Source organism: Bacillus sp. LH1 (assembly GCF_057924895.1).
Map to the genome: position 1 here is coordinate 860290 of NZ_CM175007.1, position 230686 is coordinate 1090975.

Consider the following 230686-nt stretch of genomic DNA (forward strand, 5'->3'; position numbering starts at 1 on the left):
ATAGTCCATAATTTTCATATATACACTTCCTTCTATCTATAAAAGGGGAAACTCTTTAGAATATTCTAACCTTTTTCTTCCTTTTTTTCAAAGTAAAATAAGTAAGCATAAGGAGGAGGAAACAATGGGATTTTGGAGTATGCATCGAAATATAAAAATTAGAATTATAACTTCGTTTTTAACACGTACTGTGTCCACGATGATTTTTCCATTTATGGCGATTTATTTTTCAATAAAGTTAGGTAGTGCGATTGCTGGTGCTTTACTACTCATTAATGTCATAGCTTCATTAGTAATTGGTTTATACGGTGGATATGTTGGGGATCGGCTTGGGCGTAAAAAGGTTATGATTATCGGTCAAAGTATACAAGTCATTTCTATTGCTTGTATGGGAGTTGCGAATTCGGATTATGTAGATTCACCGTGGTTAACATTTATCTTTATGCTAGTGAATAGTTTAGGATCTGGACTTATGAATCCTGCGACAGAGGCGATGTTAATTGATGTGAGTACACCTGAAAATCGAAAAGTAATGTATAGCATTAATTATTGGGCTATTAATTTATCCATTGCGATTGGAGCAATATTTGGTGGGTTACTATTTGAAAACTATAGATTGCAATTGTTTATCGTATTAACGCTTGTTGCAATTATTACTTTATATGTGATGACTGTATATATGGAAGAAGTGTATGTAGTGAGAAAAACAGTAGAGAAGAAAAATGTATTAAAAGGTATGGCAGATAGTTATAAAGTCGTGATGAAAGATAAAGCATTTTTAATTTTTTGTGCAGCGAGTATATGTACATTGTCTTTAGAGTTTCAAATTAATAATTATTTAGGTGTGCGCTTGCAGAAGGAATTTGAAACGGTGCACTTTTTATTCGGGAATGGTATTACGTTTGATTTAACAGGGATTCGCATGCTGAGCTGGATTTCTGCAGAGAATACAATTTTAGTTGTGTTATGTTCAGCACTTCTTATTAAAATGCTGAAAAGCTTCAACGATTTGAAAATCTTATATGTAGGTTTATTCATTTATACAATTGGATTTACAATACTCGGAACGAGCAATAGCTTATGGATTTTATTAATTGCAGGGCTTTTCCAAACGGTAGGTGAGATGATGTATGTGCCAGTGCGTCAATCTATTATGGCAGATATGGTGCCAAATGAGGCAAGAGGTTCTTATATGGCGATTAACGGAATGGTCTTTCAAGTGGCAAAAATGAACGGGGCATTAGGTGTTATGCTAGGTTCATTTATTGCCTCTTGGGGCATGAGTGCTCTGTACTTTATCGTTGGTATGAGCAGTATTTTACTATTTATGAAAGCGATAGGGAAAGAGAAGTATGAGGATGAGAGAAATGTTTCTCAAATTGGATGAAACTATATAAAAAGCGAACCAGTTATACTGGGATTCGCTTTTTATATAATTTTTAGAACGGATCAACTTCAGCTAAATTTGGAGTAGTACTAGGCTGTAGCAAAAGATTTTTTAATGTGCCTACTTCAGAAAGCGTTACTAATATGTAGCCACTAATCAGTACAATTAGCCCAATAACGCGTAACGTTTGTAAGCTCACTTCATTATTATTCGTTTCCGTTGGATTTGGGGGCGTTGAAGGTGGATTGTTATTCATAAATAAGGCTCCCATCTTTTGTATTTATATATGTGCGAAATCATTATTTAACTTATGGATAGGAATTATATAGTCATTTTCACTATATGAGAACTGCCTATGAAAAGTGATAAGGAATTTTTGGGCGAGAAAAAGGGGGAATCCAAAAGATTATTAAAACTGAACTTTTGGATTCCCCTCTTTTTATTTATCTTGCTATTTGTGGTGGTCGGATTGCCTGTAAACGACCAGTTGGTGGGGGCTAATTAATCAGTGGGGGATGAATAAAACCTCACTGATTAACTATTTTCATGTAAATAAAAGGAGGTTAGTTATCCTAATATACGCAACGATTCTTCAATAAACGCTGGGATGTCCTCTGGCTGTCTACTTGTTACTAGCTGATTTTGACATACGACAACCTCTTTGTCATGAAAGTTCCCGCCGGCATTTTTTAAATCGACTTCAATAGATTTATATCCAGTTACATCACGTCCTTCAAGTGTTTGTGCAGTGATGAGTAGCTGAGGTCCGTGACAAATAGCGAAAACGGGTTTGTCCGCATCCATAAATGCTTTACTAAAGCGAACAAAACGTTCATCTGCACGAAGTATATCTGGGGAGAACCCGCCTGGTATGAAGAGGGCATCAAAGTTTTCTGGAGAAACATCGTCAATACTTTTATCAATTACGACTTCACTTTTTCCTTGTTTACCGTGTACCGTTTTCCCTTTTTCCATTTCAATAGTTGTTAATTCATATCCCTTTTGTTTAAAAGCTCCTACTGGCTCTGTGTATTCTGTGTCCTCGAAATAATCCGTTATTAAAATAGCAATTTTTTTACTCATTCTAATCCGCTCCTTATATTATATTATATTATCGGTTCCAGAATCTTCCTTGGGCAATACCTTCTATAAATGATTCAATTGAAGTGTTTGTTAAGTTATAAACTCCTGCTCCATCTAATTTAATTTTACTATTGTCCAAAGCATGAGGATTACTAAGGACATGAGCTATCGGTTTAAAATGTTTAAAAGTAGTTTCTGTAAATTCTAAAACAGGGGGGTGAATGACAGACTCACTACTAAACACTAATACTGCATCAAAAAGCGAAGAGTCTGTTGTTGTATAAGTATCAGTTACTTTAATGGAATCATTGAAATGATAAATTTTATTATCTATGATGCTATAGTTCATTCGGTGCTGTGCAAAAGCTTGAATCCATTCGGACAGAAGGGAGACGCTTGGGTCACCATTTAATAGAATTGCGACATTTTTAGAATCAGATTTAAAAATAGTATTGGACATACTTAGTGCAGGTGATTTTGCATCTGAATTTACTTCGTGATTTTCTTTAGGTAAAGGAGCTCCAACAATGTTAGCGACTTCTTGTGCTAATTGACGATCGACGTGGTTTAGGAGAGCAATTACATTTGCCTTCACCATGTCTGATTTACACTTCCCAACTTCAAAGCAAAAAGCTTCTTTTAGGTGCTGCTTTTCAATAGGGCTCATACTATTGTAGAAAAGTTTAGCCTGAGAATAAAAGTTAAGAAAGCTTTTACTACGACCTCTAATTTTATGCCCATCAATCTTTTCTTGATAATGTTCATATCCTCCTTGTTCGGCTTGGACGGTTGCAGGTTGATTGTTATTTAATCCGTTAGGATGATAGCTTGTTTGACCGCGATGAATCTGCATTTGATGCATACCATCACGTTGATTATTATGAAAAGGACATACGGGTTGATTGATAGGGATTTGATGGAAATTAGGGCCCCCTAAACGAGATAATTGTGTATCTGTATAGGAGAATAATCTTCCTTGCAGAAGAGGGTCATTTGAAAAATCAATACCTGGTACGACATGACCAGGGTGAAAAGCTACCTGCTCTGTTTCAGCAAAGAAGTTATCAACATTTTTGTTCAATGTCATTTTACCAACTAATTTTACGGGAACTTCTTCTTCTGGCCATAATTTCGTTGGATCTAAAATATCAAAATCAAATTTATGTTCATCTTCTTCTGGAATTAACTGTAATCCAAGCTCCCATTCAGGATAATCCCCTTTTTCAATTGCTTCGTATAAATCTTGACGATGAAAATCAGGATTTTTCCCAGCAATCCTTTGAGCTTCATCCCATACTAATGAATGAACCCCAAGGGTAGGTTTCCAGTGAAACTTTACGAAATGGGCTTTTCCTGCTGTGTTAATGAGTCGAAATGTGTGAACTCCAAAACCTTCCATCATTCGTAAACTACGCGGAATAGCTCGGTCGCTCATTTGCCACATGACCATATGAGTGGACTCAGGATTATGCGCAACAAAGTCCCAAAAGGTATCATGAGCGCTAGCTCCTTGAGGAATATCATTATGTGGTTCTGGTTTAACTGCATGGACAAAATCAGGAAATTTAATAGCATCTTGGATAAAGAATACGGGCATATTATTACCCACTAAATCATAGTTTCCTTCATCTGTATAAAATTTTGTGGCGAATCCGCGTACATCTCTTACTGTGTCGTTGGATCCTTTAGAACCTTGAACGGTTGAGAACCGTACAAATACAGGTGTTTTCTTTGAAGGATTAGTAAGAAAATCTGCTTTCGTATATGCTTCTAACGATTCATAAAGCTGAAAATAACCATGAGCGCCAACTCCGCGTGCATGAACAATCCTTTCAGGAATTCGTTCATGATCAAAGTGGGTCATTTTCTCGCGAAAGTGGAAATCCTCCATTAAGGTTGGGCCTCTTAAGCCCATCTTTAAAGAAAATTCATCCTCGGCTATTTTTACTCCTTGGTTTGTTGTTAAAGCATGTTTGCGTTGATTATCCGTAACATGGTGCTTCAATTGCTCCATTTTTTTATTCACAATATAGGCCCCTCCTTTACTTTGTTAATTTAATAGATACCCTTTTTATTAGGACGTAAACATGTATTATGATTTTTGTATGTAAAAATCATAATACATTGGTTGTGCTGGTGATTCTTGTTTGAGGAAGAAAAATAAAAAGGCCAAGGAGAAAGTTTATTTTCTCCTTGGCTTTTAAGATAATTCTTTTCGTTAAAATGCGGAAATTCTTTGCTTCGTTTTTGGTACAATAATAAATTTGATCCCGAGTAACCCGACAATCATAATGATAAGGATATGTAAAAATTGACCTGTAGCAATGAGTATAACACTCGAAAATACAATGAGTTGAATACTTAGCAATATAAAGATTAAGTGAAGAAATTGCTTCATCCTTTCTTCAGTATGGATTGGATATAATGCCACAATAATATTTCCCGAAAAATATTTCCATAGTGAACGGAGCTGCATAGAGATCATATATAGAACGATGTAAGTGATAGAGCCTTTTACGTATATATTTGGTATGAAATATAAGGCGAAAGCACCGATCAATCCTAAGCGAATATATATACCGAAATAATCATTTCCACGTAAAAATGCTAATGTATGTAAATAGAAGAAAGTTGCTCGTTTTTTATGTAATAAAGGTTCAATCCAATTTGTAAGCCATTTTCTTTTATTTACTTGTTTATTCAGTTGCGGAACATCTGTGAAAATGCTAGCAAATTGATAAAAACGAACGTTCATTTTTTCTTCTTGCTCGATTATGTAATCCCACGGTATTCGTTTTGTAGGCTGTTTTTTCGTATATAGAAGTAGGAAAGCAAGTAGTAAGAGTAGTCCGCCCAATATGAGAACATTTGCGGAATAAAACAGCATGTAAATGATTAGGGCGTTACAAGTAATACGAATGATTAGCCATATATTTTTTTCGTGACTATCACGCCACATCCAATGTATGTACATGTTCCAGGCTTTCGTAATCATTAACACGATAAAGATTGTACATAAAAAAGGTACAGTTAATTGCAATGATTGCATAGCAAGTGGAACGAGAATAAGGAACGTAAATAATAATGGGAAAAGCTGCATGATGTAATTGTATAGAAGAGATTTTTTAAAATAAGATGTTAATTTCTCTTCTAGTGCTAGTAAATAGACAGCATCAGGTTTTTGAATAAATGTACGGATAGGGCATCTCGTTATAATGAATGTAAGTACAATCGTTATAATTATTAAAGATATTCCTTTAGAAGGAGATGCTTTTAGAAACTGAGCATAATAATATGCACCAACGCATGAAATAAAGATAAAGCTATATAGTAAACCGTTAATCATACGTGCAAAGTATGTAATGATATTTTGAATATGTTGTTGGAAGCGACTGCTCCATAGCGATTCGATTGACATGTTTTTCACCTCTTTGTTCTATTATATATGTTTTACAAAAGAAAAAACGAGCAAATTGCGTTATGCAACTTGCCCGTTTTTCTTTTCGTTATTTTTTTTCTGATCACGATTCATTAATGGATAGAAAGCAAATCCGATTACGAATAAACCAATTCCGAGAAGGAACGTTTTTATATCGGATGCGCCCGTTTTAATAACCCATAGTGCGTAGCAAAGTGCGATAACTGCGACTATGCCATCTGTAATTCTTGCCCGCATTTCATTTTTATATGTTTCACCAGTTGCGACTAGTTTTAACTGGAAGATTGGTGAAACGAGATATGGAATGAGGTAGGCCAGTGTCGATACGGTAATAACGAATGTATAAGCTTCCGCAATGGTTCCTGATAATGTTGAGAATAGGAATACTTGCGACATAATGTTTGTTAATCGTAATGAGTAAATTGGACTTCCTTTTTTATTTGTTTTTGTGAAGAAGGAAGGGAAGAAACCTTCTTTTGCTGCTTGATAAGGTACTTCTGAGCTTAATAAAATCCAGCCTAAGATAGAACCGAACAGGGAAGTAAGAGCAAGTAATGCCATCAGTTTCCCGCCGCCGTGACCCATTGCAGCGTTTAGTGCATCTGCTAATGGACGTTCAGAAGCTTGTAATTTATCAACGTGAAGTACACCCATTGTTAAAATTGTGATTCCTAAGTAGATGGCAACTGTAATAAGTAATCCCGCAACTGTTGCGCGTTTTACCGTTTTTGGAGAAACAGCACGGTTTGATAAAAGAACAGCTGATTCAATTCCGATAAACGCCCAAAGTGTTGTAAGAGCAGCTAAATTCACTTGTGAAAGAAGACCGTGTGATGCCCCTGATTTATCAATCATCGGTGTATACCATTGTCCAAATTTAGAAGCTTCGAATGCAAATAACGTAACGACGATGAATAAAAGGAATCCAGTTACTTTCGTTGTTGTTGCTAAGAAGTTTAGTTTTCCAGCTCCGCTTACACCGTTTGTTAATATAATATGAGTTCCCCAAAGTAAGATGGAACAAATCGTAAATGTAATTAGTTTTCCGACTTCTACGTTAAACGAGCCGATTGAAAATAGTAGTCGCGTATCTTTCATAATTGGGAAGAAGAGTGATAAATATCCCGCAAATGATGTAATGATGGCAACGTTACTTGCCCAGTTTGCAACCCAATATCCCCATACCATACTGAAGCCAGCCATTTTTTTCTTTTTTGGTGTTGAGAATAAAGCATATGCATGACTTTGTGGCCCTGTCGTTAAATCAGGACGACGAATTGCTAAATTACCGAAAACAAGAGCTAGCATTAAAACACCGAACCCTGTAGTTAACCAAGCTAAAGTGACACCGAGTGGGCTTGCTGTTTGTGCCAACGTACTTGGCACCATGAAAATACCAGCGCCAACCATGTTACCGACAACGAAAGCTGTTAGTACCCAAAAGCCCCATTTTTTTTGTTGCATAGAAAATACCTCCAAAGTTAGTATAACCAAGTCAAGCGAGGAGATATGTATGTCTTCCTGAGTCAGGAAGAGAAGTCCCAAACAAAACAAAAAAAGCACGTAATTTGCCGCTACATGCTTTCTATCTTATAAGAAACCCACGACATACCTCTCGATAGCTCTCCACAAACGAAACGTTTGTGACAGTTCTGCACTTATTAAATGCAGACCCAGCAAGCGTGCATGGTGGACACGACTTACTTCGGCAACCATTCCTTTCTCATTCCTTCATCAATGCCACTACATCTCCTGAAATGATACTCTTAATGATTGCAACCTCTACCTCACCGAGATACGAATGAGGATTTAAATATTAAATTAACGTCTTTAAGAGTAACAAATGTATTTTTATACGTCAATGGATATAGTAATAATCAGATTATAGAGAAGAGTTTGTGATTAAAAGTAAGAGGGATTGTTATGTGATATTTGAATTTTCGTAATATAATACATGTTATTAGCGCTAGATGATTGAAAAGGGGATGAAGTAAATGTCTGTATGTCATAAACATTCAGTAATAGGTGTGCTAGATTCGGGAGTTGGGGGATTAACAGTTGCGAGCGAAATTATAAGACAATTGCCTAAAGAAAGCATTTATTATATTGGTGATAATAAGCGTTGCCCGTATGGGCCAAGAAGTGTAGAGGAGGTGCAATCTTTCGTATTTGAAATGGTTGAGTTCCTCAAACAGTTTCCATTAAAAGCGCTAGTCGTAGCATGTAATACTGCTGCAGCTGCTGCATTGACTGAGCTGCAAGAAGCACTTTCCATTCCAGTTATTGGCGTTATACATCCAGGAGCAAGAGCGGCAATTAAAGTAACAAAGAAAGGGGAAATCGGGGTAATTGGAACTGTAGGTACGATAAAATCTAATATGTATGAAAAAGCATTACACGAGCTGGATACATATTTGGAAGTGCATAGCTATGCTTGCCCGACTTTAGCCACAGTTGTAGAAAATCAATTAGAAGATACAGCATATGTCACGCAGCAAGTGAAACAAGCTTTACTTCCATTAACGAAAGAAGATATAGATACGTTAATTCTTGGATGTACGCATTATCCACTTTTAGAGTCCTATATAAAAAAGGAACTAGGAGAAGATGTAACGATTATTAGTTCTGCAGAAGAAACGGCGATAGAGTTAAGTACCATTTTACAGCACAAAGGAATTTTGTCTGACAATCTGAATCCGAAGCATCGTTTTTTTACAACGGGATCTGTTTTATCATTTGAACATATTGCTGAGCGATGGCTAGGGTATCAAATTTCTGTAGAATGTGTACATTTGCCTATGAAAAATGCGTGTATGCATAATTAAGATTTAGTAAATTACGTTTTTAAATAAATTAGGTTCGTTTCATAAGAAGGAAAGAATAAGCTTTTAATTGAAATCATTAAGGTCATTTTAATTAAAGGAGAGGTTTGATTATGGAATTATCAAGATCTCAATTATTTGCTTTGGAGTATATTTCAAAATATGCAGAGAACGAAAAACGTGAGGCTAAAGCAACGATTAATCATATACTTAAAATGTCTAATATTACAGATGAAATATTTGAAGAGGCTGTCGCTAATTTAAAATCTCACGCAAGGATTGCTTTACACTTTCATCCAGACAGACTAGATTCGAGTAAGAAAAGTGTTGCTGAAGCACTATTTGAGCAAGGAGTATATAAAAGTCAGTTTGAAACATTGCTATCTAATGGAAGCGTATCTGCTTATCCTGGTGGTGAACGTGACCTTTGGGAAAAGAGAATATTTGGAGGGGCATATCAATTAGAAGGCGTAACGAATGATCAACGTCCAAAATACGGAGCGCTAAATTTAATGTTACATCCAGATGGGCCGGCTCCGCGTTTTGGTTCCTGTTATTTTCTCTTATCTCCAAAAGTTTCTTCGCGTTCTACATATACATATTTAGATTCACATCAAGATCCGAAAGAAAAGGGGACTTATGAGGAGTTTGATATGATTGTAGCTGCTCTTTTGGAAGAGACATTCGTAAGAGATTTTGCAATTGGTGAAGGAAATTTGACTCCAACAATATTAATTAATCATTTACTGGCTAACCTGAAAAGGCCGTTTATAGATGTAGTAAGCAAAGAGCCAGCCCGTAACCTTAATCATTATATTGAAGCGCAGATTCATGGAGAGATTTCTCTAAAAGAAGACGTGGAAGCGCTTGTCGCAGATCCTTCATTTAAGGGTACGGATGTAGGAAAAGTTTTAGAAGAAATTTGCCTGAAGTATGCTATTGATTTGTATTGGCACATCGGTTTTGTACTTGCGGTAGACGAAGTTCCGATGGATTTTAGAGGTTCAAAAATGCCATCTTTAGCAAGACGCATTGCACGGAATCATTGTATCGATGCAAATATAATTGGCTCTGCTGTAGTGGATTTGAAACGCAATCCATTATCTTGGAGTGATCGTGGAACTTATGAAGAAGTGCTTCAGGAATTAAAATTATTATGGCATGTTTTAGTTCGATTTGGAAAACCAAATCGGAAGTAGAATGAAATACTTCGTTTTTGGAAGTATTTATATAGAAAAGAAGCTGATCTATTTATAGATCAGCTTCTTTTTATAAGATTAAACTAAGTTTAATACAGTTACTTTTTCACGTGTCATAGACTCAAGGCTCTTACGAATACCTTGTGCGCCCATACCTGAACCTTTTACACCGATGAATGGGAAGTGGTCAGGGCCGCGCTCTGTGCGTCCGTTAATTTGAACAGAACCAGTTTCGATTTTGTTAGCAATTGCAAATGCTTTGTTAATGTCTTTAGTGAAGACACTTGCTTGCAGACCGAACTCTGATTTGTTAGCAATTTCAATTGCTTGTTCATCTGAAGAAACACGGATGATTGGAAGGATTGGGCCGAATGGCTCTTCCCAAGCAACTTTCATCTCTTCTGTTACGTGATCGATTAATGTTGGGTAAATTAAGTTACGCTCACGTTTGTTACCGATAACGATTGTAGCACCTTTTTCTACAGCGTCGTCAACTAAACCTTGAACGAAGTCAGCAGACTTGTCGTCGATTAATGGAACGATTGTGCTATCTTGTTCTGGAGATCCAACTGATAGTTCAGCTACTTGCGCTTTTAATAAGCTAACAAGCTCGTCCGCTACGTTTTCGTGTACAAGTACACGTTTAATAGCTGTACAACGTTGACCAGAGTAAGAGAATGCACCGCTTACGATATGGTTTGCAGCATCTTGTAAGTCAGCATCTTCACGAACGATACCAGGATCTTTACCACCAAGTTCTAATACAAGTGGAATCATTGAAGCTTTTTTCGCTAAATGTTTACCTGTGTTTGTACCACCTGTGAACGATACCATATTGATGCCTTCGTGTTCTACTAAGTAGTCACCAATTACAGAACCGCGTCCTGTAGCTACGTTTACAAGACCTTTTGGAAGGCCAGCTTTATGAAGTGCTTCAACCATTTTAATACCACTAATTGCACCTTGAGTTGCTGGTTTGAAAATAACAGCGTTACCCATAATTAATGCTGGTGCAAGTTTTGCAGCAGATAAGTTTACTGGGTAGTTAAATGGTGCGATTGCTAATACAACACCAAGTGGTGCGCGTTGGATAATCGCAAGCTTAGATTTTGTACCGCCCGGGAAGCTATCGCCCATCATGCTTTCTCCGTGCATATGTAAAGCTTCTTCGATCGTGTAACGAATGAAGTCAGCTGTACGAACAACTTCTTTCTTCGCATCTTTATATCCTTTACCGACTTCTTTCATAATGATATCGGCAATTTCATCCTGCATATTTACGAGCTCATCAGCCCATTTATATAAGTATTTTGCGCGATCTTGTAGGGAAGCTTCAGCCCATGATTTTTGAGCTTCTTTTGCAGATGCAATTGCTTCATCTACTTCTCCGCGAGTAATTGCTTGTACTTGTCCAATTACTTCGTGTAAGTATGGAGATGGAATTTCGATTGTTTCTCCTGAAGAGCTTTCTCTCCATTCTCCGTTTAAATAAAATTTGTACGTATTGCTAGTTGTCATGATTAGTCCTCCTAAAATAGCAACTTGTAAGAGTGAGTATAAGGTGATTGTAGGGGGTTTGATAACATTTTTCAAATGAAATGTTTGTGAAAACGATTTCTTATTCTTTTTTTATTTTGTATGCCCTTTCTTACAGAACATTCCCTTATTTCAAAATGGTGTATCATATATTTTTATTTAAAGTGTGAAAAAATAATTGACAGAATACTCAATAAAGTTGTAAGATTATAAATGGAAAATAAATGAAAGGGGTGTGCGTAATGATTGTAATCGTAAATGTAATGGGCTTAGCTCTGTTAAATGGCAGAAAACATTCATATCATTACGCAACCCGTACGGATATATAGGGCATCTTTGTCTTATAAGAAGCGTACGTTGCGTATATCGTAACGTACGCTTTTTATGCATTCCTGTGCATATCGTCAAGCGGCGGTATGCTTTTTTTTGTTTATTTTCCCTTGTTTAGTTCCGATAAAAAACTTTGGAAGGTGGAAAAATGTGATGAGATTGTATGGGTTACGAAATGTAAATGTGATAGGTCTGGATAGTGGATAAAGAAATGAGAGGTAAACGAGAAAGAGAAGGGAGAGGTTACATTGTTATCAGTATTACTAAAGCTAAAATGGTTTTTTAGGGAGCACTGGAAGAGATATAGTATTGCCATTGGAGCTCTTTTAATTGTGAATATAGTTGAAGTGATTCCCCCGAAAGTGTTAGGGGTTACGATAGATAACATAAAAACAGGAACGTTATCGAACGAAGCTATTATACAGTCTATTCTTATTTTAATAGGGGTTACGATCGTTGGATATGGCCTTACTTTCGTATGGCAACATCAATTGTTTGGCGGTGCATTCGTACTTGAGAAAACGATGCGCTCTAAATTTATGGGGCATTTACTTAAGATGACGCCGACTTTTTATCAAAAAAATCGTACTGGTGATTTAATGGCGAGAGCGACAAATGATTTGAAAGCAATCGCTATGACAGCTGGTTTTGGTATATTAACGCTTGTGGATTCTAGTTTATATATGCTTACGATTGTCTTTATGATGGGGTTTACAATTAGTTGGGAGCTTACATTTGCAGCGCTTATTCCGCTTCCAATTATGGCGTATGCGATGAATATATATGGAAAGAAATTGCATGAAAGATTTACAGTTGCACAAGATGCGTTTGGTGATATGAACGATAAAGTGCTTGAATCAATCGCTGGTGTGCGCGTTATTCGTGCATACGTACAAGAGAATGCAGACGAGGAAAGATTTCATCATTTAGGAGATGACGTCTACGAAAAAAATATGAAGGTAGCAAAGATTGATGCATTATTCCAACCAACTGTGAAAATGCTTGTCGGTCTTAGTTATTTAATCGGCTTAGTGTACGGTGCATACCTTGTGTTCCAGTCAAAGGTGACGCTTGGTGAACTTGTTTCTTTTAACGTGTATTTAGGGATGATGATTTGGCCGATGTTTGCAATTGGGGAATTAATTAATGTTATGCAAAGAGGAAATGCTTCGCTTGACCGTGTGAATGAAACGTTAGCGTATGAGCCAGATGTAAAGAATCCGAAACATCCAAAGCTTGTGCAAGAGCCGGATTATATTCAGTTTGATGATGTGTCTTTCTCATATCCTTCATCAACTGAAGAAAATTTAAAAAAGGTTTCTTTCACATTAAAGCAAGGAGAAACGCTAGGGGTTGTCGGAAAAACAGGAAGCGGGAAAACGACGCTTGTACGTCAGCTTCTTCGCCAATATCCGCTTGGAGATGGAGATATTGCAGTTTCTGATGTGACTTTAGATAAAATGACGAATGAAAATGTACTCGGCTGGATTGGTTATGTACCGCAGGAGCATATTTTGTTCTCAAAAACAGCGCGAGAAAATATTTTATTCGGAAATAGGGAAGCGACTGAAGAAGAACTAGAGAAAGCAATTGAAATTGCTGCGTTTAAAAAGGATTTAGAGTTTTTACCAGAAGGGTTAGAAACGCTCGTTGGAGAGAAAGGTGTTTCTTTATCAGGAGGGCAAAAACAAAGGATCTCGATTGCACGAGCTGTTATTCAAAATCCAGAAATTTTAATTTTGGATGATTCTTTATCAGCTGTAGATGCTCGTACGGAAGCAGCGATCATTGAAAATATAAGAACGGAAAGAAGCGGAAAGACGACGATTATTACGACGCATCGTTTATCTGCAGTGCAACATGCGGATTGGATTCTCGTTATGGATGAAGGCGCAGTTATAGAAGAAGGTACGCATGATCAGCTTATCCAAAAGGGAGGCTGGTATGCTGAGCAGTTTGAAAGACAACAAGGTGAAAGTGAAAGTGCGGATAGTGGGGTGAAAATATGAGCGTTTCAAAACGGTTGTTTCAATACGCGATGAAAGTGAAGGGGACGATTTTTGCTGCGATGTTAATGTTATTTATTTTCGTCATCGCAGAGCTTGCTGGTCCTTTCGTCGCTAAAACGATGATTGACGATCATATCGTCGGGATAGAGAAACCTTGGTATGAAACAGAACAGAGTGAAGATGCTGTTTCGTATAATGGGGCTTTTTATAAGCGAAGTGATCGCTTTGAACAAGGCGAGAAAAAAGGAAAAGAAGTACGCGTAATGCAAGTCGGTTTTCAATATTATTTTGTACCGAATAAAGTAAATGCGGAAGGGTCACGGACTGTAAAAGGGGATATGATTACCGTTCAAAATGGTAAGGCGGTGCAAGTGTATAAAGCGAAAGCATTAACGAAAGAAGAAGTGTTTGCATTTTATAAACCAGAAATAAACCGTCTATTATTACTTGGTGGTGGCTATTTCGCTTTATTAGTAGTCGTGTCATTATTTGCATACGGAAAGCAGTTCTTCTTGCAGAAGGCAGCGAACAAAATTATTCAAATTATGAGGGAAGATGTTTTTTCTCATATTCAAACGTTGCCAATTCGGTACTTTGATCATTTACCGGCGGGGAAAATTGTTTCGCGTGTGACGAATGATACAGAGGCCATTCGTGATTTATATGTAACGGTGCTGGCAACATTCGTTTCTAGTATCATCTATATTATTGGGATATTCGCTGCGTTATTTTTATTAGATGTGAAGCTCGCTTCATTATGTTTATTAATTATCCCAATTTTAATTGTTTGGGCGATTCTTTATAGAAAATATGCGTCTGTATACAATCATAAAATGCGCTCTCGCTTATCTGATATTAACGGAACAGTGAATGAATCCATTCAAGGGATGCCAATTATTCAAGCGTTTCGTCAAGAGCGTGAAACGAAAAAAGAATTTGAAGAATTAAATGGCGATTATTTTAAGTATCAAAATAAAATTTTAAATTTAAATGCAGCAACTTCGCATAACTTAGTAGCCGTATTAAGAAATATCGCTTTCACAGGAGTAATTTGGTATTTCGGCGGTGCGTCATTAAGTGCTACAGGTATTATTTCACTTGGGGTACTGTATGCGTTCGTCGATTATTTAACACGATTATTCTCGCCAATTACGAATATGGTGAACCAGCTTGCAAACTTAGAGCAAGCGCGCGTTGCATCAGAACGTGTCTTTGAATTGTTAGAGGAAAAAGGGGAACCGGTAGAAGAAGAACGTATGCCTCGTTTAAAAGGAAATGTAAAATTTGATAATGTATCATTTTCTTATAATGGAAAAGATGAAGTGTTAAAAAATATTTCTTTTGAAGCGAAACAAGGCGAGACAGTGGCACTTGTCGGTCATACTGGATCAGGAAAAAGTTCTATCATGAATGTACTCTTTCAATTTTATGAGTTTGAAAAAGGAAAGCTTACGATTGATGGTCACGATGTAAAAGAGATGCCGAAACAAGCAACCCGTGAACATATGGGAATCGTACTGCAAGACCCGTTTCTTTTTAGCGGGACGGTCGCTTCCAATGTAAGCTTAGAAAATGAAAAAATTTCAAAAGAGCGTATCATAAAAGCATTGCATGATGTTGGTGCTGAAAGATTTGCGAATAATATAAATGAAGAAATTACAGAAAAGGGAAGTACGCTTTCCACTGGAGAACGTCAGCTTATTTCATTTGCTAGGGCACTTGCTTTTGATCCAGCTATCTTAATTTTAGATGAAGCAACGTCTAGTATTGATACAGAAACAGAGGCGATGATTCAACAAGCACTAGAAGTTGTAAAAAAAGGAAGAACGACATTTATTATCGCTCACCGCCTTTCAACGATTAAAAGCGCAGATCAAATTATTGTGCTCGATAGAGGAACCATTTTAGAAAAAGGCTCTCATGATGAACTCATGAAAAAGCGGGGGCGTTATTACGATATGTATAAAACGCAAATGGAAGGCAATCAGAGTGCTTAATATGCATGGAGGAGAACTTGTGATTTTCACAAGTTCTTTTTTATTGATGAACATGTCGACTCTTTAGCGAATTACGACAGTTAAATAAGAAGTATTGTTTTACCTTTTTCTCCATAAATGCTATATTAAAAAATGTTACTTATTTTTTGTATGTAGCGTTATTTTTCCCTTTTGTTTGATTATGAAGAAAAAGGATAAACTAAATAAGAACATTTTCATTGAAAAATTGTTCAAGATTGCATACAATCAATATAGTTTTTAAATTCCTATCAGAATACTTGGAGGATTACTATCATGAAGAAATTATTTTCAGTGCTTGCAGTAACTACATTAGCGATCGGGATTGTAGCCGGCTGCGGTAAAGAAGAGAAAAAAGATACAGCTAGTCAAGACGCGTTACAAAAGATTAAACAAAGCGGTGAACTTGTAATTGGTACAGAAGGTACATATCCACCATTTACGTTCCACGATTCAAGCAATAAATTAACTGGATTCGATGTTGAATTAGCAGAAGAAGTTGCAAAACGTTTAGGTGTAAAACCTGTATTTAAAGAAACACAATGGGATAGCTTACTTGCTGGCCTAGATGCAAAACGTTTCGATATGGTTGCAAACGAAGTTGGTATTCGTGAAGATCGTCAAAAGAAATACGATTTCTCTAAACCATACATTTCATCTTCAGCGGCATTAGTTATCGCAAAAGATAAAGATAAGCCTGCTACATTTGCTGATGTAAAAGGGTTAAAAGGAGCACAATCTTTAACGAGTAACTATGCAGATATTGCTAAGAAAAACGGTGCAGAAATCGAAGGTGTAGAAGGATTTAGCCAAGCGGCAGAATTATTAGCTTCAGGACGCGTTGATTTTACAATTAATGATAAGTTATCAGTATTAAATTATTTAGAAACGAAAAAAGATGCAAAAATTAAAATTGTAGATACAGAAAAAGAAGCTTCACAAAGTGGATTCTTATTCCGTAAAGGTAGCGATAAGCTTGTACAAGAAGTAGATAAAGCGTTAGAAGATATGAAAAAAGACGGTACGTATGACAAAATAACGAAAAAATGGTTCGGTGAAAATGTATCTAAGTAGTGCATTAGTTTCAGATCGATTGTCTACTTGGATAGATATTATGCAGACTTCCTTCATGCCTATGCTGAAGGAAGCTGTTTTTACAACAATTCCATTAACGCTTATTACATTTATTATCGGTCTTATACTTGCGACGTTAACAGCGCTCGCACGTATTTCAGGTAGTCGTATTTTACAATGGATTGCTCGTATCTATGTATCTATCATTCGCGGAACACCACTTCTTGTACAGTTATTTATTATTTTCTATGGTCTTCCAACTCTTAATATTGAAGTTGAGCCATATACAGCAGCAGTTGTTGGATTTTCATTAAATGTCGGTGCATATGCATCTGAAATTATTCGTGCTTCTATCCTTTCCATTCCGAAAGGGCAGTGGGAAGCAGCTTATACAATTGGGATGACATATCCACAAGCATTAAAACGTGTTATTTTACCACAAGCAACGCGCGTATCAATCCCGCCGCTTTCAAATACATTTATTAGCTTAGTGAAGGATACTTCATTAGCATCGTTAATTTTAGTAACAGAAATGTTCCGAAAAGCGCAGGAAATTGCGGCGATGAACTACGAGTTTTTAATTGTTTATTTTGAAGCAGGTCTTATTTACTGGGTTATTTGTTTCTTATTATCAATCGTACAACAGATGTTAGAAAAGCGTTCAGAACGCTATACATTAAAATAATCCTTTTACAAAAGGAGTTTTTGTTTTTATGATTTCAATTCAGCACTTACAAAAAAGTTTCGGAGATAATACCGTACTAAAGCATATAGATTTAACAGTTGAGAAGGGCGAGGTTGTTGTTATTATTGGGCCGTCTGGATCTGGTAAAACGACATTCTTACGTTGTCTCAATGTATTAGAAACGCCAAACGCTGGTAATATTCGTATCGGTAATAAAGAGCTTAACTTCTCTCAAAAAGTAACGAAGAAAGATATTGTTAATCTTCGTACGCAAACAGGTATGGTATTCCAGCACCATAATTTATTCCCGCATTTAACAGCACTTCAAAATGTAATGGAAGGGCTCGTTACAGTGAAAAAGATGGGGAAAGAAGAAGCGAAGAAAAAAGCAAACTATTTCCTTGAAAAAGTTGGTTTAGCAGATAAAGTGGATTTATATCCGTTCCAATTATCAGGCGGACAACAACAGCGCGTTGGAATTGCGCGCGCACTTGCGATGGAGCCGGAAGTGTTACTATTTGATGAGCCGACGTCAGCGCTTGATCCTGAACTCGTTCAAGAAGTTCTGAAAGTAATGAAAGAACTTGCTAAAGAGGGCATGACGATGGTTATTGTAACGCACGAAATGCGTTTTGCACATCAAATTGCGAACCGTGTTATTTTCATGGATGGTGGTGTCGTTGTCGAACAAGGTACACCAGAAGAAGTATTTACAAATCCAAAAGAAGAACGCACGAAGAAGTTTTTACAAATGTTGCAATAAATTAAGGAAGGTCTCAAGGCATATGCCTTGAGACCTTTTTGCCATATATATTTATTTGTGGAATCCGCCAAGGCTTTGCTCAGCCATTGCAACTAGACGTTTTGTGATTTCTCCACCAACTGAACCGTTAGCGCGAGCCGTAGAATCTGCTCCTAATTGTACACCAAATTCTTGAGCGATTTCGTACTTCATTTGATCGATTGCAGCTGTTGCACCTGGTACTACTAATTGATTTGAAGAATTTTGGTTTGCCATAGGAATATATCCTCCTTAGAGTTATAAAAGTTTTTTTGGTTGGACTAGCTGGAGTTGAACCAGATTATCGCCCCGGTTGGCGCTAATCCATCGGTAATTAAGTTTGTACTCATAGTATGGATGTTACCTAGAAAGATATACAAAATAATAATTTGTAAATTTTGTCAAAAAAACGTATTGATTTCGTAAATTATGAAATAAGAGTAATCGTTGTATTTTTAAGAAAACAGGCCAAACTAAGGGTGATATTAAATATAATTTTTTCATTGTAGCCTGCTACTTGTAGGCTAATTATTAGCTTCTTATTTATGATTTATTGAAATAAAAATGAAATCGGTAGCAACTTCATAGTTCTATTTTTAAGTAGGGATGGAGTGGGCGCTCCTATGTCTGGATAGGTTGCTCTCTTCACTCTAAAAAAGAGGGGCTTATAAACGATAACGTATGGAGGAATCATGATGGGGATTTGCCCGCTTTGTAACGCATTAGAATCACAAACATATTCTTGTCAAAATTGCCAAAGTATACTCCAAGATTATGGGAAGTCTGTAGATTACATAGACGATTATAGTGCCTATATGGATCAAGAATTATTAAGTGCAGTAGATGGTTTAACGCATAATAATTCAAATGAATATTGCAATCATATTTTTTATTGCAGAGTATGTAACGTGGAAACTGAGGTTGTAGTAAAACTTGTGTAAATAGAAAACTTCCACCTTATTATCTAGGTGGAAGTTTTTGTTTTTGTATTTGTGAGTGAATCATAGGAGAAGGGATATGTTCAGTGTTTGATGAAGCCCCTGATTTTATTTGAGACATTTTTTCTTTTGTATCACGTAAAGAATGTTCAGTTAAGTAGACGGCATATTCGTAAAATAACTGGCGCGTCAGTTCACTTTGCTCTTTTAATTTTTTATCTTGGAATACAGTTCGCCCAGGTTTAGAGTTGGCTTCAAAGAGCCACGGATTTTCCTTTGTGTCTAAACCGATATCAAAACCGATTTCTCCAATATTTCCAGTTACTTGTTCATCGAGCGCGTAACTTATTTGTAAGGCAGTATGTTTTAATTTATTTTCAATTTGAACTTGTTTCGTTGAATCTGGAAAAAGCTCTTGTAATAATTTTGTATCACCGCCACTATTTACGTGCGTTGTTAAACTGCCTTTGCCGGCGATTTTGGCGACGATTGCACTAACTATCCAATTACCGAAATGGTTTTTATTTGTATGAATGCGGAAATCAACAGGTTGCCCATCGAAGCGAAGTAACGAAATACCTTGCTGTACGATAAACTTTTTTAAATCATGTCCTTTTAATACGTGGTTTAGAAGCGTTTCTAATGATTGATACTTTCTCAGTTTATTTTCTTCATTTTCGCGATAACGACAGTAGTAGCAATTCTCTGTTTGAGAATAAAATATTTGATGAATATTTCTACCAAAGCTCCCGTGTATTGGTTTCATGTACACTGATTTATACGTGCCAAGAAACCGTTCTACTTGTTCAAAATGCTGAAATGCTTCTGTATTTGGTAATAAGGGTTTAATTGATTCGTCTTTCGTAAGAAGTTGATGAACTTCCCATTTATTGAAAAAACCTGGGTTAAACCATGGAATGCAGTAGTCTTGTTCTAATTTTCTTTTTGCCCTGACGATTGGTTTATAATTTTCCGCTTGCCGATTCGGTAAGCGATCGTAAATGACATTTGGTAAAGGGACTTTTTTCTTTATCCATTGTTTCTCTTGAAAGAAATATCCTTCAATCGTTTCTTCTTCCCAGTGTATATGTTGAACCCCAAAGACGAATACGAACGGTCGTAATGAGAATGGTGGTGTTAACAACTCACTCAGAACAATTGAACGATTTCCTAAAGGGTTAGAAGAATCATCATTAAAGCCAGTTGTAAAAATGCCGATTAATGGTCCGAAAATAATTGTTTGGTTTTGTGTAAATGCATGAATAGTAGTTGATTGAGGCAGTAAAAGTTTTTCGGCAATATGCTTTCCGATAATAATTTCGCGAGTAAAGGAATAATGAATTTTCACCTCTTCACTTGCAATATGACGTATGCCGAAGGAGAGAGATGTAATAGGCGGTGTAATAGAAAAAACGTAAGGTAAAGTAATGCTATTTGGATGGTCATCTGAAATATTTAATGTATATATATGCTCTTTCAAAATAGGTTTACCTCCTTTCATTATGGTGTAAAGCGACTGAATTTAAGTGGTCCGTGAAATATCTTTTCAGCTAATGAATCACTATGACGAATGTATTGTTCGTAAGGAGGAATCGTGTTGACATACATAAGCCAAATTGCGCCTTTTTGATCCATAATTGTGGAAAGTTCTAGTTCGAATAATGAAGAATAAGACTGATCTAGTGTTTGGAATACTTCATTTATAATGTCGTGTAAAGCGTCTTGCAATAGTTGCACACCTGTACTAGATAGTACGTATTTAATTTTTGAAAATGAATGCAATGAATCATCGTCTGTTGCTGAGGGTAAAAGTTGATTAGGAAATGAACTTTTTTGTATAAATTGACCTATAACATTCCAAGTTTGTTCTTTGTTTTTTTGCAAAATAGTTCGAATGTGGAGTGGGTATGTTAATTGATTTGGTGGTTGTAGCATGGTATGCACTATGTAGCGTGATGAACGTATGTTAGATTTACACCAAGATATAAATTCATCTGTCCGCTTGATTGAAAGAGAAGTATGGTATTTTTCATTTACTGTATCGATATGAAACGTTTTATTTTTGTAAGCGACTCGATATAAGTTGTCTTTAGAATGTATATTAGTGGGGCGTATAATAATATCTTTAGATTTTAACAAAAGTTTGAAAATGTTTTGTATCGTTGCCACTTCAAATTTGGGTATATAAGGAGACAGTTTTTTATTAGTAAGAAATAAATCATGTAGTTCACTTAAGTTAATAAGTGTGTTATTTAAAAAGGTAGTGGAAGGACGGTTGTGCAAAGAGTGAATAATTGATTTTGCTTTTTCAAAGTCTGTTTCCTCGTGAAAAGAATAACGATCATATATATAAGAAGGAATAGGGAATGTTTGCTCTTTCCATTTTCCTGTATCTGTATCGTAAATAAGACCAGAAACAAGGTCTGTTTTAGAATCAATACAAAATGGCGTAAACTGGGCAACGACATTATGATAAAGCCGAGCGCGTTTAGCGATTTCGGTGTAATACGTTTGCTCATAATGAAGTTTAGAAGTTAAAAGGCCGAGAACCAACGAAATCACTCCTTTACTACTATTTGCATAATAGGCGAAGCTATATATTGCAAATACGTTTTTATACCATTATACTTTTGTCCGTATGATGATATGCTATAGTTTTGGAGAAGTGAAAGGTTGATTGTAATGAATATATGGTTAAATATGTTAACGACGACAGGACTCGGAGCAATTATTGGGGGATACACGAATCATTTAGCGATAAAAATGTTATTTCGTCCTCATCGTCCTATTTATATCGGAAAGTTTCAAGTTCCATTTACACCAGGGTTAATTCCGAAGCGTCGTGATGAACTTGCTGTTCAATTAGGAAAAATGGTTGTAGAACATTTGTTAACACCAGAAGGAATTGGAAAAAAGCTAACAAATGAAGAGTTTCAAAAAGGTTTAATTCACTGGGCGCAAGTGGAAGTGGATAAAGTAATTACGAATGAACAATCACTGCGACATATGTTAGAAAAATGGAATGTAGCGTATGTAGAAGAAGAAGCGACTCGAAAAATCGAACATGTTATTACAGAAAAAATTCATGCATTTTTAGCAGAGTATTATACATATACATGGGAACAGGCTTTACCTCATTCTGTAAATGAAAAAGTAGAGAATGCGATTCCGAATGTCTCGGCGTTTATTTTAGAGCGAGGAATTAGCTTTTTTGAAAGTGAAGAAGGGAAAGCACGTCTTTCAAAAATGATTGATGATTTCTTTGCTTCTCGCGGAACGCTACTTAACTTAGTCGGAATGTTTTTAGGAAATGTAAGTGTTGTGGATCGTGTGCAGCCAGAAGTTATTAAGTTTTTAGGGCAAGATGCTACAAAGCAGCTTTTAACTGACGTACTACAAAAAGAGTGGGAAAAGTTAAAAGGAAGAGATGTAAAAGAATTAGAAGCATTTGTAGAGAAAGAAATGATTGTAAGCTCCGTGCTGTCAGCAGTTAAAGTAGAGGAAACAGTGAGTAAGTTTTTAAATCAATCTGTTCAGCAAGTATGTGAACCAGTTCGAGAAACAATTATTGAAAAAGTGGTTCCAAGTGCAGTAACGAAAGGCTTAAAGTGGGGAACAGAAAATGTAGAGAGTATACTAAATAATCTACACCTTGCGGAAATTGTCCAGCAAGAAGTGTCTACATTCTCAACAGAAAGATTAGAAGACTTAGTTCTGTCTATTACGAAAAATGAATTGAAAATGATTACGTATTTAGGAGCGTTATTAGGCGGAATGATCGGGCTCGTACAAGGATTGTTACTATTGTTTCTTAGATAATAAGGTGAGTACATAGAAATAAAAGTGAAATTTCTTCACATCTCTTGCATAGTTTGATATGGTAAGAAGAGGTGCGTATGTAAATGCACGTAAAAGGCAGTGCGAGTGAAAAGCGCTAGCCTTCTAAAGGAGGAAAAATAAAATGACAAAGAACATTCATGATGTTGCATATGAATTACAAAAAGCAATCGCTGAAAACGAAGACTTCAAAACTTTAAAAGAGAGCTACGCAGCAGTTCAAGCTGACACAGCTTCAAAGAACTTATTCGATGAGTTCCGTACAATGCAACTTAGCCTACAACAGAAAATGATGCAAGGCCAAGAAATCACTGAAGAAGACAACCAACAAGCACAAGAAGTTGTAGCTCGCATTCAACAAGATGCTAAAATTACAAAATTAATGGAAACTGAGCAACGCCTAAACGTTGTAATCGGTGACGTTAACAAAATTATCATGAAGCCACTTGAAGAATTATATAGCGCGCAACAACAAGCGTAATAGTGGAAGACGCTCCTATGGGGGCGTCTTTTTTGTTGTAGAAAAAGGCTTATATTTGGAATAAGGGGAACTGTACGTTTTATATTATATATCCGAATAATTCATGTTCGGTAAAGCGTAATCAATTTTTGATGAAATATGAATAAACTTTCATTAGTATTAACTAAGGTTTTTCTTTAAAATTACATATTAGGACAAGGAGGAAGGTGAACTGTGAGGCGTTGTATCGAGTTATATCACTTTAAATATGAAATATCATTAAAAAAGTTGGTACATGTGATAATGGAAAGTGATTTTTTATCAAAATTCTCAGCTAGTAGGAATTTTACTTATAAATGAATCTGAAATTAGGATAAATAATATTAGTATTACAACTAACAAAGTAGAGATTTATTGAATGAATGATAATGTGAAAGTTATTCTATATCAGAGGATAACTATATTTTTTGTGCTTATAACCGTTAAATGAAATGTGTATGCTTTAATTTATGATGACAAAATGTAGAAAATGGAGTTATTGCTGTAGTTAAAAAGGAGTTTTGTACAAAAGTGATTCGAGTATTTAAGTATGAATATCAATTGATTGTAACGTTACTATCGCTTAGTTTATTTAGTTATTTTGCAATCGAAATTATGTTATATCCTAGGGTAGGGATTGAGATAGAGCATCAAGAAAATCATTTGGTGATTAATAATATTGTGAAAAATAGCTGGGCAGCAGAACAAGATCTAGCAGTCGAGGATATTATTGAAAAAATAGATGGGATTCTCCCTGATGATAACTCTAATATTTCATTATATGGTGCTACTGAAAGGGTAAAGAAAATTACAATCAAGAAAGGGGGAACAATAGAAGAATATAAAGTAGAGTATAATCCGTACGATAAGCAATTGGTTTATCATCTTTTTTTACCAAGTGTGTTTTATCTAACGTGTTTTTTTGTGGCTACATATATTTTAATACGTGCTCCATACTTGAATGCAGGAACGAAAGATTTAATCTATTTTCTGCATTGTTTAGGAATGAGTTACATTAGTATTATGGCGGGGTTACGAAAAGATTCAATAGCGTATATTGTAGTTGCTATTTCTTTAACGTACTCAGTTGTCTTTTTTATAAAATTTATGGACATGTTTACGAAAAACTTGAAGATAAGGTTTATAACAAAAACAAAATTAATCTACATAAATATAATAGCGTTTATTTTAGTTTGTTTAACCATTTTTATTTATTTAAAATATAATGATTTATCGACGAGTTATATTATATTGTTAAGTTCTGTTTTGTTTTTATTAACAGTATATGTATTGTTTAGATTTTATTTTAAAAGTAGAAAAAGTTATTATTTTAAGTTTATAAGAGTTATTATTATGAGCACAATCATATCAGCCATGCCATTTATATTCTTATTTTTAATTCCTAATTTGATAAATTACAAAGAAATAATAAGTGTCGAGACGACAGCGATCTTTTTTTTATTGGTTCCAATTTGCATTTTTTATATGATTATTGAAGGGAAAATATTTGATTATAATTTTGTTATTCATAGAGTTCAATATTATGCTTTACTGTCGATATGTCTAACGGGTTTCATCGTTATACTAGGGATTTTAATTTTCCACAATACTAGCGATAACATATTAGATGTTATTCGATTTGCTGGTATCTTGTTTGTTTCGTTAATGCTTTCTTGCTTTATAAAGGATTATTTGGATTTTAAATTAAGGAAAAAATTATATCATTCTCAGAAAAATTATCAGTTTAGTTTACATAGATTTTTACATCAGGCAAAAAATGAATATAAGTTTTCAAACTTAATTGTTAGCATAAAGAGAGAAATCAATGATGTATTAAGAAGAGAAGAAATATGCTGTATTGAAGTGAGTAAAGGGGATAATTCGCTCCAAATTATTGGGGATGGATATGTTTCTGAAGATGTGCTAAAGCAATTGAATGGATATCAGTTAGAGACATATACTGTTGGTTCCATTATACAATTAGAAGATCATTTTGTGTTTGTTTTGTCCATTTCAGCAAAAACAATGATTATATTGTTATGTAAGTCTAATAATAGGAGAGGTTTGAACATTCAAGAAATTGGATGGTTAGAGACATTGTGTAGTTATGCTGATTTATTATTAGAATGCTCATATCAAGTGGAAGAATTAGTGAATCAGTTGCAAACGATAAATGAACCGAAACAGCCTCCAATTTGGCTTTCAAAGTTACTATTTAATTTGTCTGAAAAAGAGCGGACAAATTTGGCGAGTGATATTCATGATGGTGTATTACAAGACCAAATACGCTTGTCTAGGAAATTAGAGGAATATCATAAAGATATTCCAGATGTCGATATGAAAAAAATAATTAACGAAGTATATGAAGATGTCTTAGATCATATTTATGTCATTCGTGAAACATGTAATAACTTACGTCCTCCATTTCTATATGAATTAGGTTTGAAAAAAGCATTATTAGATTTATTTAAACAAGTAAATCTTAAAGCTACATTTTTCTTCTATTATGAAATTCAAGATAATATTATTCTACCTAATGTAGAATATGAACAAGCAATTTATAGAATTATTCAGGAGTTATTAAATAATGCACTAAAGCATTCAAAAGCTTCTAAAGTTACAATTCGATTATATGAGCAAAATGGATATTTGAATTTAACTTATGATGATGATGGGATAGGAATGGGGATAGATTTAGACGAGTTAAATCATTCTTATAGTAGTTTAGGTTTATCCGGGATTGTAGCTAGAATTCATAGTTTAGGTGGAGAAATGTCAATAGATTCAAAGGTGAATAATGGATTAAAGATTAAAGTTAGTATGAAAATTGATTAATTGATTCAATCTTTAGATGTGGAAGGGATGAAAAAATGATTTCTGTTCTTGTTGTAGATGATCACGTTGCAGTTGGCCTAGGGACTAAAGCATTAATTGAAAGATATGATGATATAGAGGCTGATGTTTTCCATGATAGTGAAGAAATAAGAGAAGTTATGCATAATAAACAGTATGATGTATATTTAATAGATTTACAAATGCCAAAAATAAATGGTTTAGAGCTTTCTAAATATATACTTAGTGTGCAACCAGAAGCAGCTATTCTTATTTTTACAGGATTTGATGTGCTTGCACATTATAATTTATTAATAGATAACGGAGTACTTGGTGTATTAAGTAAAACTTCTTCTGAGAAAGAAGTGGTAAACGCAATCCGCCATGCAGTGAAAAAAGAAGTAGTTCTTTCTCATCAACTTGTAAGACAGTTAAGGATAGTAGAAAATGCATCTAATATAAATGTAGAAGGCGAAATGAAAAATATAATTTCTTTAAATGATGAAGAGAAGATGATTCTAGTTGAAGTTGGTAAAGGAAAAACAAATAGAGAGCTTGCCGAAATATTAAACTTAAGTCAAAGATCGGTAGAATATAAATTGACCGACATATTTCATAAGTTACAAGTTTCATCAAGAATGGAAGCAGTACAAAAGGCGAAAGAACTATGGTTTATTCCAACTATAAATTTTTAATGTAGCTCTTTATTAAATTGCGGTATTCACGCAAGAAAAATGCGTGAATACGAGAGGAATGTTCGGTGATATAAATGGAAGAATATAGTATAGTTACATTAAAGGCAAAATAAACTCGCGAGGACTAACAGCTTAATATATTGCCTTTTATTAGGATGTATAGTCGTATTCAAGTATATACTAATTAATAACAATCAATATAAATATAATTATTTGAAAGACAGTCAATTATTTTAAGACACGGTAAAAAATTGCTGTAATCAGTTATTAGTATTGCATTGTTAAAAGAGTAATTTAGGGTTGAGTTACTCCAATTGATAAAAATCCTATACTTTGTCAATATAGTGATTTTATCGTCCATTATTTGTTGTTATTTTGCGTTTGTTGTTTTTGCTTGGGCCTCCTTTAAGGAGGCCTTTTTTTATAGGAAACGGATGAAGTGCATCCTCAAACATTAAAAACCCCTTTCAAAATAGCCATTTTTTATTGGTTATTTTGAAAGGGGTATACTAATAGCAAGGTACTATAAAATTATTAATAATGTGAATAGGTGGAAGTATTTTTGTACATTTTTAGAAGAGATATAAAAATGTTATTTTAAGATAAACAAAAGGTTGTAAGCGCATTCTTTAAAATTTGTCAAAATAATGTCGAATTCATATTGTTGGAAAAATAATGCATTTGTAATATAATGATAAATGATACTTCACCAGCTTAATTAACTAGGTGAAATTAAAATCTTTATTACACACATTATGAAATAAAGGGTGATTAGTTTTGAGTACAGGTGTAAAAGCAAACGACGTGAAGACAAAAACAAAGGGAGCAGATCTTGTTGTTGATTGTTTAATTAAACAAGGTGTTACACATGTTTTCGGTATTCCAGGAGCAAAGATTGACTCTGTATTTGATGTATTGCAAGAAAGAGGACCAGAGTTAATCGTTTGTCGTCATGAACAAAATGCAGCATTTATGGCAGCTGCTATTGGTAGATTAACAGGGAAACCGGGCGTATGTCTTGTAACTTCAGGACCAGGGACATCAAATTTAGCGACAGGTCTTGTTACTGCGAATGCGGAGAGTGATCCCGTTGTTGCTTTAGCTGGTGCAGTACCGCGTACGGATCGATTAAAACGTACGCATCAATCTATGGATAATGCTGCACTATTCGAACCAATCACAAAATATAGCGTAGAAGTAGAGCATCCTGATAATGTGCCAGAAGCATTATCAAATGCATTCCGAAGTGCGACTTCTACAAATCCAGGAGCAACTTTAGTAAGTTTGCCGCAAGACGTTATGACTGCGGAAACGACTGTAGAGTCTATCGGTGCGCTTTCTAAGCCACAGCTTGGAATCGCTCCCACACATGATATTACATACGTAGTAGAAAAAATAAAAGCAGCGAAATTACCAGTTATTTTACTCGGTATGAGAGCAAGTACAAATGAAGTGACGAAAGCTGTTCGTAAATTAATTGCGGATACAGAGCTTCCTGTCGTTGAAACATATCAAGCAGCTGGTGCGATTTCACGTGAGTTAGAAGATCATTTCTTCGGCCGCGTTGGATTATTCCGTAACCAACCAGGTGATATTTTACTAGAAGAAGCAGACCTTGTTATTTCTATCGGTTATGATCCAATCGAGTATGATCCAAAGTTCTGGAATAAACTTGGCGACAGAACGATTATTCATCTTGACGACCATCAAGCAGATATCGACCATGATTACCAGCCAGAGCGTGAATTAATTGGTGATATTGCTTTAACGGTAAATAGCATCGCGGAGAAATTACCGAAACTTGTATTAAGTACGAAATCAGAAGCGGTATTAGAACGATTACGCGCAAAATTATCAGAACAAGCAGAAGTTCCAAATCGTCCTTCAGAAGGTGTTACGCATCCACTTCAAGTGATTCGTACACTTCGTTCTTTAATTAGTGACGATACAACCGTTACATGTGACATCGGTTCCCATTCTATTTGGATGGCGAGATGTTTCCGTTCTTATGAACCACGTAGATTATTATTTAGTAACGGTATGCAAACGCTAGGTGTTGCACTTCCTTGGGCAATCGCAGCTACTTTAGTAGAACCAGGTAAAAAAGTAGTTTCCGTATCAGGTGACGGTGGTTTCTTATTTTCTGCGATGGAGTTAGAAACGGCGGTACGTTTAAATTCTCCAATCGTCCATCTTGTTTGGAGAGACGGCACATATGATATGGTTGCATTCCAACAAATGATGAAATACGGCAGAACATCAGCTACAGAGTTTGGCGATGTTGATCTTGTGAAATATGCGGAAAGTTTCGGGGCGTTAGGTCTTCGTGTTAACACGCCTGATGAATTAGAAGGTGTGTTAAAATCCGCGCTAGCAGCAGATGGTCCTGTCATTATTGATATTCCAATTGACTATCGTGACAACATTAAATTAAGCGAAAAATTATTACCAAACCAATTAAACTAATGGAGGCAGATTTGAGATGACTGTTGCGCAATTAATTGATATTGATGCGAAAAAAACGAAAACGAGTAATGAAGTATATCAAACATCTACAATGCTTGCGCTATTAGATGGTATATATGATGGTGTAATTAGCTTTGAAGATTTGAAAAAACATGGTGATTTCGGCATCGGCACATTTGATCAATTAGATGGTGAAATGATTGCATTTGATAATGAATTTTATCATTTACGTTCAGACGGTTCAGCGGAAAAAGTAGAGCCAGAAGAAACAACGCCATTTGCGACTGTAACGTTTTTTGAAAAAGAAATGAGTTATACGGTAGAGCGTCCGATGAATCGTGAAGAAGTTGAAGCGTTATTACATGAATTAATGCCAAGTAAAAACTTGTTTTACGGTATTCGAATGGACGGTACGTTTCGTGAAGTAAGGACGAGAACTGTTCCAAGACAAGAAAAACCGTATACACCGCTCGTTGAAGTGACGAAATCACAACCAATCTTTTCATTTGAAAATACAGAAGGTACGCTTGCTGGATTTTGGACACCAGATTATGCGCAAGGTATTGGGGTAGCTGGATTCCACTTACATTACATTGATGATGAAAGAAGCGGGGGCGGACATGTTTTCGACTATGTTATAGAAAACTGTACCATCCAAATTTGTCAAAAAGCTCATATGCATTTAGCACTTCCAGAAACAGCTGATTTTATGGCGGCTGCATTATCAAGAGAAAATTTAGAGGATAATATTGCAACTGCGGAAGGTGCAGAGTAAGAGGGAAAGACTGTTCCATTTTGGAACAGTCTTCTTTTATTCGTAATGTTATTATTTGTCGATAAATCTATATTTCTTGTCGAACCGTTGATATATTGTAAGTTACGATAGATATATTTGAAAAATCGTTGATATATTGTAAGTTACGATAGATATATTCGAAAAATCGTTGATATATTGTAAGTTACGATAGATATATTTGAAAAATTGTTGATATCGCTTATTTTTTTGAAACAAACGGATGTCCCTCATAATAAAAACGCCACGGATAGTGTACAGCTTCTTCTGCATAGTCGATATTAATACGAGGTCCTGCTGTTATTTTATATTGTGATGATATGTGTTCTTCTTTTGGAACTAATTCAATATGTAACGTATCACTTTGTAACGATACACCGCGTTCTTTTAAAGTGATGCCAAGTGCACGGCATAGTTTGCCAGGACCGTTCGTTAAATTTTTGTACTGCGCTTTTGTAATTTCGGTCTTATTGTAGCGCGCTAGTTTTATTTCTTCTATTCCATCTACCGGTTCAAGAGCTCGAATGAGAACACCTTGTGGGGTGCCCACTGGCGCTGTAATAACGTTAAAGCAATGATACATACCGTAAATTAAATATACGTAAGCATGCCCTGGTGCACCAAACATAACTTCTGTGCGATCTGTCCGTCTGCCTCCATAACTATGTGCGGCCTTATCATCTGGGCCTTTATATGCTTCTACTTCTACAATGATTCCGCTTCGCTTTATTCCGTCTACAATATGAACAAGTTTTTGCCCGAGTAATTTTTTTGCGACTTCTAACGTATCGCCTTCATAAAAAGAAGGAGGTGCCTGCATTGTACTATCTCCTTTGCTAAGTGTATATGTATATAGTAAACCAAATTTTCAGTAGTAATTCTAACTCGTTCTATTTGCTACATTTATTTCATAAATTATGGATAGAGTACAACAGCGAAGAGGGGGAGTGCGACATGATTTATCGCTTACTAGCTCTTAATATAGATGGGACACTACTATACAACAATGGAAAAATTGCAAAAGGATTAAGAGAAACAATTGAATTTGTGAAAAGAAAAGATGTATACGTTACGTTATTTACGAGTCGTAATTTTCAATCCGCTCATAAAGTAGCAAAGGCGTTAAAATTAGATTCTATATTAGTGACACATGGTGGTGCTTTCGTTTCAGCAACGTTAGATAAGCCGTACGTTCAAAGAAGATTGTCTGAAGAGAAGACTTTTAACATTGTGCAAGTGTTAGAGCACTTTGATTGTAACGTACGCATTTCTCATGAACGGTTTTCGATAGGAAATCGTGAGAGAAATACACCAAACTTAATTGCGCGCACTGTATTATCAAGCGCAGATCCCTTATTTTATCCAGTTCAATTTGTAGATTCGTTAGGTGACGCGCTTCGTGACCATCCGGTAGCGGCGCCAAAAATTGATGTTCTTTTCCAAACTAAAGGTGAAAAAGAACGCGGGCTAAATACATTAAGAAAAGCGTTCCAAGATGTAGAGTATGTTGAATGTGATTCAAAACGAATAGAAATTTTACCGCAAAATGTATCAAAGTTACGCGGGTTACAATTGCTTGGAGAGCATTTAAATATTTCGCTAAATGAAATGGTTGCGATTGGAGATAGTATGGAAGATTTAGAGGTTATTGAAAACGTGGGACTTGGGGTAGCGATGGGGAACTCGCCTGTAGAATTAAAGCAAGCAGCCGATTGGATTACACGTTCAAATAGTGAAAACGGTGTAGAGTACATGATTAAAGAGCATTTCCGTAAGCAGTTCCCGCTTCCGTTTTTGAAGAATCATAAAAATACACCGAAACGATAAAAGAAAAACGTAGCTTTTTGGCTACGTTTTTTGTTGAGCTTATTAAAATGAATGAAAACGTTTTAAAATGTGAATTGTGTATGAAATCTATACAATTCACTTGAATCCTTTAGAAAACTAATGTAAAGTGAAGGATGTTGTCAAAATAGTTACACCACATGAAATATTCTTCAGATTAATTTTATTGGGCTCCCATACGTAAAAGTATTTCCGCATGACAGTTTAGTTCACGTATTATTTCAAAAATGAATTGTAGTAATTTTATTAAGTAGTTGTAGCGTTCCTTTGTTGTATTTAAATGGATTATTTTAAGTTAATGTGAGTAAGACCTGGTACATATGAAATGTACTTCTTTTTGTGATTTTAGGAAGTTTAAAAGGGGGAATGAATTTCTTGAGGAAATCATTTAATCAAAAAATTAAAAAGTTAAGTAGTAGTTTAATAGTTGTATTACTAATATGTATGAATTTTTTAATCCATTTACCATTTAAAGCAGAGGCAGCTACAACAGAGTTAAAAGGTTTAGGTGATGTATCTTATTACAACGCCATCATTTTTGGGGATCATAGTGCAACGAGTGCTGATATTGAAGGTGCGATGGCTGTTCAGAAAAATATGAACGCATCAAGTTATACAGTCGTAGCGGCTGCAACTGGAGCAAATAACTTAGCTGGAGCAACTTGGATAGATGAAGGATATCCATCATTATTACTAGGCGGTCAATTTACGAAAGCGGGAGCAGGGCAGGTAATTATTCAAGATGGAACAGTGGCGATGACAAAAGACGGTGACCCAGATGGCGCGATGAAAACATCATATGACCGTATCTCTTATAAAGAGCAAGCGGAGATTGATGCTAAGTTTAAAGAATTTAGAAAAGACGTTGATGGTGTAATTGGGGATGCAAGTAAACTACACACTGATAAGCCAAAACCTAATATGAGCTTTGGAATCGGTGAAGATGTAAACAACCCTAATATTTATGTCTCTTCAGGCCAGACGGGAAAGAAAGCATTCGATGTAAAAGACGTTTTTCTTCCGAATGTAGAGAATAAAGACTTTATTGTTATTTATTCAGATGCAGAAGAAGTGAGTTTTGGTGGCGGTGCAATTTTGTATGATACAAGAAATACTGGGATGGCGACGGATTTAATTAATACATCTCAAGCATACGACCCTAATTCATCTTTTACTGAGTTAGCTAGTAAGGTAATTTGGGTATTTCCTAATGCTACAAAGATAACAACTAAAGGTTATGGTGTAGTAGGTAGTGTGTTTGCACCTAATGCAGTTGTAGAAACAAAAGGTGGTTCTATTAATGGACAAGCCTATGTTGGAGGATTACACCAAAGAGATGGTTTTGAGGTTCATAACTTTAAATTTAACTGGCCAAAATGGAATAAACCAGCAGCTGAAAAAGGACATTTACAAATTAAAAAAGTTGATGAAAACGATGGAAATATTGTTTTAAAAGACGCAAAATTTGATGTTATAGACAAAGATAATAACGTTGTGGCTACTGTTACAACAAACGAAAAGGGTATTGCGGAAGTTAAAGATTTACCACTTGGTGACTATTTTGTAAAAGAAATAAATGCACCAGAAGGATATATAAAAGTTGATACACCAGTCAAAGTAACAATTGATAATACAAACGTAATTGAACTTGTTATGAAGAATACGAAAAAAGTAGAGAATGGCCAATTTAAATTATTGAAAAAAGATAGTGAATCCGGTCAACTTCTGCCAGGTGCAAAATTTGATGTTATCGATAAAGATGGGAAAGTTGTGGAAACAATTGTTACAGATGATAAAGGTGAAGCCTTATCGAAACGACTTCCAGTTGGAAGCTATACATTAAAAGAAGTAGAAGCACCGAAAGGGTATGAATTATCATCTAGTTCAGTTTCTGTTGATGTAGAGGCTAATAAAGTATTGACTGTAGATGTGGTGAATAAAAAGATTCCCGAAAAAGTAACAGGTCAATTTGAAATTGTGAAAGTAGATGCGGAAGATAAAACGAAGGTATTATCAGATGCAGAATTCGAAGTGTATAAAGAGGGTAAAAAAGTAGATACGTTACGAACAGATAAAACTGGTAAAGTAGTTTCTCAGAAATTAGAACCAGGAAAGTACACATTAAAAGAAACGAAAGCACCACAAGGATATAAATTGCTAAAAGAAGAAATTGAAGTCGTTGTGGAAGCGGACAAAGTAGTAGAAGTACAAATAGAAAACGCAAAAGAACTAGGAAGCTTACAAGTAATCAAAAAGGATGCAGAGAGTGGAAAAGTTCTAGCAGGTGCGGAATTTAAATTAAAGAACGAAGCTGGTCAAGTAGTTGGAGAAGCGAAAACAACGAATAAAGACGGCGTTGTGAAATTCGAAAGCTTAGTGCCAGGAAGGTATACGTTAGAAGAAACGAAAGCGCCGAAAGGTTATAAGGCGTTAGAAGTAACAGTAGAAGTAAATGTTGTAGCGAACGAAGTAGTAAAACAAGAAGTTATGAATGAAAAAGTAACAGGTCAATTCGAAATCGTGAAAGTAGATGCGGAAGATAAAACGAGATTGTTATCAGGTGCAGAATTCGAAGTGTATAAAGATGGTAAAAAGGTAGCGGAACTGAAAACAGATGAGAGTGGAAAAGTGATGTCACCAAAATTACCGCTAGGTGAATACACAGTGAAAGAAACGAAAGCACCAGCGGGCTACAAGCTTTCAAATAAAGAATGGAAAGTAACAATTCAAAACGAGAAAGAAGTAGTAAAAGTAGAGGCAGAAAACGAAAAAATCTTAGGTTCTCTACAAATTATTAAAATGGATGATAAAGATCAAACGAAACGCTTAGCAGGCGCAGAATTTACATTGAAAGATGCGAAAGGAAATGTTATAAAAGAAGGAATTACAACAGATAAGTCTGGAACGGTTAAGGTAGACGGACTTGTGCCAGGTGAATATACGTTAGAAGAAACAAAAGCACCAGAAGGTTATGAGTTAACAAAACAAATAATTCATGTAACAGTTGACGGTGAAAAAGTTATTGATGTAAAAGTAACGAACGGTAAGAGCCTTGGGCAATTCGAAATCGTAAAAGTAGATGCTCAAGATAAAACGAAAGTATTATCAGATGCAGAATTCGAAGTGTATAAGGATGGTAAAAAAGTAGATACGTTACGAACAGATAAAACTGGTAAAGTAGTTTCTCAGAAATTAGAACCAGGAAAGTACACATTAAAAGAAACGAAAGCACCACAAGGATATAAATTGCTAAAAGAAGAAATTGAAGTCGTTGTGGAAGCGGACAAAGTAGTAGAAGTACAAGTAGAAAATGCAAAAGAACTAGGAAGCTTACAAGTAACCAAAAAGGATGCAGAGAGTGGAAAAGTTCTAGCAGGTGCAGAATTTAAATTGAAAAATGAAGCTGGTCAAGTAGTTGGCGAAGCGAAAACAACGAATAAAGACGGTGTTGTGAAATTCGAAAACTTAGTGCCAGGAAAGTACACGTTAGAGGAAACGAAAGCGCCGGAAGGTTATAAGGCGTTAGAAGTAACAGTAGAAGTAAATGTTGTAGCGAACGAAGTAGTAAAACAAGAAGTTATGAATGAAAAAGTAAAAGAAGAAATTACAGGTCAATTAGAAATTACAAAGGTAGATGCTAATAATACAAATAAAACATTAGCAGGCGCAGTGTTTGAAATTTGGAAAGACGGAATAAAAATCGACACATTAACAACAAATAAGAGCGGTAAAGCGACTTCTAAGAAGTTAGAACCAGGAGATTACACTTTAAAAGAAATCCAAGCGCCAGAAGGATATACTTTATCCAATAAGGAAATGAAATTTACGATTTCTAATGAAAAAATTGAAGTTGTAAAGCTTCAAATTACAAATAAAAAAGATACAGATAAAGATCCGGAAAAACCAGGTGAAGGAACAGGAAAACCAGGTGAAGGAACAGGAAAACCAGGTGAAGGAACAGGAAAACCAGGTGAAGGAACAGGAAAACCAGGTGAAGGAACAGGAAAACCAGGTGAAGGAACAGGAAAACCAGGTGAAGGAACAGGAAAACCAGGTGAAGGAACAGGAAAACCAGGTGAAGGAACAGGAAAACCAGGTGAAGGAACAGGAAAACCAGGTGAAGGAACAGAGAAGCCTGATGAAGGAACAGGAAAACCAGGTGAAGGAACAGGAAAGCCGGGTGAAGGAACAGAAAAGCCAGGTGAGGGAGTAGAAAAACCTAATTTACCAGAAAAAGGACAAGGTTCTTCTAATAATCAACAACTCCCAGCTACAGGACACAATACGAATTACGTTCCATTCATCGGTTTTATGCTCCTCTTACTAGGAATACGTTTAAGATTCATGGCTAAAAATAGTTAACAGATGTATAAAAGGCATCAGAGATATACAATCTCTGATGCCTTTTAAATTAATACAGATAAATATGTTAAGCTTCAATTACGCTAAGCATTCTGTTTATAAATGCAGCTGCGTGAGCACGTTGTGATGGTCCTTTTGGTACGAATTGATTCAATTCATTACCTTTTACAATTCCATATCCATACACTCTTTGTACTTCTTCTTTAGCGTAAATTAAGTTTTGGTCTACGAATGGTAGTTCAACTTGTTTTGCAAAAATACCAGCGTGTTTTAGAGAACGATCGATCATAATAACAGCTTCTTCGCGTGTAATTGTAGTATTTGGGTCAAATGTATTATCACCACGTCCGCGGATTATGCCTGCGCTTGCTGCACGATTAATACCGTCTCGTAACGATGGGTGTACTTGTTCTAAGTCTGTGAAATTAGCATTTCCACTTGGTAATTGTAAAGCACGAGTAATTAATGTAGCAAATTCAGCACGCGTTACAAGACGTTCTGGGAAGTACTTGCCGTTTCCTTCTCCTTGCATAATGCCTCTAGCTGCTAATTGACGAATGTCTTGTTCATACCAGCCACCTGTAATGTCATCAGTTACTGGATTTTTTTGATTTTCTTTATAGTATGTTTCAGTTCCTTTTAAGAAAGCATCCCATTGTCCGCGTTGAATCATAAACGCAGGGCAGTTTTTTCCTGACCAAAATTGGTGTTTTTGGACCTTATCTAGAGAAATATTTAAGTCGTTCATTAAATAAGCTGCCAATTTACGGGCATTTTCTACCGCTTTTTCATAGTTTCCATCTTGATTAACGGCAATTTCAATTCCGATAGATTCATAGTTACCAGTTTTATTTCCAGCATGCCATCCAACTTCATTTACCGGAAGATGTTGATAAATTTCTTTATCATCTACTGTGAAATGCCAAGATGCGGCGCGATCAGCTGTTCCGCGTGCTTGATTATCTAAGAATTTTGCATGATTTAGAGCATTAGCACCTTTCGCTGTATTAGCCGTTTCGTGAATCGTAATATATTTAGGCACCATCGGGTAGCCAGGGCGAATATCGTCATTTCCTTTTGGGACAATCATTTCTTTAAATGTAACGCCATAAATATTGTTTGTTTGTAGAGCTTCTGGCGATCTCAATAAACTATTTTTAGCAGTACGACTGTTTTTTAATAATGAAGCTTTTGTACCTTCAAATGTAGCAGAAGGTGCATAAATCCATTTTGCTGTTTCATTTATTTGGACTTTAAACCAATTTCCAGCTTGTTCAGTAGGAGTTATGACTTGTGGCTCTAGTTTTCCTTCTTCTTTAAACGATTGGAACGGAAGTGCATGTATGGAAGCTTCTTCTTTTACGATTAATTTTTGGTTAGATAGTTTATGAATCTCTTGAACTTCTAAGCTATTATCATTGTTATCTATCCATCCAGCGCCAGTTGACGTCGTTATGTAATAAGCATTTCCTTTTTTCTTTGTCGCCGTTACGACTTGTTCTGTAATCTCGATATTCGATTTGTTTTTTAAATCATTCGCGGTATATAATGAATGTTTTTTTGAAGTGTATAGTAGGAATTGGCCAGTAACCTCGATATCTTCTTCATGAGTACTATGCTCATTAACATGTTCTTTAATACTTTTAAAAACTTGATCCTCCGTATATACTTCGGCAGATTTTTCAGCACTCTCTGCAAATGAATAAGTAGGTGCAAGAACAGTTTGTAATGCAAGAGAGAGAGTTAAAACACTATAAAATTTCTTTTTCATATTTGTTTTTAACACATTAGATTGTGGAATCTAGTGTTAACAGTCCTCCTTTTTATATTGTATTTTCACTATGTATCGATTTTAACACTAATAAATTTTAACAAGAGAAAATCATGATGTCTATATACATGAGCAATATTCATAAAAAGAATTATTTGAAAAAATGTAAGAGAAACAGGTAAAACCTTCTGTATTGACCTGTAAACGCCCTTCAAGTAAACTAAAGAGAGTTTGCAAATGAAAAGGTGATAATGTTGTTAATTTCAATTAAAACGTTACAAGATGATCGTTTTTTACGTCCGCTACAAAATATTGGCGGCTTATTTTTTGAAGATAGTACGATTGGATTTGAACAAGAGGAAGCAAATCTGATCGTTGATATACACATTGAGGATAATGTGAAAGCATCTGCTCAATTGACGGATGTTAGCACAGGAAATGTGTATGAAGAAACATTCTCGAAAGATTTATCTGCTTTCACAGATGAAAAAGAGCGTATGAAGCAAGTGAAGCACGTTGTTTCTTATGTATATCTTTCTGTTCTTCAGCAGTTAACTGGTATTGAACAAAGCTGGGGTATTTTAACGGGAGTACGTCCGACGAAACTTCTTCACAAAATGCTTCAAAATGGTATGTCAAAAGAAGAAGCGCATCAAGAACTTCGTGAAAGTTATTTAATTCATGAAGAGAAAATTGAACTTCTTCAGCGCATTGTTGATTGCCAATTAGCAGTTGTTCCGGATTTATACCGTTTGAAAGAAGAAGTAAGTATTTATATCGGTATTCCGTTCTGCCCAACGAAATGTGCATACTGTACATTCCCGGCTTATGCAATTAATGGACGCCAAGGATCTGTTGATTCGTTCTTAGGTGGTTTACATTATGAAGTTCGTGAAATTGGTAAGTTTTTAAAAGAAAAAGGTGTAAAAGTTACGACGATTTATTACGGCGGCGGTACACCTACAAGTATTACAGCAGAAGAGATGGATATGCTGTATGAAGAAATGTATGAAGCGTTCCCAGATGTGAAAAATGTGCGTGAAGTAACAGTTGAGGCAGGTCGCCCAGATACGATTACTCCAGCAAAGCTAGAAGTGTTAAATAAATGGAACATTGACCGTATTAGTATTAATCCACAGTCATACCATCAAGAGACACTAAAAGCAATTGGACGTCATCATACTGTAGAAGAAACAATTGAGAAATACCATTTAGCTCGTGAAATGGGAATGAACAATATTAATATGGACTTAATTATTGGTCTTCCTGGTGAAGGGTTAGATATCTTCAAGCATACGTTAGATGAAACAGAAAAGTTAATGCCAGAATCATTAACAGTTCATACGTTATCATTTAAACGTGCTTCTGAAATGACGCAAAACAAACGTAAATATAAAGTAGCAGGTCGCGAAGAAATTACAGCGATGATGCACGAAGCAGAAGAGTGGACGCAAAAGCATAATTACGTACCATATTACCTATATCGTCAAAAGAATATTTTAGGTAACTTAGAGAATGTTGGTTATGCAATGCCGACGCAAGAAAGTATTTACAACATTGTCATTATGGAAGAAGTACAATCAATTATCGGACTTGGTTGTGGTGCATCAAGTAAATTTGTTCATCCGAAGACGGGAGCAATTACGCACTTTGCGAATCCGAAAGATCCAAAATCATATAATGATGGCTTTGTGAAATATACAGAAGATAAACTGAAAATTTTAGAAGAGCTATTTGCATAAGAAGAAAGAGGTTGTTCCGAGTCGGAACAACCTCTTTTTTATCCTGCAGTAACGGGCGGTCCGATTATATCTTATCAGTTTTTGTCGGTAAGTCGATATATTTGAAAAATCGCTGATATAAATTGAGTTGTGGTTGATATATTTCAAGTTACGGTCGATATATCTGGAAAATCGCCGATATAATTTCATTTACCGCCTAGCGGTACCGTATGTAAAACTATGTCGATAATAATCAGAAAAATTAGTCAAATCATTAGAGGACAATGTCTACTTATGGACGAAATGATAGATTTATGAAAGAGAAAAGGGGGAAATTGTTGGCATGTATATGACGATAGGGAGAATTTTTGATTTATCAGTTGGTAAGTATCCAAATAAAGAGGCGTTAGTGGAACCTGAAAAAAATATTCGCTGGACGTATAAACAGTGGGATGAACAAATAAATAAAACAGCGCACGCTCTATTAGAAGAAGGGGTAAGAAAGGGAGATACGGTATCTGTTTACTTATATAATTGCCATGAATTTGTAAACGTTTACTTAGCCTGTGCGAAAATTGGAGCGATCTTTAACCCGATTAATTTCCGCTTAAAAGCAAAAGAAGTATCTTATATTCTTCAGGACGCATCCTCGAAAGTCGTTGTCTTTGAAAAAGCAGTTGAGTCAACTGTTGCTATAATTGAAAGAGATTTTCCAAATACATCTTTTTGGTCTATAGAAAATGATAAACCTTCCTATGCAAGTTCCTACCATGAAAAAGTGAATGAAGCATCTTCTGAGAAAGTAAATATCGAAATTGATGAAATGGATTATTGTTCTATGCTGTATACGAGCGGTACGACAGGTCATCCGAAAGGCGTGTTACATTGCCATCGTGAAATGGCTGAGCATAGTATGATTTGTACGTATTTCCTAAAATATAATAGAGATAGCGTTGGGCTTGTTGTTGCACCTTTATATCACTGTGGTGAATTAAATGCCGGAATCATACCACGCATTCAAGTTGGCGGAAAGAATGTTATTTTGCATCATTTTGATACAGAAACAGTATTACATACGATTCAAGAAGAAAAGATTACGACGTTCTTTGCAGCGCCGACGATGTGGAATATGTTGTTGCAAAAAGATTTAGCTCAGTATGATTTAACGTCAATGAAAATCGGTATATATGGCGGAGCAGCAATGGCACCGGCGTTAGTGAAGGAATGTAAAGAACGTCTTTATATTGATCTTGTTCAAATATACGGAATGACAGAAATGGGGCCAGTTGTTGCATTTCTCGTAGAGGAGGATCAAATTACGAAAGCTGGTTCAGCAGGCACGCCATGTTTTAGCCATGAAGTTCGTATTGTGAAACCGAACGAGGATGCACCGGCAGAACCAGATGATGTATTACCTCCTTATGAAGTGGGAGAAATTATTTTACGCGGCCCAACTATGATGGCTGGCTATCATAATCGTGAAGAAGCGAATAAAAAATCGATGTATAAAGGATGGTATCATTCTGGTGATCTAGGCTATTTTGATAAAGACGGTTATTTATTCGTTGCTGATCGCGTTGATGATATGGTAATTAGCGGTGGCGTAAATATTTATCCTCGTGAAATTGAAGATTTCCTTCATAGTCATCCAGGTATATTAGATGTGGCGGTACTTGGTGAGCCAGATGAATTATGGGGAGAGCGTGTTGTGGCAGTTATTGTGAAGAAAGATGAAACAATAACAGAAGCTGATTTAGAAACGTATTGCAAAGAAAGTGATGAACTAGCAGATTATAAACGTCCGCGTCATTATTTATTTGTAGATGAACTCCCTCGTAATGCGAGCGGGAAGTTGCAGAAGTTTGTACTGAGGGAGTCGTTGAAAGGTGCGAAAAAATAGAAAATGCAGGATGCCCCATATCTATGGGGTATCCTGCATTTTTCTGTATTAAACAGCAGAAACAATATCTTTGTTAATTCTCATTTTTTCTTGGTGAAGGTTAATTAGCGCATTTGAAATAAGGTGGAAACACAAAGTGGATGTAATACAAAAAGAAAAGACACCCTAAGGTGCCTTTCTCCGACTTGAACCATTTCATTTCATACGAATCGGAATCTATCCGTATTACCATTACCCCTTTGTTATGAGTGTAAACACACACTATAAAGCAGAATCGTCTATATACACTAGATTGTTAGTTCACAAAAGACAAGAGATTTGAGATCAATATCGAAGTGACGCCACATCCCCTATAATAATTGATATGTTACGCCTTTTAAAAGAATCTGCTTTATAGAACGTGCCCACAAGTTATATTTTACTACATGTAATATTCATTCAGTGTATTTTTTGATGAATATGTATAATTACATAAACTGTATCAAAAAAAGAGAGTATACTCTGATGTTGTGTAATAAAGATAAAGCCCGCCTATGGAATAGGGGGCTTTTCTTACTTTTTATAAATATTTATTCCAATTATATTATCAGATGAGTCTAAACGAATATAAACGTCAGCTGATAAAAGGTGTGCATTATATATTCGTTGTTTATATGTTGATATCTCGAAGCGTTTTCCATTTAATTCACATTCTAGAATAATCATATCGCCATGTTCTTTCCAATTTATTAATTTAGCAGTTGTATTCATATAAACCTCCTCTGAATCATTTTATGAAAATTAATAGAGATAGTGTGAGAAAGGAGTTTATATAACAAAAAAAGACACCTTAAGTGTCTTCTTTGATTACTATAAAAGTCGTTGAATGAAATAGGTTTCTATTTTTATTTGCGTGAAAAGCCTTCTTCATCAAGGTATTCCGCAGCTTCTGGATAAGAGTTGAATGTACCGTCTAAGTTTACACCAGCGTACACGTTCCACATGTCATCCTCTGAAATAAGAGTAAGAATATGACCATCTTCGTTCTGCCATTCTTCTTCTTTCGCAGGTTCTACAGGTGCTACTACTTCTTCTTGTGATAGAAGGTCAATTGATTTCTCAATTACTGAACGTAACTCCTCTGCTGAAAACTCACGGATGTTAACCATGCCTTTATCATCTGTTTTATAACCTTTAATACCGCTTGCATATACAAATCCATTTCCATTTGGGTGTAAATGAAATACAACGTTCTTTTTATCTAAACGACTTTCTTCAAAGTGGAAGTTTACACGTTTTAATGATACGTTCTTTCTTTCTAGTTCTGGGAAAGATTCAATAATCGATAATTTTTCTTCAAAAGTTAGCATAGTGCCTCCAAGTATATAGTAAAAGATTTAATTTGTTCATTATAGCATAGTTGCAATTGTTTCCAAAGATAAGGGGGAAACTTTTCATTGAATACGTTTACGTCACGAGAATGTAAAAAGTGAGCTAACGAATGTATCTTTTTAGGTGTACAATGGAACATGGACTTTATACAAAGGTGGTTTTTTTTATGTTTCAAAAAATAGCAAAGGAATGTTTAGCAGGATTTACTGTTGCGATTGTTGCGTTACCACTTGCGATTGCATTTGGTATTGCCGCGACAGGAACGTCTGAGGGAGCGCTTGTTGGATTGTATGGTGCGATTTTTGCAGGTTTATTCGCAGCGTTATTTGGCGGGACACCTGGGCAAGTAACAGGACCAACAGGACCAATTACCGTTATTGCAACAGGAGTTATTGCGACGCACGGGTTAGAGGCAAGTTTTATTGCCTTTATGATGGCAGGGTTATTTCAAATTTTATTCGGTGTATGTAAGCTCGGTTCTTACGTTCGATATATTCCGTATCCTGTCGTTTCGGGATTTATGAATGGTATTGCATTAATCATTATTTTAGGCGAAATAAAGCACGTACAAAATAGTTTTTTACTTGTTGTGTTAACGATTATTGTAATGATTGTTTCTGGTAAATGGATTAAGGCGATTCCGTCTAGTTTAGTAGCACTAGTCGGTGTGACAGCTTTGCTTCCTTTATTTTCTTCCTTACTCGAAGGACTTACAGTAAAGTTACCGATTATCGGAAATCTTTCACTAAATAAAGTAATTGAAAAGATTGGAACCATTCCAGAAGCGATGCCTACGCTTCATATTCCATCTTTAAGTGGAACAGGAATAGCAGCACTTATTTTGCCAGCGCTTAGTATTGCTTTATTAGGATCGATTGACTCGTTGTTAACATCGGTCGTAATGGATAATGTGACAGGTACACGTCATAAAAGTAATAAAGAACTGGTCGGACAAGGGATCGGTAATATGATGAGCGGATTGTTTGGCGGATTAGCAGGTGCAGGTGCGACTGTAAGGTCTATCGTGAATATAAGAAGTGGCGGTAAAACGGCACTTTCGGCATGTATGCATAGTGTTATCTTATTTATTTTTATTATGGGTCTTGGTTCGGTCGTACAATATATTCCACTTGCTGTATTATCAGGTATTTTAATTTTAACTGGTATTGGAATGTTCGATTGGGGAAGCATGAAAAAGATGCATGTCGCTCCTAAAGGTGATGTCGTTGTTATGCTCGTAACGATGATTGTAACGGTGAAGTTCGATTTAATGATTGCTGTTGCATTCGGTATTATTCTTTCGTTCATCATATATATGGTGAAATGTAAAGAACGTAAAACTTCTATCGTAAAGGAAAAAGAAGAAACGTACACAATTCAAGGACCGCTCTCTTTCCTATCAGTAGATCGTATTTTCTCTACTTTACAAGATGTGAAGTCACCGGTTATTTTACGTATGAAAGATGTGCGTTATATGGATGTATCAGGAGCTATGGCCTTATTAAATTTTGTTGAGCAATCAAATAAAGTAGGAGCAAGTGTAAAGCTTGAGCAAGTACATCCGAGTATTGAAAAAACAATCGCAGTAATGGCAAGCGATGAACAGAAAGAGCAATTGAAAATCTTAAGTGTTTAGATGGTAATTAGAATATCTCACAATCTTACATAAATTATAATGTAGAGTTGTGGGATATTTTTATAATGTTTTTAGTAATATGTATCGCAGTGATAGGGAGGAAGGGCTCTTTTTGCGTAACAGAAACGGTTATAGTGTGTACATACATAATGGAAGGAATTAGAAAAAATATTGTGAAGAGACAGGCTTAAATGGGTTCTCTTTTCTATTTTGAAAAAAAAACCAAGTATTCAACCTATAATAAATTTGTTATGATAACCAATGGGATAAAGTGAATTCCTATCGTTTAAAACAATATGTTTGAGAGTATATGTATAAAAGAAAAGAGAAAAAATATGAATAAAACATTTGTAAAAGGAGCAGCAATTTTAACCATTACAACTTTTTTGTCGAAATTGCTGGGTAGTTTTTTTCAAATTCCATTACAAAATATTGCAGGAGATGAAGTGCTCGGTATTTTCCGCCTTGTTTTTCCTGTATATATGATTGCTCTTACATTATCGGTAGCCGGAGTTCCACTTGCAATTTCGAAACTAATTGCAGAGTTGAACGAAAAAAATAAGCAAAAGGAAATTGCGAAATTATTTAAATCAGCGTCAATTATTGGGATAGCATTTGGCGTTTTCGGCTGTTTAGTCATTGTATTATTTTCTATTGAAATTGCAAATATGCTTGGTGGACAAGAAACTAGAATGCCGTTGCTTATTACTTCATTAGCATTACTCATTGCGCCATACATGGCGGTGTATAGAGGGTATTTTCAAGGTTTCGGTGATATGAAACCAACAGGGGTATCACAGGTCATTGAGCAATTTGTACGTGTGTTTTTTATGTTAATAATTGCTTACATACTAGTATCATGGGATAAGAGTAATACTGTTATTACTAGTGGTGCGATGGTTGGCTCTTTTCTTGGAGTCATTAGTTCGCTTATATATTTGCGTATAAAATATAATAGAAGTCCATACTACAATAAAAGCAATTCCTATTCGCTCCGAGATTTAAGAGAAAACGGCAAAAAGATATTGCGGGTATCGATCCCAATCGCTATTGGAGCTTTATCAATGCCACTTTTAAATTTAGTAGACTCGCTTACAATACCGCATGTATTACAAGGATCATCAACAGAAATTCAAGAACAATTTGGAATATACAGTCGCGGTTTTGCATTCACGCAAATAATTGTTATTTTTGCAAGCGCAATTGTATTTCCGTTAATACCACTCTTAACTTCCGCATTGGCCAAAAGAGATATAAATTTGGCGAAAATAACAATTCAAAATACAAATCGACTAGCGCATGTTTTGACAGCACCGTTAACAATATGGTTGATGGCATTAACAGTACCGTTAAATGTCGGATTGTTCACAGATGTAAAAGGCAGTAGTATGTTAACAGTTATGATTGGCAGTTCGTATTTTACTGCGGTTATGGTATTATCAATAGGTGTTTTACAGGGCATTAACCGTTCTGCACAAGCTGCATGGATTGTTATTGCTGCGAGTTGTGTGAAAGTCGTGTTAAACATAATGTTCGTGCAGAAGTTTGGCATAGATGGAGCGGCGTATAGTACATTCATTACTTACGTATTGGTTTGTATTGTAAATCATTTGTATATTCGAAGCTATATTGCCTATTCTATTCATTTAAAAAGCTTTTTTGGTGTGCTAGCAATAGCATGTATTTTGGGACTAGGATTGTATGAACTATGTAATGTGATAAATATTACATCTTCAAGAATTATGACGTTATTATTCAGTGGTATAGCATTAAGTATTACAACCATTTTGTATGGTGTATGTGCTTTGAAATTAAAATGGATATCAATAAACAAAATACCATTTTTGAAAAGATAAATATAGAAATTTAATTTTTTATTATAATTCATATGAACTGATAAAGAGGAAACTATGTAGGGTATCAAGTGTTTAGGTAAGGAATGGGTACTAGTTTATGTTAGATGAAATAAACGGTTACCTAGTTTTGGAGGAGATTTAGGGTGCGTTTAGTCTTATCAGGATATTATGGTTTTTATAATGTTGGAGACGAGGCGATTCTACAATCAATTATTGAATCGTTAAGTAAAGAGAACCCGGATATAGAACTAGTAGTACTATCAAATGATTCTAAATATACAAAGGAAATGTATGGTGTAGAATCGGTAGATCGCTGGGATATAAAAGCTGTTTATCATGCAATCAAAAACAGTGATGGAGTTATTAGCGGTGGCGGGAGCCTTCTTCAAGATCAGACAAGTACGAAGAGTATTCTATATTATACGGGTATTATGGGACTCGCTCGATTATTAAAAAAGCCGTATTATATTTATTCACAAGGAATAGGTCCAATTACAAAAGGATATAATCGTCTATTAGTAAAATGGAACTTGTCAAAAGCTTCCTATGTATCAGTTCGAGATGAGGATTCGTTTTTATATTTAAAAGAACTTGGCATAAAAAACGATATTGAAATTGTTCCAGACCCTGTTTTAACATGGAAACGGACAAAACAATCGGATTGGTTGCAAAAGCATTCGATACATGGAAAAGTAATCGCGGTTAGTGTGCGTTATTGGAATGCAAAAGAAGATTATATAAAAAAATTAGCTGCGGCATTAAAAAAATTAAAGCAAGAAGGATACCAAATTCTATTTGTTCCAATGCATGAGCCATTTGATCAAAAAGCTTCGCGTGAAGTAGTAGACTTAATGGGAGAAGAGACGTATATGCTTCCATATAAAATGGATATCGATGAGAAAATATTCATTTTATCACAATGTTCATTACTAATTGGTATGCGTCTTCATGCACTAGTTTTTTCTGCTGTAGCCAAAACTCCAATGGTCGGGATTTCATATGATCCGAAAATTGATTCGTTTTTAAGTCAAGTGAATCAGCCAGTTATAGGAAGTGTGGATGGCGAATGGAGTGCTGAATATTTATATGAAATTGCGAAAAAGCAATTAATGCAACAAGGAACTGTGCAGCAAGAGTTACAATTGACAATAGATGAGCTTCGGTTGCAAGGCAAACAGGCAACAAAGAAACTCATTGATCATATGGAAAAAGGCACTTTATTAAAAAAGTAAAGTGTCTTTTATTTTGTTTTGAATGTAATGAAAATTCAAATTAAAAAACGTTTTATTTTAATTCCTATTTATTATGCTAAAATGATTGTGATTATTATATAATCAAATTTGTGATAATAAATTCGTAGATTACGAGGAGGATAACCTTGAAGACTTTTTCAAAAGGTATAACAGCAGTGGCATTAACGGGATCATTACTTTTAACTCCTATTTCAAGTTATGCGGCAAATGATGATATTACAGGACATATGTTTGAGACGAATATGCGCTCACTTATTACTAAAGGAGTTTTAATGGGGTATGGGGACAATGTATATGCGCCTGATAAATTAGTAACAAGAGCAGAGTTTGCTACATTCATAGCAAGGGCTTTAAATTTACCGAAAGCTGATTCGAATTTCGAGGATGTGCCGAAGACTTACGGTTTATATGATGGTGTAAGTAGAGCATATGGAGCGAAAATTATTAATGGTCGTACGAACGAGACATTCTCACCAAATGATGTGATTACACGTGAAGAAATGTCGATCATGGTAAAGCGAGCGTTAGACTATAAAAATATTAAAGTAGCTGTAAGTCCGCTTACCTTTACTGACAAAGATAGTATTAACTATAAAGAGCATGTGCAAGTTATGGTGGCTACTCAAATTATTAAAGGGTATCCAGAAGATAATACATTTAGACCACATTTATCAGCTACAAGAGGGATGGCTTCAGCTATGTTGGATCGCATGCTTCAGACGATTGAAAAAAACGGAAATAGCAATCCTGTAGAAACTAAGAAATATGTTGTGACAAATGTAAGAGAAAACGGAACAGAGCAAGAAGTAGAGCGCTATAATACGTATAAAGAAGCGGTTACGGCTGCTCAAAATAAAGGTATGAATGCGGTAAAATACGAGAACGAATTTTTATGGATTAAAGATGGTTTTGCAAGTGCGAAAAGAATAACTGGGCAAAACATCATTAATATTTATGATGAGAATTTAGCAACAGTATATACGTATATTCAGTATGGAACAGAATTGAAAGTGTTAGAAGTTGGCGAAGATCGTGTGAAAGTTCAACTTTCTGGTTTGACAGGTTATGTGAAGAAGAATGAAATCACTTTAATTCCTACCAATGAAATGAAACAGTCGTCTTATTATGTGAAATCAGATGGATATTTATACCATAAATATTATACATATAATACAAGTTCACCTGGATATACAGAATTTAGATATGGTGTGGCACCTTCTTTCATGAAGCAAGGACAGCAAATGTATAGTGTAGATGGAAAGACATTCGGAGACGAAACTTTCTATCAATATTTCAATTATTTATCATTACGTTCGAAAACAGATTATACAGCTGAACAACTAGATAGTTATGTGAAATCGATTAAGCCAGACTCTCCATTAATTGGTTTAGGAAAGAAATTTAAAGAAGTAGAAAGCAAGTATAATGTAAATGCATTATTCTTATATTCATTAGCAATTCATGAAAGTTATTATGGAACAAGCGCTCTTGCAAAAGACAAAAATAATTTATTTGGTTTAAAAGCAACAGACGATAGCCCATATGGTAACGGGGAAGCATTTAATTCAAAAGAAGATTGTATTGAACATGCAGCAAAATTATACATGAATGAAGGATATTTAAATCCAGGACATTGGCGTTATACAGCAACATATACAGGTGATAAAGCTGCTGGTTTAAATGCGAAATATGCATCTGATGCGAACTGGGGTAAAAAAGTAGCGGGGCATATGAACCGTTTTGATTCTTATTTAGGTAAAAAAGAATACAACAAGTACAAACTTGCACGTGTGATGAATAACGTGGAAGTGAAAAAGAATCCTAGTATATCAAATGAGCGACTGTATCGTTTAAATACAAATGTAGTTGTCACAGTTACTGGTGAAGAAATAATAAATGGAAAAGCGTGGGTTAAAGTTATTTCAGATAATCCTACTGTAACAGAAGCGTATATTGCAAAAGAAAGCTTAGAATACGTAAAACATTAATTAAATAAAAAAGAAGGTGCTACTAATATTTCGTAGCACCTTCTTTCTATTCAATTTCAAAATCAACAATGATATAAGCGAGAATAACAACGAAGAAAATACTAACGGCTGGCGCTGTTAATACGTGGCCAGACATAAAGCCAATGCCAAGTGACAGAATGAGTGTGCTCGCTAATAGCATATACTTTACGGTCATGATTTTCTTAAAGTTTGTGATCATGCGGATGAATAATGTAATACCAAAGTATAGAAGTGGTATTAAGTAAATAAGGAAACCGACAATTCCAAATGCGAAAAATAGGTCATGGAAGTCCATTTCAATTAATTTAATTTTATCTGTGTAGTTACCAGCGTAACCCATTCCGAATAGTTTTTGTGAAAGCGGTGCGTCTTTATAGTACTGTTTGTATGTTTTTAAGAATTTGTCGCGATCGCTGTAAATTAAACTTTTTACTTCAGAATCTGTAAGTTCACCTTTTGCATGTTTTTTTGCATCTTCTGGATCTTCTTTAATTACTTTTCCTTCTTTTCGATCTTTCTCTTCTTGTACTGATTTTTTGTATTCGTATATTTGCATGTGAATGCCCATATTTTTTGCGATAGGAGTATGCGGTGTAAGAACAATTAAACCTCCTAGTATAACAGCGGCAACAACGGTATTTACAATATGTGTGAATCCTTTTCCTTCTTTTTTACGATTTATCATGTACTCAATGAATGAGAAGAAAAGTGCTACGCCTAATGTAATAACAATTGCGCCATATCCGACTTTCGTTCCGACCATAATACTTGCATACATCGCAAGTATTGTTGGAATCCAGTAATATATTTTCGAGAAAGAAGTTGTTTTATGAATCGAATATAAGACAATGATTGGGAACATAATGGCGAAAAGAGAACTTAAATCATTTCCAGCGAAGAACCAACCTCTTGAACCGACTTTTGAGTGAGGATAGCTTGGGAAATCCGTTCCAGTTTGCATTGCGACAATCATTGTGATGCTTAAAATTAAAGTTGCATATAAGAAATATGTAATGATTTTATGAAATACATACTCTTTATTTTTTAGCTCTTTAAAGGCGATAATATATCCAAACAGTAGCACAATTGGATATACGCTCTTTAAAATAAATTTAACTTCTTCTCCAAATGAAACTGGAGATTTAACCATCATATTATTTACAAGACCGATTGCGAGTGCGATTCCGAGTAAACATAAATAGAGGATGTACTTTTTCGCATCTTGTTGTTTGTGATGAAGAAGTAGGTATCCTAATGCAAGAAGCATAAAGGCGAAACGGACTACAACTCCAACTGTTGCGCTCATGTGTAGTATATAGATTGAAAAAGATGTTAATAAATCTAAAATTGGTTGAAACACAATGAATAGCAATAGGAAATGTGGGAAGTAGTTATCCGTTTGTTTCAACTTATTAACCATATGTTCCTCCAGTTCTTCATTCCTTTATTACAACACCCAAAAGATGGGTATAAAGCCTTTTTTATATAGTAAGGCGAATGAATTTCAATATTTGTTTTTTTATCAAACTTAAGAATACACCATTTCATTGTAATGGTAAATAGATGAAAAGCATGGATAAACCGACTTTAATTTCTATATTTTTCAACGGAATTGTATGTTTTATACGGTATATGTACAAATTGTGAGATTATTAGACAGAAAATTGAGAAAAAAAGAAGGATTTTTCAATGGTTCTCTATAATTATATAAGTATAATCTTTATGGAGAAAAGAGGGGTATATATAATGGAAATAACAAGTAAAACAGAATCTGTCGTTGTGAAATATGAAGGCCACGTTGCAACGGTTATGGTCAATCGCCCAGAGGTGTTAAATGCGTTAGATGAGCCGACCTTAAAAGAGTTATTACAAAAGTTGAAAGAAGTAGCGGAAAGTTCTGCGCATATCGTTGTGTTATGCGGGAACGGCCGTGGTTTTTCTGCGGGTGGGGATATTAAATCGATGCTTTCAAGTAATGATGAAAGTAAGTTTGATGGTATTATGAATACCATTTCTGAAGTTGTCGTGACGTTATATACGATGCCAAAGCTTGTTATTAGTGCAATTCATGGACCAACTGCAGGTCTTGGGTTAAGTATTGCGTTAACAGCTGATTATGTAATGGCGGATATATCATCTGTTATTGCGATGAACTTTATTGGAATCGCTTTAATTCCAGATGGAGGCGGTCATTTCTTCCTTCAAAAGCGCGTTGGTGAAAATATGACGAAGCAAATTATTTGGGAAGGTAAGAAATTATCAGCGACAGAAGCGCTTGATATCGGCTTAATTGATGAAGTAATCGGCGAAGATTTCCAAACGGCTGTGAAGCAAAAAATTAATGAATGGTCACAAAAACCGATTAAAGCAATGATTCAAACGAAGCAAATTTTATGTGAAGTAAATCGCTCTAATTTAGAGCAAACATTGCAATTAGAAAAGCGTGGTCAATATGCAATGAGACAAACAGCGGATCATAAAGAAGGTATTGCTGCGTTTTTAGAGAAACGTTTACCAGCATTTAAAGGGGAATAAAGTGAAGTGAGGATTTTGTCCATTCCTCACTGATTATTAGCTCGTTAATTCGGGATAAAGGGGAGAAAGTGCTAACACATTTTAGTATAATTGTGTTAGCACTTTTTTTAAGGAGTAATACATGAAGAAAATGATCGGTGTTATCACTATTATTTTGCTTACATATTCTGCTTTGCATAGTACACCATCTTTGGCAGTTCGGACTGCGTTGTTTTTTGAGGGACATCCAAGTGTTGCATTTTCTGACGGGGTGACGAAAGAAAAAGATGTGAAAAAAGAAGCGATTCCAGATGAGTATCAAACTCTATATGGTAAGGACGAAGACTTAGAGCACTATTTCTTTCCACATGTAAGAGCACATGGATCAGGAATTGATATGTTAAGTGCGTGCGTGAAGAAAAAATGGTTTTTCTATAAAGCAGAGCTCGGATGTTATTAAATATAGGAGGATGAATGATGTCAGCATATAACAAGTTAGTAAGAGATCGTGTTCCAGAGAAGATTTTAATGTCTGGAAAAACGTATACAGCACAAAAATTAACAGGTCAAGCATACATACAAGCTTTAGCGAAAATTGGAACGGAAGAAATTCGTGAATTTGCTTCTATGAAAGAACGCGAACATGCACTAGATTCTCTTGCAGATGCGCTAGAGGTTATCATTTCATTAGCGCGTGCAGAAGGTGCATCGATTGAAGATGTGGAACGCCTTCGTAAGCAAAAAGAGATAGAACGCGGTGGATTTGAAAGAGGGATTTATTTATTAGATGTTTCAGAAGAATAGTTTTATAGGAAAAGCATAGCGTTACTGAGTAACGCTATGCTTTCTTGTTGCAATGAAGCTAATAATGAAGAAGATAGCTGTTAATATCCAGCCGATTGTAATAGAAGTAGTAGTATGAATGGCATAAGAGATTTGTAAACAAAATAATGATGCTAAAAACCAAATGAGTGCAATGTGTATATATTTTTTTGATATATTCATATTTTATAACTCCTTTTATATACTAAAAAGAATTTTACTACAATTTAGAAAATTAAGCTATATAAGTAGAGGTTTTCTGGTGAATTTTGTATACTGAATAGTAGAGAAAAAGAGGAGGAAACGACAATGGCACATCATGCGAAAGAAACGATGGAACTGATTAAGGAGCTTGTCTCTATTCCAAGTCCATCTGGAAATACAGCAAAAATTATTAATTTCATTGAAAACTATGTCAGTGAGTGGAACGTAGAAACGAAACGTAATAATAAGGGAGCTCTTATTTTAACGGTAAAAGGGAAGAATGATGCGCAGCACCGCTTATTAACGGCACACGTTGATACGTTAGGTGCGATGGTGAAAGAAATTAAGCCTGATGGTCGCCTGAGTCTTTCTATGATTGGTGGATTTCGCTGGAACTCTGTAGAAGGGGAATATTGCGAAATTGAAACATCAAGTGGCAAGACGTATACAGGAACGATTTTAATGCATCAAACATCTGTACATGTATATAAAGATGCAGGTGAAGCAAAACGCGATGAGAAAAATATTGAAGTTCGTATTGATGAGCGCGTATTTTCAGCTGATGAAGTACGCGAATTAGGAATTGAAGTAGGAGACTTCGTTTCATTTGATCCGCGCGTTCAAATTACAGAGAGTGGATACATAAAATCACGTCATTTAGATGACAAAGTAAGTGTTGCGATTTTATTAAAATTAATTAAAAGATTACAAGATGAAAACGTAACATTACCATATACGACGCATTTCTTAATTTCTAATAATGAAGAGATTGGATACGGTGGTAACTCTAACATTCCAGAAGAAACTGTTGAATACTTAGCAGTTGATATGGGAGCGTTAGGTGATGGACAAACATCTGATGAATATACAGTATCTATTTGTGCAAAAGACTCTAGCGGCCCGTATCATTACGCACTGCGTAAACATTTAGTAGAGCTTGCGAAAACGAATCATATTGAATATAAAGTAGATATTTATCCATACTACGGATCTGATGCATCAGCTGCGATTCGCGCGGGATTTGATGTGAAACACGCTTTAATTGGAGCGGGTATTGATTCTTCTCACGCATTTGAACGTACACATGAAAGTTCTATTGCGCATACAGAAGCATTAGTGTATGCATATGTAATGTCTAATTTAATTGAAGAATAATTTCATAGATAATAGAGAGCTGATTAAAGATATTATTTTTAATCAGCTTTTTATTTGGCAAAGCGATTAGGAGACATGTTCTAATCGCTTTTTTATCCCGCTATTTGCCGAGTAGTAAGACCCCTACCTCAAAATTCAGCGAAAGCAAAAAAGTTAGATGGGGACCGGGCTGCCTGTAAAAGCCCGATTGGTGAGGGCTGATTAAAGTTTTTTTATATACATTCATTATAAGTTATATATATGCGATTTTTGTTATACGGCCGGAAACGTATTTACTATAGATATATAATGTTATACACTATGAAAGGAATTAATTAATAGTTAATATTTTTTAGTTAGCTTGATTAAAAATTGTATGAATATGAAGTTTTGAGAGGAGATTTATTTTTCATGAAGTACAAAGCAATAGCCGCAGGTTTATTAGCAGCAAATTTACTAGCACATCCAATTAGTAGTTTAGCAGAAACGAAGAAATTTCCTGATGTTTCAGATAGTGCGTGGTCGAAAGACGCAATTTATTATTTAGTAGAGAGAAATGTAATTAACGGTATGCCAGATGGTAACTTTATGCCATACGGAAATTTAACACGTGCCCAGGCAGCAAAGATTATCGCAACAGCAATTGGTGCTAAAGTAGATCCAATTGCAAAGCCGTCTTATAATGATGCAAAAAATAGTTGGGCAGCTTCATTTATTGCAGCCATGGAAAAAGAGAATATTATTAAAGGGCGAGAACCAGGAGTATTTGATCCTGAAGGAAAAGTAACTCGTGCTGAAATGGCAGCTATGCTTGTAAGAGCATATAATCTGAAAAGCAAAGTAACAGGACCAGTTCCTACAAAATTCGCTGATTTAGAGAATCATTGGGGTAAAGAAGAAGTTAATATTTTAGTAGAATTAAAACTTTCTTTAGGTACAGAGAATGGCTGGAAACCGAATGATTCTATTACGCGTGAACAAGCAGCTCAGCTTACTGCGCAAACAGATAAATTTAGCAAGAATAGTGATCGTCCAGTAGAAACAAAGAAAATGTACATAGATAGAAAATTCATTACATATCACGCACCATCATTAAGTTCTGGGATTAGTGCGAATCAGCATAATCCACAAACGGTAGAAATTAAAGAAGAACGAGATGGATGGATCAAAATTGCAACAAGTAACGGTGATAAATGGACACCTTTAGTAGAGAAAACAGAAGTTATTAATGAAGGATTCACTACTTATGCAGAAGCTTCTTCTTCGTCAAAAGTAATGGGAACACATAACGCACAGCAAGTAACTGTTATTGAAGAGAACGGCAGCTGGATTCGTATCCGCATGGGCGCTGGTTTCCAATGGGTTAATAAAAATCAATTAAATCCAGTGAAGCAAGGGAATTTCTTAGAAGGAAAAGCGATTATCATTGATCCAGGTCATGGTGGAGTTGATCCAGGGCATTCTGGTGTGAAAATGGATGAAAGTGCTATTGTATTAGATACATCTTTACGTGTACAAAAACTATTTGAACAAAAGACACCATTTACTGTTTTATTAACACGTAATGATGATACGCGTCCGGGAAATACTCCTGGTGAATCTTTGAAAAAACGTGTAGAATTTGCACAAGAAAATAAAGGTGATATTTTCGTAAGTATTCATGCAAACGGGTTTAATGAACAAGTAGAAGGAACAGAAACGTTCTACTACAGATCGGCAACAAATCCAAACTCAGAAGAAAGCCGTGTACTAGCAGAAAAAGTACAAAAACGTTTAGTACAAGCACTTCAATCAAATGATAGAGGTGTAAAGACAGAAAACTTCTATGTAGTGAAATACAATACAATGCCTGCTATTTTAGCTGAACTAGGTTTCATCGATGCTAAAGGTGAAGGTGAAAAACTAGCTACTGAAGAATGGAGACAACGTGCAGCGGAAGCGATTTATCAAGGCATTTTAGATTACTATGAAGAAATGGGTAACAACGTGTCTTCTTTCCGTTAATAAATAATAAGAGATTGCCATTGGCAGTCTCTTTTATTTATTAACGTTTCTCTTTATTTCCGGCATATGATATCATTTAATTTTATATACAAAAGAAAAGTATTTGAGTAATTGTAATCATAACAATTTTAAACGATAGAGGATGATAATAGATTGAATAATCATAGTAAAACACCTGCCTGTATATATACGTATGCATTTCGTGAGGAGGAGCGTGCTTTATGTTACTTGGAAATGCGCTCGTTCTTTGGAATGGAGTCCCACGTTAATATTTTAAAAAGTGATGTCAAGATTGACCCGAGTAGAAGTGCGTTTATGAAAGAGCGCGTTGAGGTTATGTATGAAGGGGACGACTTAGAAAGCATTTTAAAACAAGTGGAACAAATTGATTTGGCGGGAGCGACATTTAAAGTTATCTTCGTTAAAATCAATGACCTCGTTGGGGAGAATAAAATTGAATATGGAGAAAGACGTCTTATTGAACGAGACCTTGGCATGCATATTGAAGGAGAAGCGGATGTTCGTAATCCAGAGCGTGTATTCGGGATTGTTCCTCTTGGAGGACGCTGGTACTTCGGGCACTATGTAGAAAGCGAACCAGTTTGGTATCATCACATAAAAAAACCGCATAGTTATTCGACATCTCTTAGCACACGTGTTGCGAGATCAGTTGCAAATATCGCTGTACCAAATCCAGAGGGAGTACGAGCAATTGACCCGTGCTGCGGTATTGGAACAGTAGTAGTAGAAGCACTTTCTATGGGGATTAACATCGTTGGTAGAGATATAAATCCACTTGTAGTTCTTGGAACAAGAAAAAACATCGCACATTTCGGATTTGAAGGAACAGTAACAAAAGGTCCAATCGAGGAAATTACTGAGAACTACGACGTTGCCATTATCGATATGCCGTATGACTTATTTACGCATGCCACACCAGAAGACCAGCTCTCCATTCTTTCAAGTGCACGCCGCATCGCGAAAAAAGTAGTCGTTGTCACGATGGAAACAATGGATGACATGATCCATGAAGCAGGATTTGAAATTACAGATCGCTGTATTACAAGAAAAGGATCATTTACTAGACAAATTCTTGTTTGTGAATAGAAAGAGAAAGGTCACCCGTTTGGGTGACCTTTTTCTATTGTAGTTTGATGTGTGATTGGTTGGTGGTGTAGATAGATGAATTAGCGGAATTTGTCGGTAAGTCGATATTCCATGGCAAATCGCCGATATATTCCGAGAATCGTCGATAGCGTTACATTAGAATGTTACTGTTCTTTTAATTTTTCTTGTTGTGCGATTAATAAATTGCGTAATATGTGTCCGCGGTAACTTTCTAGTTTTCTTCCTTCATGATAGCGCACACCTAATTTTTTTAGTTCAGCTACGTACCAGCCCTTTGTTCCGTAATACATGGGATCACTTCCTTTTTGCTTTTGAACAGTATATGTTGGGGAGCGAAGTAACTTTACATTGAAAATAATAATGATAAAAGGAATTTTGCATGTGTGTACCAGTGAAATTGCAAAGTTATCGAGGTGTTTTATAACGTAACGTCCAAGCCGTGTATAAAAAAGTAGACAGTTGTATATGAATTTGTTGAAAAAAGAATACACATTACTGAGGGGATTTGAAAAAAGTAATGCTATACGATTTGGCATGATACTTGCGTTGGAAATAGTATCAACGTATAGGGGAGAGATAGAAATGAAGGTTAGTAAAATATATACAACGATTGATGCACACGTAGCTGGGGAACCACTTCGAATTATTACGGGCGGAGTGCCAGAAATAAAAGGAGAAACGCAGCTGGAAAGACGCGCCTACTGCATGGAACATTTGGATTACCTTCGTGAAATTCTGATGTATGAACCGAGAGGGCATCACGGAATGTACGGTTGTATCATTACACCGCCAGCAAGTGCCCACGCTGATTTTGGTGTGTTATTTATGCACAATGAAGGATGGAGTACGATGTGTGGTCATGGCATTATCGCTGTTATTACAGTTGGAATTGAAACAGGCATGTTGGAAGTAAAGGGTGAAAAACAAAAGTTCATTATTGATAGCCCAGCCGGAGAAGTTATTGCGTATGCAAAATATAACGGGAGTGAAGTAGAATCTGTATCATTTGAAAATGTTCCTTCATTTGTATACAAAAAAGACGTTCCTATTAAAATAGATAACTATGAATTTCAAGTAGATATCGCGTTTGGAGGAGCATTTTACGCTGTTGTAGACTGTAAAGAATTTGGTTTGAAAGTTGATTTCAAAGATTTATCTGCTATTCAAATGTGGGGCGGTAAAATTAAACATTATATAGAGAGCAAAATGGAAGTGAAACATCCACTTGAAGAAGGATTGAAAGGAATATACGGTGTTATTTTCTCAGATGATCCGAAAGAGAAAGATGCAACTTTACGAAATGTAACAATCTTTGCTGATGGGCAAGTAGATCGTTCTCCTTGCGGTACAGGAACTTCCGCAAGAATCGCAACTCTTTTTGGAAAAGATGCTTTACAAAAGGGAGAAATTTTCGTCCATGAATGCATTACTGACGGGAAATTCGAGGGGGAAGTATTGTCGGTAACCGCAGTAGATACATATGAAGCTGTCGTTCCAAAAGTAACGGGGAATGCCTTTATTACAGGATTTCATCAGTTCGTTGTAGATCCGAGAGATGATTTGAATCGAGGATTTTTGTTAGGATAAGAGGAGGGGGTGGAAAGATATGCTTGTCATAAGCGCGAACGAACAAAGAAACTTAGTAAATATGAATGAAGTTATTGAATACGCGGCGCTTGCTTTAAAAGAATTTTCCGCAGAAAGAACGATTACACCAATAAGAGGCTCATTACCATTTGCGAACGAGCAAAATACGGCATTAATTATGCCTTCAGTAGCGGAAGGACTTGAGGCATTTGGAGTAAAAATAGTAACGGTAGTCCCGCAAAATAAACAGATAGGAAAGAAAACGATCAATGGGATTGTGATGCTATCAGACTTTCAAACGGGAGAACCGCTCGCACTTCTAGAAGGATCGTACTTAACGATGATCCGAACGGGCGCCTTATCAGGAGTAGCGACAAAATATTTAGCTCGTCATAACGCAAAAACTTTATGCATTATCGGCACGGGTGAACAAGCGAAAGGAATTGCCGAAGCAATATTTGCGGTTAGAGATATCGAAAAAGTCATCTTATACAATCGCACAGAAGAAAAAGCGTATGCATTTGCGCAATATATACAAGAGAAATTTGGTAAACCTGCTTACGTTTACAAGGATCCAAATGAAGCAGTACGTGAAGCAGACATCATCGTGACAACTACGAACGCAACCACACCAGTCTTCTCAGAAATCTTGCAAAAAGGCGTCCACGTAAACGCCGTCGGCTCATTCAGACCGAGCATGCAAGAACTACCCTCACATGCCATAGCTAAAGCAAACAAAGTAGTAGTCGAATCAAAAGAAGCAGCACTAGACGAAACAGGAGACCTTCAAGTTCCGATAAAAGAAGGTCTATTCAAAGCAAACGCCATTCACGCTGAACTTGGTCAAATTATAAGCGGAGAAAAAGCTGGGCGCGAAAATGATGAAGAGATTACTATTTTCAAATCAGTTGGTTTGGCGGTAGTAGATATTATCGTTGCGAAGTATTTGTATGAGAGAGCGTTGGAGCAAGGGGTAGGGAATAAGATTGAGTTTTGAGACTGCCTTTTGGTGGTCTTTTTTTCAATTCATCAAATGTCATGATAACCTCCTAAATGTGTTTTTTGTCTTTAATCCCATTCTACATTTTCGATCATATAAAATAATCATTTTAGAGGGATTTTCTGTAAGTTGATAGTTTTTTAACTCATTTTATGAGGCTACTTATTCGTGGTCTTTTTATTTTCTCCTCCGCATAAATATGGTTTATCGCAAGAATGCATTAATAGATTACAAACTTTCTACCTTTGCGAAAAAGTTTGACTTTATATAAGGGTAGTGGTAATTTAAAACCTATAAGAAAACTCGGTATTAATTCCGAGTTTTCTTATAGGTGTAAATAGTCGAGAGGGGTCGAAATATGAAGAAGAAGTTGTTTGTATTACCATTTGTCCTACTATTATTTATTGCATTAGCTGCTTGTTCAGGGGAAAAAGATTCGAAGCAAGCGGGCACTAGTAAATCAGGGACTCCGAAAGATGGAGGAACGTTAACGATTGGTGTTAGCGATAATCCAGATACGATGAATCCGCTTTATGCGAATGATCGTGTGTCATTAACTGTGCAGCAGGCTTTATATGCGCCGCTATATCATATGGAAAACGGTAAGAAAAAGTTTGTTCTTGCTGAGAGCTTTACGCCTTCAGAAGATCAATTAACTTGGACACTGAAGTTAAAAGATAATTTGAAATGGCATGATGGTAAGAAAATTACATCAGACGATATAGCATTTACATTCCAATCTATTTTGGATGAGAAGCAAAATAGCTCAAGTCGTGAAAACTTTATTTTTAAAGGAAAGCCGCTTGAGGTGAAAAAGGTAGATGAGTTAACAACTCAATTCGTTTTACCACAAGTAAGCGCATCTTTTGAAGGTGTGATGAATGATTTCTTCCCAATTCCGAAACATGTATTTGAAGGGGAAGCAGATTTAGCGAAGAGTAAGAAAAACTTACAGCCTGTAGGTTCAGGACCGTTTAAGTTTAAAGAGTATAAATCAGATGAGTACGTTGCATTAGATCGATTTGATGATTATGTAGGTGGGAAAGCTAAATTAGACTCTATCGTATACCGTGTTGTAAAAGACCGTAATACAGCAAATGTTTCACTGCAAAATGGTCAAATCAACATGAAGATGATTGAGCCGCAAGACTTTAAGAAACTAGATAGCACTGGGAACTTCTCAATGGTGACATTCCCTGAAGGTAGATTATTCTACTTATCTTATAACATGAATACGGAGCTTATGAAGAAAAAAGAAGTGCGCCAAGCAATTGCGCATGCGTTAGATAAGAAAGAAATGATTAACTCAGCATTCGTTTCAGGTGAATTTGCAGAACCAGCAAATTCAATCTTAACGCCAGACGCTATGTATTATGCGAAAGATATTAAAGAGTATAAGTATGATAAAAAAGAAGCGAAAGATTTATTAGCAAAAGCTGGCGTGAAAGATAAAGAAAAAGTACGCGTGATGTATGTAACGAATAATAAAATTATGGAAAGCTTAGCGTTATATACACAACAAAAATTAAAAGAAGTTGGCTTAGAAGTTGAACTAAATGCATTAGATGCTAGTGCGGCAAGTGAAAAAGGCTTAGATAAAGAGAATAAAGAATATGATATTACATTTGGTGGTTACATAATGGGACCTGAGCCAGATTCATATAAGAGCTTATTCTTAAGTAATGCTGAATACAATTATGCACGATATAAAAACGCTGATTTCGATAAGTTATGGGAAGAAGCTGCAGTTGAAACAGATAAAACAAAACGCGCAGAGCTATACCATAAAATTCAAGAGACAGCGAGAGAAGACGTACCTTATCTACCAATCGCGTATCCGAAAGCAGTTATTGCAGTAGATAAAAAGTTTGATGGATTAAAAGAAGCGAAAGCAATTCCTGTCACAATGTTTGAAGATCTATCTAAGATTTATGAAGTGAAATAAGAAACAATAAAGAAGCTGGTGGAAATCAGCTTCTTTAGCTTGAGGGGGGAAGTTTGTGTATAAAGTAATTGCGAAGAGGCTTTTAAATGCAATTCCGCTTTTATTTGTTATTTCTATTATTTCTTTTCTATTAATAAAACTAGCACCGGGGGATCCGGTTCGAAACTTTGTAACGCCAAATATGAGTCCAATTGATGTGGAGCGTATTCGCAAAAGTTTAGGACTAGATCAACCAATTTACGTGCAGTATTTTTTATGGTTAAAAAACATTTTAACAGGAAACTTTGGTTACTCACTTCAAAATCATCGTCCTGTTTTGGAACTTATCACAGAAAGATTACCTGCAACAATTGGGTTAATGGGATCATCTTTACTCGTCTCATTCGTAATCGCAATACCGCTTGGACTATTTACAGGTGTGAAAAAGAATTCATTCTTTGACCGCATTGTAAACTTTATTTCATACGTTGGTATTTCTATGCCGGTTTTCTGGTTTGCACTACTATTAGTCTACTTATTCTCTTTAAAATTGAACCTACTTCCGAGTATGGGTATGCGCACCGTTGGTAAAGACTCTGTCTGGGATATTGTGCAACACGGCATTTTACCTTGCATGGTGTTAGCGTTCCAAAACGTATCTGTTTATATGAGATATATTCGTTCAAGTACGATTCAGCAATTAGAAGAAGAATATGTACAAATTCAATATGCGTACGGCGCTTCAAAGAAAACGGTTTTATTTAATCACGTACTTCGAAATGTATTAATACCGATCATTACAATTTTCGGATTATCGATTCCAAGTTTAGTAGGCGGAGCGTTTATTACGGAAACAGTATTTTCATGGCCGGGTCTTGGTTCACTTGGGGTAAATGCTATTTTTAGATTTGATTATCCGATTATCATGGCAATTACATTACTATCATCATTCATGTTAATTCTCGGTAACTTAATTGCTGATATTTTATATGGCGTAGTAGATCCGCGCATTCGAATGAGGGGGTGATTTGGAATGAATAATAGGAGATTTCAAACGATAAAACATAGCTTTACGAAAAATAAGTTTGTTGCAATGGGAGTTATTATACTTGCGATTTTAACGGTCGCATCAATTTTCGCATTCGTGTCGCCGTACGATCCTAGCAAAATGTCGATTCCAGATCGCTTACAAGAACCGAGTATGAGTCATCCTTTCGGAACGGATGATTACGGAAGGGATTACTTAACGAGAGCGTTATATGGCGGACGAGTTTCACTTGCGGTCGGTTTCCTTGCGATGGTTGTTTCTATTACAATCGGGACCGCAGTCGGAACAATTAGCGGATATTTTGGAGGAAAGTTAGACAACTTTTTAATGCGAGTTGTTGAAGTGCTTATGTCAATTCCATCATTCTTTTTAATGCTACTATTAAATGCGTATTTAAAACCAGGAATTACGACGTTAGTTCTTATTATCGGATTACTAACATGGATGGACACCGCCCGTATTGTAAGGGCAGAAACGTTATCTGTAAAAGAGCGTGAGTACGTTTTATACGCAAAAGTATCAGGACAAAAATCATTTATGATTATTGTAAGACATATTATTCCTAACATTTTATCAACCATTATTATCGCCGCGACATTAACGATTGCGACATCGATTTTAATGGAATCATCACTTAGTTTCTTAGGTTTAGGTATTAGAGAACCAGATTCTTCTTGGGGCAGCATGCTAAACAATGCGCAAGGATATATTGGTGAAGCTTGGTATTTAACGCTCTTCCCAGGATTCCTTATCCTTTTAACGGTACTTAGTTTTAACGTAATTGGTGAAGCGTTGAAGAAAGCTTTCGCACCAAAAGGAGCCGGACATGAAAACTAAAGTGTTAAGTGAAAGGAGTGAGAAGCGTGTCTGAAAAACTACTAGAAGTGAAAAATTTAAAGACTTCTTTTTTCATAGAAAGTGGCGAAGTTGAAGCGGTTCGCGGCGTTACATTTCGCTTAAATAAAGGAGAAGTAGTCGGTATCGTTGGGGAATCTGGAAGCGGAAAGAGTGTAATGGCGAAGTCTGTTATGTCTCTCGTTACGTCACCAGGAAAAGTGAAAGAAGGGGAAATCCTTTTTCATAATGAAAACATACTTTCTAAATCTGAAAAAGAATTACGTTCTATTAGAGGAAATCAAATTTCACTTATCTCTCAAGACCCAATGTCAGCGCTAAATCCGGTCGTGAAAATTGGGAAACAAATGATGGAAGTAATTATACGTCATCAAAAAGTGAAAAAGAAAGAAGCAGAGCAGATCGCGATTAACTTGTTAAGACAAGTCGGCCTTTCGTCGCCAGAAGAAAGGGTAAAACAATATCCGCATGAACTAAGCGGCGGTATGAAGCAGCGAGTTATGATCGCAATGGCGATGTCTTGCAACCCTGACCTTCTTATTGCGGACGAGCCGACGACTGCACTTGATGTAACGATACAAGCACAAATACTAGATTTAATGAAAAACTTAAAGAACGAAACGAATATGGCGTTACTTCTTATTACGCATGACTTAGGAATCGTCGCGCAAAACTGTACGCGCGTTATCGTTATGTACGGCGGGCTTATTATGGAAGAAGGACCTGTACTTGATATTTTCCAATCGCCGAATCATCCATATACGAAAGGGCTATTAAACTCTTTGCCAAAAATAGCGAACGGCGTAAAAGAAAGACTCGCTCCTATTCAAGGTGTAACGCCAAACTTATTAAACCCGCCACAAGGTTGCCCATTCGCAGAGCGTTGCCCGCATGCGATGGACATTTGTGAAAAAGAACGTCCGCCATATTTTGAAATTGGAGACGGAAGGCGTTCCATGTGCTGGTTAAATGATAGGGCGGTAGGTGATTCCCATGCATGAAGAAAACTTAATTGAAGTTCGGAACTTAAAAAAGTATTTTCCTATTAAAAAAGGACTATTCGGTAGAAAAACAGAGCAATTAAAAGCAGTCGATGACTTAAGCTTCACTATTAAAAAGGGTGAAACATTCGGGTTAGTAGGAGAATCTGGCTGCGGAAAATCAACGACAGGAAGAAGTATCATTCGCTTACACGATGTCACTTCAGGTAACGTTTTATTTGACGGAAAAGATATCGCAAGTTTAAAGGAAAGTGAACTAAAAGAATATCGAAAAAGAATGCAAATCATTTTCCAAGATCCATACGCATCATTAAACCCGGCAATGAACGTATTCCAAATTATTAGTGAGCCAATGAACATTCATGGATCTTATGAAAAAGAAGAACAAAAAGAAATCATATTAGACCTGCTTAAAAAGGTAGGCTTAAAAGAAGAACATTTATATCGCTACCCGCACGAATTTAGCGGGGGCCAGCGCCAGCGCATTAGCATCGCGCGCGCACTATCTGTAAAACCAGACTTTATCCTATGTGACGAACCAATCTCAGCACTCGATGTCTCAGTCCAAGCACAAGTCGTAAACATGCTGCAAGACATCCAAGAAGAAACAGGCGTCACATACTTATTCATCGCACATGACCTATCGATGGTAAGGCACATATCAGACCGCATCGGAGTCATGTACTTAGGAAACATAGTAGAAATTGCCGACAGCGAAGACCTATACACAAAACCGGCACATCCATACACACAAGCACTACTCTCATCCATGCCAGAACCAGATCCAACAAACATAGGAAAAGAACGGATCATCCTAGAGGGAGAAGTACCAAGCCCACTAAACTCACCATCCGGCTGCAAATTTAGAACGCGATGCAAATTCGCCACTGAAAAATGCGCGCAGGAAGTACCGAAGATGGTTGAGATTGCGAAGGGGCATCAGGTGGCTTGTCATTTGTTTTAGAGGGAGAGCACTAGGGGGACCTGGTGCTTTTTTTTTGCGTTGGGGTGTGGGATTGGTTGTTAGTTTAGGAGATAACGCGCTCGAAATTTGTCGGTAAATCGATATGTTGTGTCGAAACGTTGATATATTCGGAGTTACGATCGATATAATTGAATAATCGTTGATATATTTTTGTAAAGAGTGGGATTAGTTGTAGATTAATGTAGAAATTTAATGTTTTCGAAAAAAAGAATTGACTTCTATATTAGTTGTAACTAAAATAGTTACATAAAGATGTAATCAATTTAGTTACAACTAATATCTGCTAAAAATATGATTTATATATTTAATTAAGGATGGTGGTCCATACGTTGCCACCCGGTGTAGAAAGTTACTAACACATTCAAATCGATGCATATTCTAAGCTTTAGTATTTTCTGTTACGGGGCAATAAGGTGAAACGTTATCTTTTGTTAAAAACCTTGGTGGATCTTTCTTTGGAAATATTAGTTTTGGGGAAATATAGTAAGGTATCTAAAAAAGAATAAGGTATAAAAAGATGTACTTATATAAACCAAAAATTTAGTTGAGCTGGATAATAAAAAAAAGGTAGGAGATTTAAATGGAGACGAAACAAGATAATCTTATTTACGTATGGGATGCATATTGTGGATGGTGCTATGGTTTTTCAGAAAGTATTAAAGGATTTTACAAAAACCACACTGAAGTACCATTAACGGTTTTATGTGGAGGGTTATTTTTAGATAATTTACCAATGAAAAACTTTTCATATATAGAAGAAGGAAATAAAAGAATTAATCAACTTACAGGTGCTGAATTTGGTCCTTCCTATCAAAAATTGGTGGAGGAAGGGACTTTTAAAATGAATTCGAAAGATGCTGCAATTGGTTTTTCAGCTTTACGCTCATTAGCGCCAGACCGTTTATTAGAATTCACTTCGGCTATGCAAAAAGCGTTTTATTATGAGGGCCAAAGTCTGAGTGATCCAGAAACATATCGCAAAATTGCAATCGAGCATGGTTTGGACCCTGAACAAGTATTAGAACGTTTAAACGCTCAAGAAACAATAATAGATGTCCAAAATGATTTCAATAAAGTTCGACAGCTTGGTGTTAATAGCTATCCTTCATTACTTTTACAAAAGGATAATCAAATTATTCCTATTGGTGGTGGCGTAATGACGCCGGATAAAATTGAAGCGCGTTTTAAAAATTTATATTAAGAAAATTTAGGATATAGTAGCAAACATGTTATCTTAAGCTACCTGACATTTATCTCCGGAATATTCGCCAGTACTATTACACTTTCAGATAAATGGGAGTGGGAGATTTTATCCCGCTTTAACGGGCAGTAAGACCCCCACCTCAAAATTCAGTGGAAGCAAAGAAGTTAGGTGGGGGATCAACTGTCCGTAAAAGTCCGATTGGTGTGGGCTAATAATCAGTGGGGGATGAACAAAACCCCCACTGATTAAAGTTTCACTTTATCGGAACAAGATAAAAATATGATAATTAGTTCATAACTTTAACAAAAGGAGAATAACATACTATGTTTACAACAATCGATACAAATCAAAAAGATGTGAAATTAACGGTGTTTAGTTCGGACGAAAAAAGCTTTATGGTCACAGCAACATTAGTTGAGAAAGCAGGACATGCATTTTTAATAAACTCAAAATTTACTCAGTCTGATTCGAAAGAAATTGTTGAGTATCTGAAAAAAAATAACTTATCTTTAGATAAAATCTTTATTATTCATGGGGATCCAGACTACTACTTTGGATTAGAGAGCATTAAAGCCGTTTACCCAGAAGCTATAGCGTATGCAACAGAGTCTACTGTTGAACATATCGTTCATTCTGTCTTAGGGAAATTAAAAGTTTGGAAAGACGCCCTTGGAGAAAATGCACCAAGTAACGTGGTATTACCTCAAGTATTTAAAGAAAAAGTGATTGATTTTCAGGGGTTAACATTTGAACTAGTAGGCTTAGATCATTACAGAACTAGCCTATTTAATAAAGAACTAAAAGTATTAATTGGTGGTATCGATGTATTTAACGAAATACATGTATTCTTAGCGGATACTAGCTCAAAAGCGGCGATGGAGGCATGGATTGAGAACTTGAAAGTATTACAAGCATTACATGCTGACATAATTGTACCTAGCCATGGATCAATCGAAAAATCCCTAAATAATCAAGCACTTACTGCGACAATGGATTATCTAAGAACTGCGGTTCAAGCTTCTGAGGAAAGTGGAACTTCAAAAGATTTTGTGGCAAAACTTGAAGCAGCATATCCAGACTATGCAAATAAAGGTGTATTAGAATTAAGTGCAAAAGTTGTAACAAAAGAAATGCCTTGGGGTTAATGATATGAATAAATATCAAAAACTATTACATGAAACGTATGTGTTAACTGGCGAAGGGAAATTGGATGCGTTCAAAACGTATTTAAGTGAAAATGTATCTTGGACAGAAGCTGCTGGGTTTCCATATGCAGGTACTTATATAGGTCCAGATGAAGTAGTGAAAAACGTACATGAACGTCTTGGCACAGAATGGGATGACTATAGCGCTAAAGATGAAATTTATGCTTTTAATAACAATACTGTTATCGTGTATGGAAAATATAGTGGGACATATAAAGCTACAGGGAAATCGTTCATAGCAGATTTTTGTCACCTTTATAAGTTTGATGAGAACGATAAGGTTAAGAAGTTTATTCAAATTGTGGACAGTGCAACTGTTAATGAGGTATTAAGTTAGAATGAATCGTTTCTAATATGCCTTGTATAGGGGGAGGTTAGGATAAATGAAATTTCTAACATTACCCCTGACATTACATTTTGGGGAAGGTTTCTCCTTCTTTAAGCTTTTTATAGAAGAAAACTTATTTAAGTAGAAGAGGTAGGTATATATGAAATTAGAGAAAAGTTTAATCATAACAATTATTTCTGTATTTATTTTAGGAGTAGTTTCGACTTTGGTATATCAAGCTTCCGCTGGTAATAACAAAGGGAACTCAATTAAGAGCGAAAATGTCGCTTCTGCATCAAAAGAAGTAAAAGAAAATGAAAAGAATAAAAAGATGGTAGTTGATTTCTATAATGAAGTTTTTAACAAACATAATATCGATATTATCCCTAAATATGTTAGCGAAGATTATAAGCAACATAATCCTTTTGTTGCTGATGGACGAAAAGCCTTCATGGATTTCTTTAAGGAGGATTTTGTTAAAAATCCTAATTCCTCTGCAGAGATTAAACGTGTAGTAGCTGAAGGGGATACAGTTGCTCTTCATGTACATTCTCGTACTAATTCTCAAGATAAGGGAGTTGCTATAGTGGATATATTTCGTATCAAGGATGGAAAGATTGTCGAACACTGGGATGTAATTCAAGAGATTCCAAGTGAAGCAGCTAATGATAATACGATGTTTTAGATAGAAGATATATTTAATAGTTGTTTAATTGATAGTGCTTTGTAGAATTTAGATAAGTAAAGGAGATGTCCTAGTACCATGCCTGGGACATCTCCTTTTTGTTTTAACGATATTTAATTTATTGTTATTTGTATTTTTTATGTACTACTATTCAAGTACATATCATTTCAGGCGGTTTTCTTTTATCCCGCATTAACGGGCAGTAAGATCCCCACCTCAAAATTCAGCGAAAGCAAAGAAATTAGGTGGGGGCGGGCTGCCCGTAAAAGCCCAATTGGTGAGGGCAAAGTTTCACTTTATGCTTCTATACCTTTTCCCTCTTCTACACTAGCAAAAGCAAATCAGATAAAAATGTAGAGCTTAAGTAACTAAAATAAAGAAAAAGCCATACAAGTAGTATGACTTTCTTTGCGGAACAATTAAGCTTGTGGTGTAGGCGGTCTTCCATGATCGTAAGTAGGTGCACCAGTATCACCATCAGCTATACCCAAAGGCTCCCCGTGTGTGTAAGATGAAGACCACCCTTCTCCATGTGTATATTCTGGAGAAGTACCGATATGCCCATCACTAAATGCTAAATCAGGTCTTTGTGGTGCAGGTGTGTCACCTTTGTTTAATGCCGAAAATTCTAAGTTGTTACTTATACCAAAAGTCATAATTCCAGCTAACGTTAAACCTGCTATTGTTAATCCAAACTTTTTCATTACTTTAACGCCCCTTTAGCTAATAGTTTTTTCTTTGCTTCATTACTCATATAAAAATATTTACTAGCCTTCACATGATGTTCCTCTGCATAAAATTTATTCGCTAATCGTTCTGCATATTCTTCAATGCAATCCCATAACTCTTCTTTTTTAAAGTATGAAACTCCTGCTAATACAACAGCTTCTAATTCTGTAGTGTTAGACGTGTTGTTCAATTTTTCTAAGATTTTAAAGCGATATTGATATTCTTTATTTGCTAATTCATTGCAAATGTTTAAGCCCTTTTCGATGAGTTGAGATGCTACTGCCGTTTCGCCTAATTTTAAATTTTCATCTGCTTGTAAATATAGGGCTTTAAAGTGATTTGGTATATTTTCTGTAACCTCTGATAAGTGACGAATTGCTAAAGAGGATAGATTTTGATTTGCATATAATAGTCCGATGTTATTTCTAACACGTAGTAACAATGTTCTTTCATTTTTACTTTTTAGAATATCTATGGCAGTGTTAAAACTTTCTTCGGCTTGTTCAAATTGCCTTAAATCTATACAAGCTAATCCAAAAACATTGTCACATAATGCTACATTAATTTTATAGCCTGTGTGTTTAGAGAAAATATCTTTAGCTATTCGTATGTAATCAATAGCTAAAAGCGGTTTATAGATTTGATAATAAAATGAAGCTAAACGGTAATTAAATTCAGCTTCTTCTACTTCATTCATTGCGTACATTAAAAGTTTTTTCGCCTTCTCAAAATATTCTTTTGCTTCATTATAGTCTGCAAGAATTGTGCTGTGAATAGCTTTGAAGAAGTGATAATAATAGGATAAAAAACTACTATCAGGTATATCAAAGGAGTTAATTTCATTAAAGCTATCTTTTGTAATGTTAAGTCCATCGGTTAGTACTTTATATCTAAAGTCTAATAATGAATAGTATAATAATAAATTTTTATCTTCTTTTATACTGGAAAGCTTATCTTCAACTTCTTGTTTTAAGTTTGTTGCTTGTACATTTTGATGTTGTAGTATAGCTTGATACCAGTCATTAAATAATTTTGAAATCTGTTCATTCCCCTTCACTGGAACACGCATATAATCCCTTCCTTTTCTGAATAGTCTTACATTAAATAATAGCAAGTATAGAATATAATGGAAATTGAAATTTGTTATTTCTCAACATTTGTTTAACAATTTTATTTTCAATTATATAAATAATCGTATTCATTCTAACTGTTTAGTAAATTCAAATATTTGGTACAGTGAAATAATTCTACACGGTACAATTTTTTTATAAATGCTATGAATGCCGTTAAAGAAAAAGCAAAGAAAGACTTCCAAGATGATTACATGACACAGAATTACGTAGCAGATGAACCATCTAAGGTATTTGATTATATAAATGGTATTGAACTCAAATCTCAGGAAGAACTAAACGTTATGAAGAAAGTGATCAACGACTTCCCTAATGACTTCATGACTACTGAATATGTTTATAACAGATAAAAGCTATGAACAAGCAGTAATAAGATATTATGCTTTTCATTTTTTCGCAAACAAAATATGGATAAATACGTTAAAACAATATTCGGATGGGAGTCCAATACATATTATTAAAATTAAAGTGGTTCAAGTCGGAGAAAGGCCCCTTTTGGTGTCTTTCTTTTGTATTTATAACTTTTTTTAGAAAATATTTGAAATATTATACAGTGAATTATATTATTATGTATGTATGATTTCTGGTTTTAAAAATTACAAAAATTAATAGGGGGGAAACAATAATGAAGTTAGGAAAATTAGCATTAATTGGGGTGTTAACTTTTAGCGGTTTTACTGCAATAGAAATGAGTAAGCCTACCTCACAAGCAGCTGCAGCTTACTCAGATCCACTTAATGATGATTGGGGATTTAAAACCATTGTGGATTTACAAAATTCAGAGGAAAGTACATATCAACCAGATTGGAAGATTGGGAATTTAATAACTGGTGATACATTTTACTTAGCACAGCACTTTGGTAGAGAACATTTTGGTGCGCAAATGAAAATTTTTAAAATCCACACAAATGGTACCCTAGAACGATTCCAAACAATAGAACCAGAATTTATTCCTGGAACAGAAATTTGGCAAACCCCTATCACAGATAGCTATACAAGTGGTACTTATGTAGCTGTAATTAAATATCGTGGTGAATTCACGTATTCAAATCAATTTACAATCAATTAGGGATGTAATAAATTGAAAAAAGACTCACTTGGGTTTCTTTTCTTCTGTACATTATATCTATTACGTGCTCATTGATTTTTTATGTACGTTTGATATAATTACTGTAGTAGTATTACAGTAATAGCTTGTGTATATAATAAAAGAAGAGATGCGCTAACATCTCTTCTAATAACTGCTACCGTCAGGGTGGTGGTTATATCATTTATTTTTTACGAAACCCACCCTTTTGCTTTGGACGGCGACGAGGAGTGGGTTTTTTGTTATCTTTTTCTAAAATTTGTTTCCTAAAAACATACGCAGAAACTTCACGTACAATGGCTTTCACAAATTCTTTTAAAAGCTCAAACAAAAACTCCATAGGTATATCACCCCCTTTCCTTCCAAATGGAAAGAAGGGATAACCAATCACCCTCACAATATACAGTTAATCCTATTCTATCATACTAGTACAATCTCACCGATATAAAAAAGGACCACCATTACTGGCAGTCCTTTTTTGGTAGTTTTAGAAATTAAATTATAACATATTAATATACAAATTAAAAATATACCTTTACAAAAGATACTATAAGTTTTTTATAATTCTTGATTTCTCAATTTTCATTGCATAATGAATTTTTCTATGGGGTATTAACAACTAACATTAAAATTATCAATTCACTAGATTATTAGAAAAAACTGGTTATCTATATAATTATTTGGTAAAATATAGATATAATTTAAGAGGGTAAAGTTAATATAGATCAACTAAGTAATGCTAAGAAAATGTTTTATTGCATAAAAAAAGGCTCCATTGCTGGAGCACTCAAAATAAACAAACGAATTAAAACAAGAAACAGACAATTTAACTATATAGATAAAACATAAATAAATCTATATATATGTAAATATGCATATAAAAACTCTATTTATTGATGCTATAATAGGTTTACTCGATGATTGTTATATTTTTTTTATGGTTTTTAAGCAATAAATACCTTCTTAACACCAAGTGTACAAGTAAAAGAAGACATCTTAAGCGATGTCTTCTTTTCTTATATAATAACAACACAATAAAATTAAGGTGGTTCAAGTCGGAGGAAGGCGCCTTTGGGTGTCTTTTCTTTGTCGAATTTGCCTAATAGGGGCAGCACCACATTGCCATCAAGTTAAAAATTTTTTTCACCCAAAACAAAAAAACGAGCTGAATTCACATAAATAACTATGGAAGAAAACAAAAACTTGGGATTAAAGAACTTGTGATGTATGACTATATTGGCTGTTTTTATTCAGAAGGATATATTAATCCTGAGTATACATTTGTATTTAATCATGAGGATATCGAAGAAATTATATTTGTAGGTTTTATAGATGAGGAAGAAGAGGCATTTGTAGGATTGCTTAATTGAATAGAATCTAGAAACAGGTGATCTTCAAATTCCGATAAAACTAGCAATCTCCACGCCGAACTTGGACAAATCCTAAGCGGGGGAAAAACGGACGCGAAAATGATGAAGAGATTACTATTTTTAAATCAGTTGGTTTGGCTGTAGTAGATATTATCGTTGCGAATTATTTGTATGAGAAAGTAGTGGAGTGCGGGATAGAATTGAGTTTTGAGGGACTGCCTTTTGGTGGTCTTTTTCGCATGAAATCTTGTAAAGCAAGAAAAATTAGGATATTTAATGATTAGAATTGAATATTCATATTCTAATATTCAATAGAAAGATAAAATGTTTTAAAGTTCAGAATAATAGATTATAATATGTTTAGTAAAATTAACCAATATATATTTTGCTCATTATGTATTAAAGGGGAAATGAAAATGGCTGGACAAATTCGTATGTCACCAGAGGAGCTTAAATCGAAAGCGGCTCGATATGGACAAGGTGCAAATCAAATTGAGGACATTTTAAGTCAACTACAAAACTTGCAAAATGAATTAAGAGGAGAATGGGAAGGACGTGCTTTTGAAGGTTTTGACCAACAGTTCAATCAATTAAAGCCAAAGGTACAAAACTTTGCACAGCTATTACAAGAAATTAATATGCAGCTTAATAAAACTGCAGAGGCTGTTGCTTCTCATGATGAAGAATTATCACGTAATTTCGGTTTGAAATAAAAATTGTCATACTCTATATAACAAGCATTTCAAATGAGCCATACAGCTTATATTGTATGGCTCATTTGATTGCATGCCTAGCGAGCGATTGATAGGGATATATATTTAATGAGATTTCTTTGATGCGTTTGGAAAACTTATAGAAAGGGTTTGAAAGAATGGGACAATTTCAAAGTAATTTACAAACAGCAACGCAAATTGCTACGAAAATGGGATCAGCCTCTGATAGGATTCAAAGTGCAACCAGTCGTTCTATAACAAAGGCGGCGCGTACAACGTTGTCTGTTAATTTCAAATCACAAGAAGCGAATCAGCAAGTTTTAGACTTGACGAAACAATTTTCCGCTGCCTTCCAGCAAGCGGTTGATAATATACATTCGGTAGCTAAAGAATTTGAGAGAATGGATAACGAACTTCACAATACTTTTCGCTGATGTGACAACCTACGTAAAGTAAAATAGTAGGAGGAAAAAGATGGGTCGAGATATTGAAAATAAAATTAAAGAGTTAAATCTAAAGTTACGAAATGTATTTGAAGAACAGGACCGAAATCAATCTGCGATTCAAGCTCAAGAACAAGCGGAAGCAGATTTTTATGAATGTAGAAGTCGAAATCGTCGTTTGTTTGATCGAATTTTAGGAACTTGGCATGGTGATAGAGAAATGTCCCAATTTTTTATGAATACGTATCAAGATGCACAACATATTGAACGAAAAGTCACATTTGAATTGGAAAACAAAAAAGAAACGTTGCTTAAAGAAAGACGAGACCTTAATGATTTAGAAAACGCCCTTTCCTATCAACAACAACAATTAGCAAGGGAGGTCAATGCATGAGTTTAAATATGTATTTGGGAGAGGTACGAAGTCAAACTCAAAGTATGAATGCTGTATGTACGGCCACCATTCAAGGTATGGAACAAGCAATTCAGTCGATTGATGCTTTTGCAACTGATACTGTGTTACAGGGGCAAACATATAGCAGTGCAAAAGCATTTTTTGTACAAACCTTTCGACCTTTGGCACAAGGAATCATTTATTTGTGTGAAGAATTAATCCGTCAGAATGATGCTTTTCCAAGTCAATTTCAATCACAAGTCGCTTCCACAGATGTAATTGAACAAGAGATATTAGAACAAATTCGGGAAATTGACCGAATGAAAACAAGTATGGAAGCTGTCAATCAGGCTATGCCAATGCCGGGTATGGATGCCATGGTAAATCTTTTTATTGTTATGAGGCAAAAACTGCAAGAAAAGCTGGATCATTTGTATCAATTCAATCAGAACTCTAGTAATAATTATAGTACAGCACTTCAATTAGCAACTAGTATTGCTGCAGGTCTTGCGGAAGTTCAAAGTGGGAAGGGATTTAGTGTTGTCAGCGGTACATTTAGTACGCAAGTATTGAACATGGGATGGACAACATCTATTCAAAAAATTACAGAAAAGAGAACTCATGAAGCTGATAAAATAGCACAGGCAGGAACTAAAAAAGATGATAAGGATAACATTAAATATTTTACAGGTAAAGCAGAATGGAAAGATGGAGATCGTGTTGGAGGAGTTTTAGAAGGTTCTGTGATTGATGGTAAGGAGCCTCTTGGTAATAACAGCGAGTGGAACATGAAAGCTTTATCTGGAAAAATAGATGTAAATGTGCCTTTTTCTTTTGATGCTGCTAAAGATGATTTAATGGCTGGAAATATTATTGGAGCAAAAATAGAGGGATCTGCTTTAGAAAACTCCTTTAAAATAAAAAAAATAAAGGTTCCAATTACTACTTTTATTGGGCCCATTGGACCTATTAGGTTTACTCCGCAAGAGTTAACCATTACTCAAAAGTTTGGCGAAGCAAACTTTACAACAGGTGTGGATCAATATACATTAAAAATTGCATCGGAACTTACTGCTAACAAATATGAAGCAGAGTTAAATCTTTTTCATATCCCAGATTTCGTTCCATTTATAGGAGACCATGATGTAATAGCAAAAGGGGAATTAGGATTAGGTACATTCGGTTATAAAGTAAAGCTTGGAGCTGAAACCGGGGGATACTTCGGGGAAGAGTTTGGCCTTGGAGGATTTATCAAATTTGAAAAACCAAAGAAAGAGGAAAGCTGATATGCAAGCATTTAAAGTTGGAAAATTAGTCACATTCGTTGCAATTATAATACTTCTTGTAGTTGCTATTTTATCTCCTTACAGTTTATTTAAAAAGATTTATTTTATTATTGGGGTTCTTATTATTGGTGCAATTTCACTTGGTGCAAATAAATTTTTTGAACTGGTACACAGTAAATTTAACAAGAAATGATATTACCTATGTGATAGGGGAATTCAAAATATGAATAAATTGTTAAGGATTCTTACCATTGTTGGGGTACTTATTCCCCTTGTAGTAATATGGAATTTACCTGAAGCTTCTTCAAAAGAAAAAATCCTTTTTACAGTCATTCAATTATCTATTGGATTTGCTTTTATAATTATTTTAGAATTTATATTCAGATATAAAAAGAAAAAGGAGAGCAAATAAATGAAACTATTACCTATTGGCTCAGTTGTTAAACTAGAAGGTGTAGAACCAATCATTATGATTATCGGAAGAATGGTTATTTCAGCAGATAAACGTGATTTTGACTATGTAGGTGTTCCTTATCCAGTTGGTTATTTAGGTGATGAAAAAGTATTATGCTTTAATTGCGATAAGATTGTAGAAGAATTACACAGAGGTTACATGACTGAAAATGAATTGATATTACGTGAGAAATTGTTGGAAATATAGTTTTTTATTACAATTGAATTAAATACAAAATGTATTTAGTACATTATCTTTCTCTTCTTTATTGATTCCGATATAAGTCAATGTGATTTGCGGTGTACTGTGATTAAGTATTTCTTGCAACATAGCAACATCTTTTGTTTGTTTATAGAACCAATAGCCGAAGGTTTTGCGCATGGTGTGGGTCCCAATAGATTCTACACTGGCAAAATCTCCGGCTTTTTGCAATTTTCGATAAGCCTAGATCTTATTAATGGATTGATCTTCTTTTCGAGAAGGGAATAATATTTCAAAGAAGGTGTAAAATGGGATGCTGATTTAGATGGTGATGGTGAAGATGATAGTATTAAGGATATGGTGAAAACGAGCGCGAAAAAAACTTGGTCAACAGTAGCAGGGTGGTTTAATTAACATGAAAAAAAATACAGATTTTAATAAAAAAGTTTTTGAATATTATATGGCTCTTTATGCTGTAAATGATATAAGATCGACTATAATTACTCTTGTGATTGGGATAGCAGATATATTTGTGCTTTTACCTGCTTTTGCGAATCCTGTTCAACCGATATATATGTACATAATAGTTCCACCAGTTGCTTTTTTAAATGTATGGGCAATATGGATTGTTATAAATCCTAGGAAGCGGCAATTACAATACACTCTATTTCGTGGGGTATTTGGCATCGTATGTTCAGTAGGATTATTAGTTATAACCCAAAAGTTTGCATATGGAATGTTAGGATTACAAACTCCCATCTATTTTATTTTTTCGGTTGGTTTGTATATTTTTGCTTTGAATTATTATTATAAAAATCATATTAAAAAACTTCAGGAACCAATCAAAAAATCAAAATCATCGAAAAAAAACTCTGGTTTCGGAGTAGTGGCGTTTATAGGATTGGGTCAACTCGTTGCTAATATCAGTCTTGGTTTTGCAACACAAAAGATGGTAGCAATTGTATTAATGTGTGTATACTCCATGCTTTCGTTTATTTTGTTTCATTTCATTATGGAACTCCATAGGTACTATTATTTAAGGAAGCATATAGAAGATGGGGGTAGAACACATGAAACCTTTTAAAGAGTCTGTATTGAATATTAAGTATATAATCGCAGTTCTCTTATAGTCAGTAAAGACTACGGAAAAGAAAAGGGAGAAGCAACATCATGAATATAGAATTACATTTAGATAAAGGAAGGATGGAGAGTTATGCCATTTTCTAAAGAAAAGTTTTTACCAAATGGTTCTATTGTTCTATTAAAAGGTGGGACGAAGAAAATTGTGATTTATGGAAGAAAACAAAAACTTATGGTTAAAGAACCTGTGATGTATGGTTATATTGGCTGTTTTTATCCAGAAGGATACATTAATCCTGAGTATACATTTGTATTTAATCATGAGGATATCGAAGAAATTATATTTGTAGGTTTTATAGATGAGGAAGAAGAGACATTTGTAGGATTGCTTAATTGAATATGATCTAGAAACAGATGATCTTCAAATTCCGATAAAACTAGTAATCTCCACGCCGAACTTGAACAAATCTTAAGCGGTGGAAAAACTGACGCGAAAATGATGAAGAGATTACTATTTTCAAATCAGTTGGTTTGGCAGTAGTAGATATTATCGCTGCGAAGTATTTGTATGAGAAAGCGGTGGAGTGAGGGATGGTGAATAGGATTGAGTTTTGAGACTGCCTTTTGGTGGTCTTTTTTGCATAAAATCTTGTAAAGCAAGTAAAAGTAGAATATTCAATAGAAAGATAAAGTGTTTAAAAGTTCGGAATAATATATTACAATGTGTTTGGTGAAATTAACCAATATATATTTTGCTCATTAGAAGTTATAGCAGGTATTGACGATTACTCCTTAAAAGCAGCATCGGAAGCTTCTACACTTAAGTATGAAGTAGAAGTAAGTATGCTACATTTTCCAGATTTGTTGCCAATTATTGGAGATACAGACCTGAAAATTAAAGGTGATTTGGGATTGGGCGCAATAGGTTTGAAAGGTAGCGTTGGAAAAGAAACTGGTATAACAGTTCCTGTTTTAGAGGGGGTTACTGTGGGAAGTAGTTTTAAATTTGAAAAACATGAGGAGAAAAAATGATATGAAAACACCATCGTATAAACCATTATATATTTTAGTTTATGTCGTAATATCCGTATCTATTATAGGGTTAATGATTACTCCATTCAACAATTGGTGGGAAAAATTATTAGGAACTATCGTTCTCATCATTTTGGGAGCAGGTTTAATATGTTTTTTAAAATTCGGACGGTGGGCGCAAGAGAAATTTTATGATAAATTTACAAAAAAACGGGATTAATATAAGACTGGAGTAATTAAGGTATGCGTACAATAAATAGAATTCTGAATTTTACTGTATGTATTATGTTTATGTTGTTAATTGGGCTTCTTCTACTATACGGTTAGAAGATAAACTTTTACTTATAGGTTTGCTGCTAATTTGCAATGTTATTGCATACTTTACAGTAGAGTATATCTATAAACGTATAGACAATAAGAAAAAACAGTAGATTTATAATTCGAAAAATTCATTTAATATTTAGGGGGTAAAAGTATCAATGAAACTATTACCAAATGGTTAGTTTTACAGTAGCTCAAGCTGGAATAGAACAAGAGGATATTGTTTTTGGAGCTGAAGCTACTCTGGTAAAATATGAGAGTGCTATAAAAATTCCTATTCCATTTATGGATAAAAAGTTACAAACTGGGGGATCAGCATCGCTTGGAATACTCGGGGGATCTTTTGAAGCTGGAAAAAATGGATTCAAATTCCATGCACCATTTGGTCCTGATGGAGGTTTATGGGGATTTGGTTTAGAAGTTAATGTTAAGGAATAAAGGAGATAAGTAGTATGAATAAAAAAGTGAAACAATTTAAATATTTTATGATTATATTAGCTTGTATTGCAATTTTTGGTACAATTTTACCTAATGCATTGGATCCAAATGAAACATTAGCAGGTAACATTTCGGTTGCAGTTTTTGGTACAATTGGTACTTGTTTGTTGTTTTCTATCACTTATTTCCTTATAAAAAAGGCTATTTTAAGAAGGGGAAACTAAGATGGTACAAAATTTAGAATTAGAACTACTTCCAATAGGTTCGGTTGTGAAATTTAAAACATGGGAGCAACCTTTGATGATATATGGTAGAAAACAGGAAGATTCAAAAACTAAGGAAACTTGGGATTATGTGGCTTGTTATTATCCTATTGGAAATGTTTCAACTGAATATAATATGTTTTTTAACCATGAATACATATCAGAAGTTATTTTTACTGGTTACATAAATGAGGATGAAATTAAGTTGCGTGAAGATTCGAAATAATAATTCGGAATTTATAACTATAATAAAAATATATATCTTAATGGATATAATTTTTTATTATAGTTATTTTTATAAGTTTAATGGTGAAAATTTTATTGGGAGTAGAAGGGGTAATGATAGTGAAAATTTTTGAAAATACAATTTTATTTGTTTTGTGTTTAGTAATTCTTAGTGGTTGTTTTACAAGAGAGGGAACTATTGTGGGTGGTAAAGTTCATGGTTCTTCAGATAGTGTATCAGGTAGTATATCTGGAGATTATAGAAAATTTACTGGATCTGCAACTCAAGATAGGAAAGTTAAAAAAGGTGAGAATTGGATTTTTTCTTTTGATGATAAAACTAAACAAGGAACTATAATTGCTTATGTTGTGGATTCAAATGATAATACAATACTAGAGTTTAATAGTGGCGAAGGCGAAAAAAATATTAAAGTGCCTAAGGATGATACATATAAGGTTAAAATTAAAACGGAAGAACATGGTGGGGAATTTCGAATATCATGGAAAAAAGAAAAATAGTTTTTGGATTGAAAAAGGCATCTAAAGAATACAATGTATTTTTTAATCATAATTAAATCGATAGTTTATTTTTTAAAGGTTTTGAAACAGTTGAAGAGCTAGAGTTAAGAAATAAACTCGCGAAATTTTAATGAAAAGGTAGATTAATTATATGTTTTCAGGATTTCAATGGTTTCCTAAAAAATGGGGAAAAAGAAAAGTTTCAGAAAAGTTTCATCAATCAAAGTTTGCTGATGAAGGTAAAGGTATTTTGATTACTATTTATGCTATAGATTTGTATTTTATATCTATTCCTTTAAAGGTAAAAAAATATAATTAGTTTTAATCATACATATATTCTTTATTTGAAGGTTGAGGTAGAACACAGGAAACCTTTTAAAGAGTCTGTATTGAATATTAAGTATATAATCGCGGTTCTCCTATAGTCAGTAAAGACTATGGAAAAGAGAGAAGCAACATCATGAATATAGAATTACATTTAGATAAAGGAAGGATAGAAAAATAACAAAGGAGAGTAAAAATGAAGATTTGGGAATTAAAGAGTTCATTTGATGACTATGAATCCTTTCAACTATTGAACTTAGAAGAAGATTCTAAAAAGTATTTTGAAGGGAAAATTGACTCGGCAGTAAAAGCATCTGATTCATGGGGAGAAATACGTATTAAATGTGTAGAAGAAGGAAATCAAAGTGATTTGCCTCATTTTTGGGGAGAAGTTGGTACGCCAATGGTTAGTGGGAAAGCTAAAAAATTTTTAGAGTCTATACTTGGTGATAATGTAGAATTTCTTCCCCTAATTCATGATGTGACGGGAGAAGTGTATTATATAATTAACGTTTTAAATGCACTAGATGCTATTAACTATGAGAAAGCTATACTAAAGAAACTACGTTCTGGCTTAGTAATAGATTTCAAAAAATACGCATTCTTACCTAATATGGTTAAGAACCAAACAATATTTAAAGTTTACTTAAATGAAATATTACATATTCCTTCCGTTTTTGTATCAGATGAATTTAGAAATACAGTGTTAGAAAGTGATTTAAAAGGTTTTGAATTTATCGAGGTATGGGATTCAGAAGCAAACATGTAAAAGAAAGTCCTAAAATAATTGATAGGAGTTAGTGACATGGATGTAAAGGATTTAAAAATTCTAAGAATGTTAAACAATTATGAGGGAAATGAAAAAGAAATTTTTGAACTGATTCAAGCTGAAGCAATGGTGAAATTTATATGTGGAAAAATATGATTTTGGAAATTGGAGATATATTGAAAAGTGTTAATTATAAGCTGAATACACCCGCAACGGATACTGAAGTTCAAAGATTAAGAGAACATGTAAAAGAGAAATTTAATGTTGATTTACCGAGGGAATACGAAGAGTTTCTTAAAAATGTAAATGGTTTAGACTTTGATGGACTGGTACTTTACGGAGTTGATTCTTCTTTACTAGAAACAAAAAAAGATGAACATATTTGCGGCCTTATAGACACGAATAAGATTTGGTATGAAAATGAATTTCAAAAAGAGTATCTTTTCTTTGGCGATTCAAATATTGCGTGGTTTTGTAAGAGCTTATCAGACGGTACTTATTTAGAACTTGATAAACCATCAGGTACGGTAATGAACACATATAATGATTTTAATACAATGCTTGAGGAAGCGTTAAAAATAACCCTTCTTTAATAGGGGGGGTATTAAAAATTATGTTTAATTTTTTAAAAGAATATGTTGTAGCAGACAGAAGTGTCCGTTCTAAACAAAAACCTATTTTCTATCCTATATATCAAGATGAGATAGATGAGGCAGAAAGCTTATTACAAATGGAACTTCCAAAAGAACTGAAACGCTTTTATCAAGAAATAGGTTGTGGTTTTTTAAGTCTGATACAAGAACGTTTTTCAACAGATTTATGGACCCGATTTCAGTTGCAGATTTCCGTTTAAGGCAAGATATTTATGAATATAATCCAAACCTAGATGATGATTCATTAGTGTTTTTTGAAGTAACAGAACTTAACTTTTTAACAATTAAATTTAAAGAGGAAAATGAATTAGGTCAATGTCCTACTTACTCTGAAGATGAGAAAATAGCGGATTCTTTAGAAGAATTTTTAATTAAAATGGATGAAAATCCTGACTATTATATTTAATAGATATCAATTCTCTTTTTTAGAGTGGTGCATTATTGGTTCATTATTTTAAGAAATGTTTTCTAGCTTATGTGATTGCGAAGACAAATAATAATTAATTATGAGTAACAAAAGTAAGACTTATGTGAATTACGCATAAGTCTTTTTAATATTATCTCAAAGTTAAGAAGATTGAGGGGGGAAATTCTCATGAATCTAGGGGAGCTAGTTTAAAAGAAATTAAAAGACAATTAAATATATCTAGATTTCAACACCCGATTAGTCAAAAGATGGTACCATTAACAGATAGTAATGGTAAAAGGATATTAAATGATAATAAACAGCCTATTATGACTCGAGAATTTACATATGAAGTAAAAGGTCAATCAAGATCATTCAGAGGGTCATAAGTTTGGAGAAGGTGGAGTTGGAGATCATCCACCGCATCATAATGTAAGACCTGAATACAATACAAGAACAGGACAGGTAGATGGTATGGAGGATCATTATTATTTTGAGAAGAGAAATAATAAATAGGGAGTATAAAAATGATTGATCAATTTAAATTTTTAAATCCACAAGCGTTAATTAGTATTTTTGGGAAAATACCAAAGTTGAAAGAATCAGAGTTATTAGAGGTGCGTCTTAAAAGAGATGGTCCGACTTTAGTTATTCAATTGATGACAAAGGAAAATGTTGAAAACAAGCCAAAGCGATGGAATAAGTGGGATGTAATTTATGTAGAGATATCTTTCTTTACTATTCATAATTTAACAATAAAAGGTTTAGGGACAGAAAATATAATTGATTATTTTGAAATAAATACGATAGAAGAAGAGGGTTTATTAAAAATTAAGTGTAAGAATCAAATGTTAGTTGAGTGCTCGTTTGAATGGGCAAAGGTAGAAGGGGTAACCCCAGGTTTAATAGGATTACCATAATTTTGATGGGAAGTAGATAGTTAATTTTTATAATATTCATATTTTAATATTTTTGGGTTAAATAAGGAATGTATAAAGGACGTTTGAAACGTTGATAGTATTGCAAACATATGAAGCGGAAATTACTAAAATTAAGATACGTGATTATATACCTGTATTAGATGATTATGATAGAAGTGTCAAAGGTGAGATTATAATAGGTGGGTATGGTTATAGATTCCGCAGGAGTTTCATTTAAGTTTGAGAAGGAAGCGAGATAATAGAATGCAAAAATTTTCAAAAATAGTTATATGTGTTGGTGCGTTAATAATGATTATACTGGGCATGATTGTACATGATACATGGAAGGATAGGATTTATTTTTCTTTAGCTGTACTTTTTGTTACCGTACTTTCTTTACTATGGAATATAGTTGCTCATAATATTATGGATAAATTTAGAAAAAAGGAGAATAAATAGCTATGAAACTTTTAATGATCGGAACAATAGCAGGGTGGTTTAATTAACATGAAAAAAAGTATAGATTTTAATAAGAAAGCTTTTGCACATTATATGGCTCTTTATCCTGTAAATGAAATAAGAGTCCAAGTAATTGTCCTTGTCCTTTTGGGGGCAGATGTGTTTGTTCTCTTGCCTGCTTTTGCGAATCCTTTTCAATTACTCTATGTATATATAGTAACTCCTCCAGTTATTTTTTTAAATTTGTGGGCGATATGGATTGCTATCAATCCTCGGAAACGACAATTACAATACACTCTATTTCGGGGAGTATATGGCACCATATGTTCAGTCGGATTATTGGTTATAACGCAAAAGTATGCCTATGAAGTGTTACAATTACAAACTCCTATCTATTTTATTTTTTCAGTTGGTTTGTATGGTGTTGCTTTGTATTATTTTTATAAAAATCATATTGAAAAACTTCAGGAACCAAGAAAAAAATCAAAATCATCGAAAGGAACTGGTGGTGTAAAAGTAGCAGCTATTGCAGCGGGATCGGGGCAGTTAATTGCTAATATAATTCTTAGCATTGCAACACAACAGATGGGGGCAATTGTATTTATGTGTGCATGCACAGTGTTTTCGTTTGTTTTGTTTTATATGATTATAGAACTCCATAAGTATTATTATTTACGGAAGCATATAGAAGATGGAGGGAAAATACGTATAGGCTTTTAAAGAGGATTTGTTGCATTTCAAGTATATAATCGCATTCTTCTTATGGAAGCCATTTACGAGACTTATAGCAATAAAAGATGTATAAAATGATAAAATTATAACTGTTTATACAATGTATTAAAGAATGCGAGGTACTCAAAAATGAAAGTAACTACTCAGCCCATAGTTAAAAATGCAAGGCAATATGGAGGGAATTGTTAAGGAGCACTCCCCCTAAGTTTCAGATGAAATTAAATGATTGAATATTTACATTTAAATAATCGACTATTTATGCTTTAATATTTCTATATAGATAACTGGGATAATTAGGGATTTATATTTAATATGTTTTAAGAAAGGGGAATGTTTTTTATATGGAAACTCCAGAAAATCAATTTAAACGTGCACTTAATCCTTGGTTCTCCATTTGGACAAAACCACGTGATACAATGAAAGAAATTTTTATATCCAAACCTAAGAATGTGTTTTTACTCATTTTATTAGGCTCATTCGTACAGACTTTAGATCGAGCATCTTCTAAAAATGTGGGGGATTCAATAAGTAGTCCAGTTTCAATAATCTCAATGGTTATATTCGGTACCTTCGTTGCTTTCTTAATTTATTATTTTTTGCTACCAGCGTTATTTAATTGGGTAGCAAAAAAACTTGGTGGACAAGGTACCTTTGAAAAAACACGTTACGCAGTTGCCTATTCTTATATCCCTTACGTTTATTCTCTTATATTAGTTTGGTTGCCTTCATTTTTCTTGTTTGGGATAGAAAACTTTACGAGTGAGACACCGAAAATGGATAGTAGCATAACTTTAACGATTTTGTTTATTATTTTTGCCATAATTGATATAGTTATTGCAATTTGGACAATCATTATTTCCTTAAAATGTTTAGGAGAAGCACACCAATTTTCAGCATGGAAAGCATTATTAACAATAATAATATCCTTTATGATTATCATTCTTCCTTTAGTAATAATAGTATTTCTTATAGTAGGGGTTACAATCTTTTAATCATTTATTTGCTTCTTATGAACTTAGAGATTTAATAGAACGTATGAATTTGGTAACACATATTCTGGAATAGGTTCAGAGGGGATAAGGATTAGCATGTATATAGATGGGAATGGGAAAATTATCTCTGCTTTCCCATCCGAATAAATTTTATCTTTAGTATAAAGGAGTACAATAGTAATGAAATACCCATATAGATTTGAAGTACTTACCAATGGAAAACTAGTTATGAGGCTTTCTCAAGAAATTAAACTTATTGAGACTTTTTTAGGCGTTGAAGTTTCTACGTTTGGAGATTGGATTTTAGAAGAAATACATAGTGTTTTAAATGGGAAAGAAAATTACGTAGTAGTAAATGGAAACATTTGCGGTTTAGAAATTCGGAAAGATACAACTACTGTCCTAGACAATTTGGCTGAAGATGGTAAGGGAGATTTTTGTGAGATAGAAACGATTGAATTAGTAGATTTAATTCATATTTGGCTAGATAAACAAAAAGAATTTAAAAAAGGAAAAAATAAAGAATTGAAATAATAGATAGAGCTGACTTCTTGTAGAAGTCAGCTCTATCTATTATTTCATATTTCTCTCATTATCTCAGGTTTTAAAGACTTTTTTCCTAGATAATTATCAGCAATAGTCATTGCAAAAGAATCTAAAGGTATTTAGATATGATGATGGGTGGAGAGATAGTTCACATGAATTTTGGTGTGCTCCATTTAGTGGATTAAGAATTCGTCTACAGGGAGAGATTGCTATTGTATCTGATTTCATAGAAAATTTATATGAAGTGGATGAATATATATAGATTTTAGACGATGCTGTAGAGGGAAAATATCTCAATTTTGAATTAGAATATAAGGCTGCAGTAGTAAATTCTAATAGTCCGTGGCAATGGAGAAAAATTAACAGCTCCCCAAAAAGCTATTATTAAGCAGGTTGCTATTGAGAAAGGTTTAATACCTGATGTTCCTATGAAATTAGGTACACAATATCCTGATTTTAAGAAAGCTGGTTTAATTATTAAATCGGATGAGTTACCAGAGGAAATGTGGTTGGCAAGTGACGAACAACAATTTAAATGGTTAGATGATAGAATACCAGGTGGACGGAGTGAAGGGCATTGGTCTTATAGATCTAAAGGTAGGTAAAGAAATGGAGGAATTAAAATGAAGATTAAAAATGGTAGTGAACTTCAATCACCAAATGATGAATTAATTGAATCATTTGAGGAATATTGTGAGATAAAATTACCAACTGATTTTATAGATTTTTTGAAAAAATATAATGGCTCTATTCCAATTACTAATGTTTTTTCACATGGAAAAAACGAACTTTTAATTGAACGTTTCTTATGTTTGTTGGAGGACTCAGAAGATGATGATGAAAATGGTTGGTATGATATAGAGGTTGTATTATCTGATATTGACACTCGTCTAACGGATGATGAAGATTTAACAGGGATAAATGTTATTCCGTTTGCTGTTTTATTCGCAGGTGATTTTCTTTGTTTAGATTTTAGAGAAAAAGAAATACCATCTGTTGTGGTATGGTATCATGAAGAGTCAGAAGAGTTGAATCCGGTAACTAGTGAAGTTGCAGATAATTTTAGTGAGTTTTTAAGTATGTTAAAAGAATAATGTAAGAAAAGTAATTAAATTTTATTTATGGGTTTGAATTTGTATTAAAGTTTTTTGTTTTAATATTTTAATTAAAAAAGAAGACTAATATTTGCTTTTTAGTCTTCTTTTATTTGTTTTTTAATAGGTTGATATATATTTTAAAAGAAATTAAAGGAGAAATGTATTAAGGATATTATCCTTTTCTTCTTTATTAATACCAATGTATTTAAGTGTAATTTGCGGGCGATATAGATTGTTATAAATCCTAGGAAACAGCAATTACAATACACTCTATTTCGCGGGGTATTTGGCATCGTATGTTCAGCAGGATTGTTAGTTATAACCCAAAAGTTTGCATATGGAATGGTAGGATTACAAACTCCTATCTATTTTATTTTTTCGGTTGGTTTGTATATTTTTGCTTTGAATTATTATTATAAAAATCATATTAAAAAACTTCAGGAACCAATCAAAAAATCAAAATCATCGAAAAAAAACTCTGGTTTTGGAGTAGTGGCTTTTGTAGGATTGGGCCAACTCATTGCTAATATCAGTCTTGGTTTTGCAACACAAAAGATGGTAGCAATTGTATTAATGTGTGTATATTCCATGCTTTCGTTTATGTTGTTTCATTTCATTATAGAACTCCATAGGTATTATTATTTAAGGAAGCATATAGAAGATGGGGGTAGAACACATGAAACCATTTAAAGAGTCTGTATTGAATTTTAAGTATATAATCGTGGTTCTCCTATAGTCAGTAAAGAATGCGGAAAAGAAAAGGGAGAAGCAACATCATGAATATAGAATTACATTTAGATAAAGCAAGGATGGGGAATTATGCAATTTTCTAAAGAAAAGTTTTTACCAAATGGTTCTATTGTTCTCTTAAAAGGAGGGACAAAAAAGGTTGTAATTTAGGGAAGAAAACAACTACTTATGGTTGAAGAACCTGTATAACTACATAGGCTGTTTTTATTCAGAAGGATTATAAAACTAATCCACTTAACGAAGGTAGAACAGCTCCTAAGATTGTTGACAAGGGTACTTTTGATAAATATGGATTTGAAGGTATTGCATACGAATTACCTGACCCCACTAGTTGGTGGTTGGTAGAATATGGATGAAACACTAAACTTATTAAGTAAGAGAGGAGAACGAGTTAAATGATTAAGCCTTTATACGCCGAAAATATTATAGTGGGTGTAAAATATAAAAATAAGCTCAATTGGTATATAACTGAATCGGATTTATGGTATTTAGATTATAATCAAGCTGGATATTCTCCTAGTGAATATCCAGAGGAAAGAAAAGGCATTAGTATTTTAAATGAGACTACAATAGCTAACTTTTTAGAAAGAATAGAAAAATATAAAAGATTTACAGAAGATATTAGGTTAGAATTTTTAAGGGAACTAAGAACTAATAGAGAAGAAGCCTATTATGATTATAATCCATGTTTCCTAATAGACTTTGAGCGTTTAATTTTTTATTCTAATTATCCGGAATCAATATCTTTTGAAGAATATATTCCGAATAACTGGAGAGGTTATTTACAGCGATTTGATGAACAAGTACCCTATGAATATAGATACTGGGAAGATAAGAATAAAAGCTATTTAGTTAGAGAGAATTAGGTCATGGAAGAAAATAAATTAATTATGATAAAAGAAACATTTGAGAATGAAGAAACTGGTGAACTAACGCCAGGAGTTACTATAATACTTGATGGGAATGTAAGGGATTATTGGAAATAATTTCAGAGAAACAAGGTTATTCGGATTATGCAGAAGCTCTAAAAGAAGTAATCTTTGAAGGGATTCATCATTTTGTGAAAAGAAATAAATAATAAGCTGACATATACTCTTAAGGTAAAGGGCAATTCTGAAAGGGATATGCCCTTTTTATTTTTTAAATTTGAAATGTAGCTCAGATATTATCTTTTTCTTCCTTATTGATACCAATATATTTTAAGTGTAATTTATGAGGTGCTATGATTGAGTATTTCTTACAACATAGCGAAATCTTTTGTTTGTTTATAGAACCAATAGCCGAAGGTTTTGCACATGGTGTGAGTCCCAATAGATTCGATCCCAGCAAAATCTTTGGCTTTTTGAAATTTTTGATAAGCCTAGATCTTATTAATGGGTTGATCTTCTTTTCGAGAAGGGAATAATATTTCACAGAAGGTGTGAAATGGGATGTTGATTTAGATGATGATGGTGAAGATGAAAGTATTAAGGATATGGTGAAAACAGGTTCGAAAAAAGCTTGGTCAACAATAGCAGGGTGGTTTAATTAACATGAAAAAAAGTCTAGATTTTAATAAGAAAGCTTTTGCACATTATATGGCTCTTTATCCTGTAAATGAAATAAGAGTCCACGTAATTGGTCTTGTCCTTTTGGGGGCGGATGTGTTTGTTCTTTTGCCTGCTTTTGCGAATCCTTTTCGATTACTCTATGTATATATAGTAACTCCTCCAGTTATTTTTTTAAATTTGTGGGCGATATTGATTGCTATCAATCCTCGGAAACGACAGTTACAATACACTCTATTTCGAGGAGTATATGGCGCCATATGTTCAGTCGGATTATTGGTTATAACTCAAAAGTTTGCATATGGAATGTTAGGATTACAAACTCCTATCTATTTTATTTTTTCGGTTGGTTTGTATATTTTTGCTTTGTATTATTATTATAAAAATCATATTAAAAAACTTCAGGAATCAATCAAAAAATCAAAATAATCGAAAAAAACTCTAGTTTCGGAGTAGTGGCTTTTGTAGGATTGGGTCAACTCATTGCTAATATCAGTCTTGGTTTTGCAACACAAAAGATGGTAGCAATTGTATTAATGTGTGTATACTCCATGCTTTCGTTTATTTTGTTTCATTTCATTATGGAATTCCATAGGTACTATTATTTAAGGAAGCATATAGAAGATGGGGGTAGAACACATGAAACCTTTTAAAGAGGTTTATTGAATTTAAGTATTGTGATTTATGGAAGGAAACAAAAACCTATGGTTAAAGAACCTGTGATGTATGAATATATTGGCTGTTTTTATCCAGAAGGAGGAATGCTGATATGCAAGCATTTAAAGTTGGAAAATTAGTCACATTCGTTGCAATTATAATACTTCTTGTAGTTGCTATTTTATCTCCTTACAACTTATTTAAAAAGATTTATTTTATTATTGGTGTTCTTATTATTGGCGCAATTTCACTTGGTGCAAATAAACTCTTTGAACTGATACACAGTAAATTTAATAAGAAATGATATTACTTATGTGATAGGGAAATTCCCATCTAAATCCTTAATGATTTAGATGGGAATTTCTACAATATGATTTTACTGGATTACGTGGAACTAAATTAGTCCATCACCATATTGGTGGTGGTCAAGCTGTTGGTGTTCCGCTGCCACTACATCCTGGTTTTGGAGGGATTCATAACGCAGAAAAAGCGATTGAAGCATGGGGGAAAAGATGCAGGGGTTGAACCACCCCCATATTCTAATGCAGCACATCACCTAACACCTTGGAATGATAAAAGAGCTATTGAAGCACAAGAATTATTAAAAGAATTTGGAATACACCATGATTCTGCTGCTAATGGAGTATTTTTACCGTATAAAGTAAATGAATATGTGACTACTGAAGTGTTACATATAGGTAACCATTGTACGGATTATATGAAAGAGGTAACTAAGGTACTAAAAGAAGTTAAAGAATATGGTGGTACTCAAGCAGACGCTGTTGCAGCTTTACATGACATAAGAATACGTTTATTAGATGGCAGCTTAAAATTAAATAGCCCGAAATAATTTATGAATAGATTAAATATAAGGGAGAAGGAAAATGAAAATTTGGGAATTGAAGAGCTCATCTAATAACTATGAGTCTTTCCAACTATTAAATTATAAAAAGGATAAGAAATATTTTGAAGGAAAATTCAACTCCACTACAATTTTACTAGATTCATGGGGAGAAATATTTATAAAATGTATAGTTAGTTAAAAGTCTTTGACCAAGAGAAATAGTATGTTTTATTTTTATGATTTTCTCCCAAAAATATATGTTCATAAAACAAGTATAAGAGTATTTTAAAAAGTGTATATCATATAGATGTAAAGTGCAAAATAGTAACTTAAATTAAATACGGCAAGCATAACGCGTTGGTAAGTTTTACTGGCTCCAGCTGAAAATAAAACGCCTATAAGTGGTGCAAATAAACCAATTTTCCAAAAGATATTCGCTGATCCACCTATTTCTAATGTATGTTCATTTACTATAGTTAAAAGAGCATAAGGTACACATATTAAAGATAATATAGCCCATTTGTTCAAAGTGCCACCTCTTTTCGATGTTTTAATAGAAATAATATGAAAAGATTTTTATGATTTTGGAGGTGTATCCTACATATTTGGAATTAGGCTATAGTAAGTTATTATTTGTACTATTAATATATCCACCTATTGTTCCAGTTTCGAAATCATATTCCAATGTTTTCGTTTCATATTCAAATTTCATTACTATTACAACTTTAGTATTATCTTTCCATGAAATTTCATAGAGGTCTGAACTATTAATTATATTAAAATTAGCTACCCTTACTTTTGTTTTCTCTACAAGTTTGTTTTTTTCTTTAAAGTACATTTTTATGTATTTATCATCGGAGAGATGTCCATAAGAAATTCCCGTAATTTCTATTTGATTTGCTTGGTTGGATGACGTATTTTTTACAAGAGGTTTTTCGTTTTCTTGAAAAAACAGCCAATAAATAGGGTATAGAATAAGTATAAAAATGATACTCATACCTAGTAAAAATTTTAATATGCAACCACCAAAATCATGGTCTGCTATTTTATCATTACTTAGCCATTGGCTCATATTAGTTTCACCACTCAACTTTAGTATAATTAGATAGAAAACTTCTAAATGATTTAAATTATCACCTTGTTTAACTTTTTACTAAGAATAGAACGTTAACTACATTTATAAATTATTATCTTCATTTTGGAAATGATTTTTATGTTTCAATTGGTTTAATTTACCACGAAGTGAAACGAACCGCTAGTGTTTTCGAATGATAGCTTTACTTACTATATGTAGAAATATGTGTAAATGGTAGACAGGCTTCAAGTTTTAGTGTAAAAAAATGGCTCAAGTATTATACCGCATTTCAAGGCTTGAAATGAGAGAATACTTGAACTTGGTGTATCTTATAAAGTAGGTATATATTTTTCTTAAGTTGATAGACATGAGATGTTACCCCTATAATCTTCTTTTTTCGTTTCATAATGATTTATTACAAATAATACATGTCATAATCAAAAAAGAAGAGAAGTAGATTTGGATATCTTTTTTGTTATAAAGTTTAAAAACCTCTACATATAAGTAGAGGTTTTTAAATTGCATATTAGTGAATTATGCTTTTTCAAATAAACGAAGATACTAGAATACATAATTTTAACTAGACTTATTATTAACTAATTTATCCCCACCACCAAGCTCCGCCTCAATCTGCGAAGTTTTCGATGACTCATCCATACGCCAATACGTAATAAAGCTGATCGCGATACATCCAGCTACGTAGAAGTAGAAGAGTGATTCCATTCCGATACTTTTTAGCCATAATGCGATGAACTCAGCTGTTCCGCCGAATATCGCGACTGTTAGTGCATATGGTAAACCTACGCCGAGTGCGCGAATTTCAGTTGGGAAGAGTTCTGCTTTTACAATTGCATTAATTGATGTGTAACCAGTAACGATAATGAGACCGACCATCATGAGTAAAAATGCTACGATTGGTTCTGTCGTTTTTTCCATGAAGAAGAAGATCGGTGCTGTTAGTAATGTTCCGAGAATACCGAATGCCATTAATAGTGGGCGGCGTCCAATTTTATCGGATAATAGCCCTGCAATTGGCTGAAGTACGACGAATATAAGTAGTGCGACAAAGTTAATCCAGCTTACAACTTCTTTCGGAAGGCCGACTGTGTTTACCATGAACTTTTGTAAATATGTTGTGTACGTATAAAATGCAACAGTGCCTCCTAATGTTAGGCCGACTACTGTTAATACTGCTTTCGGATGTTTCATAAGCGCGCGAACGGTTCCTGCGCTTTCACGTTTTTGTGATTTTATGTTTGAGAACTGCTCCGACTCATCCATCGTGCGGCGAAGCCATAATACAGCTACTGCGCCCATCGCTCCAATAATGAATGGAATACGCCATCCCCAAGCTTTCATATCTGGTTCGCTTAGTAATTGCTGAAGAACAATTTGAACGCCTAACGCAACCATCTGTCCAGCAACGAGCGTTACATATTGGAAACTTGAATAAAAACCACGGCGTCCACTACTAGCCATTTCAGATAAATACGTTGCGGAAGTTCCGTACTCTCCACCAAGTGATAATCCTTGTAGTAAACGGGCAAGAACTAAAATAATTGGCGCCATAATACCGATACTTTCGTAACTCGGTGTACAGGCAATAATTAAAGAACCACCGGCCATAACCGTAATGGAGAGGGTTAATGCCGCCCGGCGTCCGTGCCGATCTGCATAGCGTCCCATTAATAAACTTCCGATAGGGCGCATTAAAAATCCAACTGCGAAAATAGCCGCTGTGTTTAGTAACTGACTCGTTGGATCGCCTTTAGGAAAGAACTCTGCTGAAAAATAAACAGCAAAAGCAGAGTAAACGTACCAGTCGTACCATTCAATTAAATTGCCGACAGAACCTTTGAAAATATTGCCGGCGACTCGATTAGATTTTGCTTGAGCCATAATAATTCCTCCTCTTGCTTATAAATAAAATGATAATTATGAAAGCGTGTTCATTATAGTTGAATTGTACTGTCTGTAGAATAAAATCTCAATATTGTGACAATTTTATTCTTTTTGTACTTTATGTACATGGAGAGTTTTAATAGTTGCTTCCTTATTCGTTTTGTCATAATAATAGAAAAAGGAGATTGATAGTTTAGAATATTTTATCAAATGATATGAAGTATGAAGAAATCACGCAAAGTGTCATTGCAAACGAAAATAGTAAGCTTAATTATTACGTTAATTTTATTTGTCGTTCTCCTGTTAGCGGGAATATTTGTTTACATTCAGTCCGTTGATACGAAGCACCAAGTGGAACAGTTAGCACTGCAAACAGCTAAATCTCTTTCTTTTATGCCAGCTATAAAAGAGGCTTTTCAAAATAACGAACATAAAAGTACTATCCAATCCATTGCGGAACAAGTTCGTGAGCAAGCTGGTGCGGATTATGTAATTGTGGAAGATCGCTATGGGGTTATGTATTCACATTCTAATTCGGAGTTGATTGGTACAAAGAGTAACAACCCGTATAACTATGAGGCACTTACTTTTGGTGGTTATTATACACTCGAAGGAAATGGTACAAGTGGTCCAGCCTTAATGGCAAAGGCACCTATTATTGTTCATAACGGAGACTACGATCAAGTCGTAGGCGTTGTGACAGTAGAGTTTTTAATAAAAGGTATTGAATCTAACATATTGAGTAGAACGAAAGAAATTATCCTCTTTTCATTAGGTGTATTACTAGCTGGAATTGTTGGCGGCATTCTTTTAGCACGTAGTATTCGTAAAGATACACTCGGTTTAGAGCCGAATGAAATCGCAGCGCTATACCGGGAACGAAGCGCGATACTACTATCTATAAAAGAAGGGATTATCGCCATTGATCAAAACGGTTTTATTACGATGATGAACACCTCAGCAGAAGAAATGCTTCATGTAAATGATGATTATATGCAGCAGCACATTTCAAAAGTTTTACCGAATTTTAATATGGAAAGAGTGCTAGAAACCGATCAAGAAATCGCGTTTCAAGATAAAGTGTTTATTTTAAACATGACACCGATACTCGAAAATAATAGTACGGTAGGCGTTGTATGTAGTTTTAGAGATAAAACAGAACTGCAAAACTTAGTGAATACGATATCTGAGGTAAGAAAGTATTCAGAGGACTTACGTGCTCAAACGCATGAATTTACAAATAAACTTTTCGTCTTATCAGGATTACTTCAGTTAGGACAATACAAGGAAGCGATTGAATTTATCCAACAAGAATCTAACATTCATCAAAGCCAAAACCATATTTTATTCCATCAAATTCATGATGCAAAAGTACAAGCAATTTTATTAGGAAAAATCGGAACAGCATCTGAGAAGAAAATCGATTTTCATATTGAAGGAGATAGTGCGCTTCATCCGTTACCAGACCATATAAAAGTTTCACACCTTATTACGATCCTTGGAAACATAATCGATAATGCATTTGATGCGGTGAGTGGGCAAGAGGAGAAGAGAGTTTCCTTCTTCGTTACGGATATAGGACACGATATTGTATTTGAAGTGATAGATAGTGGGATAGGAATACCGGTAGAAAAAATTACGACCATTTTTCAAAAAGGATTTTCAACGAAAGGAACTGATCGTGGTTACGGACTAGCAAACGTAAAAGAAATGGTAGATCTACTAGAGGGAACAATTGAAATTCAAAACGAGAAAAATGGGGGAGCGATTTTTACAATTTACCTTCCAAAAAACATTGAGAGAAAGTACATGACAAACAGGGGGATGGACATATGTTGAAGGTTGCAATTGCAGAAGATGATTTCCGCGTCGCGCAAATTCAAGAAGAGTTTTTATCGAAAATAAAGAACGTAAAAGTGATTGGAAAAGCATTGAATGCGAAAGAAACGATGGAATTACTACAAAGAGAAGAAATCGATTTGCTTCTATTAGATAATTACTTACCAGATGGGATCGGAACCGACTTATTACCAAAAATCCATGCTGACTTTCCAAGCGTTGACGTCATTATGGTAACAGCGGCGAATGAAAACTATATGCTAGAAAAAGCAATTCGAAACGGAGTAAGCAATTACCTTATAAAACCAGTCACGTTAGAAAAATTTGTTCGCACAATTGAAGACTATAAAAGAAAGAAGCAACTATTACATAGTAACAATGAAGTAAATCAAGCACTCATCGATAATTTCTTCGGGACTTCGCAAACACAAGACATAAAAAACTTACCGACAGGTGTTGATCCGTTAACACTGCAAAAAGTGAAAGACATTATAAAAGGATTCGAAGAGGGCATTACAATAGAAGAAATGGGAGAACAAATGGGGGCCTCCAGAACAACCGCAAGAAGATACTTAGAATATTTAGTAGCGACAAACGAATGTACAGTAGAGTACAAATACGGCATTATCGGACGACCAGAACGAAAATACCGAATAGGACGAGGACTATGAAAAAACGATTATTACTATGTATATGGATCATGACAGGAGTAATAGCGGGTTGTTCCTCGGAAAAATCCCATACGAATAAAGTGAACATCGACAAATTAGAAATCGTTGCGCCAAACGTTCAAGGCGCTGGATGGGACTTAACAGCACGGGCAATGCAAAAAACACTAACAGAAGAAAAAATCTTCACAAAACCAATCACAGTCACAAACAAAGTAGGTGGCAGCGGTGATGTCGGATGGAAATATACGAAACAAAAAGGCGGTCATATACTGGCGATTAACTCAAGCTTACTCATAACGAACAACCTACTAGGCCACAGTAAACTAACATATAAAGACTTCACGCCGCTCGCGACACTCGCATCGGACTGGGAAGTCGTGGTCGTATCAAAAGACAGCACCATAGATAACGCAAACGAACTAATGAAACAACTAAAACAAGACAAGCAAAACTTCAAAATCGGCGTTGCCCCCGGCCTAGGAAACGACGATCACCTATCCTTCGTACAAGTAAGCAAAGCCTTCGGCATAAACCCTGCCGAACTACAATTCTTCGTCTACGAAAACAAAGAAAAAATCATAAACGCCCTAACGAACAAACAAATAGGCGCCGCAACTATGACCCTATCCGAAGCCGAAAAACAATACAAAGCCGGCAAAATAAAAATACTAGCCGTATCCGCACCAAAACGACTAGACCGCCTACTAGAAATCCCAACATGGAAAGAACAAGGAATCAACGTCATCTTCCAGCACTGGAAAGGAATTATGGGCCCAAAAGATATGACGGAGGAAGAGGTTGCTTATTGGGATGGTGTGATTAAGAGGATGGTGGAGAGTGATAGTTGGAAGGGGATTTTGAGGGAGCGGGGTTGGGAGAGTTTTTATAAGGATAGTGGGGAGACGAGGGGGTTTTTGGAGGAGAGTAATTTTAGGTATAAAGAGATGGTGAAAAAAGAGGCTTAAGAGGGAAGTATTCAATCATGCTTTATTTTTGTAGTTACTTCTATATAATATAAAAGAGATGAGAGTGTTAGGCTAATTACATTTAAGGTACTAGATAGGAATAGACAAAATCTGTCTTACTGATTAAAAATTTATTAGTCGTTAAAAGATATAAAAGGCATTTTTCAGTCTATAAGATGTGGAAACGTAAATTATAGAGTTTCTGTGAGATTTAAGGAGGACATAATGAAGAAAAATATTTATGTTGTTGGAGCGGTAATTGTTCAAGAAGAGAAAATTTTATGTGCACAAAGAGGACCATCTAAATCGCTACCTCTTATGTGGGAATTTCCAGGTGGAAAAATAGAAGAGGGAGAAACACCTCAAGAGGCGTTAAAGCGTGAAATTGATGAAGAAATGCATTGTAGCGTGCAGATTGGTGAGCAAATTGATTATACAGCCTATGAGTATGATTTTGGTATTGTCCATTTGAAAACTTTCTATTGTAAACTTGTTGAGGGAAGTCCGGTTTTAACTGAGCACGTAGCAATTAAATGGTTATACCCAAATGAACTAGCAGCTTTAGAGTGGGCACCTGCGGATATCCCAACTATTGAGAAGTTATCAAAAGAATCGATTGTAAAGTAATTTGACAAGAAACTATTCGTTTTATGTGGATAGTTTTTTGTAATAAATTTGTGTAGATTTAAAAGAAAGATGTATCGTTTTAAAGAAAGTTATACCGTTTTACCCCTTTGGATATTTTTGTCTAAAGGGGTGTTTTTATGCCAAAAAGAAAAAGAACATCTAAAATTTAGAAATGGACAAAAGAAGGCCGTGGTTCGGAATATAAACCATGGTTAAAAATTCAAGATGTATCTTCGTTAGATAGATCTATGCGCTTGAAATGAATAAAGACAAATAGGCAGCATGAATTTTTATCACGTTTAGGACGAAAATATTTTTTGACTGAATTTTACGACTTTATTATTGATATCCAGGAGCAATATCCTTTACTGTCATTGGAAGAAACAATTGTCATTGCAACTGAGTTAGGTATTAAATATCCCACTGACCCTAAAAAGTGGAAGGAATTATTCTATATTGCATGAGAAAGAAATTAACGATGGAATCGTGTGATAGAATCTGAAATTAAAGTGGACACATTTTCAAGTTCTTCGACGCGGAAAATGCGACGAGTGACATCTTGGTCATATTCCGGAAAAAATAGCCCAAGCGAAAGGCTTTTCCAAAACGATACGCGTATCATGAAGGTCTATAGAAAACCATTCTAAAACATTGAAGGAGCTGTGTATGCAACTCCTTTTTCAAATGCATAGCCCTTCTCCAACAATTGATGTTAAAGACATCGCATTGTGTCAATAGCTTTTTACCGAAAAACGCTATAGCATATGATATAATATATTGTGGTTGGTTGTACAATTGCGAGGTGATTCTAAATGGAGTTAAGCGAAGTGATTAAAAAAGTACGTTTGGGGCTGTATTTGTCTCAAGGGGGACTTGCTCGTGAGCTACACGTTGGTTTTACATCTATGAATCGGTGGGAGAATAATCATACAAAGCCGAATAAAATTGCTCGACATGCCCTAATCAAGCTTTGTAAAAATAAATATGTAAACAATGAATTGATTGAGTTGCTCTTGAAGGCAAAATAGATATTGTGTAATTATAGAAAGGGCTTAGGGAATTTCTATTCTATAATATGAGGAGATTAGATATGAAAGCTGAAAGGGAAATAGAAGCCGGCTTTATAGAAAAGCTTAGGAACTTAAAATATATATATCGTGAGGATATTAGAGATAAAGCTTCGCTTGAAGCTAATTTCAAAGAACATTTTGAAAGACTGAATCGTGTAAAGTTAAGCAATTCTGAATTTGAGCGCCTCAGAGATAGTATTATCACTGCAGATGTATTCACTGCTGCAAGGACTTTACGAGAAATTAACACTTTTAAGCGTGATGATGACACGCCGCTGCAATACACCCTTGTTAATATAAAAGACTGGTGTAAAAATGAATTTGAAGTGATAAACCAACTACGCATAAACACAGATAACAGCAATCATCGTTATGATGTTATTATCCTCATCAATGGGGTTCCTGTTGTTCAGGTTGAACTGAAGTCACTGCAAATCACACCTAAAAAAGCTATGGAGCAAATTGTAGAATATAAAAACGACCACGGCAATGGTTATACAAACTCGCTGCTTTGCTTTATGCAGCTTTTTATTGTGAGTAATGAGAGTAACACATATTATTTTGCCAACAATCACAAGGAGCACTTTGGTTTTAATGCAGACGAGCGCTTTTTGCCAATTTATCAGATGGCAGATGAGGACAATAACAAAATTACCCATCTTCATGATTTTTCTGACAACTTTTTGCCAAAATGCACTCTCGGGCAATTAATTAGCCGTTACATGGTACTTGTTGTAAGTGAGCAGAAATTGATGATTATGCGTCCTTATCAGATTTACGCTGTTAAGGCAATAATGGACTGTATCGATCAGAATCGTGGCAACGGATATATATGGCATACTACCGGAAGTGGAAAAACACTTACATCGTTTAAAACATCAACACTATTGAAGGACAATCCTGAAATTGAGAAGTGTTTATTCGTCGTTGATAGAAAAGACCTAGATAGACAAACTCGATTGGAGTTTAATAAATTTCAAGAAGGCTGCGTTGAAGAGAATACCAACACAGAAAGTTTAGTTAAACGGCTTACTTCGGATGATTACCGTGACAAAGTTATTGTTACCACAATTCAGAAGCTTGGGCTCGCTCTTAATGAAGATAGCAAGCGTAACCAAGAGAAAAAGAAAAGGGGCGAACCGACCTACAAAGACCGCTTGGCACAGCTCACCGATAAACGTATTGCCATTATTTTTGACGAATGCCATCGCTCACAGTTTGGCGATAATCATGAAGCAATTAAAAACTTTTTCCCGAAAGCACAGCTTTTCGGCTTTACCGGAACACCAATATTTGAAGAAAATGCAACATATAAACAAATTGATGGAACGGTTGGTTCTTATATCACAACAAAAGATGTTTTCGAAAAAGAACTACATGCCTATACCATAACTAATGCCATTGATGACCGCAATGTGCTTCGCTTTCACATCGATTATTTTAAGCCGGAAGATGTCAAAAAAGCAGCAAAAGCCTCTGACACTGTAAGCAAAAAAGCGATTGTCGAAGCAATATTAACAAAACACGATGCCGCTACTAATGGTAGACGATACAATGCGATTTTTGCCACAGCTTCTATCAACGATGCAATAGAATACTTTGAGATCTTCAAGTCGTTACAAGAGGAACGCAAAAAGAATGAGGGTGCAAGCTTTAAGTCGTTAAATATTGCCTGTGTTTTCTCTCCACCGGCTGAAGGAAACAAAGATGTTAAGCAGTTACAAGAAGACCTACAGCAAGAAAAAGCCGATAACGAACAAGAGCCCGATAAGAAAAAGGCAGCACTTAAAAGCATCATTGATGACTACAACTTGCAGTACGGCACAAATCACAGCATAAACGAATTCGATTTATACTATCAAGATGTGCAAAAACGTATCAAAGACCAAAAGTACCCAAATTCCGACTATCCGCAGGTAAACAAAATTGATATAACTATTGTGGTGGATATGCTTTTAACAGGATTCGATTCAAAGTATCTAAACACCTTGTACGTTGATAAAAACTTAAAGCAACATGGCTTAATTCAAGCATTTTCAAGAACAAACCGTGTTTTGAACGACACAAAGCCTTACGGAAATATTCTTGACTTTAGAGGGCAAGAAAAAGATGTAGATGAAGCAATTGCACTGTTTTCTGGAAAAGAAAACAGTAGTAGGGCAAAAGAAATTTGGCTTGTTGACCCCGCTCCTGTTGTGGTTGAAAAGCTGGATAAAGCAGTTGCCGATCTTGAGGAATTTATGGAATCACAAGGGTTAGAATGTAAGCCAGAGCAAGTAAGCAACCTTAAGGGCGACGCCGCACGAGGTGAATTTATCAATAAATTTAAGGAAGTGCAGCGCCTTAAAACACAGCTTGACCAATATACAGATATCAAAGAAGAACAAGAGGCAAAAATTGAAGAACTGTTGCCGGAAGACACTTTGCGTGCGTTCCGTGGTGTCTATATTGAAACTGCCCAAATGTTAAAAGCACAGCAGGGCAAAGATATTAGGGATAAAGATCCGGTGATTGAACAGATTGATTTTGAGTTCGTTCTATTTTCCTCTGCAATTATTGATTATGACTACATTATGTCTCTAATTTCGAGATATACACAACCCGATGTGCCTAAAAAAGAAAAAATGAGCCGTGAGCAGCTTATTAGTTTACTTTGTTCCAATTCAAATATGATGGAAGAACGTGAAGATATTATTGCTTATATCAGCACATTGGAATCTGGAAAAGGGTTGGATGAAAAGGAAATAAAAGCTGGATACCAAAAATTCAAGGAAGAAAAAGCAGTAAAAGAAATGGAATCAATTGCAAACAAACACGGTATTGAACCTGCATCGTTGAAAGCCTTTATAGATGAAATTATAGGGCGCATGATTTTTGACGGTGAAAAACTAAGTGATCTGTTAGAGCCGCTAGAGCTTGGCTGGAGAGACAGGACAAAAAAAGAACTAGAATTGATGGACGAATTAATCCCGCTGCTTAAAAAGCATGCAAGCGGACGTGTGATTGTGGGGCTGAATGCGTATGAGTAAAAAAGATAAAGTGGCTTTGGTGCCAAAGCTTAGGTTTCCGGAGTTTAATAATGAAGCTGATTGGAAAAAAAAGTATATAGGTGAGTATTTGAAAGAAAGTAGAATAAAAGGAAATAAAGGCGATACTGCAAAGAAACTTACTGTGAAATTATGGGGACAAGGTGTTTTTGAAAAAAAAGAAACACTAAAAGGTAGCCAAAACACGCAATATTTTCGACGAAAATCAGGGCAATTTATCTACAGTAAACTTGACTTCCTAAATCAAGCTTTTGGAATAGTCCCCAATTATCTGGATGGCTATGAATCTACAGTTGATTTACCTTGTTTTGATGTAAGTGAAAATATTAATGTAAGATTTTTGCTTGAGTATGTACAACGTACTAACTTTTATAAAAAGTATGGTGAAATGGCGGACGGTGGAAGAAGAGCTAAACGTATTCAAGTTGATACTTTCTTAGGGTTTCCAATATATACGCCCAATCTTAAGGAACAACAAAAAATCGCCAGTTGCCTTTCTTCTCTTGATGGTCTGATCAACGCTGAAGATAAAAAGCTTAAGGCTCTTAAAGCGCACAAAAAAGGCTTAATGCAGAAGATGTTCCCTGCTGATGGTAAGACTGTGCCAGAATGGCGATTTCCGGAGTTTAGGGATAGCGGGGAGTGGGAAGAATGCACATTCGGTGATATGGCAACATTTTTTAATGGTCGTGCGTTTAAACAAGATGAACTCCTACAATCTGGTAAATATAGAGTGCTTCGTGTAGGTAACGTTTTTTCTAATAATTCATGGTATTATTCTAATTTAGAGCTTGACGAGAATAAGTATTGCGAAAATGGCGACCTTTTATATGCTTGGTCTGCTACTTTCGGACCCAAAATTTGGCATGGAGAAAAAGTTATTTACCATTATCACATTTGGAAAGTTAGCAGAAATAAGGATGTTGCTCAAAAATTCCTATTCGTGTTGCTTGATAGAGAGACAGAGAAAATGAAATCTCAGTCTGCAAATGGACTGGGATTGCTGCATATTACAAAAGGAACAATAGAGAATTGGAAATGTTATAAGCCTAAATTTGAAGAACAAGAAAAAATCGCCGATTGTTTTTCAAGCATAGACACTCTTATAACCTCACAAGCAGAAAAAATTGAATCATTAAAGAAACACAAAAAAGGCTTAATACAAGGATTGTTCCCTTCTATTGAGGAGGTGAGTGAATGAGTCCTCAACCTATAATGTCTTCTTTTTCAGATTTAAATTCGTTGTCGGCCCATTTTAGAACTGTTCTCGAAAGCAAGAAGTATGTTCTTCTTTTTGCATACAATGGAACAGGCAAAACAAGACTTTCAGGAACGTTTAAAGATTTAGGGAAACATCCTATTCCTGAAAGTGAAGAAAAAACGCGAGATACATTATATTACAATGCTTTCACAGAAGATTTATTCACTTGGGAAAACGACTTTGAGGGAGACACCAATAGACTGTTGTATATTAATAAAAATTCTCGTTTTTTTGATGGCTTAAGAGAACTTGAAATGGAAAGTCGCATTCGGCCATTTTTAAGAAGGTATACTGATTTTGATTTTTCGATTGACTATGAAGACTGGGTGATTAGTTTTTCACGGGAAGTAAGAATAGGTGAGGGGACTGAAAAAATAGATAACATAAAAGTTTCTCGCGGTGAAGAAAATATCTTTGTTTGGTGTTTCTTCCTTGCTATTGTTCAATTAGTAGTGGATCAAGAGCCGGCTTACAGTTGGGTGAAGTATATCTATATTGATGACCCTATTTCATCGCTAGATGATAATAATGCCATTGCAGTTGCGAGTCATCTTGCTTATTTGTTAAAAAGCCATGATGATATTAAAGTGGTTATATCCTCTCATCATTCGTTGTTTTTCAATGTAATGTATAATGAGTTTAAAAGGACAAAAGGAAAGGATTATTTATTATCAAAGAATAAGGAAACGGGTGAATATCTCATTCGAGATACTACAGATACTCCATTTCTTTACCATGTTGCATTGATAAAAGAGCTAAAAAAAGCAGCGGACACAGGTCAACTCTACACTTATCACTTCAATATTTTGCGGAACGTTCTTGAAAAGGCAGCATCTTTTCATGGATTTAAAGACTTTATCGAATGTATTAAGCGTGATGAAGACGATGAAGACTATTATGCATTTGCAAGATACTTGAACATATTAAGCCATGGAAACATCACGATGTTTGAGCCAATCGAAATGGTTGAAGATAACAAAGAGGTTTTTAGAAAAATTTTAAGTGGTTTCATGGAATCATATCGATTTAATCCTGAACTATTTATCGAAGAATAAAGGAGAAAATAATGAATGAAACACATCAAAAACAATTAGGCGTCACACTTTGGGGAATTGCTGACAAATTGCGCGGGGCCATGAATGCTGATGACTTTCGTGATTATATGCTGTCTTTCCTCTTCCTGCGCTACCTTTCGGATAATTATGAAGCAGCGGCAAAGAAAGAACTTGGCAGCGATTATTTACAATGTGAAGAAGAAATAAAAAAAATCACCATTGCTGCCAATCAGGATGATGTTATTAACGCATTAAAAGAACAGATAAAAAACTATTTTAATAAACAGCAATTGGATAGCAAGGAAAAAAACTCAGTAATCGAGGAACATGAGGTGTTGTTGGAAAGCAAAAAGATGACCCCTCTTGTTGTTTGGTATATCAACAATTTAGATCAAGTGGCTACGTTTGAAAAGCAAATGCGACGTAAGGTTCATTTTGTAATTAAGCCACAGTATCTCTGGAGTAATATATATGAATTGGCTCGCACACAAAATAAGTATCTTTTGAAAAACTTGCAAGCAGGCTTCAAATTTATAGAAAACGAATCCTTTGATAGCACGTTTCGCGGATTATTCTCTGAGGTTAACCTCGACTCTGATAAACTTGGAAAGAATTATGAATTACGCAACACAACGCTGTGCTCAATAATAACTGCTATTGCAGAAGGATTATCGGAGTTCCCCAATGAAAGTGACCTTTTAGGTGATGCATATGAATACTTAATAGGGCAATTTGCGGCGGGCTCAGGTAAAAAAGCAGGAGAGTTTTATACGCCCCAGCAAATTTCAACCATCCTTTCTCGAATAGTTACACTTGATAGCCAAGACCCGAGCACAGGCAAAAAGGAGCAACTCAAAAACATACTTGACTTTGCGTGCGGATCCGGTTCGCTTCTAATTAATGTTAGAAAGCAGCTTGGTGCTAATAGTATTGGTCAGATATACGGACAGGAAAAGAATATCACAACTTACAACCTTGCTCGTATGAATATGCTTCTACATGGGCTTAAAGATTCTGAGTTTAAAATATTTCACGGAGATTCACTGCTAAATGATTGGGACATGCTCACTGAAATGAACCCAGCAAAAAAGTTGGAATGTGATGCAGTAGTAGCCAATCCACCTTTCAGCTACCGCTGGGAGCCTAACGATACTCTGGCAGAGGATTTCCGCTTTAAAAGCTACGGCCTTGCACCAAAATCAGCAGCGGACTTTGCATTTTTACTTCATGGGTTTCACTTTTTAAGTGATGAGGGAACAATGGCAATCATCTTGCCTCATGGTGTTCTGTTCCGTGGTGGAGCAGAGGAGAAAATCAGAACAAAGCTACTCAAGGATGGGAATATTGACACGATTATTGGTTTGCCAGCTAACCTGTTTTTTTCAACAGGTATTCCGGTTTGTATTCTTGTGCTTAAAAAGTGCAAAAAATTTGATGACGTGCTGTTTATCAACGCAAGTGAGTACTACGACAGAGGTAAAAGGCAAAATGTCCTATTGCCAGATCATATCGACAAAATAGTTGAAACATATAAATATCGAAAAGAAGATGACAAAAAATACTCTCGCCGTGTATCTATGGACGAAATAGAAAAGAATGATTTCAACTTAAACATTTCAAGATATGTTAGTACGGTTGCGGAAGAAGAAATTATTGACCTTGCAGATGTGAAAAAAAATCTAGATGAAATCGAAGTTGCTATTAGCAAGGCGAAGGATAAGCATAATCAGTTCTTAAAAGAGCTTGGATTGCCTGAGTTATCTTAAAACGAGATGATTACGCAATATAAGTTCTTTACAATCTAATAGTTATATATAAATGAATACGTCTGTTAATACAAAATTAAAGGTTTTAAATCTTCTTGTTCAAATAAAGTTTCTTTATGTTGAATAGGGATTAAGTAATGATCTTCCACAATTGAGCGTGATTGTTGAGTAACACCATTAGTAAATAATCAAACTTTATTATAAAATCAAAGCAAAAATCTACTGATAAAGAATCCATTTTGATCAATTTTTTTTTCAAAATGGATTCTTTTCATTACCGGAAAATGCCGTTTTGTGAGGTGTTTTTGATTAAATTTTATTTCAAACCAACAATTTGCGCTTTAAATCAGTGAGTAATACAATTAATATAAAAAATTGTCATAAATGGTGATCATATGGAGAATTTTATTCAAAAATTAGAGGGATCTTTATATAAAGGATTTATTGATCAAAAACATAATCATCCCGGAATATATAAGCCTCAATTATTAGTAAATAACACGAAGAAAAATGAAAATGTTTTAAGCTCATTGGTGGAGGAGCTTGAAAATTGTACATCCTTTATTTTCTCAGTGGCTTTTATTACAGAAAGTGGGCTGGCGACTTTAAAATCACATTTCCTTGATCTTAAACAAAAAGGGGTTAAAGGGCGTATATTAACATCTACATTCTTAAATTTTAATACACCAAAAGTGTTTAGAGAATTAATGAAACTTGAAAATGTAGAAGTAAGATTAACAAACTTATCTGGTTTTCATTCAAAGGGATACATATTTGATAACAAAACACATTGTGCATTAATTGTTGGTAGTTCAAATCTGACTGCACATGCTTTAAAGGTAAACTATGAATGGAATGTTAAGTTAACATCGCATGAAGATGGAGAGATTGTTCAGCATTTCAAAAATCAATTTGAAGAAGTTTGGGAGCATTCTCAAGTATTAACTGAAGAGTTAATTGGAAATTACGAAACAATATATGAACAAGTTGCAGAAAATAAGTTACTAGATCGAGTTATAGAATTGCCTGGTCAATATCATAATTCAATTGAAGAAGCATTGAAAATTAATCCAAATAAAATGCAACAAGCTGCGTTAAAAGAAATACAAGCTATTCGAGATGCTGGAAAAGAAAAAGGCCTAGTTATTTCCGCAACAGGAACAGGTAAGACATATCTTTCAGCATTTGATGTTAGAAATTTTGCACCTAAGCGTATGCTATTTATTGTTCATCGAGAGCAAATATTAAATAAAGCGAAATTAGATTTTCAAAAAATTCTTGGTGGAATAGATGAGAACTTTGGAATTTTATCAGGATCAAATAAACAAATAAATGCTAAATATTTGTTTGCGACGATCCAAACCATTTCAAAAGAAGAAAATTTAAAACAATTTGATCCTGAGCTATTCGATTATATTTTAATAGATGAAGTCCATAAAGCGGGTGCTAGTTCTTATCATAGGGTTATTGATTATTTTAAACCAAAATTTTTAATGGGAATGACTGCTACACCTGAACGTACAGACAACTTTAATATTTATGAGCTATTTGATTACAATATTGCTTATGAAATTCGTTTGCAAGAAGCACTTGAAGAAGATATGCTTTGTCCTTTCCATTATTTTGGAGTAACTGATTTTGAATATAATGGTGAAAAGATAGATGACACTACTGTTTTATCTAAACTTGTTACGGAAGAACGAGTAGATCATATAGTTGAAAAAGTAAAATATTATGGTTTTTCTGGTGAGAAAGTAACAGGACTAATGTTTTGCAGCCGAAAAGATGAAGCAGAACAATTATCACACGCCTTAAATAATAGAGGTTTTCGCACATTTGTATTAACAGGAGATCATTCCCAAGAGGAAAGAGAATTGCGCGTGAATCAATTAGAAAATGGCATACTTGATTATATTTTAACGGTAGATATATTTAATGAAGGAATTGATATTCCGAGTGTGAATCAAGTTGTTATGTTAAGACAAACTCAATCAAGTATTATCTTTATACAGCAACTGGGGCGTGGACTTCGAAAACACGATTCGAAAGATTTTGTTACGATCATTGATTTTATTGGAAACTATAAAAATAACTATTTAATTCCGATTGCCCTTTCTGGAGATAAATCACAAAATAAAGATAATATACGTAGGTATACAAATGACACGAGTTATATTAAAGGTATTTCAACAGTTAACTTTGAAGAGATAGCGAAAAAGCAGATCTTTAAAGCAATTAACGAAAGCAATTTAACAGCTATGAAAGTATTAAAGGAAGCTTTTGCTGAGTTGAAAAATAGAATAGGCAGAATTCCATATCTATATGACTTTATCGTAAACCATTCTATTGATCCAGTTGTACTTGTAGAAGGATATTCGAACTATTATCAGTTCCTATTGAAAATGAAAGAAGATGTTCCTACATTAACAGAGTACGAAAATAAAGTTTTAACGATGTTTTCATTGGAAGTATTGAACGGAAAACGTAAAAACGAAATTGTTTTATTAGAATTGTTACTAAAGCAAGAAAAAGTTGATAAAGATGAGTATATAAAACAACTTGAAAAATTTAATTGTTTAACAGATGATGACACGATTACTTCTGTGCAACGGATTTTTGAGTTAGAGTTTTTCTCACAAAACAACCAAAAAAAATATGGAGAAAAACCAATTCTCACGCTGCAGGATGAGAAGACATTTATATTTAATGATTCTATTCGAAAAAGTTTAGAACAAAATGAATACTTTAAGTATATGGTTATGGACATCATTAAAAGTGCGAAAGAAAAGAGCAAAAACTATGAGTGTGATAGTAACCTGACTATATATAAAAAATACTCAAGAAAAGATGTGTGTAAACTTTTAAATTGGCACAATGATGAGAGTTCAACTATGTATGGTTATAAGACAAAATACTATACTTGTCCAATATTTATCACATACCATAAAAATGATGAGGTAGAATCCAGTGTGAACTATGGTGATGAATTCCTTAATCAAGATGTTCTGAAATGGTACACAAGAAGTAATAGAACATTAAATTCAAAGGAAGTACAGACGATTATTGATGCTAAAGAAAATAATATTGACGTCCATATTTTTGTGAAAAAAGATGATGACGAGGGAAGCGACTTTTACTATTTAGGAAAAGCGAGACCTGATAAAACAAGTGTAGAACAAACTGAAATGCAAGATAAAAATGGAAAAGAACTGCCGGTTGTTACGATGAATATGATTATGGAGAAATCGGTGGATAATAAGCTCTATGATTATTTAAAGGATAGTAATGTTTTGTAGGTAGATTAAAAGTTCAATAATATTATTACTTTGAAATAATAAAAAGAAGTTTGAGTTTTTAAAGTAATATCTATATGCAAGATAAGGCTGTATCAAACTAACATCAGAGTATGTTTTTGATATGGCCTTATTTATTGAATTATAATATATTGTTTAAGTAGTTGTTGTATGCAAATAGAAAGAAAAGTACTAAATCTTGTATAATATAATCAAAAAGTTACAATATTAGCCATGGAGGAATTCAAATGCCAACCTACAACAAATTAGTAAGAGATCGCATACCAGAAATTATCGAGAATAATGGAAAAACATTCACAACTAGAATACTAGATGAAAAAGAATATATAGAAGAAGTGAGTAAGAAAACACAAGAGGAGTTAGCTGAGTATTTAGAGGCTGAAAGTAAAGAACATAAAGTAGAAGAATTAGCTGATTTATTAGAGCTAGTGAATGCGTTAGCCAAACACGAAGGCACAACACTAGAAGAAATCAACAACATCCGTAAAAAGAAAGCAGAAGAACGAGGTGGCTTTTCAGATCGAGTCTTTCTAATCGAAGTAACCGATAACTAGCCCCTCCTAAGCCCCTTACAAGCCCCTACCAAGTAATAAATCACTAAGAAAAAACACAACAAAACAAAAACACCAACAAACACCGTAGTAGGAGTCGAAAAAATTTTTGAAATAACACGCCAAAAACCCAGCCCTCCTTCCTATATATAGTACAAAGAGGAAAATTTCATTTTTGAATGGAGACGGGAGGAATTAGGATGGCGGTGTATCGTACTGTGCAGGTGAATTTTTGGCAGGATGATTTTGTTTTGGATTTGACGCCGGAGGAGCGGTATTTTTATGTATATTTGTTAACTTGTTCGAAGACGACGCAGTGCGGGATTTTTCCTTTTCCGAAGCGATTAGCTGAGATGGAGACGGGTTATAATCGGGAGACTGTTGATAAGCTTGTGCAACGCTTTGTTGATTATGGAAAGATTCTTTATGATGCGGATACGCGGGAGCTATTCGTTTTGAATTGGCTTCGTTATAATCCTGTGACGAATACGAATGTGGAGAAGTGTGTGCTTCGTGAGCTTAAGGGTGTGAAGAATAAGGAGTTTGTACATATGTTTCTTCAGAAGTGCGTAGAGGAGGAGCTGAATGTTCCGATGCTTTTAGCACATTTCGGTATGCCTGATGATTTGACTGTGGATGATGTTGAGCCGATTTGTGAGGAGACAGAGGAAGAAGAGGTTGTAGAGGAAGAAACGGGAAGTCGTGTGTTTTCTTTTTATGAGCAACATTTCGGTAGTTTGTCTCCTTTTGCGGTGGAGGAACTGAGTGCGTGGATGGAAGATTTGTCAGAGGAGCTTGTGTTGAAGGCGCTTCAAATTGCGTTTGAGAATAATAAGCGGACGGTTGCTTATGTGAAGGGCATTTTGAGAGGCTGGCACGGGAAAGGGTTTACGAAAGTGTGTGAGGTTGAGGCAGATACGGCTAAGTTTCGGAAGAAGGGGTCGTCTGTTAGTACGGGGGAGACGGAGGAGTTTTTGGCGAGGTGTGAGGAGTGGGAGAAGAATACGCCGTCTGAGGAAGAGTTGCAGCGCTTTTTAGCGGAGCGCGGGTGGCGTCCATGAGTATTCAAAATGTGGAGGCGGAAAAGACGGTGTTAGGTTCTCTACTACTTGATGGAGAGCTTATTAAGGAGTGCCGTTTGACGGAGCAGTATTTTTCGATGCCGGTGCATAAGTCTATATTTCAGTTAATGAGAAAGATGGAAGGAGAGGGGCAACCGATTGACCTTGTGACGTTCACTTCTAGAGTGGATCCGAATTTTTTGAAGGGGATCGGGGGAATGGAGTATTTTATAGGGTTAATGGATGGTGTGCCTACTACTAGCAACTTCTCATATTATGAGGGGCTTGTTCGAGGTGCCTGGAAAATGTATCAGGCTGGTGTTCTCGGGCACAAGATGGGAGAGCGTCTTATTGCGGAGAAGAGTGAGAAAATTATTGGTGAGACGATTACGGCACTTTGCGAGTTAGAGGAGAAAGACTCTGTATGTGAGTTTGATTTGAAGGATGCGTTAGTTAATTTATATGAAGAGCTTCATCAAGATGCGAAAGAGATTACTGGTATTGAGACTGGTTATACATCGCTAAATAAAATGACGTGCGGATTGCAGGAAGGTGATTTTGTCGTTCTTGGTGCGCGTCCTTCTATGGGGAAGACTGCGTTTGCGCTAAATGTTGGATTGCATGCGGCGAAGTCTGGAGCGGCGATTGGATTGTTTTCGTTAGAGATGAGTAGTAAGCAATTGTTAAAAAGGATGGCTTCTTGCATAGGTGAAGTGTCAGGAGGTAGGCTGAAAAATCCGAAGCATCGTTTTGCGATGGAAGATTGGGAGAAGGTAAGTAAGGCGTTTGCGGAGATTGGTGAGTTGCCATTTGAGATTTACGATAATGCAGGCGTTACGGTACAAGATATTTGGATGCAAACTCGTAAGTTAAAGAGGAAGCACGGTGATAAAAAGATTTTAATTATTGTAGATTACTTGCAGCTTATTACGGGTGATCCGAAGCATAAGGGCAATCGATTTCAAGAGATTAGTGAGATTTCTCGTAAGCTTAAGTTATTAGCACGTGAGTTAAATGTTTGTGTAGTAGCGTTATCACAGTTATCTCGTTCTGTAGAGTCGCGGCAAGATAAGCGTCCGCTTTTATCAGATTTAAGAGAGACGGGGCAAATTGAGCAAGATGCGGATGTGATTATGCTTATGTATCGCGAAGATTATTATGATAAAGAAACGAAGCAGAAAGAGATGACGGAGATTCATGTGGCGAAGCATCGGAATGGACCTGTGGGGAGTTTTAAGTTGAGGTTTTTGAAGGAGTTTGGACGGTTTGTGGAGGGAAAATAGTGAAAAGACTGGAGTATCACTTTGCAAATAAAATAAAGCATAAGTGTTCTATTTCATTCACTTATGCTTTATTTTTTGATTCTTTCAATATACTCCTTATTTCCCCATAAAGAAAGACTTTCTCTCTGCAGTAATCCATTGCTGCAAGTCATCTTGGCTACGTCGGACAAGTCGATTTACTAAAACATCATGCCATACGTAATCCTCTAATAAGTATATATGAACGGGGTCATCTGTATAAAAAGCAATATTACGCTCTTCAAGTGATGGTCCATAAATCATCTCTTTAGAATCTATCGATACAATAAACCAATGTTCTGTAGACAAGGTCTCTGTATAAGGTGTTATGCGGTGGGCTTCTAGATTTTTAATGGGATTTTCAACATGCAGGGTAATACCTTGTATTGTAACTTTATCAACTACTTCAGATAGATCTTCTTTTAACGCTTCATACATCTCATTCCACATTGAAATGACAATACGCCGTTCTGCTTTTTTTATTAATGCCTGACAATAGCTAATGATTGTTTTATTGTCTTTTAAAGTAATTACTCGATTATCCGTTTTTTCCTCAGAAGTTTCTAGTTTCTTTAATGAATCACTAATTCCTTCATAAGTAGACTGCCATTCTGATTGCGCCTTCTGTAAAAAGATTTCAACAGGTAGAGGTGAATAGCGGGTGGTGTCATTTATTTCTTCTTTCATGACAATTCCTTTTTCTACAAGGTTACCTAAAATCTCATAAATTCGCGCTCTTGGGACACCCGAATCTTTACTCACTTGATAGGCTGTGACAGGCCCCTGTTTCACAAGAGATACATAAGATTTAGCTTCATATTCATTAAAACCAATTTTTTTAAGCTGTTGTACTATGTAGTCCACTTTTTCGTCCTCCGATGCTTGCTGTTATATTTCAACGTTACAATAACTCTTTACATTTAGCAAATTGGTAGTTACTATTACAATAGTGACTAAAGGGGAGGCTACTAGTATGGATTTGTATTTAGACCCATCTATATTAATTATTTTGATTGTTTTTGGATTTTTAGCTGCATTTATTGATTCAGTTGTAGGTGGTGGTGGACTCATTGCTTTACCAGCTTTATTATTTACAGGACTGAATCCAGCAAGTGCAGTAGCTACGAATAAACTAGCGTCGACAATGGGAAGTGCAACTAGTAATATTGTGTTTTATCGTTCTGGTAATCTTGATTTGAAATCGGCGTTTAAATTAGTTCCGCTCACTTTCATAGGTTCCATAATAGGGGCATGGACCGTTCATTTAATGAATCCAGAAGTACTGAAGCCATTGATGCTGATTATGCTTGGTGCGGTCACTATTTATACGATATTCAAAAAGGATTGGGGTAGTATTTCCACTCATAAGAAATTGTCTGGTCGACACGTCATTATTTTTACCTTTTTTATTTTTGCTATTGGTTTTTATGATGGATTTCTAGGTCCTGGAACAGGTTCGTTTTTAATGTTTTCTCTTTTATTTATTGGGTATGATTTTTTAAAAGCAGCAGGTAATGCGAAGCTTCTTAATTTAGGAAGTAATGTTGGTGCATTGTTGATGTTTATGTATGTAGGGCAAGTAAACTATGCATATGGTTTTATAATGGGGATTGCTCAAATTGCTGGAGGGATTGTTGGCTCCAAATTCGCTATAAAAAAAGGCAGTGGGTATGTTCGTGCTCTTTTCATTACAGTAACTTGTTTATTGTTAGCGAAAAATCTGTATGACTATATTCAGTAAGTAATTAAAGAACGTAGAAAAGGTCAAAGATGCCTACATAGAATATAAGAAGATACCAGGAAAAAATTCCTTTTAACATTTTTTAGATGCTACCTTATTTGAAGATAGCATCTAAAAAGAAAATCTAAGTGAAGAGAATGAAAAAAATATAAACTCATATTTTTCTATGTGAAATTTCATTTGTTTTGTTTACATAATATCTTTACAATCATTTGATAAAATAAAGTCAACTGCATATTGTGAGGGTGGGTGGTTATCCCTTCTTTCCATTTGGAAGGAAAGGGGGTGATAATATGGAGTTTTTGTTCGACCTTGTAAAAGAATTTGTAAAAGCGACTGTACGTGAAGTTTCAGCGTATTTTTTGCGGAAGCAACTTCTGGGTAAGGACAACAAAAAACCCACTCCGCGCCGTAGGAAGCAAAAGGGTGGGTTTCGTAAAAAATAATAACGTATAATAACCACCACCCTATACGGTAGCAGTTAAGGAAGAGATGTTAGCGCATCTCTTCTTTTTATTATATGCCATTTTATTTGATGTCATACTTATATAGTATTCTACGGAAAATATATCATATTCCTATTTTGTGGTCAATTTGATTGCATGATTGAAAAGATGTAGTCTTATTCCTTTTCAAACTGAAAAATATCCCGATTAATAAGTTGGTGGAGGTACCTATCCATTTCAGCAGCAGAAACGCTTTTTTTATTTTTAAACCACCATGTGCTTAATGAGGTGATTGCCCCTGAATAAAATTCAATGATTAAATCATTTGGTATCGTATGGTTTTTGCAAAGTTGATTTAATGCTTCTATTTCTTGTTTTCTCGTTTCGTGACTTAAATAATGTGTACGGGTAATAAATTGTTCATCAGACATTTGCGTTTCTAATATTTTACCGAGTTCTTCATGATGTAGGAATTGTTCCATTACTTGAAATGGTTTACTTAATCGATCTGAAACCGGTATTTCAGCAATCATCTTGCCGTATCGTTTAAATCCAAATGTTAATAAAGCATCTTTATCTTCAAAGTGTTTATAAAAGGTTGTTCGGTGTACCATTGCACGGTCACATATTTGGTTAATCGTGATCGTACTATATTTCTGTTTTGATTGCGTCATTAATTCAAATAAGGAATCCCACAGTAATTTATGTGTACGTCTAATACGTAAATCAAGTTGTTTTTCGTTATCATTCATCTACAATTCTCCTTTTTTGTAGATTAAATATACAGTGGTTGAAAATTGATTCTCCCTTTTTAATCTACATATGTATATTATATTACATATGTTCTGGTGTATTTAAAGTTTTTTAAGTAAGAAACAGGAGGAGAATCTGTAAATGAATATGACAACTAAGAGCCCCGCAAGTGGCAAAGTTGATACTTCTAATTTGAAACATACCCCCATTTTAATTGCATTACTTTTAGGAGCAATGGTTGCATTATTAAATGAAACATTACTTGGTAATGCGTTAACGGTATTAATGAAAGAATTTGACGTAACCGCTTCAACGATTCAATGGCTTTCTACAGCTTACATGTTAGTAGTTGGGGTTTTAGTTCCAATTACAGCGTTACTTCAGCAATGGCTCACAACGAGACAAATGTTTTTGATCGCTATGGTAACGTTTTTAGTCGGTACATTAATTGCGGGATTCGCACCGACATTTTCCGTTTTATTAATTGGCCGTATCGTCCAAGCTGTAGCGACGGGGTTAATTACACCGTTATTAATGAATACGATTTTAATCATTTGTCCACCTGAAAAACGTGGTGCGACAATGGGATTAATCGCACTCGTGATGATGGCAGCTCCGGCAATTGGCCCTACATTATCTGGAGTAATTGTGGATTCATTAAATTGGCGCTGGTTATTCTATATTGTTATTCCTATCGTGATCATTTCCATTATGATTGGGATGAAGTACATTCAAAATGTTTCAGAGTTAACAAGGCCAAAAGTAGATTACCCATCAATCCTTTTATCGACATTAGGATTTGGCGGGCTTGTGTATAGCTTTAGTGCATCGGGTGATTTAGGATGGTCCGATGCAAAAGTATATGGCACTTTAATTGTTGGGCTTATCTCATTATGTATTTTTGCCGTTCGACAATTGAAAATTGAGAATCCAATTTTAGAATTACGAGCATTTAAAGTTCCGATGTTTACATTATCAGTTGGATTAATTGTCATTGTGATGATGTCGTTATTTTCAACAATGACTTTATTACCGATGTTCCTGCAAACCGTTTTACTCGTTACAGCTTTTAAATCAGGAATTATCATGCTTCCGGGAAGTGTTATTAGCGCCATAATGGGACCAATCGCAGGTAAACTATTTGATAAATTTAGTCCGAAAGTTATTATCGTTCCCGGCATTGTGTTAGTAGGGATTGCAATGTTCTTATTTAAAGGCATTACTCCTGATACATCAATGGTACAAATTATTATTATGCATAGCGTATTAATGGTTGGACTCATGTTTGTCATGACAGCACAAACATACGGTTTAAATCAATTAACACCAGATTTATATCCGCACGGAACAGCACTATTTAGTACGTTGCAACAAGTAGCTGGTGCAATTGGTACAGCTATCTTTATTTCGAAAATGTCTTCAGGAACAACTAAGTATATGGAAAGCTCCGCAAATCCACTGGATCCAGTAGAGAAGTTAAACGGTTTAACGTCAGGGTTCCAAGGTGCATTTGCACTTGGGTTAATCTTTATTATTGTTGCATTTATCGTATCGTTATTCTTAAAAGAAGAGAAAGAAGGAGTAAAGGCAGCGAGGGTTTTACAGAACGAACATTAAGGTTTATATAAAAAAGACATCTTTCCCTAGAAAAGATGTCTTTTTTATATTTTTTTCGTAACATTTGTTTTGGGTGTCTTCATACATAAGAATTGGTATGTACAATAATTATCCTTTTTGAGAATAAGGATGCAAAGCCGTACTAATAACTAATAGTTCACCAGATGATTTAGTGACATCGTATATAGATCCTGTTATGAGAATAGGCATAGTCATGATTGTGAAGTTGTTATATTGGTATTAAATGATTTATACGTTTTTTATAGTAAAAATTAGAGACACTTCAATAAAAAGGAATTAAATATGGTACTCTTTAGTTAAGATATTTAAACGAAGACAGGGGAAATGAAGATGGACAAAAAGCTAACGTATTGGCTAGCATCTATTATAGGGGGAGTAGTACTTGCAACTGGTATGACTTATGGAATGTTACAGTTTGCTGAAGTCCCGCTTGAGAGTGAGGACCATGTTTTTGCAGAGGTTAATAAAGAAGACACACTATCGAATGAAGCAGAAGTGAAAGGCTCAAATGCACAACTTCACATTACAGTAACTTCTACTGAAGAAGAAGTTATTTCAGCTATGCATAGCATGACTCATCAAAAAGTAAAAGCGTGTGAAGGAAAGGGAGCAACCCCTATGTCCAAAAAGAATGCAGAGAAAGTAAGAAACATTCTAAACGGAAACAATTTCAAGAATAAAGAAGAGCTATTAGCAATTACTGAAAGATGGGCAAACAGAGATTTTAGTAAAATTTTAGAAGAACATAACTATTTTATTAAACTTCAAGGTGGCAAGATAGGTGAAGCTACAGTAATGGATAAGGTAGACGAGCAAGTATTCTGTTTCAATACTTTCGGTGATGATGTAACGGCCGCATTAGTTAAATCAGGAGATCTTCAGCCACGTTAAAGTGTCTTTCTCAATTATAAGAAAAGCCTCAAGTATTCATATACTTGAGGCTTTTCCAATGGAAAGATAGGAATGATCCGAATTCCTTACATTAAGAACAAAGTGGAATTACTCCTAAACCAATTAATAAAGCTGCAGCAACTGCTGGAATTGGTACAGGAATTTGAATACCTTCTACAAACAAGAAATACTGACCACTCACTATTTTAAAACAAACTACTTGCATGGATATTCCTCCCTTCTTTTAGAATTAATACATTATATTAATTAATCTATTTATTGATATAGTTAAATTATTCATTTTTAAAAATATAGTTAATATGTGAATAGTTTTCGAAAGGACCTGCTCAATCAATGCGGAAAAACATAAGATGAAACGAATCCATTAAAATACATGAGTGAACCTTAGTTTTCCCCTCTTATCTAAAGGAGGAACTATTATGGGTTATGGTGGTAGTTGTGGCGGTTGTGGCTTCTCGGGAGGCTTTGCTTTATTAGTTGTGTTATTCATTTTATTAATCATCGTTGGAGCTTCTTGCTTCTGCTAAAAACTATTGGAAAAGACACTCATATAGAGTGTCTTTTCTTTCGTGCAAAATGCTTCCTGATATTATCCAACTGTATATAGTATACGGTATACTTTTTCCTCATTAGACATATAAAAAGGTTGGAGGGATGTTATGAAACTAGTAGGGAAGCACATTTATATTCGGCTTTATAAAACTGATGATGCTAACGAGTTAGCTAACTTACATATTAGAAATCGCGAATTTTTTCAGCGAGTTTGTCCATTGCTCCCAGAAGTTTTTTATACAGAAGAACATCAAAAAATACGTCTTGAACAAGCGTTAAAAAAGAAAGCTGAAGGGCAAGTATACCCTTTCGGAATCTTTTTAAGAGAAAATGATAAACTGATTGGAGACATTTCATTAACTCAAATTGTTAGGGGAGACCTCCAAAGTTGTTATACGGGTTTTACTTTGGATAAGGAGCATAATACAAAGGGCTATACAACAGAGGCTCTTCAACTTGTTGTAGATTTTGCTTTTAGGGAATTAAAGCTACATAGAATTGAAGCAGGAGCGATGCTTGATAATATAGCATCTATTCGTGTATTAGAAAAAGTGGGATTTAAAAAAGAAGGTATAGCGAAAGAAAATATAAGGATTAATGGCAAATGGACAGATCATCAAATAGTAGCTATCATCAACAGCTTGGATGTGTAAGCTTATTTTGATTCCAATAACGATAATTATGGTGCGACAAGAAGTCGCATTCCCACAGGGTAGCTTCTGCTACTAGATTAGATGCAAAGTCTATCTCCATCCGAAACTGCGGACTTGGTAACGGGCTCGTGGGTTGCATGAGGAAATGTGGAAACAGAGAGTCTGTACATGACTCGGAATACCGCTAGGAGAAGACAGGTACGGTGAACGAGAGTGAAGGCTCGTAAGCTTCGTAATCGTTAGCTTGGGATAATGTACAGCTCTACCCAGGTCTTGATAAGAGGAAAGGCATTCTCATAATACTGCCGCGTTGCATCCCGCAACTTATCCGGAGTAAAGAGTCCACCTAACCCTGTCGTATCTGTGGAATGTGAAACTTGGTAAGCCCTATGTCATCTGCGCAAGCAGTAGGATGACTGTAAAGTCAAACGATGTGGCAGAGGGTAAAGGATATAAGAGAAAGCAAAAGCCGCTAGCCGAAAGGAAACAGGAAAGCATAGAAATATGTATAACTGAGCGGATATTGTCGTCCTTACGGACAAACCCATGACAAGCCTGAAAGGGAGCCCACTTCTTATAGGTCTTCAACATGGAAATACATTTGTAAGTTATCTTCTGACGAATAGGAGCGTGCAGTTATGAACACCTCAGAACGAGCGTCGGCGCACGTCTCGTATACAAACTGGAAAGCAGTTCAGATGTATGTGACGAAGTTACGACAAAGAATTTACCGTGCCGAACAGTTACAGCAACAAAGAAAGGTAAGAAAACTTCAACGCTTACTCATGAGAAGCGAAGCAAACTTACTGTTATCAATTAGACGAGTAACACAGCAGAATAAAGGAAAGCGAACAGCAGGTGTTGATGAACATACAGCCTTGAGTCGCAGAGAAAGAAATCTTCTCTATGAGCAACTCAAAAAGTTAAATACGCTACAACACCGACCAAAACCAGCAAAACGTATATACATTGTGAAGAAAAACGGAAAATTGCGACCGTTGGGCATCCCAACTATAAAGGATAGGGTATATCAAAATATAGTGCGAAATGCCCTTGAACCACAGTGGGAAGCCAGATTTGAAGCTATTTCTTACGGGTTTCGTCCTAAGCGAAGTACCCATGATGCCATACGAAGCATTTTCAATAGAATCAACGGGGGCACAAAGAAGAAATGGATATTTGAAGGAGATTTTCAGGGCTGTTTTGATCATCTCAACCATGAGTGGATACTCAAACAAACTTCTTACTTCCCAGGAAGAAAACTATTGAAGCGATGGCTCAAGATGGGATACATGGAGCAAAGCTTTTTCGCGGAAACGCAAGAAGGTACTCCGCAAGGAGGAATTATCTCGCCACTTCTCGCTAACATTGCCCTTCATGGAATGGAAGAAACCTTGGGAATTACTTACAAGAAAAACTATAAAGCTAATGATAGTTATATTATGAATCCTGCTTGCAAATTTACCCTTATCCGTTACGCAGATGATTTTGTGGTCTTAACGGAGACAAAAGAACAAGCACTCTCTGTATATATGAGACTTCGTCCCTACTTAAAGGACAGGGGATTGGAATTAAGCCCTGAAAAGACGAAGGTTACACATATTGAGGAAGGATTTGAGTTCCTAGGATTCTTGATTCGGCAGTACCAAACTGAACAGGGGAATAAACTGTTCATCAAACCAAGTAAGGGCAGTAGACAGAAAGCGAAGAAGAAAATTGGAGATACTTTACGTGTCATGAGGGGTCAACCCATCGGAGAAATCATCCGAGTGCTTAATCCTATTATCAGAGGATACGGGCAATACTGGAAACATGTCGTTTCTAAGAAAATCTTTGGTACAATGGATAGCTATATCTATTGGAGAATCGGCAAACATCTTCGACAGCTCCATCCAAAGAAGTCGTGGAAATGGATATATGCAAGATATTACAGGCATCCACATCATGGTGGAAATGCTTGGACACCAACCTGCCCGAAAACAAATATCCAACTCTTACATATGTCATGGATTAAGATTGAGAGACACAACATGGTGAAATTCAAAAATAGTCCTGATGACCCAACATTGAAAGAATACTGGGAAAAAAGAGACCGTAAGGTATTTGATACGGAAAACACGATGGATAGAATGAAGCTGGCTAGAAAACAAGGTTACCGCTGCGCTATCTGCAAAACTCCACTACAAAACGGGGAAAAGGTAGTCGTAAAAGACATGCCTGTTCCGCAACACCTCATATTGTCTAATTTAAACTTAAAATTAGTTCACTTACCTTGCCTATACTAAAGGGACTGAAATCGGATAAAAAGAAGGCTTGAGCCGTATGATGGGAAACTGTCACGTACGGTTCTGAGGGGAGTTGGGGGCAGCGATGCCCCCCGCTTACCCGACTAAAGGGCTGTCTATATCGACAGCTTATTATATTTTTTGCTTAGCGTGATTTTTTCGGAATGCTGGCGGCGTCATTGATGGACGTAAGTATACTGAACATGCGCTTGAAAGAATGGCGCCTGATACAATTCAGGTTCGAGCAGAACTTACAAAGCGTGCACGTGAAAGAGCTGAAAGGAATGGTTACACATTCGGATCAAAAGAATACATGGAGGAATTAAAAAAAGTTGATCCACGTGGTGTAACACCAAGTGTAGTAGAAGAAACAATTAAGCATGCTACTAAAAAACCCGGAAATAAACCTGGTCTATGGCAATACGATGGGAAAGATGTTAGAGTCGTATTGAATGATAATGGCGATGTTGTATCCGTTGTACCTAATAAATCGTGAATATTATAAATAAAGTGGATTGAGCCCATTCACGTAAGGAGTTGTTAAATTGAATATACAATATGATGAATATGAATTATTAGAAATATTCGAGAGTGAACCAGAAGATTATTTTATTCCAGGTGCAGGTGCATATAGATATAATAAAATAGATAAATTAGGTTTTGAATTAGTAATGATTATGTGTTATTACGAGGAAACTGTTGAATTAAATTTGTATTATAAAAATACATGCATCTTTGAAACCGAGATGCATTCGGCGAAACGAATCTATACCCGTAATGACTCATTATATGTCCAAGGTGGCGTAGAAAACAAAACAATCGAAGTAAAATTCAAACCACATTTTACAGTTACAATAAATGAGTTTTAAAAACTTGAAATCAATGTTCGTAAATATTCTGAACATGCTTTAGAAAAAATGGATCCGGATACAATACAAGTTCGCGCTGAATTAGAGGCACATTCCAAAAGTAGAGGGATATACAGAAATTTAAAGAATTTGTTAATCCTAGAGGTATCACACCTTCTGTAGTAGATTTTCTGTGCCTTTCCATCGGAAAATCAAGACTGATATAAAAAATGAGTAGAAAAAACAAGGCTTTTACTTCGTGGATACCACTACAAAGTAAGAGCCTTGTTTCATTATATTTGTTCATACAGTTTTCCTTGTAGTCTTCTGTTTTCATCCTTCAATCGCTTATTCTTTATCAATTTTTCGAACAGGTTGCTCCCAAAAGTTTTTTATACAACATAACATCAAAAAATACGTCTTGAACAAGCGTTAAAAAAGACAACTGAAGGGCAAGTATATCCTTTTGGAGTCTTTTTAAGAGAAAATGATACAATGAAGATAATATTAGGGAATTATGGGGATGATTACGTTGCTTACTTTGATAAAATTTGTAGTTAGTTATGCTGCAAGTCTGTTTGCTTTTATTTTTGGATGGTTCTTAATTTCATATATTTTTAATCCTAGCTTTATTCACCCGGACGTTTTACATGGATTCATAAAAACTATCGTCACTTATGGTAGTATACCAGCTCTCATAGCTTGTTTACTTGGGGAAGTTTTATATAGGGAAATTAAACGATGTCGAGAGTTTCAATTTGGAATTCCTTTATTTATAGGACTAGCAGTTATCTATACACTTATACCATTTCTTTTTCTTTTTACTTTTTCTTTTTCATATTTCTTTGACTTCGTTGCACCTGTTATGATGGGGTCCTTAGCTTTTTATTTAGTGCGTAGAAAAATATAATTATAATAGATATGTCTAAATCACTAGTTTCAAAAAGCCTTCACGCAATGATGATTGTATGAAGGCTTTTGATGTTTTCTTATTTTTTTGTCTCGTTAACCCATGTAATAATGTCCTGGATGACGTATTCGGGAACGTTAGCAGGGATTTCGTATTCACTAGGAAGACTTAATTCCCCGTCACCCTCCGTGAAGAAATGATTCAATTCCGGGTATTTTTTGAACTGAACATTCCTGCGGTTTGCAAGCCCTTCTTGCCATTTTGTATATTCATTTTTTACTGTTACTTGATAATCACGTGCTCCTTGCAGAATGAGTAAAGGCTCTTTTCGTGATTTTGCCTCTTCAACTGGACGCCACCTAGAAACATCATACATAAAATGAGGTGACCCAAAATTGTAGCCAGCTGGAGGATGGTCAGGATTGAAAGTAGGGTCCTGAATAAAAGCAGCCTGTCTTTTTAGTTCATCGATTTCTTCCTGTGGTTTCCCAAGGTATTGATACTGATCAATGGCAATGTCAGTCAAAGGGCGTGCAGGTGGTGCGAGTAAGATACTTCCTCGAACAAGTGAGGAAGGCGCTTTGCTCAGTATACGCGGCATTGTGCCAGCTCCTTGGCTATGTCCGAGAATGAAAATATTATTTGGATCAATGCCTTCCTGCTGCGCTGCTGACTTTGCTGCATATATGGCATCATCTGTAGTATCACGGTCTAATGTAACAGGTTCTGCACTCATCTTTAATGCATGTTCTAAGGTGCGTTTTTCATAGCGCAACACTGCAATTCCGTTGGATGAAAGGCCCACCGCAAGGTCTCGTAAGATTTTTGTTCCCAAATAGGTAGCATCGCGATCATGGATGCCAGCACCATGCACAAGAACAACGACGGGTACCTTTTCACCACGCTGATGCTTCGGAACTGTTAATGTCGCTGGTAACGGATAGGTAGAATTTCCAATGACGATTTCACGTTCTTGATAGGAGTCAGGTTGATCATAGCTAGGATGTGGGATGGTATAAGATTCTTCGGGTGGCCTTTCTCCAATTTCATCTACTTTCCCGCCAGGTGTGAATTTAAGGAGTAGCGGTATGGTAGTTCCTTCGGTAGCTGCTGGAATTTCTACCGTCTGATGGACCAAGTTTCGTTCTTTTATCACGGGGGTTCCCATGCTTTTTATCCCGCTCCAGCCACTTTGTGTCCACCAGTTTTGTAATGTGGTTGCTGTAAACTTGGATTGAAAAGCAGTAGACGTCAACTGTAGTGCCTCTGCATACTTACCTTGCTGGAGATATTCAAAAAATAATGATGTACGCTCCGTTAAAGAGACTAGTTTCTTTTCAGCAGATTGTTCTTCGCGTGTATCTGCGTGAATAGTTGTTGTAAGCGGGAAAGATGAAACGCCTAAAGAAAAGAGTAGGGGAAAGGTAAGTACTGATCTTTGTATTTTCTTTTTTTTATTCATGTTTTAACCTCCAATACGTGATGGTACAAAACAGGTATGGTAATTAGAATTCTGGTGCGAAAACTTCAAAATATTTGCAAGCAATCTCCAAAACTTGGACATACTCATATTATTATTCTAAAAAAACGTAGCTTTCTTCTCTTGTCACATGCATATTAATCCCAGAAATAATCTTTCTTCCTTCACTTTATATTTTGATTATACGAAACAAAGCTCTCGTTTTTCTTACTTGATACTTACAAATTCCTTAAGTAAAGGATATTTTAAAATCTTAGCTTGAGGAATATGTAGCGGTACTCCTATGTTAAGAGATAGCTTAAGGACCGAGGATTATATTGTTTTTATAAAGGGTTGATGTTATGTTTGTTTTGTAACATATGGTGTTTTATGCATGTAGGAGGATTTATTGAAGAAATTATTAATATTGTTTTTATTAGCTACATTTTGTCTACAGATTACAGGATGTTCTAATAATATGGGTACACTAAGGGAGAAGTCTAAAACTTCAACAACTGTGAAGTCTAAACGCATCAATAAAGGGTGGTACAAACATATGTAATAGTTTGTATCACCCTTTGTTGATGATAGAAGTCATAAAGAAAAGACACCCTAAGGTGCCTTCCTTCGACTTGAACCATCTTAATTTTAATAATATATTGGACTCCCATCCAACTATTATTTTACCATGTTAAATTGTTTTATTCATTGAGAAATATGCTTTAAATCTATATTTTTAAAAAATATATAGATTTGAACAATATGTATACGAGCCACATATCAAAAAAAGACACTCTCAAGAGTGCCTCTCCTTAGCAGCCGAATCCGCCGCCCCAACAGCTAGCGCCAACAATGATTAATAAGATGAAGAGCACAACAAGTAAGGCAAATCCGCCGCCGAAACCACAGCCTCCACCACAACTACCTCCATAGCCCATATTAACTCCTCCTTCCATAAAGACCATTTATTAATGGATTTAATTTAATTTATGTTTTTAAGGGTGAATGGAGCAGGTCCTTAAAAAAATAAAAGGATTTTGGAAGTTAAAAAGAGTTGACGATCTTATTTTTGTCACCGGAATTTTGTCTTCTACATATTGTATTTTATTCTGTGTATTGGGGGAAGGAGGATCTTATGGCTAATTCTGAGATGATTTTACGTTTACTTACGGATTTAAAGATTGAACAACAATTGTTGAAAGAACAGTTAGAGAAAATGCAAACAGCTGTGACTATTCTTGAAGAAAAGTCAGTGACGCTTAAAGAAAAACCAGCGACTCTTAAAGAAAAAACAATGACTCCTGAAGAAAAACCATCTGTTACAAAGCAAAGAGCTGTTTCTGGACGCCCAACATCTTTTCGTGATTGGAGAGCAGCTGCTCAAAAAAATTCATAAAACTATAAAAAAAGAAGACATCAATTAAGATGTCTTCTTTTGCTTGTACAATCCAAATGAAGTTAAGAAGATATATCCATATTGCTTTAGAAATAAGAAGAAAATAACGATTGTCGACTCCTATTTTAATTATCTATTATTTGTTTTAATTCATTTATTCGTATTATTTTTTGAGAGCCCCAGTAATGAGGCCTTTTTTATAATTGTGTTAAAGTAGAAACCCCTCAAGCGTAGTGAGGGGTTACATGACTAGGGAAATGAATGATTATTAGTGTTTCATGAGCTGAAGTTCAGGATATTGCTTCTGAATTTCTTCTAAATGATTTTCGTTTATCCCTTTTAAATTTTGATCAAAGAAGCTAGTTACTAGTTTATTAATGAGTGTATAATTTGCGGCTACATCTTCGTCTGGTTCATTAATAATAGGTGAAAATGCTGCTAAATCTGTAAAACTGGTATGGTTTGTTTTTGGAATTACCACTGTGTACACGCCCGGTTTTTCAATCGTTTTATTTCTTAAATAGGATATTTCCAATAATTCATTTTGGATTCCGGTTGTCTTTTGATTCTCCGCTTCTTTCATATAATGAATCGTCGCCTCAGCATTCATCAACATGAATGGTTTCTGAGGACCGTCTTTAGGCATTGGGTCGCCAAACAATCCGCCATCCATATCAATTGCAGCTTTAATACGCGTATCCTTTACTAGCATCTGTGCGGCAGTTGCTCCGCCAAAAGAGTGACCGAACATTCCAATTTTGTCATAGTTAATTAAGTCTGCGATCGTTTTAAAACTTTTATCGAAATTACCTTTTATTACTTCGTTTAAAACAAAAGTAGTATCCTGTTCCCATTTTTGAACTATGGTATTTAAGGCCGTAGGTGTATTTTCAATTGGTATAGAGTCTACACGGTTTCCGTTAGGGAAAATCGTTGTTGCTGCATATCCCGTGAAATTAAGAGCGATTACTACATAGCCTTGACTAGCTAATTCCTCTAACTGGAATGTATTTTGTTGACCATATAATCCCATCCCATGGCCGAATAAAAGGAGGGGGAATTTTTCTTTAGCTTGAAGTGGCTTAGCATTTTGATAAGAATGTGTTTTTGTCAGCCCTAAATGTGTCGTTACGATATACGGAGCACCGTTTGTTACTGCCAATTGTTCACCCAGTTCGTTTATGTTCTCAAAATAGGCAGAAGGATTCCCTAATCCTTTTGCGGCAGGATAGTATACTTGTATCATTAACTCACGATTTCCATGATTATTTGGTACAGTTGTTTCTTTTCGATTTGTATCAATTAAATGAAAAGCTTTCGTGCCTACTGTATATTTTCCAGTAGGCTCTGGGAGTGTTATGATCGGAAAAAGTAAAGGTAATGTAAACATTACGATAGCAGTTACGATAATTCCTAAACCTTTTAAAACTTTCATCACTAACTTTTTAGAAACGGCTGTAGTTTTTGGTTTCAAAAAAACTTGTAATGTTAAAACGAACAATAAGAAATAGGCGGGAATCATGCGCCAGTTTGCACCAATTACAATGATAGTGGCAAGTAATAATGTATAATTTATTAGTAAAATGACTCCATTTTTTTTCGTCAAACCCCGTTTGATAAAGATGGGAATGATACTAGATAAAAGTAATGCAGCAACAAAAATGATTTCTAACATTTTTAGCTCCTTTCCTAATCAACATAAATATAGATTGATAATTTAAAACCTTCTCAATTATATAACTATCTTTGATAATTGTATGCATGTAAGTAAGTTTAGAATGTTTTTATATGACATTAAAAAAAGTACTCATACGAGTACTTTTTCTTAAATGAATTATTATTTATTTTTAAACCGTTCCCCATAAATGATAAACCATACCGATAACAAAAAATGCTAGTCCTACAAATAAAACAATTAAAGCAAGCACTCCATTTTTATTATGTTCCATAAAATTAGCTCCTTTTTCATTTACTTACATACCAAAAGCCTTTAGTCGTAATTATGGCTAAAGGCCTTAATCTTCATACTTTGTAGTTTATAAAAAAGTTGTACTTCTGTATTAATTTGGAATATGATTATTTAAAGAGAAGGTGATAAGTACATGCAGGAAACAAAACAATTCCCGCTTATATCGGGAAATCTCTCATTAGATTTAGTAAATACAGAGCTAGTTAGGCGTGGACAACGTTATGATTTATTAATAACAAATGAAGATGTATTAGAATGGCTACATGTAATAAAGGTTAATCTTCCTTTTTGGAATGAAAAAACACTTATAGGAATTCAGAAGCGAATGGATCAAGTTACATCTAGCATATTAGAGGTAAGGGAAGTATTGAGAAAACAGTTTGAGGCAATTGCTGATCAGCAAGAAATTTCTAATGATTTTATTACGTATTTAGAAAAACAAATTGAGAAGGCACCATTTACATATAAAATCATTGAACAGCAGCTAGTATCTATCCCAGTTGGAGAAATCGAGGATGTACTCGCATCGTTAATTGCATTTGACGCTTTAACGTTAATAGCAGAAAATAAGCTTATTTCTCTTAAAAGGTGTTCAAATCCTGACTGTGTTTTATTATTTATAGATAAGAGTGGAAAACGAAAATGGTGTTCTATGAAAATATGTGGGAACCGGAAAAAGGTAGCAAAATTTCAGGATCGAAAATTTGAAGAAGTTTAGAGAATCAACTTATAACAGTTGATTCTTTTTTTGCACTTTAGAACTAACCCCTTAAATTGATATTTACAGGTTAGTTATGCCGGGTTATAATTGTTGGTAAATAAAGGAGGAGAACGATGGATAATATAACAGCAACTAAGCAGAAAGATCCTCAACCAATAAGTGTACGATATTTTACAAAAATGAAAGGGAAAGGAAGAAGCCCATTACAAGTAAATGTAAAGGACTCTTTAACGGGACTACTAGGGGGATTTTTAACAATTCTTACCTTAACATATTTAACGAGCATAACCTCTACAGAATTATTAATGGCTCCATTTGGTGCGAGTTGTGTATTAGCGTTTGGAGTTTGGAATGCGCCATTATCTCAGCCGCGTAATATTATTGGAGGACATTTGATTTCAACTTTCATTGGTCTATCAATATATCATTTGTTTGGGAATGAATATTGGACAATTGCTTTAGCGGTGGGGATGGCAATAGCCGTTATGATGTTAACGAGAACGACGCACCCTCCGGCAGGCGCCGATCCGATTATCGTAATTTTAGGGGCAAATAGTTGGAGTTATTTAGTAACACCAGTTTTAATTGGCTCCGTTGTTATTGTAGTTATTGCTTTATTCATTAATAATATGAGTAGTAAAAGAAGTTATCCAACTTTTTGGATGTAGTTTGTGAAGGGAAAAATAATTTAATTGAGTATTCTATTCTTACTATGTTTTATTTTTTATATAGTAAAAGCCTTAGTCGTAATTGTAGCTAATGGCTTGGGTCCTCATACTTTGTAGTTCATAAAGAAAAGACACTTTAAAGTGTCTTCTACAGATTTGAATTATTTAATTCATGTAATTAATATTCGTTAGCATAAAACTCTTTTATTAATTTTATTTCATTTGTATCTGGATTAAACTTAAATATTTTAATTTGATTCGATTCGTCTTTGTATGCAAATGTATTCTCACCAACTTGGGTCATATTGCTGGTGTTTAAGATAGGGTCGCTACCGTGATCAGTAATTTCCACAGTTTTCTCACGATCCCAGAATGCAATGACAATAATCAAAATGATAAGACATACCCGTATAAAACGTAATTCTCTTGCAACAGGATGTTCCATCTGTTTGTCTCCTTTACTGTTTGATAGAGTCTGTTTATAAAAGAGATGATTCCTAGGAATATAAATAAAAAAGACACCGTAAAGTGTCTTTTTTATTTTAGTTATGCGCATTACTTAATAAGACGCTAGTTCCTCAGTCTGGCTATGAGTAACTATGTAGGGTAATTCCATTATAACATTTTAACCAGTAATGGGTCTATATGGAATTTAATTGATTTTCTTTTTGATTATTCAGAACGATTAATCGGGTATTTGGATGAAGGAAGCGGTGAGGAAGAAGGGACTTAACTTGTTTTAGAAGAGTGTCTTCTTTTTTGTATCATTGTGAGTAAAGTGTAGCGTTATATTTCCCTTTACACGAACATAACGGTATACTATAGTTAAGTTAAGTAAACTTAACTATTAAACGAAACGAAATAAAAGCATGGAGGAATAACGCTATGACTAGAACGTATAAAGAAGTAATTAATGAAATGAACCGAGCTTATAATGAATTCTACATTTTACTATTTCAGGAGTTAAAAGATGAGTTCGGTCTTACAGGACAGCAAGAGAGCATGCTATTTCATATTAATTTAAATGAAAACACGACAGCAAATCACATTGCGACTACTTTTAATATATCAAAAAGTGCCGTTAGTCAAGTTTTATCTAAATTGGAGAAACAGAAGATGATTTCAAAACAAGTAAACCCTAATAATAAACGGGAGTATTTTCTTACACTTGGTCCAAACGGTAGTAAGTATATAGAGCGGTTGTCGGAGTTAGATGATGTATTAATTGAGAAATATTTTTCTAAAATCGATATAAACGCCCTAGAGCAAATGACAGATACGTTAACGAAAATAAATAAAGTCATATTGGAAGAAAAACAGAAAGATCTTGATTGTAATGAGTAAGAACGTAGATGAAGCAATTAGTAGAAAGGAGGAGAAGTGTATTATGAGTTTCATACCAAATATGATTACGATAGCAAATTTTGTATGTGGGCTTTTAGCTATTTACGCTGTTTTCGTTCACGATATTTATTTGGGAGCAGTTTTTATTATTACAGGTATGTTGTTTGACTTTTTAGATGGTATGGTCGCTCGGAAACTTGATTCTGTTTCGGAAATTGGTGGAGAGTTGGACTCATTTGCGGATTTAGTTACTTTTGGTGTGGCACCGTCTATTCTGGCATATAGTGCCTCGTTAAAAGATTTGCAGTCTATCGGGATGATATGCGCGCTTGCTTACAGTATTTGCGGCATGCTTCGGCTTGCAAGATTTAACACAAAGCAAAGCAAACTCCCAACCTTTATTGGCATGCCGATTCCATTTGCGGCAATGTGTCTCCTCATTTTATGTTTTTTAAAGAATCCAGTTTCCGTGGCGTTTGGTACATGCGTACTCGCTTATTTAATGGTAAGCAAAATCAAATTCCCTCATTTTAAAAAAGATATAGCTGAAAGCTTGAAGCCTGGAAGATTGGATTGATGATACGGGATTACAATGAGAAAGATAAAGGAGAATAACATGATTCGTATGGCATTAAGATCATTCAACATACAAATGTATTGTTTGCTAGGCATAATGTTATTGGGATGGCTTGTGACACCTTTTTCAGCACAGTTCGTAGGGATAAGCATTGGCCTTTTGGTGAGTATGTACTGCGCCTGGATTTTAGGAAGGCGTATTGAAAAGTTCGGAGATAGCATTGTAAAAAAAGCAAAAGCACCGATGCTTGGAATGATAAATCGGTTCGCAGCCGCAATACTCGGCGCGATTATTATGTATGAAATTGAACACCATGAATTCATGTGGACATTCGCTGCTGGAATTATGGGTGGGTATTTCTTGGTTATTATTAATTTAGGGTATTACAGTATGAGGGATGAGAAGGGATAAAGTGAAACCTAAGTTTAAGCATACTGTTGCCTAACAACGAATAGCGGATTAGTAATTAGAGTAATAATAAAATCTAACATAAAATTTAAGAAAAATTTTATATTTCCCCCACTTTTTATTTTAAAAGTTTTTCCTATCCTATAAACAAGTTACATCAAGGAGGAGACTGAAAATGAAGAAGTGGGGATTTTATATTTTTAATATATTCCCTATATTCGAAGACAAAGTAAAAGATTAAACATATGAACAAAGTACTGGTTCTTAAACTATATTCTAAAATAATAGATGAAAATGTAAAGTTAGGGGATTCCACATGCATACAGAAGTTTTAATGAGTTATTTGTATACTTATTTTTTTACAATTATGTTTTGTATTTTATTTCAAATTGGATTTTATTTTAAAGCGAAAAGAAACATATCTATTCGGCATTTTCTATGGGTATATGTTTTTCTGTTCTACCTTTCGTTAGTGTATAAGGTGACGCAGATTGCAACTGTATGGGATATAAGTAGATATGAAACGTGGATTCGTGTAAGTCAAATCAACTTGACTCTATTTGATACGGCAGGTAGTACTACGTATCTTTTGAACATCGTACTGTTTATGCCGTTCGGTTTTTTATTACCGATGATTTGGCCGTATTTTAGAAAAATAAAAAACACGGTATGTGCAGGATTCTTTTTTTCATTGGCAATTGAGTTAAATCAATTGTTAAATAATAGAATTACAGATATTGATGATTTATTTACGAACACCCTCGGGGCGATTATTGGGTATTTATTATATAGAGCTTTAAAAATGATATTTAAAAGAGAGGGGGAAAAGCTTGATACCAGCTCTTCTCTAGTTATAAAATACGAGGCTATTTTTTGTTTAGTATGTTCATTTGTAGGAGCGATGTTAATTTATCATCCAGCTTTATTTGGAAGACCTGTCATCATTCAGTGAGGCAATTACGAATTTCTTGTTAATGCCCGTACGATATTTCAATTTGCAAAAAGCCTTTAACTTGTTATAGTTAAAGGCTTTTATCATCATAATTTTTACTTACCAATTACCCACTCTAACATCAGCCTTCAACCACTTCACCCAATCAAAATCCTCTACCTTAAGCAAACTAAGCGAAACACCCTTCATATCTAAAGAAGTTAACAGTGTACCAACCTTTACGAATGTCACTTGCAATCCTTCAAGTTCACACAAACGGCGAATGTCGTTTGCGAAAATGTATTGTTCCATTAATGGAGTTGCGCCGAGTCCATTAATGAGGATAGCGAAGTTGTCTCCTTTTCTCCAGCGATAAATGCTTTTTAGTTTGTTCATTAGTTCGATCGCTAATATTTCAGAAGAGGATAGTGCTTCTTTACGGTAACCTTTTTCTCCGTGAATGCCGACGCCATAAAACACTTCATCGTCATTTAATGTGAATGAAGCTTTTCCTTTTACTGGATCGTTGACAGGGGAAAGAGCAACTCCTAATGTGTGTAAGTTTTTAGTGATAGAGCGGCCAAGTGTTGTTAGTTCTTCTAGAGAATGGCCTTCAAGAGCGGCCGCACCAAGTATTTTTTGAACGAAAACAGTACCAGCGACGCCGCGTCTTCTTTTATTAAAAGAAGCATCATCTTCAATTGAAACGTCGTCATTTACGATGATGTGGTCAATTTCTCTTCCTTCTTCTTTAGCGATCTGCTTTGCCGCAAGAAAGTTCTCAACGTCATCTTTAAAGTTTTTAATAATGAATAGTATACTTTTATCTTTTGGCATAAGGCGAGTTGCCGCCGCAATTTGTTCCACTGTAGGCGGAGTGAAGATGCTTCCGTTTACTGCCGCTGTAAGCATACCTTTTCCTACATAGCCAATATCAGCAGGTTCATGTCCGCTACCACCGCCACTTATAATAGCGACGTCTTGCTTCATTTTTTCGATATCTTTTACATAAATGATGTTATTCGTTTCATCGTAATTTACTTTGTCGTTATGTTCAAAATAAAAGCCGTGCAGCATATCTTGAACGATATTTTGTACATCATTCATAATCTTTTTCATTGCTTTTGCCACCCTTTAATTACTTTGCTGATTGCTCCAGTAATAGTAGTAATTGATTGTTTATCATATTTTTCATAAGAGAAGACATAATGGAAGGATCTACTTCGCACTTACTTTCAATCCAATCTTTTATTGTTCCAACGAAGCCGTGACTATAAAAGGAGGCAATCGTATTTTTTGTCTCATCAGAAAGGCTGAATCCGCAGCTCACAGATAGTTCATCGATAATCTTCATATATAAGTTTTTCGTATGCTCAAATAAATAGTGATTAAACGAGTTTTGCTCAATGACTTTAAAAGCATTTCGGTAAAATTTTTGATTTTCATAAAAGTAATCAAATAATAAATCGAAAATGTTTTCCCACGTTTCATAATCGAGAAAGTCGATAATGTTTTCCTTCGTTTCTTCTCTATAAATCCAGCTTAATAGTTCAAATTTATCTTTAAAATGATAATAAAAAGTTTGCCTACGCATTTGACAGTGTAACATAATATCGCTCACTGATATTTTATGAAACGACTCTGTTTCCATTAAATACTTCAATGAGTTCGCGATTATCTTTTTAGAAATTATAGAAGAGGTCATCTGAATCATCCCTAGAATGTTATTAATATGAAAATCCTATCTATAAATGAGAGCGGTGTCTTTAGACAGATTGTCCATTTTGTCCGTTTACTATAAAACGCTTTCATTTTAACATGGTTAGTAAGAAGAAGATTTCAAATATATCACAATATATTAAAGGAATTGAGGGAGAACTACAATGAAAAAGATTATAAACAAACCAGAAACATTAGTAATGGAAATGTGCAACGGAATGGTTATGGCTCATCCAGAGCTTGAGCTTTTGAAAAAATATAAAGTGATTAAGAAGAAAGAAATGAACGAAAATAAAGTAACGTTAATTAGTGGAGGCGGTAGTGGTCACGAGCCGGCACATGCAGGATTAGTCGGAAAAGGAATGTTAGATGCGGCAGTGTGCGGAGATGTGTTTGCGTCACCTTCACAAATTCAGGTATACCAAGCGATTAAAGAGACAGCTAGTAAAAAAGGTACGTTATTAATTATTAAAAATTATAGCGGCGATATTATGAATTTCAAAAACGGTGCGCATTTAGCGACGGAAGATGGAATTGAAGTCGACTATGTAAAGGTGGACGATGATATTGCGGTAGAAGATAGCCTGTACACAGTAGGACGCCGCGGCGTTGCGGGCGTTATTTTAGTTCATAAAATTGCCGGCGCAGCAGCGGAAGCAGGTATGGATTTAGGAGCGGTGAAAGCTGTAGCAGAAAAAGCAGCGGCTAACGTGCGCACAATCGGTTTAGCATTAACGTCTTGTACAGTTCCAGCGAGTGGATCACCTACTTTCACACTTGCGGAAGATGAAATGGAATACGGTGTAGGTATTCACGGCGAACCAGGAATTAAGCGTGAAAAAATGATGTCAGCAGATGAACTAGCGAACCGTATGACAAATGACCTTGTAAAAGATTTAGGAGTAAAAGATGGCGAGGAAATCGCAATTCTAGTTAACGGTTTTGGCGGAACACCACTGCAAGAACTTTACTTATTTAACAACGCAGTTACGAGAGAACTAGCTGCAAGAAACATTAAAATTAATAGAGTATTCGTCGGTAACTATATGACAAGTATTGATATGGCTGGTATGTCTTTAACGGTAATGAAGTTAGATAAAGAGCTAAAAACATTACTATCAAAAGAATGTAATACACCAGCGTTTAAAGTAGATGGACCAGTTGAAAGTGTAGAGTACGTGAATGTACTTGAAGAGGCAGAAGAGAAGGAAGTTTCTTTTGAACTAGAAACTGCGGAAGAGCACGCTGTTATTAAAGATAATGTTATTACATTAAACAACATGATTTATCTCGTTGATAAAATGAGCGATATTATTATTAAAAATGAAGTACCGTTCTGTGAGCTGGATACGCATGCTGGTGATGGCGACTTCGGAATGAGTGTGGCAAAAGGATTTAAGCAATTAAAACGTGAGTGGCACTCTATTGTAGAACAAGAAAACGTAACGATCGGATCATTCCTTGACGGCTGTTCGATGATTATTATGGAACATTGCGGCGGCGCATCTGGTCCAATTTGGGGCGGTGCATTCCGCGCAGCTAGTAAAGCAGCAGCCGAGAAGCGTGAGTTAACAGTGAAAGAATTCGCTGAAATGCTGCAAGCAGCATTGCAAGGCATACAATCGATCGGTGAAAGATCATTCGGCAGAGGAGCAGTAGTTGGTGACAAAACACTTGTTGACGCACTTGCTCCATGTGTAGACTCTTGGCTAGATAGCGCCTCAAACGAAGTAGACGTAAAAACTGCCTTTGAAAAAGGAGCAGAAGCAGCGGTCAAAGGAGCAGAGTACACGAAAGAAATCGTAGCTCGCATGGGCCGCGCTGGTACAGTTGGCGAAAGAAGCTTAGGATATCCAGATGCAGGTGCACATGCACTTGGGGTTATCTTTACGGAGATTGCAGGTAGTTTGAAATAGGAATTGGAAAGTCCCTCTGCCTTAAGGTGGAGGGATTTTTATATAGTTGATATGTAGAAGACTTCTTTCGGTTCTTTCTCAGTAAAATATGAGTTTGTTACTATTTTTGATAAAATCTTATTTCAAAAATACAACTAATATTTCTCAACATTAATATATTGAAAATAGTTAGAATATTTAAGATAATCATTTGTGAAGAAGAAAATTATAAAAAAAGGGGGAATTTATTTTGTTACGTCGTTTATCTATTTGTACAGTACTAACAGCTTTTATATTTACTTTATTTACATTTAACGGCTCTGCTTTCGCGGCTACGAATGCTACTGAAAATCAAAATGTAGTAGCAGCTTGTGCAAAGGGAGGTACGGTAGGTGTATATGGTGCAAAGATGCGCAGTGGTTATACTGTCGATTCACCTGTCTTACATACATTTAATGATGGTACGAAAATTACTGGAACATGGGTAACTGGTGAATATGTTCAAGGTCATTACAGTAATTCTAAACAGTGGTTAAAAGTTACATATAAAGGGATGACAGGTTATGTATCCCATACAACATTATATAACGTTTGCTCATAAAACTATGTACCATAATAGCTTTGGATATATTGAGCTAATCTCTTCTCGAGATTAGTTCTTTTTTATCTCTTAGTTTTTAATGGGGCATTTTTTGAAAAAGACCAACGATTCATTAAATCGATGGTCTTACGTTTATATAGTATTCATTTGTATCTATATTAAATTTTTCATTGTTTTTTGCTTATTTTAGACTTAGTTTGTTTGTGATTGCAGCTTATCAATTTTCCAGTATGTTTGTAGAGGGTCTAAAGAGCTTTCAATATAAAACATATATTCATCTGCGGTACGTGGTACTTCAAAAGCTATTTTCAATTCTACCGTTTCATTTGGTTTAACTTGTATATCAGAAGGGTTTTGATCAAGCACCTTTCCTTTATAGATCTTTCCGTCTTTTTCATCTTTTAAGTTATATTTTAATTCTGATAGTCCAATCGTTTGACCTCGTACATTTTTTACAGAGACATTAACAACTACGGAATCGTTGCTAGCATTTAAATAGGCACTTTGAACAGCGGTCAAGTAATAGCCTCCCTTAACACTCTCACCAACTAATAAAATACCTTGTTCCAAGCGGCTCATATCTTCTTTTTCTTCAAAATTTATTAATTCTTCATTTTCATTTTTTGCGGTTGGTTCTTCTATTGGACCATTTTCAACGGCACTATCTGTTTTATCTTGTGTGCAAGCAGCCGTAACACTGACTAATACTAGAATGAAAGTAAGTAATATAGATAATTTTCTCATAAAATTTATCTGTCTCCTTAAGTTTCTCAATTTTGTGCAACTATACATATAAGATTAACATAATGTCTCATTATTGGCTCAAAATAGGGGGTCTTTTAGACAACTTATTCTTTTTACTTTTAATATACATTCGATTGGTTCTCGCGATATTTGTTAATCTTTTAAAACATTGGCTTAGTAATACCGAGGGTTATTATAGATATATTAATCATGTAATTTGTCCATATCAAAATGAACGTTTTTTGCATTTAATATATTGTAAATATATTTTATTTTGGAAGGATGTGATTATATGGCTCATAAATCTACTGGAGTGTTTCGAGTTCCAGTTTCTGAAAATGGGATTATTCCAACTGCTCTCAACATTATGTTAAACAATGATTCACGCTGTCATACTAGTAATGTAACGGTAACTGTTAAGAGAAGTCGAAACACCTTTTTCCCAACTCAAAATGAATTAGTTGAAATCTCTCGTACTTTTGTTTCTTTAGAACCAAATAGAACAACTAAGATTGTGTTGTTTACTCCAGAATTCCAAGTAGAAGATTTCCTTGATGTCATCATTAGTGGAAATAGAGAGGATGTTAAGGATGTTCTTGTATATTCTTTCTTAGCAGATTCAGTAGGTCATAATCTGCCATCTACTGTTTTCAGAAATGCAGAATACACTTTTGCTTGCTGACACTGTGATAATGTATTCTTTACTGTCGTATATCTGAATTGAAATGTTGCAAACAGCACTTCAAGGCATATAATCTATCGTTGAAAGATCATTCGGCAGAGGAGCGGTAGTTGGTGAAAGAAGTTTAGGATATCCAGATGCAGGTGCACATATGCTTGGGGTTATCTTTACAGAAATTTTAGGTAGTTTGAAATAGAAATTAAAAGATCCCTTCTACCTTAAGGTGAAGGGTTTTTTTAATATGTTTTTTGATATATATTGCTAAATATGTTCCCATAATTCATTCTATTGTATTGAGAATAATGTCATCTACATCAAAAAACGGTTTATAAAAGGAACTAGTATTTGAAGAAGTTTCACCTCAAACATACTCCTATGCATATAAGTATGTTTGAGGTGGATTTATTAAAGAATTTTATATATAGTATGAATGAAAATGGGATAAATAAAACAATGCTTCTCAGTATGTTTTTAAGAATTAATTGAGCAGGTCCTTGTAAAAATAAAGAAAAGACATCTAAAGGTGCCTTTCGCCGACTTAAATTAATTTTAATATTATCGATCTAAGTTTAAAAGCTGTAGGGATTTTTTCTGTGGGTTTTGTAAGTAGTTTTTACGAAATTATGAGTGTTTTTTATTTTGTATTTCAATAAGTTCATCTGGTAGCATTCTTGTATAATATTCTTTTTCTGTTAGTTCAAATATAAATAATGCTTTTTTCCAGTTATAAATAACATCTTCTACATTATGTTGTTTCATTTTTAATAAACACTGACCTTTTAAATAGAATAGTTCACCTAGTAAGTATAAAGTATTTAGATTAATTGCTAATTTGATACCCTTATCAATATACTTTATTGCCTCTTCATGTTGATATGTGAAGTCGAAACATTTTGCTAAATTTAACATGAGTTTTAATTTAATTTCTTTATCTCTAGGAAAATCTAATTTATTAAAATTAGTTAAACATCTTTTGAATATATTAATACTTTTTTCATATTCTTTATTTTCTGCATAAAATATAGCCATTGTTTGCATAATATCTATTTCTCTTTCTGATAAAAAATCAGAATTAGTTAAAGTCAGTTTTAATGCATTATTTAAAAAATCTAAAGCAGTTTTTATTGATTTATCCACCATAAATATAGCAATTGCTTCATGCCACATTAGAAATTGTTTCTCATCTTTTGTTTGAAAATTATTTAAGTTTTTCTCTTTTTTTACTATTTCATAAAGTTCTTTATATTGTTTTTGCTTTAAGCAATCTTTTATTACGTATTTTACGTTTTCTACATATTTTAATCTTTTGTTTTGAGTTAGTGCAAATATGTTATTCGGATCAATGCCAAGTCTTTCTGATAATTGATATAACAATATACTAGATGGATAAATCATACCTTTTTCAATCTTGCTAATTTGACTTTGTGAACATATTCCATGACATAATTCGGATTGTGATATATTTTTTTTAATTCTAAGTTCTTTAATGGTAATACCCAAATCGTTAAATTCCATTTTTCCACCTACTATTTAGCACTTTATTAATATAAGAACATTCTCTAACCTTAATGTAATGTAAAATTAATATAGTTGCAATTATTGTTTTAAAGGGCTTATCGTTTCTATAAGATGGTGAGATTTTTTTATGTACAAAAAAGACACCTTAAGGTGCCTTCCGCCGACTTGAACCACTTTCATTTAATATAAACCTAGCTGTATTTTCACATGCCTTTCCAATTCCTCTATTTTCCATTTGATAAAATGAAATTCCAATATTACCAATAATTAAATAAATATTTCTGCATATTCAAGATATTTACATAAATTACAAAAATGATACATTTAAGTTGTAAGCTATAAAAACTATTAAAGGGGGATTTATTATGTTCAAGAAATTAGTAGTAGGAGCGTTAGCAACAGGTATTGCATTAACAGGAGGAATGGGTGCAGCTTCAGCTGATACACAAAAAGCTGTGAGCTCTCCGAAGCAAGCAGCCTGCTCCATTCCTTATGAGTATTCTAATGGTAAATTCAAAAGAACTCTTTATTACTCAAATGGAGTATATGCTAATAGTTTTAATGAAAATGTTTGTGGCGGGACGATTACGTGGTATTTAAAACATGTTCAACATGGAGTTGCTTTTTACGAAGGTAATTTAAAATAGTAGATTTTTTGAACCTCATTTATTGAGGTTCTTTTATTTTTAGTTTTTAAACTGATTCTCTATAAAAAAGACACCCTAAGGTGCCTTTTTGCGATTTGATCCATTGTAATATGGTATTGAATGCCAGTCCGATTATTATTTTACTATGTTAAGTAGTTTCGATTATTGAGAAAAAATACAACTCATTGTTTGAATGCAAAAAAGCCCTAGGGGGACTAGGACTTTTTGCTAGAATGAATAAGATTTAAAAAAGGACTTATATAACGTAACATATGAATGTTTCGTAAATGTATCAAAAAAATGAACAAAATAGTTATTTTAAATAAAAAAAGCTCCGCGATAAAAGCTGCGGAGCTTCATAAGGTCGAGTTATGTCGTACTCACAAGGGATTTTAACATGAATGTTGTGGTAAAAATACCGGTAAATTTATCCTATAAACCCCCCCGCTGATTAGAGTTTCACTTCATTCGAAGGAATTTATGTTTTATAAATTAGATTATGATAGTTGATATTCTCCATATTGACCAGAAAAGAACTAAAAATTCTAGTGAAATTCCAAGTGTTCGTTTCCTAGTTTTTTGAAATTCTTTTATTAAATAGCCAACAGCACTAATTGCTATAAGAATGAAAAGAATAAGTTCGAGTGTAACTGGCATTTTATCTACTCCTAATACATTAATTTATTATATAAAGATTATAAGATATTTTTGTGGCTAGTAGTGAAAAATTTAATAAAACTATCTCTAAATGGAGGTTTGTTTGAACTTCTAAAAGAATTTGTGAAAACCATTGTACGTAAAGTTTTTGCGTATGTTTTTAGGAAACAAATTTTAGAAAAAGATAACAAAAAAACCACTCCTCGTCGCCGTCGGAAGCAAAAGGGTGGGCTTTGTAAAAAAAAATGAGCCCTAATGGATATAATGTACAAAAGAAAAGACACCCAAAGGTGTTTTACTCCGACTTGATAACAACATTTTATGTATTAAAGGTCATCAAAAAATGTTGTATTTGAAACACGTGACGTTCCATTAATATAGTATAAACTAGATGTAATTATATATTGAATATAAAATTTAGGAAGTTGGTGGGAATAATAAAATGCATAAAATCCTTATTAAAAAAGAAGCCCTAGGATTAGGGGGCTAGGGCTTCCTGTGTTAGTATATCTCGCACGACATTATAAAAAGAAAAGAACTTAATGAAGATAACAGAGAAATGTTTTGTAAATGTATCAAAAAAGTGAACAAAATAGTTATTTTAAAAAGAAGAGAAACTAGCAAAAATTAGATACTTTTGTATAAGAAAGGAATAGATTAATAATTTAATATAAAAAATACAGGATATGCAATATTGCATATCTTGTATTTTTTATTACATTGAACCCAATTATGCCTTGAATAGAGAGGGTTTAAAAGAAATATAATAATCTAAATTGTTTACCAATTAATATGGTAAATTATAGATAAATAAAGAAATTTATGTTAATGTACTTATGGTAATATACTGTTAAAAAAAGGAAGAGGTGAAAAGTTTATATGTTTAAAAAAGGCGTATCATTGCTATTAATTTTCATTTTATCTATTTCTACATTTAGTATAGTAACTCACGCTGCTAGTAGTTCAGAATATGTGAATCAATCATTCTATGGGTATAAGGAGCCATCTTTTAATTCAGCTAAAACAAATGGCGGATCAGAGTATGGTGCTCAAAATGTAGGAGTCGTGGAAAAAAGAGATAATGGTTGGTGGAAGATTGAAACATGGGAAGGTCCAGTTTGGATTAACTTAAATGGGGAAGAACGTGTCATGGGAGATTTCTATGCATATGATGAACCTTCTTTTTCATCAAAGGTTGCGAATGCTGGAGCGAAGTACGGGCGACAAACATTTAGAATAGTAGATGGAACAACAGATGGTTGGCTAAAATTTAAGACGTGGGAAGGCGACAAGTGGATGAATCCTACGGCTGAACAAATTACTGTCAACAAAACAATCTATGCGTATAATGAACCTTCATTTAATGCAAAGAAAGCAAATTATGAAGCACCATTTAACCCGCAAAATTGGGGAGTAGTAGAAAAAAAAGAAAATGGCTGGATGAAGGTAAGTACTTATGAAGGTTATAAGTGGATCAATCCAGATGGAGAAGAAAGGTTCATAAACAAATCATTCTATGCGTATAATGAGGCTTCATTTAATGCAGCTAAAGCAAACGCTGGAGCATTATATAGTCCACAAAATTTTAGAGTTGTGGATGGAACACCTAGTGGATGGTTGAAGGTTAAAACATGGGAAGGCGAGAAATGGCTGAATCTAGATGGAGAAGAAAGATTCATAAACAAATCATTCTATGCGTATAACGAGCCTTCATTTAGCTCAGGCAAAGCAAACGCTGGAGCATTATATAGTCCGCAGAATTTTAGAGTTGTAGATGGGACAACTAGTGGGTGGTTGAAGATTAAAACATGGGAAGGCGACAAGTGGATGAATTTAAATGCGGAAGATACAGGCGTAGAATTCTACGTGGAAGCTACTGCATATAGTGTAGAAGGTAGTCCACCAAATGAAAGGATTACGGCGTCTGGAATAGACATAGGAAAAAATCCTAACATCAAGTTAATTGCAGTTGATCCTAAAGTTATTAAACTAGGAACGAAAGTTTGGGTTGAAGGATACGGTGATGCAATTGCTGGAGATACAGGTGGGGCTATTAAAGGCAATAAAATTGATGTTCTGTTTCCTACAGAAAAGCAAGCACGTGAATGGGGACGTAAAAAAGTGAGAATTAAAATAATGAAATAGGATATATCTATTCTTTGCTTCGAAAATTATATATTAGACAAAATAAAAGGGAGGATATTTTTATGTTTAAGAAAAGTATAGGAATCTTATTGTTTTTTATTCTATCTATCTCGACATTCAGTATGGTAACTCACGCTGCTAATAGTTCAGAATACGTGAATCAATCATTCTATGGGTATAAAGAACCATCTTTTAATTCAGCTAAAACAAATGGCGGATCAGAGTATGGTGCTCAAAATGTAGGAGTCATGGAAAAAAGAGATAATGGCTGGTGGAAGATTGAAACATGGGAAGGTCCAGTTTGGATTAACTTAAATGGGGAAGAACGTGTCATGGGAGATTTCTATGCATATGATGAACCTTCTCTCTCATCAAAGGTTGCGAATGCTGGAGCGAAGTACGGGCGACAAACATTTAGAATAGTAGATGGAACAACAGATGGTTGGCTTAAACTTAAGACGTGGGAAGGCGAAAAATGGATGAATCCTGCGGCTGAACAAATTACCGTCAACAAAACGATTTATGCATATAATGAGCCTTCATTTAATGCAAAGAAAGCAAATTATGGAGCACCATTTAACCCACAAAATTGGGGAGTAGTAGAAAAAAAAGAAAATGGCTGGATGAAGGTAAGTACTTATGAAGGTTATAAGTGGATCAATCCAGATGGAGAAGAAAGATTCATAAACAAAGCATTCTATGCGTATAACGAAGCTTCATTTAATGCAGGCAAAGCAAACGCTGGAGCATTATATAATCCGCAGAATTTTAGAGTTGTGGATGGGACACCTAATGGATGGTTAAAGGTTAAAACATGGGAAGGCGAGAAATGGCTGAATCTAGATGGAGAAGAAAGGTTCATAGAAAAATCATTCTATGCGTATAACGAGCCTTCATTTAGTTCAGGCAAAGCAAACGCTGGAGCATTATATAGTCCGCAGAATTTTAGAGTAATAGATGGGACAACTAGTGGATGGTTGAAGATTAAAACATGGGAAGGCGACAAGTGGATGAACCTAAACCAAACAGATTCTGGTTCTTCTGGAGTAATTGATTTAGCTTTAAAACAACTTGGAAAGCCGTATGTTGAAGCTGGGACAGGACCAAATGGATTTGATTGTAGTGGCTTTATTTATTACGTATTTAAAAATAATGGATATAACATTGTGAGAACAAGTGTTGCAGGATACTGGGGAATGGTTACAAAAATAAGTGATCCTCAACCAGGGGATTTAGTATTCTTACAGAATACATATAAGCAAGGTCCTTCTCATTTAGGAATATATTTAGGAAATGGCGAATATATCCATGCAGCGGATACGACAACAGGTGTAATTAAAAGTAAGATAAACAGTCCATACACTCAGAAGCATTTCTTGGGGTATGCTAGATTTTCAAAATAATTAAATTGGATTCAATAAAAAGACAGTTATCTATGTGAACTACACCCCAATTGTTAGACACAGTCTAACAATTGGAGGTGTAGTTTTTTTATGACTAAATTTACTTCAGAAGACAAAATAAATGCAGTAATACATTATCAAGATGGAAGTGAGAGTATAAAAGATATTGCGAAATCATTGGGAGCGAATCACGAAGTGGTTCGCATGTGGATAAAACAATTTGAATATCATGGAATCCAGGCCTTTGAAAAAGGCTATACAACGTATTCTGCACAGTATAAACTAGACGTACTAAATTATATATTCGAAAATGGGACGTCTCCAAACGAAACGGCAGTTATTTTTAATATTTCTTCACCTGGACTTATTAGAAAATGGCGTATTCAGCTACATCAAAAAGGAGTAGACGCCCTTAAATCGAAGAAAAAGGGGCGTCAATCTATGACTAAGGACAATCAAAAATCAATTAAGAAACAAACACAAACAGAAGAGTCAGTAGAAGCATTACAAGCTGAATTGGAGCGTTTGCGTATGGAGAATGCTTATTTAAAAAAGTTGAATGCCTTAGTTCAAAACAAGGAAAAATCACCAAACAAGATAAGGCGCAAGTAATCTATGAACTAAGGAAAGCATTTCCGGTGCAGGCACTTTTAAAATTAGCAGAACTCCCACGAAGTACATATTATTACTGGATACAGAATTCTAATCGGCCAGATAAAGATAAAGAGCTAAAGATCTTAATTCAAAACATTTACGATGAACACCAAGGTCGTTATGGATATCGCCGTATTCGCGATGAGTTAATGAACCAAGGACATAAAATCAACCATAAAAAAGTTCAACGAATTATGAAAGAGTTAGGTTTAAAGAGTCTAGTTCGTATGAAAAAATATCGCTCGTATAAAGGACAAGTAGGTAAGATTGCGCCAAATATTTTAGAACGTAATTTTAAAGCTGAAAAGCCGAACGAAAAATGGGTTACAGACATAACAGAATTTAAATTATGCGGCGAGAAGCTCTACTTATCACCGATGTTAGATCTATTTAATGGAGAGATAATCGCTTATACAATTGATTCAAGACCAACCTATTCACTTGTATCGAAGATGTTGGAGAAGTCTTTTCAACAATTGACAGAAGAAGACGAACTCCTTATTCACTCTGATCAAGGCTGGCATTATCAAATGAAGAAGTATCGGCACGCCCTAAAGGAACGCAAGATTACGCAAAGTATGTCTCGTAAAGGGAACTGTTACGATAATGCGGTTATTGAAAGTTTCTTTGGTATTATGAAATCTGAATTTCTTTATCTAAAAGATTTTGAAAGCATAGAACACTTTAAACAAGAATTTGAAAAATATATCGATTATTATAATCACAAAAGAATTAAGGCAAAACTAAAAGGCATGAGTCCGGTACAATATCGAACTCATGCCCTAAAGGCTGCCTAATGAAACGACCTGTCTAACTTTATGGGGTCAGTTCAATGGATAGCTGTCTTTTTATTATTTGTGTTGACTTGACTACTTATATATATTCACAAGCAAAACAACATAATATTAATACGGAAAAATATATTAATATGAATTTTTGCATATTTTAAAATTCAATATATCCCTTGAAAACTTTTAATTGTATAATATATTTTGTCATATTTTTAGATTTTTCGACATAAACCAACAAAAATAGAGAACGTATTGGGAGAAGACATTATGTATACAAAACTATTAAAATCAATTACATCATTATCACTGATTGGTGGTGCGTTGTTATATACAAATGGCAGTGGTGTGAAAGCTGCTGAAGTGGGTGTTTTTTCTGATGTGCCGACATCACATTGGTCATATCCTGCGATTAAAGATTTAGCGAGTAAAAATATTATTTCCGGTTATGGGAATGGGATATTTGGTTTTGGAGATGTTGCGACAAGGGAGCAAGTTGCGGCTTTAATTTATCGAGTGTTAGTACCAAATAAACAAGGCGGTTCGTTTAGTAATGATGGAACTCGTTACGTATTAAAGGATGGATCTACGTTTAAAAATCCTTACGGTGATATTAATCAAAGTTCTACAATGTTCCCAGAAGAGGTATTAACTTTAACGAATTTAGGAGTTTTTAAAGGGGATGAAAATGGCCAATTTAGACCGAAAGCTTCTGTGAGTCGTGCGGAAATGGCACAAATTCTTACAAATGCTTTCCATCTTGCGGCAAAACAAAAACATACCTTTAAGGATGTTCCAAATCCATTTTGGGCAGAAAACGCAATTAGTGCAGTGCAGTCAAATGGAATCGCAGATGGCACAGGGAACGGGAATTTTGAACCGTATGGCACAGTAACACGTGAACAGTATGCACAGTTTTTATATAAAACTTTGAAATATAAAAATGCCGATGTGAAAGACACAGGAGATGCGGCATTATTAACAGCTTTTAAAGAGGAAGTACAAAAGCGTATTAATACATACGAGACAAATATTACACTTCCATATAAAACGAAAAACAATAATACAAACGAAGTGATGAATACACTTTTTAACGCATATAAAGAAGTTGCAAGTAAAAATGAGTATACAAATAATAATAGATCAAATGTTTCATATGGACTTTCTGGGTCACCTGGAAATTATACATTTACGCTTAAGATTACATATCGTGAAACGAAAGAACAGACGGAATATGTCATGAAACAAGCGAAAGCAATCGTTTCTTCTATTACTCAAGTTGGAATGGATGATCACGAAAAAGTGAAGGCGATTCATGATTACGTAGTAAAACATGTTTCTTATGATACGTCTTATAAAGCTTACACAGCATATGAAGCACTTGTAAATCGTTCTGCGGTTTGCCAAGGTTACGCACTATTAACGTATCAATTATTAAAAGAAGCAGGAATTGAAAATCATTTCGTGACAGGAACTGGGGACGGACAACCTCATGCTTGGAATTTAGTGAAAATCGAAAACAAATGGTATCATCTTGATACAACATTTGATGATCCGGTTCCAGATGAGCAGGGCCGCGTAACGTATTCGTATTTCAATTTATCAGATGAACAAATCGCAAGAAATCATGAGTGGAACCGCGGAGACTACCCGCAAGCTACAACGAATTATTATAGTACACTGACAAACAAAATTGCGGCAGGTAGTACGAAAACGCCTGCATATCAACAAATATTAAAAGATACAAAGTTAAACTATTTAGGAAATGAATATATCGCAAATAACTATACCGAATTAAAAAATAAAATGCAGCAACGCTATAGTGCAAAACCAGAGAAAATTGAAGTGCTATACAAGCAATCAATGAATGGTGCACTGCAAGATGTGAAAAAGGCAATTGGTGAAATCGATTATCCGCAAGGGGCAAATCGAGTTTCTTATAAAGCGGAGCCTTACAATGCGAAAGAAGGGTATTCTTTAGTGACGATTACGTTTACGTATTAAAAGCAACCTAGATCCTATGGGATCTAGGTTGCTTTTTTATTATTCTTCGACAAAACATGACAATATATAGATACATTCTTTGCTACTATGAGATGAGAAATCTTACATTAAAAAACTGTTTAAAATAACTAATGCAGATAGGCGGAAAAAAATGAACCGAAAGTTACTAATGGCTTTAACATGCGGTACATTGCTTATGGGAATGGCTGCTTGTAGCTCAAATGAGAAGACTACAACTGAATCAAAACCTAAACAAGAAGAAAAGGTTCAGGAAAAACCGAAAGTTCAAACCATTCAAAAGCAGCAAAAAGATAGTTATGTAGTAAGTGAAGATGAGCTCTCTAAAGCGGCACAGTCGATTGGTGAAATCCAAAACGAGCAAACTATAAATGATATGATGATACATATGTCTTTACAAAAACTCACATTCAATGGGAATAATCTTCATGTTTCCGGTACCCGTGATGTAGGGCGATGGCAAATGACGAAAGAAAACATTCAATACTTAAAAAACAACTTAAATGTTATTAATAATGATGAAAGACCAAAATATGAATCTATTCTGAACAAATGGTATGATGGAGAGTTCGAATCTGTAGTTAAAGACTTTGAAGAAATTCATTATTTACGTTCAGGAAAAAAGAAAAGTATGGAGGGATCTAAACTAGCTAAAAAAACTGATAGTGATGAAAAAGAATTTATTCTCCATTTCTTTGGCCAAGAAGGATTAGATATCCATAATAAAGAGTGGAAACAGGGCGAGTTATAGAAATAAAACTGAATTTCTCTTCACTAGGAAGTACAATGTTTTACGGAACAAAAAAATGATGAAATGCCCTTAAATATAGTCCCATTGGGAGATTGTCTATACTGAGATTCAATAGATACACAGTAATGCTTATCTTTCTAGCCATTGACACAAATGCTGCATTATCTATGTGGATCAAGTAGTGTTTTTTTTAGGTGTCTTCACTGCTATTATCTTCTTGTTAACCGTTGCATGGACTACAAAAGGATTTCATACAGACGGCCAGCATAAATAAATTATTGTATTTCTCAATAAACAAAACAACTTAACGTGGTAAAATAATAGTTGGACGGGAGTCCAATACATATTATTAAAATTAAGATGGTTCAAGTCGGAGGAAGGCACCTTAGGGTGTCTATTCTTTTTTATAAAAAGAAATTTGTACGTTTAGACGCATTTTAAATACAAAATAACCGATTCCTTATACGTTAAGAAACCGGTTATTTATTTTCCTACTTTTTTAGAGGGCTTTTTCTTATAATGGTCTTAAATCATAAATAAAAGATAGAGTAAAAACTATATACGAAATAAATGTAACGAAAACAAGAAAACATATAAACTGAGAATTAGATACATATTGTTCTATTCTTTTTTTCATGTTAATTCGTATTATTTTTCAAATGTGAAGTATCAATTGGAATTTGAGCTTTCCAAGATCCATTTACTTTTCCAATTCTAGTTATATTTACGTCTAAAGTAAGAGGCTGTTTAAAAACGTCTTTTTCTTCATTAGTTATAACAAATGTAGCAACACCTTCGGGTCTATCATTATCACGGATGCCTATTTTATCTTCCTTTTGACCTGCTGCCACAAGTTCAAAAGGAAGACGATCATCTGCATCATGGATAAATGATAGTCTCCCATCATGTTTAATCTCAGGGTTTTCCTCTTGTTGTCCATTAATTATACCATCACTTTGGAGATCTAATCCTGATGTATCAAATTCAAATGGTACTAAACTTCCGTCAGCTTTTTCCATTCTATAATGAACTGATATACGTGAATCTGCGATAAATAATTCTTTGAGATGTACAGTAATACCTTGATCTGTAATTTTTTCATCAATAGGAATATATTTACCATTCTTCATCATATCTTGTGTGATACCATTTTCATCTTTTATTCCTTCATTTACAACTTTATCATTTGTAATTGCATCAGAAAAATATGAAGCGACATTTGTAGCCGCCACTTGTACTTGTGGAATCATTGCTGTTGTGAAAAGTGCAGCTGCAGCTACTGCTGTATAAATGAAACATTTTGATTTTTTACTCATGTTTGTAAAGATGCCTTTCTTTTGTTGTTTTTTGTAATTTATATTAGAAACGTTGTCTAACTTGGAACGACTTTCAAATGTTTTCCATGCTTGTTCTATATCAATTTTGATTTCTTGTGGTGAATTTGCAGATTCTTCATCTAGCATTACGTTTTCCCATTGATTTAATTTACTAATTTCTACTAATAAATCTTGGCATGCTTCACATGTATCTAGGTGCTTTGTAAATTCCTTTCTTATATCATGAGAAAGTTCTCCATCAATATATGTTTGAATAAACCCGATATCATAACATTTCATTTGTTATGCCTCCTCTATTTGTTTATAAATCTTGCGGAATTTCATTTTGGCTCGGACTAATAATGTTCCTATAGAAGATATTTCAATTTGAAGTACTTCTGCAATTTCTTTATATTGAAAACCAGAGAATTTCATTAGTAAAAGGGTTCGTTCTCGATCATTCATTTTATTTAGTGTCGTTTGGACCTTTGTAATTTCTTCTTTTCTTATCCAATCATCGTCTAATGATGATACATTTTGTACTTCATGGTATTGTATTTCCTTATCAATCTTCGCTTGCTGCCTTTTTTCAAATCGAAAATGGTTATAAGCTACATAAGTAGAAGATTTAATCAACCATCCAGGTATATTTTTAATTCCTTTCCAATCGCTACGATATAATTGTAAAAATACTTCTTGTGCTAACTCTTCAGCGATAGATTGATCTTTAACAATCCATATAATCTGTTTCACAGCATAAGCATAGTACTGCTTAAATAAATCTTCAAAGGTCATATTAGAAGCATGACTTTCTTCATTTTCTATGGTTAACATGTTCGTTTAAACCTCACTTTCAATTTGATACCTGTATTATAGAGAAACCAGAAAAACGGATTTTGTGACAGTTTTTCTGGATATTTTTTTATATTTTTTATCTCGCATTAACGGGTAGTAAGACCCCCACCTCAAAATTCAGCGGAAGCAAAGAAGTTAGGTGGGGGGCGGGCTGACCGTAAAAGCCCGATTGGTGTGAGCTAATAATCAGTGGTCGATGAACCCCCCACTGATTAAAGTTTCACTTTATTATGTACTAAAAAAGCATTCATCTGATTAAAAAGATAAATGAAAACATAAAAACTATAATTCTTGCAGTAGTTGTCTATTAATGTATAAAAAACAGTTAGTTTGTTGCCAAATTGTATCTAAACGTACGATTTTCTTTTTTCTAAATGAGAGTCTTGCCTTAAAGAAGATAAAAATTCAATGGATAATTACCATGAATATATAGATAAAGTTCATCCATATATTTGTAGAAAGGAGGCATTCAAATGAAGAGACATGATAATAAGGTTGGTCACTTTACATCTGAAAAAGGAAAGGAAGACTTTCAAATTGCCTACGATGAATCAATGGCACTCCTTCCAAAACCTAACGATACGAAAAATATAAAAACGAAATATGGCACAATTCGTGCTTATTATTTTACTAAAGAGGAAAACAAACATAAGGAACCAATACTCTTACTCCCTGGACGTGGTGCATCTACTCCAATGTGGGTACCTAATTTAGAAGGTCTAAGAGAAAAAAGGCCTGTTTATACGATAGATTTACTAGGTGAACCTGGGATGAGTGTGCAAACGAAGGTGATTGAAAATCAAAAACAACAAGCAGAATGGTTAAATGAAGTAATTGAAGGATTAGGTTTAGAAAGAGTGCATATCGTAGGTGTCTCCATTGGAGGGTGGACAACAATGAACTTGGCCAGATATAATCCTGAGCATATTGCTACGGCTAGTTTATTAGATCCAGTCTTTGTATTTGCGCAAATATCCATAAAAATGATTCTGGCATCTATTCCAGCTTCTGTTCCTATTGTCCCTAAGTTTTTAAGAGAAAAGATGTTAAGCTATGTTTCTGGAGGAGCAGAAGCAAGTGACGATGAGCCTATCGCTAAGTTAATCGAGTCGGGTATGCGTAACTATAAACTGAAAACGCCAGCGCCTGATTTATTTAGTAAAGAAGACTTAAAAAATATTGATATTCCAGTGCTTGCACTTATAGCTGAAAAAAGTACAATGCACAATTCGGTAAAAGCAGTTGAAACTGGAAAAAAATACGTTAAAGATATTGATATAGTTAATTGGAAAAATGCATCTCACGCAATCAATGGTGAGTTCTCTAACGAAGTTAATGCTAGGATCCTTGATTTTTTAGAAAAACATTCTAATGATAACTAAGTTGAAAGTGGAAAATATGTTGTCATAACAACTTCATCTCTATATAGCTATTTAGGGGGTTTAGCTCATTTTTTATTTTGGCATATTTTAATTCTGCTATTTTCATGAATATGTATAATTACATAAAATTTCAGTGAAAAAGAGAGTATACTTTCATATTGTGTAATAAAGGTAAAGCCCGCCTACGGAAATAGGCGGGCTTTTTTTACTTATAAAGAAAAGACAACCTTTAAGGTGTCTTCCTTCGATTTGAAACATTTTACTAGGTTAAGTTTTTGTGATAATAAACTCTTTTAATTGGAATGAACCTACGCAGTACATCACTTTATTCTTAAGCATCATTCTCAACAAAAGTGAAGATTTTCATTATCTTTTTAACTACAAAGGGTAATAATTTAGAAGCTAAAAATGCAAGTATGAAAGCAATTCCCCATGTTTTTATCCATGATTTGAGAAATAAAGCTGTATATCCAACATTCATTGAAACCATGACGAAAGAGATAATGCTAGATATGCCTAAAATCATAAAGATATTAAAAATTAATGGTTCAAATTTTTTATTGATTTTCAACATTAACACCTATTTTCTATATATGCTTTGCTGCCCGATTTCACTAACATCTAATCTTACAGTTTGAAATCTAGGTTGTCCAGTTTGTTTTACTTTGCTGCAATAGCAATTATTGAGATGTTTATTAGTTTGTCTGGAATAGGATCTCCTGTTATTGCTATCCAGCTAAGATTTTAAGTCCGTACCTAAATGAACACTTTATATTTTTTATAGTATCGAAGTTCATTTTGGGGGCGAATGTAATACTACATCATTAAAGTATTAGTTACAATTGAATCTCTGCGCACATAACCATCAAATTAAGCTTAAAAATAAAATAAACTTGCATTTACATAAACGAAGAAATTCTTAAAATATGTGTTTTCATTAAAAATAAGCATACGAAATAGACCCTAGCGGGTTTCATTTTTTTACTTATGCAGCTTTCTTTTGCTTTCTCAATCCACTATTTTCATAGATAACACCCATGATATCTAAGACAGTCTTCTTCTCATATCGATGAGATTTCCGCCCGTTGTTCTGTAGAAGGTATAACAAGCGAATCAGCAGATTTGTAATCTCTAGGAGTCCTTTTTGTATGACTTGATATAAGAGAAATGGATGATCTTGTATCATACCTATCGCTTTATATTCAATTAGTTTTTTTTAGAATTTGGCGCATTTTAAACATTGTAGAGGAACATAGGTAAATAGTGATTATATTTCTATATAGTTGGCACTCTAATCGCTCCTGTTTTACATTACGATAATGGTCTGTTTCGAATTTGTAGTTTTCTGTTATTTTTTGGGAGACTGTATTGGATATATATGCTAATATAAGTTGGTGATTATACAGAAAACTGAAAAAATGGAGGTAATTATGAAAACTTTCATATATATGGTGAGACACGGGGATTCACCAAAGTTTGGAAAAGAAAAAACAAGAGGATTAACTGAAAAAGGAAAATTAGATGTTCAACGAATAACGGATGCATTACAAGGTGAGGGAATCGACGTTGTTATCTCAAGTCCATACAATCGTTCAATTCTAACTGTTCAGCAGTTAGCAAAGCAAATAGGACAAGAAGTTTTAGTATTTGAGGACTTAAAAGAGAGGATTTTTATTGCTGAAGAGGAACGAATTTCGGATAAAGAATTATTCCCTTTGATAAAAAAGTCATTCTTAGCCCCCGACTTTGCTTTAATGGGGGGAGAGTCTAATGTCGACTGTCAGAAACGTGCTATAAAAGTCTTAAAAGAATTATTAAACACCTATCGAGGACAGAAAGTAGTCTTAGGCACTCATGGAGCTATAATGACTTTGATGATGGGGTATTATGACAGTAAGTATGACTTGAATTTTTTACTACAGACATCAAAACCAGATATATATAGGATGGAATTCAATGGACAGGAATTGGTGGAGGTTAAAAGATTGTGGGAAATTTCATAGATTGAATTTATTCATCTATTGCTTCTCCCAATGACGTGTATTATAAAAAATAGGGTTACTGCGGTAACTCTTTTTCTTATGGAACTAATGGGGGATTGAGTTCAACAATCTAAAAATTTCGGTTCCTTAGCGCACAAAATTCACGTTTTGTTCTTGCTATCCCGAGATGAAATGGGAGGGAATGTTTTTTGGGCAAGATACTTTTAAAGTTATTTTTTAAATCAATCTTATTTTTTTTCTTATGCAGTATTGTTGTTTATTCTATATTTCAGATTATTTTTGTCTTGAGTGTTTCGACAGGATTAGGGAGGGATGATATAGTCGGATTTTCTGATAATAAGTATGTAATTGGCCGTCCACCTGTTAGCTATAATTTATATAAAAAAGATAGTGGAAAAACTATATTAGATAATGTTATTGGTTATAAAAAGGGGAAAACCAAAAGCTATGTTCGGAATGAAGTTGAATTTGTAGTGATAGATGAGATAAAGGGTAGCTATGAACTGTATAAAATACAAAATGCTTCAGAAAAGGATATAGAACGGCTGAAGGAAATGAAGAAATTAGAATAATAGAGACTATCTGAAAGGTAAAGAAGCACACTTGCTATTGTTAGATCTAAAAAATGGTTTAGACTGATAACTGAGTTTTGTTTCATGAAAAGAGTCATTATTAAAATAAAGTATTAGGGGTTCAGTCCCATTGTCATCAAGCTAAAATTTTATCGTACCTCCAGAACGAAATTTTGTGCTAACTTATAATAAAAAAGCTCATTTTCTCGTTTTGGGGTAATTCTGAATTCTTAAGTTGATAAGCATGGCCTCTGCACATTGCATGGGGCTTTTTCATGAAGAAAGGACACTCACGTGAGTGTCCTTTCGATAGTTTTTAGCAGAAGCAAGCAGCTCCAACGATGATTAATAAAATGAACAATACAACTAATAAAGCAAATCCTCCAGCGAAGCCACAGCCACCACAACTACCACCAAAGCCCATAACAGTTCCTCCTTTTAATAGGAAGGGAAAACCAAGGGGTCACTCATGTGTTTTAACGGATTCCATTTACTTTATGCTTTTACGAATGAATGGAGCGGGTCCTTTTCAAAATAGATTTATCCCGCTATTTGTCGGGGAGTAAGACCTCGATTGATGAGGGCAGAATAAAGTTGCACTTTATTCTTAGAAGGAATTCAAAGGCAAAATAGGAGAGTCTATATCATTCTTTAAAAGCGAATAAATGAAAAATAAAATATCTAATAATATAGATAGAAATCCGCTTTTATACCTTTCAATAAAAGAATAATAGCATTATATATTATAAGGAATACTTGTCCTTAATTGTAAATGAAAGGGGGGAATTGGTATGAGTTATGGATATGGTCACCCTCCAAAAAAATGCTTTGAACATCATAATGAAACTTTATCAACGGGTGTATTACGTAGACATTCCGCTACGTTATTTCTTACTGTTGAAGCTATGAATGTTGATCCAGATGATACTCGTAGAGTAACAGTTGAAATGTTTGATTGGTCATCGGGTTCTCCGGTATTGTTACCATTAATAGACCCTTCAACACAAACATTGCCACCTAATCGATATGTTACTTTTCGTTCAGCAGCTCTTCCTCCAGCACTCTTTGCTTATGAAGTAAGAATCATTCGTCCGAAAGATAGAGATGTTGTTACAAATGTTTTTGGTCTTAGTGCAATCGTATTTAACCCACAAGAAGGAAATAATGTTTTACAACATGATTTAGCAAAAATAGACCTTAAATAGATTTTATAAAGGTCTATTTATTGAGCATGATTAAACAAAAGAGTAGGGTGTAATCCTACTCTTTTTTTAACGTTAACTAGAATTTTAAAAGAAATCCTTCATCATTTTAGCATCTTTAATATTTACTATCACACCTTCTACCTTATCTTTCTTCTCATCTTTAGCAATTGTAATTTGTTCCTTATTATCAACCCAAACAAGAAACTCTTCTTTGGAGTCATCTTTATATGTAACGGTAATAGTAGAATGTGCAGATTCTCTCTTTTTTTGATCTAAAGTAATTGTTGTAGGTGTTCCATTTTGAACTGCTGAAACGATAGATTGTATCATTTCTTCGTTATCTGTTTGAGATTTGGAAGTAGTATGATTTGTTGTTTTCAGTATTTCAATGTCTGAAATATTTGCGGAGTTTAATTGAAAGGTATATTGTGCATGTTCTTGCTTAACTTGTGAAGCTTTATCTGTAGCCGAGGTGCTTGTACAACCTATTAAAGTGAAAGATAGAGCGGTTAGTGCGCATATAGATATGATTTTTTTCATAGTATCCCTCCTTAAGATTAATTATAACGATTTTCTGTCAATTTAGGTAGTTATTGTAAGGGGAAGATGTTTTAAAGTGGTAAATGATGTTGTTCATTTTCTATTAAAATTAAAATTCACATAATTTTTTTCATATTTTATGTTTAACATTTCGAAAATAGGTGTACTACATATAATATAACAAATAATTCATTTTAAAGGAGGAAGTTAAAGATGGAAACGAAGTATAGTAAACCTTTTGTATATGAATTTATTACGGAGAAAGAGGTCATGAATGCGGCGAATGATCTAGTGAAGAAAGGAATAGAACAAAAAGATATTTACGTGTTAACACATGAGAAAGAGAGGACAGATAGAATCGCAGATAATGCAGACGTGAACACGATTGGAATAAAAGAGGAAGGACTTGGGACAAGCATTATTAATGTCTTTCAAAAAACGGGAGATCAGTTAAGAAATAAGATGCAGGAGTTAGGGCTTAATGAGGAAGAAGCAAACTTCTACGAAGAAAAGCTAGATGAAGGGAAGATCTTGTTATTCGTTAAAGATTTAGAAAGAGTCGGTGAATGGTTACACGAAAGAAGATGCATGTATTCTATTTAAATTTGTATCCTGTAAATCTATAAATCTATTACGAAAAGGAGATGGGAAATATGAGTGAGAGCGGACTAAAAGAACAAATTACTGGTAAAGTGGAAAAGGCAAAGGGACAAGTAAAAGAAGGAATTGGTGAAGTTACAGAAGATAGAAAGTTGAAAAATGAAGGGAAGTGGGACAAGACGAAGGGAACGATAAAAGAAAAAGTCGGAAAAGTGAAACAAAAGATAAGTGATGGGTTGGATAATAAAGAATAATACATGTTTATCAAGCTTTGGTTACATACCAAAGCTTGATAAATACAATATAAAACGAATATAGGAGGGTTAATTGTGGGACTTATTATTACGTGTATTGTAGGTGGACTTATTGGTGCGTTAGCTGGAATGATTACGGGAAAAGACTTTCCTTTAGGTATAGTTGGTAATGTAATTGCCGGATTAATCGGATCTTGGGTAGGTAGTGCATTATTTGGTCATTGGGGTCCTGAATGGGGAGGCATCTTTGTTCTTCCAGCGTTATTAGGTGCAATCGTCTTTATTTTAATCGTAACATTTTTCTCTAGAATGCTGCGGAAAGCGTAAGTATGATCATGAATAGTAATCTTAAGTTTTTTATATATAGCTATAAGGTTAATAGAGTGATAAATATACATAAAAAAGCATCCAATTAAACTAATTTGGATGCTTTTTTTAATGTAATCTACATAGGAATAAGCGGGGGATGAAGGCCCCCACTCATTGAAATTACACTTTTTATTATGTATTAAACCGTCGTTACTTTTTCACAATTATTTATTCTTACGACCTGCCTTGGTTCTATATGAGATAAGTCCTCGTTATTACCTATATCCACTACAATTGTATTCGTTAGTATATTAATAATGGAACCAACTAATTTTGTAGCATGATCGTGTCGATAAGAAAATTGAACAAAATCTCCCTTTTTAAAGCTGTGCTCTTCCATAGATAGATCCCCCTAAAAATAATGTTTATAGATTATATATACACAAATTTATAAGGTTTAAACATTTGGTAGTATTTTTTACGTGTTAAGCTGAGAAAGGTGTAGAAAATTTATCCCGCTTTAACGGGCAGTAAGACCCCCACCTCAAAATTTAGCAGAGCAAAGAAATTAGGTGGGGGATCAACTGCCCATAAAAGTCCGATTGGTTCAACTAATAATCAGTGGGGGATGAAGAAAACCCCCACTGATTAAAGTTTCACTTTATTTATAATAAAAATAAAAAAATATGTTTAAAACTAATTTTTATGGGTAATTAACATAGTAGTAGTTCGAGATAAGGGGGCGGAAATGATGAATTTGGCAATAAATATTTTGCAAAATGATGTAGGTTATACGGTACAACTTAATGGTGAAATTGATGCATATACGGCATCAGATTTAAAAAATAAGATTATGCCTATTACAAGCGAAAAAGAGGTTCATATTATAGTAGATTTTCATAACGTAGATTATATGGATAGCACCGGTTTAGGTGTTTTTATAGCGCTATTAAAAGCGGTTAAGAAAAATGATGGGAAACTAGAGTTTATCGGTGTATCTAAAAGATTAAAAAGATTATTCGATATTACAGGATTAACGGAAATATTAAATTTGAATTCTGATTTTGAAAAAGTAGAAAGAAGGTGACTAGGGATGATGGAGAGATTTGAAAAGATAGAAATGAAAATTCCTGCAAAGGCAGAATATGTGGCTATTATTCGTTTAACAATGGCTGGTGTTGCGAATCGAATGGGCTTTGCTTATGACGATATAGAAGATATGAAAATTGCTATTAGTGAAGCATGTACAAATATTGTACAACATGCATATAAAGAAGACGTTGGAGAAATTGCAATTGTCTTTGGACTATATGAAAACCGATTAGAAATTATGGTTGCGGATAATGGGGTTAGCTTTGATTTTAATAACTTAAAAAGGAAAGTTGGTCCGTATGATATTAGTAAACCAGTAGAACATTTGCCGGAAAATGGTTTAGGTTTATATTTAATTAATACGTTAATGGATGATATACAAATCATGCATGATGAGGGCATGACAGTTTTAATGACAAAATATATACAAAGAGAGCAGGTGGAGAATGATGGAAATCCAATCTCAACCTACGAATCTTACTAAAGAAGACGTTATTAAACTAATTGCAGACTTCCAACAAAACCAATGTGATGAAGCGCAGGAAAGGTTAGTTGAGCATTATAAAAATCTTGTCTATTCCATTGCATATCGCTATTCAAAAGGCGGACCGATGCATGAGGATATTATACAAGTAGGCATGTTAGGGCTCTTAGGCGCAATAAGAAGGTATGATTATTCGATAGGGAATGCCTTTGAGCCTTTTGCAATACCTACAATAGTAGGCGAAATAAAGAAGTATTTACGTGATAAAACTTGGGGCATTCACGTTCCAAGGCGAATTAAAGATTTAGGCGGAAAAATTAAACTTGCGATAGAGGAGTTAACAGATCATCTGCAACGTTCACCGAAGATAATAGAAATTGCAAATCATTTAGGACTATCGGAAGAGGAAGTTCTAGAGATTATGGATGCGAAAAATAATTATCGAGTATCTTCCTTAGATGATGTAGTTGAAAATTCATCTGATGGAAGTTCGGTAGCGAGAATTGAATCTGTAGGTGAAGTAGAGCAAGGATATGAAGAAACAGAAAGGCGTCTCGTTTTAAAGGATATTTTTAACGTATTAAATGATACGGAAAAGAGTGTTATTCATTATATATTTAGAGAAAATTTAAATCAAAAAGATACAGGGGAACGGTTAGGTATTTCACAAATGCACGTTTCTCGTATTAAAAGACAAGCGATAAGTAAATTGAAGCAAGCCGCATTTTTAGATACATAAAAAATTTAAAATAATGATGTTTAAAACATGAGAAAAGGGGTACTTATTAAGTATAGGAGGAGATATGAAAATGTCACACGATGTGAAAGAACTAATCGAAGGATTGAATGAAGATTTAGCAGGAGAATACGCAGCAATTATTATGTATAACCATAATGCAGCTACAGTTTCTGGTATATATAGACAAGTGTTAAAACCTTTCTTTGAATCTGAAATTAGTGATGAACAAGGACATGCCCTATATTTAGCGGAGAAAATTAAGACGCTAGGTGGTACCCCCACTACGATCCCTTTACGAGTGAAACAAGTAGAAGACGTTAGAGAAATGTTAGAATCCGCTAGACAATCAGAATATGAAACAATTAAGCGTTATGAAACGAGAAAAGAACAGGCAGCGAAATTAAATATGACAGAGTTAGTTGTAAAACTAGAAGATATGATTGCCGATGAAACAAATCATATGGAAGAATTAGATCGTCTTTTAAATGATAAAGCAATGGTGTTAAATTAAAAGTAGAAATTTATAGAGTGAAAGAACAAATTCCTATTTCTAGGGGTTTGTTCTTTTGTTGTATAAATATGTTTGAGTAAGAAATTTTCATTTTGTAACTGAGTATGTAATACTAGAAAAATAGAAAATGATAATAGATTTACATTTTAAATAAGAAAAGGGGAAATAACTTGTGTCCATTTTAATTGTTGATGATAATCCGGTTAACATATTTGTAATTGAGAAGATTTTAAAACAAGCCGGATATCATGATCTTGTATCACTCAATTCTGCACAAGAGCTCTTCGAATACATACATTTTGGAAAAGATTCTTCCAGGCATAATGAAATTGATTTAATATTATTAGATATTATGATGCCTGAAATTGATGGACTTGAAGTTTGTAGACGATTACAAAAAGAGGAGAAGTTTAAAGATATCCCTATTATTTTTGTTACAGCTTTAGAGGATGCAAATAAATTGGCCGAAGCTCTTGATATGGGGGCAATGGATTATATTACGAAACCTATAAATAAAGTTGAACTATTAGCACGTATGCGTGTAGCGTTACGCTTGAAATCAGAATTAAATTGGCATAAAGAACAAGAAGAAAATCTTCGGAATGAACTAGATTTAGCTACGCAAGTACAAAGAAACTTATTAAGTAGCCCATTAAGAGAAGATCATATAAAAATTGAAGCAAGTTACTTACCTTCATTTAAACTAGCTGGAGATATGTATTATTGGTATAAAATCGATGAAAATCGCTACGGTATTATATTATTAGATGTGATGGGACATGGTGTATCTGCTTCATTAGTTTGTATGTTTATTTCGTCTGTATTACGTGAAACAATTAAATGTTTAATTGATCCAGAACTCGTTATTAAAGAATTAAATAAATATATGACCCTTTTACATAATGAAAATGACAATATTCCTTATTATTTTACGGCGATATACTTAGTTGTTAATACAGAAGATAGAACAGTTGAATATGTAAATGCAGGGCATCCTTCTGGATATGTTTTAGTTGATGAAACAAATGTAGTTGAACTAGATCGCGGGAGTTGTGCCGTAGGATTTTTTGATGAAATAAAAGTTAAAAAGACAGTTATACCTTTTGAGAAGAACGCTCAAATATTATTGTTTACAGATGGTGTTCTTGAAGCAATTGCAAATGATGAATTTGAGGCTGAAGAGAAATTACGTACTTTTACAGAAAGAAAATGGGGAGATTTAGAAGGCGAGATAGAAGGGTTTTACAAGGAAGAACAAAAGAAAGCGCAATCAGATGATATGTGTCTCATTATGATACAAACGAATGCGAAATAAAAAGCGTATGAAATCCAAACAGAGGATTTCATACGCTTTTTATTGTATTTTTTGATAAATTTGTTCGCTAGGATTAAATTGGGTATAATGCGGCATTATATTTGAAAAACGAAGAGTTTCTTTATTTCCTAAACATAGAAATCCATTGTGACTTAAACTTTCATAAAATAGTTGCTGCACTTGATTTTGAAGTTTACTTGTAAAGTAAATTAAGACGTTACGACAAAGTATAATATGAAACTCGTTAAAAGATTGATCGGTTACTAAATTATGCTGTGCAAAAATAATGTTTTGTAAAAGTGATGGATTAAAATAAGCAAAACGATTATCTGTTGAATAATAGTTAGAAAATGCTTGTGTACCGCCAGCTTGTAAATAGTTTTTCGTATAAGTTTGCATTTTATTTAACGGGAGGATAGCTTGTTTTGCTTTTTCTAACACATTTGTATTCATATCTGTTGCGTAAATAATCGACTTTTCACTTAATCCTTCTTCGTGAAGTAATATGGACATTGATAATACTTCTTCACCAGTTGCGCATCCAGCATGCCAAATTCTAATTTCAGGATGCTTTTTTAATTCAGGAATAACATGCTCTCTAAGCGCTTTAAAAAAGGCAGGATTACGGAACATCTCAGTTACATTAATTGAGAAATCATTTAATAACTGTTCTAAAACCCCTTCCTCGTGAATTACTTTTTCAATTAATTTTGAAATGGTTGGGATATTAGAGAGCTGCATTCGATTACAAATCCTTCTATAAATAGATGTGCGAGCATATTGGCGAAAATCAAATCCTGATAGTTTAAATACCGCTTCCAATAGTAATTCAATTTCTAAGTTTGTGCGCTCATCCGTATCTACTGATGGATCAAAATTATAATACTTATTTTCCACTCCAACTAAACCTCACTTATTTTATTAACCATACACTCATTACCGAATAGAGTTGATGTAGATTTAATGGTTTACTTATATAATCTGAAGCGCCAGCAGATAAACATTTTTCCTTATCATTTGGCATTGCTTTAGCAGTTAATGCGATAATAGGTATTTCATGTAACCCTAAGTTCATTCGGATATTTTCCATCGTTTCATAACCGTCCATATTCGGCATCATAATATCCATTAAAATAAGGTCAATATTTGTATTGCTTTTTAGTATTTCTAAACACTCTATGCCGTTTTGGGCAGTAATAATGTTGGCATTTTGTTTTTTTAATGCATTTTGTAACGCAAATATATTTCGATGATCATCATCGACAATTAAAATGTTTTTCTCTTGGAAGACGTTATTTGTTTCTGGAGTAACGATAGTTTCTTCAACAACTTCAGCAGGAATAACATCTTCTATCGTTGCTGCGACTTCTAAATTGGATAACTGTATATCATGTAATCCATTTGGAAGGTTAGGAATATATACCGTGAAAGTACTACCTTCTCCTACATTACTCTCTAACGTAATCCAACCACCTAATAATCTCGCAAACTCTTTACAAATAGATAAACCTAATCCTGTACCACCATACTTTCGAATCGTTGCTCCATCTGCCTGTTGAAAGGCTTCGAAAATAAGTTGATGCTGTTCTTTAGCGATACCAATACCAGTATCTTTTACTGAAATTGTAATCCAATCTTTACTGATAGACTGCATATCATGACTTAAATTGGTTGTTTCTATCGAATCAAAATGTAAAGAAACGGATCCTTTTTCTGTGAATTTAAATGCATTGGATAATAAGTTTTTAATAATTTGCTCAATCCGTTTTGCATCTGTATAAAACAGATCAGGAATCGTATCACTGTCCTCAATAGTAAATTCGACATTTTTTTGTGCAGCTATATGTAAAAAGTTTTGATGCATATTGGCTGCCATGTCACTTATGTTCGTTGCCTCAAAAATGATGTCTAGTTTGCCTGCTTCTACTTTAGATAAATCTAGTATGTCATTAATTAAAGTAAGTAAGTCTTTCCCTGATGAATGAATGACAGTTGCTAATTCAATCTCATCGTCGGATAAATTGTTATCATGATTTTCTCTTAACATTTCAGATAATAGTAAAATACTATTTAATGGTGTGCGTAATTCATGTGACATATTTGCTAGGAATTCTGATTTGTATTTTGAGCTACGTAACAACTCGCTTGCTTTTTCTTCTAATTCTAACTTAGTAATTTGTAAGTCAGCTGTCTTCTGCTCAGCCTCTTCAGTTCTAGACTCTAATTGTTCATTCGTTGTTCGTAATTCTTCGGCTTGCATTTGTAGTTCTTCCGCTTGTGTTTGCAATTCTTCTGATTGAACTTGCAACTCTTCTGTCATTGCTTGTGATTCATGTAAAAGAGTTTGAATTCGCATACGTCCCATAATACTATGGATTGTTAAACCTAAATTATCAACAGTTTGGTGAATTAAATCTTGATGTAAATCTGAAATCTCAGTTACACTTACTAACTCCATTACTGCAATCACTTCATCTTCAAATAAGACAGGGATGACTAGTATATTTTTAGGACGTATTTCTAATAATCCAGTAGTAACGTAACGAAACTCTTCAGGTATGTCCCTCAGAATAAAACTTTTCTTTTCTAAAGCAGACTGTCCAATGAAACCTTCACCCATTTTAATGGATTGTTTTCCAATATCAGCACCTTGATCGGCGAAAGAAGCTTTTTTCACATAGTAGACAGTTTCTTCATATTCTTCACGTACATAAAATGCACCGCAAGAAGTTTGCGTTTTTTGTATAATGCCACTAAGAATTTTTTTACCTAACATCTCAATAGAAGATACACCTTGATACATTAAAATTAATTCTGCAAGCTCCGTTTGTAACCACTCTCTTTTTGATATTTCGTCTAGTAGGTGATTTGTTGTATGAGCAAGATCTTTTATTTCATCATGTGTATTTACATGAATTCTTTCCGTAATTTTTTCTTTAGAAGAAATGGATTTAATAGCTTGAATTACATTTTTAATCGTTTTTGTAATGGCATTCGAAATATAGAGTGAAACGATAATAGAAATACAAGAAAGTAAGAACAATAAACTGTATAACCAAATCTCTAATTTATTATTTTCAGTATCTAATTGTGCAGCTCTTTTTTTCGTTAGTTGCTCCTCAGTGTTACGGAAGTTAGTTAGCTGTGATTGTAATGACTGAATTTGAGTCGTGTCGATTGTTTGTACATTATTACTATTATTATTTGCAATGAGTGGGTGAATCTCTTTATTAATCCAACTAGTAATGTTTTCGTTAATCTGTTTTAATTTTTCTTGCTGAGAGGGATTATCCTCTAATAAAGCAAAAAGATCTTGATAATGTTTTTCGTAATCCTTTTCCGCAGAGTTAAGGGATTGCACGTAAGTAGGGTTATTAGAAATGATAAACCCTTTCGCTTTATTTTCAATTGTTAGTAACTCTTTCTCCACTTGATTCGTTAAATTGAGAACTTTAAAATCGTGATCAATAATAAAATTACGAGATTTTTGTAAGCTGGAAATCTCATTGTTTAACATAATGAAAGAAACAAGTAAGAACAAAATGATAACTAAATAACCAGCCATAATTTTGTAGCGAATACTAAATTTTGCTTTCGAGTTCATTAAAAATTCCTACCTTCAAGGTTATTAAAACTTTTCTATTTTAAAGAATGAAAAACGTAATATATATTATATCAGTTTTCATAAGGTCAAACTAGAAATCCCCCTATTGTATTAGGGGGTTCTTTTTTAATAGAGGAAATCATTTTGAAATATAAAAACATATATGAAAGGTAGTAAACGAGGGAATAGAGGATAACAAACATTCTAAGAAGGGAAGAGTGTTCTTAAAGCTCTTTTTGCATCTATTCCTTCAAAAATAAATAATACAAGATCTCTCTTTTTTACAGTAAGGAAAAAGGATACTAGAGTGCTTAAGTTTTTAATAGAAGTAAGTGTTCCGTGTTTACTTATAAATACATTCGTTTGAAATGTTGTCATTAAAGCATAAAAATGATGAATCTGCGTTATTGTAGGTGTTTCATTATAAGAAATAGTAGTAGAGTGAATGGCGTTCATCGTAATATTCCTTTCCATATAGTAAGCATAACAATATAAACATACCCGTTTAAAAAAATGTTAAACATATAAATAAGAAAAAATATAATTATAGTTTTTTACGTTTAGAAAAGGTTAGGAAGGGTATACATATACTACAAAGAGATTAACTGAAGATGAATTGTAAGATGTCTATGTTTAGTAGAGTAGTCTATCAAAATATACTTTTACTTTAAATAAAAAGGAGCCTGGTATACATGAATGAAATGATGATTAATATAACATTTGATTTAATTTACTTGTTAAGTAGTTCACTTGTAGTGCTTTTACTATTCGCTTTTTTCGTAAATGGTTATGTTAATAAGAAGATTAGTGTATACAGAAATGAAGAAAAATAAAGATACATTATATAAAGCTTTAGGAGGTTAATAGTTATGAATGTAGATAGAAAAATAGTAGGTGTTTTTAGAACAATTGATGATGCGGCACTCGTTATTAATGAATTAAATGAAAAAGGATACTCAGCAGATAACATTTCAGCTATTGCGAAAGATCAAAAGGAAATTGAACACCTTGAAGAAAAATCGGGTGAAAAAGTAAATCATGAAACTGCACATAAAGCAGATATCTTTTCAGCAACAGGGCTTGTGGCAGGAGGAGTAGCAGGCGGACTCGGTGGTTTATTAACAGGTCTTGGTATACTTGCCGTTTCTGGAATGGGTCCAATCGTAGCAGCAGGACCGATCGCAGCAGCTATTGGAGGAGCTGGTATTGGCGGAGGAGCTGGAAGTTTAATAGGAGCATTTATAGGATTAGGAATTCCAGAAGAACATGCTAAAAAGTATGAAGAATATATTTACGATGGAAATATATTAATTTTAGTAGATGCAAAATTAGATAATAAGTTAGAAATCTATAAAATCTTTGATAAGCATCATGCTTATAACTCTGATTTCTTTAAATAAAATGTAAACAAAGTAAATATCGTTTTTTGATCTTACAAATTTGGCGCGGCCGAGGAGTCGTATGACTATAAGAGAGGAAGGGCTTATAGTAAAAGATCAAGTTCTATCATGCTATTTAAAAGGGAAGAGGTGTCTTTTCGTGATTGTAAAAATATTAAAGGATAGCAGTAATAGTTTCCTTTGTACAGTTCAAAATAAAAATGGAGACCAGTATGTGAAGAAGTGGTTTCGTAAACATGAAAATAACAAAGAATTAGGACGACCAACTTTTAAAGAAGTAGAAAAGGACTGGAAAGAAAATAAAGAGTCGTTTATGTATCCTAATTTTAAAGCGCTTTATTAAAATGAAACATAATGCGCGTTTCATTCTTACAAAACTGTCACATTCCTGTAAGGTAATTCAATAGATTAGTTGTTTGTTCCATGTCATAATAAAGACATAAGAAAGCTAATTAAAACTACAACTTATTAGGAGAGTGTCAGTCATGATTGTAACAACAACGTCTGGAATTCAAGGTAAAGAAATTATTGAGTATATCGATATTGTAAATGGTGAAGCTATTATGGGTGCAAATATTGTCCGCGATTTATTCGCTTCTGTTCGTGATGTTGTCGGTGGTCGTGCTGGTTCTTATGAAAGTAAGCTAAAAGAAGCTCGTGATATCGCAATGGACGAAATGAAAGAACTTGCAAAACAAAAAGGTGCGAACGCTATCGTTGGTGTTGACGTAGATTACGAAGTAGTTCGTGATGGAATGTTAATGGTTGCTGTAAGTGGTACAGCTGTACGTATATAAGTAAATAAAAAACAGGCTCACCCCTTGAAGTTTATGCTTTGAGGGGGTTTTTTATTTTTCTTTTGTTTATGACTAAAGTTAAAATAGAGAAGGGCCGATGTACTAGCTCGCTTATTTCAAATGTAGTATATTATTTCTTAAGAAAAAGCAAGTAAATGGAAGTTTTTGTATTTAAAGAAGGTGTTAATTTTATGACAAATAATAAAATTGCTATTTGAGGTACGAAGAGAATGAGTGGTATGAATAATTTTAGAAAGTGTATAGTTAATAGAAATAAACGATGGAGTATGTAAAGAGTTATATTACATAAAATTTATTATGAATGGAGGCGGTTACACTATGTTTTGGTTAGGATGTTTTTTAGGATACATTGTAGGTTCTATTATTACATGTGCGCTACTTTACTTTGGATATAGATCCAATGAAAATAAAAAAGCGAATATGCAAAAGGTGGAGGAGAGGAAAATCAATAAAAAAGGTGTATAGTAGGCGAAAGGTAAGGTGATAATGTTGATGCAACAATAAAGGACAGTACATATTGTATATGACTACTATGTACTGTTCCGCTTATTCTTTTTGGATTATGAGAGGTTGTTTCCTGTCTTGCTATAAATTTCATAGGCGAAAAACCCCAATAAATAGCCGATTCCAGATCCTAAACTCACTGCAAGAAGTGAATAATCTGGGAAAAACATGCCGAAAATTAAACCGATTATACAGCCAACAAGCATTCCCATAGGTATTAAACTGTCTAATAAAATTTGAGCGTTTTTTGATTTTTTCTTACCTAAGTTACCGTTGTTATATTTATGTTTAAGGCTACCAATCACATATACTACAATTCCCCTGACTATTAAAACAGGCGCAATTGCCGTGAGTAACCACATGTTAGAGTCTCCTTTCGCTTTTTTAATTAAATTACATAAGCTACTTAAAATTCTATGCTACTAAATGGATTGATAGTTGAATGTACTCAATTTAATAATTCGTTAAAAAAACTTTCCCTTTCGTTTTCTCCGCAGATTGCACAACATCAACCGCCGTTTTCACATCCGCTAAGTCATATGTAGAATGTACTTTCATAAAACGTAATTGCTTATTTTCTACTAAGTGAATTAAATGACGAAACGTCTCTTGCCATTTATATGGTGACACTTCTTTATTCCAATGTCGTAAATGAAATATGTTCGCGTGCACTTTTGCTTTCGTGACAATCTCTGCCCAGTTAACTTGTACACCTGATAGAAGCCCGATCGTTAAAAAGTGCCCGTTTGGATGTACTGAGAAAGCTAATTCATTTCCATCCGGTCCCCCGATAGAATCAATTGCAGCATCCGCGCCGAGCCCGTTCGTTAATTCCATAACGGTTTCATAAAGCGGGGTAGTGGAAGTATCGATTACATATGCAGCACCTAGGCGCAGTAACTCCTCTGTATGCTTATTATTTCTTGTCACGGCAATGAGTCGGAAGTTTAAAATTTGTGATAACTGCGCAAAAAGATGACCAATTGCGGATCCACAAGCATTCACTAATAAAACATCATTACGTTGTAAGTTTAGCGTTTCTGTACATGTAACCCACGCCGTAAGAGGATTAATATACATTTGTGCCGCTGTGAAATCATCGATGGAATCAGGAATAGGAACTACAAAGTCAGCTGATGTTTTCACATATTCTTGCCAAGTACCTTCCCCGCGTAACGGTAACACACGTTTACCGATAAGCTCTCTAGAAACAAAAGCTCCTACATCTTCTACAATACCAACACCTTCATAACCAGGTATGTTAGGTAACGGAATTCTATGAGCGTACGCTCCGGTTATTGGAATTAAGTCAGATGGATTAATCGGTCTAACTAGCATACGGACGAAAACTTCATTATCTTTCAGTGGTTCTATATTTTTATATTCAACTTGTAATACGTCTTTTGGATTGCCAAACTTATGAAATTGAATGTGTTTTCCACGCAAGATAGATGTTCCCCCTTAGTTTGATTGAGTTTATTATAGCATTTTTGGTTTGGTTGGTTATTTTGTTAATGATAAATAGGGTTTGTACAATGGTAAGTAAAATAGATTTTAATTTACGTATTTATCAGAATTTTATAAAATGTGTATATAACTATGAAATGGGGGAGATTTCTTCATGTGTACTAGTTTGACGTTACAAACTAAAAATTTCCAACATCTTTTTGCGAGAACAATGGATTTCACATTAGATATGAATCAGGAAGTAATAATCATTCCTCGGCGTTATCAGTGGAACAATATAACTGGTGAAACAATCCGAACGAAAAAGGCTGTTGTCGGAATGGGAATTAATTTTGGAGGAAGGGTCATGATGGCAGATGGAGTAAATGAAGCTGGTATGACATGTGCAACTCTCTATTTCCCAGGATTCGCTACTTATAGTAGTCATGTAGATAGCAATAAAACGAATGTAGCACCATTTGATTTTGTGACTTGGAGCCTCACGCAGTTCAATTCTGTTGAAGAATTAAGAAAATCTATTGATAGCATTGCCTTTATAGATGTGCCATTACCAATTTTAGGGGTTACTCCACCGCTACATTGGATTTTAGCAGATAAATCGGGAGAATGTATTGTACTTGAGCCGACAGCTGATGGAATAAAAGTGTATGACAATCCAATAGGAGTGATGACTAATAGTCCGGAGTTTAGTTGGCATTTACAAAATTTAAGACAATATATTGGTCTTAAATCGCAGCCATTTGCGCCAACGGAGTGGGGCGATGTACCATTAAGTGCTTTTGGCCAAGGTTCAGGATCGATGGGACTTCCTGGAGATTTCACACCGCCATCAAGATTTGTACGGGCAGCATATGGCAAACAAAACATTCAAAGTATAGAGAACGAAGAAGAGGGGATATCGGCTATTTTTCATATTTTATCGAATTGTGAGGTTCCTAAGGGGGCAGTAATAACAGAAGACGGTATATTAGATAATACGATCTATACAAGTGCAATGTGTATGGAGTCTGGAACATATTATTACCATACTTACGATTGTAGACAAATTATAGCCATTCATTTATTCAATGAAGATTTAGATACAGCTGAGATTAAAACGTATCCGTTTCAGCGGAAACAAAAAATATTTTATGAAAACTGAAGCGCCCCTGAAAAAGTGAGACTAATCAAAACACCTCCATTTAATTTGCATACTTAGTATGCGAATTTAGGAGGTGTTTTTTATCATTTACCAATATTCAGGTTTACTTCTTGCTATTCTATTAAGCCGAAGCTCTCTTCATTCTCTCAAGTAAACTAGACAACACATGCGTACGATAAGATTCTAGTTTTTTACCTTCATAAGTACGGATACCTAATTTTTTAAGTTCTTTTACATACCAACCTTTGCTTCCGAAATACATGTGATCGCTCCCCTTCAACTTTGTTTTTATTTATCCTGATTGCATATGGAGGTACAGGAATTATAATGAAGGAAATGAATTTCGCGCGAAAATGGTTAACTTTGTTGCAAAAGACATATATACTAAAGATAGTATACAACGAGGTGGACAAGACGTGATTATAGAGAAGCACGAAATTCAAATTGACCAAATTACTAGCGGTAAAGTGAATATCTTTACTTTCTATAGAAATAGAAAGCAAATTGATGATCATTTTTTACGATTGCAAGAACCATCGCTTACAGCAAACTACTTCTTCCATTTTCATTTTGATGCAGAGAGCTTGCATCTACTGCAGAAAGAGTTTCCGAGCGTATATCCGTACGACGGTAGTGAAACGATTCACGACTGGACGGAAAAGATGAAAGCTGAATTGCAACATCAGATCCAAACAGGAAAATGGAATAAACGCGTACGTATCGGTAATCGCATTCTAGATGTGGTGTTTACGTGGTGTGACGAAGATATAGTAGAGTGAAAAAGAAGCGGATGACGCTTCTTTTTTTTAGCGCTGGAATAAAACGAGCTTACCTGCAGTAGATGTACAGCGATGTGTTTTTTCATACAATCCTTTTTCTTGTAAGATAGATTCACCTTTTGCTTTTGCTTCTTTTTCAGTTGCCGCCTCGAATGATTCGTCTAATGCTTTTGAACCATCTTTTTCAAAGACTGTTAGAACGTATACTCCCATGAAAATTCCCTCCAATAATTAAAATCAGAATCTTATAATTATTTTGACATAAAACGCTACAATATGCAAAGAAATATATGACATTGCGTGGTAAAATAGAATGAAACTTTACTCATCGAGAATATTTTTATTCTCGATGAGTATTAGTTTTCAGCGATTTTAATTTTAATAAAATGAAACTTTTGAAAGATAGAAAGGATCGTTATTTGTGAAACAAGTAAAGTTTATACATGCGGCTGATTTACATTTGGATAGTCCGTTTAAAGGGATGGAGATGAATGTTGGGCAGTCTGTTTGGGAGAGAATGAAGCAAAGTACGTTTGAATCATTTGAGCGTATTGTTGATAAAGCGATTCAAGAGCGCGTTGATTTCGTATTACTAGCTGGGGATTTGTATGATGCGGAGACGAGAAGTTTGAGGGCGCAAGTGTTTGTGCGTGAGCAAATGAAGAGACTTTCGCAGTACGATATCCCTGTTTTTATTATTCACGGTAACCATGATCATTTAGGGGGAAGCTGGGCAGCAATTAAGTTTCCGGAAAATGTTCATGTATTTACTGAGCCTTATGTAGAAGAGAAATCATTTTATAAAAATGGTGAGCTATTAGCTTCTATTTATGGTTTTAGTTATTTGCAGCAAGCGGTAACGGATAATATGACAGCGCAGTATACGAAAATGAGTGATGCGCCTTTTCATATTGGCATGCTTCACGGAAGTGTGGAAGGAGATGCAGAGCATAATCGCTATGCACCGTTTCAAATTCGTGAGTTGAAAGAAAAACAGTTTGATTATTGGGCTCTTGGCCATATACATAAACGTGAAATTTTATCAGAAGAACCATGCATTATTTATCCAGGGAACATACAAGGTCGTCATCGTAAGGAAACAGGCGAGAAGGGTGCGTACCTTATTGAACTTACGAAACAAGGAACGCAATGTTCATTTTTCCATACGGCAGATGTTGTATGGGATGAAATCGAAGTTTGTATTGATAGACTTGAAACTGTTGATGAACTTATGACGAGCCTATCTACTGCGATGAATGAATGCCGAAGAGAAGAGGAAGGTACGCTATTAACTGTCGTATTCACAGGACAAGGTCCACTTTCACCTTATTTGCGTGACGAAAAGCGCGTGGAAGAGATTTTTCACATTTTAGCATCTGGCGAAGAGCGAAAAGATTTTGTATATGCGATGAAGTGGAAAAATGAGACGGTTTCTTTTGCGGAAATCGAACGTTTGAAAGCGGAAAATCATTTCGTCGGTAGTGTGCTAAAGGAGTTAGAAGCTTTTAGCAATATGGACGGCGTATTGCGCACCATTTGGACATCTCCTGTAGCGCGTAATAGTATTGAATCTTTTACAGAAGAAGAGAAGAAAGAGATTCAAAAGGAAGCAGAAAATATTATTTTAGAGCAATTATTCCAGCAAGAGAGGGATAAAAAATGAGAATTGAAAAACTCCATATTTATGGGTACGGAAAATTAGAAAATGTGGAAATGGATCTTTCATTGCTGACGGTGTTATACGGTGAAAATGAAGCGGGGAAATCGACAATTCGCTCATTTATGAAAAGTATTTTATTCGGTTTTCCGACGAGAGGACAGCGCCGTTATGAGCCGAAAGAAGGTGGTAAGTATGGCGGTGCGATGACTGTGCAAACAGAGCAGTACAGTCGTTTGAAAATTGAGCGATTGCCAAAGACGGCAGCTGGCGAGGTGACCATTTATTTTGAAGACGGGAAAACGGGCGGAGAAGAAATTTTAAACGATATATTAAGCGGGATGAATGAAAGTTTATTTGAATCTGTCTTTTCATTTGATATGCATGGCCTTCAAAATATTCATCAGCTTGGCGAAGCGGATATTGGCAATTATTTATTTTCGGCAAGTGCAGTCGGAAGTGATGCGCTATTGCAGTTAGATAAAAAGCTAGAAAAAGAAATGGACCAGCGCTTCAAGCCGAGTGGTCGTAAACCAGAAATTAACGTGTCATTGCAAGAGATGAAGAAACTTGAAGAGAAGATGAAAGAGTGGCAAGGAAAAATTGGCACGTATGAAAAACAAGTAGAGCAGTTAAAAGAAAGTGAAGAGAAGCTTGCTTCTGTTCGCGTGGAGAAAGAGAGTGCAGAAAAGCGAAAGCAAGATTATGAAATATTAGCAGCGCTTGAGCCACTCGTTATTGAAAAACGTGCGCATGAGAAAGTGTTAGAGAACGAGAGCGGACAGTTTCCTGTAAACGGAATAGCGCGTTATGAAGCAATGAAGGCGAAGATGGAGCCGCTTCAATTACAAGTTGATTCGCTCCACAAGAAAATTGAGACAGTGCAATCGGAAATTGCCTCGATTCAAATAGATGAAGAGTTTTTACAAAAAGAAAGTTATGTAGAAGAACTTCGTATGCAGCATATGTCTTACGAAAATGCACGCCAAGAAATGCGTGATATGAGCGGGAATATTACGAATATAAAAGAAGAAATCGCAGAACTAGAACAGCAAATTGGTACTACTTTTGAAAAGGAAACAGTTCTTTCATTTGATATGAGTTTGGCAACGAAAGAGTTAATTACGCAAACAGTGCAAAAGGCGCGCGAATTAGAAACGCAAAAAGCACAGCTCGATGATCGTTTTAAAGTAGCGCAAGAGCAATTAGAAGAACAAGAAGAAAATATAAGACAGATTAAGAAACAAATGTTAGTGGATGAAGAGAGAAATGTGTTAGTTGAGAAAGAGAAATCGTTCCAAGATGCGGCGTTTATCGGTATGGGCGCAGAGAGAATGAAGCGCAAGTATGAGGAAAAAGCAGGAGCAGCTAAGCAAAAGAAAAAGCAGTGGCAAAGAGTTTGTCTTCTGTTACTTCTTATTAACACAGGCGTTTTATTCACAAGCTTATTTATAGATAACCGAGCGCTCTTATTTATTAGTGTCATTGTTTTTGTAGGGATTGTTCTCGCCCTTGTTTTATATAAAGATCCATCAAATGGATTACAAGAAGAGCTCCTTACACTTCAGCAAAGTGCCGGCGGGAGACAAAGTGAAGAAGCGATGTCTGTTCGCTATCAGTTAGAAAAAGATGAAGAGATACGTAAATTATTTGAGCGCGAGTCTTATAAGTTACAGCAGTTGGAACGAGCGTATGATAAAGTCGTTTCATCGTATGAGGAATGGGAGAGAGAAACGTTCCAGGCGGGAGAACAAGTCGATGCATATAAAACGCGCTATATGTTTCCTGAATTTTATACGTATGCACACATATTGCCGGCGTTTGAGCGTATGGAAAAAATGCAGCAATTATATCGTGAATTAGAGAAACAAGGCACGCGAAAATCTTCATTATATGAAATGATTTCGCAATTTGAACATAAACTAGAAACTGTTATCGGTAGTGCGGAGTATAGTAAGCTACACGAGGCACAAAGCCGTATGCAAAATGAGAAAGAGAAGCGCCAAACTTGTAAGCAGTTAAAAGAAAAACTGGCGGAATGGCAAGAAGAATATGAGTTTATGCAAGAACAATTAAAGCAATTACTAGTAGAAAGAGACAGTTTATGGCATATTGCAGCGTCTACAGATGAAGAGATGTTTTTAGAAGCAGGTAAACTAGCGGAAAAACGTGAAGATGCAGAGAAACAAGTGGGGCGTTTATTACCGCAAATTGATCTGTTAGAACAGCGTTTAACGGGTTTATCATTAGCTGAACATTACGAAGCTGACGGTTATGACGGAAAATTAAAGCAAGAACTGACAGTCGTGCAAAACTGTCTGGCGCAAGAGAAAGAACTGACAGAGCGTATTGCGAAACATCGTATGGAAATTGCGAATTTAGAAGAAGGTAGTACGTACGGCGATTTAATGCATGAATGGGAAATGAAAAAAGCGCAAGTGCGTGAACAAGTGAAGAAGTGGGCTGCTTATGCGGCCGCAAAAACGGTGTTAACGAAAACGAAGCAATATTATCATGAAGTACATCTTCCTCGTATTTTACAAAAGTCAGAAGAGTATTTCGTCTATTTAACAGGCGGACGATATAGTAAAATCTTTTCACCGTCAGAGTCAGAGCCGTTTATTGTAGAGCGTAACGATGGTATGCGTTTTTACAGTCATGAACTAAGCCAAGCGACAGCGGAGCAGTTATATTTATCGCTGAGATTTGCACTAGCAAAAACATTTGAGCATGATTACCCATTTATTATTGATGATAGTTTCGTGCACTTTGACGCGGTAAGGACGAATCGAACGATTGAACTTATAAAGGAAATTGCAAAGGATAGACAAGTCATATTCTTTACATGTCATGCGCATTTACTCGCCTATTTTACAGAAAAACAGATTATAAAATTAACACATATGCGTAAAGAAAATGAGTTGTAGTGTGCTATACTAAAAGTAACTGATTTGGTGGAGGAATTCGAATGAAAAAGAAAATTGCAGAGTATGAAGTTGGTGAACAAGTCGATATTTTCTTGTTAATTAAAACAGCGACAAAAGGTATCGCAAGCAATGGAAAGCCGTTTTTAACAGTAATCTTACAAGATCCAAGTGGAGATATTGAAGCAAAATTGTGGGACGTATCACCAGAAGTTGAGAAACAATATGTAGCGGAAACAATCGTGAAAGTAGCTGGAGATATTTTAAACTACAAAGGACGTATTCAATTACGTGTGAAACAAATCCGTGTTGCGAATGAAAATGAAGTAACAGACATCTCAGACTTCGTAGAAAAAGCACCAGTGAAAAAAGAAGATATGGTTGAGAAAATTACGCAATACATATTTGAAATGAGAAACCCGAACATTCAACGTCTAACAAGACATTTATTAAATAAGCATCAAAACGAATTTTTAGACTATCCAGCAGCGACAAAGAACCATCACGAGTTCGTATCTGGACTAGCTTATCACGTCGTATCGATGCTTGATTTAGCGAAAGCTATCTCAAATCTATACCCATCGTTAGATAAAGACTTACTATATGCAGGCGTTATTTTACATGACCTTGGTAAAGTAATCGAATTATCTGGCCCAATTTCTACAACGTATACGTTAGAAGGAAATTTACTAGGCCACATTTCGATTATGGTGAACGAAATTGGTAAAGCGGCAGACGAATTGCAAATCGATGCAGAAGAAGTATTAATTCTTCAACACATCGTCCTTTCTCACCACGGAAAAGCAGAATGGGGTAGTCCAAAACCACCATTAGTAAAAGAAGCAGAAATTCTGCATTACATCGATAACTTAGATGCAAAAATGAACATGATGGACCGCGCATTAGGACGCACAAAACCAGGCGAATATACAGAGCGTGTCTTTGCGCTTGATAATCGTTCGTTTTATAAACCGTCGTTCCATAATTAATAGTGTGAATAAAGTGGCCTCATTAAGTTTTAAAAGCTTAGTGAGGCTATTTTTATAGGAAGTAAATAGTATGATACAAAAAATATCTCGAATTTGAGATAAATCTCTTGCTTTTTAATCACTTGAGGTGTAAAGTGATAGTAACGAAAGCGATTGAGTCATATGAAAAACATACACTCAGTTGTTTTCGATTAAAAACAAAGTAACTTATACAGTAAAAACTAAGATGAATTTACAAAAACATAATTAAGAATAAATTGAAAAGCTAAAAACCATATTAGTTGTGGGAAATGTTATTTTTTTAGTTATCACTTGACTAGTAAAACGAAACGGAGGAATAACCAATGTATGAAATTAAAGGGCATCATCACATTTCAATGGTTACGAAAAATGCAAATGAAAATAATCACTTTTATAAAAACGTGCTTGGCTTACGTCGTGTGAAAATGACAGTAAACCAAGATGATCCGTCAATGTACCACTTATTTTATGGAGATAAAACAGGAAGTCCAGGCACGGAATTATCATTTTTTGAAATTCCATTAGTAGGAAGAACATATCGCGGCACGAATGCCATTACTCGAATTGGATTACTCGTTCCTTCACAGGAAAGCTTACATTACTGGAAAGAACGATTTGAGAAATTTGATGTGAAACATAGTGAAATAACAACATATGCAAATCGTCCTGCTTTGCAATTTGAGGATGCTGAAGGTCTTCGCTTAGTACTACTCGTTTCAAACGGAGAAAAAGTAGAGCACTGGGAAACTTGGGAGAAATCAGAAGTTCCTGCAAAGCATCAAATTCAAGGAATGGGTTCTGTGGAAATGACAGTTCGTAGACTTGATAAAATGGCGAGTACACTTACAGACATGTTTGGTTATACAGAGGTTAGCCGAAATGATCAAGAAGCAATTTTCCAGTCCATTAAAGGAGAGGTTTTTGGAGAAATCGTTGTGAAATATTTAGATGGTCCTACTGAAAAGCCGGGCCGAGGGAGCATTCACCATTTAGCAATTCGCGTGAAAAACGATGCAGAGCTTGCTTATTGGGAAGAACAGGTGAAACAAAGAGGCTTCCATTCTTCAGGAATCATCGACCGTTTCTATTTTAAAAGCTTATATTTCCGCGAATCAAACGGAATCCTATTTGAAATTGCGACAGATGGACCAGGATTTACAGTTGATGGAGATGTGGAACATTTAGGAGAAAAACTTGATTTACCACCATTCTTAGAAGGTCAGCGTGCAGAAATTGAAGCGAATTTAGCACCGATTGAAGAGAAGTAATAGAAGAAAATATATAACTTTAACATATAAATGAAACCCATTGGAGGAATATAAAATGAACCAATTAAAAGGAATTCACCACGTTACAGCGATTACAAGTAGTGCAGAAAAAAACTATGAGTTTTTCACTCACGTTTTAGGAATGCGTTTAGTTAAAAAAACAGTAAACCAAGATGACATTCAAACGTATCATTTATTCTTTGCAGATGATAAAGGTAGTGCAGGAACAGATATGACATTCTTTGACTTCCCAGGTATTCCAAAAGGAGTACACGGTACGAATGAAATTTCAAAAACTTCATTTCGCGTTCCGACCGATGCAGCATTAGAGTATTGGGTGAAACGTTTTGACCGTCTTGAAGTAGAACATACAGGAATTAAAGAGCAATTTGGTAAGAAAACTCTTTCTTTCGTTGACTTTGATGATCAACACTATCAATTAATCTCAGATGAACTTGATAAAGGAATCGAATCAGGTACACCATGGCAAAACGGACCAGTTCCATTAGAATATGCAATTACTGGTTTAGGGCCTGTATTCATCCGGATTGCAAACTTTAGTTTCTTCAAAGAAGTGTTAGAAAAAGTTTTATTATTTAAAGAGGTTGCGCAAGAAGGAGAATTCTATTTATTTGAAGTGAATAAAGGTGGAAATGGTGCATCTGTCATCGTAGAACATAATACGGTTCTTCCAGAAGCACGACAAGGTTTTGGTACGGTTCACCATGCTGCATTCCGCGTAGAAGATCGCGCTGTATTAGAAGAATGGATTGAGAGAATCAGTAGCGTTGGACTTCCTTCATCTGGTTATGTAGACCGTCATTTCTTTGAATCATTATATGCAAGAGTTGCACCACAAATTTTATTTGAATTTGCAACAGATGGCCCAGGATTTATGGGAGATGAGCCATACGAAACACTTGGCGAAAAATTATCTTTACCTCCATTCCTAGAGCCAAAACGTGAAGAAATTGAAAAATTAGTTCGTCCAATTGATACAGTGAGAAGTACGAAGGAATTTATTAAAGAGTAAAAATAGAGATAGTAAGTAGGAGAGCAAGTAGTTTTAGCGGAGTGCTGGAACTGCTTGCTTTTTTATTTATCTTAGTAAGTTTTCTGACAATTATTTCTCAAGTTATCAAAAAGGAAAACTTTGGTATAATTAATTAAAATATTAAATTTTCTGACAATTATTTTTCAATGCATAGAAAAGGAGTGGTAATATACAATTTTGATAATTGTATAAAAATACTAATTTTGGAGAAAAGGGGATGCGGAGTGTATGGGAGCAGATGTAGTAACGCGGGAGCAAATGAAACATTCTTTAGATGATTGGTATCGTGTAATGTTGCAGCAGAATATAGAGAAAGCTACGGAAATGAAAGAGGGGATTGGAAGTAAGATTAGTGGGTTGGACGTGGATCAGGATGTATTGCTTTATCATGCGTTGTTGAATTTTAGATATGATGCATTGGTTGATTGGATTTCAGTTAGAGAAGATAGTTTTGATAAAGTGGAATCTTTCGAAATTCCAATAGAGGGCTTTTTAGCTTATTATTATCACTTCTTTAAAGGGTTTCATTGCACATTAATTTCAAATTATAACGAAGCGAAAGAACAGTATGAGCAAGCTGAGAAGTTATTGAAATATGTTGCCAATCCGATAGAACATGCGGAGTTTAATTATCGGATGGGGAATTTCTATTATCAAAAATATGACCAAGTTCATGCAATAGATTACTTGAATAGGGCAAAAACAGCATTTTTACAATATCCAGGCTATGAAATAAAAGTAGGATTATGTGAAAATGCTTTTGGACTATGTTGTGTAGACATAGATCACTATGAATTAGCGGAAGAGAACTTTAATTCTGCTATGGAAGTATTGCAAAAAGCAGATCAAAAAAAATATATGCTAATGGTTCGGCATAATTTAGCTTGGCTTTATGCTAGTCAAAATCTTTCAGAATTAGCGATTCGTCATATATCTGAGGTGACCAAAAATTACCCAGAACACTTTAAAGCCTTGTTTGTAGAAGCACGTGAACATTACAAATTAGGACAATATAACTTAGCGAATCCAATTGTTGAAAAAGGTTTAAATATTTGTGTTGATTTAGGAGAAAAAGAATTTCAACATAGGTTTAAAATTTTGAAAGAACTCAATGGAAAATCTTCAGTATCAATTATTGAAGATGTAATTTTAGAAGGAATTTCTTATTTTGAGAGAGAAAGATTATGGGATTGTATTCAAGAATACACTGAAATTTTAGCACTGAAATTTTATGAATTTGATGATCATGTTAAGGCAAGTAAATATTTTTATATGAATAATAAGGCTCAAAAAAATATATTGGAAAAGGGAGCGTTAAAATAATGAAGAAATTTCGTTTGGCTATTGTTGGGACTGCATTAGTAGGGGTATTATCAATTGGATTCAATAGTTCTTTTACAAATCAAGCTGTAAATATTGGTGACACAGGAGGGGCACCAGCAAGACCAGACTACGTTAATATTGGTGACACAGGAGGAGCACCAGCAAGACCAGACTACATTAACATTGGCGACACAGGAGGAGCACCAGCAGATAATAAAGGCGACGGCGGAGTAAGCCAACTATAATAACAAAGAAAGGGACTTCAACATGAAGTCCCTTTTTCTATTTTCAGGCCATGTAGAGAAAAGAATTGACTTACTTTAAATATGTAACTATAATAGTTACAAAATAACCATTAGTGACAGAAATGAGTTATATTTTTTTAGTTTAATTGTAACTGTATTGGTTACAATTAAAAAGAGAACATAAAATAACCAAAAAATGTAAAAACTTTTAAATAGCAACAAGAGAAAGGAGACGGGAACTTTGAAACGGTTTAAGTTTTATATGATTAGCGGTATTGTGCTCGTTTTGTTAATTGTTTGTAATTTCGTCGATAAGCCGATTGCGAAGGTTGGAGAAGTGAAAGATACTGTTATGATGAAGCTGAATACGAAAGAGAGTATGGCGCAAATTGATGGGCAGACGATTTATTTTAAACAAATTGGTGAGGGAAAACCTCCTTTACTTATGCTGCACGGGTTTGGTGGTTCTTCTGATGGGTTTAGTGATATTTATCCGGAACTAGCGCGAGACCATACGATTATTGCGGTTGATATTTTAGGGTTTGGGCGTTCTTCTAAGCCAGTTGATTTTCAGTATTCGTTTCCTGCGCAAGTGAATTTATATTATAAGTTAATGAAGAAGCTCGGATACGATCAGTTTGCGGTGCTCGGCCATTCAATGGGCGGAGAGATGTCCCTTAATTTAGCGTATTTATATCCGGATGCAGTGACGCATCTCATCTTGGCGGATTCTACAGGGATAGAGTCTTTCCAGCAAAAAGAAAGTTATGAAGTACCACCGCTATCGACGGACTTACAAACTGTAACTGAGATTGCGAAGTATAATAAAAATGAAGTGAAAAATAGTCGTGAGGATAAAGAGCATTATGATCAGCTTACGAAAATGAGAGAGCGCCGCATTGCGATGGAAGCTGATAAAATTAAGGTGCCGACTTTAATTATATGGGGACGACATGATAAAAGTGTTTCTTGGAAAAATGGTGAACTGTATCATGGGCTATTTGCGAATAGTACGTTTCATATTATTGAAAAAGGATACCACGCACCGTTTCGTCAGGAACCAACTGAGTTTATGGAATATGTACAAGCATTTTTCGCGAAGCATCCACAATAAAAATTTTAAGCATAAATCCACTTCTTTCCTCATAAAGTGAAACTAATAAGGCTTGTCTAAGGAAAGGAATGAAGTGATTTGGAAACTTTACCATGGTGGGTTTATCTTGTAATTGTTGGGATTGTACTAAGTGGCTACATGGTTTTATATACTTCGAAAAAAGAGCAAGATATGGATAATGAGTTTATTGAAAAAGAAGGCGAAGTATATATGAAGCGTTTAGAAGAAGAACGTGAGAAACGTAATCAGGATAGTGATAAGGATTCTGTATTGCTTTAATAGAAATTTTGAAAGGTTACCACTTAGTAGAGATTTTTGGCTAGGTGGTAGCTTTTTTTCTTCTGGGGGAGCAGTATATGTTCATCAAGCTAAGGTTATATTAGTTTAATTTTACATGTATAAGAGAGTCATCATAAACTTTTATTGATGGCATTTATATATATTTTTCTTCATAAGAATGGAACTAGCGGGGATTTTACTGGGGGGATTAACAATGCATAGGGATGAAACTTCATTACATCCTGATACAGGTGTTACGTCTGTAATGTTTGTTGAACGTTCATTAAATGAAATTCGTTTTTGGTCTAGAATCATGAAGGAGCATTCTTTTTTTCTTCGATTGGGATTTAGATGTGAGGATACTCAATTAATTGAAGAGGCGAATCAATTTTATCGGTTGTTTGAACATATTGAACAAATAGCGCATTCTTATACAAATGAAACAGATCCTGAGCAAATAAAAAGATTTAATGCAGAAGTACAACAAGCCGCAACTAATATTTGGGGATTTAAACGAAAAATTTTAGGATTAATTCTCACATGTAAATTGCCAGGACAAAATAACTTTCCACTTTTAGTTGACCATACAAGTAGGGAAGCTGATTATTTTAGAAAACGTTTAATACAATTAAATGAAGGTAAATTAGATGCTCTTCCTGATGCTATTATTAAAGAAAATGTTTTCTTTTTAAGGATTATGGCAGACCATGCTAAATTTATTGGCCATCTTCTTGATCCATCAGAAAGAAAGCTTGTAGATACAGCACGGAATTTTAGCAATGATTTTGATGAATTGATGTATCAAGCAATTGACTTAGAATCTATGAAACCACAATCCCAAACAGCTCCTCTTTTAGATCAATTTTTAGATCAAAATCGCGTGTCAGTTGCATCTCTTCGGGATTTTAAGAAAACAGCACGTGATTTAATTGAGCAATGTAAAATAAAGAGTATCATTCATCCATTATTAGCAGACCATGTTTTCCGTGAAGCTGATAGATTTCTTGAAATCATTGATATGTATGATGTTCATCTTACAAATATTCAATCACAACCTAGATATTAGAAGATAAGGAAAGATACTATTTTTCCTTAAGCTGAGAAGTTACCAATTTATTGTTAGCTTCTTTTCTTTGTGATTAAAATTTTCTTTTAAGGACTACATAAATCCTTTTGACCAAATATGTAATTCTTTGTAAAATGTTATATATGGAAAGATTATGAATATACAGGAAATCTATGGGTAGTAGATTCTAATAAATTACTCGGGGGAAATTTATTAATTAAGTATATTAACTTTTTCACATTAAATTTTACAACTAAAGGGGTAGTAGTAATCATGAAGGCAAAGAAATTAGTAAGTTTAGCATTACCAGTTATGTTATTGAGTGGTTGTATTACAATTGAAACTGATGGTAAGAAAGCTGAACCAAAGAAAGAAGAAACGCAAAAGGTAGAGAAAGAGAGTAAGGCTACTGAAAAAGAGAGTAAGTCAACTGATAGCAAGAAAGAAGATAGCTTATCTGTAGCGAAAGGTGAAGGTACAAACAGTAGTTCATCAAGTAGTCAACAAAGTTCCTCTTCTAATTCTTCAACTGGTAAGGTAACTGGTTCTGATGTTGAAAGGTATAAGGCAGATATCATAAACAGTGCTACTCAAATTGAAGATACAATGAAATTAATTGAAGGAATAGCAGATTCAGACGTAAAATCATACAAACAAAAGAAAAGTGAAATACAACTAAGTTTAGGTGGAGCAAAGGCAACAACGAAGAAACTGAAGAATTTACAAGCGCCCCCTGAGTTACAGGGAGAACAGGCGAAGATAAAGCAATCGATGGAACTGTATGCGGATTGTTTTCAACTTCTCTTTGATGCATTGGACCAAGAAGACGAGAGTAAAATGCATCAATCATTAAGTAAAGCACAAGAAGGTTCAAAACTGTTTGAAGAAGCAGCGAAGAGTATTGGTAGTAAAACCAACTAAAAATAAAGTATTTAAAGGGGTATTTGTAAGTGCAGTTGGTGCAAGTGAAGAGTTAGGAATTAGTTATGGAAACACATTACAAATTTATCAAATGGACGATAATGTTCGTATTCGATATGTAAAACAATAAATAATTGGTGAAAAACTCTGTAATAAATTTTACAGGGTTTTTTGTTAGTTCTAGTTTATTTTTTGTCTTCCTAAGCGCTAAGCATACTAGTATAAGTTGAGAAATGAACAAAACGATAATGATAGGCAGATGATGTAACTCCATAGTAACTGTAACCATCTAAAGCCCAATTCATACACTATGATGGAGGATTTTTACTTCATAACCGGATGAAAAAGGAGTGTAATCATGAAGAAACGTACTGTTAATGAAGCAGGAAGGAATGTGCCACAACCAATCCGCAGCGACGGAGCAGGTGCGATTGATTCTGGACCTCGTAATGTTATGCGGGATATTCAAAATCCGAATATGTTTGTTCCGCCTATAACGGATGCAGGGTTAGTTCCTAACTTGAAGTTTTCATTCTCGGACACTTCTATGATTTTGAAACAAGGCGGGTGGTCTCGGGAGATTACTGCTCGGGAACTACCGGTTTCGACGACGATTGCCGGAGTAAATATGAGTTTAACGGCCGGTGGAGTACGAGAACTACATTGGCATAAAGAAGCAGAATGGGCGTATATGCTTTTAGGACGGGCACGCATAACGGCTGTTGATCAAAATGGACGGAATTTTATTGCTGATGTTGGACCAGGTGATCTTTGGTATTTTCCGCCTGGTATTCCGCATTCCATTCAAGGATTGGAACATTGTGAATTTCTACTCGTTTTCGATGATGGGCATTTTTCAGATTTATCTACTTTAGCTATTTCAGATTGGTTTGCACATACGCCGAAAGAAGTGCTATCGGCTAACTTCGGAGTGCCGGAAAGTGCTTTTCATTCCATTCCTTCAGAGCAAGTGTATATTTATCAGGGAGAGGTACCAGGTTCGCTTGAGAGTCAGGAAGTTCAGTCGCCGAAAGGAGAAGTTCCTTTAACGTTCAAGTACGAGCTTTTAAAACAAAAACCGATTAAGACTCCTGGTGGGAGCGTTCGAATTGTTGACTCTACGAATTTTCCTATTTCAAAAACAATCGCAGCAGCGCTCGTTGAGGTTGAGCCTGGTGGAATGAGAGAACTTCATTGGCACCCGAATAATGATGAATGGCAATATTATTTGACAGGGGAAGCGAGAATGACTGTGTTTCTTGGAAATGGTACAGCTCGAACATTTGATTATAGAGCTGGTGATGTCGGATATGTACCATTTGCGACGGGGCATTATATCCAAAATACAGGTGACGAAACATTATGGTTTTTAGAGATGTTCAGAAGCAATCGTTTTGAAGATGTATCGTTAAATCAATGGATGGCACTGACTCCTAAAGAAATAGTGGAGAGTAATATACATGTTGGGCCGCAAGTAATGGATTCTCTGCGTAAGGAGAAGTGGCCTGTTGTGAAATATCCGGGGTTTTCATATAGTCCGAAAAATGATGAGTAAAAATGAAAATTTGCGTTATTCTTTCTGGAGAATGATAAGAAAGGATGGCGTATTTTTTTATGCTTAATCTAGTCTTAACTAGTATCTGTTCGTTGTATTATTGTTCGGGAAATTATTATAGAAGAAAAATATATGAAATCGACATACTACATAGCTTTATTTTTAGGTGTAACGCACAAGTTGCACAGCTAACGCAACGACAACTCGCTTTACTCTTCATTATGTATTTGTCCATACTAGACGTAGAGAGGTGATAAACACAGTATGATTTTTAGTGAGCGTTTAAAAGAAGAAAGGGAAAAAAGAAATTGGTCGCAAAATGATTTGGCTGAAAAACTTCATGTGAGCAGGCAATCTGTTTCGAAATGGGAGACGGGAAAGAACTATCCGAGCATTGAAATTATTATTCATTTAAGTGATCTGTTCGGTATTACAATTGATGAACTGCTAAGGAGTGATGAAGAATTGACGCAGAAAATAATTGAAGATAGTAAGCAATTGGCGTATCCAAAATGGAAGGTGTTTTTGGATAGTCTATTTATGATAGGAGTATTTTTGTTTATTGCAAAAATCGTTGTATGGATGCTAAATAAGTTTGCTGGAGCAAGTATTACAATTGTAGCAGATGGGCCATATGTAATGAATCTTTTGCCCCTTGTATTCATGATTATAGGTGGTATAGGTTCCGATAAGTTGAAGAAAATATATAAATAGAGGAAAGATTTGAAAGAAATCCCCAACACTGGCTGTTCTTTTCACTTAAATTGTGTACTATAAAGGATAGGATGACATAAAGAAGGGGACATTTAGAATGGAATTTCATGAACAGAAGATTTTGCCGGCAGTGAGGCAAATTAAAGATTTGGAAAAGCTATTACATAGTTCGTATGAATATATCGTTATTTTAGATATTCATGTCGGTCAATTGAAGAGTGTTATATCACTTGCGAAGCAATATTGTAAAAAGGTGTTTTTACATGTGGATTTAATTCATGGTTTGCAGAGTGATGGGCATGCGACGGAATATTTATGTCAGGAGTTTAGACCGTACGGGTTACTTTCAACAAAGGCGAGCGTTATTATGAAGGCGAAGCAAAAAGGTGTTGTGGCAATACAACGCATCTTTTTAATCGATTCGAGTGCGATGGAGAAGAGCTGCAATCTTTTAGATAAGACGAAACCGGATTATATTGAGGTACTTCCTGGAGCATTAACGGATGTTATCGCTGAAGTGAAAGAGCGTACTGGTGTACCGATTTTAGCAGGTGGTTTTATTCGCACTGTAGAAGATGTGGAAAGAGCATTAAATGCTGGTGCGACAGCAATTACGACATCAAAACGTGAACTATGGAAACATTACCAAAAAAAGTGACGAAAATGTGAATTTTTTCGTTGACACCGCTTTCATTTACGGTTAACATTATAGACAAGTTAATAAACGTGACGGAGAAAAGTAGAGATCCACATTTCATTGTTTCTATATAAATTTATATAGAAGCGTGCAAGCTGTGGGTCTTTTTCTTTTGACAAAAACGAATGGCCATTCATTTTACCTCTATCACATTTGAAAGCGTTTAAATTGATTGTGGAGGGATACTATGTCAGCATTTTTAGGAGAGTTAATAGGGACTGCGTTGTTAATCGTACTTGGTGGCGGCGTTTGTGCTGGTGTAAGTTTAAAGAAATCGTTTGCGAAAGATTCAGGTTGGATTGTTATTACAATGGGCTGGGGCTTAGCAGTAGCGGTTGCAGCGTATGCGGTTGGATCAATTAGTGGGGCACATTTGAATCCAGCTTTAACGATAGGATTAGCATTTAAGGGAGCGTTCCCATGGAGCGACGTACCAGGTTATATCGTAGCACAAATGATTGGGGCAATTATCGGGGCAGTTATCGTATATTTACATTACTTACCACACTGGAAAGAAACAGAAGATCCAGGAACAAAGTTAGGTGTATTTGCAACAGGTCCAGCAATTCCGAACACATTTGCAAACCTTTTAAGTGAAATGATTGGAACATTCGTTTTAGTATTTGGTATATTAGCAATTGGTGCAAATAAATTTGCAGATGGATTAAATCCATTTATCGTAGGTTTCTTAATTGTAAGTATTGGTTTATCATTAGGTGGGACAACAGGATACGCAATTAACCCAGCGCGTGATTTAGGTCCGCGTATCGCACACTTCTTCCTTCCGATTGCAGGAAAAGGCGGTTCAAACTGGAAGTATGCATGGATTCCAGTAGTTGGTCCAATTTTAGGTGGATCACTTGCAGGTTTATTCCATCAAGTTGTATTTGAAGGAAAACAAAATTCAGCACTTATTTATGTGATTATCGCAACTGTGATTGTACTAGCAATCTCTTATATGACAAGTAAAAAAAGCGGAAGCAATACAAATAGTAGAAAAGTAGCATAAGGGGGAAACCGATATGAAAAAATATATTCTTTCATTAGACCAAGGAACAACAAGCTCACGCGCAATTCTTTTCAATAAAAAAGGTGAAATTGTTCATTCAGCTCAAAAAGAGTTTACACAACATTTTCCAAAGCCGGGCTGGGTAGAGCATAATGCACAAGAAATTTGGGGATCTATTTTAGCAGTTATCGCAACTTGCTTAAGCGAAGCAGATGTAAAACCAGAACAAATCGCAGGTATCGGTATTACGAACCAACGTGAAACAACGGTTGTATGGGATAAAACAACTAGTAAACCAATTTACAACGCAATCGTATGGCAATCTCGCCAAACAGCTGAAATTTGTGATGAGTTAAAAGAAAAAGGTTATAGCGAAATGGTTCGCGAAAAAACAGGTCTTTTAATTGATGCATACTTCTCTGGTACGAAAGTAAAATGGATTTTAGATAACGTTGAAGGTGCAAGAGAAAAAGCAGAAAACGGCGATCTATTATTCGGAACAATTGATTCGTGGCTTGTATGGAAACTATCTGGTGGTAAAGCACACGTAACAGATTACTCAAACGCATCACGTACGTTAATGTTTAACATTCACGACTTACAGTGGGATGATGAGCTTCTAGAAATGTTAACAGTACCAAAGAGCATGCTTCCAGAAGTGCGTCCATCATCTGAAATTTACGGAGAAACAATTGATTACCACTTCTTCGGCCAAAATGTACCGATTGCAGGTGTAGCTGGTGACCAACAAGCAGCATTATTTGGACAAGCTTGTTTCGGTGAAGGTATGGCGAAAAATACTTACGGAACTGGTTGCTTCATGTTAATGAACACAGGTGAAAAAGCAGTAGCTTCTGAGCACGGTCTATTAACAACAATTGCATGGGGAATAGATGGTAAAGTAAACTACGCATTAGAAGGAAGTATTTTCGTAGCGGGTTCTGCAATTCAATGGTTACGTGACGGAATGCGCATGTTTAAAGATGCAAGTGAGAGTGAAGTGTATGCGAGTCGCGTTGAATCAACTGACGGTGTATACGTTGTACCAGCATTCGTTGGACTAGGAACACCTTATTGGGATAGTGAAGTACGCGGCGCTATGTTTGGTGTAACGCGCGGTACGACGAAAGAGCATTTCATTCGTGCAACGCTAGAATCTTTAGCTTACCAAACGAAAGATGTATTATGCGCAATGGAAGCAGATTCAGGTATTGAGCTGAAAACATTACGCGTTGATGGCGGAGCAGTTAAAAATAACTTCTTAATGAAGTTCCAAAGTGATATTTTAGATGTTCCTGTAGAGCGTCCAGTAATCAACGAAACAACGGCTCTAGGTGCAGCATACTTAGCTGGTCTTGCGGTTGGATATTGGAAAAACCAAGATGAAATTAAAGAACAGTGGCATATGGACAAACGCTTTGAACCAACGATGGAAGCGAAAACAAGCGAAGAGCTATATGCTGGATGGAAAAAAGCAATTGAAGCAACAAAAGCTTTCAAATAATCATAAACAGTGTTATAATGGTGACAAGTTAATAATTCGGTAGGAGATTTGGAGAGACCACAACGCGCTATAGAGGCGAAATCTATAGCGGAGTTTGTGGTCTCTTTTTTCGTTATCAAAGGGAGGAATTACCATGAAATTTTCAAGTAAACAACGTAAAGACGTATTAAACGGAGTAAATAAACAAGAGTTAGATGTGATCGTAATTGGTGGAGGTATTACTGGTTCTGGTATTGCATTAGATGGAGCAACACGCGGGTTATCAACAATTGTGTTTGAAATGCAGGACTTTGCAGCAGGTACATCAAGTCGTTCAACGAAGCTTGTACACGGTGGTCTACGTTATTTAAAACAACTTGAAGTGAAAATGGTAGCAGAGGTGGGGAAAGAGCGTGCGATCGTATATGAGAACGGTCCCCATGTAACAACACCAGAGTGGATGTTACTTCCGTTCCATACAGGCGGTACGTTCGGATCATTTAGTACATCAATTGGTCTTCGTGTATACGACTTCTTAGCAGGTGTAAAACGAAGCGAGCGCAGAAAGATGTTTAACCGTGAAGAAACGCTAAACAAAGAGCCTCTTGTAAAAAAAGAAGGATTAAAAGGCGGCGGTTACTACGTAGAATATCGTACAGATGATGCGCGTCTTACAATTGAAGTAATGAAAGAAGCAATTGAGCATGGTGCGAAAGCTGTTAACTACGCAAAAGTAGACAGTTTCTTATATAAAGATGGAAAAGTATGCGGTGTACGTGTAATCGATTTACTAGACGGTGAAGTGTACGAAGTTTACGGTAAGAAAATTGTAAACGCAGCTGGCCCTTGGGTAGATACACTTCGTGAAAAAGATAACTCGAAAAAAGGGAAAGTACTTCAGTTATCAAAAGGTGTTCACTTAGTAATTGATCAAAAACGTTTCCCATTAGGTCAAGCGATTTACTTCGATACACCAGATAAACGTATGGTGTTCGCGATTCCACGCGGCGGAAAAACATATGTAGGTACAACAGATACGTTCTATGATAAAGACGCAGCTGTACCACAAATGACAACAGAAGATCGCACGTATATTATTAATGCGATTAACTACATGTTCCCAAGCGTGAAAATTACAGAGAAAGACATCGAATCAAGCTGGGCTGGTGTACGCCCGTTAATTTACGAAGAAGGTAAGAGTGCATCTGAAATTTCTCGTAAAGACGAAATTTGGACTTCTGAATCTGGTTTAATTACAATCGCAGGTGGTAAATTAACTGGATACCGCAAAATGGCTGAAATGGTAGTAGACTATGTAACGAACTTACTACAAAAAGAAGGTCATAGCGCATATCCGAAGAGCGACACGAAACATATGCCAATCTCTGGTGGACATGTAGATGGTTCACACGGATTCCCAGCATTCGTTGCGAAAAAAGCTGGCGAAGGTACGAAATATGGTTTAACAACAGCACAAGCAGAAGAATTCGCGAAATTCTACGGCTCTAACGTTGACGTACTATTTGATTTAGCGAAAAAACATAAAGACGAAGCGAAAGAATACAACATGCCACTAGACGTTCTAATCCCGCTTGTATACGCAATGGATTACGAAATGACAGCAAAACCAGTTGACTTCTTCGTACGCCGCAGAGGCGCTGTGTTCTTCAACATCCACTGGGTATACGAGTGGAAAGAAGCAGTAATCAACTACATGGCTGCGAAACTAGGCTGGAGCAAAGAAGAACAAATGAAATATACAGCTGAACTAGAAAAAGCATTAACAGATGCTGTAATTCCTGTAGATCAACAAGAACAGGCAGCTGCGTTAGCATAAAATAGAGAACCACCTGAAGGGGAGCCTTTAGGTGGTTTTTTTTGGGGTTATTTTTCTAACTATGTTGTATAACGACATATGTTGTTATACTATGTATATAAGGTGGTGGTATTGTTGGACAAAGAAATCTTGAAGGGAAGTATAGATATTTTATTACTTTCTATCATTGCAAAACGTGATACATACGGATACGAAATAGCTCAAAGTTTAAAGGATGCAAGTGAAGATTTGTATAGTATGGGACAGGGAACTTTGTATCCTGCTTTAAAGAGATTAGAGAAAAAGGAGTTTCTTGAATCTTATTGGAATGAATCTGAGAATGGGATGAAAAGGAAATTCTATACTATTACAGATAAAGGGAAAAAAGAATTGCAGAAGAAAGTGAACTCTTGGGAGAGTGTAACAGCATTAATTCAAGCTTGTCAGAAAGGAGTTATTTATGAGTGAATTTGACGAGTATATTAAGTCTATTTTAGCCTATTCAGAACTTAGTGATATTGAACAGGATGAGTTATTTCTAGAAATGTATGATCACTTGAACAGCTTGAAAGAAGAATATATGGAACAAGGTATGAATGAAAAAGAAGCGATTTATAAAGCGATTCAAAGTTTTGGAGAATCAAAAGTTATTGGCGTAGAGATTAATAAATCGGTATACGAAGTTCCTAGGCCATTAAAGGTATTATCAAAAATTTTATGTATTCCTTATATAATCATTTGTTTTATTGTCTTTTTAGGAACGTTTATTTCAACTTCTACATTTGACTCTGTTCGCAGTTTGACAGGTGGTGGGACTGTCTATCATCCCATTGAATTTTGGCAGCAATTTTTACATATATCTGATTTAGAAACGTTATTACAACTTTTTGGAATAACACTTTGGCAAGTTAAAGATTTTATTGCACATCCAGGTCCTTGGGGAAACTCAACTTATTGGTTAAGTGTTTTACAACATATAATATTAGTAGTTCCATTCGGATTTTTCGTTCCAGTGCTCATTAATAAAGTGACTAACTATAAGAAAGCTCGTAAGTGGTATGTTATGACCTTTCTTGTTTGGGAGATATTACATTTACTAACTTTGTCTGATGTTTTTGATGTGTGGCGGATTGCTATAAATATGCTCGGTGCGTCGGTAGGATATCTTTTATTTATAAGCATAATGCAACTGGATAATAAATTTAGGGTTATGCGAAAGAAGATATTTGAAAATTAGCTCGCTATTCTGTAGTTTAAATTATACAAATTTAATTTGATGGTAATAGAGTATCACTGAAAACATAGGTACTATGTAGTGAGAGGATTTTTTATATTCGTAATAGGTGTTGTTCCTTGTTTAATCCTACTGTTATGAAGCGGGTCCATAATCCGTCTTTATTGGTGCTATAAATGATGAGAGCGGCACAGCTGAACTAGAAAAAGTCTAGAACAACAAGAATAGGCGGCTGCTTTAGTGTAAAATAGAAAACCAACTGAAGGGGAGCCTTTAGGTGGTTTTTTCTCTTGACTAAAAATAAATAAAATGTGTTACAATGATGATAGAGTATTTAGTATGAATTTTGCATAAAATAAAGAAGACAGAAGCCTGAGAAACTTCTGCCTTTGTAACCTAACTTGCTATTGTGGTGGTAGTAGGTGCGGTTATAAGACAATTACATTAACGTTTTAGCCGAGAACCGCCCTTACCTTTTCCACGAAGCAGGGTGGTTCTCGCTTTTTTGTATACAGAAATTAGCCACGGACCGACGTATCTTCTACCGATGACAACGCCAGCTCCGGTTAGGATACCATACACTAATTTAATTACAAACATCGCGATCATATTATCACCTCCCCCCTTTTTTCAAAATGGAAGAGATGATTGCCACACCTACTAGTTATAGCTTATTAAGTTACATTTTAATTGTATTATGTTTTAAAATAGGGAACAAGATATATGGATGAAAATTCCTGTTTTTAAGCAGAGCATTAGTGTCAGGGGACAAGAAGTAAATAAATATACATAAAAAAACGGTATGGACATTACCATCCGTATTTTTTTATGTATTTATAAAACTTTTCCATACAGTGCGTCGTCTAATATATGGGAAGGAGGAAATGATGTGGATGAATTAACGATAGAAGCGTTTGAAATAGAAGATAAGGAGGACCTTATCGACGAAATAATGAACAAGTATGGACAAGAAGTCCTACAGCTTGTGTATTCATATGTGAATAATAAAGAGGTTGCGGAGGATGTAACGCAAGATATATTTGTGAAATGTTATAAATCTCTTCATACATACAAAGGGAAATCGAATGTGAAAACGTGGTTATGGAGAATTGCGATCAATCAATGTAAGGACTATATAAAAAGTTGGTATAACAAAAAGGTAATCGTTACAGAGGATGAATTTGCGTATATTGGGATTCAAAATGATAGTGTCGAACAAACTGTCATTCAAAATGCTGAGGATAGTAGGTTAGCTTCTGCAGTAATGAATTTACCGATAAAATATCGAGAAGTCATTTATCTATTTTATTATGAAGAATTATCAATTAAAGAGATTGCTATGGTAATAGACGTAAAGGAAAACACGATAAAAACGAGACTGAAAAAAGCGAAGGAACTTTTGAAGGAAGGATTGGAGGAATAATCAAATGGAAGATCGATTAAAAGGCTTGCGAAAATCAATGGAGAACACAACGTTTAAACATTTGAGTTTTTCTGATCAACACCAGAAGCAAGTGCGCGAAAAAATTAAGCAATCGTCCGAAAAGGAAGGAGATATCCTTTTAGCAGTGTTACAACTTCTTATGAATGAAAAAACAGGTTATGAATTGATGCAGTTACTAAGAGGAAGAGGGATTCAAAAATTCGAAGGTGATGAAGGGTCTCTATACACTTTATTACATCGTCTAGAACAGAATCGCTTTATCCAATCTAGCTGGGATCACGCAGGAGCTAAATATTATCAATTAAATGATAAAGGAAACAAGATGCTGCGAAAGGCAGAGAAAAATGCTACGAAGGCACGATTTATATTAAAAGGCTTAGTACAGGGGTGAGAAAAAATGAACAAAAAAGGAGAGCGTTTTTTAAAAGAAGTTACGAACCATATTAAATCAAAAGAAGCGAAGGACTTAGTAGCAACGGAACTAGATTTTCACTTGAAACAGACGAAGAATATGTGGATGGATAAAGGATTAAGTGAGGAAGTTGCTGAAGATAAGGCTGTTGAACAAATGGGGAGTCCGATTAAACTTGGCCGGGAACTTAACAAACTTCATAAGCCAAAGGTGGATTGGTTCTTAGTTATTTTATTAGTGGCTGCTATGGGGTTAGGGTTTTTACCAATAATCGCTCTTGGGCATACGAACGATTTACTAATGAACAAAGTAATTTTTGTAATTCTCGGCATTGCAACAGCTGTTGGGATGATGCTGCTTGATTACCGGAAGCTAGAAAGACTCGGGTGGCTGTTTTATACAATTGGAATACTTATCTTGTTAGCTATAAAATGTTTTCCGACTGGTTACGTGATTGGGGAAGCGATAATAAAAATTGGCCCCATCAAAATTGACTGTTTAATGACGATACCATTCTTCTTTCTAGCTTGGGCTTCTTTTTTCAATAATAGTAGGTTAAAGTTTATACAACTTCTCATGTTGTACGTATTTTCTTTATATTTATTTTCAACTATATCAATTCTTTTACCCGTTTTCATCTACATTACGATGGTATTTGTTATGCTTTGGTGGAGTAAGTTAGGAAAGAAAACGGCATGGCTCATTACGATTTTACCTATTGTACCATTGATTATTAGGGATCTACTTTCCTGGTCTGCTGTAAAAGAATACCGTATGGCCAGAGTTTTAGGAATGTTAAACCCAGAGCATGATCTATGGTATTTACGTTTGAAAGAGGCGATGTCTTCAGCAGGTTGGTTCGGTACATATGAAAATATAAAGTCTATCCGTGCTGCCCATACTGATTTTGTATTTGCAAGTTTGACTTACTATTATGGATATGTACTTGCGCTAGTTCTTGTCGTGATTCTTTCTCTTTTTGCAGTAAGAATAATGAACATAGCTTATAAAATAAATGATGGTTATGGTAAATTGCTTCTCGTTGGCGGAGTGACTCTTTTTGTAATCCATTTTATTTGTAACGTTGGCATGACCCTCGGGATATTACCACGTGTTTCTATATCATTACCATTTATTAGCTACGGATTGATACCAACTCTGTTTCATGCATTTATAATGGGAATTGTGTTAAGTGTATATCGACGTAAAGATATTCCTTTTAGAATGAGAAAAACACCTTGATGATTATCAAGGTGTTTTCGTTATAAGCTCAAAACTATCCGAATCAGCCCCAAGCACAAAAGGACTAACCTCACCAACGCTATAAAGGTGCAATTCATGCATTGCACGCGTACAAGCAGTGTAGAACAATCTACGAACGCTCTCATCGCTGTACACATCTTTAGAAGCATCGTAAATAATAACAGCATCAAATTCGATACCCTTCGCTAAATAAGCAGGGATCACGACGACGCCTTGCTCATACTCGGCTGAGTTACTCTTCACGAGTTTAATATTCTCGATATGATTAAGTGCTTCGTAAGCAGCGGCGCTTTCAGCCGCAGATTTACATATAATTGCGATCGTATTGTGCTGCTCTTTTTGTAGTTCAGCAACTTTAGCAGTAATATGTTCGTGTAGTTCGTTGTGATTAGCTACTTTCGTCACTGTAGGTTTCGCGCCGTCACGTTCAAAGGCGTGAATGTTCTTCCCTTCCGGTACGAGAGCACGTGTAAATTCAATAATCGGTTTTGTTGAGCGATAGCTACGAGTTAAGTTAATGCCGTTTGTTTCGTCTGGCCCGTATAAATTCGTAAGTGTATCGAAATTCACCGTTTCACTCGCATGGGCAAATATCGCTTGGTTAAAGTCTCCGAGTACCGTCATTTTTGCGGCAGGGAAGAGACGTTTTAAAAACTCGAACTGGAACGGAGAGTAATCTTGTGCTTCATCTACGAGTACGTGTTTAATCGATCTGTTCGTTTGGAAGCCTTCAATTAATTCTTTTAAAAGTAAAAATGGAGTCGCATCCTCGTAATATAGCTTTCCTTCATCAAGCATGTTTACTGTTAATGAGCAAATGTCATCCCATTCTTTCGGTTTTTCCCCAGTAACCCATGATGCATCTGTGAAAAGTTGTTTATATATGCCTGTAAAATTGATGAAACGCAATGTTTGAACGCCTTTACGAAGCGGCTTCATTTTTTTACGGACAATCATACGTCCGAGTACTTTCGTTTCTTTCTCAAAATCATTAAAGGAGTTGTCGTCAAACTCGCCTTTTTTCTGCAAGTATTTATAAGCCTTTTGATATTCGTCTTTACTAAGTAGTTCAATTTCTTCTTCTACCCAAGGCTTTTTCAGTTCTGCTTTTTCAAGTGCATCTATTTGCTTATTTAGCCAATCCGTTAACTTTTCAATTCTATTATTGAAACGGAGGGAGGAGTCTGTATTGTAAAATTGCTCTGTAATTTCTTTAGCTGAGGCGATTAGTTTCCCTCTAAATTTCATTCCTCTAAATAGCATACCTGAAGATTCAAGAGATTGTCTGTACGCTCTAATCATCTCGAAAAATTGAGTGGATGCTTTAAATCGGATGCTCGCATTTCTCGTTTTATAGGTAGGGCTATTTGTTTCAGTTAGCATATATTCTAATTGCTCATAAGGGTCTTCAACGTCAAATGACTTACTCAGTCTATGATTTAAATATTCTTGGAATGTCACTTGCTGCATATTTTCTTCGCCGAGTTCAGGTAGTACGTTAGAAACGTAGCTATTGAACATAGAGTTAGGGGAGAAGAGAATAATTTGATCCGCTTTTAGCCATTCGCGATATTTATATAGTAAGTAGGCGATTCGCTGCAGGGCAGCTGACGTTTTACCACTACCAGCAGCTCCTTGCACGATAAGGAGTCGGCCTTCATCGTGACGAATAATTTCATTTTGTTCACGCTGAATTGTAGCGACGATACTTTGCATATGTTTGTTCGTACCTTTTCCGAGCGCTTGTTGCAAGATTTCATCGCCAATTGTAAGGCTCGTATCGAACATAGAATCAATCTCGCCATTTTGAATAATGTATTGTAATTTTTTCTCCACATTACCGTGGATTACGCCTCCTGGTGTACTGTACTCAGCTGGTCCTGGTGGATAATCGTAGTATACACTCGAAATAGGTGCGCGCCAGTCATATATAAGAAAGTTTTCTCCGCTAGCATCCGTAAGTGTAGCAACACCGATATAAATTTGATCCGCAGCAGATTCTCCTTCTTCTTTGAAATCAATTCGTCCGAAATAAGGTGCTTTATGCATGCGTTTTAGTGCGGCAAGTCGATTAAAGGTGTGCTTATGGGTAATTTGTGTGACAGCTAGTGACTGAGCTTGTTGTCTTAAGTTGATAACTGTTTCAAGATAATCATCAAAAGTATCCGTGTTCACTTTCACATCATCCCAAAAGTGTTTACGAATATTGATTACTTCTGCCCGGCGTCTGCCAGTTTCGTTCTCCAGTTTATCAATTTGCTCCGTAATTGTCTCGATTACGGTATCCAATCTTTTTTGCTCTAAATCAAGTTTTTTGTTCATACGGTAAGCACTCCTTTAAAAGTGAAAAATAGAGGTTGACTGAAGATGTGTTTTGGTGTACAATTAATATACGGATAAATACGTTCCTTTCGTTTTAGAAAACGTGTTTCTGTACTAATTTAACATAGTTTTTGAATTTAATCAATGATAATAAGATAAACCTTGGTTCTGCGTGGCGTGGATCAAGGTTTTTTTGTGTTTTTCTTTAAGGAAGAATTGCAATTTTATTGAGGAGAATGTAAGTAAAGCAAAGAAGAAAATCAGGAATAGGGGGATACTGATGCAAAAATATTTTGAGGAAGCGCATCGTTTTTGTTCTCGTAATAGAAAGCACTTAGAAAAGGATGTTATATGTGGTTGTTTCTATTGTTTAGAAATTTTTCATCCAGAAAAAATTACAGAGTGGTGGGATGATGATAACACAGCAGTTTGTCCGCATTGCGGGATTGACTCTATTATAGGAGAAAATTCTGGATTTAAAATTACAGAAATGTTTTTAAGTGAAATGCATAAAAGATGGTTTTAGTTAAACGAATGAAAAAATAAACTTTCATTAACGAAGAGGATACATAAAAAAGCTCGGGCCGAAGCCCAAGCTTTTTTTTACTTCATTATTTCTTTTCTTCTTTTTTATCGTCAGCTTTTTTCTCTTCGAAAAGATCTTTTAAATCTTTATCGTCAACTTTTACGTCAGCTTTTTTGATTTCTTTCATCATAAGATCGTTCATGAATGCGCCATCTTGCACTTTCTTCGCAACAAGTTCTTTTTTGATGTCAGCTTTAGATTGTTCGAATGATTTTTCTGGCTCTTTAATGTCTGTAACTTTAATGATGTGGTAACCGAATTGTGATTTTACAGGCTCACTTACTTCATCTTTTTTCAGTTTATAAGCAGCATCTTCGAATTCTTTAACCATTTTACCAGGTCCGAAGAATCCTAAGTCTCCACCTTTTTCTTTTGAGCCAGTATCTTCAGAGTATTGTTTCGCTAACTCTTCGAAAGATTTACCTTGTCCAAGTTCTTCTTTTACCTTTTTCGCAGTAGCTTCATCTTTTACAAGAATGTGGCTTGCTTTAATTTCAGGCTTGTAGTTGTCTTTTAATTCTTTATCAGTGATTGTTTTTTCAATTGCTTTTTCTTGAGCTAATTGAGCACGTAACATATTTTTAAATGTTTCTTCTTTCAGACCTTGTTGTTTTAACAGTGTATCGAATTGATCACCAACTTGTTTTTTCGTTTCATCGAACTTTTTATCTACTTCTTTGTCGTCTACTTTGTAGTTTTTAATAAGTACTTTTTCCATAACCATGTTGTTTAGTACTTGTTTACCAGCTTGTGTCTTCATTTGATTGTAAAATTCTTCTTTTGTAATGTCACCAGCTTTAGATGTAACAATTTTGTCTGATGATGATGTTCCACATGCTGATAATGCGATTACACTTGTTGCGGCTAAGGCAAGCATAGCTTTCTTCATTCGATAAACACTCCTACTATTATGTATTTTTAATTTATCCTACACCAATGAATTTTGATTCATAAGAGCCCGATTAAGTCTCACTGATACTTTTGCTTTTTTATATTGGTAAAGCGCGCTTAACAGGGCTTACCGAGGCTGAGGATAAAGTTTTGATGAATGTTTTGTTCTATAGTATAAGCAATATGTACAAAATTTAATATATCATATTTCGAACCGTTTTCATATTGATAAAGAAAAATTAACCAGCACGTGTCAGATTTTGAAAGTGTGCCATATTGGGCGTATGCCGCATATACAGAATAGAGGAGGGGATGGGGATGAATTCTCAACTTATTTTATTACTTGTACTGTTTATTTTATTGGTTATTGTAGGTATAATTTGCTTATAGAGGAAAAAAGTGAGGAAGGGGCTTTCCTTCCTCACTTTCCATGAAATATAATTTCTATATAACTAGAAATTAATAAAATTGTTATACATACATTAATAACCCGAAAGACACCGGGCTGGCGGCTCGCAGCTATTTGTTTTCGTTCACACAGTGTATGTGTCATGAAATTCGTGTAAAATATAACAAGAAGTGCAAATGCGACAAAAACAACTGTTATAAGTGTCATGAGGCGAGACCTCCTTTTGGCTAAAATACATATACATATATTGTATCACACGATATTTTGTTCGTGTTACAAAATTCAGAAATAGAAGACTTTGTGTTAGAAAGTGAGGGAGAAAATGGACGTTGTTAGAAGATTAGAACAAGCTGAATACTATGTAGACCTACTATTTAAAATGATTGATGAAGAGAAGTGTCCATTTTATTCTTTGATCATAAAGAAAAAAGCTCGTAAAAAAGATATTGAACGTATACTAAATCTTTGTGAAAAACTGAACGAGCAATATGTAGTGGAGAAAGCAGAAGGGCTTCTTTTGTTCGATGCGCTGTTAGATCAATTTGAAAAAGCGCTTCCACATCAGCTCGAAGTACACGAAACTGCGGAAGCGCTAGCAAAACAAGGTTTATTTAAGCCGCTTATGAATGAATTCTTAAGCATGATTGCGAAAAAATAAATAGATTATTTCTTAACTAACTTTTGATCGGATTCTGTAAAGTTCTCTTCAATATCTTCTAATGATTTCTCAAAAATATCGATAAAGTCTTGTCCGTAAATATTACGCAGGATTGCAATCAGTTCGATATTTTCTGGGAACTTCCCATAAAAATTACGAAGTGCAAGAGCCCCATTAAACACTGAATTATTTTCAGGATCATACTCCTCCATTAAGCGAAGTAGTAATTCTTCCCCTTTGTCTGTAATTTCAATGTACGTATTTCGTTTATCATCTTCCTTTTTTGAGAATACAAGATAGCCGCGTTCTTCTAGCTTTTTAGAGAAGTTAAATGCCGTTGATACGTGCATAACTCCAAACTTAGCAATCTCAGAAATAGAAGCCCCTTTTAAATGATAAGCGATTGTTAAAATATGATGTTCATTAATATTTAAATCGTAAGGTTTAATCCACTGCTGCCAATCTTTCTCTACACATTTCCATAACGCTTTCGATAATTGAGCAATGCGTTGGCTGAAAATCATCGCTTCTTTTACCGAGTAATCTTTTTCTCCACTTTTCATTTACTCACCCACTTTAACATTCTTTTTCATTACTATCTATTATGCCAGTAAAATAAAAATTAATAAAGTCTTTTTGTAAGAATTGTGAAAATTTTTTAACAAAATGACATTCTATACAAATCATGCATAACTATGGAAGCGTTTTATGAGTCGTGAATACATGCGTTGTCCTTACATGTTAATTGATAACATATATTGTAAATGCATAAAAACACGGCATATCTATACGATATGCCGTGTCAAGGTCAATTTATATAAAAAATATTTGTTATATGCAAAAAACTAAGCAGGAATTTGTTTACGCTTTTTCTGGAACAGCTTCTTGCAGTTTCTCAATTGACTTTTGGATGTCCAAAATTTCTTTCTCAATATGGCGCTTGTTTTGAGAAATATCTTGCTTCCAGTTAGAAAGTGTATCGTGCATATCGTCTTTTAATTCTTGGAACACTTCTTTACCTTCTGAAGCAGTTTCAACGATTTGACGTTTTAATAATTTCGTATCAGCTGTAATATCAGCTAAAGTCTTTTTAATATCATTTCCTTTTTCTTTTAACTTGCCGCGCATGTCTTTACCAGAAGAAGGAGTTGAGAAAAGAACGGCTAGTCCAGCAACTGCTCCGCCGCAAATAACACCTGTAATAAAGGATTTAGCTTTTGACATAAAAGGAGACCTCCTTATTTTTTGTTCGTATTCATGATGTGAAAAAATATGCATATCTTTCTTATATGTGCTATGCACAAACAATCATCCCTGAGCATTTTAGGTGAAGAAACAAGCCATGCGGAATTTGATGACTTCAGGGAAGTGGCTTGTTATGTATTACGCCTTCTTATAGTGTCATTATTTCACACTATTTGCAATTGTACTTGCGATGTTTTGTAAATTTTCCATAGTGTATTCATTTTGGTGTGATTTCCAAACAGCACCGAAACCATCTTTTTCACCGTAGCGTGGAATTAAATGAAGGTGGAAGTGGAACACAGTTTGTCCAGCTTTTTCACCGTTATTGTTAAGTAGGTTAAAGCCAACTGGATTAAACTCTGTTTTAATCGCATTTGCGATTTTTGGAACGACAGAAAAAATATGTGATGCGATTTCTGGCGTTAACGCAAAAATGTCTTGTTTGTGAACTTTCGGAATAACAAGAGTATGTCCTTTTGTTACTTGACTAATATCTAAAAATGCAAGCACATGTTCATCTTCGTATACTTTTGAGCAAGGGATTTGCCCGTCAATGATTTTACAAAAAATACAATTGTCTGCTGTATGATTCATTGATCTCATCCTTTCAAATATCCTTAGCCGTATTTTACCATAATTACATAAGAGAACAAACACGAAAAACAGGAAGCTGACTCAGCTTCCTGTTTTCTGAAGAGGGATTGAAAAAGCATTATCGTAATTTACGTTTCGCAGACACCTCATTTATTTAAGAAATGCACGGTAAATCGGCTAAAGTTTCTGCCGTAGACACCCCATTTTCAAGTGAAATGAATTGCAATCTTTTTTAAAATGAAATTGTTTATTTTTTAAAACAGTATATGCTCTTTCAGAGACACCCCGTTTCGAAAATGAAACAAATGATCTGGTTATGTGTAAATTTCATTGTCCAACTTGGACACCCCATTTCATGATGACTTCACTATGTTGTTGTACTCATCAATTGGTGGTTGCTTTTTCAATGTGTTCCTTCTTCAATAATTATGATGTCCGCTTTCGGGAAATTATATGCTAATAAATTTAAAAATTTTTTTTGAGTACATGGATACTATGTAGTACAGCATAATTTTTGGTAAGATGAATATAGAATGAATACTAATGAAGAAAGTGGTGTCGTATGAGCGAGTTATTGCGTGTAGAAAATGTTACAGGAGGATATACGAAACGACCTGTATTAAAAGACGTTTCGTTCTCTGTTAATAAAGGCGAACTTGTCGGCTTAATCGGTTTAAATGGAGCTGGTAAAAGTACGACGATTAAACATATTATCGGTTTAATGGAACCGAAAAAAGGAACTGTCACAATTAATGGGAAAACAATTCGTGATGATATGACAGCGTACCGTTCTAGCTTTTCATTTATTCCGGAAACGCCGGTATTATATGATGAATTAACGTTAGAAGAGCATTTGAAATTAACAGCTATGGCGTATGGCGTGGATGAAAAACAATATGAAGAACGTGTAGGACAACTACTACAAGAGTTTCGTATGAAAAATCGTTTAAAATGGTTTCCATCTCATTTCTCAAAAGGGATGAAACAAAAAGTAATGATTATGAGCGCATTTTTAGTGGAGCCATCTCTTTACATAGTAGATGAACCTTTCGTTGGATTAGATCCGTTAGCGATTCAATCCCTTCTTCAAATGATGGACCAAATGAAAAAGAGTGGTGCCGGTATTTTAATGAGCACACATATTTTAGCGACGGCAGAGCGTTATTGTGATTCGTTCATTATTTTGCATCAAGGTGAAGTAAGAGCGAAGGGAACGCTATCTGAACTGCAATCACAGTTTAATATGCCAGGTGCAACGTTAGATGATATTTACATCGCGCTAACAAAGGAAGAAGATTATGAATAGCACAGCGTTATGGAAAGAACGATTTCGTCACTTTCTAAAAGAAGTTCGTACATATAGTAAATACGTATTTAATGATCATTTGAAATTTATTTTCGTGTTCATCATCGGTGCGGGAGCGTATTATTACCAGCAATGGTTACAAACGTTAACAACTTCGTTTCCAACTGCGCTCGTAATGGCAGTATTAATTGGACTCGTGTTAACGGCTGGATCCATTCAAACATTATTAAAAGAAGCGGATCTCGTTTACTTACTGCCAGTTGAAGAAAAGTTAAAACCTTACTTCACAAAGGCATTTCTTTTTACATTTATGATTCAGTTATACATAATCGCAATCGTAGCAGCCGCGCTTGCTCCGTTATACTTCCAACAAATGAAGCAAACAGGAGCTGGCTACATATGGATCGTACTCGCATTTGTCATTGTAAAAGCGTGGAATTTATTTGTAGCGTGGGAAAAGTCATTTTTAACAGATCAAAATATACAAAGGGCTGATTGGTTTATTCGTTTTATCCTAAACGGTTTATTTGTATATTTCCTTGTAGAACGTACTTCAGTTCTTTTCATTGGTGGAATCGTCCTTCTCATGGTGTTATACCTTGCTATCATGCATCAAATGGTCAAAGGAAAGCCACTAAACTGGGAGTATTTAATTTCCGAAGAAGGTAAGAAGATGATGCTGCTGTACCGCATCGCGAATATGTTCGTTGATGTACCAGCATTAAAAGAAAGAGTATCTCGCCGAAAATGGCTGGATTTCATTCTTTCGATAATCGGCGAAAAGCGTACATATTTATACTTATATACGAGAACATTTTTAAGATCAGGTAACTATTTTGGATTATATGTGCGCCTGCTCGCTCTAGGCGGAGTTATTCTTTACTTCATTCCATTTTTATATGGACGATTTATCGTAAGCCTTATCTTCCTATACTTAATCGGTTATCAGCTATTAACTTTATGGAAACATCACCGCATGAAAATTTGGCTTGATTTGTACCCAGTAGGCGGAGAAGAGAAGAAGAAAGATTTTCTTACTTTATTAAATGCAATTCTTATTACAGGTAGCGTTATATTTACAATTATATTTGCACTAGCAACGAAAGATTTCATGATGACAGGAATTTTACTTATCGTAAGCATATTATTTAGTATCGGTTTCGTTTACCAATACGGGGCGAAGCGCATTGAGCGTTTAAATTGAAAGGAATGAACCTATGATTACATACGAAGAGAAGGTTATAAAAGAATTGGAGCAGTGGAAAGCTACATTCATGAAAGATTCTTCTATGATGACACGGTTCTCCAAAAAAGTGCAGACGAAGGTGCAACAGCTCATTCCGGCGAAAGTACAAAAGGTACTAACAGAGACGATTCGTATGATGGTGCAAACGATTAGCGCCGGGTCAAACTTTATAAAGCCGAAGCTAAAAGAGACGACATGGTCACTGCAAAGACGTGACGATGAAGTTCGTAAAAAAATGGATGAGTACAAAAAAATAGCAGCGGCAGAAGGAGCAGGGACTGGAGCTGGTGGTATTCTCCTCGGTCTTGCTGACTTTCCGCTTTTACTTACAATTAAAATTAAATTTTTATTCGATGCAGCGACATTGTACGGATTTGATACGAGTAAACAAGAAGAGCGTCTTTTTATCCTTCACGTTTTCCAACTTGCCTTTTCAAGTGATGATCACAGAAAAGAAATATGGAAAGCAATCGAAACGTGGGATACAGAAAAAGAAAATCATATGGACTGGGAAAAGTTCCAAACAGAGTACCGAGACTATATTGATTTAGCGAAAATGCTTCAGCTCGTACCAGTAATCGGTGCCCCAGTCGGCGCATATGCGAACTATCAATTACTGCAAAGGCTTGGAGAAGTGACGATGAATTGCTATCGTATGCGATTGCTGAATAGGGATTAAAAACAAGGCGTCCTACATATGTAATGTAGGACGCCTTTTCTTAGAAGCTAAGTCCGATATAGCTAATTCCAACTATAATCAATACGATAAAAAGTACAATGATTAATGAAAATCCGCTCTTACCAGCTTGTCCCGCTTCACCGCCGCCATTACCACCACTACCGCCATTACCACCAAGTCTCATATGATATCCTCCTTATTGTTATATGTTGCTTTTACTTTATAACTTTCTGTATTTTCCAATAAATACCTTCTGTAGTGCTAACTAAATTGAAAATCATTTCGTTTTGTTTTATAATTTACTTACCGAACGGTAAGTAAAAATAAGTGAGGTACAGTATGACGAAGAATTTACAAACATCGCAGAACATTGTAGAGGCATCATTTAAACTTATGGCAGAACACGGCATTGAGAAGATGAGTCTTTCCATGATTGCGAAAGAGGTAGGTATTTCAAAACCGGCTATTTACTATCATTTTTCTTCTAAAGAAGCGTTAGTTGATTTTTTATTTGAAGAGATTTTTTCTGATTATCATTTTACAAAGTACTTTAATGAAGAGCGGTATACGAAAGAAAACTTTGCAGAAAAGCTAATCGCAGATGGTTTACATATGCTCTCTGAGTATGAAGGGCAAGAAGGAATACTACGCGTTATCAATGAATTTATCGTAACTGCATCACGAAATGAAAAGTATCAGAAACGTTTATTTGAAATACAAGAGGATTTTTTGCATGGTTTCCACGATTTATTGAAGAAAGGCGCGAGACTGGGCGTTGTGTCACAACATGAAACGGAAGAAAATGCTCATACGCTAGCGCTTGTGATCGATAATATGAGCAACTATATGCTCATGGGATTCCAGTTAAAGTATAAAGAAATTTGGATTCGAAATGTGAAAAACGTAATGAAGGAGGAGTAAAAATGAAAATGCAAAAAAACTGGTGGCTCGGTTTTCTTGGATTTATTGGGGTTTATAAAATACCAGGTATGATTGAAGCTTTTCAAGCGGATGGAAATTGGATGAAGTTAATCGGTTTCATTTGGCTACTTTGGTTCGGATATTTTATTCCTGAGAAGAAAGAAGATTAAATTTCAATTTTCTGTAAAGTTATGTAAAATGTAGATTAAGAGTATTCATATATTAGATTACTAGATTTGGAGTGGTTACATGGATTCATTGAAAAATGAAATTCACCCTGACATGGTCAAGGTGTGGAAAGCGCGTTCTTTAATTGAGCTAGGAATCAGTATTATAGTCATTTTTGCATATCTTTTCTTTATGATTAAGTTTAATTGGTGGGCTTGGATTTTCTATGTGCTCATCGGATTAACAATCGTATATACACCGTTTGATTACTTTACGTTTCCGAAACTACGTCAACGTTATTACAGCTACCAACTAAATGAAGAAGAACTTGAAATTCAGCATGGCCTTTTCGTTGTTAAGCGCGTATTAGTGCCGATGATTCGTGTACAGCACGTAACGATTGAACAAGGGCCAATTATGAGAAAATACGGATTAGCAGAATTACACATTTCAACAGCAGCAACTTCTCATAGCATCCCAGGTTTAACGATGTATGAAGCTGAAATGTTGAAAACGAAAATCGCAGAATTAGCGAAAGTGAGTGATGAGGATGTATAAAAGGCAGCATCCAATCACGATGTTATTAGAGTTAAAAATAACAGACTTTATACCACTCATTATTTTCATGTTTAGCTTAAACGGAAAGTTCCCGTTTTGGTATTTAATTCCCGCTGCATTCGGTTTACTCACCGTCTTTTCAGCGTTTGAAAAATGGTATTACACAACATACTGGGTTGAAAATAACGTATTACATGTGAAACAAGGTCTCTTTGTGAAAAAGGAGAGCTACTTAAATAAAGAACGTGTTCAAACGATTAATACAAGTTCTAACGTACTATATCAAATGCTCGGTTTGAAAAAAATTCAGATTGAAACAGCTGGCGGAGGCGATGAAGCAGAAGTTAGCTTAGCTGGAATTACGGTAGAAGAAGCGACAGAGCTTATCGCAATGTTAAATGAGTCGGCTTCAGAATTGAAAGTAGAAAAAACATTAGAAGAAGTAGAAGTAAAAGAAATTATTACAGAGGAAAAACAAGCGAGAGAATACAAATTAACGTGGAAAGAGATTTTAATAGCCTCTGTTACATCTGGTCAATTTGGATTGTTATTCTCATTAATCTTTTTTGTGTATCACCAAGTAGATGAGTACATTCCGAAATGGATAGAGAATAGCGTAAAGTCGTATGTAATGGAACATGATATATATGGCTGGATTTTGATGATAGCTATTTTGCTCGTCCTTTCGTGGATTATATCGACAATTGGTTATGCGCTAAAACATGGAGATTTTACAGTGAATCGAAGAAATGACGAAGTCCGTATTTCGCAAGGATTACTGGAGAAAAAAGAACTCGTACTAAAATTGCACCGTATTCAAGGGATTACGATAAAAGAAGGTATTTTACGCCAACCGTTCGGTTATTGTGCTGTGCAAGTAGAAGTCATTCAAAGTAAGGGAACGGATGACGAAAAAGAAAAAGTTACACTGCATCCTATCATTCGAAAAGATCGAGTGCAACAGTTACTCACGCATTTACAATTACCATACGAACTGAATGCAAATATTACTTCGTTACCAAAAGCAGCATTGCGCCGTTATCTCATTGATAGTTTCATCTTTTTCGCTATGCTCGCAATCCCGCTTACTGGAATAAGCATATACTTTGAAAAGTATTACATCATGTGGGCATTATTACCGCTCGCAATCCTTATCTTTACACTTGGATACGCAACATTTAAAACAAATGGTTACAGTGTTAACGGAGAACAAATTACACTTGTCTATCGTAGCGTCGGAAAATATACAGGACTTATTAGAAGAAGACACGTCCAATCAATGGAGAAGACACAATCATATTTCCAGCGCCGTGCGGATTTATGTACGTATAAGTTTTCGAGTGCATCATCTAGTTACAAAATAGAGCATACGAGAGTAGAAGATGCGGAGAGAATGCAGGATTGGTATAAGAAGAAGTTAAGTGAGAATTAAGTGGAACGGCTCGTCTTTCGCGGAAGACGGGCTATTTTTTTATGCGAAAATAATGAATAATATATGTAAAGAAAAAAGCGAGGTGAATGAGAGTGAGCAAATTTTTAATACCGTATTCATTTTCTATATTAAGTTTCTTTATTTCAGCAACAGCACTTGATTTATATGATAGGATGGGAAACAATAGTGAGCTGGTTTCGCCGAACATAATTGGAAAGATAATTCAATCTACTGCGCAAATGGGAGTCCTTACATTGTATTTCGGAGTACCTATTATTTTAGGTGGCTGTCTACTTGGTGAGCTATTGTTTAGAGGTATCATTTTACGATTTAAACTCAGCTATATTATATCTTTATTATTATATCTACTTTTAGCTTTTAGTATTGTTTTCGTAACGGTAGGCATTCCAACTACATATGAAGATTCTAATACATTTTTCATGGGGATAACTATGATTTGTGCTGTGACATTCTTTATGGGCCGGAATATATGGGAGAAAAAAGAAATGAATAATGGAGTAACAGAATGAAATATACATGTCCGTGCTGCGGGTATAGAACAATAGAAGAAGAACCACCAGGTACATATGAAATTTGTAATATATGTTACTGGGAAGATGATGAGGTACAGTTTAACAATCCTGACTTTGAAGGCGGTGCAAATGAAGTCTCGTTAAGACAAGCACAGAAAAATTTTATTGTATTTGGTGCTTGCGAGGAATGTTTTATTGGATTAGTTAGAAAACCGACTAGTGAAGATGTGAAGGATGCTAGTTGGCAGCGAATTTGTTAAGTGAAATGTTATTACTCAATTCAATGGGAGTAATAACATTTTTTATTTAGTGCTGAAAGAATTACTGCCGTCTTATAAGGTAATAAGAAGGACTAAATTGGTAAATTTTATCAATGGATATATTTTCAATAAATACAAAAGTATAGATGTATAGTCAGCTTTGTGTGTTTAATGTTATCATATTGAATGATATGGAAATTTTTAATAGAATAAGTAACTAAAAATTCAAAGGTAATGAAGCTTTTGTTGTATAAAGAAAATACTTAGTAGTAATCAACAATATTAAAAATAAGATTCGTATTTATATAAATTTAGTAGAAATGGGGTTTTAAAAAGGAATGAGTATAAGCATAACGCGGCAAAAGATTTTGGCGGCCGCTTCTCAAATTGTGCAATGTAAAGGGGTTGCTAAATTAACCTTAGAAGCAGTGGCAAAAGAGGCGGGTGTAAGTAAAGGTGGATTATTGTATCACTTTTCAAATAAAGAAGCTTTAATAGAAGGTATGATAGTCAGAGGGGTAGAGGATTATGAAGGGGCCATTTACAATAAAGTTGCGGAAGACGCAGAGAAGAAAGGGAGATGGGTTCGCTCTTTTGTAGAGGAAAGATTAAATAATGAGAGAAGAACAGAAGAGTTATCTAGTAGTATGATGGCAGCATTCATGTTAAAACCTGAATTACTTGAGCCATTACAACAATCATTTCAGCAACTGCAAAAGAATATAGAAAACGATGAGATAGATGCAGTTTGTGCAACAATTATTAGATTAGCAGCAGATGGATTATGGTATTCGGAATATTTAGGGGTTGGAAGACTAAGCCCCGAGTTAAGAGAAAAAGTGATTCAAGCTCTTATTAGAAATTCATATAAATAGAATATACGAACTATATAATGTGAAAATAATTCACCGTTGCTTCTTTAATGTAGTGGTGAATTATTTTTTTTATTAGAAAAATAGAACAATTTTATAGAGTATTGAATTATAACCGTCCAGACGGTATAGTAATATTTGGTTTAAGAGGAAAATGAAACAAAAAAAGAATAAAAGATATTTTTAGCACACTATTCGAAAGGATAGGCCGCAAAGCTTAGAGTCTACGGTAATACATATTGGTTACTAAGATCGTCTGGTTGCACATTTTTGATGCAACCGGACGGTCTTTTTTTGTTATATAAATATAAAAAATAGGAGGGAACTATGCAAATGAAAAGTACTAAAAGACATATTTCAATGGTTTCATTAGTTTTTCTAGTATTATTTTCAGTGCTGAATGTGTGGGCTCCAGTTATTCAAGCTGCTGTGATGAAAAGTCCAGTGGACGAAATTAATATTTCCCGTACTGATGGCACGACATCTGAACCGTATCAAGCCTCAGATGGTATGAAAGTAGAAGTGAAGTGGTCAGCTAAAGAAAAAATAAAAAGTGGAGATCAATTCACAATTGATATGCCAAAAGAGTTTCGAAAAGACCTTATGAATATGAGTTTTCCTTTAAAAGATGCTGAAGGAAAAACAGTTGGTACATGTGAGATGAAAAAGGGTCTATTAACGTGTACTATGGGGGATTACGTAGAAGGAAAGAATAACATTAAAGGTTCTTTATTCGTAGAATTCTACTTTGGTCTAGAAGCATATGATGGTGTTAAAGAAATTCCATTAGAATTTAACGTTGATGGTCAAATCGTCAATAAAGAAGTAAATGTAAGTAATACGACAGAGAGACCGAAGCCACAGCCCAATACAGATAATCTATTGAAATGGGGTTCTTATAATCAAGAAGATCCTTCGATTGCTGATTGGCTTGTATATGTAAATGCAACTGGAACAGAAATGCAAGATCTTAAATTAACAGATACATTAGGACCTGGGCATGAGTTAATTACAGACAGCGTAGTATTAGAAGAGGCTGTATTTGAAGATGGTTATGCACCAACAAATATTAAGCCAGCAGATTTATCTAACATTAAAATTAATGCAACAAAGGCTGGATTTACAATTGAGTTTCCAGACAGTTCAAAAGGTTATATTTTAAGATATAAAACAAAGATTACTAATCCTTCTGCAAAGCCTCATAAAAATACTGTGAAATTAGAAGGTAAAAATATTAAAACTGAAGAAAAAGTAGGACAAGTATTCGTAAGTGGTGGGGGAGGAACCGGTTCAGGTGACGATAATCCACCTAGTATTGAAAAAAATATAGTTGATGAGAATGGCAAGCTTGTAGAGAATGAGCAGCTAACACAAATGGATCAAGTGATTCAATACCAAGTTGGTACACATATACCAAACGATCCTCCTAAATACACATCAATGGTAATTCGTGATGATTTAGAAGATGTTTTAGAAGTATTAGAGGCAAAAGTGTATGATCAAAATGGCCAAGATATTACTTCTAAAGGGACGTTAAAGATAGATAAGCAAAGAAGTGAAGTAACATTTACGTTTGGTGAGAATTTTGACTATAAGTCATATGAAGACCAGAGAATCAATCTTAGTATCAAGGCGAAAATTAAAAATAATGCAGACTTATCTTCTTACGTAGATAAGAAGATTCCTAATAAAGCGGAATTACATTTTGATGATAAAACATTAACATCAAAAGAAGTAACTATTACGCCGCCTGAAGCTCCAAAAGACGGTACAGTATCGATTCATAAAATAGATTCTGAGGATCTGAACAAAGGGTTAAAAGGTGCCGAATTTGAAGTTCGAAATAGTGCAAATGAAGTTGTTGCAAAACTAAAAACGGACGAAAAAGGTTTTTCAGTACCTCAAACTTTAGCTCCTGGAACGTATAAAGTTTATGAAACAGTAGCACCAGAAGGATATCAAAAATTAAAAGAACCAGTAGAGGTTACACTTCAAGCTGGAGAAACAAAAACAATTGAAATTAAAAATACTATGCAAAAGGGTCAAATTGAAGTAAAGAAAATTGATTCGGAAAATGGTGAAAAACCATTAGCAAATGCAGAGTTTGATATAGTAAAAGACGGTATAGTAGTCGAACATATTGTTACAGATAAAGATGGTAAGGCAATCTCTAAACCGTTAGCACCAGGGAAATATATTTTAAAAGAAACGAAAGCGCCTGAAGGCTACCAATTAAAAGAAGCAGAGTTCGAAGTAAATGTAACAGGGGACGGCATATTCCCAATACAAGTGGAAAATGCAATGGTAGACAAAGGTAATATAGAAATTACAAAAGTGGACAAAGAAAACGGAGCAGTATTAGCGGGTGTCGAATTTGAAGTCCAAGATGAGAAAGATGAAGTAGTAAGAAAAGTAGTAACAGATAAAGATGGAAAAGCAAACGTTTCAGATCTATCAGTAGGAAAGTACAAATTAGTAGAGACAAAAAGCTTACCAGGTTATAAAAAGCTAACAGAACCAGTACCATTTGAAATAAAAAAAGGTATGACAAAAGCTTTAGCAATAAAAGTAGAAAATGAGCAGTTAGACAAAGGCTCAGTAGAAATTACAAAAATAGATAAAGATAGCCAAAAAGTACTAGAAGGCGTAGTCTTCGAAGTGCAAGATGAGCAAGGCAAAGTAGTAACAGAAGTAAAAACAGATAAAGATGGTAAAGCAAAAATCTCTGATTTATCAGTAGGGAAGTACAAATTAGTAGAGACGAAAAGTTTACCAGGCTACAAAAAGCTAACAGATTCAGTATCATTCGAAATTACAAAAGGTATGACAACAGTCCTATCGTTGAAAGTAGAAAATGAACAGTTAGATAAAGGTTCAGTAGAAATTACAAAAATAGATAAAGACAGCAAAAAAGCATTAAAAGGCGTAGTCTTTGAAGTGCAAGATGAAGCTGGAACAGTAGTAAAGGAAGTAAAAACAGATAAAGATGGTAAAGCAAAAATCTCAGATCTATCAGTAGGAAAGTACAAATTAGTAGAGAAAGAAAGTTTACCAGGCTATAAGAAATTAACAGAGCCAGTATCGTTTGAAATTACAAAAGGTATGACCGAGATCTTATCATTAAAAATAGAAAATGAAATGGTAGATACGGGAAATATAGAGATAACAAAGATAGATAAAGATAATAAAGCACCGTTAGCGGGAGTAACATTCATCGTACAAGATGAAAAGGGTAAGGAAGTTACGAAAGTAACGACAGATAAAGAAGGAAAAGCAAATGTTTCAGATTTACCTGTAGGAAAGTATGAATTAGTAGAGGTAGAAAGTTTACCTGGTTATAAAAAGTTAGAAAAACCAGTATCATTTGAAATTAAAAAAGGCATGACTGAGGTTCTATCATTAAAAGTAGAAAATGAAATGGTGGATACAGGGAATGTAGAGATAACAAAAATAGATAAAGATAGTAAAGCTCCATTAGAAAATGTTGTATTTGAAGTACGTGATTCAAAAGGAAAAGTAGTTGCGAAAGTAAAAACGGATAAAGAAGGAAAAGCAAACGTTTCAGATTTATCTATTGGAAAGTATGAGTTGGTAGAAGTAGAAACACCGGCAGGATACAAACCACTAGAAAAGCCAATTTCATTCGAAATTGAAAAGGGTAGAGTAACAGCATTACAATTGACTGTAGAAAATGAATTAGTGGATACAGGAAATGTAGAAATTACAAAAGTAGATAAAGAAAATAAAGATGCTTTAGCTGATGCAGTATTTGAGATTCAAGATGAAGCAGGACAAGTAGTCGCTAAAATAACGACAGATAAAAAAGGACAAGCACAAGTTACTAATTTATCAGTCGGCACATACAAGTTAGTAGAAGTAAAGGCACCAAAAGGATATAAACAATTAGTAGATCCGATTACTTTCCAAATTGAAAAAGGTATGACAAAATCTCTTGCTTTAACAGTAGAAAACGAAATGTTAGACAAGGGAAATGTGGAAGTAACAAAAGTAGATAAAGATAGTCAAAAAGTATTAGAAGGCGTAGTCTTCGAAGTACAAGATGAGCAAGGCAAAGTAGTAACAGAAGTACAAACAGATAAAAATGGTAAAGCAAAAATCTCAGACTTATCTGTAGGAAAGTACAAATTAGTAGAGAAAGAAAGCTTACCAGGCTACAAACAATTAACAGAACCAGTATCATTCGAGATCAAAAAAGGTATGACGAAAGTTTTATCATTGAAAGTAGAGAACGAACAGTTAGATAAAGGTTCAGTAGAGATTACAAAAGTGGACAAAGAAAGTGGCGCAGTATTAGCGGGCGTAACATTCGAAGTGCAAGATGAAAAAGGCAAAATAGTAACAAAAGTAACGACAGATAAAGAAGGACAAGCAACAATTTCAGATTTACCAGTAGGAAAATATAAGCTAGTAGAGGTAGAAAGCTTACCAGGATATAAAAAACTAGCGAAACCAGTATCATTCGAAATCAAAAAAGGTATGACAGAAGTCTTATCACTAAAAGTAGAGAATGAACTAGTAGATAAAGGCTCAGTAGAAATTACAAAAGTAGATAAAGATAGTCAAAAAGTATTAGAAGGCGTAGTCTTCGAAGTACAAGACGACAAAGGCAAAGTAGTAACAGAAGTAAAAACAGATAAAAATGGTAAAGCAAAAATCTCAGACTTATCTGTAGGAAAGTACAAATTAGTAGAGAAAGAAAGCTTACCAGGCTACAAAAAGCTAACAGAGCCAGTATCATTCGAAATTAAAAAGGGTATGACAGAAGTCTTATCATTAAAAGTAGAGAATGAACAGTTAGACAAAGGTTCAGTAGAAATCACAAAAGTAGATAAAGATAGCCAAAAAGTATTAGAAGGCGTAGTCTTCGAAGTACAAGATGAGCAAGGCAAAGTAGTAACAGAAGTAACGACAGATAAAGATGGAAAAGTAAACATTTCAGACTTATCTGTAGGAAAGTACAAATTAGTAGAGAAAGAAAGCTTACCAGGTTACAAACAATTAACAAAACCAGTATCGTTTGAAATTAAAAAAGGTATGACGAAAGTTTTATCATTGAAAGTAGAGAACGAACTGTTAGATAAAGGTTCAGTAGAAATTACAAAAGTAGACAAAGAAAGTGGCGCAGTATTAGCGGGCGTAACATTCGAAGTGCAAGATGAAAAAGGCAAAGTAGTAACAAAAGTAACAACAGATAAAGAAGGACAAGCAACAATTTCAGATTTACCAGTAGGAAAATATAAGCTAGTAGAGGTAGAAAGCTTACCAGGATATAAAAAACTAGCGAAACCAGTATCATTCGAAATCAAAAAAGGTATGACAGAAGTTTTATCACTAAAAGTAGAGAATGAATTAGTAGATAAAGGCTCAGTAGAAATTACAAAAGTAGATAAAGATAGTCAAAAAGTATTAGAAGGCGTAGTCTTCGAAGTACAAGACGACAAAGGCAAAGTAGTAACGAAAGTAAAAACAGATAAAGAAGGAAAAGCGAAAATTTCAGATCTATCTGTAGGGAATTACAAACTAGTAGAAGTAGAAAGCTTACCAGGCTACAAAAAGCTAACAGAGCCAGTATCATTCGAAATTAAAAAGGGTATGACAGAAGTCTTATTATTAAAAGTAGAGAATGAACAGTTAGAAAAAGGTTCAGTAGAAATTACAAAAATAGATAAAGATAATAAGGCACCGTTAGCAGGTGTAGTCTTTGAAGTACAAGACGACAAAGGCAAGGTAGTAACGAAAGTAACGACAGATAAAGCTGGAAAAGCAACAGTTTCAGATTTATCAGTAGGAAAGTACAAGCTAGTAGAAGTAGAGAGTTTACCAGGCTACAAAAAATTAGAAAAGCCTGTACCATTTGAAATTACAAAAGGTATGTCAAAATCTTTAGCGTTCACTGTAGAAAATGAAATGGTAGATACGGGGAATGTAGAAATCACAAAAATAGATAAAGACAGTAAAGCACCATTAGAAAATGTTGTATTTGAAGTACGTGACTCAAAAGGAAAAGTAGTTGCGAAAGTAACGACGGATAAAGAAGGAAAAGCAAACGTTTCAGATCTATCAGTAGGAAAATACAAATTAGTAGAGACGAAGAGCTTACCAGGTTACAAAAAGTTAACGGAACCAGTATCATTCGAAATTACAAAAGGTATGACAAAAGTCTTATCATTGAAAGTAGAGAACGAACAGTTAGACAAAGGTGCAGTGGAGATTACAAAAATGGCCGCTGAAAGCAAGGAAGTCTTATCAGGAGCTGTGTTTGAAGTTCATGATGAAAAGGGAAAAGTAGTAGTGAAAGTAACAACAGATAAAGATGGAAAGGCAAAAATCACAGATCTATCTGTAGGTAACTACACACTAGTAGAAGTAGAAGCACCAAAGGGATATGAAAAATTAACTAATCCAATTCCATTTGAAATTACAAATGGAATGATAAATGCAGTTCAATTAGAAGTATTAAACAAATTGAATCATTTAGCACCACCAGGTCCAGAAACACCAGATCCAGAAAAGCCTGGAACACCAGATCCGGAGAAACCTGGAACACCGAATCCAGAAAAGCCTGGAACACCGAATCCAGAAAAGCCTGGAACACCGAATCCAGAAAAGCCTGGAACACCAAATCCAGAAAAGCCAGGGACACCGAATCCAGAAAAGCCTGGAACACCAGATCCAGAGAAACCTGGAACACCAAATCCGGAAAAGCCTGAAAAAGAATTACCGAAGACAGGGCAGAAAATGCCTGTGGAACCATATATGGGAGCACTTCTTGTAATGATGAGTTTTGGGTTACTCGTATTAGGTAGAAAACAGCAGAGATAATAAAGGTGAAAAGGTATCCTCAAAGTATTTGAGGATACCTTTTTTAGCATAAAAAAAAGCATCTAGCAAAAGTACTAGATGCAAATAAAAACACAAGGGAAGACAAAATTCTTCCCTTTTCCCGTATGTAATTATATCAAAAAATTTATAAAAAACTAGCTATATTTAAAATATAATTTTTAAAAAAGTTATATACATAAATAATTGCAATACGCGCAGTTTTATCTTTCTGAAAAATCCATTTCTTTAATTTCGAATATTAAGACTAATGTTGATAAATCTTCAGATAATTAAAAAAATAACCAAAAGGATATATAATATTGCTTAATAAATAATTTTAATGAATTACATATATTTCATTTGGTGTATTAATTGAATATCATAATTTTAAATTTTATTAAGCAAGAATCTCGGTTACTTATTGCATTTCTAACATAGGGTGAGATAGAAAAATACAATAGTGTGGAGGTTTTTATAATGACGTTTGTTCTTAGTAAAATGAATGGGTTTAGCATAGAAGAAAAGGTACATGAATTTGAATCTAAAGGATTCCTTGAAATCTCAAATGAAATCTTTTTACAAGAGGAAGAGAATCATCGTTTATTAACACAAGCACAGTTAGATTATTATAATTTGGAAGATGATGCGTACAGTGAATGCCGTGCTAGATCTTATTCAAGGTATATAAAGTATGTTGATTCACCAGATTATATTTTAGATAATAGTAATGATTACAATTGAGTGTTTTTGAGGAAAAGCACCTGTCCTTTTTTAGGCTGGTGTTTTTCTCACTATAAACCGAGTTTTTATTGGAGGGGGATTAATTTGCTTCAAAAGAGTTTTAAGCAAGAGAAAACGGTACCGGCCTTAAAGATGATAGCATCAATGGTTATCTTTGGATCAGTTGGATTTTTTTCTGTTCAAACAAACTTACCTTCGTTTGAATTAGTGTTTGTAAGGTGTATTTTTGCGACAATATTTTTAAGTGTATGCTGGTTGCTTACAGGGCAATATAAACAAGATAAATGGGAACGAAAAGAAGTTATTCAAGTTTTAATATGTGGTTTTTTCTTAGTATTTAATTGGGTTTTCTTATTTAAAGCCTTTGAAAATATGTCAGTTACCATTGCTATCTCAGTTTATCATCTTGCACCAGTAATTGTACTGTTAATTGGAAGTATCGTCTTTAAAGAAAAATTAACATTCATATCTATCATTTCAATAATTGTGTGTTTTGCAGGAGCTTTATTAATTGCTGGTATTGATGGAAGCTTCTCTGTCGGCTCATTAATGTCTTCAGGTATGATATGGGGATTTCTTGCGGCTCTCTTTTATGCATTTACAACTTTATTTGGTAAAGGGATTAACAAAATGAGTGCGTATGCAATGACATTTTTACAAACATTCTTGGGGATATTTCTTTTAATACCATTTATAGATTTAGATGCTTTTAGTGGCCTCACTCAAAGTAATTGGACATATATTATAGCTACTGGTTTTATTCACACAGGGATAGTATATTATCTGTTTTTTGATAGTTTACGCTATTTATCTACAAAAACCATCTCAATATTAGTTTTTTTAGATCCGGCAGTGGCAATATTATTAGATACTGTACTTACTGGATTCCGTCCAACTTTAATGCAAATAACAGGAATTCTTTTTATTTTTATTGGCATGACTTTAACATTAAAAAAATCTAAAGATAAAAAACTAAGCCAAAAAGAAAAGCAAATTGAAAGCGATGCTAGTATATCTCAACAATAATGAAATATATTGTGTATAAAACGATAAACCTTGCATGAATCATGTAAGGTTTATTTTAGTTCAATATAATTCAAATTTATAATACATAATTTTCAAAACTGAGGTATGTGTTTCTTTAATATGCTTTTGATTCAACTATTTTTATTTGACTATAAATTTACAAAAATGTATATAAAACCTTATTTTTTGATAATATATAAGTAATAAATTCATAGAATTGGAGTGATGAGATGCAGCCGTTAGAAAGGGAGATTCATTCTAATATGCTGAAAGTGTGGAGGATGCACGCTTTAATTGGGGCGGTAGTTATACTAACAGTCGTAATTGCGTATTTCTTTTTTATGATTAACTTTAACTGGTGGGGCTGGTTGTTCGGACTATTAGTAACAGGAGCTATTACATTTATTCCCCTTGATTATTTTGTGTTTCCAAATTTACGTCAACGCTATTATAGTTACAGATTAAATGAAGAAGAGATTGAGATTCAAAAGGGAATGTTTGTTGTAAAACGCGTACTTATTCCGATGATCCGTGTGCAGCACGTAACGATTGAGCAAGGGCCGATCATGAGAAAGTATAATTTAGCAGAATTACATATTTCAACAGCCGCAACTTCTCATAGTATTCCAGGTTTAACGAAAGAAGAAGCAGAACAGCTGAAAAGACAAATTGGAGAACTTGCGAAAGTGAGTGATAAGGATGTATAAGAGGCAACATCCGATTACGATATTGTTAGGTATTAGGATTGCGAGTTTGTTGCCACTTATTATTCTTGTTTTATTTAAACCTGATGAACAAGTGGAACCTTGGTATTTATTTTATCTTTTTCTTCTGGTTGTTTTATTCATCATGGCTATTTTTTCAGCAATTAAATGGTATTTTAAAGTGTACTGGATTGAGAATAATATTTTACATATAAAGCACGGTGTTTTTGTAAAGAAGGAAAGCTATTTAAATAAAGAGCGTGTACAAAATATTAGTACGTCTTCTAACATCATTTATCAAATGCTCGGACTTATGAAGTTAAATATAGAAGTAGCCGGTGGTGGTAATGAACCAGAAGTGATGTTGGCTGGTATTAAAGAAGACGAGGCAAAACATTTAATTTCTTTATTACATAAGAAAGAAACTACTGTAAAAGAAGAAATAGAAGAGGAAGAAAGCAAGACGGTTTATCAGTTAACAGCGAAAGAGGTTTTAGCCGCAGCGATTACATCTGGTCGGTTCGGACTAGTGTTCTCTGGACTGGTACTTCTTTACACAAAGTTTGATTTTGTTCTTCCTGAAGGATTCACAAGTAAAGTAGAAGCGTATGTGATGGGAAACGGTGTTTATAAACTAATTGTAATTGCATTAATTTTAATGGCAATTTCGTGGATTATTTCCACGGCTGGATATGTGTTGAAATATGCAAACTTTAAAATTGAGCGAAAAGGGGAAGAGATTCGTATCGTTCAAGGATTATTTGAAAAGAAAGAGTTTGTCTTAAAATTGCACCGCATTCAAGCGATTACTGTAAAAGAAGGTATGCTTCGCCAGCCGTTTGGCTATTGTGCTGTTGAAGTGGAAGCAATTCAAAGTATTGGAGCAGCAAGTAACGAAGTAATGTTGCATCCATTTATGAAGAAAAAAGATGTACAGCACCTGATCACATATTTAGAGTTACCATATGAAATCGAAGCGGAGATCGTTCACTTACCAAAAACAGCGTTGCGTCGTTATTTCATTATGGGCTGGTTAATAAGTATCATACTCACAGTTCTAATTGCCAGCGTGAGTATATATTTTAAACAATATATTGCGTTGTTTGTTATTTTACCGTTATTTATCGTGTTTTCGTTACTTGCGTATGCTAGATATAAAAGTGGCGGTTATGAATTAAGAGAAAATCAACTAACGGTTGTATATCGTAATTTTTCGAAATATACAGGAATAATGCGAAGAAGACATGTTCAAGCAGTAGGTTATAATCAATCGTATTTTCAAAGAAAAGATGAATTATGTACAACTTTTGTAGCGGTAGCTGGGCGCGGTTATGAAGTAAAGCATATGAGAAAAAAAGATTCACTTCGTATATATAATTGGTACAAAGAAAAAGGAAACACCGGTGTGTAATGGTGTTTCCTTTTTGTCATTAAATTGATATCTTTAGTCGAATCGTTGATATATTTCAAGATATGATAGATATATTCGGAAAATCGTTGATATATTTCAAGATGTGATAGATATATTCGGAAAATCGTTGATATATTCAAAGATATGATAGATATATTCGGAAAATCGTTAATATAATTTCACGTACTGTTAGTGTTGTATTATGTTTTAATTAAACTAACACATCAAAAGTAGTCACAAAAGATGGACGAGAGAAAATACTCTTTTGCTGTTCCGCATGTGGATGCGCTTGAGCTTGTCCTTCTGCTTGCGTGGGACGTTTTTTATGAGCGTTTTCGAATGAACGTGATTCTGTCCAGTCTTTAAAGTTTTGCTCTGTTTCCCACATCGTTAAGATGACGTATGTATCGTTACTTAATGGACGTAGAACACGGATTGCTTGGAATCCTGGTTCGTTTTCAATAAGGCCTGCGCGGTTTTTAAAGCGGTTTTCAAATACTGGGCGACCTTCGTCTGTGACAGAAATGTTGTTACAAACGATATAGCCAGGTTGTCCTTTAAATTCACCGACAGCATCTAGTACATCATATTGAAGTGAACCTTCTACAGATTCTTCTGTATTTTCTTTATAAAACATATTTTTTTCATCATTTTTTGCAGTGAAATGTGCTTGTTCTAGAGGTGTTTCGTATGAAATAATAGCCTTCATTTTAATGCCCCCTTAATAGTTTGTTTCTATTATATCAACTCTCTTAAAAAACTTCGAAGATTATATACATAAAGATACTTCTTTTTCAAATAATAAATGTACCATCATTTGGAAAGAAGGACGATGTATGAAGAAAGTAAAGTGGACTTTATTAGGCGGCGTCGCAACGTTCGTAGTAGCGATTGTAATCTATAAACTTATCGTGTTAGCTGGTGGCTATATGATGGATGAAAAGCAGCTCGTTTTCCACTCTTCATCACGTATCGTTGACCAGAAAGGGAAAGAAATTACGAAATTATACGTAGAAAATAGAGAGCTCGTACCGATCGAGCAAATTCCGAAGTATGTGCAGCAGGCGTTTGTTGCGGTGGAAGATTCTCGTTTTTATGAGCATCAAGGGATTGATTATCCGTCTATATTCCGTGCTCTTTATAAAGATACGTTAGCTGGAGAGAAGGTAGAGGGCGGTAGTACCATTACGCAGCAACTCGCTAAAAACGTCTTTTTAACTCGTGAAAAAACATTTACGCGCAAATTGAAGGAAGTCGCAATTTCTCTTCAATTAGAGCAAAAATATACGAAGCAACAAATTCTTGAAATGTATATGAATCATATTTATTTTGGTCATGGGGCTTACGGTATTCAAGCGGCAGCAAAGTTGTATTTTAATAAAAATGTTGAGGATTTAACAGTAGAGGAAGGGGCAATGCTTGCAGGCCTTCCGAAGTCACCAAACGGATATTCACCTTATTTTTCCCCAGAGAAGAGTAAGGAACGCCGTGATTTAGTATTGTCACTTATGCATAAACAAGGCTATTTGACTGCCGAAGAAAGCGTACGTTATCAAGGGAAGACAATTGCTCTATATAAAAATTTAGATGAGAATGAGCTTGCATATATGCCGTATATTGATATGGTCATAGATGAAGCCGCTCGTTTATACGGATTGTCTCATCAAGAAGTACTTCGCGGAGGATATACGTTTGTCGTACCTATGGATGAAAAGATTCAAAAGGTAGCATATAACCAGTTTCAAGATGCAAGGAATTTCCCTGGGAAAGAAGAGGGGGCGCAAGGTGCTTTCTTATTAATGGATAATCGTACGGGAGGGATTAAAGCGGCGATTGGGGGAAGAAAGTACGTCCCGAGAGGATTTAATCGTGTTTTTGCCAAAAGGCAGCCTGGATCTGTTTTAAAACCACTTATCGTTTATGCACCAGCACTAGAAACGAAAAAGTATAATCCGTATTCTTTATTAACGAATGAAAGAAATTCTTTTGAAGGGTATGAACCTCGAAATTATAATCATGAGTATTCAAAAGAAATGACGATGTATGATGCGATTTTAGAGTCGGCAAATGTACCGGCAGTTTCTTTATTAAATGAGTTAGGGGTAGAAGAAGGAAAGCAATATTTAGAAAAAGGAAATGTTCATATTGCAGATGCTGGTTTAAGTACAGCGCTTGGCGGATTGAAAAATGGCGTTTCAACATTTGATCTTGTAAAAATGTACCGTTCATTTTTAGCAAATGGAAATATTATCGAGCCGCACGTTATTGATAAAGTATTAAACAGACACGGTGCAGTCATTGGGGAATCTCCAAAAGTAGAGACAAAAATCTTCTCGAAGCAGACAGCATGGTATATGACGAAAATGCTAGAAGGAGTTGTGAAGGAAGGGACAGCAAGAGTTGGTGTATATAACGGTGCGTTAGCTGGAAAAACGGGTACAACTTCATTGCCAAATGACGATAAGGGAGCAAGAGATATGTGGTTCGTTGGTTATACACCGAACTTAGTAGGCGCTGTTTGGATTGGTTATGACCGTACGGATAAGGAGCATCAGTTGCAAGGAGAAAGTGCATCTGCGACAAAATTGTTTAAGAAAATTTTAACGAAGGCTAATGTAGAACATAAAGAGAAGTTTATGAAGCCTGAAGGTGTGGAAACAATCGGCGCTCCGATTCGGCTGCGCAAAATTGAAGATGTAAAAATGAAATTATCATTTAGCCCTTTCGGTTTATTTAAAGCAAAATTAAGCTGGACGCCACTTCCAGATAACAGAATTATGTACCGAATCTATAGAGTGGAGAACGGAATTCATACGCATGTTAGCACTGTAAATGGTGCTGGGGAATATGAGGAAAAGTTCGTTAACATATTTTCAAAACCGAGCTTTTACGTTGTACCATATAATACACAAACGAATCGTGAAGGAGAAAAGTCAAAAGTAGCTAAACCATAGTTTTTCTCTGTGTTATAATAAGAATGTTGTGAAAATAGTAAGCGTTTTTAAGAATGTTTGTGTCAATTTAATGAACAACGTACATAATATTATGCATTTTGTTTTTACAAGCTGTATAGTAAAAAAAGATAAATATCGAACGTATTCGAAGCATTGGTAAGGAAGGGAGCAAGGGTCTTGGTAAGAACTATAAATGAGACATTTTTAAAAGCATGTAGGGGGGAACGTACCGATTATGTACCAGCATGGTATATGCGTCAAGCAGGTCGTTCACAGCCGGAATATAGAAAGATTAAAGAAAAGTATTCTTTATTTGAAATTACACACAATCCAGAGTTATGTGCTTACGTTACAAAATTGCCGGTTGATCAGTATAACGTAGACGCAGCAATTCTTTATAAAGATATTATGTCACCACTACCTGCAATTGGTGTGGATGTAGAAATTAAATCAGGTATTGGCCCAGTTATCGATAACCCAATCCGTTCTTTACAAGACGTAGAAAAACTAGGGGAAATCAATCCAGAAGATGACGTACCGTACATACTAGATACAATTCGTTTATTAACGACAGAAATGTTAGACGTACCGTTAATCGGTTTTTCAGGAGCTCCATTTACATTAGCGAGCTATATGATTGAAGGCGGTCCATCTCGTAACTACCATAATACGAAAGCGTTCATGTATGCAGAGCCGAAAGCTTGGTTCGCTTTAATGGATAAACTAGCAGATATGGTTATTACATATTTAAAAGCGCAAATTAACGCAGGAGCAAAAGCAGTTCAAATTTTCGATTCTTGGGTTGGAACAGTAAATGTAGCGGATTATCGCGTATTTATTAAACCAGCAATGGAGCGTATTTTTGCAGAAGTTCGTAAGATGGATGTTCCAATGATTATGCACGGCGTAGGAGCTGCACACTTAGTGAATGAGTGGCACGACTTACCGCTTGATGTAGTCGGCTTAGATTGGCGCTTACCGATTGAAGAAGCACGTGCACGGGGCGTTCATAAGGCGGTACAAGGTAATATGGACCCTTCATTCTTACTTGCACCATGGTCTGTTATTGAAGAACATGTAAAAAGTATTTTAGATCAAGGGATGAAACAGCCGGGTTATATCTTTAACTTAGGTCACGGTGTATTCCCAGAAGTAAATCCAGATACATTAAAACGTTTAACTACATTTATTCATGAATACTCTAAAGGGCAGTTAGCGAAGTAAAGGAGCATTGCTGTATGAAAAAGAAAATTGGTTTGCTTGTAATGGCATACGGAACGCCATATAAAGAAGAAGATATTGAACGTTACTATACACATATTCGCAGAGGAAGAAAGCCAAGTCCTGAAATGCTGGAAGATTTAACAGAGCGTTACCGTGCAATTGGTGGTATTTCTCCTTTAGCTACTATTACATTAGAGCAAGCTAAGAAGTTAGAGAAGCGTTTAAATGAAGTACAAGATGAAGTAGAGTACCATATGTATCTTGGCTTAAAACATATTGAACCGTTTATTGAAGATGCAGTGAAAGATATGCATAACGACGGAATACAAGATGCAATCGCGCTTGTTCTTGCACCTCACTATTCTACGTTTAGCGTGAAATCATACGTTGGACGAGCACAAGAAGAAGCTGAGAAACTTGGAAACTTAACAATTCATGGCATTGATAGCTGGTATAAAGAGCCGAAATTCATCCAGTACTGGGTCGATGCAGTGAAAGGTATATATAACGGTATGTCAGATGCAGAGCGTGAAAAAGCAGTATTAATCGTATCTGCACATAGCTTACCAGAGAAAATTATTGCAATGGGCGATCCATATCCAGATCAATTAAATGAAACAGCGGACTATATCGCGCGCGGAGCTGAAGTAGCAAACTATGCAGTAGGCTGGCAAAGTGCAGGAAACACACCAGATCCTTGGATTGGTCCAGATGTACAAGATTTAACGAGAGAACTAAATGAAAAGCACGGTTATACTTCATTCGTATATGCACCAGTTGGATTTGTTGCGGAACATTTAGAAGTTTTATATGACAACGACTTTGAGTGTAAAGTTGTAACGGATGAAATTGGCGCGAAATATTATCGTCCAGAAATGCCAAATGCATCGGACGCATTTATTGATTGTTTAACAGATGTTGTATTAAAGAAAAAAGAATCTGTACTGTAAGAAGAAAGGGGGAGCCTGCTTGAGGAAAAAGGTTGTGATCATCGGCGGAGGCATCACTGGATTAACAGCAATGTATAACTTACAAAAAAATATTCATGAAAAAAACTTGCCGATTGATACATTACTTATAGAAGCATCGGGTAAACTTGGCGGAAAAATTCAAACCGTTCGAAAAGATGGATTTACAATTGAGCGCGGACCAGATTCTTTCTTAGCACGAAAAGAAAGTGCAGCTAGATTAGTGAAAGAATTAGGTCTTGGCGATGAACTTGTAAATAATCAAGCCGGTCAATCATTTATCCTTGTAAACAATCGGTTACATAAAATGCCGAATGGATCAATGATGGGAATTCCAACGCAAATTACGCCGTTTCTATTTTCCGGGCTGTTCTCCCCAATTGGTAAACTAAGAGCTGGCTTTGATCTATTAATGCCGAGGTCAAAGCCAGTATCTGACCAATCACTCGGACAATTTTTCAGACATCGTCTTGGAAACGAAGTGGTTGAAAACTTAATAGAGCCGTTACTATCGGGTATTTATGCAGGGGATATTGATGAAATGAGCTTAATGTCAACATTCCCGCAAATGTATCAAATTGAGCAGAAACATCGCAGTATTTCACTCGGTATGCGTACGCTCGCTCCGAAAGAAGAGAAAGCTGAACCGAAAAAGGGAATGTTCCAAACAGTGAAAACAGGTTTAGAATCTATCGTAAAATCTCTCGAAGCAAAGATGCATGAAGGTACGATAATAAAGGGAACTCGCATTGAAAAAGTTGCGAAACAGGGTGATGGTTATACGATTACTCTTAGTAACGGAAAAGAAATAGAAGCGGACGCCATCGTAGTGGCAACTTCGCATAAAGTATTGCCGTCCATGTTTGCTCAGTACAAGCAGTTTCGTTTCTTCCGTAATATTCCATCCACATCCGTTGCGAATGTGGCACTTGCTTTCCAAAAGTCTGCAATCCAGCGCGATATTAATGGTACAGGATTTGTCGTATCACGAAATAGCGATTACACCATTACAGCATGTACGTGGACGCATAAAAAATGGCCACATACAACGCCAGAAGGAAAAACACTCCTTCGCTGTTACGTTGGACGTGCTGGTGATGAAGCGGTTGTAGAACAAACTGAAGAAGAACTCGTTCAGCTCGTACTAGAAGATTTAAGGAAGACGATGGATATTACAGAGGATCCAGAGTTTACAATCGTAAGTCGCTGGAAAGAAGCGATGCCTCAATATACAGTGGGTCATAACGAGCGAATGAAAAAGCTCACAACATTTATGGAGAAAGAGTTGCCAGGTATATACTTGGCAGGTAGCTCCTATGCTGGTGCTGGACTTCCAGACTGTATGAATCAAGGTGAGGAAGCTGCAAAGCGTGTATTATCTCATTTGGAGAAAGTAATAGATGCTGAATTAATCGCACAATAAATTATAAGAAACGCCTTCAATCATATTGAAGGCGTTTCGTTTATTATATAAAATACTTATTCGCCAATAAACATATATAAGTTATTTGGCTTTATAACAGCATCTCCTGCATAAATAACCCAATCTGTTAAGTTATCAAAATCTAAATGATAACTATTTCCTTCACTCATATCTTCTATAAAATATGGTTCATTGATGAGTATTCCTTGAATCAGGTCTTCTGTAATATGTTGCATTTCAAACCACATATGTTCGCTTTTACCCTCTTCATAGGAAACACCAAACTTAGCGAGAAAACGAAACTCTTCATTGGATTTTTCAATTTGAAAAATGTTGCTGAAATACCCGAAAGTATTTTTCGCATTATAAGCCATACGATCGGTTTCACTATTTGTTTTATAGAACATGAGCCCTGTAGCTTCCTCGTGTTCTTTGAAAAAACTTTCAATATATTCTTCTGAAGTATTAAATTTGAATAAGAGAACGGATGGAGATTGATGGTATTCATCTCGGGCATCCATTCCGCCTAAGAATGTATTTTGTGCATCTATTGGCTGTAATTTCACTTCTTCATCCTCGATTGAAGATAATTGGTCCATACTCGTTTTATGCCCTATATAAGATAATCCTTTCTCCCACGGAACAGCGACTGTATGTATAGAACCTTGCTGACTATGCGCGATAACGATAGGCTCATTCATAGGGACTTGTCCATTCTCAACGGCATTATTAGCAAATGTTTGAAAGAGATCGCCAATGCCGTAGTAGGAAGAAATGCGATTTGGAATAATTAACTCTATTTCAGTTACGCCCGCTCTTAAAAGGCCGTGTGTATGAAACCAATATTGCGTAGGCTCGCCTTCTTTATCGTCTTCATAAACGGAATGAATAACGTATAAGTCAGGAATGTCAGGTAATAATTCATTTTCAACGTGATATTCAATATAGTTTCTAGATATCACTTTCATTGCTGCACTTGAATCGATTACAAATAACAAATCTGGGGCGAGGTTCCATAAAAATTGTATTTGCTGGAAAAAGCAGTCGAGTACATCGCCTACAAATAGCGTACGAGTGAAAATTTCAGTACCGAAAGCCGCATCTTCAAAATTACGATCTACAATTGTAGAATCTTGTCTATTGTACATTTTATATTCTTCTGGGTCATTCGCCTCATCAATATGCAGTTCATACGGTATGATTGTTTCATCCATATGTAACTCAACAATAAGGCTTGTC

229 protein-coding genes, 22 pseudogenes and 2 riboswitches (2 of these 253 running past the window's edge) are annotated in these 230686 nt (G+C 34.9%); of the genes and pseudogenes, 190 read left to right on the plus strand and 61 right to left on the minus strand.

Annotated features, from left to right (window positions below):
• Positions 1–18 carry the beginning of an SgrR family transcriptional regulator gene (locus ACX9TM_RS04470; protein ID WP_000699824.1) on the minus strand. 1722 nt of this gene lie to the left of the window's left edge, so the window shows 18 of its 1740 coding nt (coding positions 1–18); the start codon lies at positions 16–18; the stop codon falls past the left edge of the window.
• Positions 19–124: 106 nt separating this feature from the next.
• Here ACX9TM_RS04470 and ACX9TM_RS04475 point away from each other — a divergent pair, with 106 nt between their 5' ends.
• The gene (locus ACX9TM_RS04475; RefSeq protein ID WP_065212388.1) at positions 125–1387 is read left to right on the plus strand and encodes an MDR family MFS transporter; all 1263 of its coding nucleotides are present in this window, start codon (positions 125–127) and stop codon (positions 1385–1387) included.
• 52 nt (positions 1388–1439) lie between these two features.
• On the opposite strand, the gene ACX9TM_RS04480 is transcribed toward ACX9TM_RS04475, so the two are convergent.
• Complete coding sequence (locus tag ACX9TM_RS04480; protein ID WP_001063866.1) at positions 1440–1643, minus strand: hypothetical protein; 204 nt, start codon at positions 1641–1643, stop codon at positions 1440–1442.
• Between the two features lie 99 nt (positions 1644–1742).
• Between ACX9TM_RS04480 and ACX9TM_RS04485 the strand changes: the two genes are divergently transcribed.
• Positions 1743–1892 carry a hypothetical protein gene (locus ACX9TM_RS04485; RefSeq protein ID WP_162900581.1) on the plus strand — a complete coding sequence of 50 codons (150 nt, stop codon included), beginning with the start codon at positions 1743–1745 and terminating at the stop codon, positions 1890–1892.
• A gap of 62 nt (positions 1893–1954) precedes the next feature.
• Here the strand turns inward: ACX9TM_RS04485 and ACX9TM_RS04490 are convergent, their stop codons facing one another.
• The 4 genes from ACX9TM_RS04490 to ACX9TM_RS04505 all read right to left on the minus strand — a co-directional run bounded on the left by ACX9TM_RS04490 (position 1955) and on the right by ACX9TM_RS04505 (position 7373).
• Positions 1955–2470 carry a type 1 glutamine amidotransferase domain-containing protein gene (locus tag ACX9TM_RS04490; protein WP_000037548.1) on the minus strand — a complete coding sequence of 172 codons (516 nt, stop codon included), beginning with the start codon at positions 2468–2470 and terminating at the stop codon, positions 1955–1957.
• Between the two features lie 28 nt (positions 2471–2498).
• On the minus strand, positions 2499–4496 hold the full coding sequence (locus tag ACX9TM_RS04495) for a catalase (protein ID WP_033696635.1): 1998 nt from the start codon (positions 4494–4496) through the stop codon (positions 2499–2501).
• Positions 4497–4688: 192 nt separating this feature from the next.
• On the minus strand, positions 4689–5888 hold the full coding sequence (locus ACX9TM_RS04500) for an ABC transporter permease (protein ID WP_065381886.1): 1200 nt from the start codon (positions 5886–5888) through the stop codon (positions 4689–4691).
• Positions 5889–5948: 60 nt separating this feature from the next.
• A complete protein-coding gene (locus tag ACX9TM_RS04505) occupies positions 5949–7373 on the minus strand; it encodes an amino acid permease (RefSeq protein ID WP_001186301.1) in 1425 nt (474 codons plus the stop codon).
• A gap of 147 nt (positions 7374–7520) precedes the next feature.
• Positions 7521–7702, minus strand: a riboswitch (Lysine riboswitch).
• Between the two features lie 201 nt (positions 7703–7903).
• Between ACX9TM_RS04505 and racE the strand changes: the two genes are divergently transcribed.
• A complete protein-coding gene (gene racE / locus ACX9TM_RS04510; protein ID WP_000109674.1) occupies positions 7904–8734 on the plus strand; it encodes a glutamate racemase in 831 nt (276 codons plus the stop codon).
• A gap of 110 nt (positions 8735–8844) precedes the next feature.
• Entirely contained in the window at positions 8845–9930 is a 1086-nt protein-coding gene (locus ACX9TM_RS04515) for a DUF3626 domain-containing protein (protein ID WP_000423684.1), read from the plus strand.
• A gap of 78 nt (positions 9931–10008) precedes the next feature.
• Here ACX9TM_RS04515 and gapN read toward each other — a convergent pair whose 3' ends face one another.
• The gene (gene gapN / locus ACX9TM_RS04520; RefSeq protein ID WP_000213634.1) at positions 10009–11448 is read right to left on the minus strand and encodes an NADP-dependent glyceraldehyde-3-phosphate dehydrogenase; all 1440 of its coding nucleotides are present in this window, start codon (positions 11446–11448) and stop codon (positions 10009–10011) included.
• Between the two features lie 596 nt (positions 11449–12044).
• Between gapN and ACX9TM_RS04525 the strand changes: the two genes are divergently transcribed.
• The 5 genes from ACX9TM_RS04525 (at position 12045) to ACX9TM_RS04545 (ending at position 18342) form a co-directional block, all read left to right on the plus strand.
• Positions 12045–13805: an ABC transporter ATP-binding protein gene (locus tag ACX9TM_RS04525; protein WP_000953783.1), complete on the plus strand. Its 1761-nt coding sequence runs from the start codon at positions 12045–12047 to the stop codon at positions 13803–13805.
• On the plus strand, positions 13802–15802 hold the full coding sequence (locus ACX9TM_RS04530) for an ABC transporter ATP-binding protein (protein ID WP_000116641.1): 2001 nt from the start codon (positions 13802–13804) through the stop codon (positions 15800–15802). The genes ACX9TM_RS04525 and ACX9TM_RS04530 overlap by 4 nt, the downstream gene beginning before the upstream one ends.
• Before the next feature lie 294 nt (positions 15803–16096).
• Complete coding sequence (locus tag ACX9TM_RS04535; RefSeq protein WP_000732840.1) at positions 16097–16894, plus strand: amino acid ABC transporter substrate-binding protein; 798 nt, start codon at positions 16097–16099, stop codon at positions 16892–16894.
• On the plus strand, positions 16881–17579 hold the full coding sequence (locus ACX9TM_RS04540) for an amino acid ABC transporter permease (protein ID WP_000281501.1): 699 nt from the start codon (positions 16881–16883) through the stop codon (positions 17577–17579). The genes ACX9TM_RS04535 and ACX9TM_RS04540 overlap by 14 nt, the downstream gene beginning before the upstream one ends.
• A gap of 28 nt (positions 17580–17607) precedes the next feature.
• Positions 17608–18342: an amino acid ABC transporter ATP-binding protein gene (locus ACX9TM_RS04545; RefSeq protein ID WP_000623610.1), complete on the plus strand. Its 735-nt coding sequence runs from the start codon at positions 17608–17610 to the stop codon at positions 18340–18342.
• Between the two features lie 51 nt (positions 18343–18393).
• Here the strand turns inward: ACX9TM_RS04545 and sasP are convergent, their stop codons facing one another.
• Positions 18394–18597 (minus strand): small acid-soluble spore protein, SasP family, encoded by a 204-nt coding sequence (sasP, locus tag ACX9TM_RS04550; RefSeq protein WP_000013338.1) that lies wholly within the window; start codon positions 18595–18597, stop codon positions 18394–18396.
• A 458-nt stretch (positions 18598–19055) separates the two neighbouring features.
• On the opposite strand from sasP, the gene ACX9TM_RS04555 reads away from it, so the two are divergent.
• Positions 19056–19301 (plus strand): hypothetical protein, encoded by a 246-nt coding sequence (locus ACX9TM_RS04555; RefSeq protein ID WP_000510476.1) that lies wholly within the window; start codon positions 19056–19058, stop codon positions 19299–19301.
• A gap of 19 nt (positions 19302–19320) precedes the next feature.
• Here the strand turns inward: ACX9TM_RS04555 and ACX9TM_RS04560 are convergent, their stop codons facing one another.
• Positions 19321–20778, minus strand: coding sequence for a YheC/YheD family endospore coat-associated protein (locus ACX9TM_RS04560; protein WP_065381887.1), 1458 nt, complete (start codon positions 20776–20778; stop codon positions 19321–19323).
• Positions 20779–20798: 20 nt separating this feature from the next.
• Complete coding sequence (locus ACX9TM_RS04565; protein WP_000242825.1) at positions 20799–21851, minus strand: YheC/YheD family endospore coat-associated protein; 1053 nt, start codon at positions 21849–21851, stop codon at positions 20799–20801.
• A 129-nt stretch (positions 21852–21980) separates the two neighbouring features.
• On the opposite strand from ACX9TM_RS04565, the gene ACX9TM_RS04570 reads away from it, so the two are divergent.
• The 6 genes from ACX9TM_RS04570 to alsD all read left to right on the plus strand — a co-directional run bounded on the left by ACX9TM_RS04570 (position 21981) and on the right by alsD (position 30402).
• Positions 21981–23117 carry a DUF445 domain-containing protein gene (locus ACX9TM_RS04570; RefSeq protein ID WP_065381890.1) on the plus strand — a complete coding sequence of 379 codons (1137 nt, stop codon included), beginning with the start codon at positions 21981–21983 and terminating at the stop codon, positions 23115–23117.
• A 142-nt stretch (positions 23118–23259) separates the two neighbouring features.
• Positions 23260–23616 carry a YlbF/YmcA family competence regulator gene (locus ACX9TM_RS04575; protein ID WP_000164614.1) on the plus strand — a complete coding sequence of 119 codons (357 nt, stop codon included), beginning with the start codon at positions 23260–23262 and terminating at the stop codon, positions 23614–23616.
• 549 nt (positions 23617–24165) lie between these two features.
• Positions 24166–26469, plus strand: coding sequence for an ATP-binding protein (locus ACX9TM_RS04580; RefSeq protein WP_065381888.1), 2304 nt, complete (start codon positions 24166–24168; stop codon positions 26467–26469).
• Between the two features lie 35 nt (positions 26470–26504).
• The gene (locus tag ACX9TM_RS04585) at positions 26505–27161 is read left to right on the plus strand and encodes a response regulator transcription factor (protein ID WP_000626498.1); all 657 of its coding nucleotides are present in this window, start codon (positions 26505–26507) and stop codon (positions 27159–27161) included.
• A gap of 777 nt (positions 27162–27938) precedes the next feature.
• Positions 27939–29627 (plus strand): acetolactate synthase AlsS, encoded by a 1689-nt coding sequence (gene alsS / locus ACX9TM_RS04590; RefSeq protein ID WP_000103520.1) that lies wholly within the window; start codon positions 27939–27941, stop codon positions 29625–29627.
• Between the two features lie 16 nt (positions 29628–29643).
• Positions 29644–30402 carry an alpha-acetolactate decarboxylase gene (alsD, locus tag ACX9TM_RS04595; RefSeq protein WP_000215022.1) on the plus strand — a complete coding sequence of 253 codons (759 nt, stop codon included), beginning with the start codon at positions 29644–29646 and terminating at the stop codon, positions 30400–30402.
• 220 nt (positions 30403–30622) lie between these two features.
• Here alsD and ACX9TM_RS04600 read toward each other — a convergent pair whose 3' ends face one another.
• Positions 30623–31240 (minus strand): DNA-3-methyladenine glycosylase, encoded by a 618-nt coding sequence (locus ACX9TM_RS04600; RefSeq protein WP_001148797.1) that lies wholly within the window; start codon positions 31238–31240, stop codon positions 30623–30625.
• Positions 31241–31374: 134 nt separating this feature from the next.
• Between ACX9TM_RS04600 and ACX9TM_RS04605 the strand changes: the two genes are divergently transcribed.
• Together ACX9TM_RS04605 and ACX9TM_RS04610 are read left to right on the plus strand one after the other, a co-directional pair.
• Complete coding sequence (locus ACX9TM_RS04605) at positions 31375–32247, plus strand: Cof-type HAD-IIB family hydrolase (protein WP_000640431.1); 873 nt, start codon at positions 31375–31377, stop codon at positions 32245–32247.
• Positions 32248–32640: 393 nt separating this feature from the next.
• Complete coding sequence (locus ACX9TM_RS04610; RefSeq protein WP_148663863.1) at positions 32641–36627, plus strand: SpaA isopeptide-forming pilin-related protein; 3987 nt, start codon at positions 32641–32643, stop codon at positions 36625–36627.
• Positions 36628–36694: 67 nt separating this feature from the next.
• Here ACX9TM_RS04610 and ACX9TM_RS04615 read toward each other — a convergent pair whose 3' ends face one another.
• Entirely contained in the window at positions 36695–38398 is a 1704-nt protein-coding gene (locus ACX9TM_RS04615; protein ID WP_002164626.1) for an S-layer homology domain-containing protein, read from the minus strand.
• Positions 38399–38649: 251 nt separating this feature from the next.
• On the opposite strand from ACX9TM_RS04615, the gene ACX9TM_RS04620 reads away from it, so the two are divergent.
• Both ACX9TM_RS04620 and ACX9TM_RS04625 read left to right on the plus strand, forming a co-directional pair.
• On the plus strand, positions 38650–40140 hold the full coding sequence (locus ACX9TM_RS04620; protein WP_002164625.1) for a coproporphyrinogen III oxidase: 1491 nt from the start codon (positions 38650–38652) through the stop codon (positions 40138–40140).
• Between the two features lie 322 nt (positions 40141–40462).
• Positions 40463–42019, plus strand: a complete 1557-nt coding sequence (locus ACX9TM_RS04625; protein ID WP_065382141.1) for a fatty acid--CoA ligase — start codon at positions 40463–40465, stop codon at positions 42017–42019.
• 552 nt (positions 42020–42571) lie between these two features.
• Here ACX9TM_RS04625 and ACX9TM_RS04630 read toward each other — a convergent pair.
• The gene (locus tag ACX9TM_RS04630) at positions 42572–42769 is read right to left on the minus strand and encodes a hypothetical protein (protein WP_001098258.1); all 198 of its coding nucleotides are present in this window, start codon (positions 42767–42769) and stop codon (positions 42572–42574) included.
• 134 nt (positions 42770–42903) lie between these two features.
• Entirely contained in the window at positions 42904–43368 is a 465-nt protein-coding gene (locus ACX9TM_RS04635; protein ID WP_000954998.1) for a hypothetical protein, read from the minus strand.
• A gap of 188 nt (positions 43369–43556) precedes the next feature.
• Here ACX9TM_RS04635 and ACX9TM_RS04640 point away from each other — a divergent pair, with 188 nt between their 5' ends.
• From ACX9TM_RS04640 to ACX9TM_RS04655, 4 genes are all read left to right on the plus strand, one after another.
• A complete protein-coding gene (locus tag ACX9TM_RS04640) occupies positions 43557–45026 on the plus strand; it encodes a SulP family inorganic anion transporter (protein ID WP_000486653.1) in 1470 nt (489 codons plus the stop codon).
• 335 nt (positions 45027–45361) lie between these two features.
• Entirely contained in the window at positions 45362–46882 is a 1521-nt protein-coding gene (locus tag ACX9TM_RS04645; RefSeq protein WP_001043996.1) for a putative polysaccharide biosynthesis protein, read from the plus strand.
• 143 nt (positions 46883–47025) lie between these two features.
• Complete coding sequence (csaB, locus tag ACX9TM_RS04650) at positions 47026–48114, plus strand: polysaccharide pyruvyl transferase CsaB (RefSeq protein ID WP_001241591.1); 1089 nt, start codon at positions 47026–47028, stop codon at positions 48112–48114.
• Between the two features lie 146 nt (positions 48115–48260).
• Positions 48261–50123: an S-layer homology domain-containing protein gene (locus ACX9TM_RS04655; protein ID WP_000847503.1), complete on the plus strand. Its 1863-nt coding sequence runs from the start codon at positions 48261–48263 to the stop codon at positions 50121–50123.
• Between the two features lie 46 nt (positions 50124–50169).
• Here ACX9TM_RS04655 and ACX9TM_RS04660 read toward each other — a convergent pair whose 3' ends face one another.
• Positions 50170–51564 (minus strand): O-antigen ligase family protein, encoded by a 1395-nt coding sequence (locus tag ACX9TM_RS04660; protein WP_000247538.1) that lies wholly within the window; start codon positions 51562–51564, stop codon positions 50170–50172.
• A 302-nt stretch (positions 51565–51866) separates the two neighbouring features.
• On the opposite strand from ACX9TM_RS04660, the gene ACX9TM_RS04665 reads away from it, so the two are divergent.
• From ACX9TM_RS04665 to ACX9TM_RS04675, 3 genes are all read left to right on the plus strand, one after another.
• On the plus strand, positions 51867–52679 hold the full coding sequence (locus ACX9TM_RS04665) for an enoyl-CoA hydratase (protein WP_001999174.1): 813 nt from the start codon (positions 51867–51869) through the stop codon (positions 52677–52679).
• A gap of 121 nt (positions 52680–52800) precedes the next feature.
• Entirely contained in the window at positions 52801–53118 is a 318-nt protein-coding gene (locus tag ACX9TM_RS04670) for a hypothetical protein (protein WP_000738198.1), read from the plus strand.
• 17 nt (positions 53119–53135) lie between these two features.
• Positions 53136–53462 carry a nucleoside triphosphate pyrophosphohydrolase gene (locus ACX9TM_RS04675; protein WP_001277350.1) on the plus strand — a complete coding sequence of 109 codons (327 nt, stop codon included), beginning with the start codon at positions 53136–53138 and terminating at the stop codon, positions 53460–53462.
• 21 nt (positions 53463–53483) lie between these two features.
• On the opposite strand, the gene ACX9TM_RS04680 is transcribed toward ACX9TM_RS04675, so the two are convergent.
• The gene (locus tag ACX9TM_RS04680) at positions 53484–53663 is read right to left on the minus strand and encodes a hypothetical protein (RefSeq protein ID WP_001027085.1); all 180 of its coding nucleotides are present in this window, start codon (positions 53661–53663) and stop codon (positions 53484–53486) included.
• Between the two features lie 126 nt (positions 53664–53789).
• On the opposite strand from ACX9TM_RS04680, the gene ACX9TM_RS04685 reads away from it, so the two are divergent.
• The 3 genes from ACX9TM_RS04685 (at position 53790) to ACX9TM_RS04695 (ending at position 57929) form a co-directional block, all read left to right on the plus strand.
• Positions 53790–54839: a M42 family metallopeptidase gene (locus ACX9TM_RS04685; protein WP_063535748.1), complete on the plus strand. Its 1050-nt coding sequence runs from the start codon at positions 53790–53792 to the stop codon at positions 54837–54839.
• 390 nt (positions 54840–55229) lie between these two features.
• The gene (locus ACX9TM_RS04690; RefSeq protein ID WP_065382140.1) at positions 55230–56822 is read left to right on the plus strand and encodes an N-acetylmuramoyl-L-alanine amidase; all 1593 of its coding nucleotides are present in this window, start codon (positions 55230–55232) and stop codon (positions 56820–56822) included.
• Between the two features lie 153 nt (positions 56823–56975).
• Positions 56976–57929: a TRM11 family SAM-dependent methyltransferase gene (locus ACX9TM_RS04695; protein ID WP_001059321.1), complete on the plus strand. Its 954-nt coding sequence runs from the start codon at positions 56976–56978 to the stop codon at positions 57927–57929.
• 164 nt (positions 57930–58093) lie between these two features.
• Here ACX9TM_RS04695 and ACX9TM_RS04700 read toward each other — a convergent pair whose 3' ends face one another.
• Complete coding sequence (locus ACX9TM_RS04700; RefSeq protein ID WP_139256965.1) at positions 58094–58324, minus strand: YflJ family protein; 231 nt, start codon at positions 58322–58324, stop codon at positions 58094–58096.
• Between the two features lie 208 nt (positions 58325–58532).
• On the opposite strand from ACX9TM_RS04700, the gene ACX9TM_RS04705 reads away from it, so the two are divergent.
• From ACX9TM_RS04705 to ACX9TM_RS04755, 11 genes are all read left to right on the plus strand, one after another.
• Complete coding sequence (locus ACX9TM_RS04705; RefSeq protein WP_017674479.1) at positions 58533–59537, plus strand: proline racemase family protein; 1005 nt, start codon at positions 58533–58535, stop codon at positions 59535–59537.
• A 19-nt stretch (positions 59538–59556) separates the two neighbouring features.
• Positions 59557–60534 carry an ornithine cyclodeaminase family protein gene (locus tag ACX9TM_RS04710; protein ID WP_065211942.1) on the plus strand — a complete coding sequence of 326 codons (978 nt, stop codon included), beginning with the start codon at positions 59557–59559 and terminating at the stop codon, positions 60532–60534.
• Positions 60535–60895: 361 nt separating this feature from the next.
• Positions 60896–62482, plus strand: a complete 1587-nt coding sequence (locus ACX9TM_RS04715; protein ID WP_033695771.1) for an ABC transporter substrate-binding protein — start codon at positions 60896–60898, stop codon at positions 62480–62482.
• 55 nt (positions 62483–62537) lie between these two features.
• Complete coding sequence (locus tag ACX9TM_RS04720; protein WP_000278778.1) at positions 62538–63488, plus strand: ABC transporter permease; 951 nt, start codon at positions 62538–62540, stop codon at positions 63486–63488.
• A 6-nt stretch (positions 63489–63494) separates the two neighbouring features.
• A complete protein-coding gene (locus ACX9TM_RS04725) occupies positions 63495–64346 on the plus strand; it encodes an ABC transporter permease (protein WP_065382228.1) in 852 nt (283 codons plus the stop codon).
• Positions 64347–64372: 26 nt separating this feature from the next.
• Positions 64373–65365 carry an ABC transporter ATP-binding protein gene (locus ACX9TM_RS04730; protein ID WP_065382229.1) on the plus strand — a complete coding sequence of 331 codons (993 nt, stop codon included), beginning with the start codon at positions 64373–64375 and terminating at the stop codon, positions 65363–65365.
• The gene (locus tag ACX9TM_RS04735; protein ID WP_000544130.1) at positions 65358–66329 is read left to right on the plus strand and encodes an ABC transporter ATP-binding protein; all 972 of its coding nucleotides are present in this window, start codon (positions 65358–65360) and stop codon (positions 66327–66329) included. The genes ACX9TM_RS04730 and ACX9TM_RS04735 overlap by 8 nt, the downstream gene beginning before the upstream one ends.
• A 601-nt stretch (positions 66330–66930) precedes the next feature.
• Positions 66931–67551: a DsbA family protein gene (locus tag ACX9TM_RS04740; protein WP_000448622.1), complete on the plus strand. Its 621-nt coding sequence runs from the start codon at positions 66931–66933 to the stop codon at positions 67549–67551.
• Positions 67552–67877: 326 nt separating this feature from the next.
• Positions 67878–68699, plus strand: coding sequence for an MBL fold metallo-hydrolase (locus tag ACX9TM_RS04745; protein WP_063220033.1), 822 nt, complete (start codon positions 67878–67880; stop codon positions 68697–68699).
• 4 nt (positions 68700–68703) lie between these two features.
• Positions 68704–69096 carry a nuclear transport factor 2 family protein gene (locus ACX9TM_RS04750; RefSeq protein ID WP_001046359.1) on the plus strand — a complete coding sequence of 131 codons (393 nt, stop codon included), beginning with the start codon at positions 68704–68706 and terminating at the stop codon, positions 69094–69096.
• 151 nt (positions 69097–69247) lie between these two features.
• Positions 69248–69772, plus strand: a complete 525-nt coding sequence (locus tag ACX9TM_RS04755; RefSeq protein WP_000764206.1) for a nuclear transport factor 2 family protein — start codon at positions 69248–69250, stop codon at positions 69770–69772.
• A gap of 419 nt (positions 69773–70191) precedes the next feature.
• On the opposite strand, the gene ACX9TM_RS04760 is transcribed toward ACX9TM_RS04755, so the two are convergent.
• Together ACX9TM_RS04760 and ACX9TM_RS04765 are read right to left on the minus strand one after the other, a co-directional pair.
• Positions 70192–70476, minus strand: coding sequence for a hypothetical protein (locus ACX9TM_RS04760; protein WP_016125553.1), 285 nt, complete (start codon positions 70474–70476; stop codon positions 70192–70194).
• Positions 70476–71570: a response regulator aspartate phosphatase gene (locus ACX9TM_RS04765; RefSeq protein WP_001265863.1), complete on the minus strand. Its 1095-nt coding sequence runs from the start codon at positions 71568–71570 to the stop codon at positions 70476–70478. Before ACX9TM_RS04765 ends, ACX9TM_RS04760 begins: the two co-directional genes overlap by 1 nt.
• 204 nt (positions 71571–71774) lie before the next feature.
• Between ACX9TM_RS04765 and ACX9TM_RS04770 the strand changes: the two are divergent.
• Both ACX9TM_RS04770 and ACX9TM_RS04775 read left to right on the plus strand, forming a co-directional pair.
• Positions 71775–72001 (plus strand): annotated as a pseudogene (locus ACX9TM_RS04770) (hypothetical protein); the annotation flags it as partial.
• Between the two features lie 255 nt (positions 72002–72256).
• Positions 72257–72700 carry a DUF5065 family protein gene (locus ACX9TM_RS04775; protein ID WP_065211941.1) on the plus strand — a complete coding sequence of 148 codons (444 nt, stop codon included), beginning with the start codon at positions 72257–72259 and terminating at the stop codon, positions 72698–72700.
• A 202-nt stretch (positions 72701–72902) separates the two neighbouring features.
• Here the strand turns inward: ACX9TM_RS04775 and ACX9TM_RS04780 are convergent, their stop codons facing one another.
• A complete protein-coding gene (locus ACX9TM_RS04780) occupies positions 72903–73058 on the minus strand; it encodes a hypothetical protein (RefSeq protein WP_000394762.1) in 156 nt (51 codons plus the stop codon).
• 844 nt (positions 73059–73902) lie between these two features.
• Here ACX9TM_RS04780 and ACX9TM_RS04785 point away from each other — a divergent pair.
• From ACX9TM_RS04785 to ACX9TM_RS04825, 9 genes and pseudogenes are all read left to right on the plus strand, one after another.
• Positions 73903–74088, plus strand: a pseudogene (locus ACX9TM_RS04785) (DUF4176 domain-containing protein); the annotation flags it as partial.
• A gap of 116 nt (positions 74089–74204) precedes the next feature.
• The gene (locus ACX9TM_RS04790) at positions 74205–74372 is read left to right on the plus strand and encodes an ornithine cyclodeaminase (protein WP_232481729.1); all 168 of its coding nucleotides are present in this window, start codon (positions 74205–74207) and stop codon (positions 74370–74372) included.
• A 132-nt stretch (positions 74373–74504) separates the two neighbouring features.
• A complete protein-coding gene (locus ACX9TM_RS04795) occupies positions 74505–74801 on the plus strand; it encodes a WXG100 family type VII secretion target (protein ID WP_000918591.1) in 297 nt (98 codons plus the stop codon).
• 158 nt (positions 74802–74959) lie between these two features.
• Positions 74960–75235 carry a TIGR04197 family type VII secretion effector gene (locus tag ACX9TM_RS04800; RefSeq protein WP_000529664.1) on the plus strand — a complete coding sequence of 92 codons (276 nt, stop codon included), beginning with the start codon at positions 74960–74962 and terminating at the stop codon, positions 75233–75235.
• Positions 75236–75275: 40 nt separating this feature from the next.
• A complete protein-coding gene (locus ACX9TM_RS04805; protein ID WP_063220031.1) occupies positions 75276–75638 on the plus strand; it encodes a DUF3958 family protein in 363 nt (120 codons plus the stop codon).
• Positions 75635–76924 (plus strand): T7SS effector LXG polymorphic toxin, encoded by a 1290-nt coding sequence (locus tag ACX9TM_RS04810; RefSeq protein ID WP_063220030.1) that lies wholly within the window; start codon positions 75635–75637, stop codon positions 76922–76924. Before ACX9TM_RS04805 ends, ACX9TM_RS04810 begins: the two co-directional genes overlap by 4 nt.
• Before the next feature lies 1 nt (position 76925).
• Entirely contained in the window at positions 76926–77117 is a 192-nt protein-coding gene (locus ACX9TM_RS04815; protein ID WP_001147556.1) for a hypothetical protein, read from the plus strand.
• 30 nt (positions 77118–77147) lie between these two features.
• Positions 77148–77336 (plus strand): hypothetical protein, encoded by a 189-nt coding sequence (locus ACX9TM_RS04820; RefSeq protein ID WP_001037837.1) that lies wholly within the window; start codon positions 77148–77150, stop codon positions 77334–77336.
• On the plus strand, positions 77337–77585 hold the full coding sequence (locus ACX9TM_RS04825; RefSeq protein WP_000771612.1) for a DUF4176 domain-containing protein: 249 nt from the start codon (positions 77337–77339) through the stop codon (positions 77583–77585). It abuts the gene before it with no gap.
• An 18-nt stretch (positions 77586–77603) separates the two neighbouring features.
• Here ACX9TM_RS04825 and ACX9TM_RS04830 read toward each other — a convergent pair.
• Positions 77604–77867 (minus strand): annotated as a pseudogene (locus ACX9TM_RS04830) (tyrosine-type recombinase/integrase); the annotation flags it as partial.
• A 127-nt stretch (positions 77868–77994) separates the two neighbouring features.
• Here ACX9TM_RS04830 and ACX9TM_RS04835 point away from each other — a divergent pair.
• The 22 genes and pseudogenes from ACX9TM_RS04835 (at position 77995) to ACX9TM_RS04940 (ending at position 88352) form a co-directional block, all read left to right on the plus strand.
• Positions 77995–78663, plus strand: coding sequence for a hypothetical protein (locus ACX9TM_RS04835; RefSeq protein WP_000742398.1), 669 nt, complete (start codon positions 77995–77997; stop codon positions 78661–78663).
• Between the two features lie 129 nt (positions 78664–78792).
• Complete coding sequence (locus tag ACX9TM_RS04840) at positions 78793–79056, plus strand: DUF4176 domain-containing protein (protein ID WP_065381990.1); 264 nt, start codon at positions 78793–78795, stop codon at positions 79054–79056.
• 10 nt (positions 79057–79066) lie between these two features.
• Positions 79067–79247, plus strand: a pseudogene (locus ACX9TM_RS04845) (ornithine cyclodeaminase family protein); the annotation flags it as partial.
• Between the two features lie 135 nt (positions 79248–79382).
• Positions 79383–79691 carry a hypothetical protein gene (locus ACX9TM_RS04850; RefSeq protein WP_000466642.1) on the plus strand — a complete coding sequence of 103 codons (309 nt, stop codon included), beginning with the start codon at positions 79383–79385 and terminating at the stop codon, positions 79689–79691.
• A 1-nt stretch (position 79692) separates the two neighbouring features.
• Positions 79693–79911 (plus strand): hypothetical protein, encoded by a 219-nt coding sequence (locus tag ACX9TM_RS04855; protein ID WP_000856858.1) that lies wholly within the window; start codon positions 79693–79695, stop codon positions 79909–79911.
• Positions 79912–80186: 275 nt separating this feature from the next.
• Entirely contained in the window at positions 80187–80450 is a 264-nt protein-coding gene (locus tag ACX9TM_RS04860) for a hypothetical protein (RefSeq protein WP_065211937.1), read from the plus strand.
• Positions 80451–80464: 14 nt separating this feature from the next.
• A complete protein-coding gene (locus tag ACX9TM_RS04865) occupies positions 80465–80674 on the plus strand; it encodes a hypothetical protein (RefSeq protein WP_001036924.1) in 210 nt (69 codons plus the stop codon).
• Between the two features lies 1 nt (position 80675).
• On the plus strand, positions 80676–80939 hold the full coding sequence (locus ACX9TM_RS04870) for a DUF4176 domain-containing protein (RefSeq protein ID WP_001988756.1): 264 nt from the start codon (positions 80676–80678) through the stop codon (positions 80937–80939).
• An 80-nt stretch (positions 80940–81019) separates the two neighbouring features.
• Positions 81020–81457 (plus strand): hypothetical protein, encoded by a 438-nt coding sequence (locus ACX9TM_RS04875; protein WP_013141783.1) that lies wholly within the window; start codon positions 81020–81022, stop codon positions 81455–81457.
• Between the two features lie 151 nt (positions 81458–81608).
• Positions 81609–81776: a hypothetical protein gene (locus ACX9TM_RS04880; RefSeq protein ID WP_000490949.1), complete on the plus strand. Its 168-nt coding sequence runs from the start codon at positions 81609–81611 to the stop codon at positions 81774–81776.
• A 201-nt stretch (positions 81777–81977) separates the two neighbouring features.
• Positions 81978–82550, plus strand: coding sequence for an imm11 family protein (locus ACX9TM_RS04885; protein WP_000707085.1), 573 nt, complete (start codon positions 81978–81980; stop codon positions 82548–82550).
• A 140-nt stretch (positions 82551–82690) separates the two neighbouring features.
• Positions 82691–83143 (plus strand): YrhA family protein, encoded by a 453-nt coding sequence (locus ACX9TM_RS04890; RefSeq protein ID WP_065381991.1) that lies wholly within the window; start codon positions 82691–82693, stop codon positions 83141–83143.
• Between the two features lie 20 nt (positions 83144–83163).
• Positions 83164–83609, plus strand: a pseudogene (locus ACX9TM_RS04895) (SMI1/KNR4 family protein).
• Positions 83610–84035: 426 nt separating this feature from the next.
• Positions 84036–84125, plus strand: a pseudogene (locus ACX9TM_RS04900) (HNH/endonuclease VII fold putative polymorphic toxin); the annotation flags it as partial.
• Between the two features lie 11 nt (positions 84126–84136).
• Positions 84137–84529 carry an immunity 50 family protein gene (locus ACX9TM_RS04905; RefSeq protein WP_065381992.1) on the plus strand — a complete coding sequence of 131 codons (393 nt, stop codon included), beginning with the start codon at positions 84137–84139 and terminating at the stop codon, positions 84527–84529.
• 507 nt (positions 84530–85036) lie between these two features.
• The gene (locus tag ACX9TM_RS04910) at positions 85037–85708 is read left to right on the plus strand and encodes a hypothetical protein (protein WP_065381993.1); all 672 of its coding nucleotides are present in this window, start codon (positions 85037–85039) and stop codon (positions 85706–85708) included.
• Positions 85709–86061: 353 nt separating this feature from the next.
• The gene (locus tag ACX9TM_RS04915; protein ID WP_065381994.1) at positions 86062–86712 is read left to right on the plus strand and encodes a Yip1 family protein; all 651 of its coding nucleotides are present in this window, start codon (positions 86062–86064) and stop codon (positions 86710–86712) included.
• Positions 86713–86745: 33 nt separating this feature from the next.
• A pseudogene (locus ACX9TM_RS04920) lies at positions 86746–86859 on the plus strand (EndoU domain-containing protein); the annotation flags it as partial.
• 33 nt (positions 86860–86892) lie between these two features.
• Entirely contained in the window at positions 86893–87246 is a 354-nt protein-coding gene (locus ACX9TM_RS04925; protein WP_016125566.1) for a type II toxin-antitoxin system toxin, read from the plus strand.
• 109 nt (positions 87247–87355) lie between these two features.
• Positions 87356–87586: pseudogene (locus tag ACX9TM_RS04930) on the plus strand (hypothetical protein); the annotation flags it as partial.
• Positions 87587–87686: 100 nt separating this feature from the next.
• The gene (locus tag ACX9TM_RS04935) at positions 87687–87863 is read left to right on the plus strand and encodes a hypothetical protein (RefSeq protein WP_016125567.1); all 177 of its coding nucleotides are present in this window, start codon (positions 87687–87689) and stop codon (positions 87861–87863) included.
• Positions 87864–87881: 18 nt separating this feature from the next.
• Complete coding sequence (locus ACX9TM_RS04940) at positions 87882–88352, plus strand: SMI1/KNR4 family protein (protein WP_016125568.1); 471 nt, start codon at positions 87882–87884, stop codon at positions 88350–88352.
• A gap of 150 nt (positions 88353–88502) precedes the next feature.
• Here the strand turns inward: ACX9TM_RS04940 and ACX9TM_RS04945 are convergent.
• Positions 88503–88577: pseudogene (locus ACX9TM_RS04945) on the minus strand (integrase); the annotation flags it as partial.
• A 9-nt stretch (positions 88578–88586) separates the two neighbouring features.
• Here ACX9TM_RS04945 and ACX9TM_RS04950 point away from each other — a divergent pair.
• The 4 genes and pseudogenes from ACX9TM_RS04950 to ACX9TM_RS04965 all read left to right on the plus strand — a co-directional run.
• Positions 88587–89045 (plus strand): annotated as a pseudogene (locus tag ACX9TM_RS04950) (hypothetical protein); the annotation flags it as partial.
• Between the two features lie 129 nt (positions 89046–89174).
• A pseudogene (locus tag ACX9TM_RS04955) lies at positions 89175–89322 on the plus strand (DUF4176 domain-containing protein); the annotation flags it as partial.
• A 178-nt stretch (positions 89323–89500) separates the two neighbouring features.
• Positions 89501–89971: a hypothetical protein gene (locus ACX9TM_RS04960; RefSeq protein WP_065211932.1), complete on the plus strand. Its 471-nt coding sequence runs from the start codon at positions 89501–89503 to the stop codon at positions 89969–89971.
• 3 nt (positions 89972–89974) lie between these two features.
• Positions 89975–90183: pseudogene (locus ACX9TM_RS04965) on the plus strand (hypothetical protein).
• A gap of 80 nt (positions 90184–90263) precedes the next feature.
• On the opposite strand, the pseudogene ACX9TM_RS04970 reads toward ACX9TM_RS04965, so the two are convergent.
• Positions 90264–90510: pseudogene (locus ACX9TM_RS04970) on the minus strand (tyrosine-type recombinase/integrase); the annotation flags it as partial.
• 127 nt (positions 90511–90637) lie between these two features.
• On the opposite strand from ACX9TM_RS04970, the pseudogene ACX9TM_RS04975 reads away from it, so the two are divergent.
• The 6 genes and pseudogenes from ACX9TM_RS04975 to ACX9TM_RS05000 all read left to right on the plus strand — a co-directional run.
• A pseudogene (locus tag ACX9TM_RS04975) lies at positions 90638–91305 on the plus strand (hypothetical protein).
• Positions 91306–91326: 21 nt separating this feature from the next.
• Positions 91327–91410, plus strand: a pseudogene (locus ACX9TM_RS04980) (DUF4176 domain-containing protein); the annotation flags it as partial.
• Positions 91411–91421: 11 nt separating this feature from the next.
• On the plus strand, positions 91422–91613 hold the full coding sequence (locus ACX9TM_RS04985) for a hypothetical protein (RefSeq protein ID WP_065381996.1): 192 nt from the start codon (positions 91422–91424) through the stop codon (positions 91611–91613).
• A 107-nt stretch (positions 91614–91720) separates the two neighbouring features.
• Positions 91721–91834, plus strand: a pseudogene (locus tag ACX9TM_RS04990) (hypothetical protein); the annotation flags it as partial.
• The gene (locus tag ACX9TM_RS04995; RefSeq protein WP_158520305.1) at positions 91803–92159 is read left to right on the plus strand and encodes an AHH domain-containing protein; all 357 of its coding nucleotides are present in this window, start codon (positions 91803–91805) and stop codon (positions 92157–92159) included. The pseudogene ACX9TM_RS04990 and the gene ACX9TM_RS04995, both read left to right, overlap by 32 nt.
• 34 nt (positions 92160–92193) lie before the next feature.
• Positions 92194–92343: pseudogene (locus tag ACX9TM_RS05000) on the plus strand (imm11 family protein); the annotation flags it as partial.
• Positions 92344–92438: 95 nt separating this feature from the next.
• Here the strand turns inward: ACX9TM_RS05000 and ACX9TM_RS05005 are convergent.
• From ACX9TM_RS05005 to ACX9TM_RS05015, 3 genes are all read right to left on the minus strand, one after another.
• On the minus strand, positions 92439–92681 hold the full coding sequence (locus ACX9TM_RS05005) for a hypothetical protein (RefSeq protein ID WP_001045662.1): 243 nt from the start codon (positions 92679–92681) through the stop codon (positions 92439–92441).
• 88 nt (positions 92682–92769) lie between these two features.
• Positions 92770–93225: a hypothetical protein gene (locus ACX9TM_RS05010; RefSeq protein WP_000084806.1), complete on the minus strand. Its 456-nt coding sequence runs from the start codon at positions 93223–93225 to the stop codon at positions 92770–92772.
• 579 nt (positions 93226–93804) lie between these two features.
• Positions 93805–95127, minus strand: coding sequence for an MFS transporter (locus ACX9TM_RS05015; protein WP_000035840.1), 1323 nt, complete (start codon positions 95125–95127; stop codon positions 93805–93807).
• 225 nt (positions 95128–95352) lie between these two features.
• Here ACX9TM_RS05015 and ACX9TM_RS05020 point away from each other — a divergent pair, with 225 nt between their 5' ends.
• The 14 genes and pseudogenes from ACX9TM_RS05020 (at position 95353) to dnaB (ending at position 113640) form a co-directional block, all read left to right on the plus strand.
• Positions 95353–96969 carry an ATP-binding protein gene (locus tag ACX9TM_RS05020; RefSeq protein WP_065381998.1) on the plus strand — a complete coding sequence of 539 codons (1617 nt, stop codon included), beginning with the start codon at positions 95353–95355 and terminating at the stop codon, positions 96967–96969.
• Positions 96963–97640 (plus strand): response regulator, encoded by a 678-nt coding sequence (locus ACX9TM_RS05025; protein WP_065381999.1) that lies wholly within the window; start codon positions 96963–96965, stop codon positions 97638–97640. Before ACX9TM_RS05020 ends, ACX9TM_RS05025 begins: the two co-directional genes overlap by 7 nt.
• Positions 97637–98605, plus strand: coding sequence for a tripartite tricarboxylate transporter substrate binding protein (locus tag ACX9TM_RS05030; protein WP_065382000.1), 969 nt, complete (start codon positions 97637–97639; stop codon positions 98603–98605). Before ACX9TM_RS05025 ends, ACX9TM_RS05030 begins: the two co-directional genes overlap by 4 nt.
• Positions 98606–98830: 225 nt before the next feature.
• The gene (locus ACX9TM_RS05035) at positions 98831–99232 is read left to right on the plus strand and encodes a (deoxy)nucleoside triphosphate pyrophosphohydrolase (RefSeq protein ID WP_000739614.1); all 402 of its coding nucleotides are present in this window, start codon (positions 98831–98833) and stop codon (positions 99230–99232) included.
• 137 nt (positions 99233–99369) lie between these two features.
• A pseudogene (locus ACX9TM_RS05040) lies at positions 99370–99666 on the plus strand (heteromeric transposase endonuclease subunit TnsA); the annotation flags it as partial.
• A 378-nt stretch (positions 99667–100044) separates the two neighbouring features.
• Positions 100045–100260 carry a helix-turn-helix domain-containing protein gene (locus ACX9TM_RS05045; protein ID WP_065382001.1) on the plus strand — a complete coding sequence of 72 codons (216 nt, stop codon included), beginning with the start codon at positions 100045–100047 and terminating at the stop codon, positions 100258–100260.
• A 62-nt stretch (positions 100261–100322) separates the two neighbouring features.
• On the plus strand, positions 100323–103331 hold the full coding sequence (locus ACX9TM_RS05050) for a type I restriction endonuclease subunit R (protein ID WP_065382002.1): 3009 nt from the start codon (positions 100323–100325) through the stop codon (positions 103329–103331).
• On the plus strand, positions 103324–104550 hold the full coding sequence (locus ACX9TM_RS05055; protein ID WP_065382003.1) for a restriction endonuclease subunit S: 1227 nt from the start codon (positions 103324–103326) through the stop codon (positions 104548–104550). Before ACX9TM_RS05050 ends, ACX9TM_RS05055 begins: the two co-directional genes overlap by 8 nt.
• Entirely contained in the window at positions 104547–105665 is a 1119-nt protein-coding gene (locus tag ACX9TM_RS05060; RefSeq protein WP_065382004.1) for an AAA family ATPase, read from the plus strand. The genes ACX9TM_RS05055 and ACX9TM_RS05060 overlap by 4 nt, the downstream gene beginning before the upstream one ends.
• Positions 105666–105676: 11 nt before the next feature.
• The gene (locus tag ACX9TM_RS05065; protein WP_065382005.1) at positions 105677–107431 is read left to right on the plus strand and encodes a type I restriction-modification system subunit M; all 1755 of its coding nucleotides are present in this window, start codon (positions 105677–105679) and stop codon (positions 107429–107431) included.
• A gap of 395 nt (positions 107432–107826) precedes the next feature.
• On the plus strand, positions 107827–110727 hold the full coding sequence (locus ACX9TM_RS05070) for a DEAD/DEAH box helicase (protein ID WP_072769942.1): 2901 nt from the start codon (positions 107827–107829) through the stop codon (positions 110725–110727).
• Between the two features lie 245 nt (positions 110728–110972).
• Positions 110973–111299 carry a nucleoside triphosphate pyrophosphohydrolase gene (locus tag ACX9TM_RS05075; RefSeq protein WP_065382006.1) on the plus strand — a complete coding sequence of 109 codons (327 nt, stop codon included), beginning with the start codon at positions 110973–110975 and terminating at the stop codon, positions 111297–111299.
• Between the two features lie 197 nt (positions 111300–111496).
• Entirely contained in the window at positions 111497–112357 is an 861-nt protein-coding gene (locus ACX9TM_RS05080) for a DnaD domain-containing protein (protein ID WP_050279556.1), read from the plus strand.
• Positions 112354–113640: a replicative DNA helicase gene (dnaB, locus tag ACX9TM_RS05085; RefSeq protein WP_065382007.1), complete on the plus strand. Its 1287-nt coding sequence runs from the start codon at positions 112354–112356 to the stop codon at positions 113638–113640. Before ACX9TM_RS05080 ends, dnaB begins: the two co-directional genes overlap by 4 nt.
• A gap of 96 nt (positions 113641–113736) precedes the next feature.
• On the opposite strand, the gene ACX9TM_RS05090 is transcribed toward dnaB, so the two are convergent.
• Positions 113737–114522 carry a TrmB family transcriptional regulator gene (locus ACX9TM_RS05090; protein WP_065382008.1) on the minus strand — a complete coding sequence of 262 codons (786 nt, stop codon included), beginning with the start codon at positions 114520–114522 and terminating at the stop codon, positions 113737–113739.
• Between the two features lie 109 nt (positions 114523–114631).
• On the opposite strand from ACX9TM_RS05090, the gene ACX9TM_RS05095 reads away from it, so the two are divergent.
• The gene (locus ACX9TM_RS05095) at positions 114632–115399 is read left to right on the plus strand and encodes a TSUP family transporter (protein ID WP_065382009.1); all 768 of its coding nucleotides are present in this window, start codon (positions 114632–114634) and stop codon (positions 115397–115399) included.
• Between the two features lie 293 nt (positions 115400–115692).
• Positions 115693–115845, plus strand: a complete 153-nt coding sequence (locus ACX9TM_RS05100) for a hypothetical protein (protein ID WP_000394757.1) — start codon at positions 115693–115695, stop codon at positions 115843–115845.
• 176 nt (positions 115846–116021) lie between these two features.
• Here the strand turns inward: ACX9TM_RS05100 and ACX9TM_RS05105 are convergent, their stop codons facing one another.
• The gene (locus ACX9TM_RS05105; protein WP_000999319.1) at positions 116022–116597 is read right to left on the minus strand and encodes a TetR/AcrR family transcriptional regulator; all 576 of its coding nucleotides are present in this window, start codon (positions 116595–116597) and stop codon (positions 116022–116024) included.
• Positions 116598–116739: 142 nt separating this feature from the next.
• On the opposite strand from ACX9TM_RS05105, the gene ACX9TM_RS05110 reads away from it, so the two are divergent.
• Complete coding sequence (locus ACX9TM_RS05110; protein ID WP_023521301.1) at positions 116740–118215, plus strand: MDR family MFS transporter; 1476 nt, start codon at positions 116740–116742, stop codon at positions 118213–118215.
• Between the two features lie 351 nt (positions 118216–118566).
• On the plus strand, positions 118567–119127 hold the full coding sequence (locus ACX9TM_RS05115; protein ID WP_048656425.1) for a PRK06770 family protein: 561 nt from the start codon (positions 118567–118569) through the stop codon (positions 119125–119127).
• Positions 119128–119218: 91 nt separating this feature from the next.
• Here the strand turns inward: ACX9TM_RS05115 and ACX9TM_RS05120 are convergent, their stop codons facing one another.
• Positions 119219–119353: a hypothetical protein gene (locus ACX9TM_RS05120; RefSeq protein WP_001198456.1), complete on the minus strand. Its 135-nt coding sequence runs from the start codon at positions 119351–119353 to the stop codon at positions 119219–119221.
• A gap of 214 nt (positions 119354–119567) precedes the next feature.
• Here ACX9TM_RS05120 and ACX9TM_RS05125 point away from each other — a divergent pair, with 214 nt between their 5' ends.
• The 7 genes and pseudogenes from ACX9TM_RS05125 to ACX9TM_RS05155 all read left to right on the plus strand — a co-directional run bounded on the left by ACX9TM_RS05125 (position 119568) and on the right by ACX9TM_RS05155 (position 124396).
• On the plus strand, positions 119568–119675 hold the full coding sequence (locus ACX9TM_RS05125) for a YjcZ family sporulation protein (protein ID WP_000540375.1): 108 nt from the start codon (positions 119568–119570) through the stop codon (positions 119673–119675).
• Between the two features lie 132 nt (positions 119676–119807).
• Positions 119808–120353, plus strand: coding sequence for a GNAT family N-acetyltransferase (locus tag ACX9TM_RS05130; RefSeq protein WP_065382612.1), 546 nt, complete (start codon positions 119808–119810; stop codon positions 120351–120353).
• Between the two features lie 638 nt (positions 120354–120991).
• The gene (ltrA, locus tag ACX9TM_RS05135) at positions 120992–122638 is read left to right on the plus strand and encodes a group II intron reverse transcriptase/maturase (RefSeq protein WP_001097732.1); all 1647 of its coding nucleotides are present in this window, start codon (positions 120992–120994) and stop codon (positions 122636–122638) included.
• A 169-nt stretch (positions 122639–122807) separates the two neighbouring features.
• Positions 122808–123134: pseudogene (locus tag ACX9TM_RS05140) on the plus strand (hypothetical protein); the annotation flags it as partial.
• Positions 123135–123183: 49 nt separating this feature from the next.
• The gene (locus tag ACX9TM_RS05145) at positions 123184–123507 is read left to right on the plus strand and encodes a hypothetical protein (protein WP_065381983.1); all 324 of its coding nucleotides are present in this window, start codon (positions 123184–123186) and stop codon (positions 123505–123507) included.
• Positions 123508–123828: 321 nt separating this feature from the next.
• Positions 123829–123984: pseudogene (locus ACX9TM_RS05150) on the plus strand (GNAT family N-acetyltransferase); the annotation flags it as partial.
• 25 nt (positions 123985–124009) lie between these two features.
• Complete coding sequence (locus ACX9TM_RS05155; RefSeq protein ID WP_065381982.1) at positions 124010–124396, plus strand: hypothetical protein; 387 nt, start codon at positions 124010–124012, stop codon at positions 124394–124396.
• Between the two features lie 79 nt (positions 124397–124475).
• Here the strand turns inward: ACX9TM_RS05155 and ACX9TM_RS05160 are convergent, their stop codons facing one another.
• Positions 124476–125858, minus strand: a complete 1383-nt coding sequence (locus tag ACX9TM_RS05160; RefSeq protein WP_072769939.1) for an alpha/beta hydrolase — start codon at positions 125856–125858, stop codon at positions 124476–124478.
• Between the two features lie 809 nt (positions 125859–126667).
• Positions 126668–126793 carry a YjcZ family sporulation protein gene (locus tag ACX9TM_RS05165; RefSeq protein WP_000540377.1) on the minus strand — a complete coding sequence of 42 codons (126 nt, stop codon included), beginning with the start codon at positions 126791–126793 and terminating at the stop codon, positions 126668–126670.
• Positions 126794–126990: 197 nt separating this feature from the next.
• On the opposite strand from ACX9TM_RS05165, the gene ACX9TM_RS05170 reads away from it, so the two are divergent.
• Entirely contained in the window at positions 126991–127251 is a 261-nt protein-coding gene (locus ACX9TM_RS05170) for a hypothetical protein (protein ID WP_065381980.1), read from the plus strand.
• Positions 127252–127519: 268 nt separating this feature from the next.
• Here the strand turns inward: ACX9TM_RS05170 and ACX9TM_RS05175 are convergent, their stop codons facing one another.
• The gene (locus tag ACX9TM_RS05175; RefSeq protein ID WP_065381979.1) at positions 127520–128926 is read right to left on the minus strand and encodes an alpha/beta hydrolase family protein; all 1407 of its coding nucleotides are present in this window, start codon (positions 128924–128926) and stop codon (positions 127520–127522) included.
• Positions 128927–129353: 427 nt separating this feature from the next.
• On the opposite strand from ACX9TM_RS05175, the gene ACX9TM_RS05180 reads away from it, so the two are divergent.
• Positions 129354–129938 (plus strand): CGNR zinc finger domain-containing protein, encoded by a 585-nt coding sequence (locus ACX9TM_RS05180; RefSeq protein WP_001158446.1) that lies wholly within the window; start codon positions 129354–129356, stop codon positions 129936–129938.
• A gap of 116 nt (positions 129939–130054) precedes the next feature.
• A complete protein-coding gene (locus tag ACX9TM_RS05185; protein WP_000368844.1) occupies positions 130055–130609 on the plus strand; it encodes an HPP family protein in 555 nt (184 codons plus the stop codon).
• Between the two features lie 178 nt (positions 130610–130787).
• On the opposite strand, the gene ACX9TM_RS05190 is transcribed toward ACX9TM_RS05185, so the two are convergent.
• The gene (locus ACX9TM_RS05190; protein WP_000400965.1) at positions 130788–131054 is read right to left on the minus strand and encodes a YmzC family protein; all 267 of its coding nucleotides are present in this window, start codon (positions 131052–131054) and stop codon (positions 130788–130790) included.
• A 440-nt stretch (positions 131055–131494) separates the two neighbouring features.
• Between ACX9TM_RS05190 and ACX9TM_RS05195 the strand changes: the two genes are divergently transcribed.
• The 4 genes from ACX9TM_RS05195 (at position 131495) to ACX9TM_RS05210 (ending at position 133890) form a co-directional block, all read left to right on the plus strand.
• Positions 131495–131953 (plus strand): MarR family winged helix-turn-helix transcriptional regulator, encoded by a 459-nt coding sequence (locus ACX9TM_RS05195; RefSeq protein ID WP_000198939.1) that lies wholly within the window; start codon positions 131495–131497, stop codon positions 131951–131953.
• A gap of 43 nt (positions 131954–131996) precedes the next feature.
• The gene (gene pssA, locus ACX9TM_RS05200; RefSeq protein WP_000008335.1) at positions 131997–132530 is read left to right on the plus strand and encodes a CDP-diacylglycerol--serine O-phosphatidyltransferase; all 534 of its coding nucleotides are present in this window, start codon (positions 131997–131999) and stop codon (positions 132528–132530) included.
• A gap of 39 nt (positions 132531–132569) precedes the next feature.
• A complete protein-coding gene (locus tag ACX9TM_RS05205; RefSeq protein WP_000620595.1) occupies positions 132570–132941 on the plus strand; it encodes an ATP synthase subunit I in 372 nt (123 codons plus the stop codon).
• A 313-nt stretch (positions 132942–133254) separates the two neighbouring features.
• Positions 133255–133890 carry a VanZ family protein gene (locus tag ACX9TM_RS05210; RefSeq protein ID WP_000556719.1) on the plus strand — a complete coding sequence of 212 codons (636 nt, stop codon included), beginning with the start codon at positions 133255–133257 and terminating at the stop codon, positions 133888–133890.
• A 99-nt stretch (positions 133891–133989) separates the two neighbouring features.
• Here the strand turns inward: ACX9TM_RS05210 and dhaQ are convergent, their stop codons facing one another.
• Both dhaQ and dhaS read right to left on the minus strand, forming a co-directional pair.
• Complete coding sequence (gene dhaQ / locus ACX9TM_RS05215) at positions 133990–134988, minus strand: DhaKLM operon coactivator DhaQ (RefSeq protein ID WP_065381978.1); 999 nt, start codon at positions 134986–134988, stop codon at positions 133990–133992.
• 19 nt (positions 134989–135007) lie between these two features.
• Positions 135008–135574, minus strand: coding sequence for a dihydroxyacetone kinase transcriptional activator DhaS (gene dhaS, locus ACX9TM_RS05220; protein ID WP_000204220.1), 567 nt, complete (start codon positions 135572–135574; stop codon positions 135008–135010).
• A gap of 178 nt (positions 135575–135752) precedes the next feature.
• On the opposite strand from dhaS, the gene dhaK reads away from it, so the two are divergent.
• A complete protein-coding gene (dhaK, locus tag ACX9TM_RS05225; protein ID WP_065381977.1) occupies positions 135753–137504 on the plus strand; it encodes a dihydroxyacetone kinase subunit DhaK in 1752 nt (583 codons plus the stop codon).
• A 229-nt stretch (positions 137505–137733) separates the two neighbouring features.
• A complete protein-coding gene (locus ACX9TM_RS05230) occupies positions 137734–138084 on the plus strand; it encodes an SH3 domain-containing protein (protein ID WP_000946193.1) in 351 nt (116 codons plus the stop codon).
• Positions 138085–138276: 192 nt separating this feature from the next.
• Here ACX9TM_RS05230 and ACX9TM_RS05235 read toward each other — a convergent pair whose 3' ends face one another.
• Positions 138277–138828 carry a DUF4352 domain-containing protein gene (locus ACX9TM_RS05235; RefSeq protein WP_001228902.1) on the minus strand — a complete coding sequence of 184 codons (552 nt, stop codon included), beginning with the start codon at positions 138826–138828 and terminating at the stop codon, positions 138277–138279.
• A 292-nt stretch (positions 138829–139120) separates the two neighbouring features.
• On the opposite strand from ACX9TM_RS05235, the gene ACX9TM_RS05240 reads away from it, so the two are divergent.
• Positions 139121–139510, plus strand: a complete 390-nt coding sequence (locus tag ACX9TM_RS05240) for a hypothetical protein (RefSeq protein WP_000940664.1) — start codon at positions 139121–139123, stop codon at positions 139508–139510.
• 76 nt (positions 139511–139586) lie between these two features.
• The gene (locus ACX9TM_RS05245) at positions 139587–139706 is read left to right on the plus strand and encodes a DAK2 domain-containing protein (RefSeq protein WP_071740898.1); all 120 of its coding nucleotides are present in this window, start codon (positions 139587–139589) and stop codon (positions 139704–139706) included.
• A gap of 425 nt (positions 139707–140131) precedes the next feature.
• Here the strand turns inward: ACX9TM_RS05245 and ACX9TM_RS05250 are convergent, their stop codons facing one another.
• Entirely contained in the window at positions 140132–141025 is an 894-nt protein-coding gene (locus tag ACX9TM_RS05250) for a helix-turn-helix domain-containing protein (protein WP_065381976.1), read from the minus strand.
• A gap of 368 nt (positions 141026–141393) precedes the next feature.
• Between ACX9TM_RS05250 and ACX9TM_RS05255 the strand changes: the two genes are divergently transcribed.
• The 7 genes from ACX9TM_RS05255 (at position 141394) to ACX9TM_RS05285 (ending at position 150095) form a co-directional block, all read left to right on the plus strand.
• Positions 141394–141675 carry a hypothetical protein gene (locus ACX9TM_RS05255; RefSeq protein WP_000473820.1) on the plus strand — a complete coding sequence of 94 codons (282 nt, stop codon included), beginning with the start codon at positions 141394–141396 and terminating at the stop codon, positions 141673–141675.
• Positions 141676–142395: 720 nt separating this feature from the next.
• Entirely contained in the window at positions 142396–142581 is a 186-nt protein-coding gene (locus ACX9TM_RS05260) for a hypothetical protein (RefSeq protein WP_061456884.1), read from the plus strand.
• 630 nt (positions 142582–143211) lie between these two features.
• Positions 143212–144477: a 3D domain-containing protein gene (locus ACX9TM_RS05265; RefSeq protein ID WP_025687271.1), complete on the plus strand. Its 1266-nt coding sequence runs from the start codon at positions 143212–143214 to the stop codon at positions 144475–144477.
• Positions 144478–144539: 62 nt separating this feature from the next.
• The gene (locus tag ACX9TM_RS05270; protein WP_000474056.1) at positions 144540–145880 is read left to right on the plus strand and encodes a C40 family peptidase; all 1341 of its coding nucleotides are present in this window, start codon (positions 144540–144542) and stop codon (positions 145878–145880) included.
• Positions 145881–145970: 90 nt separating this feature from the next.
• Positions 145971–147331 (plus strand): IS3 family transposase gene (locus tag ACX9TM_RS05275; RefSeq protein WP_088052067.1). Its coding sequence is split into 2 segments (ribosomal slippage): positions 145971–146427 and positions 146427–147331, totalling 1362 coding nucleotides; the frame shifts between segments, so codons are not numbered across the junction.
• Between the two features lie 261 nt (positions 147332–147592).
• Positions 147593–149326 (plus strand): S-layer homology domain-containing protein, encoded by a 1734-nt coding sequence (locus tag ACX9TM_RS05280; protein ID WP_000288216.1) that lies wholly within the window; start codon positions 147593–147595, stop codon positions 149324–149326.
• A gap of 151 nt (positions 149327–149477) precedes the next feature.
• Positions 149478–150095, plus strand: coding sequence for a DUF6241 domain-containing protein (locus tag ACX9TM_RS05285; RefSeq protein WP_065381974.1), 618 nt, complete (start codon positions 149478–149480; stop codon positions 150093–150095).
• A 638-nt stretch (positions 150096–150733) separates the two neighbouring features.
• Here the strand turns inward: ACX9TM_RS05285 and ACX9TM_RS05290 are convergent.
• Both ACX9TM_RS05290 and ACX9TM_RS05295 read right to left on the minus strand, forming a co-directional pair.
• On the minus strand, positions 150734–151711 hold the full coding sequence (locus ACX9TM_RS05290; protein ID WP_065381973.1) for a DUF4179 domain-containing protein: 978 nt from the start codon (positions 151709–151711) through the stop codon (positions 150734–150736).
• A gap of 3 nt (positions 151712–151714) precedes the next feature.
• The gene (locus ACX9TM_RS05295) at positions 151715–152245 is read right to left on the minus strand and encodes an RNA polymerase sigma factor SigX (RefSeq protein WP_000955512.1); all 531 of its coding nucleotides are present in this window, start codon (positions 152243–152245) and stop codon (positions 151715–151717) included.
• 494 nt (positions 152246–152739) lie between these two features.
• On the opposite strand from ACX9TM_RS05295, the gene ACX9TM_RS05300 reads away from it, so the two are divergent.
• Positions 152740–153648 carry an alpha/beta fold hydrolase gene (locus ACX9TM_RS05300; RefSeq protein ID WP_016125601.1) on the plus strand — a complete coding sequence of 303 codons (909 nt, stop codon included), beginning with the start codon at positions 152740–152742 and terminating at the stop codon, positions 153646–153648.
• Between the two features lie 331 nt (positions 153649–153979).
• Here ACX9TM_RS05300 and ACX9TM_RS05305 read toward each other — a convergent pair whose 3' ends face one another.
• Both ACX9TM_RS05305 and ACX9TM_RS05310 read right to left on the minus strand, forming a co-directional pair.
• Entirely contained in the window at positions 153980–154219 is a 240-nt protein-coding gene (locus tag ACX9TM_RS05305; protein WP_000700223.1) for a DUF2798 domain-containing protein, read from the minus strand.
• A 414-nt stretch (positions 154220–154633) separates the two neighbouring features.
• Positions 154634–154982, minus strand: a pseudogene (locus tag ACX9TM_RS05310) (IS4 family transposase); the annotation flags it as partial.
• 96 nt (positions 154983–155078) lie between these two features.
• Here ACX9TM_RS05310 and ACX9TM_RS05315 point away from each other — a divergent pair.
• Together ACX9TM_RS05315 and ACX9TM_RS05320 are read left to right on the plus strand one after the other, a co-directional pair.
• The gene (locus tag ACX9TM_RS05315) at positions 155079–155651 is read left to right on the plus strand and encodes a histidine phosphatase family protein (RefSeq protein ID WP_016125602.1); all 573 of its coding nucleotides are present in this window, start codon (positions 155079–155081) and stop codon (positions 155649–155651) included.
• Positions 155652–155839: 188 nt separating this feature from the next.
• Positions 155840–156223, plus strand: coding sequence for a hypothetical protein (locus ACX9TM_RS05320; RefSeq protein WP_016125603.1), 384 nt, complete (start codon positions 155840–155842; stop codon positions 156221–156223).
• 316 nt (positions 156224–156539) lie between these two features.
• Here the strand turns inward: ACX9TM_RS05320 and ACX9TM_RS05325 are convergent, their stop codons facing one another.
• Entirely contained in the window at positions 156540–156647 is a 108-nt protein-coding gene (locus tag ACX9TM_RS05325) for a YjcZ family sporulation protein (RefSeq protein ID WP_000505670.1), read from the minus strand.
• Between the two features lie 367 nt (positions 156648–157014).
• Here ACX9TM_RS05325 and ACX9TM_RS05330 point away from each other — a divergent pair, with 367 nt between their 5' ends.
• Positions 157015–157428 (plus strand): hypothetical protein, encoded by a 414-nt coding sequence (locus ACX9TM_RS05330; protein WP_016125604.1) that lies wholly within the window; start codon positions 157015–157017, stop codon positions 157426–157428.
• Between the two features lie 84 nt (positions 157429–157512).
• On the opposite strand, the gene ACX9TM_RS05335 is transcribed toward ACX9TM_RS05330, so the two are convergent.
• The gene (locus ACX9TM_RS05335; protein WP_000720856.1) at positions 157513–157968 is read right to left on the minus strand and encodes a hypothetical protein; all 456 of its coding nucleotides are present in this window, start codon (positions 157966–157968) and stop codon (positions 157513–157515) included.
• Positions 157969–158181: 213 nt separating this feature from the next.
• Here ACX9TM_RS05335 and ACX9TM_RS05340 point away from each other — a divergent pair, with 213 nt between their 5' ends.
• The 3 genes from ACX9TM_RS05340 (at position 158182) to ACX9TM_RS05350 (ending at position 159149) form a co-directional block, all read left to right on the plus strand.
• Complete coding sequence (locus tag ACX9TM_RS05340) at positions 158182–158571, plus strand: YflT domain-containing protein (protein ID WP_016125605.1); 390 nt, start codon at positions 158182–158184, stop codon at positions 158569–158571.
• 50 nt (positions 158572–158621) lie between these two features.
• The gene (locus ACX9TM_RS05345) at positions 158622–158822 is read left to right on the plus strand and encodes a CsbD family protein (protein ID WP_000004257.1); all 201 of its coding nucleotides are present in this window, start codon (positions 158622–158624) and stop codon (positions 158820–158822) included.
• 75 nt (positions 158823–158897) lie between these two features.
• Positions 158898–159149 (plus strand): GlsB/YeaQ/YmgE family stress response membrane protein, encoded by a 252-nt coding sequence (locus tag ACX9TM_RS05350; protein ID WP_000522903.1) that lies wholly within the window; start codon positions 158898–158900, stop codon positions 159147–159149.
• 181 nt (positions 159150–159330) lie between these two features.
• Here the strand turns inward: ACX9TM_RS05350 and ACX9TM_RS05355 are convergent, their stop codons facing one another.
• Positions 159331–159531 (minus strand): hypothetical protein, encoded by a 201-nt coding sequence (locus ACX9TM_RS05355; protein WP_000391017.1) that lies wholly within the window; start codon positions 159529–159531, stop codon positions 159331–159333.
• Positions 159532–159879: 348 nt separating this feature from the next.
• On the opposite strand from ACX9TM_RS05355, the gene rsbV reads away from it, so the two are divergent.
• The 5 genes from rsbV to ACX9TM_RS05380 all read left to right on the plus strand — a co-directional run bounded on the left by rsbV (position 159880) and on the right by ACX9TM_RS05380 (position 163272).
• Positions 159880–160218, plus strand: coding sequence for an anti sigma b factor antagonist RsbV (rsbV, locus tag ACX9TM_RS05360; RefSeq protein ID WP_065381972.1), 339 nt, complete (start codon positions 159880–159882; stop codon positions 160216–160218).
• A gap of 6 nt (positions 160219–160224) precedes the next feature.
• Entirely contained in the window at positions 160225–160707 is a 483-nt protein-coding gene (gene rsbW / locus ACX9TM_RS05365) for an anti-sigma B factor RsbW (RefSeq protein WP_000970576.1), read from the plus strand.
• Positions 160670–161446 carry an RNA polymerase sigma factor SigB gene (gene sigB / locus ACX9TM_RS05370; protein ID WP_033665951.1) on the plus strand — a complete coding sequence of 259 codons (777 nt, stop codon included), beginning with the start codon at positions 160670–160672 and terminating at the stop codon, positions 161444–161446. The genes rsbW and sigB overlap by 38 nt, the downstream gene beginning before the upstream one ends.
• A 70-nt stretch (positions 161447–161516) precedes the next feature.
• Positions 161517–161957, plus strand: a complete 441-nt coding sequence (locus ACX9TM_RS05375) for a ferritin-like domain-containing protein (protein ID WP_065381971.1) — start codon at positions 161517–161519, stop codon at positions 161955–161957.
• Between the two features lie 172 nt (positions 161958–162129).
• A complete protein-coding gene (locus ACX9TM_RS05380; protein ID WP_000025503.1) occupies positions 162130–163272 on the plus strand; it encodes a fused response regulator/phosphatase in 1143 nt (380 codons plus the stop codon).
• Between the two features lie 39 nt (positions 163273–163311).
• On the opposite strand, the gene ACX9TM_RS05385 is transcribed toward ACX9TM_RS05380, so the two are convergent.
• The 3 genes from ACX9TM_RS05385 to ACX9TM_RS05395 all read right to left on the minus strand — a co-directional run bounded on the left by ACX9TM_RS05385 (position 163312) and on the right by ACX9TM_RS05395 (position 167332).
• On the minus strand, positions 163312–164169 hold the full coding sequence (locus tag ACX9TM_RS05385) for a CheR family methyltransferase (RefSeq protein WP_065381830.1): 858 nt from the start codon (positions 164167–164169) through the stop codon (positions 163312–163314).
• A 16-nt stretch (positions 164170–164185) separates the two neighbouring features.
• The gene (locus ACX9TM_RS05390) at positions 164186–166876 is read right to left on the minus strand and encodes an ATP-binding protein (RefSeq protein ID WP_065381831.1); all 2691 of its coding nucleotides are present in this window, start codon (positions 166874–166876) and stop codon (positions 164186–164188) included.
• A gap of 204 nt (positions 166877–167080) precedes the next feature.
• Positions 167081–167332 carry a hypothetical protein gene (locus ACX9TM_RS05395; protein ID WP_000991357.1) on the minus strand — a complete coding sequence of 84 codons (252 nt, stop codon included), beginning with the start codon at positions 167330–167332 and terminating at the stop codon, positions 167081–167083.
• Between the two features lie 236 nt (positions 167333–167568).
• On the opposite strand from ACX9TM_RS05395, the gene ACX9TM_RS05400 reads away from it, so the two are divergent.
• From ACX9TM_RS05400 to ACX9TM_RS05420, 5 genes are all read left to right on the plus strand, one after another.
• Entirely contained in the window at positions 167569–167709 is a 141-nt protein-coding gene (locus ACX9TM_RS05400) for a hypothetical protein (protein ID WP_001004571.1), read from the plus strand.
• A 36-nt stretch (positions 167710–167745) separates the two neighbouring features.
• A complete protein-coding gene (locus ACX9TM_RS05405) occupies positions 167746–168276 on the plus strand; it encodes a general stress protein (RefSeq protein ID WP_001100098.1) in 531 nt (176 codons plus the stop codon).
• Between the two features lie 139 nt (positions 168277–168415).
• Positions 168416–168619 (plus strand): DUF4028 family protein, encoded by a 204-nt coding sequence (locus ACX9TM_RS05410; RefSeq protein WP_031312203.1) that lies wholly within the window; start codon positions 168416–168418, stop codon positions 168617–168619.
• 142 nt (positions 168620–168761) lie between these two features.
• Positions 168762–169073, plus strand: coding sequence for a YbjQ family protein (locus ACX9TM_RS05415; RefSeq protein ID WP_000637511.1), 312 nt, complete (start codon positions 168762–168764; stop codon positions 169071–169073).
• 339 nt (positions 169074–169412) lie between these two features.
• The gene (locus ACX9TM_RS05420) at positions 169413–169559 is read left to right on the plus strand and encodes a hypothetical protein (RefSeq protein WP_000498629.1); all 147 of its coding nucleotides are present in this window, start codon (positions 169413–169415) and stop codon (positions 169557–169559) included.
• 95 nt (positions 169560–169654) lie between these two features.
• On the opposite strand, the gene ACX9TM_RS05425 is transcribed toward ACX9TM_RS05420, so the two are convergent.
• A complete protein-coding gene (locus ACX9TM_RS05425; protein WP_016125609.1) occupies positions 169655–169960 on the minus strand; it encodes a hypothetical protein in 306 nt (101 codons plus the stop codon).
• A 91-nt stretch (positions 169961–170051) separates the two neighbouring features.
• Positions 170052–171044, minus strand: a complete 993-nt coding sequence (locus tag ACX9TM_RS05430) for a zinc-dependent alcohol dehydrogenase family protein (protein WP_065381832.1) — start codon at positions 171042–171044, stop codon at positions 170052–170054.
• 175 nt (positions 171045–171219) lie between these two features.
• Here ACX9TM_RS05430 and bsh point away from each other — a divergent pair, with 175 nt between their 5' ends.
• The gene (gene bsh, locus ACX9TM_RS05435; RefSeq protein ID WP_000337599.1) at positions 171220–172206 is read left to right on the plus strand and encodes a choloylglycine hydrolase; all 987 of its coding nucleotides are present in this window, start codon (positions 171220–171222) and stop codon (positions 172204–172206) included.
• A 121-nt stretch (positions 172207–172327) separates the two neighbouring features.
• Here the strand turns inward: bsh and ACX9TM_RS05440 are convergent, their stop codons facing one another.
• On the minus strand, positions 172328–172468 hold the full coding sequence (locus ACX9TM_RS05440) for a YflJ family protein (protein WP_000273537.1): 141 nt from the start codon (positions 172466–172468) through the stop codon (positions 172328–172330).
• A 154-nt stretch (positions 172469–172622) separates the two neighbouring features.
• On the opposite strand from ACX9TM_RS05440, the gene ACX9TM_RS05445 reads away from it, so the two are divergent.
• The gene (locus tag ACX9TM_RS05445) at positions 172623–172985 is read left to right on the plus strand and encodes a hypothetical protein (protein ID WP_000582785.1); all 363 of its coding nucleotides are present in this window, start codon (positions 172623–172625) and stop codon (positions 172983–172985) included.
• A gap of 27 nt (positions 172986–173012) precedes the next feature.
• On the opposite strand, the gene ACX9TM_RS05450 is transcribed toward ACX9TM_RS05445, so the two are convergent.
• Positions 173013–173198, minus strand: coding sequence for a YhzD family protein (locus ACX9TM_RS05450; RefSeq protein ID WP_000539552.1), 186 nt, complete (start codon positions 173196–173198; stop codon positions 173013–173015).
• Positions 173199–173406: 208 nt separating this feature from the next.
• On the opposite strand from ACX9TM_RS05450, the gene ACX9TM_RS05455 reads away from it, so the two are divergent.
• From ACX9TM_RS05455 to ACX9TM_RS05550, 20 genes are all read left to right on the plus strand, one after another.
• A complete protein-coding gene (locus ACX9TM_RS05455; RefSeq protein ID WP_065381833.1) occupies positions 173407–174648 on the plus strand; it encodes a metallophosphoesterase family protein in 1242 nt (413 codons plus the stop codon).
• Positions 174645–177569, plus strand: a complete 2925-nt coding sequence (locus ACX9TM_RS05460; RefSeq protein WP_065381834.1) for an ATP-binding protein — start codon at positions 174645–174647, stop codon at positions 177567–177569. Before ACX9TM_RS05455 ends, ACX9TM_RS05460 begins: the two co-directional genes overlap by 4 nt.
• Positions 177570–177610: 41 nt before the next feature.
• The gene (gene yhaM / locus ACX9TM_RS05465) at positions 177611–178555 is read left to right on the plus strand and encodes a 3'-5' exoribonuclease YhaM (protein WP_000726638.1); all 945 of its coding nucleotides are present in this window, start codon (positions 177611–177613) and stop codon (positions 178553–178555) included.
• A gap of 344 nt (positions 178556–178899) precedes the next feature.
• Entirely contained in the window at positions 178900–179844 is a 945-nt protein-coding gene (locus ACX9TM_RS05470) for a ring-cleaving dioxygenase (protein ID WP_065381835.1), read from the plus strand.
• Between the two features lie 55 nt (positions 179845–179899).
• The gene (locus ACX9TM_RS05475; protein WP_001072554.1) at positions 179900–180877 is read left to right on the plus strand and encodes a ring-cleaving dioxygenase; all 978 of its coding nucleotides are present in this window, start codon (positions 179900–179902) and stop codon (positions 180875–180877) included.
• A 249-nt stretch (positions 180878–181126) separates the two neighbouring features.
• Positions 181127–182221 carry a response regulator aspartate phosphatase gene (locus ACX9TM_RS05480; protein ID WP_065381836.1) on the plus strand — a complete coding sequence of 365 codons (1095 nt, stop codon included), beginning with the start codon at positions 181127–181129 and terminating at the stop codon, positions 182219–182221.
• On the plus strand, positions 182221–182466 hold the full coding sequence (locus tag ACX9TM_RS05485; RefSeq protein WP_000714514.1) for a Phr family secreted Rap phosphatase inhibitor: 246 nt from the start codon (positions 182221–182223) through the stop codon (positions 182464–182466). Before ACX9TM_RS05480 ends, ACX9TM_RS05485 begins: the two co-directional genes overlap by 1 nt.
• A 241-nt stretch (positions 182467–182707) precedes the next feature.
• Positions 182708–183580, plus strand: coding sequence for an alpha/beta fold hydrolase (locus tag ACX9TM_RS05490; RefSeq protein WP_065211954.1), 873 nt, complete (start codon positions 182708–182710; stop codon positions 183578–183580).
• A gap of 78 nt (positions 183581–183658) precedes the next feature.
• Positions 183659–183859 carry a sporulation YhaL family protein gene (locus tag ACX9TM_RS05495; RefSeq protein WP_000449223.1) on the plus strand — a complete coding sequence of 67 codons (201 nt, stop codon included), beginning with the start codon at positions 183659–183661 and terminating at the stop codon, positions 183857–183859.
• 214 nt (positions 183860–184073) lie between these two features.
• Entirely contained in the window at positions 184074–184925 is an 852-nt protein-coding gene (locus ACX9TM_RS05500) for a DUF2935 domain-containing protein (protein ID WP_000554479.1), read from the plus strand.
• 273 nt (positions 184926–185198) lie between these two features.
• Entirely contained in the window at positions 185199–185846 is a 648-nt protein-coding gene (locus ACX9TM_RS05505; protein ID WP_063220309.1) for a DUF7018 domain-containing (lipo)protein, read from the plus strand.
• Entirely contained in the window at positions 185827–185976 is a 150-nt protein-coding gene (locus ACX9TM_RS05510) for a hypothetical protein (protein ID WP_000260576.1), read from the plus strand. Before ACX9TM_RS05505 ends, ACX9TM_RS05510 begins: the two co-directional genes overlap by 20 nt.
• Before the next feature lie 228 nt (positions 185977–186204).
• Positions 186205–187401 carry an oxalate decarboxylase family bicupin gene (locus ACX9TM_RS05515; RefSeq protein WP_065381837.1) on the plus strand — a complete coding sequence of 399 codons (1197 nt, stop codon included), beginning with the start codon at positions 186205–186207 and terminating at the stop codon, positions 187399–187401.
• 264 nt (positions 187402–187665) lie between these two features.
• Positions 187666–188115 carry a helix-turn-helix domain-containing protein gene (locus ACX9TM_RS05520; RefSeq protein ID WP_065381838.1) on the plus strand — a complete coding sequence of 150 codons (450 nt, stop codon included), beginning with the start codon at positions 187666–187668 and terminating at the stop codon, positions 188113–188115.
• A gap of 97 nt (positions 188116–188212) precedes the next feature.
• Positions 188213–188773 (plus strand): glycerol uptake operon antiterminator GlpP, encoded by a 561-nt coding sequence (gene glpP, locus ACX9TM_RS05525; protein WP_000394285.1) that lies wholly within the window; start codon positions 188213–188215, stop codon positions 188771–188773.
• A 226-nt stretch (positions 188774–188999) separates the two neighbouring features.
• Complete coding sequence (gene glpF, locus ACX9TM_RS05530; RefSeq protein ID WP_001272200.1) at positions 189000–189821, plus strand: glycerol uptake facilitator protein GlpF; 822 nt, start codon at positions 189000–189002, stop codon at positions 189819–189821.
• Between the two features lie 13 nt (positions 189822–189834).
• Entirely contained in the window at positions 189835–191325 is a 1491-nt protein-coding gene (glpK, locus tag ACX9TM_RS05535) for a glycerol kinase GlpK (RefSeq protein ID WP_000760011.1), read from the plus strand.
• 133 nt (positions 191326–191458) lie between these two features.
• Positions 191459–193141, plus strand: coding sequence for an aerobic glycerol-3-phosphate dehydrogenase (gene glpD / locus ACX9TM_RS05540; RefSeq protein ID WP_000672831.1), 1683 nt, complete (start codon positions 191459–191461; stop codon positions 193139–193141).
• Positions 193142–193255: 114 nt separating this feature from the next.
• A complete protein-coding gene (locus ACX9TM_RS05545; protein WP_000356630.1) occupies positions 193256–193588 on the plus strand; it encodes a PadR family transcriptional regulator in 333 nt (110 codons plus the stop codon).
• Positions 193581–194357 carry a VanZ family protein gene (locus ACX9TM_RS05550; RefSeq protein ID WP_001288377.1) on the plus strand — a complete coding sequence of 259 codons (777 nt, stop codon included), beginning with the start codon at positions 193581–193583 and terminating at the stop codon, positions 194355–194357. Before ACX9TM_RS05545 ends, ACX9TM_RS05550 begins: the two co-directional genes overlap by 8 nt.
• 441 nt (positions 194358–194798) lie before the next feature.
• Here the strand turns inward: ACX9TM_RS05550 and ACX9TM_RS05555 are convergent, their stop codons facing one another.
• A complete protein-coding gene (locus tag ACX9TM_RS05555) occupies positions 194799–194963 on the minus strand; it encodes a hypothetical protein (protein ID WP_000561154.1) in 165 nt (54 codons plus the stop codon).
• Positions 194964–195243: 280 nt separating this feature from the next.
• On the opposite strand from ACX9TM_RS05555, the gene ACX9TM_RS05560 reads away from it, so the two are divergent.
• The 3 genes from ACX9TM_RS05560 to ACX9TM_RS05570 are packed head-to-tail and all read left to right on the plus strand — an operon-like array spanning position 195244 to position 197452.
• The gene (locus ACX9TM_RS05560; protein ID WP_059304046.1) at positions 195244–195777 is read left to right on the plus strand and encodes a sigma-70 family RNA polymerase sigma factor; all 534 of its coding nucleotides are present in this window, start codon (positions 195244–195246) and stop codon (positions 195775–195777) included.
• Between the two features lie 4 nt (positions 195778–195781).
• Positions 195782–196189, plus strand: coding sequence for a PadR family transcriptional regulator (locus tag ACX9TM_RS05565; RefSeq protein ID WP_000390153.1), 408 nt, complete (start codon positions 195782–195784; stop codon positions 196187–196189).
• Between the two features lie 6 nt (positions 196190–196195).
• Entirely contained in the window at positions 196196–197452 is a 1257-nt protein-coding gene (locus ACX9TM_RS05570) for an FtsW/RodA/SpoVE family cell cycle protein (protein ID WP_065381839.1), read from the plus strand.
• A 6-nt stretch (positions 197453–197458) separates the two neighbouring features.
• On the opposite strand, the gene helD is transcribed toward ACX9TM_RS05570, so the two are convergent.
• Entirely contained in the window at positions 197459–199795 is a 2337-nt protein-coding gene (gene helD, locus ACX9TM_RS05575; protein WP_065381840.1) for an RNA polymerase recycling motor HelD, read from the minus strand.
• A 280-nt stretch (positions 199796–200075) separates the two neighbouring features.
• Between helD and ACX9TM_RS05580 the strand changes: the two genes are divergently transcribed.
• Entirely contained in the window at positions 200076–200321 is a 246-nt protein-coding gene (locus ACX9TM_RS05580; RefSeq protein ID WP_001174905.1) for a hypothetical protein, read from the plus strand.
• 85 nt (positions 200322–200406) lie between these two features.
• Here the strand turns inward: ACX9TM_RS05580 and prsA are convergent, their stop codons facing one another.
• Together prsA and ACX9TM_RS05590 are read right to left on the minus strand one after the other, a co-directional pair.
• Complete coding sequence (prsA, locus tag ACX9TM_RS05585) at positions 200407–201270, minus strand: peptidylprolyl isomerase PrsA (RefSeq protein WP_000710074.1); 864 nt, start codon at positions 201268–201270, stop codon at positions 200407–200409.
• 423 nt (positions 201271–201693) lie between these two features.
• Entirely contained in the window at positions 201694–201888 is a 195-nt protein-coding gene (locus ACX9TM_RS05590; protein WP_000172690.1) for a hypothetical protein, read from the minus strand.
• A gap of 115 nt (positions 201889–202003) precedes the next feature.
• Between ACX9TM_RS05590 and ACX9TM_RS05595 the strand changes: the two genes are divergently transcribed.
• Positions 202004–202339, plus strand: a complete 336-nt coding sequence (locus ACX9TM_RS05595) for a DUF1878 family protein (protein WP_000383655.1) — start codon at positions 202004–202006, stop codon at positions 202337–202339.
• Positions 202340–202344: 5 nt separating this feature from the next.
• On the opposite strand, the gene ACX9TM_RS05600 is transcribed toward ACX9TM_RS05595, so the two are convergent.
• From ACX9TM_RS05600 to ACX9TM_RS05610, 3 genes are all read right to left on the minus strand, one after another.
• Complete coding sequence (locus tag ACX9TM_RS05600; RefSeq protein WP_000834924.1) at positions 202345–202902, minus strand: HTH-type transcriptional regulator Hpr; 558 nt, start codon at positions 202900–202902, stop codon at positions 202345–202347.
• Between the two features lie 298 nt (positions 202903–203200).
• A complete protein-coding gene (locus tag ACX9TM_RS05605; protein WP_000030300.1) occupies positions 203201–203563 on the minus strand; it encodes a YtxH domain-containing protein in 363 nt (120 codons plus the stop codon).
• Positions 203564–203743: 180 nt separating this feature from the next.
• Positions 203744–204178 (minus strand): HIT family protein, encoded by a 435-nt coding sequence (locus ACX9TM_RS05610; RefSeq protein ID WP_001016841.1) that lies wholly within the window; start codon positions 204176–204178, stop codon positions 203744–203746.
• Positions 204179–204740: 562 nt separating this feature from the next.
• Here ACX9TM_RS05610 and ecsA point away from each other — a divergent pair.
• The 3 genes from ecsA to ecsC are packed head-to-tail and all read left to right on the plus strand — an operon-like array spanning position 204741 to position 207409.
• Entirely contained in the window at positions 204741–205484 is a 744-nt protein-coding gene (gene ecsA, locus ACX9TM_RS05615) for an ABC transporter ATP-binding protein EcsA (RefSeq protein ID WP_001292603.1), read from the plus strand.
• Positions 205477–206688, plus strand: coding sequence for an ABC transporter permease EcsB (gene ecsB / locus ACX9TM_RS05620; protein ID WP_001089133.1), 1212 nt, complete (start codon positions 205477–205479; stop codon positions 206686–206688). The genes ecsA and ecsB overlap by 8 nt, the downstream gene beginning before the upstream one ends.
• Positions 206689–206701: 13 nt before the next feature.
• Positions 206702–207409 (plus strand): ecs operon protein EcsC, encoded by a 708-nt coding sequence (ecsC, locus tag ACX9TM_RS05625; RefSeq protein WP_000634142.1) that lies wholly within the window; start codon positions 206702–206704, stop codon positions 207407–207409.
• Between the two features lie 40 nt (positions 207410–207449).
• Here ecsC and ACX9TM_RS05630 read toward each other — a convergent pair whose 3' ends face one another.
• Positions 207450–207593 carry a YjcZ family sporulation protein gene (locus ACX9TM_RS05630; RefSeq protein ID WP_072769936.1) on the minus strand — a complete coding sequence of 48 codons (144 nt, stop codon included), beginning with the start codon at positions 207591–207593 and terminating at the stop codon, positions 207450–207452.
• A 155-nt stretch (positions 207594–207748) separates the two neighbouring features.
• On the opposite strand from ACX9TM_RS05630, the gene ACX9TM_RS05635 reads away from it, so the two are divergent.
• The 12 genes and pseudogenes from ACX9TM_RS05635 to ACX9TM_RS05690 all read left to right on the plus strand — a co-directional run bounded on the left by ACX9TM_RS05635 (position 207749) and on the right by ACX9TM_RS05690 (position 222878).
• Entirely contained in the window at positions 207749–208330 is a 582-nt protein-coding gene (locus ACX9TM_RS05635; protein ID WP_000164838.1) for a TetR/AcrR family transcriptional regulator, read from the plus strand.
• Between the two features lie 2 nt (positions 208331–208332).
• A complete protein-coding gene (locus ACX9TM_RS05640; protein WP_000783813.1) occupies positions 208333–208500 on the plus strand; it encodes a hypothetical protein in 168 nt (55 codons plus the stop codon).
• Positions 208501–208579: 79 nt separating this feature from the next.
• Positions 208580–209056, plus strand: a complete 477-nt coding sequence (locus tag ACX9TM_RS05645; protein ID WP_000377670.1) for a PH domain-containing protein — start codon at positions 208580–208582, stop codon at positions 209054–209056.
• Positions 209049–210488: a PH domain-containing protein gene (locus tag ACX9TM_RS05650; RefSeq protein ID WP_063220302.1), complete on the plus strand. Its 1440-nt coding sequence runs from the start codon at positions 209049–209051 to the stop codon at positions 210486–210488. The genes ACX9TM_RS05645 and ACX9TM_RS05650 overlap by 8 nt, the downstream gene beginning before the upstream one ends.
• Positions 210489–210580: 92 nt before the next feature.
• The gene (locus ACX9TM_RS05655) at positions 210581–211018 is read left to right on the plus strand and encodes a hypothetical protein (RefSeq protein ID WP_000033012.1); all 438 of its coding nucleotides are present in this window, start codon (positions 210581–210583) and stop codon (positions 211016–211018) included.
• Entirely contained in the window at positions 211015–211281 is a 267-nt protein-coding gene (locus ACX9TM_RS05660; RefSeq protein WP_000877842.1) for a CPCC family cysteine-rich protein, read from the plus strand. Before ACX9TM_RS05655 ends, ACX9TM_RS05660 begins: the two co-directional genes overlap by 4 nt.
• 338 nt (positions 211282–211619) lie before the next feature.
• A complete protein-coding gene (locus ACX9TM_RS05665) occupies positions 211620–212156 on the plus strand; it encodes a TetR/AcrR family transcriptional regulator (protein WP_000028016.1) in 537 nt (178 codons plus the stop codon).
• Positions 212157–212328: 172 nt separating this feature from the next.
• Positions 212329–212421: riboswitch (cyclic di-GMP riboswitch) on the plus strand.
• A gap of 59 nt (positions 212422–212480) precedes the next feature.
• Positions 212481–218996, plus strand: coding sequence for a SpaA isopeptide-forming pilin-related protein (locus ACX9TM_RS05670; protein WP_065381841.1), 6516 nt, complete (start codon positions 212481–212483; stop codon positions 218994–218996).
• A 477-nt stretch (positions 218997–219473) separates the two neighbouring features.
• Positions 219474–219731 (plus strand): annotated as a pseudogene (locus ACX9TM_RS05675) (hypothetical protein); the annotation flags it as partial.
• 90 nt (positions 219732–219821) lie between these two features.
• The gene (locus ACX9TM_RS05680; RefSeq protein ID WP_000939624.1) at positions 219822–220763 is read left to right on the plus strand and encodes a DMT family transporter; all 942 of its coding nucleotides are present in this window, start codon (positions 219822–219824) and stop codon (positions 220761–220763) included.
• Positions 220764–220993: 230 nt separating this feature from the next.
• Positions 220994–221470 (plus strand): PH domain-containing protein, encoded by a 477-nt coding sequence (locus ACX9TM_RS05685; protein WP_001182728.1) that lies wholly within the window; start codon positions 220994–220996, stop codon positions 221468–221470.
• Positions 221463–222878: a PH domain-containing protein gene (locus ACX9TM_RS05690; protein ID WP_000278130.1), complete on the plus strand. Its 1416-nt coding sequence runs from the start codon at positions 221463–221465 to the stop codon at positions 222876–222878. The genes ACX9TM_RS05685 and ACX9TM_RS05690 overlap by 8 nt, the downstream gene beginning before the upstream one ends.
• A gap of 211 nt (positions 222879–223089) precedes the next feature.
• On the opposite strand, the gene hmoB is transcribed toward ACX9TM_RS05690, so the two are convergent.
• On the minus strand, positions 223090–223587 hold the full coding sequence (gene hmoB / locus ACX9TM_RS05695; protein ID WP_000644063.1) for a heme-degrading monooxygenase HmoB: 498 nt from the start codon (positions 223585–223587) through the stop codon (positions 223090–223092).
• A gap of 127 nt (positions 223588–223714) precedes the next feature.
• Here hmoB and ACX9TM_RS05700 point away from each other — a divergent pair, with 127 nt between their 5' ends.
• The 4 genes from ACX9TM_RS05700 (at position 223715) to hemY (ending at position 229447) form a co-directional block, all read left to right on the plus strand.
• Positions 223715–225832: a transglycosylase domain-containing protein gene (locus tag ACX9TM_RS05700; protein WP_000756284.1), complete on the plus strand. Its 2118-nt coding sequence runs from the start codon at positions 223715–223717 to the stop codon at positions 225830–225832.
• A 177-nt stretch (positions 225833–226009) separates the two neighbouring features.
• Positions 226010–227056 (plus strand): uroporphyrinogen decarboxylase, encoded by a 1047-nt coding sequence (gene hemE, locus ACX9TM_RS05705; protein ID WP_033684308.1) that lies wholly within the window; start codon positions 226010–226012, stop codon positions 227054–227056.
• A 14-nt stretch (positions 227057–227070) separates the two neighbouring features.
• The gene (hemH, locus tag ACX9TM_RS05710) at positions 227071–228006 is read left to right on the plus strand and encodes a ferrochelatase (RefSeq protein WP_000726775.1); all 936 of its coding nucleotides are present in this window, start codon (positions 227071–227073) and stop codon (positions 228004–228006) included.
• Positions 228007–228025: 19 nt separating this feature from the next.
• The gene (gene hemY, locus ACX9TM_RS05715) at positions 228026–229447 is read left to right on the plus strand and encodes a protoporphyrinogen oxidase (protein WP_001228071.1); all 1422 of its coding nucleotides are present in this window, start codon (positions 228026–228028) and stop codon (positions 229445–229447) included.
• Between the two features lie 56 nt (positions 229448–229503).
• On the opposite strand, the gene ACX9TM_RS05720 is transcribed toward hemY, so the two are convergent.
• Positions 229504–230686 carry the 3' portion of a DUF4026 domain-containing protein gene (locus ACX9TM_RS05720; RefSeq protein WP_000453703.1) on the minus strand. Its footprint extends 170 nt past the window's final position, so 1183 of the gene's 1353 nt are visible here — the last part of the coding sequence; the start codon falls outside the window, past its right edge; the stop codon is at positions 229504–229506.

Bases quoted from the DNA above. Each gene is read 5' to 3' on its own strand.
- ACX9TM_RS04475 (WP_065212388.1), top strand. From the start codon at position 125: ATGGGATTTTGGAGTATGCATCGAAATATAAAAATTAGAATTATAACT.
- ACX9TM_RS04480 (WP_001063866.1), bottom strand. From the start codon at position 1,643: ATGAATAACAATCCACCTTCAACGCCCCCAAATCCAACGGAAACGAAT.
- ACX9TM_RS04485 (WP_162900581.1), top strand. From the start codon at position 1,743: ATGAAAAGTGATAAGGAATTTTTGGGCGAGAAAAAGGGGGAATCCAAA.
- ACX9TM_RS04490 (WP_000037548.1), bottom strand. From the start codon at position 2,470: ATGAGTAAAAAAATTGCTATTTTAATAACGGATTATTTCGAGGACACA.
- ACX9TM_RS04500 (WP_065381886.1), bottom strand. From the start codon at position 5,888: ATGTCAATCGAATCGCTATGGAGCAGTCGCTTCCAACAACATATTCAA.
- ACX9TM_RS04505 (WP_001186301.1), bottom strand. From the start codon at position 7,373: ATGCAACAAAAAAAATGGGGCTTTTGGGTACTAACAGCTTTCGTTGTC.
- racE (WP_000109674.1), top strand. From the start codon at position 7,904: ATGTCTGTATGTCATAAACATTCAGTAATAGGTGTGCTAGATTCGGGA.
- ACX9TM_RS04515 (WP_000423684.1), top strand. From the start codon at position 8,845: ATGGAATTATCAAGATCTCAATTATTTGCTTTGGAGTATATTTCAAAA.
- gapN (WP_000213634.1), bottom strand. From the start codon at position 11,448: ATGACAACTAGCAATACGTACAAATTTTATTTAAACGGAGAATGGAGA.
- ACX9TM_RS04530 (WP_000116641.1), top strand. From the start codon at position 13,802: ATGAGCGTTTCAAAACGGTTGTTTCAATACGCGATGAAAGTGAAGGGG.
- ACX9TM_RS04535 (WP_000732840.1), top strand. From the start codon at position 16,097: ATGAAGAAATTATTTTCAGTGCTTGCAGTAACTACATTAGCGATCGGG.
- ACX9TM_RS04540 (WP_000281501.1), top strand. From the start codon at position 16,881: ATGTATCTAAGTAGTGCATTAGTTTCAGATCGATTGTCTACTTGGATA.
- ACX9TM_RS04545 (WP_000623610.1), top strand. From the start codon at position 17,608: ATGATTTCAATTCAGCACTTACAAAAAAGTTTCGGAGATAATACCGTA.
- sasP (WP_000013338.1), bottom strand. From the start codon at position 18,597: ATGGCAAACCAAAATTCTTCAAATCAATTAGTAGTACCAGGTGCAACA.
- ACX9TM_RS04555 (WP_000510476.1), top strand. From the start codon at position 19,056: ATGGGGATTTGCCCGCTTTGTAACGCATTAGAATCACAAACATATTCT.
- ACX9TM_RS04570 (WP_065381890.1), top strand. From the start codon at position 21,981: ATGAATATATGGTTAAATATGTTAACGACGACAGGACTCGGAGCAATT.
- ACX9TM_RS04575 (WP_000164614.1), top strand. From the start codon at position 23,260: ATGACAAAGAACATTCATGATGTTGCATATGAATTACAAAAAGCAATC.
- ACX9TM_RS04585 (WP_000626498.1), top strand. From the start codon at position 26,505: ATGATTTCTGTTCTTGTTGTAGATGATCACGTTGCAGTTGGCCTAGGG.
- alsD (WP_000215022.1), top strand. From the start codon at position 29,644: ATGACTGTTGCGCAATTAATTGATATTGATGCGAAAAAAACGAAAACG.
- ACX9TM_RS04600 (WP_001148797.1), bottom strand. From the start codon at position 31,240: ATGCAGGCACCTCCTTCTTTTTATGAAGGCGATACGTTAGAAGTCGCA.
- ACX9TM_RS04605 (WP_000640431.1), top strand. From the start codon at position 31,375: ATGATTTATCGCTTACTAGCTCTTAATATAGATGGGACACTACTATAC.
- ACX9TM_RS04615 (WP_002164626.1), bottom strand. From the start codon at position 38,398: ATGAAAAAGAAATTTTATAGTGTTTTAACTCTCTCTCTTGCATTACAA.
- ACX9TM_RS04620 (WP_002164625.1), top strand. From the start codon at position 38,650: ATGTTGTTAATTTCAATTAAAACGTTACAAGATGATCGTTTTTTACGT.
- ACX9TM_RS04625 (WP_065382141.1), top strand. From the start codon at position 40,463: ATGTATATGACGATAGGGAGAATTTTTGATTTATCAGTTGGTAAGTAT.
- ACX9TM_RS04630 (WP_001098258.1), bottom strand. From the start codon at position 42,769: ATGAATACAACTGCTAAATTAATAAATTGGAAAGAACATGGCGATATG.
- ACX9TM_RS04635 (WP_000954998.1), bottom strand. From the start codon at position 43,368: ATGCTAACTTTTGAAGAAAAATTATCGATTATTGAATCTTTCCCAGAA.
- ACX9TM_RS04640 (WP_000486653.1), top strand. From the start codon at position 43,557: ATGTTTCAAAAAATAGCAAAGGAATGTTTAGCAGGATTTACTGTTGCG.
- ACX9TM_RS04645 (WP_001043996.1), top strand. From the start codon at position 45,362: ATGAATAAAACATTTGTAAAAGGAGCAGCAATTTTAACCATTACAACT.
- ACX9TM_RS04660 (WP_000247538.1), bottom strand. From the start codon at position 51,564: ATGGTTAATAAGTTGAAACAAACGGATAACTACTTCCCACATTTCCTA.
- ACX9TM_RS04665 (WP_001999174.1), top strand. From the start codon at position 51,867: ATGGAGAAAAGAGGGGTATATATAATGGAAATAACAAGTAAAACAGAA.
- ACX9TM_RS04670 (WP_000738198.1), top strand. From the start codon at position 52,801: ATGAAGAAAATGATCGGTGTTATCACTATTATTTTGCTTACATATTCT.
- ACX9TM_RS04675 (WP_001277350.1), top strand. From the start codon at position 53,136: ATGTCAGCATATAACAAGTTAGTAAGAGATCGTGTTCCAGAGAAGATT.
- ACX9TM_RS04680 (WP_001027085.1), bottom strand. From the start codon at position 53,663: ATGAATATATCAAAAAAATATATACACATTGCACTCATTTGGTTTTTA.
- ACX9TM_RS04685 (WP_063535748.1), top strand. From the start codon at position 53,790: ATGGCACATCATGCGAAAGAAACGATGGAACTGATTAAGGAGCTTGTC.
- ACX9TM_RS04690 (WP_065382140.1), top strand. From the start codon at position 55,230: ATGAAGTACAAAGCAATAGCCGCAGGTTTATTAGCAGCAAATTTACTA.
- ACX9TM_RS04705 (WP_017674479.1), top strand. From the start codon at position 58,533: ATGAAGGTTAGTAAAATATATACAACGATTGATGCACACGTAGCTGGG.
- ACX9TM_RS04710 (WP_065211942.1), top strand. From the start codon at position 59,557: ATGCTTGTCATAAGCGCGAACGAACAAAGAAACTTAGTAAATATGAAT.
- ACX9TM_RS04715 (WP_033695771.1), top strand. From the start codon at position 60,896: ATGAAGAAGAAGTTGTTTGTATTACCATTTGTCCTACTATTATTTATT.
- ACX9TM_RS04725 (WP_065382228.1), top strand. From the start codon at position 63,495: ATGAATAATAGGAGATTTCAAACGATAAAACATAGCTTTACGAAAAAT.
- ACX9TM_RS04735 (WP_000544130.1), top strand. From the start codon at position 65,358: ATGCATGAAGAAAACTTAATTGAAGTTCGGAACTTAAAAAAGTATTTT.
- ACX9TM_RS04740 (WP_000448622.1), top strand. From the start codon at position 66,931: ATGGAGACGAAACAAGATAATCTTATTTACGTATGGGATGCATATTGT.
- ACX9TM_RS04745 (WP_063220033.1), top strand. From the start codon at position 67,878: ATGTTTACAACAATCGATACAAATCAAAAAGATGTGAAATTAACGGTG.
- ACX9TM_RS04750 (WP_001046359.1), top strand. From the start codon at position 68,704: ATGAATAAATATCAAAAACTATTACATGAAACGTATGTGTTAACTGGC.
- ACX9TM_RS04755 (WP_000764206.1), top strand. From the start codon at position 69,248: ATGAAATTAGAGAAAAGTTTAATCATAACAATTATTTCTGTATTTATT.
- ACX9TM_RS04760 (WP_016125553.1), bottom strand. From the start codon at position 70,476: ATGAAAAAGTTTGGATTAACAATAGCAGGTTTAACGTTAGCTGGAATT.
- ACX9TM_RS04765 (WP_001265863.1), bottom strand. From the start codon at position 71,570: ATGCGTGTTCCAGTGAAGGGGAATGAACAGATTTCAAAATTATTTAAT.
- ACX9TM_RS04775 (WP_065211941.1), top strand. From the start codon at position 72,257: ATGAAGTTAGGAAAATTAGCATTAATTGGGGTGTTAACTTTTAGCGGT.
- ACX9TM_RS04780 (WP_000394762.1), bottom strand. From the start codon at position 73,058: ATGGAGTTTTTGTTTGAGCTTTTAAAAGAATTTGTGAAAGCCATTGTA.
- ACX9TM_RS04795 (WP_000918591.1), top strand. From the start codon at position 74,505: ATGGCTGGACAAATTCGTATGTCACCAGAGGAGCTTAAATCGAAAGCG.
- ACX9TM_RS04800 (WP_000529664.1), top strand. From the start codon at position 74,960: ATGGGACAATTTCAAAGTAATTTACAAACAGCAACGCAAATTGCTACG.
- ACX9TM_RS04805 (WP_063220031.1), top strand. From the start codon at position 75,276: ATGGGTCGAGATATTGAAAATAAAATTAAAGAGTTAAATCTAAAGTTA.
- ACX9TM_RS04810 (WP_063220030.1), top strand. From the start codon at position 75,635: ATGAGTTTAAATATGTATTTGGGAGAGGTACGAAGTCAAACTCAAAGT.
- ACX9TM_RS04815 (WP_001147556.1), top strand. From the start codon at position 76,926: ATGCAAGCATTTAAAGTTGGAAAATTAGTCACATTCGTTGCAATTATA.
- ACX9TM_RS04820 (WP_001037837.1), top strand. From the start codon at position 77,148: ATGAATAAATTGTTAAGGATTCTTACCATTGTTGGGGTACTTATTCCC.
- ACX9TM_RS04825 (WP_000771612.1), top strand. From the start codon at position 77,337: ATGAAACTATTACCTATTGGCTCAGTTGTTAAACTAGAAGGTGTAGAA.
- ACX9TM_RS04835 (WP_000742398.1), top strand. From the start codon at position 77,995: ATGAAAAAAAATACAGATTTTAATAAAAAAGTTTTTGAATATTATATG.
- ACX9TM_RS04840 (WP_065381990.1), top strand. From the start codon at position 78,793: ATGCCATTTTCTAAAGAAAAGTTTTTACCAAATGGTTCTATTGTTCTA.
- ACX9TM_RS04855 (WP_000856858.1), top strand. From the start codon at position 79,693: ATGAAAACACCATCGTATAAACCATTATATATTTTAGTTTATGTCGTA.
- ACX9TM_RS04860 (WP_065211937.1), top strand. From the start codon at position 80,187: ATGGTTAGTTTTACAGTAGCTCAAGCTGGAATAGAACAAGAGGATATT.
- ACX9TM_RS04865 (WP_001036924.1), top strand. From the start codon at position 80,465: ATGAATAAAAAAGTGAAACAATTTAAATATTTTATGATTATATTAGCT.
- ACX9TM_RS04870 (WP_001988756.1), top strand. From the start codon at position 80,676: ATGGTACAAAATTTAGAATTAGAACTACTTCCAATAGGTTCGGTTGTG.
- ACX9TM_RS04875 (WP_013141783.1), top strand. From the start codon at position 81,020: ATGGTGAAAATTTTATTGGGAGTAGAAGGGGTAATGATAGTGAAAATT.
- ACX9TM_RS04880 (WP_000490949.1), top strand. From the start codon at position 81,609: ATGTTTTCAGGATTTCAATGGTTTCCTAAAAAATGGGGAAAAAGAAAA.
- ACX9TM_RS04885 (WP_000707085.1), top strand. From the start codon at position 81,978: ATGAAGATTTGGGAATTAAAGAGTTCATTTGATGACTATGAATCCTTT.
- ACX9TM_RS04890 (WP_065381991.1), top strand. From the start codon at position 82,691: ATGTGGAAAAATATGATTTTGGAAATTGGAGATATATTGAAAAGTGTT.
- ACX9TM_RS04905 (WP_065381992.1), top strand. From the start codon at position 84,137: ATGATTGATCAATTTAAATTTTTAAATCCACAAGCGTTAATTAGTATT.
- ACX9TM_RS04910 (WP_065381993.1), top strand. From the start codon at position 85,037: ATGAAAAAAAGTATAGATTTTAATAAGAAAGCTTTTGCACATTATATG.
- ACX9TM_RS04915 (WP_065381994.1), top strand. From the start codon at position 86,062: ATGGAAACTCCAGAAAATCAATTTAAACGTGCACTTAATCCTTGGTTC.
- ACX9TM_RS04925 (WP_016125566.1), top strand. From the start codon at position 86,893: ATGAAATACCCATATAGATTTGAAGTACTTACCAATGGAAAACTAGTT.
- ACX9TM_RS04935 (WP_016125567.1), top strand. From the start codon at position 87,687: ATGAAATTAGGTACACAATATCCTGATTTTAAGAAAGCTGGTTTAATT.
- ACX9TM_RS04940 (WP_016125568.1), top strand. From the start codon at position 87,882: ATGAAGATTAAAAATGGTAGTGAACTTCAATCACCAAATGATGAATTA.
- ACX9TM_RS04960 (WP_065211932.1), top strand. From the start codon at position 89,501: ATGATTAAGCCTTTATACGCCGAAAATATTATAGTGGGTGTAAAATAT.
- ACX9TM_RS04985 (WP_065381996.1), top strand. From the start codon at position 91,422: ATGCAAGCATTTAAAGTTGGAAAATTAGTCACATTCGTTGCAATTATA.
- ACX9TM_RS05010 (WP_000084806.1), bottom strand. From the start codon at position 93,225: ATGAGCCAATGGCTAAGTAATGATAAAATAGCAGACCATGATTTTGGT.
- ACX9TM_RS05015 (WP_000035840.1), bottom strand. From the start codon at position 95,127: ATGGCTCAAGCAAAATCTAATCGAGTCGCCGGCAATATTTTCAAAGGT.
- ACX9TM_RS05020 (WP_065381998.1), top strand. From the start codon at position 95,353: ATGAAGAAATCACGCAAAGTGTCATTGCAAACGAAAATAGTAAGCTTA.
- ACX9TM_RS05025 (WP_065381999.1), top strand. From the start codon at position 96,963: ATGTTGAAGGTTGCAATTGCAGAAGATGATTTCCGCGTCGCGCAAATT.
- ACX9TM_RS05030 (WP_065382000.1), top strand. From the start codon at position 97,637: ATGAAAAAACGATTATTACTATGTATATGGATCATGACAGGAGTAATA.
- ACX9TM_RS05035 (WP_000739614.1), top strand. From the start codon at position 98,831: ATGAAGAAAAATATTTATGTTGTTGGAGCGGTAATTGTTCAAGAAGAG.
- ACX9TM_RS05045 (WP_065382001.1), top strand. From the start codon at position 100,045: ATGGAGTTAAGCGAAGTGATTAAAAAAGTACGTTTGGGGCTGTATTTG.
- ACX9TM_RS05050 (WP_065382002.1), top strand. From the start codon at position 100,323: ATGAAAGCTGAAAGGGAAATAGAAGCCGGCTTTATAGAAAAGCTTAGG.
- ACX9TM_RS05055 (WP_065382003.1), top strand. From the start codon at position 103,324: ATGAGTAAAAAAGATAAAGTGGCTTTGGTGCCAAAGCTTAGGTTTCCG.
- ACX9TM_RS05060 (WP_065382004.1), top strand. From the start codon at position 104,547: ATGAGTCCTCAACCTATAATGTCTTCTTTTTCAGATTTAAATTCGTTG.
- ACX9TM_RS05065 (WP_065382005.1), top strand. From the start codon at position 105,677: ATGAATGAAACACATCAAAAACAATTAGGCGTCACACTTTGGGGAATT.
- ACX9TM_RS05070 (WP_072769942.1), top strand. From the start codon at position 107,827: ATGGAGAATTTTATTCAAAAATTAGAGGGATCTTTATATAAAGGATTT.
- ACX9TM_RS05075 (WP_065382006.1), top strand. From the start codon at position 110,973: ATGCCAACCTACAACAAATTAGTAAGAGATCGCATACCAGAAATTATC.
- ACX9TM_RS05080 (WP_050279556.1), top strand. From the start codon at position 111,497: ATGGCGGTGTATCGTACTGTGCAGGTGAATTTTTGGCAGGATGATTTT.
- dnaB (WP_065382007.1), top strand. From the start codon at position 112,354: ATGAGTATTCAAAATGTGGAGGCGGAAAAGACGGTGTTAGGTTCTCTA.
- ACX9TM_RS05095 (WP_065382009.1), top strand. From the start codon at position 114,632: ATGGATTTGTATTTAGACCCATCTATATTAATTATTTTGATTGTTTTT.
- ACX9TM_RS05100 (WP_000394757.1), top strand. From the start codon at position 115,693: ATGGAGTTTTTGTTCGACCTTGTAAAAGAATTTGTAAAAGCGACTGTA.
- ACX9TM_RS05105 (WP_000999319.1), bottom strand. From the start codon at position 116,597: ATGAATGATAACGAAAAACAACTTGATTTACGTATTAGACGTACACAT.
- ACX9TM_RS05110 (WP_023521301.1), top strand. From the start codon at position 116,740: ATGAATATGACAACTAAGAGCCCCGCAAGTGGCAAAGTTGATACTTCT.
- ACX9TM_RS05115 (WP_048656425.1), top strand. From the start codon at position 118,567: ATGGACAAAAAGCTAACGTATTGGCTAGCATCTATTATAGGGGGAGTA.
- ACX9TM_RS05120 (WP_001198456.1), bottom strand. From the start codon at position 119,353: ATGCAAGTAGTTTGTTTTAAAATAGTGAGTGGTCAGTATTTCTTGTTT.
- ACX9TM_RS05125 (WP_000540375.1), top strand. From the start codon at position 119,568: ATGGGTTATGGTGGTAGTTGTGGCGGTTGTGGCTTCTCGGGAGGCTTT.
- ACX9TM_RS05130 (WP_065382612.1), top strand. From the start codon at position 119,808: ATGAAACTAGTAGGGAAGCACATTTATATTCGGCTTTATAAAACTGAT.
- ltrA (WP_001097732.1), top strand. From the start codon at position 120,992: ATGAACACCTCAGAACGAGCGTCGGCGCACGTCTCGTATACAAACTGG.
- ACX9TM_RS05155 (WP_065381982.1), top strand. From the start codon at position 124,010: ATGATTACGTTGCTTACTTTGATAAAATTTGTAGTTAGTTATGCTGCA.
- ACX9TM_RS05160 (WP_072769939.1), bottom strand. From the start codon at position 125,858: ATGAATAAAAAAAAGAAAATACAAAGATCAGTACTTACCTTTCCCCTA.
- ACX9TM_RS05165 (WP_000540377.1), bottom strand. From the start codon at position 126,793: ATGGGCTATGGAGGTAGTTGTGGTGGAGGCTGTGGTTTCGGCGGCGGA.
- ACX9TM_RS05170 (WP_065381980.1), top strand. From the start codon at position 126,991: ATGGCTAATTCTGAGATGATTTTACGTTTACTTACGGATTTAAAGATT.
- ACX9TM_RS05175 (WP_065381979.1), bottom strand. From the start codon at position 128,926: ATGTTAGAAATCATTTTTGTTGCTGCATTACTTTTATCTAGTATCATT.
- ACX9TM_RS05180 (WP_001158446.1), top strand. From the start codon at position 129,354: ATGCAGGAAACAAAACAATTCCCGCTTATATCGGGAAATCTCTCATTA.
- ACX9TM_RS05185 (WP_000368844.1), top strand. From the start codon at position 130,055: ATGGATAATATAACAGCAACTAAGCAGAAAGATCCTCAACCAATAAGT.
- ACX9TM_RS05190 (WP_000400965.1), bottom strand. From the start codon at position 131,054: ATGGAACATCCTGTTGCAAGAGAATTACGTTTTATACGGGTATGTCTT.
- ACX9TM_RS05195 (WP_000198939.1), top strand. From the start codon at position 131,495: ATGACTAGAACGTATAAAGAAGTAATTAATGAAATGAACCGAGCTTAT.
- pssA (WP_000008335.1), top strand. From the start codon at position 131,997: ATGAGTTTCATACCAAATATGATTACGATAGCAAATTTTGTATGTGGG.
- ACX9TM_RS05205 (WP_000620595.1), top strand. From the start codon at position 132,570: ATGATTCGTATGGCATTAAGATCATTCAACATACAAATGTATTGTTTG.
- ACX9TM_RS05210 (WP_000556719.1), top strand. From the start codon at position 133,255: ATGCATACAGAAGTTTTAATGAGTTATTTGTATACTTATTTTTTTACA.
- dhaQ (WP_065381978.1), bottom strand. From the start codon at position 134,988: ATGAAAAAGATTATGAATGATGTACAAAATATCGTTCAAGATATGCTG.
- dhaS (WP_000204220.1), bottom strand. From the start codon at position 135,574: ATGACCTCTTCTATAATTTCTAAAAAGATAATCGCGAACTCATTGAAG.
- dhaK (WP_065381977.1), top strand. From the start codon at position 135,753: ATGAAAAAGATTATAAACAAACCAGAAACATTAGTAATGGAAATGTGC.
- ACX9TM_RS05235 (WP_001228902.1), bottom strand. From the start codon at position 138,828: ATGAGAAAATTATCTATATTACTTACTTTCATTCTAGTATTAGTCAGT.
- ACX9TM_RS05240 (WP_000940664.1), top strand. From the start codon at position 139,121: ATGGCTCATAAATCTACTGGAGTGTTTCGAGTTCCAGTTTCTGAAAAT.
- ACX9TM_RS05250 (WP_065381976.1), bottom strand. From the start codon at position 141,025: ATGGAATTTAACGATTTGGGTATTACCATTAAAGAACTTAGAATTAAA.
- ACX9TM_RS05255 (WP_000473820.1), top strand. From the start codon at position 141,394: ATGTTCAAGAAATTAGTAGTAGGAGCGTTAGCAACAGGTATTGCATTA.
- ACX9TM_RS05265 (WP_025687271.1), top strand. From the start codon at position 143,212: ATGTTTAAAAAAGGCGTATCATTGCTATTAATTTTCATTTTATCTATT.
- ACX9TM_RS05270 (WP_000474056.1), top strand. From the start codon at position 144,540: ATGTTTAAGAAAAGTATAGGAATCTTATTGTTTTTTATTCTATCTATC.
- ACX9TM_RS05280 (WP_000288216.1), top strand. From the start codon at position 147,593: ATGTATACAAAACTATTAAAATCAATTACATCATTATCACTGATTGGT.
- ACX9TM_RS05285 (WP_065381974.1), top strand. From the start codon at position 149,478: ATGAACCGAAAGTTACTAATGGCTTTAACATGCGGTACATTGCTTATG.
- ACX9TM_RS05290 (WP_065381973.1), bottom strand. From the start codon at position 151,711: ATGAAATGTTATGATATCGGGTTTATTCAAACATATATTGATGGAGAA.
- ACX9TM_RS05295 (WP_000955512.1), bottom strand. From the start codon at position 152,245: ATGTTAACCATAGAAAATGAAGAAAGTCATGCTTCTAATATGACCTTT.
- ACX9TM_RS05300 (WP_016125601.1), top strand. From the start codon at position 152,740: ATGAAGAGACATGATAATAAGGTTGGTCACTTTACATCTGAAAAAGGA.
- ACX9TM_RS05315 (WP_016125602.1), top strand. From the start codon at position 155,079: ATGAAAACTTTCATATATATGGTGAGACACGGGGATTCACCAAAGTTT.
- ACX9TM_RS05325 (WP_000505670.1), bottom strand. From the start codon at position 156,647: ATGGGCTTTGGTGGTAGTTGTGGTGGCTGTGGCTTCGCTGGAGGATTT.
- ACX9TM_RS05330 (WP_016125604.1), top strand. From the start codon at position 157,015: ATGAGTTATGGATATGGTCACCCTCCAAAAAAATGCTTTGAACATCAT.
- ACX9TM_RS05335 (WP_000720856.1), bottom strand. From the start codon at position 157,968: ATGAAAAAAATCATATCTATATGCGCACTAACCGCTCTATCTTTCACT.
- ACX9TM_RS05340 (WP_016125605.1), top strand. From the start codon at position 158,182: ATGGAAACGAAGTATAGTAAACCTTTTGTATATGAATTTATTACGGAG.
- ACX9TM_RS05345 (WP_000004257.1), top strand. From the start codon at position 158,622: ATGAGTGAGAGCGGACTAAAAGAACAAATTACTGGTAAAGTGGAAAAG.
- ACX9TM_RS05355 (WP_000391017.1), bottom strand. From the start codon at position 159,531: ATGGAAGAGCACAGCTTTAAAAAGGGAGATTTTGTTCAATTTTCTTAT.
- rsbV (WP_065381972.1), top strand. From the start codon at position 159,880: ATGATGAATTTGGCAATAAATATTTTGCAAAATGATGTAGGTTATACG.
- rsbW (WP_000970576.1), top strand. From the start codon at position 160,225: ATGATGGAGAGATTTGAAAAGATAGAAATGAAAATTCCTGCAAAGGCA.
- sigB (WP_033665951.1), top strand. From the start codon at position 160,670: ATGATGGAAATCCAATCTCAACCTACGAATCTTACTAAAGAAGACGTT.
- ACX9TM_RS05375 (WP_065381971.1), top strand. From the start codon at position 161,517: ATGTCACACGATGTGAAAGAACTAATCGAAGGATTGAATGAAGATTTA.
- ACX9TM_RS05390 (WP_065381831.1), bottom strand. From the start codon at position 166,876: ATGAACTCGAAAGCAAAATTTAGTATTCGCTACAAAATTATGGCTGGT.
- ACX9TM_RS05395 (WP_000991357.1), bottom strand. From the start codon at position 167,332: ATGAACGCCATTCACTCTACTACTATTTCTTATAATGAAACACCTACA.
- ACX9TM_RS05400 (WP_001004571.1), top strand. From the start codon at position 167,569: ATGAATGAAATGATGATTAATATAACATTTGATTTAATTTACTTGTTA.
- ACX9TM_RS05405 (WP_001100098.1), top strand. From the start codon at position 167,746: ATGAATGTAGATAGAAAAATAGTAGGTGTTTTTAGAACAATTGATGAT.
- ACX9TM_RS05415 (WP_000637511.1), top strand. From the start codon at position 168,762: ATGATTGTAACAACAACGTCTGGAATTCAAGGTAAAGAAATTATTGAG.
- ACX9TM_RS05420 (WP_000498629.1), top strand. From the start codon at position 169,413: ATGTTTTGGTTAGGATGTTTTTTAGGATACATTGTAGGTTCTATTATT.
- ACX9TM_RS05425 (WP_016125609.1), bottom strand. From the start codon at position 169,960: ATGTGGTTACTCACGGCAATTGCGCCTGTTTTAATAGTCAGGGGAATT.
- bsh (WP_000337599.1), top strand. From the start codon at position 171,220: ATGTGTACTAGTTTGACGTTACAAACTAAAAATTTCCAACATCTTTTT.
- ACX9TM_RS05440 (WP_000273537.1), bottom strand. From the start codon at position 172,468: ATGTATTTCGGAAGCAAAGGTTGGTATGTAAAAGAACTTAAAAAATTA.
- ACX9TM_RS05450 (WP_000539552.1), bottom strand. From the start codon at position 173,198: ATGGGAGTATACGTTCTAACAGTCTTTGAAAAAGATGGTTCAAAAGCA.
- ACX9TM_RS05460 (WP_065381834.1), top strand. From the start codon at position 174,645: ATGAGAATTGAAAAACTCCATATTTATGGGTACGGAAAATTAGAAAAT.
- yhaM (WP_000726638.1), top strand. From the start codon at position 177,611: ATGAAAAAGAAAATTGCAGAGTATGAAGTTGGTGAACAAGTCGATATT.
- ACX9TM_RS05470 (WP_065381835.1), top strand. From the start codon at position 178,900: ATGTATGAAATTAAAGGGCATCATCACATTTCAATGGTTACGAAAAAT.
- ACX9TM_RS05475 (WP_001072554.1), top strand. From the start codon at position 179,900: ATGAACCAATTAAAAGGAATTCACCACGTTACAGCGATTACAAGTAGT.
- ACX9TM_RS05480 (WP_065381836.1), top strand. From the start codon at position 181,127: ATGGGAGCAGATGTAGTAACGCGGGAGCAAATGAAACATTCTTTAGAT.
- ACX9TM_RS05485 (WP_000714514.1), top strand. From the start codon at position 182,221: ATGAAGAAATTTCGTTTGGCTATTGTTGGGACTGCATTAGTAGGGGTA.
- ACX9TM_RS05500 (WP_000554479.1), top strand. From the start codon at position 184,074: ATGCATAGGGATGAAACTTCATTACATCCTGATACAGGTGTTACGTCT.
- ACX9TM_RS05505 (WP_063220309.1), top strand. From the start codon at position 185,199: ATGAAGGCAAAGAAATTAGTAAGTTTAGCATTACCAGTTATGTTATTG.
- ACX9TM_RS05515 (WP_065381837.1), top strand. From the start codon at position 186,205: ATGAAGAAACGTACTGTTAATGAAGCAGGAAGGAATGTGCCACAACCA.
- ACX9TM_RS05520 (WP_065381838.1), top strand. From the start codon at position 187,666: ATGATTTTTAGTGAGCGTTTAAAAGAAGAAAGGGAAAAAAGAAATTGG.
- glpP (WP_000394285.1), top strand. From the start codon at position 188,213: ATGGAATTTCATGAACAGAAGATTTTGCCGGCAGTGAGGCAAATTAAA.
- glpF (WP_001272200.1), top strand. From the start codon at position 189,000: ATGTCAGCATTTTTAGGAGAGTTAATAGGGACTGCGTTGTTAATCGTA.
- glpK (WP_000760011.1), top strand. From the start codon at position 189,835: ATGAAAAAATATATTCTTTCATTAGACCAAGGAACAACAAGCTCACGC.
- glpD (WP_000672831.1), top strand. From the start codon at position 191,459: ATGAAATTTTCAAGTAAACAACGTAAAGACGTATTAAACGGAGTAAAT.
- ACX9TM_RS05550 (WP_001288377.1), top strand. From the start codon at position 193,581: ATGAGTGAATTTGACGAGTATATTAAGTCTATTTTAGCCTATTCAGAA.
- ACX9TM_RS05555 (WP_000561154.1), bottom strand. From the start codon at position 194,963: ATGATCGCGATGTTTGTAATTAAATTAGTGTATGGTATCCTAACCGGA.
- ACX9TM_RS05565 (WP_000390153.1), top strand. From the start codon at position 195,782: ATGGAAGATCGATTAAAAGGCTTGCGAAAATCAATGGAGAACACAACG.
- ACX9TM_RS05570 (WP_065381839.1), top strand. From the start codon at position 196,196: ATGAACAAAAAAGGAGAGCGTTTTTTAAAAGAAGTTACGAACCATATT.
- helD (WP_065381840.1), bottom strand. From the start codon at position 199,795: ATGAACAAAAAACTTGATTTAGAGCAAAAAAGATTGGATACCGTAATC.
- ACX9TM_RS05580 (WP_001174905.1), top strand. From the start codon at position 200,076: ATGCAAAAATATTTTGAGGAAGCGCATCGTTTTTGTTCTCGTAATAGA.
- prsA (WP_000710074.1), bottom strand. From the start codon at position 201,270: ATGAAGAAAGCTATGCTTGCCTTAGCCGCAACAAGTGTAATCGCATTA.
- ACX9TM_RS05590 (WP_000172690.1), bottom strand. From the start codon at position 201,888: ATGACACTTATAACAGTTGTTTTTGTCGCATTTGCACTTCTTGTTATA.
- ACX9TM_RS05595 (WP_000383655.1), top strand. From the start codon at position 202,004: ATGGACGTTGTTAGAAGATTAGAACAAGCTGAATACTATGTAGACCTA.
- ACX9TM_RS05600 (WP_000834924.1), bottom strand. From the start codon at position 202,902: ATGAAAAGTGGAGAAAAAGATTACTCGGTAAAAGAAGCGATGATTTTC.
- ACX9TM_RS05605 (WP_000030300.1), bottom strand. From the start codon at position 203,563: ATGTCAAAAGCTAAATCCTTTATTACAGGTGTTATTTGCGGCGGAGCA.
- ACX9TM_RS05610 (WP_001016841.1), bottom strand. From the start codon at position 204,178: ATGAATCATACAGCAGACAATTGTATTTTTTGTAAAATCATTGACGGG.
- ecsA (WP_001292603.1), top strand. From the start codon at position 204,741: ATGAGCGAGTTATTGCGTGTAGAAAATGTTACAGGAGGATATACGAAA.
- ecsB (WP_001089133.1), top strand. From the start codon at position 205,477: ATGAATAGCACAGCGTTATGGAAAGAACGATTTCGTCACTTTCTAAAA.
- ecsC (WP_000634142.1), top strand. From the start codon at position 206,702: ATGATTACATACGAAGAGAAGGTTATAAAAGAATTGGAGCAGTGGAAA.
- ACX9TM_RS05630 (WP_072769936.1), bottom strand. From the start codon at position 207,593: ATGAGACTTGGTGGTAATGGCGGTAGTGGTGGTAATGGCGGCGGTGAA.
- ACX9TM_RS05635 (WP_000164838.1), top strand. From the start codon at position 207,749: ATGACGAAGAATTTACAAACATCGCAGAACATTGTAGAGGCATCATTT.
- ACX9TM_RS05640 (WP_000783813.1), top strand. From the start codon at position 208,333: ATGAAAATGCAAAAAAACTGGTGGCTCGGTTTTCTTGGATTTATTGGG.
- ACX9TM_RS05645 (WP_000377670.1), top strand. From the start codon at position 208,580: ATGGATTCATTGAAAAATGAAATTCACCCTGACATGGTCAAGGTGTGG.
- ACX9TM_RS05650 (WP_063220302.1), top strand. From the start codon at position 209,049: ATGTATAAAAGGCAGCATCCAATCACGATGTTATTAGAGTTAAAAATA.
- ACX9TM_RS05660 (WP_000877842.1), top strand. From the start codon at position 211,015: ATGAAATATACATGTCCGTGCTGCGGGTATAGAACAATAGAAGAAGAA.
- ACX9TM_RS05665 (WP_000028016.1), top strand. From the start codon at position 211,620: ATGAGTATAAGCATAACGCGGCAAAAGATTTTGGCGGCCGCTTCTCAA.
- ACX9TM_RS05670 (WP_065381841.1), top strand. From the start codon at position 212,481: ATGCAAATGAAAAGTACTAAAAGACATATTTCAATGGTTTCATTAGTT.
- ACX9TM_RS05685 (WP_001182728.1), top strand. From the start codon at position 220,994: ATGCAGCCGTTAGAAAGGGAGATTCATTCTAATATGCTGAAAGTGTGG.
- ACX9TM_RS05690 (WP_000278130.1), top strand. From the start codon at position 221,463: ATGTATAAGAGGCAACATCCGATTACGATATTGTTAGGTATTAGGATT.
- hmoB (WP_000644063.1), bottom strand. From the start codon at position 223,587: ATGAAGGCTATTATTTCATACGAAACACCTCTAGAACAAGCACATTTC.
- ACX9TM_RS05700 (WP_000756284.1), top strand. From the start codon at position 223,715: ATGAAGAAAGTAAAGTGGACTTTATTAGGCGGCGTCGCAACGTTCGTA.
- hemH (WP_000726775.1), top strand. From the start codon at position 227,071: ATGAAAAAGAAAATTGGTTTGCTTGTAATGGCATACGGAACGCCATAT.